We start from the raw sequence: 227195 nt of genomic DNA on the forward strand, positions 1-227195 counted from the left end.
TCGCCGAGGAGCAGCAGGCGGCCACGGCGCTGGCCGAGCGGGCCAAGGCGGCGGAGCAGCGCATGGCCCTGGTGCTGGCGATGATGCTGGGCATGGGCCTGCTGGCGCTGGTGGTGCTGGGCTGGCTGCAGCTGCGCGCGCTGATTCGCCCGCTCAACGAGGCCCAGGGCTTCACCCTGCAGATCGCCTCCGGCAACCTCGGCGTCACCCCGCCGCGCCGCCGCCGCGACGAGGTCGGGCGCATGCTCGGCGCGCTGGAGCTGATGCGCAAGAGCCTCGGCAGCATCGTCGGCGACGTCAGCAGCGGCGTGGAGCGCGTGGCCCCGGCCGCCCGTGACATCGCCTCCGGCAACGAGGAGCTGGCCTCGCGCACCGAGCAGCAGGCCGCCTCGCTGCAGCAGACCGCCTCCAGCATGGAGGAGATGACCACCACGGTGCAGCACAACTCCGACAACGCCCAGCAGGCCAGCGGCCTGGCCTCGGACAACGCCGCCCAGACCGCCGAGACCGGCGAGCTGATGCAGCAGCTGGTGGGCACCATGGGCGAGATCACCGAAGGCTCGAAGAAGATGACGGAAATCATCGACGTCATCGATTCGATCGCCTTCCAGACCAATATCCTGGCCCTCAACGCCTCGGTGGAGGCGGCCCGTGCCGGCGAGCAGGGCCGCGGCTTCGCCGTGGTGGCCGGCGAGGTGCGCCAGCTGGCCAGCCGTTCGGCGTCCGCGGCCCAGGAGATCAAGGCGCTGATCGACGGCTCGGCCCGCCAGATCGAGGGCGGTGCCCAGCTGGTCAAGCGCGCCGAGAGCTCGCTGTCCGAGGTGCTCGAGGCCTCGACCCGGGTCAACGACATCATGGGCGAGATCACCGCGGCCTCGACCGAGCAGAGCAACGGCATCGGCCAGATCAACCAGGCGGTGATGGAGATGGACCGGGTAACCCAGCAGAACGCCGAGCGCGTCCAGGCCTCCGCCCAGGCGGCCGTCGAACTCGACCAGCAGGCGTCCGGCCTGGCCCAGGCCGTGGCCGTCTTCCGCCTGCGCGGGGCCGGCATGGAGCGCGCCCCGTCGCTGGCCGAGCGTCGTGGCGGCCCGGCGCATCAGCCGCTGCCGGCGGCATCCGCCGCGTCCGAACCGGCACGGGCCTCCGCTCGCCCGGTCACGACGCACTCCAACACGGCCCAGCAAGCGGCCGTGGAGGAATGGGAGGAATTCTAACGTGACACGAGACCTGCCCTCCCCGGGGCCGGGAAGCTGGGCGGGCGGCGGCCAGTTCGAGCGCGATCTCGAACTGACCGATGCGGACTTCGCCCGCATCCGCCAGCTCATCTACCAGCGGGCCGGCATCGTGCTGGCCGAGCACAAGCGGGAGATGGTCTACAGTCGGCTGGCCAAGCGGCTGCGCCATCACGGGCTGACGCGCTTCGGCGACTATCTGGTGCGTCTCGAGCGCCAGCCCGATGCCCGTGAGTGGGAGGCCTTCACCAATGCCCTGACCACCAACCTCACGGCCTTCTTCCGCGAGGCGCACCACTTCCCACTGCTGGCGACCCACGTGCGCGAGCGGCGTGGCCCGATACGGGTGTGGAGCTCGGCGGCGTCCACCGGCGAGGAGCCCTATTCCATCGCCATGACACTGGCCGAGGCGCTGGGCTCGCGGGCCGGCGACGCCGAGGTGGTGGCCACGGACATCGACACCGAGGCGCTGGAGAAGGCGCGCGCCGGCGTCTATGCCATGGAGCAGATCCACAAGCTCGACGAGGCGCGGGTCAAGCGCTTCTTCCAGCGCGGCCGTGGCGCCCACGAGGGGCTGGCCCGGGTGCGGCAGGAGCTCAAGGCCATGGTCGACTTCCAGCCGCTCAACCTGCTGGCGCCGTCCTGGTCGGTCCAGGGCCCCTTCGATGCGATCTTCTGCCGCAACGTGATGATCTACTTCGACAAGCAGACCCAGGCGCGGATCCTCGAACGCTTCGCCCCGCTGCTCAAGCCCGACGGCCTGCTGTTCGCCGGGCATTCCGAGAACTTTTCCTACACCACCCAGGCCTTCCGGCTGCGGGGGCAGACCGTCTACGTGCGACAGGCACGTTAAAGCACGGGCGCGTTAAAGAACCAGAAACGCCGGCCGATAGTGAGCCCATTGGCCGGCGACGGGGGTGGCATGCCGTTCGCCGCTCGCCAGCATGGAGAGGAGACCCCCTTGAGTGCCCCCAGGATCAAGGTGCTGTGCGTCGATGATTCGGCGCTGATACGCGACCTGCTGACCGAGATCATCAACCAGCAGCCCGACATGGAAGTGGTGGCCGTGGCGCCGGACCCGCTGGTGGCCCGCGACCTGATCAAGCGCCACGACCCGGACGTCATCACGCTGGACGTCGAGATGCCGCGCATGGACGGCCTCGACTTCCTGGAGCGGCTGATGCGCCTGCGCCCGATGCCGGTGCTGATGGTCTCGTCGCTGACCCAGGCCGGCTCGGAGGTGACCCTGCGTGCCCTGGAGCTCGGCGCGCTGGACTTCGTGGCCAAGCCGTCGCTGGGCATTCGCCACGGCATGCAGGCCTATGCCGACGAGATCGCCGAGAAGCTGCGCGCGGCGGCGCGCTCGCGGCCGCAGCGCGCCCGTCGCCGCGATGCGCCGGCGCCGAAGACCCTCGAGGCGCCGCTGGTGTCGAGCGAGAAGCTGATCATCATCGGCGCCTCCACCGGCGGCACCGAGGCCATCCGCAGCGTGCTGGAGCCGCTGCCGGCGGGCAGCCCGGCGATCCTGATCACCCAGCACATGCCCGGTGGCTTCACGCGTTCCTTCGCCGAGCGCCTCGACCGGCTGTGCCAGGTCACGGTCAAGGAAGCCGAGGACGGCGAGCGCATCCTGCCGGGGCACGCCTACATCGCGCCGGGGGACACCCACCTCAGGCTGGCGCGCAGCGGCGCCAACTACGTGGCGCGCCTGGATGGCGGCCCGCCGGTCAACCGTCACCGGCCCTCGGTGGACGTGCTGTTCCACTCGGCGGCGACCCAGGCCGGCCGCAACGCCATCGGCGTGCTGCTGACCGGCATGGGCAAGGACGGCGCCGCCGGGCTGCTGGAGATGCGCCAGGCCGGCGCCCACACCCTGGCCCAGGACGAGGCCAGCTGCGTGGTGTTCGGCATGCCGCGCGAGGCCATCGCCCTGGGCGGCGCCGGCGAGGTCGTGGCGCTGGACGCGGTGGCGCCGCGGCTGCTCAAGCTGGTCGCCGCCTCCGGTCGCGCCCAGCGAGTGTAAGGACGTTCATTTCGGCTCAGGAGTCGCCTCGATGCTAAACCTATTGCGCAATTTCCAGATCAGCCGGGTCGTCAACGGCGTGCTGGCCTGCTTCCTGCTGTTCCTGGTGGTGGTGGCGGGCCTGGGCTGGACGGCCAGCCGCACGGCCAACGAGACCCTCGCCACCCTCGACCAGATCAACGTCGAGCAGCTCAACGAGATCAACCGCGCCGATGCGCTGCTGACCGGCGCCCTGGTCGAGCTCCAGTCGGCGTCCGGCCACTTCCTGATGGGCCGCACCAGCCAGGGCGAGGACAGCCTGGCCGCGGCGCAGGACCAGATCGATCGCGCCGAGGCGCGCTACCAGAACTACGCCAGCGAGCCGCGCACGGCCCGGGGCGAGGCGCTGGGCGCGCGCGTCGAGGAAGACTTCGGCGCCATGCTGGCGCTGATGCGCGAGGGCTACCAGGACCTCAATCGGGTGGACACCCAGGCCTTCTCGCAGCTGCGTCAGCGCATGGAGGAGCCGCAGGCCGCCCTCGAGGCATCGCTGACCGAGTTCGTGCACTACGCCGGCAACCGCGGCGAGACCATGATGGCCGACTACAACGCCATGGAGCGTCGTTTCGGCGTGATCGGGACGCTCATCCTGGCGCTGTCGGGGGTGATGACGGTGCTGATCTATCTGGCGCTGCGCCGGCTGCTGGTGCTGCCGCTGCGTCAGGCGGTGAGCGATCTCGAACGCATCGCCGAGGCCGACCTGTCCCGCGAGATCAGGGTGCAGGGGCGCAACGAGATCGGCCAGCTGTTCGCCGCCATGCGCGACATGCAGGGCAAGCTGGGCGCGATCGTCGGCGACGTGCGCCAGGGCAGCGGCGCCATCCACGGTCGCGCCCAGGAGATCTCCCGCGGCAACGCCGACCTGTCCTCGCGCACCGAGCAGCAGGCCGCCTCGCTGGAGGAGACCGCCTCCAGCATGGAAGAGCTCACCGCCACGGTGCGCCAGAACGCCGACAACTCCCGCCAGGCCAGCGGCCTGGCCCAGGAGGCCACCAGCACCGCCGAGCGCGGCGGCGAGGTGGTCCAGCAGGTGGTGCAGACCATGCACGGCATCGCCGGCAGCTCGCAGAAGGTCGCCGACATCACCGGCGTGATCGACTCCATCGCCTTCCAGACCAATATCCTGGCGCTCAACGCCTCGGTGGAGGCGGCCCGTGCCGGCGAGCAGGGCCGCGGCTTCGCGGTGGTGGCCGGCGAGGTGCGCCAGCTGGCCAGCCGCTCGGCCGAGGCGGCCAAGGAGATCAAGGCGCTGATCGACGGTTCGGTGACCCAGGTGCAGGAGGGCTCGGCGCTGGTCGAGCAGGCCGGCTCGACCATGCAGGAGGTGGTCGCCTCGGTGCGCCGGGTGACCGACATCATGGACGAGATCTCGGCGGCCTCCCAGGAGCAGAGCGACGGCATCGAGCAGGTCGGCCAGGCGGTGGGCCAGATGGACCAGGTCACCCAGCAGAACGCCAGCCTGGTGCAGGAGGCGGCCTCCGCCGCCGCCGAGCTCGAGGCCCAGGCCACGCGCCTGGAGCAGGCCGTGTCGGTGTTCCGGCTGAGTGGCGGTGAATCCGCCGCCCTGCCGTCGGTCGCTCCGGCCGCTGCCCCCCGTCAGGCGCCGGCGCCCCGCGCCGAGGCCGCGCCTCAATCCCGGCCCGAGCCGTCCCGTCCCGCCCCGCGGGCGGCGACCACGGCCGAGGACGACTGGGAAGAATTCTGAACACGGCCGGCGGCGCGCCGCCGGCCCCGCAACGCAACTGCCCCGACTAGCGAAAGAAGAGGATCCCCGATGGCGGACAAGAACATGAGCATCCTGGTGGTGGATGACTTCCCGACCATGCGCCGCATCGTGCGCAGCCTGCTCAAGGAGCTGGGCTTCACCAACGTCGAGGAGGCCGAGGACGGTCAGGAAGCCCTCGGCAAGCTCAAGGCCGGCGGCTTCGAGTTCGTGGTCTCCGACTGGAACATGCCCAACCTGGACGGCCTGGAGATGCTCAAGCAGATCCGCGCCGATGACGATCTCAAGGAGCTGCCGGTGCTGATGGTCACCGCCGAGGCCAAGAAGGAGAACATCATCGCCGCCGCCCAGGCCGGCGCCAACGGCTACGTGGTCAAGCCCTTCACCTCGGCGACCCTCGAGGAGAAGCTCAACAAGATCTTCGAGAAGCTGGGCATGTGATACCCGGCCGGGCCCGCGCGGGCCCGGCATGCAGGAGAGGCGATGATGAGCACCGAGATGCAGCCTGGCGACCATCAGGCGAACGGAGACGAGCTGGTCCAGCGCATTGGCCATCTCACGCGCATGCTGCGCGACAGCATGCGCGAGCTGGGGCTGGACAAGGAGATCGAGCGGGCGGCGGATGCGATCCCCGATGCCCGCGACCGCCTGAGCTACGTGGCGACCATGACCGAGCAGGCGGCGGAGCGTGCCCTCAACGCCATCGACCGCGCCCAGCCGCTGCAGGACGACCTCAGCCAGCAGGCCGAGGCCTTGGATGCACGCTGGGCCGAGTGGTTCGCCGCGCCCAAGGAGCTCGACGAGGCCCGCGAGCTGGTCAAGGACACCCGCGGCTACCTGGCCGAGGTGCCGCAGACGACCCAGGCGACCCACAAGGAACTGCTCGAGATCATGATGGCCCAGGACTTCCAGGACCTGACCGGCCAGGTGATCAAGAAGATGATGGACGTCATCCGCGAGATCGAGCATCAGCTGGTGCAGGTGCTGATCGACAGCGTGCCCCCGGGCGAGCGCGAGAGCATGCAGCGCCGCGCCGACGATCAGCGCGAGGCCGAGGCCAGGAAGCGCGACGAGGACGGCCTGCTCAACGGCCCGCAGATGAAGCCCGAGGCCGAGGACGTGGTGGCCGACCAGGATCAGGTCGACGACCTGCTCGATCAGCTGGGCTTCTGAGCCATCGCCGAACACCGTTCGCGCTGGTGATATCGCCGATGACGATAGGGTGACGGGAGCGCCGTGGCGCTCCCCACCGCCGTGTTTTCCTTCCGCTTCCCCTGTCCGGCAAGCGGCCGAGGCGCGTGGATAAGCCCACGAAAATCGGCCCTTTTCGCCTGACCGTTCCTTCCCTCCTCCCCGGATAATGGCCAGGGTGCGCACGAGTGCCCGGTGACTGGCCATGGCCGACGACAGCAGCGACGACGAGAAGACAGAAGAGCCCACCGCCCGACGCCTGGACAAGGCGCGCGAGGAGGGTCAGGTCGCCCGTTCCCGCGAGCTGACGACCTTCATGCTGCTGCTCGGCGGCGTGATCGGCCTCGGCACCCTGGGCGCGAGCCTCTTCGAGCTGGTCGGCGGCGTCATGGAGCAGGCCTTCCTGTTCGAGCGGCGCCAGGCCATGGAGACCATCCCGATGCTGGTCCAGGCGCTGGCGCTGGGGCAGCGCACCCTGATCGGGCTGCTGCCGCTGTTCCTGCTGCTGACCGTGATCGCCCTGGTGGCGCCGGCGCTGCTGGGCGGCTGGGTGATCTCCGCCAAGTCGCTCAAGCCCCAGGCCAGCAAGCTCAACCCGTTCAAGGGGCTCAAGCGCATGCTGGGCGTCCAGGCGCTGGTGGAGCTGGCCAAGGCGATCGCCAAGTCGGTGCTGGTGGGCGGGGTCGGCGTGACCTACCTCTATCTGCACCGCGGCGAGTTCATGGCGCTGATGGGGATGCCCGTCCAGATGGCGCTGGCCGATGCCATGTGGATGGCCGCCGAGGCCTGCGGGCTGATGGTGTTGACCCTGCTGGTGGTGATCCTGATCGACGTGCCCTACCAGCTGTGGAACCACAGCAAGCAGCTGCGCATGTCGAAGGACGACATCAAGCGCGAGCACAAGGAGTCCGAGGGCGACCCCCAGGTCAAGGGGCGCATCCGCCAGCAGCAGCAGGCCATGGCCCGCGGAAGGATGATGAGCCAGGTGCCGGAGGCCGACGTGGTGATCACCAACCCCACGCACTACGCCGTGGCGCTCAAGTACGAACAGGCCGGCATGAGCGCGCCGCGGGTGGTGGCCAAGGGCTCCGACGCCGTGGCGGCGCGCATCCGCGAGGTGGCCGAGGAGGCCGGGGTGCCGCGCCTGGAGGCGCCGCCGCTGGCCCGCTCGCTCTACCACCACGTGGACCTGGAGGCCGAGATCCCCGCCGACCTCTACACCGCGGTGGCCGAGGTGCTGGCCTGGGCCTTCGGCCTCAAGCGCGTCGCCGAAGAGGGCGGTGAGGCCCCGCCGACCCCCGAGAACCTGCCGATTCCGGACGCCGTGGCGGCGCCGGGAGCGGGCCCTGACACCGACGAGGCACGAGCATGAAGGCCCTGAGCCAATACCTGCCGCGACGCAACCTGATGGCCGACGTGCCGATGAAGCTGCTGGCCGGCCCGCTGCTGATCATCATGATCCTGTCGATGATGATCCTGCCGCTGCCGCCCTTCGCGCTGGACCTGCTGTTCACCTTCAACATCGCCATGGCGGTGATGGTGCTGCTGGTCAGCATGTTCACCCAGAAGCCGCTGGACTTCGCCGCCTTCCCCGCGGTGCTGCTGTTCACCACCCTGCTGCGGCTGTCGCTCAACGTGGCCTCGACCCGGGTGGTATTGATGAACGGCCACGAGGGCGGCGACGCCGCCGGCAAGGTGATCGAGGCCTTCGGCCAGTTCCTGGTCGGCGGCAACTTCGCCGTCGGCCTGGTGGTGTTCGCGATCCTGGTGATCATCAACTTCATGGTCATCACCAAGGGCGCGGGGCGCATCGCCGAGGTGGGCGCGCGCTTCATGCTCGACGCCATGCCCGGCAAGCAGATGGCCATCGACGCCGACCTCAACGCCGGCCTGATCGGCGAGGACGAGGCCCGCCAGCGCCGCGCCGACGTCTCCCAGGAGGCCGACTTCTACGGCTCCATGGACGGCGCCAGCAAGTTCGTGCGCGGCGACGCCATGGCCGGCCTGGTGATCATGGTGGTCAACATCATCGGCGGCCTGATGATCGGCCTGCTGCAGTACGACATGGCCTTCTCCGACGCCGCCCGCACCTACGTGCTGCTGACCATCGGCGACGGCCTGGTGGCACAGATCCCGGCGCTGGTGATCTCCACCGCCGCCGGCGTGACCGTGTCCCGGGTCACCACCGACCAGGACGTCGGCCAGCAGATGATCAGCCAGCTGTTCGTCAATCCCAGGGTGCTGATCCTGGCCGCCGGCGTGATGGGCCTGCTGGGCCTGGTGCCGGGCATGCCCAACCTGGTGTTCCTGCTGTTCACCGCGCTGCTCGGCGGCCTGGCCTGGTGGATGATGCGCCAGCAGCAGCGCCAGCTGGTCGAGGAGCAGACCCAGGCCGCGCCGCCGCCGGCGCCGGAGGCACCCGAGGCCAGCTGGGACGACGTGCAGCTGGTCGACACCCTGGGGCTCGAGGTCGGCCACCGGCTGATACCCATGGTCGACGCCCAGCAGCAGGGCGAGCTGCTCGGCCGCATCAAGAGCGTGCGCAAGAAGTTCGCCCAGGAGGTCGGCTTCCTGCCGCCGGTGGTGCATATCCGCGACAACCTGGAGCTCTCGCCCAACGCCTACTCGCTGAGCCTCAAGGGCGCCGAGATCGGCCGCGCCGAGGCCTATCCGGGGCGCTGGCTGGCCATCGACCCGGGCCAGGTCTCCGGCGAGCTGTCCGGCACCCCGACCCGGGACCCGGCCTTCGGCCTGCCGGCGGTGTGGATCGACACCGAGCAGCGCGAACACGCCCAGGTCTACGGCTACACCGTGGTCGACGCCAGCACCGTGGTGGCCACCCATCTCAATCACCTGCTGCACCGCCACGCCGCCGAGATGCTCGGGCGCCAGGAGGTGCAGAAGCTGCTCGACAAGCTCGGCGAGGACCACAAGCCGCTGGTCGAGGAAGTGGTGCCCAAGGCGATCTCGCTCACCGTGCTGCAGCGCATCCTCCAGCACCTGCTCGACGAGGACGTCTCGATCCGCGACATGCGCACCATCCTCGACGCCCTGGCCGAGCACGCGCCCCAGCAGCAGGACCCGGGCGAACTCACCGCCGTGGTCCGCGTGGCGCTGGGCCGCGCCATCACCCAGCAGTGGTTCGCCGGCCACGAGACGCTCAACGTCCTGGGCCTGGACGGCCAGCTCGAGCAGGTGCTGCACCAGGCCATGAACGGCAGCGGCGCCCTGGAGCCGGGCCTGGCCCAGACGCTGATGGACCAGGCCGAGCAGGCCCTGAGCCGCCACGAGGCCAGCGGCGAGCCGCCGGTGCTGGTGGTGCAGCACTCGCTGCGCCCGGTGCTGGCGCGCTTCCTGCGCCGCCGCCTGAACCATCTGGTGGTGATGTCCCAGGCCGAGATCCCCGATGACCGGACCCTCAGGGTCACCACCCTGATCGGAGGACAGTGAGCGACATGAGCGTCATGCGATTCATCGGCGAGACCAGCCGCGAGGCGATGCGCAAGGTGCGCATCGCCCTGGGCGACGAGGCCCTGATCCTGGCCAACCGGCCCACCGAGACGGGCGTCGAGATCCTGGCCATGGCCGACGAGGCGGCCGAGGCCATGGCGGCGTCTTCCACTCCGGCGCCCGCCGAGCCCGCCTCCCGGCCGGCGAGCGAGCCGGCGCCCGCACCGGCGTCAGCCGCGCCCGACAGCGGCGACCTCGAGGCCATGAGCGAGCGCCTGCTGCGCGAGATGCAGGACATGCGCGCGCTGCTGGCCCGGGGATCCGCGCCGCCCGCCGCCCCGACGACACCGCCGTCCGCCGGCCGCGAGGCGCTGGCCGAGACCCTGCGCGATGCCGGCTTCGGCCGGGTGGTGATCGACGAGCTGTTGCAGGGGCTTCCGGCGGAGCTGGCCGGCGCCGAGGCCGGTCCCGCCGAGGCCCAGGCCTGGCTGAGCCGCCGCCTGGCCGGTCGCCTGCCGGTGGGCATCGACCCCGAGACCTTCCTCGACGCGCCCGGCATCCTGGCGCTGGTCGGCCCCACCGGGGTCGGCAAGACCACCACCACCGCCAAGCTGGCCGCGCGCTGCGTGCAGCGCCACGGCGCCGAGCACGTCGCCCTGGTCACCACCGACGGCTTCCGCGTCGGCGCCCACGAGCAGCTGCGCATCTACGCCGAGCTGCTCGGGGTACCGCTGCACGCGCTGTCGCCCGAGCAGTCCATGGACGCGCTGCTGGCCGAGCTCGCCGGCCGGCGCTGGATCATCATCGACACCGTGGGCATGAGCCAGCGCGACCGCCGCATCATCGGCCAGGCCTCCCAGCTGCAGGGTGGCGCCGAGCGGGTGCGCATGCTGCTGGTGCTCAACGCCGCCAGCCAGCCGGGCACGCTGGAGGAGGTGGTCATTCACTATCGCCAGGCCGCCCGGGCCGCGGGCGTGGCGCTCGACGACTGCCTGCTGACCAAGCAGGACGAGGCCGGCCAGCTGGGCCCGGCCCTGGACACCCTGATTCGCCACGGCCTGCGGCTGCGCTATGTCTCTACCGGCCAGCGGGTGCCGGAGGATCTGGCGCCCGCCGAGACCGCGCCGCTGGTCGAGGCCGCCTTGGCGGCGGCGCGCCCCGGCGACGATCTGCCCGCGGCCAGCGTGAAGAGCGCTCGCCCCGATGCCGACGCCCTGCTCGGCCAGGGCCGTCGCCTCGGCGCCCTGCTCGCCACGTTGCGTCGCCGGCTGACCGGCTTCGCCACCCTCGAGGCCGCCTGGGACCTGAGCGCGCTGCCCGCCTGCCTGCAGGAGGATCGCCTCACGCGCCTGCTGGTGGCGCCGCCGGAGCGGGCCGGCATGCTGTGGGCGGCGCGCCGCTCGCTGCCCGGCGCCGACTGGGCGATGCCCGACCTGGGCATCGACGACCGCGGCGGCTGGGTGGTGCTGCCCGACCTGCAGCATCGCCAGCCCGCGGGCTGGCCGGCGCGGCTCGGTCAGGCCCGGGACCGGCAGGGCGTGGCCGTGCATCTGCTGCCCGGCCTGCCCGACGCCGACACCTGGCTGTGGCTGGACGAGACCGGCGCGCCCTGGCTGTGCCAGGTGCGCCCCGCCCAGCGCGTCGTCCACGACGGCGAGCGCCGCTCGCTGTCGAGCCTCGAGCCGCTGGCCGAGGCCGCCGAGACCCGCGACGCGCGCTTCCGCGGCCAGACCGTGCGCGTGCGCTTCGCGCGCCTGGCGGTGGAGGCCGGCCCCGGCGGCCGCCGCGGGCCGGCGGCCTCCTGCGTCATGACCGCCTGGTTCGCCAGCCTGGTGGACCCGGAGAGCGGCCGCGTGCTGGCGCGGCGCCAGTGGCTGACCCCGCTGCCGGCCGGCGCCGACGTGCTGCCGCTGCTGATCGGCCAGCTCCACGGCGAGGCCCTGCCGCGTCAGGCGCGGCGGGCCTGGGAGCGCCTGGCGTCGCTGCTGCCGGCGGAGACCGATCGCGAGCTGCGCCAGCTGCTGGCCGCCGGGCTGGCCGCCGCGGCGGGCCACCTCGACCAGTCCTCCGATGACGAGGCCGAGCAGCTGCGCGGCGATCTGCTGGCGCTGCTGGGCGGCCGTCGACGCCGTCGCGAGGGCGCCCTGCTGGAGGCGCTGCTGCAGCTGCTGACGGCACGCGATGCCATCCGCCACGTCGGCGCCGCCGGCCTGGAGGGACTGCGGTGATGGTCGGCGATCAGGCCGCGGGGCTGCGCGCCTGGGCGGCCCGTCTCGAGCGCCCGGCCGCCGAAGCCGGAAGCGACCCCGTGTCCGAGCCGGCGCCCTCCGTGACATCGGACATGGAGGCATCGCGGCGCGAGCCTGTAGGCGTCGAGCCGTCGCCGGCCGGGTCGGCCGAGGCGCCGCCGACCACCCTGGTGGTGGTGGGGCTGCCGAGCAGCGCGCCGGAGCAGGCCGAACGGGTGACCGCGCTGCTCGACCACTGGGCCGAGCGGGGTCGGCGCTGGGTCGGCGACCCGCGGCGCTGGAAGGTGGTGCCGCTGGCCGCGTCGAGCCCGCATCTGGCGGTGCTGGCGCGCGAGCAGCCACGCTGGGCGCTGTGGGTGGGGGCCGACGGCGAGGCCTTTCGCCGCGCGCTGGGTGTGCTCGGCCGGCTGGCGGAAGGCGGCGGGCCGCGGCGCCTGATCGCCGTCCATCCGCCGGGGATGTCGCGCCGCGGGCTGCTCGACAACCTGCGCCAGGCCGCTCGCCACTACTTCGGCATCGACCTGCTGGTGATGGCATGAGAGGCCGCAACGCCGCCGGCCTGCTGCTGGGCGCCCTGATCGGCCTCGCGCCGACGGCCCAGGCCGCCGGCAGCTGGGTGGCCCAGGCGCCCTCGGTGCGTGCCGCGACCGTCGGCCGGGAGACCGCCAGCGAGGCGCTGACGCCGCCCGCCGGCACCGCGGGCCGCATCCGCGAGGTGCGTTGGCGCTTCCGCACGCCGCCCGGCCAGGGCGGGCACGCGCGGCTCTGCCATCCGGCCGGCTGCATGACGCTGCCGACCGAGCGCGGGCGCAGCACGGCCCTGGCGGGGCTGCCCGCTGGAGAGCCGCTGAGATTTCGCTTCTCGCCGACGCCGGGGCAGGCCCCGGTGAGCGTCGAGGGGCTGCAGGTGATCGTGAACTTTCAGTAAGGCCCTAGGCCCGTGAGAGCAGAGAGGCGAGGCTGAGCCATGTACACAGCACAAGGCAAGATCGAACAGGACGCGCTGCTGGATGACTATCTGCCGCTGGTGCGCCGTCAGGCGCTGGCGCTGCAGGTGCGCCTGCCGGCGAGCATCGAGCTGGACGACCTGATCCAGGCCGGCACCGTGGGCCTGCTGGAGGCGCTGGGGCGCTTCGACTCGGCCCAGGGCGCGAGCTTCGCCACCTTCGCCAGCCAGCGCATCCGCGGCGCCATGCTCGACGAGCTGCGCAGCCGCGACTGGCTGCCGCGCAGCGTGCGTCGCAACGCCCGGGCTGCCGACGAGGCCGCCCGCCGGCTCGAGCAGGAGCTGGGGCGCCCGGCTGAGGAGACCGAGATCGCCGCGGCCCTGGAGATGGACCTCGAGAGCTATCGCCGGCTGCTCAGCGACACCAACAGCGGCCAGCTTTTGCCCTTCGAGGAGCTGATGGCCGAGGGCGGCGAGGGCCGGCTGCTGGAGGACGGCGTCGCCGAGACGCCCTTCGCCCGGCTGATCGATCACCAGCAGCGCTCGAGGCTGGTGGAGGCGATCGAGGCGCTGCCAAAGCGCGAGAAGCTGCTGATGGCGCTGTATTACCAGGAAGAGCTCAACCTCAAGGAGATCGGCGCCGTGCTCGGCGTCACCGAGTCCCGGGTCTGTCAGCTGCACAGCCAGGCCGTGGGGCGGTTGCGCGGAAAACTGCGCGACAACTGAGACGTGGGCGAAAAAGGCCTGCGCTCGGCTATACGGCGTTAAGAATCGACTCGTGCGCGAGCCCGGCCAAACTGCTCATTTACACCCTAGTAAACTCCGCGCTTTCGCCGATTCTTGCCTTGTCTAGCCATCGCTCGGCGATTTTTCGCTCCACGCCTGGCACGTCATAAAGTTGGCGATCGCTCAGGCCGATAACCATCCATCGGGATGTGCTCAAGTAATGCGGCGATGCGCGCCGGGGACAAGCCGGCGCGAGGGGTTTTTGGCCATGGATGGCCAAAGAAGCGCCCAGGGAAGGGTTCATAGCGCCCTCGCGAAGGCTTGGCGCCGGAGAACGCGCATCGTGTCCGAAGAACGTCACTCATCCACACCGTCGAAACGCGACAGGGAGTCCCCCATGAACCCGTCCACCCTGATCGGGATCCTGGCCAGCATCGTGATGCTGGCGAGCGTCCTGCTGTTCACCGCCGAGTCGCCGCAGAGCTTCGTCAACCTGCCTGGCCTGGCCATCGTGCTGGCCGGCACTCTGGCCGCGACCTTCATCAGCTATCCGCTCAAGGAGGTGGTGCGGGTGGTGCGCCTGGTGGGCATCGTCTTCCGCCGCGAGAACACCTACATCCGCGACGACATCAAGGAGCTGGTGGACATGTCGCGGCTGTGGTTCAAGGGCGACGTGCGGGCCGTGGAAGCGGCCCTGGAGCAGGCCCGCAATCCCTTCCTGCGCACCGGCATCCAGCTGGTCATCGCCAACACCAAGGAGGAGGAGATCTTCGACCTGCTGCGCTGGCGCATCGCCCGGCTCAAGGCCCGCGAGCACGCCGAGGCGCAGATCTTCCGCACCATGGCCACCTATGCCCCGGCCTTCGGCATGATCGGTACCCTGGTGGGGCTGGTGAACATGCTCGAGGTGATGGAGGCCGGCGACCTGAACGTCATCGGCCCGCGCATGGCGGTGGCGCTGCTCACCACCTTCTACGGCATCCTGCTGGCCAACCTGGTGTTCAAGCCCATCGCGGTGAAGCTCGAGCGGCGCACCGAGGAGCGCCTGATCGCCATGAACATGGTGCTCGAGGGCATCTCGCTGATCACCAAGCGGCGCCTGCCGTCGTTCATCGAGGAGACGCTCAACTCCTTCGTCGCCAACTATCACGACGAGATCCGCGACCCGGCGAAGGGCAGCGTTCCCGGCGGCGAGGGGGCGGGGCAGCGTGCTTGACCACGATACCCGCCAGGCGCTGGCGCCGCCCGGGCAGGGCGGCGAGGAGGGCGAGAGCTGGCTGATGAGCTATCTCGACGTCCTGACCCTGTTGATCACCCTGTTCGTGCTGCTGCTCTCCATGAGCAGCCTGGCCACCGGGGAGGGGGAAGGCGAGGGCAACGAGATCGCCGCGCCGGCTCTGCGGGCCGCGCTGGCGGTGGGCGAGGGGCTCCAGCCGCGCAATGCCGGACTGCAGCCGCGCTTCCAGGGGCTCGGCATGGACGGCGTCAGCGTCGAGCGTACCCACCAGGGGCTGACCCTGCGCATCGAGGACCGGCTGCTGTTCGACAGCGGCCGCGCCCGGGTGACCGAGGGCGGCCGGCAGGTGCTGTCGCGCCTCGCCGAGCGGCTGGTCGACCTCGGCGGGGAGATCTCGGTGGAGGGTCACACCGACAGCCTGCCGATCGCCACCTCGCGCTTCCCCTCCAACTGGGAGCTGTCCACCGGGCGCGCCAGCGCCGTGGTGCGCGCGCTGGCCGGGGCGGGCGTGGCGCGGGACAGCCTGCGGGCCATCGGCTATGCCGATACCCGGCCCCTGGCCGCCAACGACGACGCCGAGGGGCGCGCCGCCAATCGCCGCGTCGAGCTGGTGTGGCGGGAGCCCGAGCCCGGCGCCTGAGGCGAACGCCGGTGGAGCGGGGACCTCGATTAGCTCTTGGCTATCGTCAGCATCGCCCTATTCAATTTAACCAATGAACGGGGACTGGTTATTCTGATCGCGTCTTCACCACACATCCCCTCAATCAGGAGATAGACGCGATGTCACTGCTCAATACCGAAGTCAAACCGTTCAACGCCACCGCTTATCACAACGGCGATTTCGTCGAGGTCAGCGAAGAGAGCCTGAAGGGCCAGTGGAGCATCTTCTTCTTCTATCCGGCCGACTTCACCTTCGTCTGCCCGACCGAGCTGGGTGACCTGGCCGACAACTACGACGAGTTCAAGAAGCTCGGCGTCGAGATCTACGGCGTGTCCACCGACACCCACTTCACCCACAAGGCCTGGCACGACAGCTCCGAGACCATCGGCAAGCTCCAGTACCCGATGCTGGCCGACCCGACCCACGTCGTGTCGCGTAACTTCGAGGTGCTGATCGAGGAAGCCGGCGTTGCAGACCGCGGCACCTTCGTCGTCGATCCGGACGGCAAGATCCAGATCATCGAGCTGAACGCCGGCAACATCGGCCGTAACGCCGAAGAGCTGCTGCGCAAGGTCAAGGCCGCCCAGTACGTCCGCGCCAACCCCAACGAGGTCTGCCCGGCCAAGTGGGAAGAAGGCGAAGAGACCCTGGCTCCTTCCCTGGACCTGGTCGGCAAGATCTAAGGACACGCCGATTTATTGCTGCGCTCGATATCCTGACCGCCGGCGGTGCTCGCTCTCCTCATGTAGCGAGCTACACTCCGGGAGCTGTGCTCCGGCGGCGGCCAGCCTCTCATCGCTCGCGACATAAATCTGCGCATCCTTTATTGGATCGCTGACCGGCGGGATTTTCCCGCGCCCCGTTACCCCGCCGAGGCGCTGTGCCTCGATCGCCCAACCAGTCGCGCAAGCGAGATCGGGGCGACGTCCCGGCGGGGCCCGATTCCGGTTTTTCCTGACACGCTTCCGGGTGCGAGCCGTTCGCGACCCGCACGGGGAAGTCGTGTCTGCGAGTCACATATCATCAAGGATTGCCGCCGTTATGTTGGACGACTCTCTGAAGCAACAGCTGAAAGCCTATCTCGGCAAGGTCACGCAACCCTTTGAGCTGGTCGCCACCCTGGATGACGGCGACAAGTCCAAGGAACTGCACGCTCTGCTCGAACAGATCGCGGGCCTTTCCGACAAGATCACCCTGTCCACCGAGGGCGGCGACCGGCGCGTGCCGTCCTTCGCCCTGCACCGCGACGGGGAGCCCACCGGCGTGGTCTTCGCCGGCATCCCCATGGGCCACGAGTTCACCTCGCTGGTGCTGGCCCTGCTGCAGGTGGGTGGCCATCCGCCCAAGGCCAGCGACGAGGTCATCGAGCAGATCCGCGCCCTCGACGCCGACCTGCACTTCGAGACCTACTTCTCGCTGTCGTGCCAGAACTGCCCGGACGTGGTCCAGGCGCTGAACCTGATGGCGATCCTCAACCCGCGCATCTCCCACGATGCCATCGACGGCGCCCTGTTCCAGGACGAGGTCGAGGCCCGCGAGGTGATGTCGGTGCCGAGCGTGTTCCTCAACGGCGAGACCTTCGACCAGGGCCGCATGAGCCTCGAGCAGATCCTGGCCAAGGTCGACACCGGCGCCGTCGAGCGCGAGGCCGCCAGGCTCAACGACAAGCCCGCCTTCGACACGCTGATGATCGGCGGCGGCCCGGCCGGCGCGGCGGCGGCCGTCTATGCGGCGCGCAAGGGCATCCGCACCGGCGTGGCCGCCGAGCGCTTCGGCGGCCAGGTGCTGGACACCCTGTCGATCGAGAACCTGATCTCGGTGCCCCACACCGAGGGCCCCAAGCTGGCCGCGGCGCTGGAGGAGCACGTCAAGGAATACGACGTCGACATCATGAACCTGCAGCGCGCCGTCGAGCTGGTGCCGGGCGAGCCGGGCGCCGATCACGAGGTGCGCTTCGAATCCGGTGCCAGCCTCAGGAGCAAGACCCTGGTACTGGCCACCGGCGCCCGCTGGCGCGAGATGAACGTGCCGGGCGAGGCCGAGTACCGCAACAAGGGCGTGGCCTACTGCCCGCACTGCGACGGTCCGCTGTTCAAGGGCAAGCGCGTGGCGGTGATCGGCGGCGGCAACTCCGGCGTCGAGGCGGCCATCGACCTGGCCGGCATCGTCGGCGAGGTCACGCTGATCGAGTTCATGGACGAGCTGCGCGCCGACGAGGTGCTGCAGAAGAAGCTCTCAAGCCTGTCCAACGTCGAGGTGATCAAGGGCGCGCGCACCACCGAGGTCAACGGCGACGGCAACCGCGTCACCGGCCTGAGCTATGAGGAGCGCGCCTCCGGCGAGCTGCGCGAGCTGGCCCTCGAGGGCGTCTTCGTGCAGATCGGCCTGGTGCCCAACACCGAGTGGCTGAAGGACTCGCCCATCGAGCTCTCCGAGCGCGGCGAGATCGTGGTCGACGAGCGCGGCATGACCTCGGTGCCCGGCATCTTCGCCGCCGGCGACGTGACCACCGTGCCCTACAAGCAGATCGTGATCGCCATGGGCGAGGGCTCCAAGGCCGCCCTGGGCGCCTTCGATCACCTGATCCGCAGCTGATCGCCCCGCGGTTCGGGCTCGACGCCCTCGCCGCTGCGGGGCGGGGCGTCCTGCGTTGGGCGAGAGGAAAACGGTGGCAGGAAACCGGGCGTCCTCAGCCCCCGCGGCAGAGCGTCTCCATGCGGGCCAGCGCGGCGTCGGCGCCGTTGAGGCTGAAGACCAGGAACCAGTGGTCGTCCTCGGCGCGATGGATGCGCAGGCGCAGCGTCTCGCCGTCGCGCATCTCGTCGAGCGCCTCGTCGGTGTCGGGCAGCACCAGGCGCGCGTAGAAGCCGCTGTTGCCGCGCTCGGTGATGAACTCGGCCCGGCCCTGATGGACCCAGCCCTGATCGATCAGCAGGTCCACCGGCACCCGGTTGACGGTGCCGGTCTCGGCCTGGACCTCGTCGAGCTCGACGCGAAGCTCGAGCCAGGGGCGGTCGCAGGCGCCCGGCGTGGCGTTGACGCTGAACACGCTGTCGCTATAGCTGTGCTGCTCGATGGCGCGCACGTGGCGTTCGTCGCCCAGCCGCAGCACCAGCGAGTGCCAGTCGCCGTGGGCCCGGGCGTCGTCGACGTTGAAGGTCTCGGCCGCGGCCGGGGCGGCGAGGGCGAAGGCCAGCAGGACACTCGGCAAGCGGGGCATCAGGCCGCGCGTCAGCCGGTGGCCAGACCGTGAGCGGAGAAAACGTGGGCGGAGAGCAGGTGGGCGTGAGGAGAGCATGCGGGCATCCATGACCGTGGCGTCGGGAGACTAGCACGGGATTCCGAGAGCTGTCCTGCGGCTCAGGGCTGATCCGGCGACAAGCCTTGAGGAGGCGCTGTGAATATTTCCCTGTACGCTACCGACGCCGTCCCTGGCGTAGGACCTCCTCGCCGGCTTGTCTCCGGCGCCCTTCATATCCCGACAGGTCACGAGGCCTGTGAGGCGTCCTCGATATTCAGCAGCTGGATCAGCTCGGCGCGCCGCTGGCCCAGCAGGTCGGCGAGGGTGTAGCGGTCGAGCACCGACAGGAAGGCCGCCAGGGCCTCGCCGAGGATCGGCTGCAGCCGGCAGGCGGGGGTGATGGTGCAGGCGTTGTCGTCGCGGAAGCACTCCACCAGGCCGAGGTCGGGCTCGGTGTCGCGCACCAGCCCGCCCAGCGAGATCTCGCCGGGCGCCCGGTTCAGCCGCAGCCCACCGTGCTTGCCGCGGGTGGCGCTGAGATAGCCGAGCCGGTTGAGCTCCTGCACCACCTTCATCAGGTGGTTGCGCGAGATGGCGAAGCGCTCGGCGATCTCGGCGATGGTGGCGCGGGCCTCTGGCGGCTCCGGCGTCGGCTCGTCGTCCTTCACGGCCAGGTAGATCAGCACGCGCAGGGAGTAGTCGGTGAAGTGGGTCAGGCGCATTCCATTCTCCAGGCGCGGCGAGGCAGGCGGGACTCGGGACGATTCTAGCACGCCCGTGCCGGCCTCCCGGAGCAGGTCCGTTGCCGCAGTGGAGCGCGCTCGAGCGGTCGAATTGATCGGCATCAACTCCGCGCGGAAAGGCGCCAACGGCCGCGATCGGGGCTGGCATAATGCCTCCAGGCGGCGACGGCCCGGGCCGTCGCCAGCGTTCCGGAGGTCCGATCATGCCCCAGCCCGAGCCCCAGCCGTTCATCCGCCCCCTCGTCGAGAAGTACGATCGCCCCGGGCCGCGCTATACCTCCTATCCGACGGCCCCGCAGTTCCAGGCCGCCTTCGCCGAGGACGACTACCGGGACCAGGCCGCCCTGAGCCATCGCGTCGCCGCGCCCAAGCCGCTGTCGGTCTACGTGCACGTGCCGTTCTGCGAGAGCCTCTGCTACTACTGCGCCTGCCACAAGATCGTCACCCATCGCCGCGAGCGGGCGGCGGAGTATCTGGCCCTGCTGAAACGCGAGATCGCCCTGCAGGCGGCGCTCTTCGACGGTGAGCGCTCGCTGACCCAGCTGCACCTGGGCGGCGGCACGCCCACCTATCTGAACAATGCCCAGCTCGGCGAGCTGATGGACGCCCTGGCGGCGGCCTTTCGCTTCGCGCCGCCCGAGGACAGGGAGTTCTCGCTGGAGGTGGATCCGCGCACCGTCACCCCTGAGCAGCTGCATGAGCTGCGCGGGCTGGGCTTCAACCGCCTGAGCGTCGGCGTCCAGGACTTCGACCCCGAGGTGCAGGCGGCGGTCAACCGCGTCCAGGGCGAGGCCGAGGTGGCCGCCCTGATGAAAGCCGCCCGGGGCGCCGGCTTCCACTCGGTGAGCGTCGATCTGATCTACGGCCTGCCGCGCCAGACCGTGGCCAGCTTCGCGGCCACCCTCGACAAGATCGTCGCCCTGCGGCCGGATCGCATCGCCACCTACAGCTATGCCCATCTGCCCGAGCGCTTCAAGGCCCAGCGGCTGATCCGCGACCGGGACATGCCGCCGCCCGAGCGCAAGCTCGAGCTGCTGGAGCTGACCGTTCGGCGCCTGACCGAGGCCGGCTACGCCTACATCGGCATGGATCACTTCGCATTGCCCGACGACGAGCTGGTCCGGGCCCAGCGCGAGGGCACCCTGCAGCGCAACTTCCAGGGCTACTCCACCCACGCCGACTGTGACCTGATCGGGCTCGGCGTCAGTGCCATCGGCAAGGTCGGCGACGGCTACAGCCAGAACGTCAAGGAGATCGCCGCCTACCGCGAGCGCCTCGAGGCCGGGCGGCTGCCGGTGCTGCGCGGCTATCGGCTCGACGACGAGGATCGCCTGCGCCGCGACGTCATCCACGCCCTGATGTGCCACGGTCGGGTGGACGTCGACGCCATCGAGGCGCGTCACGGCATCGACTTCGCCAGCCACTTCGCCGACGCCCTCGCGGCCCTGGCGCCGATGCGCGACGACGGCCTGATCACGCTGGGCCAGCGCCGCCTCGAGGTGCGCCCGCCGGGGCGGCTGATGCTGCGCAATCTGGCCATGACCTTCGACGCCTATCTGGGCGGCGAGGCGGTGCGCTACTCGCGGACCGTCTAGGTCCTTCCTGGGGCGTCGCGCGTCGGTACGAGTTTCCTGCTACCGATCCAGCAGCCGTTTGCCTGATCCCTCCGATGCGATAATCAGCGGGCCTTCCGATGGTGAAGCCTGCGCTCTGTGACGATGCTTATCTTGCGTGTAACAAAATGTTGTATGGCGTTATGTCACGTCGACGGCGATGGCCGGCGGCGGGGGAGGGCGAGATGCAAGGGTTCAAATTGGCTGCCCTGGTCGTCGCCGTGGGCTGTTTGTCAGCCGCCGGCGTACAGGCGCAGTCGGGAGTCGAGGGTGCCGGGGGCGGTACGCTCTCGGACGACGAGATGGCGCGAGTCGCCAACGATCAACTGACCGAGCCGGCCGGGTCGGGGGGCCTGACCGATGCCGAGATCGATGCGCTGCTCGAGGATCTGCCGGCGCCGGCCGCCGGGGGGGGCGGTGGCGGCTGCGGTGGCGGGCTGCTGGAAGGATGCGATGGTGTCTTCCTGCGCCTGGTTGCCGCCGTGCCGAGCGAGGACGTGATTCCCGCGCCGACCATGCCGACCGCGCCGACGGATGACGGAGACGACGGCGGCGACAACCCCGGCGATGACGCCGCCGGCGGCGGCGGCGGTGGTTCCGGCGGTGGCGGCGGTGGTTCCGGCGGTGGCGGCGGTGGTTCCGGCGGCGGTGGCGGTGGTTCCGGCGGCGGCGGCGGCGGTTCCGGCGGCGGTGGCGGTGGTTCCGGCGGCGGCGGTGGTTCCGGCGGCGGCGGTGGTGGTTCCGGCGGCGGCGGCGGTGGTTCCGGCGGCGGCGGCGGTGGTTCCGGCGGCGGCGGTGGTGGTTCCGGCGGCGGTGGCGGTGGTTCCGGCGGCGGCAGCGGTAGTTCCGGCGGCGGTGGTTCCGGAGCCGGTGGCAACGGTGGCAGCGCCGGCGGAGGTGGCGGTGCCGGTGGTACCGGTTCGGGAGCCGGCGGTCGCTTCTGACGCCTGTTGCCCGATGCCGCACCTGGCGCCCGACCCTGATGGTCGGGCGCTTTCTTTTGTGCGCCGAGTTCACGCATGATCCATATCATGTGTGTTGAGAATGTTTTTCGTCTATATATGGTGGTTGATGGCCTCGCTTCCATCGTGGCCGGGCATCCATGATGCGCGACCGCGACCGTTCCCCTCACATAGAGAGAGACCCGATGCGCACCACCACTGCCAGGGAAGCCTCCCGCGTCGACGAGGTGCCGCTGCAGGCGCCTTCCCTCGATATCTGGGACAGCAAGTATCGCCTCAAGGATCGTCACGGCCGGCCGGTGGACGCCGACCCCGGCGCCACCCGGGAGCGGGTGGCCCGGGCGCTGGCCGCGGTGGAAGACGACGCCGAGGCCTGGCTGCCCCAGTTCCGCTGGGCGCTGGACAATGGCGCCATCCCGGCCGGGCGCATCGTCGCCAACGCCGGGGCGGAGGCCGTCAAGCCGGCGGTCAGCCTGATCAACTGCACGGTGTCCCGCACCCTCCACGATGCGATGCGCGACATCCTCGAGGGCGTGGTCGAGGCCGGCATGACCCTCAAGGCCGGCTGCGGCATCGGCTATGACTTTTCCACCCTGCGCCCCCGCGGCGCCTTCGTGTTCGGCGCCGGCGCCGGCACCAACGGCCCGCTGGCGTTCATGGATATCTACGACAGGATGTGCTTCACCGTGGCCTCGGCGGGCGGGCGCCGCGGCGCCCAGATGGGGACCTTCGACGTCGGCCATCCGGACGTGAAGAGCTTCATCGAGGCCAAGCGCGAGGCCGGCCGGCTGCGCCAGTTCAACCTCAGCCTGCTGATCACCGACGAGTTCATGGAGGCGGTGCGCGCCGACGCCGACTGGCCGCTGGCGTTCCCGCTGCACCCCGCCGAGCAGGACGACGTCGACGACGGCGAGCTGGTCTATCGCGACTGGCCGGCCATCGAGGAGGGCTACCTCCTCGACGCCGAGGGCCGGGTGGCCTGCCGCGTGGTCGAGACGGTCCGCGCCCGGGCGCTGTGGGACACCATCATGCGTTCCACCTACGACTTCGCCGAGCCGGGCTTCATCCTGATCGACCAGGTCAACCGCATGAACAACAACTGGTTCTGCGAGGAGATCCGCGCCACCAACCCCTGCGGCGAGCAGCCGCTGCCGCCCGAGGGCGCCTGCCTGCTGGGCTCGATCAACCTCACGCGCTTCGTGCTCGAGCCCTTCGGCGAGGCGCCGCGCTTCGACTGGGAGCGCTATCGCCGAGTGGTGGCGATCTTCACCCGCATGCTCGACAACGTGGTGGAGATCAGCGGCCTGCCGCTCGACGGCCAGCGCCGCGAGATCGAGGCCAAGCGCCGCCACGGCATGGGCTTTCTGGGGCTGGGGTCGGCGCTGACCATGCTCAAGCTGCCCTACGGCTCGCCGGAGTCGCTGGCCTTCACCGAGGAGGTCAGCCGGGTGCTGGCGGTCGAGGGCTGGAAACAGGCCCTGGCGCTGGCCAGGGAGAAGGGCATGGCGCCGGTGCTGGCCGAGACCTTCGAGCTGACGCCACGCATGCTGCGCGAGCGCCCGGAGCTCAAGCAGGACGGCTATCAGGCCGGCGACCGGGTGCCGGGGCGGATCCTGCACGCCCGCTACAGCCGCTACATGCAGAAGATCGCCGAGGTCGAGCCGGAGCTCGTCGCCGAGCTCGCCGAGCACGGCGCGCGCTTCACCCATCACAGCTCCATCGCGCCCACCGGCACCATCTCGCTGTCGCTGGGCAACAACGCCTCCAACGGCATCGAGCCGTCCTTCTCGCACCGCTACTTCCGCAACGTCATCCGCGCCGGGCGCAAGACCAAGGAGCAGATCGAGGTGGTCTCCTTCGAACTGGCCGCCTATCGCCATCTGGTGGCGCCGGCGGCGGTGGAGAGCGACCTGCCGGACTACTTCGTCACCGCCGACGGCGTCTCGCCGGAGCAGCATGTGGCGGTGCAGGCCGCGGCCCAGGCCTGGATCGACTCGGCGATCTCCAAGACGGTCAACGTGTCCACCGAGTTCGCCTACGAGGACTTCCAGAACCTCTACCTGACGGCCTACGACAGCCGGCTCAAGGGCTGCACCACCTTCCGCTTCAACCCCGAGGCCTTCCAGGGCGTGCTGGTACGCGAGGACGACCTCAAGAACACCGTCTACGTCTTCGAGCTGGAGAACGGCGAGCGGCTGGAGCTCTCCGGCGACGAGACGGTGCTCTACGAGGGCGAGGAGCACACCGCGGCCAACCTGCACGAGGCGCTCAAGGAGGGCACCTATGGCAAGTGGTAAATCAGGGCTCGCGACGGCCGTGAACGGCCGTCCGTCCACCGTCACCGCATCCGCTTTCACAGGAGCCCCGTCATGAGCGTCGAGATCACCTCGAAGATCGTTTCCTCCCGCGTCCGCCAGGCCCAGGACGTGCCGCCGCCGGCCGACGAGGACCCGCTGACGCGGCGCATTCCCTCGCGCCCCGAGGGCACCCTGGAGGCGGTGTCGGAGAAGATCTCCTACGTCGGCGCCGAGGGCCGGCGCAAGGTCTACCTGCTGGTGTCCTTCATGCCGGTGGAGGGCGTGCTGAACGGCGAGCCGGTGGTCATCGAGCGCCCGGTGGAGTTCTTCCTGCCCTCCGGCCAGCTGTCCAGCGAGCACCAGTGGATCACCGCCACCATGCGCAGCCTGTCGCTGGCCGCCCGCGGCGGCTACGTCACCCAGGCGGTGGCCGATCTGCGCAAGGTGGCCTGGGACAAGGGCCGGGTGCGCTGCGGCATGAACCGCTGGGGCAAGCCGATGTTCCACGACTCCGAGGTCGCCGCCATCGCCTGGTCGATCCAGCAGATCCTCTACCGGCGCGGCTTCCTCGACCAGGACGGCCTGCAGGTGCCGGTGGAGGAGCTGGTGGCGCGCCACGCCCGGCGCCTGGCCGGCCGGCCCTGGCATCCGCCCGGCCCCGAGGAACAGGCCGACGCCGAATGCGCGGCCGAGGCCGGCCAGGGCGGGCCCACCGTGGTCGGCCAGTGCCCCGAATGCGCGGGTGACCTGGTGATGATGGACGGCTGTCCGACCTGCTACTCGGGCTGCGGCTGGTCCAAGTGCGGTTGACGGGTGCGGATCGCCTCGCCGGTCAACGCTCGGCGAGATGAGAGGCGATCCCCGTCGCGACCGTCAGCCCCGGCCGATGCCGGGGCTTTCTTGTCGCGACGCAGCAGGGCAGGGCAAATCGAACGTTTAAATGCAAGCCGGTGCGCCGGCGTCCGGCTCTGTTATGTTCGTCCTGCGAATAACAAGCACAAACCTTCTACCCACAGCTATGGAGTCAAGATCATGCGCTACAACAACAAGACGCTGATCGCCCTGTCCGTCGCGACCCTCGGCCTGACGGCGGTCAGCAGCGCCTCGGCCGCCACCCTCGACGAGGTGAAGGAGCGCGGTAACCTGCGCTGCGGCGTCAACGTCGGGCTGTCCGGCTTCTCCTCGCCGGACGAGAACGGCACCTGGCAGGGGCTGGACGTCGAGACCTGCCGCGCGGTGTCCTCGGCCATCTTCGGCGACCCGGAGAAGGTGGTCTTCACCCCGCTGACCGCCAAGGAGCGCTTCACCGCCCTGCAGTCCGGCGAGATCGACCTGCTCTCGCGCAACACCACCTGGACCGCCACCCGCGACAACTCCCTGGGCCTCAACTTCACCACCACCACCTTCTACGACGGCCAGGGCTTCATGGTCGCCAAGGACCTCGGCATCGAGAGCCTGGAGGATCTGAACGGCGCCTCCATCTGCATCCAGTCGGGCACCACCCACGAGCTCAACCTGGCCGACTACTTCCCGTCGAAGGGCATCGATATCGACACCGTGACCTTCGACACCCCGGACCAGACGGCCCAGGGCTTCGCCAGCGGCCGCTGTGACGTCCTGACCTCCGACACCTCCCAGCTCAGCGCCCTGCGCCTGCAGCTGCCGGAGCCGGACAGCGTGGAGATCCTCACCGAGCTGATCTCCAAGGAACCGCTGGGCCCGGTGGTGCGTCAGGGCGACGACCAGTGGCTGGACATCGTCAAGTGGTCGGTGTTCGCCATGGTCAATGCCGAGGAGCTGGGCGTGACCCGCGACAACGTCGACGAGATGCAGCAGAACCCGCCCAATCCCCAGGTCGCGCGCCTGCTGGGCGATGACGGCAACTACGGCGAGCAGATGGGCCTCGAGAACGACTGGGCCTACGACATCATCGCCCAGGTGGGCAACTACGGTGAGGTGTTCGCCGCCACCGTGGGCGAGGAGTCTCCGCTCGCCATCGGCCGCGGCATGAACGCGCTGTGGAACGAGGGCGGCATCCTCTACGCACCGCCCATCCGCTGATCGGCATCGAACCTCCGCTCCCCCTCACCCCCGGCCGGGGGTGAGGGGCCGTTACCCCGTATTCGAGGCTCGACATGCTGCGTTCTTCGTCTTCCGAGCGGGGGCCGCTGTGGCGCGACCCCGCCGTGCGCGCGCTGGTGATCCAGGCCCTGCTGCTGCTGGGACTGGCGGCGCTGATCGTGATGCTGGTGACCAATACCCTGGCCAACCTCGAGGCCCGGGGCATCACCACCGGCCTGGGTTTCCTCCAGGAGCGGGCCGGCTTCTCCATTCCCCAGACGCTGATCGCCTACAGCGGCGACAGCACCTACGGCCGCACCTTCGTGGTGGGGCTGCTCAACACCCTGCTGGTGTCCGGCCTCGGCATCGTCGCGGCGACGGTCATCGGCTTCGCGGTGGGCATTGCCCGGCTCTCGAGCAACTGGCTGCTGGCCCGGCTGGCCGCCGCCTACGTCGAGATCTTCCGCAACATTCCGCTGCTGGTGCAGATCCTGTTCTGGTACTTCGCCGTGCTCCAGGCGCTGCCCAGCCCGCGCCAGAGCCTGTCGCTGTTCGAGGCGCTGTTCCTCAACGTGCGCGGCCTGGTGATGCCGGCCCCGGTGGCCCAGCCGGGCTTCGACGCCACCCTCTGGGCGCTGGCCCTGGCGGTGGCCGCGGTGGTGGGGCTGTCGCTCTACGCGCGGCGGCTTCAGGCCCGCACCGGCCGGGCACTGCCGGTCTACCGGCTCGGCGCGCTGATCCTGATCGGCCTGCCGCTGGCGGTGTTCCTGGTGACCGGGCGGCCGCTGGCCTGGGACGTGCCGGCGCTGTCCGGCTTCAACTTCCAGGGCGGGGTGACGATCATCCCCGAGCTGATGGCGCTGTGGCTGGCGCTTGCGATCTACACCGCCTCCTTCATCGCCGAGATCGTGCGCTCGGGCATCCAGTCGGTGCCGAGCGGGCAGGTCGAGGCCGCGAGGGCGATCAGCCTTCCCGGCAACATCACCCTGCGCAAGATCGTCATCCCCCAGGCGATGCGGGTCATCGTGCCCCAGCTCACCAGCCAGTACCTCAACCTGATCAAGAACTCCTCGCTGGCCACGGCCATCGGCTATCCGGACCTGGTGGCGGTGTTCGCCGGCACCACCCTCAACCAGACCGGCCAGGCCATCGAGATCATCGCCATGACCATGGCGGTCTACCTGCTGATCAGCCTGGTGGTGTCGGCGCTGATGAACCTCTACAACGCCCGCACCCTGATGAAGGAGCGCTGACATGGCCGAGATGGCGACACGAATCGAGATGATCGAGGCGCGCCGGCCGCCGGACCTGCGCCGCGGCGTGATGGGCTGGCTGCGCGCCAACCTCTTCGACGGGCCGCTCAACAGCGTCATCACCCTCATCGTGCTGGCGGTGCTGGGCTGGGGGCTGTGGCCGCTGGTGCAGTGGGGGCTGATCGACGCCGACTGGCTGGGCTCGACCCGCGAGGCCTGCAGCGGCGAGGGCGCCTGCTGGGTGTTCATCAGCGCCCGCTTCGAGACCATCGTCTACGGCTTCTACCCCGAGGCCGCCCGCTGGCGGGTCGATGCGGTGTTCCTGATGCTGGGGCTGCTGATCGCCTGGCTGGCGATCCCCCGGCTGCCGGCCAAGCGCTGGGTGGGGCTGTTCGCCCTGGTCGGCTTCCCGGTGGTGGCCTACGTGCTGCTGCTCGGCGGCCACTTCGGGCTGATGGCGGTGCCGACCCGCGAGTGGGGCGGGCTGATGCTGACCCTGACGGTGGCCGTCGTGGGCATCGTCGGCTCTCTGCCGCTGGGCGTGGTGCTGGCGCTGGGGCGTCGCTCGCGGATGCCGCTGGTGCGCGGCGTGTGCGTGGTGTTCATCGAGTTCTGGCGCGGCGTGCCGCTGATCACGGTGCTGTTCATGGCCTCGGTGATGCTGCCGCTGTTCGTGCCCACCGAGGTGGAGTTCGACAAGCTGCTGCGGGCCCTGATCGGCATCATGTTCTTCTGGAGCGCCTACATGGCCGAGGTGGTGCGCGGCGGGCTGCAGGCCATTCCCAAGGGCCAGGAGGAGGCCGCCAAGGCGCTGGGCATGGGCTACTGGCGGCGCATGGGACTGATCGTGCTGCCCCAGGCGCTGAAGCTGGTGATCCCCGGCATCGTCAACACCTTCATCGCGCTGTTCAAGGACACCTCGCTGGTGCTGATCATCGGCCTGTTCGACCTGCTGGCGATCATCCGCGCCGGGCTCACCGACAGCAACTGGCTGGGCTTCGCCACCGAGGGCTACGTGTTCGCGGCGCTGATGTTCTGGATCTTCTGCTTCAGCATGTCGCGCTACAGCCAGTATATCGAGCGGCGCCTGCATACCGGCCACAGGAACTGACCGGCAGGCATGGAATAACAAGCACGTAACAACACGCTTTCAAGAACGAGGAAACACCGGCATGGCGACCACCAACACGGCCAGCGCCCCCGACCCGATGATCTCGGTCGAGGGGCTCAACAAGTGGTACGGCGACTTCCACGTGCTGCGCGACATCGATCTGACAGTGGCGAAGGGCGAGCGCATCGTCATCTGCGGGCCCTCGGGCTCGGGCAAGTCGACCCTGATCCGCTGCCTCAACCACCTCGAGGAGCATCAGCAGGGCCGCATCGTCGTCGACGGCGTGACCATGACCCAGGACGTGAAGCGCATCGAGCAGATCCGCCGCAACGTCGGCATGGTCTTCCAGCACTTCAACCTGTTCCCGCACCTCTCGGTGCTCGACAACTGCTGCATCTCCCAGACCTGGGTGCAGAAGAAGCCCAGGGCCGAGGCGGAGAAGACCGCCATGGAGTTCCTCGAGCGGGTGCGCATCGCCGACCAGGCGCACAAGTACCCGGGCCAGCTCTCCGGCGGCCAGCAGCAGCGCGTGGCCATCGCCCGGGCGCTGTGCATGCGCCCCGAGGTGATGCTGTTCGACGAGCCGACCTCGGCGCTGGACCCGGAGATGATCAAGGAGGTGCTCGACGTCATGGTCGAGCTGGCCCAGGACGGCATGACCATGCTCTGCGTGACCCACGAGATGGGCTTCGCCAAGACCGTGGCCGACCGCGTCATCTTCATGGACCAGGGGCAGATCATCGAGCAGGCCCCGCCGGAGACCTTCTTCAACCATCCGGAGTCGGACCGCACGAAGCTGTTCCTGAGCCAGATTCTCGGTCATTAAGCGAGCCCCGGGCACCAACGACAACGGCCCGGACGCCAAGGCGTCCGGGCCGTTCTGGTTTTCCGCAACGATCAGGCGGCGTCGAGGGCGCGCGCCGGGCCGAAGTGCTCGTAGTGGCGACGCTCGTCGGGAATGCCCAGCTCCTTCAGGCAGCGATCCACGGCGGACATGAAGCCCCGGGGGCCGACGAAGTAGCAGCGCGCGCCCTCGGGCAGGTAGCGGGCCAGCAGGTCGCGGTCCACGCGGCCGAGGTGATCGGCGCCGTCGCCGCGCTCGTGCACGCTGACCGCGGTCAGCCGCTCGGGATGCTCGGCGGCCAGGGCCGCGAGCTCGTCGGCGAAGGCGCGCTGTTCGGCGTCCTGGGCGGCGTGCAGATAGACCACCCGGCGACCCTCGGCCAGGGCCTGGCGGGCGATCGGCAGCATCGGCGTCTGGCCGACGCCAGCGCTGGCCAGCAGCAGGGGCTCGTCGCCGGCCACCAGGGTCAGCTCGCCGGCGGGCGGCAGCAGCTCGAGGGTGTCGCCCACGGCCATGGCATCGTGCAGGTGCCGGCTGGCCACGCCGCCGTCCTCGCGCTTCACCGAGATGCGAACGCTGCGGCCGTTGGGCAGCGCCGAGAGGCTGTAGTGGCGATGGACCGGACGGCCGTCGATGGTCAGGCGTACGCCGATGTACTGGCCGGGGAGGTGCTCGGCCACCGCGCCGCCGTCGGTGGGCTCCAGCACGAAGGAGCGGATCACCGCGCTTTCCTGGCGCGTCTCGGCGAGGCGGAACTCGCGCGGGCCGCGCCAGCCGCCGGGACGGTGTTCGAAGGCGCGGTAGCGCTGTTCCTCCAGCTCGATCAGCCGGCCGGCCAGCTCCTCGTAGAGCGCGCCCCAGGCGTCGGCGATCTCCGGCGTCACGGCGTCGCCCAGCACCTCGCCGATGGCCGCCATCAGGCACTCGCCGACGATCGGATACTGCTCGGGGCGGATGTCCAGCGACACGTGCTTGCTGACCACCGTGGCCAGCGCCTCGCGCACCCGCTCGGGGTCCTGGCGCAGCTGCACGTAGGCCAGCACGGCGGCGGCCAGCGCCCGCGGCTGGCCGCCGTTGGCCTGGTGGGTCTGGTTGAACAGCGAGGCGACCTCGGGATAGCGCGCGAACATCAGCGGGTAGAAGCGCCGGGTGATGGCGTCGAGATGCTCGGCGACCACCGGAGCGGTGGCGGCGATCAGGCTTTCCTGGGCGTGGGTCAACATGGGCGGGCTCCTGGGGATGGGCGGCGTCTCTTAAAGATGCATTTAAATTACATCTAAAAGAGGCGGGCGAACACCCAGGCCCCTGGTCCAGATTGTCGCAGTCGCGCCTCGTGCCGATCCCGATCGGGATCCGGCTCCGCCCCGAGGCTTGCCCGGACGTCGCCGGGAGGGAGACAGGCGGCTAGGCTTCAAGGCAGGCGAAGCAGCGGCGGGGAATCGGGCATGGATATCATCAAGGTCTTCGATGCCAGCTACGCGCGCGCCCTGGCCCACGAGATCGAGGGGCAGGGCTTCTTCGATGCCTTCTACCGGCGCTTCCTGGACGGCTCGTCGGAGGTGGCCGAGAAGTTCCGCGACATCGACATGGCGCGCCAGCAGGCGATGCTCAAGAAGTCGTTCTACCACCTGCTGAGCCTCTACGCGGCCAGCCACGACGGCGACTACCTGGCGCGGGTGGCGATCCGCCACAGCCGCAGGCATCTGGACATCCGCCCGGCGCTCTACGACCGCTGGCTGGAGACGATGATGGCGACGCTGCGCGAATACGATCCCGAGTGCGGCGACGAGCAGGAGCTGGCCTGGCGCCTGGTGATGGCGCCGGGCATCGCCTACATGAAGTTCCACTACGACCGGGAGGCGCCGGTGGGAGATGAAAAGACATGAAATGAAAGTGCCCGCCTGATGGACAGGCGAGCACCCTATCTTTTTTCGTATGACGGTTTCGGATCAGCTGGTCGGCTGGGTATGTCGCGGGTGGTTCTCTTCGGCGGCGGCCTGGCAGGCGCCTAGGTCGGTGGCGATGGCCTCCCCCTGCTCCTGCCAGTGGCGGCGCTCCTCGGCGCTGGCCTTGGGCGAGAACAGCCCGGTCTGGGCATAGAACACGCCGATGATCGGCGACAGCCAGCAGGCGAAGGCCAGCGGAATGTACAGCAGGTTCTCGACATTGCCGTCGGCGATACCCAGCCCCAGCGCGCTGATCACGAAGGCCCCGCCGGCGTTCCAGGGCACCAGCGGTGACATCAGGGTGCCGCCTTCCTCGATCGCTCGCGACAGGTTCAGGGTCGAGTAACCGAGGCCTCGGTAGGTGGGGGCGTACATGCGGCCGGGCAGGGCGATGGACAGGTAGGGGTCGCCGGCGACCAGGTTGGTGGACAGCGAAGTGATCATGGCCGAGGTCTGCACGCCGCGGAAACTGCGCACCCGGGCCATGATGGCGCGAATGATCGCTTCGAGGCAGCCGGTCTTTTCCAAGGCGCCGCCGAAGCCCAGGGCGATCAGCACCAGCGAGATGGTCCACATCATCGACTGGATACCGCCGCGGTTGAGCAGGCTGTCGATGGCGCCGACGCCGGTGTCGATCGTATAGCCATAGTTGGCGTAGGTGACCACTTCATGCAGGCCGGCTCCCTGGACGAGCATGGCGGTGACCGCACCGGCCAGGACGCCCGCGAACAGCGAGGGGATAGGCGGCATGCGCTTGACCGCCAGGGCGATCACCAGCACCGCGGGCAGCAGCAACCAGGGCGAGATGGTGAAGTTGGTCTCGAGGGCCGTGGTGATGGCGGTGATCCGGTCGAAGGAGGCGTTCTGGTCATCGATCAGGGTGAAACCTGCCCCCAGATAGATGGCCAGGGCGATCAGCATGGCGGGGATCGTCGTCGGCATCAGGTTCTTGATGTGGGAGAAGATATCGGTGCCGGTGACGGCCGGCGCGAGGTTGGTGGTGTCCGACAGCGGCGAGACCTTGTCGCCGAAGAAGGCCCCCGAGACCACGGCGCCGGCGGTCCAGTACATCGGGATGTCGAAGCCCGCCCCGATGCCCATCAGTGCCAGCCCTACCGTACCGACCGTGCCCCAGGAGGTGCCCAGCGACAGCGACACCACCGAGCACAGCAGCATGGCTGCCGCCAGGAACACGGTCGGCGAGAGCAGCGTCAGGCCGTAATAGATCAGCGATGGCACGGTGCCGCTGGCGATCCACACGCCGATGATCATGCCCACACAGATCAGCACCGAGACGGACGGCAGGGAAACGTGAATGACGTGGAAGATGCCTTCCTCGATGCGCTTCCACGAGAAGCCCAGCTTGATGCCCACCAGGGAGGTGATCGCCAGGCCGATGGCCAGCGGGATGTGCGGGGTGAAGTCGCCGAAATGGAAGATCTGTACCCCGATGGCGACGAGGGTCAGGATCACCGGGGTCAGGGCCAGCAGCAGTCCCGGTGCCTGACGATGGACAGACGATGTTGTTGTTGGGTCGGTCATGTTGTTTTCCTTGGTCTCGATGACGTGTCAAAGGCGATCGATCAAGCGTGACATCCTGGTCGTCATATCTCCTGGCGAGGGTCGACGGCTCTCAGATCAATACCCTCAGGCATTGGCCGGTGTGATAGAGCGTGAAGCCGCTCTCGTAGCCGGAGCTCCAAAGGGGCTTGGCGCGTATCGGCTTCGGGGTGCGGATCGGCAGCGGCAGCAGACTGTCGTCGCCGTTGGCCAGGTAGTGGGCGAAGCCCTTGCCGACGACCGTGCCGGTGGTGATGCCGCGTCCGTTGTAGCCCGAGGCGGCCAGGATCCCGGGCGCGGGTTCGAACAGCCGCAGGGTGTGGTCGGGCGTGAAGGCGATCCGTCCGGTCCAGGTGCATTCCCAGTCGACGCGCCCCAGCTGGGGAAAGTAGTGGCGCTGGATGCGGTCGGCCCAGCCGCGGACATAGGCCTGAGGCCGGCCATCTCCCTTGCCCAGGCTGCCGAGGATCAGTCGACCCTCGCTGTCGCGACGCATGCTGCTGAGCACCATGCGGGTATCCCAGGCGCCTTGTCGCTCGGGCAGGATATCGCCGGCGATCTCGTCCGGCAGCGGATGTGAGGCGACCTGGAAGAAGTGACCGGGGAAGAAGTGCCGGCGCACCTGATTCCAGTGATCTTCGGTATAGGCGTTGGTGGCGATCACCAGGCGTGGGGCAGTGACGCTGCCCTCGGCGGTGGTGACGCGCCAGTCCGAGCCGTGTCGCGCGATCCCCGTCGCCGCACTGTGGCCATGCAGCCGTGCACCTGCGGCGGCGGCAGCCCGGGCCAGCCCACGAGTGTAGGCCGCGGGGTTGATGGTGCCGGCCCGACGATCGAGCAGGGCGCAGCGAATGCGCTGGGTGCCCGTCTTCTGCCGGCAGGCCTCGTCCTCCAGCAGCTCGACGGGCGCGCCGCGCCGCTGGAACTGGTCTACGCGGCGCGCTAGTTCCTGCTCTCCCTTGGCGTTGTGCGCCAGATGCAGGGTACCGCTGCGCGTCGCCCGGCAATCGATGGCGTGGCGTTCGATCAGCGAGAAGACCTCGGCGGGGGCGCCGCCGAGGATCGCATTGGCGCGCTCACCGTCCCGCTCGCCCAGGGCCTCGCAGATGTCGTCCGGGGGGATCCACAGCCCCGCATTGACGAGGCCTACGTTGCGCCCCGAGCCACCGCTGGGAATCTCCCCCGCCTCGAGCAGGGTCACCCCGACCCCGGCCTCCGCAAGGTGCAGGGCGGTGGACAGCCCGGTGATGCCGCCGCCGATCACCGCCACCTCGGAGGTGTGGTCGGCCTGCAGCGGCGCCAGCGGCAATGTCGGCTCGGGGGAGGTGTCGTGCCACAAACACCCTTCCTTCATGACGCCTCCTGTCTTGTCATTGGATGGAGCCCTGATCGGCGAAGTGCGTGACGCTGCCGCCGTCCCCGACGAGGCCGGGAACGGCGGTCGTGTTCAGTCGAACTTGATGCCCTGGGCCAGCGGCAGTTCGCGGGAATAGTTGACGGTGTTGGTCTGGCGACGCATGTAGCTCTTCCAGACATCGGAACCGGACTCGCGGCCGCCGCCGGTCTCCTTCTCGCCGCCGAAGGCACCACCGATCTCGGCGCCGCTGGGGCCGATGTTGACGTTGGCGATGCCGCAGTCGCTGCCCTGGTCGGAGACGAAGGCCTCGGCCTCGCGCACGTCGGTGGTAAACACGCAGGAAGAGAGCCCCTGGGGGACGTCGTTCTGCAGGGCCAGCGCCTCGTCGAAGTCGCGGTAGCTCATCACGTAGAGAATCGGGGCGAAGGTCTCGTGCTTGACCATCTCGTCCTGGCGCTCCACCTCGACGATAGCCGGGGCCACGTAGTAACCATTGGGGTAGTCGTCGGCCAGCTTCCGCTCGCCGCCGAAGACGCTGGCACCCTGCTCGCGGGCCTTGCCCAGCACCGACTGCATCTGGTCGAAGGCCTGGGCGTCGATCAGCGGACCGACCAGGCTGCCGCCCATCGGGTCGCCGATGGTCACGCCGGCATAGGCCTTCTTGACCCGCTCGAGGACCTCATCGCGCACGGATTCGTGGACGATCAGGCGGCGCAGGGTGGTGCAGCGCTGGCCGGCGGTGCCCACCGCGGAGAACAGGATGGCGCGCACGGCCATGTCCAGATCGGCGCTGGGTGCCAGGATCATGGCGTTGTTGCCGCCTAACTCGAGGATGCTGCGGCCGAAGCGGGTGGCCACGCGGGGGGCGACCTCGCGGCCCATGCGGGTGCTGCCGGTGGCGCTGATCAGCGGCACGCGGGGGTCGTCGGTGAGCACCTCGCCGGCCTCACGCGCGCCGATGATCACCTGACTGAGGTCCGCCGGTGCCTCGTCGCCGAACTCGGCCATGGCGCGCTCGAGCAGCGCCTGGCAGGCCAGGGCGCACAGCGGGGTCTTTTCGGAGGGTTTCCACAGCAGGCTATTGCCGCAGACCAGCGCCAGGGCGGCGTTCCAGGCCCAGGGCGCCACCGGGAAGTTGAAGGCGGTGATCAGGCCGATCGGGCCCAGCGGGTGCCAGCTCTCGCGCATGTGGTGGCCGGGGCGCTCCGAGGCGATGGTCAGGCCATACAGTTGGCGGGACTGACCGACGGCGAGGTCGCAGATGTCGATCATTTCCTGCACTTCGCCGAGGCCTTCCTGGTAGATCTTGCCGCATTCCAGGGTCACCAGGGTGCCGAGATCTTCCTTGTGGCGGCGCAATTGCTCGCCGAACAGGCGCACCAGTTCGCCGCGGCGCGGGGCCGGCACCTGGCGCCAGGCCTCGAAGGCCGACTGGGCGCGGTCGATGCGCGCCTTGACCTGCTCGCCGCCCTCCAGTGCCACCCGGCCGAGTTCGCCGCCGTCGGTGGGTGAGGTCACGGCATAGTCGCCGTCCCGGTACAGGGATTCGCTGACCCCGAGGCGCTGCATGATGGACTCGATCATTCTTCCTCCTACTGCTCATATGGGTGTGATGGGAGACGCGAGCAGTATTGCTGGGGTTGCGAGCGAGCCTCAAACGACGTTTTATACGGAGGTCATTCTATTTTTTCTTGTAAGGGTCGAGATGAGCCGTCGCCACCTGCCTACCCTCTCCGCCATGCAGTGTTTCGAGGCTTCGGCCCGGCACCTGAGTTTCACCCGCGCCGCCGAGGAGCTGAGCCTGACCCAGAGCGCCGTCAGCAAGCAGGTCGCGCAGCTCGAGTCGGTACTCGAGCATCCCCTGTTTCGCCGGGTTCGCAAGCGGCTGCAGGTCACCCCGGAGGGGTCGCTGTACCTGACCGAGGTGCGCAAGGTGCTGGCCCAGGTCGAGATGTCCACCCGCTACATGCAGTCCTACGGTGGCCAGAGCGAGGTGCTCAACGTCACCACGCTGCCGACCTTCGGTGCCCGCTGGCTGATCCCGCGGCTCAACGGTTATCGCTTCCGCCATCCTGGGGTCTACCTGAACATCGCCAACCGGGTGGAGCCCTTCGACCTCGAGGAAGAGCGGGTCGACGTGGCCTTCTTCTTCGGCCATGGGGCCTGGCCGAAGGCGGAGTGCATCAAGCTGCTCGACGAGACCATGGTGCCGGTGTGTGCTCCAACGGTGGTGCCTGTCGGTGGCATCGACAACCCGCTGGCCTTGACCGAGCTGGTGTTGCTGCAGAGCGCGACGCGGCCCGAGGCGTGGCACGACTGGTTCGAGGCCCAGGGCTGCTATACCGTCCACAGCTATCACGGGCCGCGTTTCGATACCTTCTACATGGCGGTGAGCGCCGCCCGGGCGGGCTGCGGCGTGGCGCTGGTGCCCCGCTTCCTGGTCGAGGAGGAGCTGGCGGCCGGTCAACTGACGATTCCCTGGGCGTTCGCGCTGACCAGCCGTGATGCCTATTACCTGGCCTATCCCGAGTACAAGGGCGAGGTCGCCAAGGTGCGGGGGTTCATCGACTGGATCCTCGACCATCTCGAGGCGCCGGCGCACGTTCATGGCGCCCGCCCGGCGAACTAGCCCGATCCGAGGCCAGTCTCGGCGCAGGTCAGCACATGCGAGACGAAGTGGCGGACCTTGGCGAGCTCGCCGAGCGGTTCCGGGTAGACCAGGTAGTAGGCGTCGGGGCTGCGCAGCGCATGGGGCCAGGCGAGACCCAGGCGCCCCGTGGCGAGTTCGGCGTCGACCATGAAGCGAGGCACCAGCGCCAGGCCTCCTTCCGCCATCGCCGTGCGGATCAGCATCTGGAAGGTCTCGAAGCGAGTGCCGTGGTAGCTGCGGGCGGTGGTGATGCCTTGATCGTCGAACCAGCGGTGCCAGGCGTCCGGGCGGGTGGACAGGTGCAGCAGGTGGCAGTCGGCCAGGTCCGAGGCCCGTTCGAGTCGCCAGCGGGCCAGATAGGCCGGCGCCCCTACCGCCACCACTTCCTCATCGAACAGCTTGTGGCACTCCAGACTGGGCCAGCGACCGTGGCCGTGGAAGAAGGCCACGTCGATGTCCTGCTCCTCCAGGTCGAAGGCCTGTACCCGGTCGGTGATGCTCAGGCGGATGCCCGGGTGGGCCGTGAAGAAGGCCGGCAACTGGGCGCTCAGCCAATGGCTGCCGAAGGTCGGCAGGGTCGCTACCCGCAGGACCTCGCCGTGGCCGCTGTAGGTCATGATGGCATTCGCCGACATCTCGATCTGGGCGAGGATCTTGCGCACCTCGGTCAGGTACAACGAGCCCTCAGGCGTCAGCACCAGGGTGCGACGGACGCGCCGGAACAGCTTGTGCTGGAGGTAGTCCTCCAGTTGGGCGACCTGCTTGCTGATGGCGCTCTGGGTCAGGCTCAGCTCCTCGGCGCCCCGGGTGAAACTCATGTGCCGTGCGGCCGCCTCGAAGCATTGCATGGTAATGGTCGAAGGCAGGTGACGTGCCGTCATGGGGTCTCGGCTCCCGCGCAAAAGCGCCATTCTAGCCAATCGCACGGCCTGATGCCGATGTTGGGGGGGGGCGATAAACCATTCCCATCTGGCATTCATGTCGCCGGTAACGCTGCGGTTTCGACGGCTTTCTTCTTCGTGATCATGAAATTAAGGAATGGATAGCGCGTTTTTTTTCGTTTGAAGCCCTCGTGGGGCGCTGGTTTCATCATCGCTACAACGACTCCCGAGGATTCAAGGAACCGCGCATGGACTTTCCCCACATCAGTGGCTCGCTGGGCATCGTGCATCCCCTCTGCATCGAGCGGGGGCGTAATGCCGAGGTCTGGGACGAGCAGGGCCGGCACTATATCGACTTCATCGGCGGCATCGGCGTGCTCAACCTGGGACATGGTCACCCGACCGTCGTCGAGGCGGTCAAGGTCCAGGTCGAGACGCTGATGCATTCCGCCTTCAATGCCCTGCCGCACCGCGGCTACCTGGAGGTGGTCGAGGCCCTGGATGCCTTCGTGCCGGTGGACTACCCGCTGTCCTGCATGCTCACCAACAGCGGCGCCGAGGCCACCGAGAACGCGCTCAAGGTGGCCCGTGCCGCCACCGGTCGCCAGGCGGTGATCGCCTTCGACGACGGCTTTCACGGCCGAACCCTGGCGGCGCTCAACCTCAATGGCAAGGTCAAGCCCTACAAGAGCCGGCTCGGCGCTCTGCCGGGGCCGGTGTTCCACTTGCCGTTTCCCAGTCAGGACAGCGGCGTGAGTGCCGGCGAGGCCATGGCGGCGCTGACGCGTCTCTTCGAGGTGGAAGTGCCCAGCGACGAGGTGGCGGCGATCATCGTCGAGCCGGTTCAGGGGGAGGGCGGCTTTCGCCTGCTCGATGCCGACTTCGCCGGCCGCCTTCGGTCTTTGTGCGATGAGCACGGCATCGTGCTGATCCTCGACGAGATCCAGTCCGGCTTCGGGAGGACGGGGCAACGCTTCGCGTTCTCCCACCTGGGGATCGGGCCCGACCTGCTGCTGATGGGCAAGAGCATGGCCGCAGGCCTGCCGCTGGCCGCGGTGGCGGGCAAGGCATCGCTCATGGACGCCCTGCCCAAGGGCGGGCTGGGCGGCACCTATTCGGGCAATGCCGTGGCTTGCGCCGCCGCCAGGACGGTCATGAACCTGATGAGCGAAGATCGCCTGCACCAGTGGGGCGAGGCCCAGGAGGCGGCCATCGTCGCGACGCATGATGACTGGCGCGAGCGCTTCCCGATGGTGGGTGCCTTGACCGGGGTCGGCGCCATGCGCGGCATCGTCTTCGAGGATACCGAGAACGCCACGGGCGCCGAGCACCTGGCGGCGCTGCTGGCGGCCGGCCGAGAAGCCGGCGTGCTGCTCATGCCCAGCGGGCGGCGGCGCAACGTGCTGCGTCTGCTGGCGCCGCTGACCATCGAGCCCGAGATCATGGACGAAGGCTTGGCACGTATTACCCGCGCGTTGGAGACGCTGACGCCATGATCGCCCGGCTAGAGACGAGTCAGGCCACCGTCGAGGTGTATCGTCACTTCCTCGAGGCCCTCGCGGACGCCGGCTTCGAGGGCGAGATCGCCCCCGACTACGCCAACCGCACGGTGCTGGCCACCGACAACTCGATCTACCAGCGCCTGCCCCAGGCGGTGATCTATCCCAGCAACGCCACCGATCTCGAGCGCCTGGCCCGGCTGGCCGCTCGCGACGAGTTCCGCCGGGTGGCGCTCGCCCCCCGCGGCGGCGGCACCGGCACCAACGGCCAGTCGCTCACCGACGGCCTGGTGGTCGACGTCTCCAAGCACATGAACGCCATCCTCGACATCGACGTCGAGGCGCGCCGGGTGCGCGTCCAGGCCGGCGTGGTCAAGGACCAGCTCAATGCCGCGCTCAAGCCCCACGGACTGTTCTTCGCCCCCGAGCTCTCCACCTCCAACCGCGCCACCCTCGGTGGCATGATCGCCACCGATGCCAGCGGCCAGGGCAGCTGCGAATACGGCAAGACCCGCCACCATGTGCTCGAACTCGACAGCGTGCTGCTCGGCGGCGAGCGCCTGGTCACCCGCCCGGTGGACGACGACGAGCTCGAGGCGCTGTGCCAGCGCGACGACGCCGTGGGCCGGGTGCATCGCATGGCCCGCGAGATCATCGACACCGAGCGCGAGCGTATCCGCGAGACCTTCCCGCCGCTCAACCGCTGCCTGACCGGCTACGATCTCGCCCATCTGCGCACCGAGGACGGCAAGTTCGACCTCAACAGCGTGCTGTGCGGCGCCGAGGGCTCGCTGGCCTTCACCAGCGAGGCGGTGCTCAACGTGCTGCCGATCCCGAAGCATTCGACCCTGGTCAACGTGCGCTACGCCGGCTTCATGGACGCCCTGCGCGACGCCAAGGCGCTGATGGCAAGCTCCGCCGCCCCCACCTCCATCGAGACCGTGGACGACAAGGTGCTGGGCCTGGCCCAGCAGGACGTCGTGTGGGACAGCGTCGGCGAGTTCTTTCCTGACACCGGCGACACGCCGACCCACGGCATCAACCTGGTCGAGTTCAACGACGACGATCCCGAGCGCCTGAGTGAGCGGGTCGCGGCCTTCTGCGCGCACCTCGCCGAGGACGACAGCGTCACCCGCCTGGGCTACACCCAGGCCGTGGGCCGCGCGGCGATCACCCGGGTCTACGGCATGCGCAAGCGCGCCGTGGGCCTGCTCGGCAACGTCCAGGGCGAGAAGCGCCCGCTGCCCTTCGTCGAGGACACCGCGGTGCCGCCGGCGCAGCTGGCCGATTACATCGCCGAGTTCCGCGCCCTGCTCGACGCCCGCGGCCTGGCCTACGGCATGTTCGGCCACGTCGACGCCGGCGTGCTGCACGTGCGCCCGGCGCTGGACATGAAGGACCCGGCCCAGGAGGCGATGATCCGCGAGATCTCCGACGAGGTCGCCGCGCTGACGCAGAAATACGGCGGCCTGCTGTGGGGCGAGCACGGCAAGGGCGTGCGCTCGGAGTACGCCCCGGCCTTCTTCGGCCCGCTCTACCCGAGCCTGCAGCGGCTCAAGGGCGCCTTCGACCCGCATAACCAGCTCAATCCGGGCAAGATCGCGACGCCTTTCTCTTCATTTCCCCCGCCCGAAGACGCGGGTAGGGCTACTATGCCGCCCGAAGACGCGGCACCCTCAATCCCGCCCGAAACCGCGGGTCTTTCCCACCCGCCCGACGATGCGACTCTCTTCCAACCGCCCGAACACGCGGGTACGGCTCCCTCGGCAGAGAGCGAGACCTCAGAAGCCGAGAACGACGACGAGCAGGCCGTGAAGTGGGTCGACCCGGGGCTTCTGGCCATCGACGGGGTGCCGACCCGCGGCCAGCATGACCGCCGGATCGACGAGCGGGTCTGGCAGGCCCATGGCGACGCCGTCTACTGCAACGGCAACGGCGCCTGCTACAACTACGATCCCGACGACGCCATGTGCCCGTCGTGGAAGGCCACCCGCCAGCGCATCCATTCGCCCAAGGGCCGCGCCAGCCTGATGCGCGAATGGCTGCGCCTGCAGGGCGAGGCCGGCGTCGACGTGCTCGAGGCCTCGCGCGACGCCCGACGCGGCGGCGTCTGGGGCGCGCTCAAGGCCTTCCCCGGCAAGCTGAAGAACACCCTGGCCAAACGCCGCGGCGAGGACGACTTCTCCCACGAGGTCTACGACGCCATGGCGGGCTGTCTGGCCTGCAAGTCCTGCGCCGGTCAGTGCCCGGTGAAGGTCAGCGTGCCGACCTTCCGCTCGCAGTTCCTCGAGGTCTATCACGGCCGCTACCTGCGTCCGCCCCGCGACTACCTGATCGGCGGGCTGGAGTTCATGATGCCGGCGCTGTCCCGCGTCGCGCCGCTCTACAACGCCGCCCTGGGCAACCGCTGGATCAGCCGCCTGCTGGCAGGCCCCGTGGGCATGGTCGACAGCCCCCGGTTGTCCCGGGCGCGCCTCGACAAGCAGCTCGAGGCCTGGGGCGTGCCCGAGGCCACGCCGACCACGCTTGGCCGACTCACCGCGGCCCAGAAGGCCAACAGCGTGGTGCTGGTGCAGGATGCCTTCACCAGCCACTTCGAGTCCCGGCTGGTGATGGACGTGGTCGAGCTGCTCGAGCGCCTCGACGTGCGGGTGTTCGTCGCGCCCTTCGCGCCCAACGGCAAGCCACTGCACGTGCAGGGCTTCCTCGGCGCCTTCGAGCGCACCGCCGAGAAGCAGGCCGAGCGCCTGCGGACGCTGGCCGACTTCGGGGTGCCGCTGGTCGGCATCGACCCGGCGATGACCCTGACCTACCGCCAGGAGTACGTGAAGGCGCTGGGCGCCGAGGCCGTGCCCGAGGTGCAGCTGCTGCCCGAATGGCTGAGTGAGCGGTTGGCAGAGCGAGCGCCCGAGCTGGCGCCGCAGGGCGCCCGCCTCGACGATCCCGGCTACCGGCTGCTCGCCCACTGCACCGAGAAAACCAATGCCCCGGGCACGCCCAGGGCCTGGCAGCGGCTGTTCGCCGCCTTCGGCCTCGAGCTCGAGGTGGTCGCCACCGGCTGCTGTGGCATGTCCGGCACCTACGGTCACGAGGCGCGCAACCTCGAGACCTCGAAGACCATCTACGCCCAGTCCTGGCAGCCCAAGGTCGAGGACCCGGCCAACGCCGGTCGGCTGCTGGCCAGCGGCTACTCCTGCCGCAGCCAGGCCAGGCGGCTCTCGGATGTCGCCCTGCCCCATCCGCTGCAGGGGCTTCTGACCGCGCTCAAACGTGCCACCTGAGGTCCCGTGCACTAAAAACGCTGTGATACTTCCAACAAGAGACCAACGAGGTAGATGACATGACCACTCATTCCTGCGTCTCCGCCGACGAGATCCGCGACCGCTTCTCCAAGGCCATGTCGGCCATGTACCAGGCCGAGGTGCCCCAGTACGAGGCCCTGCTGGCGCTGGTCGACGAGGTGAACCGCGAGACCCTGACGCGCGATCCGGCCCTGGCCGAGCGCCTCGAGGCCTTTGACGAGCTGGGCCGCCTCGGCGTCGAGCGCCACGGCGCCATCCGCGTCGGCAGCGCCGAGGAGCTTTCCATGCTGCGCCGGCTGTTCGCGGTGATGGGCATGCATCCGGTGGGCTACTACGACCTCGCCGAGGCCGGCGTGCCGGTGCACTCCACCGCCTTCCGGCCGGTCGACGACGCGGCGCTGGCGCGCAATCCCTTCCGCCTCTTCACCTCGCTGCTGCGCCTGGAGCTGATCGAGAGCGCCGAACTGCGCGAGCGGGCCGCGACGATCCTGGCCCAGCGCGACATCTTCACCCCCGAGGCCCGGGAGCTGATCGCGCTGGCCGAGCACCAGGGCGGGCTCACCGACGAGCAGGCCGAGCGCTTCGTCACCGCGGCGCTGGAGACCTTCCGCTGGCACCGCGACGCCACCGTGGATTTGGCCACCTACGAGGCGCTGCACGCCGAGCACCGGCTGATCGCCGACGTGGTCTGCTTCCGCGGGCCGCACATCAACCACCTGACCCCCCGCACCCTGGACATCGACGAGGTCCAGCGACGCATGCCGGCGGCCGGCATGAGCCCCAAGGCGGTGATCGAGGGCCCGCCGCGCCGCGACTGCCCGATCCTGCTGCGCCAGACCAGCTTCAAGGCGCTGGAGGAGGCGATCCGCTTCGCCGGCGATCACCGGGGTACCCACACCGCGCGCTTCGGCGAGATCGAGCAGCGCGGCGTGGCGCTGACCGCCGAGGGCCGGGCGCTCTACGATCGCCTGCTCGCCGCTTCCAGGGAGCGCACCGCCGGGCTCGCCCATGAAGATCATCAGCGGGCCCTGGCCGAGGCCTTCGCCGACTTCCCGGACGACGAGGCCACGCTGCGCCGCCGCGGCCTGGCGTTCTTCGAGTACCGGCTGACCGACGCCGGGCGTGCCTCCGGCCCGGTCGACGCCTCGGACCCCGAGGCGCTGATCGAGCGCGGCCTGGTGGTCGCCCGGCCGATCACCTACGAGGACTTCCTGCCGGTCAGCGCGGCGGGCATCTTTCAGTCGAACCTGGGCGACGGCGGCGGTGAGGCCTACGCCGGCCACGCCAACCGTGCGGCCTTCGAGGCCGACCTGGGCGCGGCGGTGACCGACGAGCTCACCCTCTATGCAGAGCGGGAACGCGCCTCGCTGGCCGCGGTGCGCGAGGCGCTGGCCGGCTAAGCCGCCGGCCCCAACGCGCCCGGTTCCGGCGCCGCCTTGCCTCGCGAGGGCGGCGCTCGGCCATGACGGGGTTCCGCCCATGGACCGGGATCCCGCATGCCGCTGCTGTCTCTCCTCGATACGCTGTCGCCGCTGTCCGGCGGCCTCGACCTCACGCTGATTGATCTCGTCCGGCATCAGTGGACACCCCGTTAAGTCAGTACACTGAACGAGGTGAACCATGGCCAGGCAAGCAACGTCGATGAAGTAGACCCGTACCCGCGACTTCCGGGCCTACAGCCAGCGTCCTGCGGCAAGGCCTACGTGCCAAGACAGCCCGCAAGTTCACGACGAACGGCGGCGACAACGCCTGTGCCGAGAGCGTCTTTCACCGCCTCAAGGTCGAGGCCATTCATGGGATCAAAATCTGAATCGATTAAGATGACCGACCAAATTTTTTCGCCACCTAACAATGAAAGATGACCGCGGCCATATGCATCTATCTATCAAGAATAAAATAAGGGGCGGGGGCAGAGTGTCGATGGAGACATTAACAGCCAGCAACAGGTGTCTTGATGTCGGGCATTTTTTTTGGCATCTCTTCCTCAGAAGCAGGAGCGCTGATGATCTTCTCCAGGCTCTCTATGGTCTTGAAGGTACAAGAGCAAGAAATGCTCTGGCACTGATAATAGGCTTCCTTCATCGTTCTCGTGATATAGCGACTCGTTCTCGTGTGTGCCGAACTTTCGCATACTGGACAGCGCATCATAGTGGGTGCCTTTGTTGGTGATGGAAAAATGCATGATAAGCCGAAGTTTTCTTGTCTATATCAATAAGATAAAGCTTATTCACGCATTTATAATCCAACCCTAACCCAAGCACAACCGGAGCGTGATTTTTCATCAATCACACAACATTTCCCTGTTACCAAAGGGGGGCATGTTGTGTGAGAGGTGGGCAAACATGCTTCCCTTTCGACAAGGAATCGCTCATGTTCTTATGAAGCCTCATTCATCAACATGAGTATTACACAATGTCTATCCAAGATAAGATTCAAACCGCTTCCTGGTCTCGTGCAGATGCACTTAAAGTGACGTTCGATGACCCGACCACGACTCAACCCGAGGTCGGCTATGACTTCCCGGTGCTGGACGACGATCTCTTCATCTGGGATACCATGCCGCTCCGGAACCTGAACGGTGATGTGGTATCAGTCGATGGCTGGTCGATCATCTTCACTCTCACCGCTGATCGTAAGCCCGAAGAGTTTACCTATGAAGATGGTAGTTACGATATTGACTCCGACTGGACGGACCGTCATGGGCGGGCACGCATGTGCTACTGGTACGCTAAGGATAGTAAAAGCTGGATCTTTGGCGGGCGGGTAATGCAAGAAGGCGTTTCCCCGACCACGCGAGAGTGGGCTGGCACGCCTATTTTGCTCAACGACAAAGGTGATATGGAGCTCTACTATACCGCCGTCACCCCCGGGGCGACCATGGCGAAAGTCAAAGGCCGTATCGTCACCACGGAAACGGAAGTCGAGCTGCATGGTTTCGATGATGTAAAAGAGCTCTTCACCGCCGATGGTGTCTACTATCAGACAATGGATCAAAATCCGCTCACCAACTTCCGTGATCCTGCTCCCTTCATTGATCCGAATGACGGCAAGCTGTACATGCTGTTTGAAGGCAATGTGGCCGGCAATATCGGTGAGCATGTCATCACTACCGAAGACATGGGGCATGTTCCGCCTGGCTTCGAGGAGGTCGGCGGTGCCCGTTTCCAGAGTGGTTGTGTTGGCATTGCCGTTGCGACCGACCTGACAGGGGATAACTGGGAGCTCCTCCCGCCGCTGGTCACCGCAGTTGGCGTGAACGACCAGTTGGAGCGTCCGCACTTCGTGTTCAAGGATGGGAGGTACTATCTGTTCACCATCAGTCACCAGTACACCTATTCCGATGGCCTGGATGGCCCTGATGGGGTATATGGCTTTGTTAGTGACTCCTTGTTCGGGCCGTTTGAGCCGCTGAACGGGTCAGGCCTTGTGCTGGGCAACCCCTCTTCCCAGCCGTTCCAGACATACTCGCACTGCGTGATGCCGAATGGCCTTGTGACATCCTTTATCGATAGCGTAGAGAAAGGTGGCAAGACCGAAGACTACCGCATCGGCGGCACTGAGGCGCCGACTTTGGAACTCAAGATCGAAGGAAACAACACCTATGTTGTCAAGGAGTACGACTACGGATTTATTCCTCCGATGGGCAATGTGGTAACCAAATAAGGAAGGCGCGATGTATGGTGGCGGACTCTTTGTCCGCCACCTTATAAAGGGCGGGAAAATGGACATATCGAGTGTGATCGTCGTCGCAAAAGATCTCTTCAAGGGAGATTCACTCCTCACAGGAATGCTGGTCTCTGTCGTCATATCAACATTGAGAGTTGTCTCAAAAGGGGGAGGGAAGCTAGAGGTTTTGCTTGAAGCAATGCTATGTGGCTGTTTGACCTTCGTGTCTTACTCCCTGATGAACTATCTCGGTGTGTCTGATGAGTTGACGGTTACCGTAGGAGGCGTCATAGGGTTCATGGGTGTTCAGAAAGTACGCTTTTTCATAGATAAAGCCATCAGCAGCAAGGTATCATAACCATGCTGCACATAGGCTATGGGATCTTTCTTATCTCCTTTAATCAAGAGGCGGTGGAAATAGCTATTACTTTCAGCTTCTAGTGCGTTATCTTGATCATTCCATGATAGATGCTAGTATCGTGTGGCATGATAAATGTCGACCAATAAGCACATGTGGCAAGCGGACAGTAGGGGTCCAGATATGTTAACAGAGCACTTTGACATAGTTGAAGTTAGGCACTCATCACTTTTGAAGGAAGTCAATGAGCTTTTGAAAGAAGGGTGGAGATTGTTGGGAACGTCACATGGCGTTGATGAGAATAGCTATCCCATTGTCATTTATGCATTGGGCCGGGAGGAATAGTGTAGGGCATGGATACACACCAGGCCGTCTCGAGCTCGCCTCTCACCGGCCTATCGTGGATCTCGCAAGTGCTGTCGATGACAGCCCGGGTGGCCTCTCCCGGCAACAACGAGGTGCCCTGTCCAAGAGCGCTGCGCCTCCTGCAAGCGATCGCCGCGACCGCGGTCGGAGGCCTCCTTACTCTGCGTGGCGACATCTGGCCGTGTTCTGCCACCTGCATCAGGCAAGCCCGCCATAACGTCTCGCGGCTGAATTTCCTGCCGGACGAAAACCGACGAATTCTGCCTCCGTCGTGCAAGACGGCACTCTTCATGATCGATATTTTTTAAGCATGATCATTCACCATCAGATCCAGTAACTCTCATGAGAATGTAGATTTCCCCCAATGTTCGAGCAGCATATCGATGAACAACTGGGCTGTACTGGAAATACTATGCGAGTTGCTTCTCACCAGTCCGATGGTGCGCTGAACGCGTGGCTCAGGAAGCTCACGTGAACACAGGGTGTCATGGTCGGGGCCAGGCATGGTCATTTTGGGCAGGATCGCCACGCCAAGGCCTGATTCGACAAGGCCTAGAGAGGTGGAGAGGTGCTGGACTTCGTAGAAGCTATTCAACCTGATGCCTTCAGCCGAGAGCGTATTGTCCAGTAGCATCCTGTTGCCACTGTCTCTGCTCACGGTGATCAACCTGACCTGTTCGAGGTCGGACCATACGATCTGGTCTTTATCCGCCAGGGGATGATCGGAACGTAGCGCTAGAACGAACGGGTCTTGTAGCAGCGGTGTGAAAGAGACTTCGGGGCTTTGTGCGCTGAACATATTGATGCCGAAGTCGGCTTCACCGCTGATGACTTTCTCCAATCCTTCCTTGGCGCTGACATCGAGGATCTTGATGCGGATTCCCGGCCATGCCTCGCTGAAGCCACGTATCACGCTAGGCAAGAAATAGAACGCTGCGGTGGGGATGCAGGCGATGGTGACCGTTCCCTTCTGGTGGGTGGCCAGCTCACGAATGCCCAGGATCGATGATTCGTACTCCTCGATCATGCGCCTCGCACGGGGAAGGAAGTCCGTTCCGATGGGGGTCAGCCGCGTGCGCCGAGTGGTTCGTGCCAGCAGTTCGACCTCCAGCAGCTCCTCGAGCTTTTGAACTCGTCGGGATAGGGCCGGTTGAGAGAGATGGAGACGTTGTGCGGCCTCGTGGAAGGAGCCCAGCTCTGCGACCAGGATAAAGGCTTGTAAATCAAGGAACTCTAGGCGATGCAGCATATCCTTACTCTTGCATGGAGTAGTGGCTATTGATAACAATAGCACATTAATGCAAAAAGCAAATTATTTGGCGCTTTTATTTGCATTTGAGGCATTAAAGGGGCCCTGACATGCTCATATCACAACTTCCAGACGCGATATGGCATGACGACGATGAACAGCATTCCCTGCATGATCATGCGTGGTGGTACTTCTCGAGGCCCTTTCCTGCGTATGAGAGACCTTCCCGACAGCCAGGAAGAGCAAGCCGAGATCCTTCTCAACCTTATGGGATCGGGTCATGCTCTCCAGATCGATGGCATCGGAGGAGGGGATCCGCTGACCAGCAAGGTCGCCATCGTGGAACGTTCCTCCGATCTCGCGGCGGACGTCGACTACCTGTTTGCCCAAGTCGATGTGCTCAGCCGTCGCGTCGATTTCAATCCGAACTGTGGCAACATGCTGTCCGCGGTGGGGCCGTATGCCATCGAGACGGGACTGGTGGAGGTCCAGGAAGGAACCACTATCGTCCGCGTACGCAATCTCAACACCCAGCGCCTGATCGAGTGCCACGTGCCGACGCCGGGTCGTCAGGTAACCTATGAGGGCGATACGCGTATCAGCGGCGTCCCGGGGGAGGCCGCCGGCATCCAGCTCAGCTTCCTCGATATCGTCGGGACCAAGACCGGTGCGCTGTTGCCGACCGGGCAAGCCAGCGACACGATCGAGGGCATCGAAGTGACCTGTCTCGATGCCGCCACTCCCATCATCATGATCGATGCGGCCGACCTCGGCCTCAGCGGCCAGGAATCACCCGCGGAACTGGATGATCATCGCGCCATGCTGGAGCGGCTGGAGCGGATTCGTCGCGAGGCCGGGCATCGAATGGGCCTGGGGGATGTCAGCCAGAGTGTCCTGCCCAAGCCCGTGTTGGTGTCGGCACCGGCCGATGACACCAGTACGCTGTGCACCCGCTACTTCGTGCCTCACCGCTGCCACAAGGCCATTGCCGTGACGGGAGCCATCGCCGTGGCCACCGCGGTCAGTGTCCCGGGCACCGTGGCCAACCGAATCGCGGTGGAGGCGGGAAGACTGGAGGCCGATGGTCAGCTGCCGCAGGTAAAGCTGGAACATCCCTCCGGGTTCATCGACCTGGATGTCGAGCACCGTTGCGGAAACCCTGTCGACATTGCTCGTGTCTCCCTCATTCGCACCGCCAGGAAGATCATGAGCGGGACCATCTTCTACTCGCTTCCTTCCGCCCCCGGCCCGGATATGCTGACGTCAAAAGCCAGCTGAATGATGGGATCTCCACCATCAACCGCCATGACAACGACAACACGCCAGGAGTAATGCCATGAATATCCAAAAGACTGCGACGGCTTCTCTCTCGTTCAAGCGGCTCAAGAAAGCCGCGTTGCTCGGGCTTGCTATCACCGGCCTGGGCCTCACGACCTCCGCCCAGGCTCAAGACCCTGAAGTGCCCGGTAACATCAAGTGGACCATTCCCTTTGGCGTCGGCGGCGGTACGGATGTCTGGGCACGCTTTTTCTCCCCCTGGCTCAGCGAGTCACTGCCGGGAGAGCCGACCATCATGATCGATAACGTGCCCGGTGGTGGCTCCATCAATGGTGCCAACCTGTTCGCCGTGCGTGCGAAGTCGGATGGTAGCCACTGGTTAGGAACCTCGGCCTCGACGCAATATCCGGCCATGCTGGAGGATCCTCGCGTCCGCTACGACTACAGCGATTGGACGCCCATCCTGGCCACACCGACGGGTGGGGTGGTCTACGCCCAGCCCGATCTCGGCGAGACGGCCGAGACGGCGCTGGACGCTCTGCTGGCACAGCCGGTCAAGCTGGCGGCGCAGAACCCCACCGGCGTCGAGCTGCCGGTACTGATCGCCCTGGATATGCTGGGCGCCGACGTTCAGGCCGTGTTCGGCATGCGCAGCCGGGGGGAAGGACGCCTGGCATTCGAGCGTGGTGAAGCCGACATCGACTTCCAGACCACCTCCGCCTATCTGAGCAACGTCACGCCGCTGGTGGAGGCCGGCAAAGCGGTGCCGCTGTTCTCGCTTGGGGCGCTGAACGATGAAGGCGAGATCGTCCGCGACCCGGCGTTCCCTGATCTACCCACCTTCAATGAGGTCTACCAGGCTCGGCATGGCGAGGCACCGACGGGCAATGAGTACCAGGCGTTCCGCAAGTTCTTTGCCTCCGGCTATGCCCTGCAGAAGCTGATCATGGTGCCGAAGGACACCCCCCAGGCCCTGATCGAGACCTATCGCCAGGCGGCCCGTGACTTCGTGGGCACCGACGCGTTCAAGGAAGATGCCGCGGCGCAGCTTGGCCCCTATACGCCGGTCATCGGCGAGACCGTCCAGCGCCACCTTGAAGATGCCATGTCCATCGATGACGCAACGCGCGACTGGCTGGCCGACTGGCTGCAGTCGGAGCACGGCGCCAAGATCTGACCCGCAGTGGATTCTGCCGGCCCATGAGGGCCGGCAACCCTGGCTCCTCTCGATCACACAATACAAGAGCCATACGCCATGCTCGATATCCTTCTCTCCAGCCTGGGGCAGCTCTTCACCCTGTCCCATCTGCTCTTCATGATGCTGGGCGTGCTGGTCGGCCTCGTCGTCGGCATCATCCCCGGTCTCGGGGGCATCGCCGGCATGTCGCTGCTGTTGCCCTTCCTCTATGGCATGGAACCGACGGTAGCCCTTGGCATGCTGATGGGCCTGGTCGCCGTGATCCCCACCGGTGATACCTTCGCCTCCGTGCTGCTGGGTATCCCCGGCTCCAGCGCTTCCCAGGCGACCGTCATCGATGGTTTCTCGCTGGCCAAGCGCGGCCAGGCCGCACGCGCGCTGTCCAGCGCCTTCCTGTCCTCGATGATCGGGGGCATTATCGGTGCCGTCGTGTTGACGGGGTTTATCCTGATCGCCCGTCCGCTGGTGCTGTCGTTCTCATCCTCCGAGCTCTTCATGCTGACCCTGCTCGGCCTGTCGATGGTGGCCGTTCTCTCCGGACGTGACCTCTTCAAGGGGCTGGCCGCCTGCGGCCTGGGCCTGCTGGTGGGCGCCATCGGCATGGCACCGGCCACCGGTGAATTTCGCATGAATTTCGGGCTCGACTATCTCTACGATGGCCTGCCGCTGGTGGTGGTGGGGCTCGGGATCTTCGCTCTCCCCGAGATCGTTGACCTTCTGGTCAAGCGGGGGGCCATCGCCGAAGAGCCATGCAATCTTGGCGAAGGTTGGCGCAATGGCATCCGCGATGTCCGTGAACAGCGTGGTCTCGTGGCGCGCTGTGCCGCTATCGGTAGCCTGATCGGCACCATTCCAGGCCTGGCCGGCTCGGTGGTCGACTGGCTGACCTATGGCCATGCCGTGCAAAGCGCCAAGGACAAGTCCGAATTCGGCAAGGGGGATATCCGTGGTGTCATCGCCCCCGAATCCGCCAACAATGCCTGCGCCTGTGGCGCCATGGTCCCGACCCTGTTGTTCGGCGTGCCGGGCTCGGGCACGGCCGCGGTGTTCCTGGGCGGGCTGTTGTTGCTCGGGCTGCAGCCCGGCGTCGGCATGATCGAGACCCACCTCGACCTGACCTACACCATCATCTGGTCGCTGGCCCTGGCCAACATCCTGGGGGCCGCGCTCTGCCTGGTGCTGGCTCGTCCGGTGGCTAGCCTGACCCGGGTACCCTTCGCCACGCTGGCCCCCTTGATCACGGTGCTGATCATGTTCGCCGCCTTTCAGGCCACGCGCTCCGCGGGTGACCTGCTCGCCCTGGGGGCGGTCGGCGTCCTGGGGGTCCTGTTCAAGCAGGCAAACTGGTCGCGCCCGGCCTTCCTGATCGGTTTCGTGCTGGCCCCGGGAGCGGAGGGCTATTTCTACCAGGCGGTGCAGTTCCAGGGCATGGACGCCTTCATGCGCCCCGGCGTATTGATCATCGGTGCGTTGATCCTGGCCGCCATGTTCATTCCCATGCTGACCGGTGCATGGCGCAAGCGTCGCCAGGCCTCCACGGTCGGCGCCGCCGCCACGGTCCGCCCCGAACCTCCCACCCTGGGTAGCATCGACGTGGTGCTCTTCGTCGCCCTGCTGGGTACGGCTATCGTGGCATGGATCGAGATGGCCGACCTGAGCTTGATCGGCGGCATCATGCCGCGGCTGGCCATCGCGATTCTCGGCGTTTCCTGCTTGATGGAGATCGCCCGCTGCCTGGTGCGCCGCCCCCAGTGGCAGCATCAAGTCATCGGCCTGCATGGCCTCTGGCTGGTGGGCTTCTTTGCCCTGGTAGGTGCCATACTGCTATTCGGCTTCATCACTGCGGCGACGTTGTTCAGCCTCGTTTTCCTGCTGGCCATTGCGCGTCTCAAGCCTTGGGTGGCGGTTTCCATGTCGCTCGGGGTCACGGCCTTCCTGGTGGGCATGGCCGAATTCCTGACGCTGACCTATCCGAGTGGGCTGATCGACCCCTGGCTGTTCGGTTGACCACGTCCTGTCTGACACGTTTACCGTGGGCCGGCGACCATCCGCGTTGCCGGCCCGCGCCACGAAAGGAGCCCCCATGAGCACTTCGTCCCTACCGGAGACGCTGCAGACCCTCGACGCCGCCGGCACCACCTTCCACTACCATAGCCTGCCCAAGGCCGCCGAGACGCTGGGCGACATCGAGCGCTTGCCGATGACGCTGAAGATCCTGCTCGAGAACCAGCTGCGCTTCGCCGATCAGGAAGGCGTCGAGCGCGAGGACATGCAGGCGCTGGTCGACTGGCAGAAGACCGCCTCGTCCGATCGCGAGATCGGCTACCGCCCGGCCCGGGTGCTGATGCAGGACTTCACCGGCGTGCCCGGCGTGGTCGACCTGGCCTCGATGCGCGCCGCGGTCGAGACCCTCGGCGAGCAGCCCTCGCGCATCAACCCGCTGTCGCCGGTGGACCTGGTGATCGACCACTCGGTGATGGTCGACCACTTCGGCGATCCCAGCGCCTTCAAGGACAACGTCGCCATCGAGATGGAGCGCAACCGCGAACGCTACGAGTTCCTGCGCTGGGGCCAGCAGGCCTTCGACAACTTCCGCGTGGTGCCGCCGGGCACCGGCATCTGCCACCAGGTCAACCTCGAGTACCTGGGCAAGACGGTGTGGACCAAGGAGGAGGACGGCAAGACCTTCGCCTATCCCGACACCCTGGTCGGCACCGACTCCCACACCACCATGATCAACGGCCTGGGCGTGCTCGGCTGGGGCGTCGGCGGCATCGAGGCCGAGGCGGCCATGCTCGGCCAGCCGGTGTCGATGCTGATCCCCGAGGTGGTGGGCTTCAAGCTCACCGGCAAGCTGCGCGAGGGCATCACCGCCACCGACCTGGTGCTGACGGTGACCCAGATGCTGCGCAGCCGCGGCGTGGTCGGCAAGTTCGTCGAGTTCTACGGCGACGGCCTCAAGGACCTGCCGCTGGCCGACCGCGCCACCATCGCCAACATGGCCCCGGAATACGGCGCCACCTGCGGCTTCTTCCCGGTCGACGACGAGACCCTCACCTACATGCGCCTGACCGGCCGCGACGAGGAGCAGATCGCCCTGGTCGAGGCCTACTGCAAGGCCCAGGGCCTGTGGCGCGAACCCGGCGCCGAGCCGGTCTTCAGCGATACCCTCGAGCTCGACATGGGCGACGTCGAGGCCAGCCTGGCCGGCCCCAAGCGGCCCCAGGACCGCGTCAACCTGGCCGACATGCCGACGGCCTTCGCCAAGGTGATGGAAGACGACGGCAAGCCGCTCGAGGCGCCCTCCGAGAAGGGCAAGCTGATGTCCGAGGGCGGCCAGACCGCGGTCGGCGTCGAGGAGAGCTACGAGCACCACGACAGCCAGCAGGTCGACCTCGAGGGCGAGGCCTTCCGCCTCGACCCCGGCGCGGTGGTGATCGCCGCCATCACCTCCTGCACCAACACCTCCAACCCCAGCGTGATGATGGCCGCCGGCCTGCTGGCGCGTAACGCCCGGGAGCGCGGCCTCGACACCAAGCCCTGGGTCAAGACCTCGCTGGCCCCCGGCTCCAAGGTGGTCACCGACTACCTGGCCGCCGGCGGCGTGCAGGACGACCTCGACGCCCTGGGCTTCAACCTGGTCGGCTACGGCTGCACCACCTGCATCGGCAACTCCGGCCCGCTGCCCGGCCCGATCGAGCAGGCCATCACCGACGGCGACCTGACCGTGGCCTCGGTGCTGTCCGGCAACCGCAACTTCGAGGGCCGCGTCCATCCCCAGGTGAAGACCAACTGGCTGGCCTCGCCGCCCCTGGTGGTGGCCTATGCCCTGGCCGGCAACGTGCGCAAGGACCTGGCCCGCGACCCGCTGGGCATCGACCGCGACGGCAAGCCGGTCTACCTGCAGGACATCTGGCCCTCCCAGGCCGAGATCGCCGAGGCGGTGGAGAAGGTCCGCACCGAGATGTACCGCAAGGAGTACGCCGAGGTGTTCGAGGGCGACGAGGTGTGGAAGGCCATCGACGTCCCCGAGAGCGAGGTGTACCAGTGGGACGAGGCCTCCACCTACATCCAGCACCCGCCGTTCTTCGACGGCATGGGCCGCGACCCCGCCCCCACCGAGGACGTCCACCGCGCCCACGTGCTGGCCATGCTCGGCGACTCGGTGACCACCGACCACATCTCGCCGGCCGGCGCCATCAAGCCCGACAGCCCGGCGGGCCGCTACCTGCAGGAGCGCGGCGTCAAGCCGGTGGACTTCAACTCCTACGGCTCGCGGCGCGGCAACCACGAGATCATGATGCGCGGCACCTTCGCCAACGTGCGCATCAAGAACGAGATGCTCGACGGCGTGGTCGGCGGCGAGACCCGCCACGTGCCCTCCGGCCAGCAGATGGCCATCTATGACGCGGCCATGCAGTACCAGCAGGAAGGCACGCCCCTGGTGGTGATCGCCGGCAAGGAATACGGCACCGGCTCCTCCCGCGACTGGGCCGCCAAGGGCACCCGGCTGCTCGGCGTGCGCGCCGTGCTGGCGGAGTCCTACGAGCGTATCCACCGCTCCAACCTGATCGGCATGGGCGTGGTGCCGCTGCAGTTCCCCGAGGGCGAGACCCGCGAGACCCTGGGCCTGACCGGCGACGAGCGCGTCTCCATCAAGGGCCTCGACGATCTCGCCCCGGGCGGCAGGGTCGAGGTGACCATCGAGAGCGACAAGGGCGAGCAGACCCTCGAGGCGCTGTGCCGCATCGACACCGCCAACGAGCTGGAGTACTACCGCCATGGCGGCATCCTGCACTACGTGCTGCGCAAGATGATCGGCGCAGCCTGATTGGGGTATCCCCAGGCACTTTGGGAGTGACAGGCCCCGCCGGGGGGTACCGGCGGGGCTTCGACGATCTCTTCCGGCTGGTGCTGACGCTGCTCTCGCTGCGGCTGGTCTGGCTCGGCGTTTCGCGCCTCTGGGGTAGCTGAGCGGAGACTCCGAGAGGGCGACCCGAGCCGGGCGCACGGCTCCCCACGTTGAAAGGCGTTCCCGCAAGGTGCCGCCATCCTCGGCGGACTTGGCGTATCTTGAAGGCAGTGCCGGCACCTCGTCGGCCCCCGACTCGCCGCTGCCGAGGCCGCCCATGCGCCGTTCCTTCTCCCTTCGCGCGCTGACCGCCGTGTCGATCGTCGGCCTGATGCTGATCGTGGCCGGGGTGCTGCTGTGGCACGGCGTCCGCGGTGCCGACAAGATGATGGTCCGCGCCGTGGAGGACACCGGCCGTCAGCTGGCCGTGACCACCGAGGAGCGGGCGCGGCGGCTGATCGACCCGGCCCGGGTGGTGGTGGCGCTGCTGGCCCAGGACGATCTGGCGTCGCGCCAGCGGCTCGTCGATCGCCTGCGCCATCTGCCGCTGCTGGCCGCCTCGCTGGAGGTGCACTCGGCGGCCAGCGCCGTCTACGTGGGCTACGAAGACGGCGACTTCCTGCTGCTGCGCCCGGCCGGGCGGGTGCCGGACGAGCGGCTGCCCGAGGTGCCCGAGGCCGACGAGGCGGTGTATCTGGTGCAGGCGGTCGATCGCGATGCCGGCGGCAACGTCCAGGCCGAATGGCGGCTCTACGATCGCGACCTGAACCTGCTCGGCCGGCGGCTCCAGCCGGGCGACGCCTTCGACCCTCGGGAGCGTCCCTGGTACCGGCGGGCGATGGCGGCCAGCGGCCCCTGGCTGACCGAGCCCTATGCCTTGTTCACCACCCGCGAGATCGGCATCACCCTGGCCCGGCGCAGCCGCGACGGTCGGTCGGTGGTGGGGCTGGATGCCTCGCTGGCCGATCTCGGCAGCGAAATGGACGCGCTGGGCATCACGCCCGGCACCCGGCTGGCGGTGGTGTCCCGCGACGGCCGGCTGCTGGCGCATCCCGACGTGGAGACGCTGCTCGCCGCGCCTGGCGGATCGCCGCGGCTGGCGACGCTGGACGAGCTCGACGATCCGGTGCTGCGGCGGCTCGGCCACCTGACCCGGGACGAGGGTGCCTCGCTGGGCGCCGCGGCCCCGGGAGAGGCGGCCTCCGGCGACGACGCCTTCGGCGCCTCCGCCAGCTTCCGGGTCGACGGCGAGGACTGGTTCGGCATGCGCCTGCCGTTCCGCATCCCCGGCGTGGAGCCGGCCACGCTGCTGATGGTGGTGCCGGAGCGCGAGCTGCTCGCCGGCACCCGCGAGCTGCTGTGGCAGCGTTCGCTGGTGGCCGTGCTGCTGGCCCTGGCGCTGCTGCCGCTGGGCGTGTGGGTCGGGCATCGGCTCAGCCGCCCGCTGAACGCCCTGGCCGAGCAGGTCCGGGCGCTGGGCGACTTCGACTTCTCGGCCTGCCGCGGGGTGCGCTCGCCGGTGCGCGAGGTGCAGCAGCTGAGCGGCGCCCTGACGGGCATGGCCGAGGGCATCGCGGGCTTCCAGCGCATGACCCGCACGCTGAGCCGCGAGCCGCGGCTGGACACGCTGCTCGCCACCGTGCTCGAGGACCTGCTGAACATCACCGACAGTCGTCACGGCGCCATCTATCTCGAGGACGAAAACGACGCCACCCGCTTCGTCTGCGAGGCCGAGCGGGGCCAGGGCGATCCCGACGATCCGCTGCCGGCGTGCCTGACCCTGAAGGCCCCCGAGGAGGGCGGCATGGCGGCGCTGGAGCGCCGGGCCGCGGCCAGCGGCTATCTGGTGCAGCCGCTGTGCAATCGCAGCGGCCATCGCATGGGGCTGCTGGTGCTGGCGCTGCGCGAGTCGGGGCAGGGCGGCGATCGCTCCTGGCGGCGCTTCGTCGAGGAGCTCTCCGGCGCGGCGGCGGTGGCGATCGAGACCCGTCGACTGCTGGAGGGCGAGAAGCGCCTGCTGGATGCCATCGTCGAGCTGATCGCCGGCGCCACCGACGCCAAGTCGGCGCATACCGGCGGCCACTGCTCGCGGGTGCCGCAGCTGGCCGAGATGCTGCTGGAGGGCGCCCATCGCATGACCACCGGCCCCTTCGCCGACGAGACGCTGGACGACGAGCGCCGCACCGCCTTCCACCTGGCGGCCTGGCTGCACGACTGCGGCAAGCTGACCACGCCCGACGAGGTCATGGAGAAGGCCACCAAGCTGGAGACCCGCTACAACCGCATCCACGAGATCCGCACCCGCTTCGAGGTGCTGTGGCGCGACGCCGACGTCGCCTACTGGCGCGGGCTGGCCGAGGGCGGCGACGAGCCCACGCTGGCCGCGGCGCGCCGGCGCCGGCAGGCCGAACTGCAGGAGGCCTTTGGGCGGGTGGCCGAGCTCAACCGCGGCGGCCAGGCGGTCGATGCGGACGGCCTGGCGCGGCTCGAGGCGATCGCCGACTGGCGCTGGTGGCGCCACTTCGACGACCGGCTCGGCGTGTCCGAGGAGGAGGCCGCACGATTGGCCCGCGAGCCCGAAGCCCCGCTCCCCGCCGAGGAGCGGCTGCTGGCCGACCGCCCCCGGCATCGCCTCGACTGGGCCGTCGCGCCGCCGCCGGTGGCCGAGGACGACCCGCGCAACCGCTGGGGCTTCGCCATGCAGCCGCCGGAGGTGGCCGGCGACCAGGGCGAGCTCTACAACCTGCGGGTGGCGCGCGGCACGCTCAACGACATCGAGCGCTTCCGCATCCAGGAGCACATCGTCCAGACCGTCATGATGCTCGAGTCGCTGCCCTGGCCGGCGCACCTGCGGCGGGTGCCGACCATCGCCGGCAACCATCACGAACGCATGGACGGCCAGGGCTATCCGCGCCGGCTGGTGCTGGCCGAGGCCAGCCTGGAGGAGCGCATCATGGCGGTGGCCGATGTCTTCGAGGCGCTGACCGCCGCCGACCGGCCCTACAAGCCGGGCCTGACGCTGTCGCGCTCGCTGTCGATCCTGGCCGGCATGGCCCGCGACGGCCATCTGGACCCCGATGTCTTTGCCCTGCTGCTCGAAAGCGGCGTGTGGCGCGACTATGCCGCACGCTTCCTGGCCGCGGCGCAGATCGACGAGGTGGACATCGAAGCGCTCAAGCACGAGGCTGGATGTCCGACAACGAAAAGTGGAAATGGCGCTGCGGGCCGCGTTTCGTCCTGTACAGGGCAGGCCCCTAGGTCATAATGCACTTATAAAGCGCGTCATTTTTCAGGGGAACACCGATGCTGCCGACTCAGATTTCCGGCTGGCGAGCGAGTCTGCTTGCCGTCCTCGTCATGGTCAGCCTGCTGCTGGCACCGCTCGCCCAGGCCGAGAACCCTCGCTACGCGGGGATCGTCATCGACGCCGATACCCACGAGATCCTCTACGCCGAGAACGCCGATGCGCCGCGTTTCCCGGCCTCGCTGACCAAGATGATGACCCTCTACCTGCTGTTCGAGGCCATCGAGGGGCGCAGCATGAGCCTGGGGCAGCCGCTGCCGGTCTCGCAGGCGGCCGCGGCCATGCCGGCCACCAAGCTCTACCTCAAGCCGGGCGACAGCATCCCGGTGGAGACCGCCATCGAATCGCTGGTGGTGCGCTCGGCCAATGACGTGGCGGTGGTCATCGCCGAGGCGCTGGGCGGCAGCGAGCGTCACTTCGCGCGGATGATGACCGAGCGCGCCCGCGAGCTCGGCATGGGCCGTACCACCTTCCGCAACGCCTCCGGCCTGCCGGACGACGCCCAGGTCACCACCGCCCGCGACATGGCCGTGCTGGCGCGTCGGCTGATGCTCGACTTCCCGCAGTACTATCACTACTTCTCGCTGCAGGACTTCACCTGGCGCGGCAACACCTACCGCGGCCACAACCGCCTGCTGGCCAACTACCCGGGCGCCGACGGCCTCAAGACCGGTTTCATCCGCGCCTCCGGCTTCAACGTCGCCACCTCGGCGGTGCACGACGGCCGGCGCATGCTCTCGGTGGTGATGGGCGGCTTCACCGCGGCCTCCCGCGATGAGCACATGGCCGACCTGCTGAATCGCGGCTTCGCCCGCGCCGCCCTGGCCGACGGCCACGGCTGGCTGGCCCGCACCGAGATCGCCGACGAGCGGCTGATGCCGCTGCCGGGCCGCACCCTGCCGCCGGCCGGGCAGATGCTGGCGAGCCGCGACACTGCCGCGCCGGCCGCGACGTCGGCCGCCGCCCAAGCGCCCGAACCGGCCCCGACGCCGGCGGCCAGCGAGCCGGCCAGCGCCGCCGCGCCGGGGCCGGTGGTGCAGGACGCCGCCGCGCCCTCGCCGGACGAGACGATCGTGGCCTCGGCACCGAGCGCCGACGCGCCCATCGGCGGCTCGGCCGAGGCGGATCCGCTGACCGCACTGATCGACCGCGACGAGCGGGCCGGCGGCCGCTGGGGCGTGCAGGTCGGTGCCTTCAGCGACGCCGATCACGCCCGTCGCCTGGCCGACCGCGCCGCCGACCAGCTGGCCGCCGAGCTGGACGAGGCGCGGGTCGATGTGCCCTGGGCGGAGAGCGCCGGCGTCTACCGGGCGCGTCTGGTCGACCTGGGCGAAAGCCAGGCCCGCAGCGCCTGCCAGCGCCTGCAGTCGCAGGGCATGGACTGCATGGTGGTGCAGGCCTCGCTCTGAGGCGTTCCCGCCGACACGCCGCCCGGCGTTGCCTCGGTCGCGCGAATCGCCTAGCGTAGAGACATCACCCCGTCGGTCCCGCCGACGGGGTGATTTTTTCTTCACTCTGCGCAGGGAGGCCGCGCATGACATCCTCGCTGAAAGGCATCCTGTTCATGTGCGGCGGCGTGCTGTGCCTGGCGCTGGGCGATGCCGTCACCAAGTGGCTGGGTGCGGTGCATTCGCCGCTGCAGATCATCTTCTTCCGCACCCTGGTGTCGCTGCCGCTGATCGTGCTGATCGCGCGCGTCAGCGGCGGCCTGCGCACCCTCGGCACGCGGCGTCCGGGCGTGCACCTGCTGCGCGGCCTGATCTTCACCGCCACCATGATCACCTTCATGTGGGGCCTGGTGCTGCTGCCGCTGGCCACCGCCACGGCGATCGCCTTCGCCGCGCCGCTGTTCGTGACGCTGCTCTCGGTGCCGCTGCTCGGCGAGCGGGTCGACCGTCCGACCTGGCTGGCCACGCTGCTCGGCTTCGCCGGCGTGCTGGTGGTGGTGCGGCCCGGCGCCGCCGGTTTCCAGCCCGCCATGCTGGTGGTGGTCGCCGCGGCGCTGTTCTATGCCCTGACCATGATCACGGCACGCCGCTACGGCGAGGGGGAGCACCTCTGGGCCATGGTCTTCTATACCACCCTGGTGCCCTGCCTGGCCGCCTCCCTGACCCTGCCCTGGGTCTGGCAGACGCCGGCGCCGATCCACTGGCTGGGCTTCCTGGGCGCCGGCGTGCTCGGCGTCGGCGCCATGGTGGGCCTGACCCAGGCCTTCCGCTACGCCCCGGCGGCCATCGCCGCGCCCTTCGACTACACGGCGCTGCTGTGGGCGACCCTGCTGGGCTGGGGCTTCTGGGGCGAGATGCCGGACCCCTGGGTGTTCGCCGGCGGCAGCCTGATCATCGTCAGCGGCCTGGCCATCGCCTATCAGGAACGGCGCGTCAGCCTGAACCGTCGACCCACCCACTGAGGCGCCGACGCAAGCGGCCCCGCACCGGATGGCGCGGGGCCGCAATCCGGGCCATGCTGGTGGGGATGATCGCGGTGGATCTCGCAGCTCATGATGACCTCCTTGGGGGTATCATCTCGTCGAGGCCAGGCGTCACGGTGCTCAGGGCCGCCATGGTGTCATGCCAAGCCTTCACGTCATGATCTCATGCTAGTCCCCGCCCGGCGTTTTTCCAGCCGCTGGGGTTGGCGAACCGCCGACGCAACGAGCTACCATGCCCGCATCGAGCACGGCCCAGGCGGCCGCGTCCTTCCCCATGACCTGCAGGAGCCGACATGCCCCTACTCGACAGCTTTACCGTGGACCACACCATCATGAGCGCCCCCGCGGTGCGCGTCGCCAAGACCATGCGCTCCCCCTCGGGCGATACCATCACCGTCTTCGACCTGCGCTTCAACAAGCCCAACGAGGACCTGATGAGCGAGAAGGGGGTTCACACCCTGGAGCACCTGTTTGCCGGCTTCATGCGCCAGCACCTGAACGGCGACGGCGTCGAGATCATCGATATCTCGCCCATGGGCTGTCGCACCGGTTTCTACATGAGCCTGCTGGGCAGCCCGAGCGAGCAGAGCGTTGCCGAGGCTTGGCAGGCCGCCATGCACGATGTGCTGAACGTCGAGCGCATGGAGGAGATTCCCGAGCTCAACGAGCATCAGTGTGGTACCTACCTGATGCACTCCCTGGAGGAGGCGCAGGAGATCGCCCGGGGCATCATCGACCAGGGCATCGGGGTCAACCGGAACGACGACCTGGCCCTCAGCCCCGAGAAGCTCAAGACGCTCGGCAACGACCTGGGCTGAGTGCCTCGCCGTCCGCCGCGCTCAAGGGGGCGCGGCGGCAGCAATGATCCCCCCACCTTCCGCGCCACGCTCGGCGACAGCATCAGACGCCTCCGCCAAGCGGCGGGGGCGTCGTCGGTGTGTCTCCAGCATCGGGCTGGATCGGACCGCGTCTTCGAAACCGCGGCATGAGCCAGCCGATGGCGCCCCTGCCGCGTCGAGGCTGACGGACCCCCTAGCCCGTCGCGGTTGCGGCAGAAAAGCGCCGCGCGGCGGCCTCCGGGTCCGGGGTGCCGCAGATCGCCGAGACCACCGCCAGGCCGTCGGCACCGGCGCGGCGCACCGCCTCGATGTGCTCGACCTTGAGCCCGCCGATCGCCACCGTGGGCAGCGGGCTGGCCGCGGCCAACGCCGCCAGGCCGTCGACGCCCAGCGGCGCGGCGTGGTCCTGCTTGGTGGCCGTGGCGAACACCGGGCCGAGACCCAGGTAGTCGAGGCGTCCGGCGTCCAGCCGGGCCAGCTGTTCGTGGGTCTGCACCGAGAGGCCGAGGATGGCGTCCGGGCCCAGCGCGGCGCGGGCATCGGCGACCTCGCCGTCGTCCTGGCCGATGTGCAGGCCGTCGGCCCGGCTGGCCAGCGCGACCTCGAGGCGGTCGTTGATGATCAGCGGCACGCCGCTGCCGGCCAGCGCGGCCTTCAGGCGGCGGGCCAGCGGGATCATCTCGGCGTCGCTGGCGTGCTTGTCGCGCAGCTGGACGACGCTCACGCCGCCGCGCACCGCGGCCAGCACGGTCTGCTCGACGCCATGGGCGGCGCACAGCTCGGGGTCGGTGACCAGGTAGAGGGACAGATCAAGGCGCATCGGTGAGCTCCAGGCGGTCGGCCAGCGGCGTGGATGGGGAAGGGGAGAGCGTGTCGGGATCCAGGGCGTAGAGGGCGTCGAGGAAGGCCACGGCGAAGCTGCCGGGGCCGGCGGCGCTCTCGGCGGCGCTTTCTCCGGCCGCGGCGTAGGCGGCCAGCGCCGCCACCGTGGCCGCGAACGGGTCCTCGGCGCCGGCCAGGAAGGCGCCCACCACGCCGGTCAGGGCGCAGCCCATGGTGGTGACGCGGGGCATCAGCGCATGGCCGCCGGCGACCCGCGCCAGGCGCCGGCCGTCGGTGACCAGGTCGACCTCGCCGGTGACCGCCACCACGGCGCCGCTCTCGCGGGCCAGCGCCACGGCGGCGCGCTCGGCGCTGTCGGCGCTGTCGGTGCTGTCCACGCCGCGCCCGCCGCCGCCCTGCCGGGCCAGCGCCAGGATCTCCGAGGCGTTGCCGCGGATCGCGGTCGGCCCCAGCGCCAGCAGCCGGGCCCCGGCCTCGCGACGAAAGCCGGTGGCGCCCACCGCCACCGGGTCGAGCACCCAGGGCGTGCCGGCGCCATTGGCGGCGCGGGCGGCGTCGACCATGGCATCGAGCCAGTGGGGCGAGAGGGTGCCGATGTTCAGCGTCAGGGCGGCGGCCAGGCCGGCGAACTCGGCGGCCTCCTCGCGAGCGTGGACCATGGCGGGCGAGGCGCCCAGCGCCAGCAGCGCGTTGGCCATGAAGTTCATCGCCACGTGGTTGGTGATGTTGTGAACCAGCGGGGTGGTGCGGCGCACGCGCGCCAGATGCGGCGCGGGATCGAGGGAATGCATCGGGCCTCCTGGCGACGGGAGGCGCGGCCGCGAAGTGAGCCGGCACGACTCCCTCCGCCGGCATTATCCGGGTCAGGTGGTGAGGGTGCCTCTCAGCCGTGGCGGATCACCGCCACGGCGCCCCTGTCGTCGGGCCTCACTATCGCCCTTCGCCCGAGGCATGTAAAGCCGGCGGGCGTCGCGTCAGGCGGCCAGCTGGAGCACGATCAGGGTCAGCAGGCTGGCCTGGGCGACGGTCTGCAGATCGGCGGTCATGCCGCTGTCTTCCTCCTCGGGTTCGAGGTGGGAGTCGGCGTTCAGGGAGCGCAGCAGCAAGGCGCCGCCGGCGGCCAGGGCGATCAGCGCCAGCGGCAGGCTGCCCACGCTCCAGGGGCCGATCAGCCATTCGATGGCGAGCAGCAGCGCGCCGCCGAGGGCCAGCCACAGCGGGCGGCGCAGGGCGGCGTCGAGGGAGGGGGAGGCAATGGCGGTCATGGCGGGCTCCTGTCCGGGTTGTCGTTGTCCGATCGATGTCACCACGGTAGCGGCCTTGGCTTACCGTCGGCTTAAGCGACGATAAGGGCCGGGCATGACGATGCCATGTCAGGCGCGGGGCAGCCAGACCCGCACGCGCAGCCCGCCACCGGGGGCGTCGCCCAGCGTCAGGCGGCCACCATGGCGCTGCACCAGCCGGTCGACGATGGAGAGCCCGAGGCCGGCGCCGGCCCCCGAGCCGCCGCGGTGGAAGCGCGCCAGCGCCTGCTGGCGGCTCGCCTCGGGGATGCCGGGGCCGCTGTCGTCCACCTGCAGCATCAGCGCCCGGGCCTGGGCCGTCAGCGCCACATCGATGCGGCTGCCGGCGGGGGAGTGGCGGATGGCGTTGCCGACCAGGTTCTTGATCAGGGTGGTGACGGCGCCGGGCTCGGTGGTCAGGGTCCAGTCGGCGTCGTCGGCCTCCAGGTGCAGGCTCTGGCCGTGGTCGGTGGCCAGCGGCATCAGCTCGGCCAGCGACTCGCGCACCTCGCGCAGCAGATCGATGCGCTGGTCCGGGGCGCCCTCCTGCTCCGGGTCCAGGCGCGCCAGGGTCAGCAGCTGGCCGACCAGCCGGGTGGCGCGGGCCAGGCCGTCGCGCAGCAGGGTCAGCGCCTCGCGCCGATCCGCCGGATCCTCGGTGGCCAGGGCGTTCTGGGCGTGCAGGTCGAGCACCGTCAGCGGGGTGCGCAGCTCGTGGGCGGCGTCGGCGATGAAGCGCTTCTCGCGGGAGCGCAGGGCGCGGATGCGTGCCAGCAGGCCGTTGAGGGCGCCGACGATGGTGGCCAGCTCGCGGGGCAGCGGGTCATCGGGCAGCGGCTTGAGGCGGTGAGGGTCGCGGGCCTCGATCTGGGCGGCCAGCCGCGACAGCGGCCGCAGCCCCCAGCCGATCGCCCACCACAGCAGCGCCCCCAGCGCCGGCAGCCCCAGCAGATCCGGTACCAGGGTGCGCAGGGCGATGCCGCGGACCAGCTCGCCGCGCACGTCGCCGCGCTCGCCGACCAGCACCCGCAGGTCGCCGTCGCCGAGGGCGAAGACGCGCCACTTGTGTCCCTTCAGGGTCTCGTCGCCGTAGCCCGTGCGGCGTTCGGTGAAGGGCGCGGTCGGCGCGCCGGCGGAGCGCAGCAGCAGTCGCTCGCCGCGCCAGGCCTGGAAGGCCACCTTGCCCTCGTAGCGGTGGCCGTCGTCCGTGCCCGGGGCGTCGCGGCGCAGCGCGCCGTCGAGGCTCGCCAGCAGCGCCTCGCGGCGGGCCTCGGGCAGCGGCGCGCGCACCAGGCCCTCCAGCAGCCGGGCCTGCTGGGCCAGGCGGGCGTCGAACAGCTCCTCGACCTCGTGGGCGGCGTCGCGGTAGCTGGTCACGCCGATCGCCAGCATGCACAGCGCCACCACCAGCAGCACGATGCCCAGGGTGCGGCGGCGGATCGAGCTCATGTCTCGTCCGACGCCTTGTCCATGATGTAGCCGATGCCGCGCAGGGTGCGGATCAGCTCGGGCGCCAGCTTCTTGCGCAGGTGGTGGACGTGGACCTCGATGGCGTTGCTCTCGACGTCCTCGTCCCAGCCGTAGAGCAGGCGGGTCAGGGTATCGCGGGTGAAGGCGTGGCCCGGGTGGCTGAGAAACTCCTGCAGCAGGGTGAACTCGCGGCGCGACAGCGTGACCGGCTCGCCCCGGAAGGTGACGCGGCGGTTCTCCGGGTCGAGCACCACGCCGCGGTGGCTGAGCTCGCTGCTGGTCAGCCCCTGGCTGCGGCGCAGCAGGGCGCGCAGCCGGGCCTTGAGCTCGGCGACCTCGAAGGGCTTGGTCAGGTAGTCGTCGGCGCCGGCATCCAGGCCCTGGATGCGTTCCTCGATGCCGTCGCGGGCGGTCAGCACCAGCACCGGCACCCGGTTGCCGGCGCGGCGCAGCCGTTCGAGCAGGCCGATGCCGTCGAGCCGGGGCAGGCCCAGATCGAGAATGACGGCATCGAAGGGCTCCTCGTCGCGCAGGGCGTTGAGGGCTTCGATGCCGTCGTCGAGGATGTCGACGGTGTAGTGCTCGGGCTTCAGCGCCAGGCGAATGCCCGACGCCAGGCTGGGATCGTCCTCCACCAGCAGTATGCGCATGGGCGTTCCTTGTCGGTGCTCCGGTCATGCCGATACTCGCCCCGAAGCCCGCGCCTGTCGACCCTGGCGGTTCAGGGTGGCGGAGCGATGAAGCGGCGGATGGTGGGCAGCTGGCGGCGCAGGGCGCGATCGATCAGCCCCGGCCACAGGGCGTTGAGCCGGGCGAAGACCGGCTCGGCGCGGCCCAGGCGGGTCTCCTTGCGACCGCGTTCGATGGCGCGGCGGATCTGGACGGCCACCGTCTCCGGATCGTCCATGGCGTTGCCCAGCGCCCGGTTCATCTCCTCCATGGCCGGGGCGTTCATGGCGGTGCGGGTGGCCCGCGGGGCGATGTAATGCACCGCGATCGGCGAATCCGCGAGCTCGCGGCGCAGCGCCTGGGTGAAGCCGTAGAGCGCGAACTTGGTGGCGCAGTAGGTGGCCTGGCTGGGGTAGCCGATATGGCCGAAGGCCGAGCCCAGGTTGACCACCAGGCCCTGCTCGGCGCGGCACAGCGGCGGCAGCATGGCGCGGGTCAGCTGCAGGGTCGCGGTCAGGTTGATCGCCACCAGGCGCTCGATGGCCTCGTCGTCGCTGTCCTTGAACAGCTCGGCGCGGTTGGCGCCGGCGGCGTTGATCAGCATGGTGCATTCCAGCCGTTCGGCGACGGCCACCAGCCGGGCGCGATCCTCGGCGCGGGTGAGGTCGGCGGGCTGGGCCGTGATCTGGCCGGGATGCAGGCGGCACAGCCGCTCCAGGGCCTCGGCGTCGCGGCCGGTGACCAGCAGCCGGGCGCCGGCGGCGGCGAGTTCGTCGACCAGCGCCTGGCCGATGCCGCCGCTGGCGCCGGTGATCAGCACCCGCTGGCCGGGCCAGCCCTCGGTGAGATAGTGCGGTTCAGACCAGCGCATCGGTCAGCTCCCGGGCGGCTTCGCCCCCCGTGCAGCGGGCGGTGACGCCCCGGAACATGGCGCCGTAGAGGCGATAGACCATGCGCGCGCCCTCGATCACCGCGTTCAGGTCGTCCTCCTCCAGGCGGTCGATCAGCGTCTCGAAGAAGGCCAGATGGCCGATATCGAGGCTGCCGTGGGAGCTCAGGTAGCGCACGGCGTCGTCGGGCAGCCCGAGGCTCGCCTGGAGCCGTTCGGCGGCGCGGGTGGCCACCGCGGTGCTGGTGCCCTCGAGCACCTGGACCATGCCGAAGAAGGCCACCGGATTGCCGTGCTCGATCCGGTCGCGCACGTAGGCCACCATCAGCGTCGTGGCCGGGTCGGGCGTGGCGGCGGCCGCCGCCTCGGGGTCGCCGCCGGCGGCGCGGATGTCGTCGAGGATCCACTGCTCGTGGCCGTATTCCTCCTCGACGTACTCCACCAGGGCGGCGCGCAGCCAGCCCAGCCGGTCGGGCAGGCGAGCGCCGCAGGCCATCATCAGCGGCACCGTGAAGCGCACGTGGTGGTAGGCCTGGCCGAGGAAGGCCAGGTATTCGTCGCGCCCGACCTCGCCCCGCATGGCGCGGGTCATCATGGGCGTGTCGAGCAGCCATTCGCGCTCGGCGCGGGTGGCGGCCTGCAGGCGTTGATAGGCACTCATGAAGTCACTCCTCGGTGGTCGTGATGGGGCGGACGCGATGCGTCGGTCGTGGTGTCGCCCGCACCGGGGCGGGTCAGCCAGCCCCGGTAGGCGGCCAGGATGGCCGCGCGGCGCAGGCGGCCGTTGGCCGTCAGCTGGTCGTTGTGCGGGGTGAAGGGCGCGCAGCGGCGCCATGCGCTCACCCGGGCGTAGTCCGGCAGGGTGGCGTTGGCGGCGGTGATCTCGGCGTCGATGGCCGCGTCGGACAGGTCCGCGGCGGGCACGATCAGCGCCCGGTTATGGGCCAGGGCCTCGCCGTGGACCAGGGCCTGGGCGATGCCCGGCCGGGTGGCGAGCACTCCCTCGACCCACTGGGGATCGACGTTGCGGCCATAGGCGGTGATGAAGACCTCGCGGCGGCGGCCTTCCAGCACCAGGGCATCGCCCTCCCAGCGGCCCAGATCGCCGGTGGCGTGCCAGCCGGCGACCGGCGGCTCGCCCAGATAGCCGAGCATGGTGGCGCCGCTCACCTCGACCTCGCCGTCGGCGCTCAGTCGCACCCGGGCGTGGGGCAGCGGGCGGCCGACGCCGTGGGGCGCCTCGCCGGGCCGGTTGAGGCACACCACCGAGGCGCACTCGGACAGGCCGTAGCCCTCCGCCACCGGCCAGCCGGCGGCCAGGGCTCGCTCGAGCAGCGGCGCGGCGACCCGGGCGCCGCCCACCGCCACCAGCCGCAGCCCCACGGGGGCGCTCGGGGCGGCGTCCACCAGCGCCTGGAGCTGCTGGGGCACCAGGATCAGGCTATGCGGCCGGTAGCGTTCGATGGCGGCCAGCGCGGCCTCGGCGTCGAAGCCGCTGGCGCCCCGCCAGCCGAGCTCGGCGGCGCCGGGCAGCGCCACCCCGGCGCCGAGCCACAGCGGCAGGTAGAGCCCGCCGAGGTTCTCGAGCAGGGTGGCCAGCGGCAGCATCGCCAGGTGGCGCTCGATATCGGCCGGGGCGACCGCCTCGGCGAGGCTGATCGCCACCGCCAGCATCGACTCGGTGTCCAGGCACACGCCCTTGGGGGCGGCGCTGGTGCCTGAGGTGAAGGTGATGCGGGTGGTGCCGGGATGCAGCGCCGGCGGTGACGCCACCGGGCGGGTGGCGATGCCGCCCGGAACGGGCGTGCCGAAGCCCAGTGCCTTGCCGCCGGGGCCGATCCAGGCGTCGAGGCCGGCGCGCGCGACCAGATGGCGGCGCTGGGCGTCGTCGAAGAAGGCCGGCACCGGCACCGCGACGCGCGAATCGGCCAGCAGCGCCAGGTCCCACAGCGCCCATTCGACGCCGTTGTCCAGCGCCAGGCCCACGCGGGTCGCGCCGGCCGCCGCCAGCCGAGCCCGCCGCGCGTCGATGGCGGCGGCCAGCTCGCCGTAGCTCAGCCGCTGCGCGCCGTCCCACAGCGCCGTGACCTCGGGGGCGCGCTCGGCGTGGGCGGTCAGGCGGTCGAGGAAGCGCTCACGCCGGTCGGACATGGTCGCCCTCCCGCAGCGTCGAGAGCAGGCCGGCGGCGCGCAGCCGCTCGCGGGCCAGGCGCAGGTCGCCGGCCATCACCCAGGGGTGCTGATCGTAGTAGTGGCCCCAGGCCTCGCGGTCCTGGCCCAGCCAGGCCGGATCGGCCAGGCGCAGCGGCATCAGCTCGATGCCCAGCCGGCGGATGCCGTTGATCACCGCCGGGATAGCCGTGAACAGCACCCAGTGCAGGCCTTCCTCGGCCAGCTGGTCGATCAGGTAGGGAAACAGCACCCGCTGCAGCCCGCGCCGGCTGCTCACCAGGTTGCCGATCTCGGCGATGCCGCCGCGGGCGATCGGCGTGCCCAGGGCCTGGGTCAGGCTGGCCTCGGCGGAGGCGTCGAGATAGCCCTCCTGGAACAGCCGGCCCTCGTCGGCGCGACGCACGCCCACCGCGGCCACGGGCCGCTCCTGCTGCCACAGGCCGAACAGGCGCGGCAGGTACTGGGTGATGCGGGCATCGTGCTGGGTGGCGAAGCAGTGGCTGACCAGCTGCTCCAGTCGGTGGCGCTCCGACCAGTGGCGGGCTTCACGCCACTCGATCGGCGACTCGGGGGTGGGGCGTATGACGGTCAAGGACATCGGGGTGTCTCCGTGACGATTCCCCGACAGTCTGGGATGTGTAACTTAACCGACGCTTAATATCGCCAAACGCATACGAAAACGCCGGCCCGAGGGCCGGCGTCGTGCGGGTCATGGTGCCGTCGTTTCAGGCGCGGATATAGGCCCAGCCGTCCTGCTGCAGTTCCGCCAGGGTGACCACGGCGGCCTCGACCTCGGCGATGCCGTCGGGATTCTCGAGCCCCTGGGCCTTCAGCGAGTTGCGGCACAGCCGCAGCCGCGCGTCGGTGTCGTCGGGCTCGGCCAGGGCGGCGGCCACGGCGCCGCCGTTGGCGACGATCAGCACCTCGGCCCCGGGGCGGGCGTTCAGCAGGTTGCGGGCGTTGCGCCGGGCCCGGGCCAGGCCATCGGCGGTGGGGGCGTGGAGCAGGACGCGCAGGTCGCTCATCGGGGCTTCCTCGTTCAGTGCTCGCCGATGGCGGCCTCGACGGCCTGCACGGTGTCGGCGAAGTCGGGATGATCGCGGCGCTCGGTGGCGGGCAGCGTGATCTCGTGGCGCGCCACCACGCCGGCCGGGCGGTTCGCTGCCTCGCGGCCGAGCACCACCACCCGGTCGGCCAGCAGCACCGCTTCCTCGATGTCGTGGGTGACGAAGACGATCGCCGCCTCGGTGCGCTGGCGCAGGTCGATCAGCTCCTGCTGCAGGCGCCGGCGGGTGATGGCGTCCAGCGCCGAGAAGGGTTCGTCCATGAACAGCACCCGCGGGCGCACCGCCAGCGCGCGGGCAATGCCGACCCGCTGCTGCTGGCCGCCGGACAGCGTGTGCGGCCAGCGCTCGGCCATGTCCTCCAGCCCGACCAGGGCCAGCGGCTCCAGCGCGCGGCGGCGGCGCTCGTCGCGGGACAGCTCCAGCCCCTCGAGGCCCAGCTCCACGTTGGCACGCACCCGCCGCCAGGGGAACAGCCGCGGGGCCTGGAACACCATCGACCAGGCGCGGCTGTCGGCGTCGCGGCCGTGGGGGATGCTGACGCGGCCGGCCTGGGGCGTCAGCAGGCCGGTCAGGGCGCGCAGCAGGGTCGACTTGCCGACCCCGGAGGCGCCGACGATGGCGATGAACTCGCGCGGGCGAACGGCCAGGTCGACGCCGTCGAGCACCGTGGTGCCGGAAAAGCCGAGGCGGATGCCGCGGGCGGTCAGCACGGGGGCGTCGTCGGCCTCGCGACTCGTGGCGATATCGGGCTGGTTCATGGCTGCCACCTCAGCAGCCGACGCTGCAGCAGGACGAAGAGGAAGTCGAACAGCGCGTAGAGGCCGGCGATGGTGAGCATGTAGACCACCACGATATCGGTGGCCAGCAGGCTCGAGGCCTCCATCATGCGCTGGCCGATGCCGGGAATGCCGAACAGCTCGGCGGCCACCACCGTCATCCAGCCCTGGCCGAGGCCGGCGCGCAGGCCGCTCAGGATGCCCGGCGCGGCGGCCGGCAGGCTGACCCGGGTAAGCCGCGACAGGAAACCGACATGGCCGAAGGCCCGGGCCACCTCGTCGTAGCCCGGGTCCACCGAGCGCACCGCGCTGTGGCTGGCGAAGTAATTGATCCAGAACACGCCGATGCTGATGATGAAGGCCGCCGCCGAGGGGTTGATGCCGAACCAGATGATGGCGAAGGGAATCCAGGCCAGCGGCGGAATCGGGCGCAGCAGCCGCGCCAGCCAGGCGTGCACGGCGTTGAAGCGCGGCAGCAGCGCCGCCGCCACGCCCACGGCGATGCCCAGGAGCGAGCCGATCAGCACGCCCACGGCGTAGTGGGAGAGGCTGGCGGTGACCACCTCGAGCCAGATGCCGTCGGCGATCTCGGCCCACAGCACGCCGGGAATCACCGACGGCAGCGGCACCAGGCTGCCGGGCAGCAGGCCGCTGCGCAGCGCCAGCTCCCACAGCGCGAGGAAGCCGGCCAGGCCGCCGAGGCTCAGCAGGGTGTGTCTGGAACGGCTCATGAGTCGTCGTTCTCGGCGACCACGGCGTCATACAGTGAGGTGTCGAACAGCGCGTCCAGGTCCACCGCCTGGCGCAGCGAGCCCTGCTCGAGCTGGAAGTCGTGCATGCGCCGGGTGCCCTCGCGGATGGCGTGCGGGTCGGCGACGTAGTTCGACGACGGCGAGGCCAGGGCCGCCTCGACGGTTTCCAGCGGAATCAGGCGCTTGCCGACGAATTCGCGCACCGACGGGGCGGCGCCCTCGGGATCCTCGGTGAGCATCTCGGTGGCGCGCAGGTGCAGGGCCATCAGCTGTTTCATCGCCTCGGGATGCTCGGCCAGCGTCTCTTCGCGGGCCGCCAGCACGGCGCCGGGCTGCCCGGGCAGCATCTCGTCGGCGCGGGCCACCACCCGGGCGCCGTCGTCGCGCTGCTGCACCGTGGTCAGGATCGGCTCGAGGATCGAGGCGGCGTCCACGGCGCCGGCCAGCAGCGCCTGCTGCACGCGGTCGGCGCCCATGGCGACGATGTTCACGTCGTCGGTGTCGATGCCCAGCTGCTCGGTCAGCCAGTAGCGCAGCACGGTGTCCGGCACCGAGCCCTGGGGGAAGGTGGCGATCTTGGGCGGGCGACCCTCGGCCTCGGTGAAGTCGGCGATGGCCCGGGCGGCGTCGTCGCTGTCGGCGAAACGCTCGGCCAGCGGGCCGCGGGCGACCACGCCGATCTGCTCGCGGATGCTCGAGGCCAGCACCTTGATCGGCACGCCGTTGGCGCGGGCGACCATGGCCGGGCCGATGCCGAAGTACATGACGTCCAGCTCGCCGGAGGCCAGCGCCTGGACCATGGCCGGGCCGCTGGAGAAACGGGTCAGCTCCAGGTCCAGGCCGGCGTCGTCGGTCCAGCCCTCGCCTTCCATCACGAACAGCTGGGCGACGGGCAGGATCGGCATGTAGCCGACCTCGAGGGTGGTGTCGTCGGCGTGGGACTGGCCGGCCATGCCCAGGGACAGGGCGGCCAGCAGGGCCAGGCGGCGGATGTGTCGGGACATGCGGGGCCTCTACCGGATGCGTAAAAGGATGATGCTACGCGGCATTAACTTATTCCATAAGCCTCTGTTAGGACGATTTGTTCATACTCATATGTTCTTTCTCCCATGTTCTTTCGGCACGGTTCGTCCGGCCGGAAGCAGCGACGCCGGCCCCGGGGCCGGCGTCGAAGCGCTGAAGTGAGTGCTGGCTTACTGCCGGGCTTACTTGCCGGGCTGCTTGACCAGGCGCAGATAGGGTTTCTGCTCGTCCCAGCCCTCGGGGAACAGCTTGGCGGCTTCCTCGTTGCTGAGCGCCGGCACGATGATGCAGTCGTCACCCGGCTTCCAGTTCACCGGCGTGGCCAGCTTGTGCGAGTCGGTCAGCTGCAGGCTGTCGAGCACGCGCAGGATCTCGTCGAAGTGGCGGCCGGTGCTGGCCGGATAGGTCAGCATCAGGCGGACCTTCCTGTTCGGATCGATGATGAAGACGCTACGCACCGTCAGGGTGTCGTTGGCGTTGGGGTGGATCATGTCGTAGAGGTCGCTGACCTTGCGGTCGGCGTCGGCCAGCAGCGGGAAGTTCAGGGCGCAGCCCTGGGTCTCCTGGATGTCGCCGACCCAGGCCTTGTGGTCCTCCAGCGGGTCCACCGACAGGCCGATGGCCTTGGTGTTGCGCTGGTCGAACTCCGGCTTGAGCCGCGAGACCTCGCCGAGCTCGGTGGTGCATACCGGGGTGAAGTCCTTGGGGTGGGAGAACAGGATCACCCAGCTGTCGCCGGCCCACTCGTGGAAGTGGATCGGGCCTTCGGTGCTCTCCTGGGTGAAGTCCGGGGCGATATCGCCGAGTCGCAGTGCCATGGTGTCCTCCTGAATCGTGTTCGAAGTCCGCTGTGTCGGATGGCGTCAGCGGCATCGCGGCGCGATGCCGGCAATCGGAGAGGTCGGATGGACCCCGCTCAGGGCGCCGGTGCGGCGGCGCCCAGGAAACGCTCCTGCCAGTAGTCCAGCGCCAGCGAGGTGACGCTGACCCGGCGGCCGCGCCCCGGGGCGTGGATCATCTCGCCGTCGCCCAGGTAGATGCCGACGTGGCTGGCATCGCCGCCGCCGGCGGTGTCGAAGAACAGCAGGTCGCCGGGGCGCGCCTCGTCGATCGGCGGCAGGCGCGCGAACTGGCGGCGCGAGGTGCGCGGCACCGAGATGCCGGCCCGGGAATAGACCCGCTGCACCAAGCCCGAGCAGTCCAGCCCGCTGGCGTCCGTGCCGCCGAAGCGGTAGGGCGTGCCCAGCGACTGGCGCGCCTCGGACAGGATCATCGCCCGGTCCATCGACAGCCCCTCGGCGTCGCGGGTGGCGAGCTGGGGGCCGGCGCAGCCGGCGAGCGTCAGCAGCATCGCCAGCGGCAGCAGCCGCGCGAGGCGCATCGCGGCGCGGGGCGCCGGGGCGGGTGAGGCTGGAGTCGTTGCCATGGGCATCTCGCGGGGCGTCCGTTTTTCCCTCTCGTCGTTCCCAGCCTAGCCGCCCAGCCCGCGGCTGTGAACATCAGCGGAAGGCGATTCTGGTGCCGTGGGTCAGCATCTCGTCCGGGGTCATGGCATGGCCGGGCACGCCGATCATCTCGTCGCCGCACTGGTCCGCCCAGGTCAGCACGCCGTGGCTCAGGCCCAGGCCGCCCAGCAGGTCGCGGATCTCGCCGGTGCCGAGGTAGGTGCAGGTCTTGCCCTGCTTGTCGGAGAGGGTGGAGATGCCGTTGGCGTGGTGGAAGCGCACCGTGTAGATGCCGTCCATGGATTCCACCTCGACGATCGGCGAGAAGCCGTGGCCGAGGGCGTGGGAGAGTTCCTTGAGGGTGATGTGATCCCCCAGGCTCTGGTCGATGGTGGCCATCTCGTCCTCCTGATGCATCGCGGGTTGTACAGAAAATGTAGAATCAGGTGGCGTCCCCCGCCAGTGACGAATGTGCATGACCCTGGGCGGCGTTCGCCGGAGCCTCCATGGGGCGGGCGTTCGACGGGGAAGCGGCGCTGTGTATAACCTGTGTATCGAAAATTCGCGAGGCACAAGGGGCGCCCCGGGGTGGAAAAGTCGCCGGCGTGCCTCCATACCTGAGGCATCCCTCGGTTCGAGACCTCACCCATGGCATCAGGAGACACCATGAGCTTCAACGGCGAGCAACACCCCGGCGTGAAGACCGCGACCGGCGACACCGACGGCTTCCGCCTCAACCACACCATGCTGCGGGTCAAGGACCCGGAGGCCGCGCTGGCCTTCTACTCCCGGGTCTTCGGCATGAGCGTGCTGCGCCGCCTCGACTTCGAGGAAATGCAGTTCTCGCTCTACTTCCTCGCCAAGCTCGAGGACGGCGATCGGGTGCCGGAAGACACCGACGAGCGCACCGTCTGGACCTTTTCCCAGAAGGGCCTGCTGGAACTGACCCACAACTGGGGCACCGAGGACCAGCCGGACTTCGCCTATCACGACGGCAACGCCGAGCCCCAGGGCTTCGGCCACATCTGCTTCACGGTGCCGGACCTGGGCGCCGCGGTGGCCTGGTTCGACGCCAACGAGGTCGAATTCATCAAGCGCCCCGACCAGGGCAAGATGAAGGACGTGGTCTTCGTCAAGGACGTGGACGGCTACTGGATCGAGGTGGTCGAGGCCGCGAAGATGGCCGGCAAGGGCGACTGACTCGTGGCACGGGCCGTCGCCGAGCGTTGACGGCCCGGCTTGTCGATATCGCCCGGGGGCACTAGGGTCTGTGACGTGTTACAGCACGGCGCAACCCGCCAAGGAGTCCCGATGTCCCTGTCCCGTCGTCCCCTCTCTCTCGTGCTGGCCGGCTCCCTGCTGGCCATGAGCGGCATGGCCCAGGCCGAGGAACCGGCCGAGGTTCGTTTCTCTTCACCGGCCTGGCCCGGTGTGACCGTCAAGACCGAGCTGGCCTCCATCTTGCTCGAGGCGCTGGGCTACGAGCCCCGTGCGGAAGAGCTCGGCTCCACCATCACCTACCAGGCACTGAACCAGGACGAGCTGGATGTCTTCCTCGCCGCCTGGCTGCCCGCCCAGCAAGGCATGTACGACACCGCCACCGACGAGGGCAGCCTGGTCGACCTGGGCAACAACGTCGAGGGGGCCCGCCTCGGCTTCGCGGTGCCGACCTATGTCTACGAGGCCGGCCTGACGTCGGCCGAGCAGCTGGACGATCCCGAGTTCGCCGACCAGCTCGAGCGCACCATCTACTCCATCGAGGTGGGCTCCGGGATGAGCGACACCCTCAATGGCGCGGTAGAGGCCGACACCTATGGCCTGGGCGACTGGACGCTCTCCGAGACCTCCACGCCGGGCATGCTCAGCGCGGTGGACAGCGCCATCGACCGCGAGGAATGGATCGTCTTCGCCGCCTGGACGCCGCACTGGATGAACATCGAGCATGACGTGCGCTACCTCGACGATACCCAGGACATGTGGGGCCCGGACGGTGGCCGCAGCGACGTGAAGACCCTGGTCACGACCCGGTTCGCCGAGGCGAACCCCAATGCCACCCGGCTGCTCGACCAGCTGAGCTTCACCGCCGACCAGCAGAGCGCGATGATTCGTGGCTTCAGCTTCGAGGAGCGCGAGCCCGACGCGGTCGCCCTGGAGTGGCTGCGTGAACACCCGGCGAGGGTCGAGGCCTTCCTCGAGGGGGTGACTACCCGCGACGGCGAGCCGGCCTGGCCGGCGGTGCAGCAGGCGCTGGAGATTCCCGACGCCTGAGGCGCGATGCGCTAGCGCACGACGCGACGAGGCCGCCCTTCGGGGCGGCCTCGCTGCGTTCGGGGAGCCGATCGCCTCAGGCGAAGCGGCGGCTGATCACCAGGCGTCCGCCGCCGAGGCCGGCCTGTACCAGCAGGGCGATGGCCCAGAACAGCGGGAACTCCCAGCCGCCGCCCTCGTTGGAGAAGACCCAGCCGTTGCCGGCGTGCACCCAGGTGGCGCCGAGCAGCGTCGGGATCATGGCCAGGGCGATCCAGCGGGTGTAGACGCCCAGCAGCAGGGCCAGGCCGCCGCCGACCTCGGCGAGGATCGTCAGGTAGGCGAACTCGCCGGGCAGGCCGAGGGACTCGAAGTAGCCGACGGTGCCGGGCAGCGTGAACACGAACACCTTGAGCAGGCCGTGGGCCAGCGTCATCACGCCCAGCGACAGGCGCAGCAGGGTGATGGCCGCCGGCTGCAGGCGGTCGAGCGAGGCCGAGGGGGTGGCGGTGGACACGGAAGCGGAAGCGGGGCGAGTGGCTCGAGTGGTCATGGTCAATCTCCGTCGGGGCGCTGGGGAGCGCGATGTCTTGGTATGGGTGACACTCTAGCCGCGACGTAAACGGAGATAATCTGCCGCCAGGGCACATGACTGTTGCGTTTTAGGTGACAAAGAACGGCGATGCAAAAACGTATGCCCAGGCACTGGCCGGCTAGAGCCCCAGTTCGCGCTCCCATGAGGGCGGCTCCCCCCAGGCCTCGGCGAGCAGCGACAGGAAGCGGTCGACCTTGGCCGGGAGGTGACGGCGGGCCGGGTAGAGGCCGTGCACGTCGAGCGCCGACGGCGGCTCCTCGAGCTCGAGCGGCACCAGGCGGCCCTCGCGGATGCTGTCGGTGACCAGGAAACTCGGCTGCTGGACGATGCCGAGCCCGGCCTCGGCGGCGTGAGTGAGCACGTCGCCGTTGTTGCTCTCCAGCGGGCCGCCGACCGAGACGCCGCTGCCGCCGAACCGCCATTCGCCGCCGCGGCCGCCGGTGCGATAGCGCAGGCAGCGGTGTCGTTCCAGGTCCGCCAGCCGGCGCGGGGCGCCGTGTTCGGCCAGGTAGGCCGGGGACGCGCACAGCACCAGCTTGCAGCGGGTCAGGCGACGGGCCACCAGGGTGGAGTCGGGCAGGCTGCCGATGCGGATCGCCAGGTCGTAGCCCTCCTCGAGCAGGTCGACCCGGCGATCGTTGAGGTCCAGGCGCACCTCCAGGGCGGGATGCTCGACCATGAAGCGGGCCACCAGCGGCGTCAGGTGGCGGGTGCCGAAGCTCATCGGCCCGTTGAGGCGCAGCCGGCCGCGCATCTCGCTGACGCCGCTGCCGACCTCCGCCTCGGCCTCCTCCAGCGACTGCAGGATGCCCTGGGCGCGCAGCAGGTAGCGCTCGCCGGCCTCGGTGAGGTGCAGCCGGCGGGTGGTGCGCTGGAGCAGGCGCACGCCGAGATGATCCTCGAGTTCCATCACCTGGCGCGAGACGCGCGTGCGCGACAGGTCGAGCGCCTCGGCGGCGCGGGTGTAGCTGCCGAGCTCGGCAACCCGCACGAAGGCGGTCATGGCATCCAGCAGGTTCATGGGGGCGCTCCCTGGCGTGGCCGAAGGGCTATCTTCGCACGGCCGCCCCCGAAACGACGACGGCGCCACCCGAGGGCGCCACCCGAGGGCGGCGCCGTGTGGAGCGAGCCTGGCAAGCGGCTCAGTGGTCGTGGTCGGCGTGGTCGTGATCGTGATCGGCGTGGTCGTGGGCCGCGTCCTCGGTGGCCAGGGCGTCGTGCAGCAGCCAGGCGTCGTGGCGCACCATGCCCAGCCAGGTGCTGGCCTCGCCCTCGGACGCCAGGGCGCCGGAGTAGAGGGTGCCGGCGATCGGCAGGCCGGTCTCCTCGGACAGCTGCTCGATGATCGCCGGGCTGGTCATGTTCTCCTGGAACAGCGCCTGAACGCCCTGGTCGTTGATCACCTCGATCAGCTCGGCCATGCGCGCGGCGCTGGGCTCGGCCTCGGTGGAGAGCCCGGCCGGCGACAGGAAGTCGACGCCGTAGGCGCGGGAGAAGTGGTTGAAGGACTGGTGGCCGGTGATCACCGCGGTGTGTTCGGGCAGCTCGCCCATCAGTGCGCGGACCTCGGCGTCCAGGGCATCGATGCGCTGCTGGTAGTCCGCCGCGCGCTCGCGGTAGCCGGCCTCGTGGGCCGGGTCGACGGCGATCAGGCCGTCGCGGATGTTGTTCACGTAGAGCTCGCCGAGGCCCAGGTCCAGCCAGGTGTGCGGGTTCATGCCCTCGTGAGCGTGGGCATGGCCGGCGTGGCCGTGCTCCCCATGATCGTGCGCGTCGTGGTCGTGGTCGTCATGATCGTGCGCGTCGTGGCCGTGCTCCTCATGATCGTGTGCATCGTGGCCGTCGTGGCCGTCGTGCTCGTCATGATCGTGTGCGTCGTGGCCGTGGTCGTCATGGTCGTGCTCCGCCTCGTCCGCGTCGGCGGCCTCGCCGAGCGCCTGCTCGATGCCGTCGGTGGCCACCACGGTCGGCCCCGCGTAGTCGCTGGCCTCGACCAGCCGCGACATCCAGCCCTCGAACTGCAGACCGTTGAGCACCACCAGATCGGCCTCGGCCAGGGCGCGGGCGTCGGTGGGGCGCGGGGTGAAGACGTGGGCGTCGCTGTCGGCGCCGACCAGCGAGGTGACCTCGACGTGGTCGCCGCCGATCTGCTCGACCATGTCGGCGAGCACGCTGAAGCTGGCGAGCACCTGCACGCGCTCCTCGGCCTGGACGGCGGGCAGGGTCAGCAGGGCGGCGGTGCCGGCGGCGAGGGCAGAGGGCTTGGCGAAGGTCATCGGTAGGCTCCGTGGCAGGGAAAGAGACGGGCGAGGCGTCAGTGGTCGGCGGTCGGCGCGTTCAGCGGCGCGGCGCGACGGCGATAGCGGGCGGTGAGACTGTGCTGGCGGCCGAACAGGGCCGAGGCCACGTAGGCCACGCCGGCCATCAGGATGATCGCCGGGCCGGAGGGCAGGCTCAGGTGATACGACAGCAGCAGGCCGCCGGCGCTGGCCACCATGGCCACGCCGATGGCGATGACGATCAGGCCCTCCAGACGATTGCTCCAGAAGCGCGCGGTGGTGGCCGGCAGCATCATCAGGCCCACCGCCATCAGGGTGCCCAGCGTCTGGAAGCCGGCGGTGAGGTTGAGCACCACCAGCCCGAGGAAGAGGCCGTGCACCAGGCCGCCGCGCACGCCCTGGCCGCGCAGGAACAGCGGGTCCAGGCATTCCACCACCAGGGCGCGGAAGATCACCGCCAGCGACACCACGATCAGGCTGGCGATGCCGGTGATCAGCAGCAGCGCGGTGGAGTCCACGGCCAGGATCGAGCCGAACAGCACGTGGGTCAGGTCGACGCTGCTGCCGCCCAGCGACACCATCATCACCCCCGCGGCCAGCGAGATCAGGAAGAAGCTGGCCATCGCCGAGTCCTCGCGGTGGCCGGTCATCTGCGACACGCTGCCGGCCATCACCGCCACCAGGACCCCCGAGAGGATGCCGCCGAGGCTCATCATCGGCAGCGAGAAGCCGGCGAACAGGAACCCCAGCGCCACGCCGGGCAGGATGGCGTGGGACATGGCGTCGCCGATCAGGCTCATGCCCCGCAGCATCAGGAACACGCCCAGCGGCGGCGCGGCCAGCGACAGCGCCATGCCCGCCACCAGGGCGCGCTTCATGAAGCCGTAGTCGAAGGGAGCGGCGAGCCAGGCGTCAAGCAGAGCCAGCATGGGAAACCTCGGGGAAATCGAAGGGCAGGCGCGGGGCGCGGGCCGGCTGGCCGGCGTTGTACTCCAGCAGCGCCTCGGGGCTGACCCAGCGGCCGTGGCCGCCGGAGAGCATCAGCACGTCGTCGGCCAGGCGCGAGAGCTGCTCCATGTCGTGCAGCACCACGATCAGGGTGGCGCCCTTGGCCGCCATGTCGCGCAGCACGTCCATCAGCACCTCGACGGTCTCGGCGTCGACGTTGGCGAAGGGCTCGTCGAGCAGCAGCAGCTCGGCCTCCTGCATCAGGGTGCGGCCGATCAGCGCGCGCTGGCGCTGGCCGCCGGAGAGCTCGCCGAGCTGGCGGTGGGCCAGGTGCGAGATGCCCAGGCGGGCCATGATCTCGCGGCCGCGGCGATAGTGCGGGCCGCAGTAGCCCTTGAAGGCGCCGTGGCTGGGCCAGGTGCCGCTCATGATCAGCTCCTCCACGCTCATCGGGAAGGAGAGGTCGAGGGCCAGCTGCTGGGGCAGCCAGGCGCGGCGTTCCTTGGGCACCTGGCTCTCGACGCGGCCGGACACCGGCGTCAGCATGCCCATGATGGCGGCGATCAGGGTGCTCTTGCCGGCGCCGTTGGCGCCGATCAGCGCGGTCACCGCGCCGTCCTGGAAGCGGCCGTCGAGGTGCTCGAGCACCGTCTGGCCGCCGCGGGCGAGCTGAAGGTCGTGCAGTTGCAGGCGTGCCATCAGGCGAAGCCTCCCGTGGCCCAGGCCACCGCCAGCCACAGGATCGCCAGCGGGGCCGCGACCAGCAGCAGCCGGCGCGGGGCGGACAGCGACATCAGCGAGAAATGGCAGGGCCCTTCGGGGCGATGGCGATGGGAGCGATGCGCCATGGTGATACATCTCCGCGAAAGTGGCATGCGTTATAACATAACACTAGAGGGGCTCGCCAGCGCCGCATCCCGCGACTGGCGCGGCATCGACGCCTGCGCGGCGCGGGGCCCCTGAATCCTGGCAACCTGGCGCCACCCCGGGCCCGCCACGGGCGGCGGACACCGCACCGCCCGCGACCTGACCCGGCGGCGGCCGGCGCGCTACACTACGCGCCCCATCCCGTGTCGAAAGGAATCGAGAGATATGTCCCGCAAGACGCCCCTGCGCTCCCTGCTCGCCGCCACCCTGGCCACCGGCCTGGCCGTGACCGCCGTGCCCGCCTTCGCCACCGGCGCCACCGGCCTCTACCTGGGCGGCGGCCTGGGCCAGATGCACGGCGATCACGACTTCGACGACGAAGCCGACATGGTCAAGCTGACCGCCGGCTACAGCGTCGGCTGGCTGCCGTTCCTCGACCTGGGCGCCGAGCTCGGCTACGTCAACGGCGACAGCCTGAACGGCGAGGTGGACGGCCGCTCCGGCACGCTGGACGTGGAGGCCTTCGAGGCCATGGGCGTGGCCGGGCTGAGCTTCGGCCCGCTGGGCGTCTACGCCAAGGCCGGCCTGGCCGACTGGGACGCCGAGCGTCGCGGCCGCGGCCTGACCCGCGACTATTCCGGCACCGATCCTGTCTACGGCCTGGGCGCGCGCTTCGAGCTGCTCGACCTCACCGGCCGCGTGGAGGTGGAACGCCTCGATGCCGACGAGATCGGCGATATCGACATGGTCACCGCCGGCGTCGTCTACACCTTCTGACCTGACCGCGCCGCCGTGGCGGAATGACGCGGGGCACGCCGATGGCGTGCCCCGCGTCCTGGTTTCCGCTTGCTGTACCCGGGCCGGGCTCCGTCAGGCGCCGAATTCCTCGGTGTCGACGTCCGCCTGGGCGGCCGCACCGTAGCGGCCGCCTTTCACCTGATCGGGCGTCAGCAGGGTGTCCAGCCGGGCGACGGTCGCGGCGTCCAGGCGCAGCGATGCCGCCGCCAGGTTCTCGCGCATGTGCGCGACGGAGCGCGAGCCGGGGATGGGGAGGATGTCGTCGCCCTTGGCCAGCAGCCAGGCCAGGGCCAGCTGGCCGGAGGTGGTGTCCAGCTCCCGCGCCACGGCCTTGAGGTCGTCCAGCAGGCGCAGGTTGTGCGGGTAATGCTCGGCGCTGAAGCGCGGCATGCTGCGGCGCATGTCGCTCTCCTCCAGGCGGGCCGGGTCTTCCACCGCGCCGGACAGGAAGCCCCGGCCCAGCGGGCTGAACGCCACCATCGCCGTGTTCGACTCGCGGCACGCGGCGATCAGCCCGATCTCCGGATTGCGCGTCCACAGCGAATACTCCGACTGCACCGCGGCGATGGGGTGCTCGGCCCGGGCCCGGCGCAGGGTCGCGGCGGACACCTCTGACAGGCCCACGCCGCCGATCTTGCCTTCCTCCACCAGGCGCCCCAGCTCGCCCACGCTCTCCTCGATCGGCACGCGCTTGTCCCAGCGATGCAGGTAGTAGAGGTCCAGGTGATCGGTGCCCAGCCGCCCGAGGCTCGCCTCGCACTGCCGGCGCAGCGTCGCCGGGCGGCCGTCGATCACCTTCTTGCCCTGCTCGGGGTCGATGGCCATGCCGCACTTGCTGGCCAGCAGGATCTCGTCGCGCCGGCTCGCCAGCGCCTTGCCCACCAGCGACTCGTTGGCCGTGGCCCCGTAGAGGGTCGCGGTATCGACGTGGCGATAGCCCATGTCGACGGCCGCCTGCAGGGCGCGCACCGCCTCGGGCTCCGGCATCGGGCTGCCGTAGCCGTGGGAGAGGTTCATGGCGCCCAGGCCGATGCGGGGCGAAGCGACGTCCTTGAGGCGAGCGAACACGGTCGACATGGAGACTCCTCGTGGGGGGTATGGCTAAGAGAGGACAAAGCGGAAGCGAGCATCATGCCGGCTCAGGCCTGGTTGATCCACTGGGCGGGGACATACGATGACTCCGGCACCGATCCGGTCTATGGCCTCGACGCTCGTCGAGCGGCTCGATCTCCCCAGCTGCATCGAGGTGGAACGCTTCGACGCCGACGAGATCGATATGGTCACCACCGGGGTGGTGTATACCTCCTGACGGCTTGGTCGTTGCTGGATAACGCGGGGTACGTGTCAGGCGTGCCCGGTGTCCGAAGATTTTTCATACCGCTCAGTCTTATCATGGAGCGAATTTATCCTGACTGACTATATTTGTAGTGGTTAATCATGGCGCCGATATTTTATACTCATGCCATAAGTACGATTTGGTTTTAAAACTTTTCGGGGGCGCTTGTGAGCTGTATTGAGCAGTTGTCTGATGAAGCCAAGAGCGGGCTTTTTTCAGCCATTTTTTCTAAAAATTATTTTTTGTGGATTGGGTCAGGATTTTCGTACAACTTTGGTTTTGGAAGCTGGGATGAGGTTTTGAATGAAGTTGGGAGAGAGATTGAGTATCCGCTGGAGATAGATGTCGGTAACCCACTTAAAGCAGCTGAGCTTTTGTGTTCATTTTCCATGTATCATCATGGTTATGATGAGTATGCATTTAACTCTTTGGTTTCTAAGTCCCTGCTGGATAAGAAAAAAGAGGGAGTCTTTCCGTCTTGGGTTAAAAAATTTAGTGGTTTTGCTCCTAATACGATTGTAACCACGAACTGGGATGATCAGCTCGAAGAGATTTTTGATCATTTGTCAAATGTGGTTGTGAGAAAAGATCCATCTCCTCAAGTGTCTAATAATGGTAGGAATATTTTTAAAATACACGGAGATGTAGGTCGTCCACAAAGCATTGTGGTGACGCAGAGTCAGTATTTCTCTTTCCAGAGGGAGGATACATATCTTAATAGAAAAATATATACTCTGTTTTCAGAAGCTTCACCCGTTTTTCTAGGTTATAGCCTTACTGACCCTAATATTAGTTTTCTTTATGACGAAGTGTATGCACATCTAGGTGAGCAAAAGCCACCAGCTTTTATGGTTGTGCATCCTTCAGTTGAAGACAAGGTTCTAGAAGAGTCTAAGCTGCTTTTTCAGGATAAAAATATTCATATCATAATAGCTGAGATTGGGGAGTTTTTGGAAGATCTTTCTGAAGAGTATAAAGAGTACAGAAAGTCGTCCCATAGGTTTTTTGAGCAACATAGGAATATTGAGGCTAGGCTCAGGGATCTGATAGGTCTAGTTCTTAGTAAGAAGTCGATAAGAAATGATGATATCCTAGGCACATTTGCAAACAGAGATTCTAGACGGCAGGCTGTAAGCGCTTTTGTTGAAATCTTGTCTAACCAGGTTTTATATAAGGAGTTTGGTGGAGAGCTCCTTTCCCCAGAAAATCGTATTTCGTATCGCGAGATTGATCAGATTATCCAGATTATAATTTGCATGACTAACGAGTCTGGCTACCCAGACCTTGATACGAGAGAAGTTTTCTACAAGTCAGTCATGAAGTTGTGTGCCAAGTCGGATGGTGTGTGGGATTTTTACAGCGCCCGTAAGCCGTTTATGAATATTTTGCGGATATCGCCAGGCTTGGAGAGTGAGATTTTTGAAGGACGCATAGATCATATTGTAGATGTGCTTCGCTGGTCATCTCCAAACGAGATTGGGAAGTGTTGGGCAACCTGGGAGGAGTTTTGCAATAAGGTGCACTGGCTAACAGAGGACGATATTGGTGAGATTGTTAATGAGCTGAGTGGGTCTGGAAGATTTCCTTTTAGGAAATCAGATCGTTTTTGGCTTGAAGAGATAAAGAAGTCTAAGAGTTGCACGGAAATGCAAAAAAGAAAGATTGATGGTTATCTGAGAACCTAATATAGTGAGCTATGGAGAGTGTTTTTTTGAGTTTTTTGTTTGCATGAGACTGTTGTCGCTTTAGAAAGGTTTCACATTTCAGTTTCCGCCGGAGAGAGTCATCACACACAGCCCTCTCCGGCTTTTCCTTTCCTGCCAGCCTTACTCCACCAGCCCACTCAACCGATCCGGGAAGTTGGTAAACATCCCGTCCACGCCCCAGTCGAGCAGGCGCTGCATCTGCTCGGGATCGTTGATGGTGTAGGGATGCACCAGCAGGCCGTTCTCGTGGGCCTGCTCCACGAAGCCGGCGTCGATCACGTCCTCGCCGTCGTAGACGACGTTGGGGCCGATGCCCACGGCGTAGTCGGCGATGGCCTGGAAGTCGGCGTCGGTGATCTCGGCGGGCGGCGGGGTCACGCCGGTCCATTCGGTCAGGCCGCTGCCGTCCTCGGCGGGGGAGTACCACACCAGCTGCACCAGCGGGATGTCGGCGTTCAGCTCGTGGACCTGCGCGAGGCTGTCCTGGCTGAACGACTGGATCACCACCGAACCGGAGGCCACCAGGCCTTCGGCCTCGAGGGTCTCGACCAGGGCGCGCTGCAGCTCGGGGTAGCGCTCCGGCGACTTGGTCTCGATGTAGTAGCGAACGTCGCTGCCGTAGCGGTCGATCACCTCGTCGAGGGTCAGCAGCTCGGCGCCGGCGTAGGCGTAGGCGTCGTCGGCGTGTTCGGGGTGGGCCTGGTTGAACCAGCTGCCGGCGTCCAGCGCCTTGAGCTCGGCCAGGGTGTGGTCCTTCACCTTGCCGCTGCCGTCGGTGGTGCGGTCCAGGGTGTCGTCGTGGATCACCATCAGCTCGCCGTCGGCGCTCATGTGCAGGTCGAGCTCGAGGTAGTCGGCCCCCATCTCGCGGGCCTGCTGGTAGGCCGGCCAGGTGTGCTCCGGCGCATGGCCGCTGGCCCCGCGGTGGGCGATGATCTGGAAGTCCTGCAGGTCGTCGAGCTGCTGCTGGAGGGCGTCGGCCTGGGCCGCGAGCGGGGCGGCGAGGCCGAGCGCCAGGGCGGTGGCGAGGGGAAGGCGGATGGCGATCGTCATGGGAATCCTTTTATTGAATGACCGTGCAATAACGTAGCGCGCCTGGCCCGAGTGAGCAAACCGCCGTCGAGGCGCGGGCTGTCAACGCTGTCTCGACATGCTTCCATGGGAAGATGACCGTTCGATGCCAGCCATCACGCTTTCATCCCCCTGCCATCACCACGAGGAGACACCATGAGCGATTCGTCCCCCTGTTCGTCCCCCGGTTCGTCACCCTATGAGCGGACCCAGGCCGCGCTGGATGCCCTGCACGCCGAGGACCCGCGCCGGGTGGAGGTGGCGGGGGAAACGCTGCCGCTGGAGCTGTGGCATGCGGGGCGCATGAGCGACTGGCTGAACGTGCTCGACGAGGCGCCGGACGAGCTGGTGCGCCTGGCGGTGCACAACCAGCACCTGCAGCGCTGGCAGGTGCCGCGCGGCGACTATCCCGAGGGCCGGGTGGGCTACCTGACCTGGCGCCGCGACCAGGGCAAGCGCGCCGGCGAGACCACCGCCCGGGCGATGCGCGAGGCCGGCTACGCGGAGGAAGACGCCGAGCGGGTGGCGGCGATGATCCGCAAGCAGGGCCTGGGGCGCGACGCGGGCACCCAGGCGGTGGAGGACTGCGCCTGCCTGGTGTTCCTGGAGAACTACTTCGCCGATTTCTCGAAACAGGTCGATCACGACCACCTGATCCGCATCGTGCAGAAGACCTGGAAGAAGATGTCGCCCGGGGCCCACGAGCAGGCCCTGGCGCTGCCGATGAGCGACGAGGCGCGGCGGCTGGTGGAGGAGGCGCTGGCGGGCTGAGCGCCGGCCCGTCGACACGGGGGCGCCGCCGCCGGCATGCCGGCGGCGGCGCAGGGCTCAGGCCCGCTGGGGCTCCAGCACCTGTCGATGCAGCGACTGGCCCGCCGCGTCCTTCAGGGTCACGGTCAGCGTCTCGCTCTCGCCGTCCAGGTCGACCTGGCCGAAGAACTGGTAGCCGTCGGAGGGCGGCAGGTTGGCCTGGCCTTCCGGCGGGGCCTTGTGGAACACCACCTCGGGGCCGAAGGTGGCGTCGAGCTCGCCGGGCCCGAAGGTGCCGGCGTGCAGCGGGCCGCTGACGAACTCCCAGAACGGGGCGAAGTCCTGGAAGCTCGCGCGCTCGGGCGAGTAGTGGTGCGCCGCGGTGTAGTGCACATCGGCGGTCAGCCACACCACGTTGTGGATATCTTCATCGCGGATCGCCTTGAGCAGCTTGGCGATCTCCTGCTCGCGGCCCAGCGGCTGGCCCGGCTCGTCGTTGGCCACGGCCTCGAAGCGATCGCCGTCGCGCACCACCAGGCCGATGGGCATGTCGGAGGCGATGATCTTCCAGGTGGCGGTGGAATCGCGCAGCGCATTCAGCAGCCAGCGCAGCTGCTCCGCGCCGAGCAGGTCGGCGCCGCGCGCCTGACGGTTGCGGTCGTTGGCGCCGCGGAAGGTGCGCATGTCGAGCATGAACACCTCCAGGCCAGGGCCGTAGGCGAAGCGGCGGTGGATGCGCCCGGGCGCCTCGGGGCGCTGGCGCAGCGGCATGTGCTCGAGGAAGGCCTGGCGGCCGCGGGCGGCCAGCAGCGAGGCGTTCTTTTCGGTGTAGCGGTCGTCTTCCAGCAGCTCGCCGGGATACCAGTTGTTGGTGGTCTCGTGGTCGTCCCACTGGGCCAGCATCGGCACCTCGGCGTTGAAGCGCCGCACGTTGGCGTCCAGCAGGTTGTAGACGTGCTGGCCGCGGAACTCCTGCAGGGTCTCGGCCACCTTGAGCTTCTCCGGCGTCACCCGGTTGCGCCACAGGCTGCCGTCGGCGAGCTCGACGCTCTCCTCGAGCGGGCCGTCGGCGTAGACGGTGTCGCCGGAGTGGATGAAGAAGTCGGGGCGCTGGTCGAGCATGGTGGCGTAGGTGGTCATGCCGCCGCGCGCCTCGTCGATGCCCCAGCCCTGGCCCACGGTGTCGCCGGACCACACGAAGCGCACGTCGCGGGGCGTCTGCGGCGGCAGGCGCAGCCGGCCGGTGACCGGTTCGCTGATCGCGCGGTGGTCGCCCAGGGCGGCGAAGCGCACCCGGTAGTGCACCTCGTCCATGCCGCCGAGCCCGGTGGCGTCCAGCTTCGCGGTGAGGCCGCCGGTCGGCAGCGCCTCGGGGCCGTGCAGCCGGCGGGCGGCGCGGAACTCGGGGTTGTCGGCGATCTCGAGCAGCATCCGCGCCGGGCGGTCGACCCGCGACCACAGCATGGCGCGGTCGGCGAGCATGTCGCCGCTCATCACGCCGCCGTCGACCATCGGGCGCCGGCCCTCGGCCAGCACGATGCCGGGGGCGACCAGGCCGGTGCCCAGCGTGGCGCCACCGGCCAGGCCGAGCTTGAGTACGCCGCGTCGCGTCATGCGCATGATCCGTCTCTCCTCAGGGGGGGACCCCTGAGGATGACGGCGGTCGATGACGCCGGCTTGGCAGTCGTGTGACACCGCGGCGACCCTGATCCGCGTCATGCCTTCGGTGCCCGCGCTTGACAGATCGCCCCCTCCTTCCCCATATTTGCATTTGATAATCGTTATCATTAAATGGCTCTATCGGGAGGGTGACATGGCCTATCACATCCGAGCGGCGTCTCGCGGTACCACCCCCAGCCTGCAGATCTGCGATGTCAGCGCCTGCTCGGTGCGCATGGCCTGGCAGCCCTGTATGGCGTCGGGCAAGGAAGAGGACGAGGCCGAGCTGGACGCGCTGCGTCGCGATGAGGCCATCGCCGAACACCTGCGCCGTTTCCTGCGCACCACCGAGCGCTACCTCAAGGGCGAGCTGAACGAGGCGCCTCGATTGGGCGCCTGGCGGCGTGTGTGAAAAGTGTCTGCGCTCGGCTATACGGCGTTAAAAATCGGCTCGTGCGCGAGCCCGGTCAAAGTCCTCATTTACAGCTCGTAAACTCCGGCTTTTGACTCGTGACATCCTGTCACTCGCTCTTCGAGCAGCGGAGCTGCCCAAATCGGCAATCCCTGCCGATTTGTCGCCGATTTTTGCCTTGCGACCCACATGGAAGTGGGAAGTGCGTTGGCCCGTAGGGAAAGGGCCTAGCGCTAGCCTTCGCTCGACGACTTTTCAGCTCTAGATGAGCCGGCGCTCAGGCGTCGCCGAGCGTCACCGTCAGCGTGTCCTCGCTCTCGCAGGGCTTGCCGTGGCGCAGCACGAGGCGCCGCTGGCGCAGGTTCATGACCACCGCGAACAGCGTCTCCATGCGCTCCTCGGCCGGCTGGTCGGGGTTGAAGTGGCGGCAGATCGAGAGCGGGGCGTTGTCGTGGTCGGCGAGCATGGCGAACAGCGCCTCGGCGTCGACCGCCGCGCCCAGCGGCAGCCGTTCGCGCAGTAGCTGGTCGATGCGGCTGAGCCGGGTGCCGGAGTCCGGCCGCGGGAAGTCCTCCACCTGGCAGGTGGCGGTCTCGGCGTAGAGGTGGTTGGTGTGGGTGACCGCGCCGCCGCGGGGCTCCAGCACGCCGGGCAGGCCGGGATGCACCTCGAAGCCGGCGGAGCGGCCGTCGCCGCTGGCGATCAGGAAGTGGGCCGGGGAGCAGACCCGGTCGCGGGTGACCACCCGGGTCGCCGCGTCGAACGACTCGGCCTCGAGGATCTTGCGCAGCGCCACGTGGATCGGCAGCCCCTCGCCCAGGGTCCGCGAGCGAATGGCGTTGAGGCACACGCCGACCCCGTGCTCGTTCAGGCCGATCTTGGCCACCATCCCCGCCTCGCCGACGCTGACCAGCCGTGGCGCGCCCGTCGGGCGCAGCTCCATCGCCACCACGTTGTGCAGCTGGTCGCTGCGCCAGTCCCAGTTCTGGGCCAGCCACTGGGTGCCGTCGCGGTTGATCGAGAGCGCGGTGCAGCCGCCGCTGGCCTGGGTCAGCGAGATCTCGCTGCGGCAGTTGAGGGTGAGGATGTCCTCGAGATCGAGCCCGGCGCCGCGGGCGATGCCGGCCATCTCGTCGAGCATCTCGGGGAAGCCGCGTTCGATCATCGGCACGAAGCGCTCGGCGACGCGGCGGGCCTCGGCCCAGCGCAGGCCGACGAAGTCGTGGAACAGCCGGTCGTAGACCTCGAGGCTCGAGGTGATCAGGGCGGCGTGGGTGCGGCCGTGGGCCTCGCCGATCTCGGCGCGGGAGCCGGAAAAGACGCTGAGCATGATGACCTCCAGAGCGAGAGAGGGAATGCGCTCAGCCTAGCAGGGACGAGAGGGGCGCCGGGCGGAAGCCTCGCCCGGCGCCCCGTGTCCTGCCGAATGGCGGGAAGTGCTCAGCTCTTGCGCGTGGCGTTGTAGACGCTTTCGTCCAGCTCGCCTTCGCTCTTGCCGACCAGGGTGGTGACCATCAGGTCGCCGGCCACGTTGACGCTGGTGCGCGCCATGTCGAGCAGGCGGTCGATGCCGGCGATCACCGCGATGGCCTCCAGCGGCAGGCCGATCTGGGCCATGACGATGGACAGCATCACCAGGCCCGCGCCGGGCACGCCGGCGGTGCCGATCGAGGCCAGGGTGCCGGTGACGATGATCATGCCGTAGTCGGCCAGGCTCAGGTCGACACCGATCAGCTGGGCGATGAACACCGCGACTACGCCCTGATAGATGGCGGTGCCGTCCATGTTGATGGTGGCGCCCACCGGCAGCACGAAGCCGGACACGCCCTCGGAGACGCCGAGGTTGTTGCGCGCGCAGCGCAGCGAGACCGGCAGGGTGCCGGACGACGAGGCCGAGGAGTAGGCCACCACCAGGGCGTCGAGGATGCCCTGCAGGTAGCGCAGCGGGTTCAGCCGGCCGAGCAGCGCCAGGAGCCCGGAGTAGACCAGCAGCACGTGCAGGGCGCTGGCCAGGTAGGCCACGCCGATCACCTTGGCCAGGGGCAGCAGCACCTCGAGGCCGTAGCTGCCCGCGACGTGGGCGATCAGGCCGAACACGCCGATCGGCGCGAAGGCCATGACGATGTTGGTCAGCTTGACCATGGCCTCGGCGAAGCTCTCGAACACGCGCACCACCGGCTCGCCCTTGTCACCGATCAGGGTCAGCGAGATGCCGAGCCCGATGGCGAACACGATGATCTGCAGGATGTTGCCGCTGGCCAGCGCATCGATCGGGTTCTGGGGCACCAGGTTGACCAGGATCTCGCGCAGGCTGGGCGCTTCCTTGGCCTCGACGGCCGAGTCGAAGCTCATCTCCAGGCCGGTGCCGGGCTGGAACAGCCACGAGGCGAACAGGCCGATGGCGATGGCGAAGGCCGTGGTCAGCAGGTAGAGGGCGATGGTGCGGGCGCCGATGCGGCCCATCTTCTGCGGGTCGCGCATGGCGGTGATGCCGACCACCAGGGTCGAGAACACCAGCGGCACGATCAGCATCTTGATGGCGTTGATGAAGATATCGCCGAGCGGCTTGAACACGCTGGCGTCCTCGCCGAGCAGGGCGCCGGTGAGCACGCCGAGCGCCAGGCCGGCGAGGATCTTCTGCCACAGCGGGATGCGCCGCCAGAGGCCGCCGCCGGCGGACGTCGTGGAATCGGACAAGGGGATGGCTCCTTTCTGTTATATCGGCTCTTGGTAGCAGGAAATCATGCCGGAGCGCGATTCTACAGAAAGGAGAGATTAAAAACTTGCGTAAGTGCGGCAGTGACTACTGCCGCGGCAGCACCTCGTCGAGCAGCGACAGGAAGGCCGACCAGGAGCGCTCGTCGGCGCGCTGCTGGTAGCGGTCGCTGTCGAAGACGGTGAAGGCGTGGGGCGCGCCGGAGTAGATCTCGATCTCGTAGTCGACTCCGGCGTCTTCCAGCTGGCGCGACAGCGCGGTGACGTCTTCCAGCGGAATCGACGCATCGGCGCCGCCGTGGGCGACGAGGATCGGCGCGGTGTCGTCGGCATAGCCCTGCCCCTCGGGGGTGGCCAGGCCGCCGTGGAAGGTGGCGTAGCCGTGCACGTCCTCGGCGGCGGCGCTGCGTGCCAATTCCAGCACCACGGCGCCGCCGAAGCAGTAGCCCATCACCACGGTCGGCATCGCCGCGCCCCGGGCGCGGGCCTCGGCCAGCCCGGCCAGGGTCAGCGCGCGCATGCGCTCGCGGTCCTGGTAGAGCTTCGCCGTCTCGGCCTTCTTGGCCTCGGTTTCCACCGGGCGGTTGCCCTGGCCGTAGAGGTCGAGGGCGAAGGCGTCATAGCCCCGCTCGGCCAGCATCTCGGCGCGGCGGCGCTCGTAGTCGGTCAGGCCGTCCCAGTCGTGGATGATCAGCACCGTGCCGCGGGGTTCGTCGTCGGCCGGCGCGAAGTACCCGGTGAAGGCCTCGTCGTCGACGCGATAGTCGATCTCGCGGCCGTCGGCCTGGGCGGTGCCGGCCAGCGCGGCCAGGGTGAGAAGCGTCAGCGGTCGTATCATGCGGTCCTCGGCGATGGTGGTGTGAGGGCCCTCAGTATAGGCGCCCGAGCGAGGTCAGCGTTGAAGCGCCCGTTCGAACGCCGATGTATCCGAAGCGGCGCTTTGACATCAAAGGCTTGGAAGCCGCTCGGGGCCGCCCAGCGTTGGCAGCCGCGGGTTGTGTTTTGGGCGTCGGCCTTCCAGATTGGAAGGGTGTGATTCGCGCAGTGGATGATTCGAGCAACCAGAGCGAGACCAACAATCATGAAGAAACGCGTTCTAGCATCGGCGGTGGCCGCGACCACCCTGGCCCTGTCCGGCATGGCACAGGCCGAGGTCAAGATCGGCTTCCTCGGCGGCTTCACCGGCGGCATCGAGAGCCTGACGCCGCCGATCTTCGACGGCGCCAACCTGGCGGTGGAGCAGATCAACGCCCAGGGCGGGCTGCTGGACGGCGAGGACATCGTCATGCCGACCGGCGACACCACCTGCTCCGACGCCTCGGCGGCCTCCAACGCGGCCGACCGCATGGTCAACACCGAGCAGGTCACCGCCATCGTCGGCGCCCTGTGCACCGGCGCCACCGTGGCCGCGGCCAACAATGCCGCCATCCCGGGCGGCGTGACCATGGTCTCGCCGGCCTCCACCGCGCCGGCGGTCACGGAACTGGACGACAACGACCTGGTCTTCCGCACCGTGCCCTCCGATGCCTTCCAGGGCGAGATGCTGGCCAAGCTGCTGCTCGACAAGGGCATCCAGGAAGTGGCGGTCACCTACGTCAACAACGACTACGGCCGTGGCCTGGCGGACGCCTTCGTGGCCGGCTACGAGAACGGCGGCGGCATGGTGCTGGAGAACCTCGCCCACGAGGACAACCGCGCCGACTATCGCTCCGAGCTCGGCTCGCTGGCCGCCACCGGCGCCCAGACCCTGGTGGTGCTGGCCTACGCCGATACCTCCGGCCAGACCGTGGTCCGCCAGGCCTACGAGAGCGGCATGTTCACCCAGTACGTGGGCGGCGACGGCATGGTCGGCGACAGCCTGGTCGAGGCCATCGGCGCCGACGTGCTCAACGGCATGATCGCCACCCGTCCGGGCAGCCCGGAGCTGCCGGGCACGGCGATGTTCACCCAGCAGGCCAACGAGGCCGGCATCGACCCCAGCGCGGTGTTCGCCGCCCAGGCCTACGACGCCGCCTTCCTGCTCGGCCTGGCCATCGAGCAGAACGGCAGCGCCGACCGTGAGGGCCTGAACGAGGCGCTGCGCAGCGTCGCCAGCGCCCCGGGCGAGGTGGTCCTGCCCGGCGAGTGGGAGAAGGCCAAGGAGCTGATCGCCGCCGGCACCGAGATCAACTACGAGGGCGCCTCCGGCACCCACGAGTTCGACGACAACGGCGACGTGCCGGGCGTGGTGCAGGAGATGCTGGTCGAGGACGGCACCTTCACCATTCAGGGCTACGTCGACGCCGAGGAGTAGGCGCCTCAAAGACGGCGATAAAGAAGCCCCCGGCGGTGACCCGCCGGGGGCTTTTCATTGCGGCGATGCGGCTTAACGGTCAGGCCGGGTAGGGCGCCACGGCGGCCGGCCCTCGGTGTTGGCTTCGCCGCTTCGCGAGGTGGCGTCTCACGCGGCCAGGAACGCCAGGATCTGGCGCGAGGTCTCCTCGGGCTGCTCGTCGGTCACCCAGTGGCCGGCGTCCTTGACCCAGACCAGCTCCGCACCGGGGATGGCATCCGCCAGCATCGGCGCATAGTCCGGCTTCTGGAAGTTGTCCTGATCGCCCCACAGCACCAGGGTCCGGTGCGGGACATGCTTGAGCTCACCGGCGATCGCTTCGGTATATTCCTTGTTGAGGCGGCGCATGTTGCGGAAGAAAGCCGCCTTGCCTTCGGCGCTGTTCCACGGCTTGACGTAGGTCTCGCGCAGCTCCTCGGTCATCACCTCGGGATCGTGCACGCCCTTGGGCATGAAGTCGCGCATGGTGCCGATGAAGGACTCGACGCTGGTCGCTTCCTCCACCCCCGGTTCCAGCAGGCGCTTGAACTCCGGAATCGGCCAGGAATCGAAGCACACGCTGTCGATCAGCACCTGGCGGCGCACCCGCTCCGGGTGGTTGACGGCGAGCAGCTGGCCGATGCCGCCGCCGATGTCATGCGACACGATATCGGCGCTCGACACGCCGAGGGCATCCATCAGCTTGACGATGATGCGTGCCTGGGCGTTGATGGACACATCGGCATCCGGCGGCATGTCGGATTCGCCATAGTTGAGCATGTCCGGCGCGATGACGCGGTAATGCTCGGCGAGCCTGGGCATGACGTCGCGCCACATCAGCTTGTTGGTCGGAATGCCGTGAATCAGGATCAGGGGGCTGCCCTCGCCCATCTCCCGATACGCAATACGGTGGCCCTCGATCCTGGCGTGGCGAGTCTCGACGTTTTCCATTCGGGTGGTCACGTGGCTCATCTCAACCTCGTCTTCTGCGCGATGGCATCGCTTTTCGGCAAGCCGTGTCACGGCTTGCGGCGTGTGACGACGGTCACCCTAAAAGTTTTTGAGTGATCGCTCAATATATTTTTGAGCGATCACTCAAGATCGGCCTTGGCCTTGGCATTGGCGAGGAGGTAAGAAGATAAGAAGGTAAGGGAGTAGGGGAGTCAGGAGGTAAGGAGGTAAGAAGGCAAGTAGGCGAGGGGCGGAATGTATGCCCCTCACCCGTCACCGCCCCATCAATCCACGTGCTTGGTCTTCTCGGGCAGCAGGCCCTTGGGCGCGAAGCGCAGCACCAGGGTGATCAGCAGGCCGATCACGAACACCCGGGCCTGCAGCGCGCGGCTGTCGAGGCTGGCCGGGGCGTCCCAGCCGAAGGTGCTCTCGCCGAAGTTCACCGCCAGCTCCATCAGGAACAGCGCCAGCGGCTCCGACATCAGCCAGATGATGTACACCGCCACGGCGCCGAAGATGGTGCCCAGGTTGTTGCCGGGGCCGCCGAGGATGACCATCACCAGCACCAGGAAGGTGTGGTTCAGCGGCAGGTAGCCCTGGGGGTCGAACAGGCTGTTGAAGCTCGCCAGCACGGCGCCACCGATGCCCATCAGGATGCAGCCCAGCACGAAGATCTCCAGCCGGCGCCGGTTGATGTTCTTGCCCATGGCCGCGGACGAGATCTCGTTGTCGCGGATGGCGCGGATCATCCGCCCCCAGGGGGCATGGTAGGCGCGGTGCAGCAGGAAGAAGATCGCCGCGATCAGCACCGCCGTCACCGACAGGTACAGCGCGCGGGCCAGGGTGAAGCCGACCTCGGCGGGGCCGGGCACCGGCCAGGGCAGCGGCGAGACGGTGGCGGTGCCGCGGGTCAGCCAGTCGGAGTTCTTGAGGAACGCCTTGATGATCTCGGCGATGCCGATGGTGGCGATGGCCAGGTAGTCGCTGCGCAGGCCCAGGCAGACGTGGCCGATGAAGTAGCCCACGCCGCCGGCCAGCACGCCGCCGACGATCCAGCCGACCCAGGACGGCAGGCCCAGGCCGCCGACGAAGCCGGCCTGGGACTCGATCTGCCCGGCCACGCCGCGGAAGGCGCTGATCACCACCAGGTAGAGCACCACGGCCAGCGCCACGGTGATGACGGTGCGCAGCTTCTTCGGCACGCCGAGGCGGTCGAGCCGCGAGGCGCCGAACACCACCAGCGCGGCGCCGACGATATAGCCCAGCACCACGGCGAGCTCGCCGGGCAGTTCGGAGTCCCAGAAGGCCTCGTTGACCGGCACGCTGAAGAACATGGCGCAGAAGCCGCCCAGGGCGACGAAGCCCATGACGCCGGCATTGAACTGGCCGGCGTAGCCCCACTGGATGGTCAGGCCCAGGGCCAGGATGGCGTAGCAGGCGGCTTCCACCAGCATGCGGGTGCTGTAGGCGGCGCCCATGATCCCGTAGACGCCGAGCACGGCGACCAGCAGGGCCACGAAGATGACCACCTCGCGCAGCGGGAAGCGGCGCGGGGCGGCGACGGTATCGGTGCGTGTCGTGCTCATCAGATCACCTTGCCCTTGAAGATGCCGGTGGGGCGCCACACCAGGATGGCGACGAGGATGAAGAAGGGCACCACGATCTTGTACTCGGTGCCGACGAAGGCCAGGTTGCCGGGCAGCGACAGCCACTCGGGCAGGCTGTCACGGAAGGGCCGGAGCAGGATGCCCCAGTTGAACACCGCCAGCGTCTCGGCGAAGCCGACCACGAAGCCGCCGGCGATGGCGCCGTAGGGGTGGCCCACGCCGCCGACGATGGCCGCGGCGAAGATCGGCAGCAGCAGGAAGAAGCTGAGGTCCGGCTTGAAGGTCACGTCCAGCGACAGCAGGGTGCCGGCGATGGCGGCCAGGCCCCCGGCGAGCACCCAGGTCACGGCGACGATGGTGTTGGTGTTGATGCCCGAGGCCCGCGCCAGGTCCGGGTTGTCGGACATGGCGCGCATGGCCTTGCCCAGCCGCGAGCGCGACAGGAAGAAGTGCAGCGCCACCACGCTGATCAGCGTCAGCGCGAACAGGTAGAGCTGCGGCTCGGTGATCACCACCGGCACCCGCACGCCCTCGATGGGCAGCGGGATGCGGAAGATCTCCTTGCGGTCGTCGACGTAGAGGCTCTCGCCGCCGGTGCCGGCGAACAGCCGGATCAGCCCCTGCAGCATCAGGGTCACGCCCAGCGAGGCGATGACCATGACGATCGGCTTCACGCCGTGGGCGCGCAGCGGCTTGTAGAAGGTGCGGTCGATGCCCACCGCCAGCAGCGCGGTCAGCGCCATCGCCAGCGGCAGCATGATCAGCGGCGTGGGCACGCCGAGGGCGGCGCCGGCCTGCGGGAAGAGGGTGGTCAGCAGCAGCACCATGAAGGCGCCGAAGGTCATCATGTCGCCGTGGGCGAAGTGGGCGAAGCGCATGATGCTGAAGATCAGCGTCACGCCCACCGCGCCGATGGCGTAGATCGAGCCGGCCACGCTGCCGGCGATCACCACGTTGTTGATGAAGAAGACGAGTTCGTTCACGGGGTCTCTCCGATGTGCCGTCGGGGCGGGCTCAGCCGCCGAGGAAGCTCTTGGCGACGTCCGGGTCGGCCAGCAGGGCCGCGCCGGTGTCGGTGAAGCGGTTCTGGCCGGCGGCCAGCACGAAGCCCTTGTCGGCGATGGCCAGCGCCTGCTTGGCGTTCTGCTCGACCATCAGGATGCCGACGCCGGCGGCGTTGACCTCCTTCACCCGCTCGAAGATCTCGTTCATGTACCGCGGCGAGAGCCCGGCGGTGGGCTCGTCGAGCAGCAGCACCTCGGGTTCGGCCATCAGCGCGCGGCCCATGGCGACCATCTGCCGCTGGCCGCCGGAGAGCTCGCCGGCGGGCTGGTGGCGCTTGTCCTTGAGCGGCGGAAAGAACTCGTAGACCCGGGACAGCATGCGCTTGACGTTGCCGGGCTTGAGGTAGGCGCCCATCTGCAGGTTTTCCTTCACCGAGAGGCTGGGGAAGACGTTGTATTCCTGGGGCACGAAGCCCATGCCCTTCTGCACGAGCCGGTTGGGCGGCAGGTTGTGGATGGGTTCGCCGCGCAGCAGGATCTCGCCCTGGCTGACGCGGAGCAGGCCGAAAACGGCCTTGAGCATGGTCGACTTGCCGGCCCCGTTGGGGCCGACGATGACGCCGATCTCGTCTGCTTCGATGGCCATGTCCACCCCGTTGAGGATGTTCATGCCGCCGTAGCCGCCGTGCACGTCGCGTGCGTCGAGTAGTGGCATAGCTGGCTCTCTGCGTTGTCGTTATCGGGCGGGATCCGGCCGCCCATCGTTGTTGTCGTGTGCCGCTGCCGGCGACCCTTAGGCCGCCGGTGAACCGAAATAGGCCTCGATGACCTCGGGGTTGTTCTGGATCTCCTCGATGCTGCCCTCGACCATCACGCTGCCCTGGGCGAGCACGATCACCGGGTCGCAGAGCCGCGCGATCATGTCCATGTCGTGCTCGATGACCAGGAAGGTGTAGCCCATCTCGCGGTTGAGGCGCTCGATGTTGCCGATCAGATCGCCGAGCAGGGTGCGGTTGACCCCGGCGGCGATCTCGTCGAGCAGCACCACCTTGGCGTCGGTCATCATGGTGCGGCCGAGCTCGAGCAGCTTCTTCTGGCCGCCGGAGAGGTTGCCGGCCAGCTCGTTGCGCACGTGGTGCAGGCCGACGAAGTCGATCACCTCCAGCGCCCGGCGCCGCACCTCGGCCTCCTCGCGGCGCACCTGGCCCGGCTTGAACCAGGTGGCGAACAGGTTCTCGCCGGCCTGGGCGGGCGGCACCATCATCAGGTTCTCCAGCGCCGTCATGTTCGAGAACTCGTGGGCGATCTGGAAGGTGCGCAGCAGGCCCTGGTGGAACAGCGCGTCGGCGGGGCGGTTGGTGATGTCCTCGCCGTCGAAGACGATCTGGCCGGTGTCCAGCGGCAGGGCGCCGGCGATGATGTTGAACAGCGTCGACTTGCCGGCACCGTTGGGGCCGATCAGGCCGGTGATCGAGCCTTCCTCGACCTGGAGGGAGCAGTCGTTGATGACCTGCAGGCCGCCGAAGGCCTTGTTGACGTGTCGGACGTCGATGATGGCTGACATGTCACACCTGTGAGCATTGGGTTGTTGTTATGGGTCGGGCGACGACGCTCATGAGGCGTGTCGCTCGCTCAGGAAGCTGCGACCGGCGGCGAAGGCGCCGACGATCACCACCGCACCGATGGTGGGTATCCAGTAGCCCTGCACCTGAGGAAGGCTGCGCAGGAACACGAAGGCGACGGCGGCCGGGGCCACGAAGCGCACCAGCAGGCGCCAGACCCGGAACCAGCCCTCGCCGGTGCGCATCTCCTTCATCACCTCGCCGTGGGTCAGCACCCAGCCGGCGAACAGCGCGATCAGCAGGCCGCCCAGCGGCATGAAGATGTTGGTGGCCAGCTCCAGCAGCTCGAAGGGGCTGCGGCCGAACCAGCCGTGGAAGGGCGAGTCGCTGGCCCAGGCGTTGAAGCTGAACACCGTCAGCAGGCCCAGCGCCCAGCTGGCCACCACCATGGCGGAGACCGCCTGGGGGCGGCTGAGCGAGAAGCGCTCGACCAGGTAGGCGGCCACCGGCTCGATCAGCGAGATCGCCGAGCTCAGCGCCGCGCCCAGCACCAGCAGGAAGAAGATGGCGCCGAGCAGCGTGCCGCCCGGCATCTCGCCGAAGGCCAGCGGCAGGGTGACGAACATCAGCCCCGGGCCCTCGGCGGGATCCAGTCCGGCGCCGAACACCAGGGCGAAGATCGCCAGGCCGGCGATCAGCGCCACGGCGGTGTCGACGAGGGCCACGGTGAAGGCGGTGCCGGTCAGCGAGGCGTCGCCGGACATGTAGGCGCCGTAGGCCATGATCGCGCCCATGCCGAGGCTCAGGGTGAAGAACGACTGGCCCATGGCTTCCAGCCAGCCCTCGAGGCTCAGGTCGGCGACGTTGAAGGTGAACAGGAAGTCCGCGGCGCCGGCCAGGTCGCCGATCATGGCCGCGTAGGCCAGCACCACCATCAGGATCACGAACAGTGCCGGCATCAGGATGCGCAGGCCGTTCTCGATGCCGCGGTGGACGCCGAGCCCGACCATCAGCGCCGAGGCGCCGATGAACAGGCTGTGGTAGAGCGCCAGCAGCGGCGGCGAGGCCAGCAGGGCATCGAAGCTCGCGGCCACGGCCTCGGCGCCGGCGTGGCTGAGGCGTCCGGTGAGCATCAGCCCGGTGTAGTGGATCGCCCAGCCGGCGATCACCGAATAGAAGCTCAAGATGATGAAGGCCGAGGCGGCGCCCAGCCAGCCGATCGACTCCCAGCCGCGGGATGCCCGGTGGGTGCGGGTCAGGAAACGCATGCCCATGATCGGGCTGCGCCGGCTGTTGCGGCCGAGCATGGTCTCGGCGATCAGGATCGGGATGCCGACGGCGACGATGGTCAGGGCGTAGACCAGCAGGAAGGCGCCGCCGCCGTTCTCGCCGGCCAGGTAGGGAAAGCGCCACAGGTTGCCGAGCCCCACCGCCGAGCCGACGGCGGCAAGCAGGAAGGTGCCCTTGTGCGTCCAGACGTTGTTCGTGCTCATCGGTACCCGGCGTTGGCGACCTGGTGACTCGGACCCAGGCCTCGCGAGCGGGCCATGGGTTGCTGCGCTGGGCGGTATGCCCCATGGCCGTCACTGTGCGCCAGACGCGGGTCCCTTGACCAGATGGCTAGCGTTTAGGAGCCGTTGGCGATGGCGGATGGTAATCCGGGCGCCGGCTCAGTCTCGGTCGTCGTCCGCCTCGGGGTGACGCGGCTCGAGAGCGCGCAGGGCATCGGGCAGGCGGACGGTGTCGCCGAGCGCCAGGTCGCCGACGTGCTGCTCGCGGCGGCCGTTGTCATCGGCGATCAGCGCCACCACCTCGCCGATGCTGGTGTCCTCGACGTGGGCGTCGACCCGCACCCGCACGGTGAAGCCGCGGAAATGGGCGCTGATGATGCTGCCCTCGTGAGGCTCCGGGTAGTCCTGGGGATGGTCCTGATAGTAGCGCAGCACGCTGGCGCTGCCGGGATCGTCCCATTCGACGTGCTTGTGCATCGGGCGGTCTCCTTGGTGAGCGGAGGTCTCAGCATAGCCCCCGGCCGGGGCGCGAGGCCAACGGCGCAGTGGCCGACACGGACGCAGAAGGCGGAAACGAAAGAGCCCGCCATGATGGCGGGCTCTGGGGCGCAACGAGTCGCGGTGCGTCGACGCGGCTTACTTCTTCTTGGAACGCTTGCGCTCGTTCTCGGACAGCAGCTTCTTGCGCAGACGAATGTGGTTCGGGGTGATCTCGACCAGCTCGTCGTCGTCGAGGAACTCGATCGCCTGCTCCAGGGTGAAGCGGATCGGCGGCGTCAGCACCAGGTTCTCGTCGTTGCCGGACGCGCGCATGTTGTCGAGCTTCTTGGCCTTGGTCGGGTTGACGACCATGTCCTCGGCACGGCTGTTGATGCCGATCAGCATGCCTTCGTAGACCTCGGTGCCGTGCTCGATGATCAGCTTGCCGCGGTCCTGCAGCGCGAACAGCGCGTAGGCCAGGGCCTTGCCGGAGACCATGGACACCAGCACGCCGTTGCGACGCTCGACCGAGGCGTCCGGCTTGAGGTCGCCGTAGTGGTCGAAGCGGCTGGTCAGGATGCCGGTGCCGGAGGTCAGGGTCAGGAACTGACCGCGGAAGCCGATCAGGCCGCGCGCCGGGATGATGAAGTCGAGACGCACCCGGCCCTTGCCGTCGGGGTTCATGTTCTTGAGCTCGCCCTTGCGGTAGCCGAGCTCTTCCATGATGGCGCCCTGGTGCTGCTCCTCGCAGTCGATGATGACTTCTTCGTAGGGCTCCTGCTCCTGGCCGTCGATCTCGCGGATGATGACCTCGGGGCGGCCCACGGCCAGCTCGAAGCCTTCACGACGCATGCTCTCGATCAGCACCGAGAGGTGCAGCTCGCCGCGGCCGGAGACGATGAACTTCTCCGGGGAGTCGCCCTGCTCGACGCGCAGCGCCACGTTGTGGATCAGCTCCTGGTCGAGGCGATCCTTGATGTTGCGGCTGGTGACGAACTTGCCGTCCTTGCCGGCGAACGGCGAGTCGTTGACCTGGAAGGTCATGGACACGGTCGGCTCGTCGACGGTCAGCGCCGGCAGCGCCTCGACGGCGGCCGGGTCGCACAGCGTATCGGAGATCGCCAGATCCTCGATGCCGGTGATGCAGATGATGTCGCCGGCGGTGGCTTCGTCGGTCTGCACGCGCTCGAGGCCGAGGTGGGTCATCACCTGGCCGATCTTGCCGCGGCGGGTGTTGCCTTCCTTGGAGACGACGGTGACCTGCTGGTTCGGCTTGACGCTGCCGCGGGTGATGCGGCCCAGGCCGATGACGCCGACGTAGCTGTTGTAGTCCAGCGCGGAGACCTGCATCTGGAACGGGGCTTCCAGCTCGACCTTGGGCGGCTCGACGATGTCGACGATGGCCTCGAACATCGGTCGCATGTCGTCGCTCAGCTCTTCCGGCTCGGTGCCGGCGATGCCGTTGAGCGCGGAGCAGTAGACGATCGGGAAGTCGAGCTGCTCGTCGGAGGCGCCGAGGTTGTCGAACAGGTCGAAGATCTGGTCGATGACCCAGTCGGGACGGGCGCCCGGGCGGTCGATCTTGTTGACCACGACGATCGGCTTGAGGCCCTGGTCGAAGGCCTTCTGGGTCACGAAGCGGGTCTGCGGCATCGGGCCGTCGACGGCGTCGACCATCAGCAGCACGGAGTCGACCATGGACATCACGCGCTCGACTTCGCCACCGAAGTCGGCGTGTCCCGGGGTGTCCACGATGTTGATGTGGTAGTCGCGGCCGTTGCCGTCATCCCAGCGGATCGCCGTGTTCTTGGCCAGGATGGTGATGCCGCGTTCCTTCTCCTGGTCGTTGGAGTCCATGATGCGCTCCTGGCCTTCGGCCTTGCGGTCCAGGGTGCCGGACTGCTGGAGGAGCTTGTCGACCAGGGTGGTCTTGCCGTGGTCGACGTGAGCGATGATGGCGATGTTGCGAAGATTCTCGATCACGACGGGATCCTGCTGGGAAAATTGGGGTGGCATTATAGGGTCAGGACCTCGACGCTACCAGCCTTGTGGCGTCCGGAATCCGGATCGTCGCGGTGTTTTTCGCCCGCGCGTCGCCGCGGGGCGCCTGGCGCGGCGGCTGGGCGGCGGAAGCGTCGGGCTGGTGCGCAAGAAAAGACGATGTGCACATATTTGGTGCATCGGGGGCGTGCGAGCGTCATCTTGGGGCGCATTCCGGCGGACGAGAAGGCGCCATGAGCGGGCATGATGCAGATTGGTGACTCTGCACTCTCATGAAGCAGGTTTTTTTCTTCTTTCTTCTCAGTCGTTTATGGAAATGATTTCGGCGAATGTCGCCATTTTGGCACGCCATCTGCATTATTTGGGGCAATGCCATGGTCGTGCATGGCGGCGTGGGCATCGCACCGACGTCATGCTACAACGTCGACTGGACACACCCGCGACCGACGACAGACAGATTCAGCGGAATATCATAACCAGCCACTGTACCCTGGAGGACCTCATGTCCGAGAAGACTCTCGCCCTGATCGAAGAACACGACGTGAAGTGGATCGACCTGCGCTTCACCGACACCAAAGGCAAGGAACAGCACGTCACCATTCCGGCCCGTGACGTCGATGAAGAGTTCTTCGAGAACGGCCAGATGTTCGATGGCTCCTCCATCTCCGGCTGGAAGGGCATCAACGAGTCCGACATGATTCTGCGCCCGGAAGACGGCACCGGCTTCCTCGACCCCTTCACCGAAGACGCCACCCTGATCCTGCGCTGCGACATCATCGAGCCGGCCACCATGCAGGGCTACGAGCGTGATCCGCGCTCCATCGCCAAGCGCGCCGAGGCCTACCTGCAGTCCACCGGCCTGGGCGACACCGCCTTCTTCGGTCCGGAGCCCGAGTTCTTCATCTTCGACGAGGTGCACTGGAAGGCCGACATCGAAGGCGCCATGTACAAGATCACCTCCGAGGAAGGCGCCTGGGCCACCGACCGTCAGGTCGAGGGCGGTAACCTGGCGCACCGTCCGCGCGTCAAGGGCGGCTACTTCCCGGTGCCCCCGGTCGACAGCTTCCACGACATCCGTGGCGCCATGTGCAACACCCTCGAGGCCATCGGCCAGTCCGTCGAGGTGCACCACCACGAGGTCGCCAACGCCGGCCAGAACGAGATCGGCGTCAAGTTCAACACCCTGGTGAAGAAGGCCGACGAACTTCAGGAAATGAAGTACGTGGTGCACAACGTCGCCCACGCCTACGGCAAGACCGCCACCTTCATGCCCAAGCCGCTGGTCGGTGACAACGGTTCCGGCATGCACGTTCACCAGTCCTTCTGGAAGGACGGCGAGAACCAGTTCGCCGGTGACGAGTACGCCGGCCTGTCCGAAATGGCGCTCTACTACATCGGCGGCATCATCAAGCACGCCCGTGCCCTGAACGCCTTCACCAACGCCTCCACCAACTCCTACAAGCGTCTGGTGCCGGGCTTCGAGGCGCCGGTCATGCTGGCCTACAGCGCCCGCAACCGCTCCGCGTCCATCCGCATCCCCTACACCGCGAGCCCCAAGGGCAAGCGCGTCGAGGCTCGTTTCCCCGACCCGACCGCCAACCCGTACCTGTGCTTCGCGGCGATGCTGATGGCCGGTATCGATGGCATCAAGAACAAGATCCATCCCGGCGACGCCATGGACAAGAACCTCTATGACCTGCCGCCGGAAGAAGGCAAGTCCATCCCGACCGTCGCCGAGAGCCTGGACCAGGCCCTCGAGGCGCTGGCCGAGGACCGCGCCTTCCTGACCGAGGGTGGCGTGTTCACCGACGAGATGATCGATGCCTACATCGAGCTCAAGGAAGAGGACGTCGAGCGCCTGCGCATGACCACTCATCCGGTCGAGTTCGACATGTACTACAGCTGCTGATGCCGCGCGGCGCCCGGCGCCGCGCTCCAGCACGCGAAAGGCACGCCCGTGGGCGTGCCTTTTTTTGTGCGTCTTTCTCCCGGGGCCTCCGCCCGGGATCAGTAGATCAGCATATGGCCGCCGATGCCCATGGCGAAGCCGAACACCGCCCCCAGCGGCGGGCCCCAGTGGCGCTCGAGCCGGGCCTGGGGCGCCAGGTCCTGGAACACCGAGTAGAGGATGCCGCCGGCGGCGAACAGCATGATCGCGGCCACCGTGGACGGGTAGGCGGCCAGCCACCAGTAGCCGCTCAGGCCGGCCAGCGGCCCCAGCCAGGCCATGGCGAAGAACATCGTCAGCAGGCGCCGGGTCGAGTAGTGGGTGTTCTCGCGCAGCTCGCGATAGGCGTTGAAGCCCTCCGGCAGGTTCTGCAGCGTCATCAGCAGCGCCAGCAGCACGCCGCTGCCGCCGCCGTAGGCGAAGGCCGCGCCCAGGGCCAGGGCCTCGGGCAGGAAGTCGGCGAGCATGGCGGTGAGCTGGCTGGCGGGGGTGCCGTTGCGGTAGAGGGCGATATCGAGCGCCATGAAGGTCAGGCCGCCGGCGAGGAACCAGGCCATGGCCGGCGCCAGGTCCAGGGCCTCGAAGCTGTTCGGCACCAGCACCAGGGCCACCGCCGAGAGCAGCGCGCCACCGCCGAAGGCGATGATGCCGTGGCGCAGCTCGTTTTCCAGCCAGTTCGGCCGGATGCGCTCCTCCTTGGCCACCCAGCCGCCCAGCGGCATCGCCATGCCGGCCATCAGGGTCAGCGCTATCACCTTCTCCCACGCGTCCATGCAGCTCGCTCCTTGGCTTGTCGTGTCGCAGAATCATCCTACTCGCATTCGCTCGGCCCGCGAACGTGGATTCCGTTCCGGGGCCGCCCTGGTCTAGGCTTGGAGCATGATGACGGCAGGCGCAAGGCGCGCCATGGACGGCCGTCACGGACCCGGGAGAGACACATGCACAAGGTTGTCATGACACTGGCGCTGAGCCTGGCGCTGAGCCTGCCGGCGGCGGCACAGACCATCTATCGCACCACCGACGCCCAGGGCAACGTCGTCTTCACCGACGATCCAAAGCGCGGCGGCGAGGCGATGGAGCTCGATCCGCTCACCGTGGTGCCGTCGCGCCCGGTGCAGCCGCTGTCGAGTGCCTCGCCCGGGCGGGCCGACGGCACCACGCGCTATGGCGAGCCCGGCCAGCCCTTCATGCCCTACGACGTCTTCGCGATCGCCTCCCCCGAGCAGGAGACGACCCTGCCCACCGGCGCCGCGGGCAACGCCCAGGTGCGGCTCGCCATCCGCCCCGACCTGCGCGACGACCATCGCGTGCGGCTGCTGGTGGACGGCCAGGTCAGCCAGTCCGCCATGCACACCGACACCTTCCTGCTCTCCAACCTCAACCGCGGCGAGCACCGGGTGCAGGCCGAGCTGCTCGACGCCTCCGGCGCGGTGCGCCACCGCACCTCGCCGCTGACGCTCTTCGTCCAGCGGGCCAGCGTCAATCTGCCGAGCAATCCCAACAACCCCGCCAACCATTAGCTGCCCCCTCGCCGGCCACATCGACCGCTGTGTCCGGACGGCTCCCCGAGGCCCTGTGACCCGCCCCCGGCGCGTGACGACGGGCGCTTCGATGCCTTCGATCACGCCGGCCGGGTGAGCGAGGGCAGCGCCTTCCGCCATGCCGAGGCGTTGCGCGGCGATCATCCGCCCCGGGACGATCGCCGCCGGCGCGACCATGAGGCATGGCGAGCGCATCACGACCCGCGCGCGCACCTTCGGAAGGCGCCCGAGCGGGAGTAAGCGCGACCTCGCAGTGCGTGCACCAGCTTGGTGCACTACCATGGTGCATGATCCCCATGTCGGATCAGCCGGGAGGCGACGCCATTTCGTCTTCCCCAAAGTGGCGCGCTTCTTGCAGAACTTGAGGGAGGCGCCCCTCCACTCCGCTGCCGGGAATGCACCAATGTATCAACGCCTGATGGAACACCTCACCACCGCCGTGCTGCTGCTGGACGGCCAGCTGCGGCTGCGCTGGATGAATCCGGCGGCGGAGGCCTTGCTGGCGTTGAGCCGCTCGCGGGTGATCGGCCAGCCGCTGCCGGGGCTGGTGAACTCGGAGGACGACATCGGCGAGCTGCTGGCCAAGGCCCGCGACGAGTTCCATCCCTATACCCAGCGCGAGGCGCGCCTGACCCTGCCCACCGGCGACGCGCTGACGGTGGACTACACCGTCACCCCGCTGTCGTCGGACGAGTTGCTGATGGAGCTGGAGCCCCGCGACCGGCTGCTGCGCATCTCCCGCGAGGAGGCGCTGCAGACCCGCCAGGAGACGATCAAGGTGCTGGCGCGCGGGCTCGCCCATGAGGTCAAGAATCCGCTGGGCGGGATCCGCGGCGCCGCCCAGCTGCTGGAGCGTGACCTGGGCGACTCCCGGCTCACCGAGTTCACCCATATCATCGTCGAGGAAGCCGACCGGCTGCGCGACCTGGTGGACGCCATGCTCGGCCCGCATCGCCTCAATCGTCACGAGCCGCTCAACATCCACAAGGTGCTGGAGCGGGTCCGTGCGCTGGTGGCGGTGGAGCATCCCGAGGTGACGTTCACCCGCGACTACGACCCCAGCCTGCCCGATCTGATGGGCGACGAGTCCCAGCTGATCCAGGCCATCCTCAACGTGGCGCGCAACGCCGTGCAGGCGATGACCGAGGCCGGGATCGAGGGGCCCACCCTGGTGCTCAAGACCCGCGCGCGTCGCCAGTTCACCCTGGGCGCCGAGCGCCATCGCCTGGTCTGCCAGGTGAGCCTCATCGACAACGGTCCCGGCATCCCCGAGGAGCTCAAGGAGACGCTGTTCTACCCCATGGTGTCCGGCCGCGCCGAGGGCAGCGGCCTGGGGCTGTCGATCGCCCAGTCGGTCCTGCACCGTCACCAGGGGCTGATCGAGTGCGACTCCCGGCCGGGCCAGACCGAATTCCGACTGCTGATACCGCTGGAGACATCCCATGACTGAAGCCGCACGCGTCATGATCGTCGATGACGATCGCGCCATTCGCTGGGTGCTGGAGCGCGCTCTGGCCCAGCCCGACCTCGAGGTCGAGAGCGTCGAGCGTGCCGACCGGATCCTCGAGCGGCTGCTCGAGGATCCGCCCGACGTGCTGGTCACCGACATCCGCATGCCGGGCCTGGACGGCCTGGACCTGATGGCGAAGGTACGCGAGGCGCATCCGGAGCTGCCGGTGATCGTGATGACCGCCCACTCCGACCTCGACAGCGCGGTGGCCTCCTATCAGGGCGGCGCCTTCGAGTACCTGCCCAAGCCGTTCGATGTCGACGAGGCCCTGGCGCTGGTGCGCCGCGCCGTGGCCCACGCCCGCGAACGCCAGCGCCCGGTCAGTGCCCCTGAGGGGCTGGACACCGAGATCATCGGCGAGGCGCCGGCCATGCAGGAGGTGTTCCGCGCCATCGGCCGGCTGTCGCAGTCGCACATCACGGTGCTGATCAACGGCGAGTCCGGCACCGGCAAGGAGCGCGTCGCCCAGGCGCTGCATCAGCACAGCCCGCGCGGCGGCAAGCCGTTCATCGCCCTGAACATGGCGGCGATTCCCCGCGACCTGATCGAATCCGAGCTGTTCGGCCACGAGAAGGGCGCCTTCACCGGCGCCACGGCCCAGCGCCAGGGCCGCTTCGAGCAGGCCGACGGCGGCACCCTGTTCCTCGACGAGATCGGCGACATGCCGGCCGAGACCCAGACCCGCCTGCTGCGGGTGCTGGCCGACGGCGAGTTCTACCGCGTCGGCGGCCACACCTCGGTGAAGGTCGACGTGCGCATCATCGCCGCCACCCACCAGAACCTGGAGGGCCTGGTCGAGGACGGCCGCTTCCGCGAGGACCTGTTCCACCGCCTCAACGTGATCCGCGTCCACCTGCCCAAGCTCGCCGACCGCCGCGAGGACATCCCGCGCCTGGCGCGCCACTTCCTGGCCGAGGCCGCCAAGGAGCTCGCCACCGACGTCAAGGTGCTGACGCCGGAGGCCGAGGCCCACCTGACGCGGCTGGCCTGGCCGGGCAACGTGCGCCAGCTGGAGAACACCTGCCGCTGGCTGACGGTGATGGCCTCCGGCCGCGAGGTGCTGGTCGAGGACCTGCCGCCGGAGCTGCGCGAGGCCGACGAGGGCGGCGCCGCCGGCGACTGGCGCCTGGCCTTCCGCGACTGGGCCGACCGCGCGCTCGCCGCCGGCCACACCCACCTGCTGGAAGAAGCCGTGCCGGACTTCGAGAAGATCCTGATCGAGACCGCGCTCAAGCACACCGGCGGGCGCAAGGGCGAGGCCGCCGAGCTGCTGGGCTGGGGGCGCAATACGCTGACCCGCAAGCTCAAGACGCTGCTGCCGGAAATGGCGGAGGACTGAGCCGCCGAGCCCTTGGGCTGGGGGCGCAATACGCGCTCTCTCAAGGGCCGGCAAGCTCAAGACGCTGCTGCCGGAGATGGCGGAGGACTGAGCCGCCGAGCCGCTGGGCTGGGGGCGCAATACGCGCTCTCTCAAGGGCCGGCAAGCTCAAGACGCTGCTGCCGGAGATGGCGGAGGACTGAGCCGCCGAGCCGCTGGGCTGGGGGCGCAATACGCGCTCTCTCAAGGGCCGGCAAGCTCAAGACGCTGCTGCCGGAGATGGCGGAGGACTGAGCCGCCGAGCCGCTGGGCTGGGGCGCAATACGCGCTCTCTCAAGGGCCGGCAAGCTCAAGACGCTGCTGCCGGAGATGGCGGAGGACTGAGCCGCCGAGCCGCTGGGCTGGGGGCGCAATACGCGCTCTCTCGAGCGCCGGCAAGCTCGAGACGCTGCTGCCGGAAATGGCGGAGGATTAGGTGCGAGGAGTCAGAGGTAAAGAGTGAGGAATCACGAAGAAGGGCGCCCCGCGGGGCGCCCTTCTCCTGTTTCGGCTTCGGGAAAGCCGCTTCCGCTCAGCCGCGCTCGAGCGGTTGGGTGCGTTGCTCGAGCCAGGCCAGGGCCTCGCCCTCGAGCTTCGGCGCGAGCCGGCTGCGGACCTCGGCGTGATAGGCGTCGAGCCAATCGGCCTCGGCGGGGTCGAGCAGGCCGACGTCGATCGGCCGGGCGTCGATGGGGCACAGGGTCAGCGTCTCGAAGCGCAGGAAATCGCCGAACTCGCTCGCCTCGGCGGGGCGGTTGGCGGCCAGGTTCTCGATGCGGATGCCCCATTGGCCCGGGCGGTACACGCCGGGTTCGATGGAGGTGATCATCCCCGGCTGCATGGCGGTGTGCGGTGCGGCCGGGGCGTACCAGGCGATCACCTGCGGGCCCTCGTGGACGTTGAGGAAGTAGCCCACGCCGTGGCCGGTGCCGTGGCCGTAGTCGCGGCCGCTGGCCCACAGCGGGGCGCGGGCGATGGCGTCCAGGTGCGGCGAGGGGATGCCGCGCGGGAAGTGCGCCCGGGACAGGGCGATGGTGCCCTTGAGCACCCGGGTGTAGTCCTCGCGGTGGGCGTCGGTGATGTTGCCCACCGGCACCACCCGGGTGATGTCGGTGGTGCCGCCGTGGTACTGCCCGCCGGAGTCGATCAGCAGCAGGCCGTCGCCCTCGATGGTGGCGTGGGCCTCCGGCGTGGCGTGGTAGTGCGGCAGCGCACCGTTGGCGTTGTAGGCGGCGATGGTGCCGAAGCTGCGGCTGACGAAGCCGGGGCGGCGGGCGCGGGCGGCGGTGAGCTTCTCGTCCACGGTCAGCTCGGTGATCGTCTCGCCGCGCTCGAGCGCGGCCTCGAGCCAGGCGAAGAACTCGCACAGGGCCGCGCCGTCTTCCTCCATGGCCTCGCGCACGTGGGCCAGGTCGGCGTCGCTCTTGCGGCCCTTGGCCAGGGTGCTGGGCTGGTAGGCCTCGGCCAGCGCCACGCCTTCCGGCAGCGCCTCGCGGGTGCCCAGGGTCAGCTTGGCCGGGTCGATCAGCACCCGGGCGTCGGTCGGCAGTTCGCCGAGCCGGCGTGGCCAGTCGGCGTAGTCGGCCACCGCGATGCCGTCGTCGGCCAGCGCCGCCGTGAGCGCGTCGTCGAGCTTGCCCGGGGCGACGAACAGCGTGGCGCTGTCGCGGCCCACCAGCAGGTGGGCGAGGAACACCGGGTTGAACTCGACGTCGGCGCCGCGCAGCTGGGTCAGCCAGGCGATGTCGTCCAGGGTCGAGACGGGGTGCCAGTCGGCGTCGTGCTCGGCCATGGCCTCGCGTACCCGGGCCAGGCGCTGGCCGCGGGTCTCGTCGAGATAGGCCGCCGGATGGGCGTAGAGCGGCGCCTCGGGCAGCGCCGGACGCTCGGGCCAGATGGCGTCGAGCAGGTCGACGTCGCCGCGCAGGCGAACGCCCGCCGGGGCCAGATGATCCTCGAGCCGGCGCACGCTGGCCAGCGACATCACGTCGGCGTCGAAGCCGAGGGTGGCGCCCTCGTCGAGCCGCTCGGCCAGCCAGCGCATCGGCGCGTCGGCCTGGCCGGGGGTGAGCTTCATCAGCGCGATGGCGCTGCCGGCCAGCTGCTCCTCGGCCTGCACCCAGTAGCGGCTGTCGACCCACACGCCGGCGTCGTGCTGGGTCACCACCAGGGTGCCCACCGAGCCGTCGAAGCCGGACAGCCAGGCGCGGCCGGCCCAGTGCTCGGGCAGGTATTCGGAGTTGTGCGGGTCGGAGGAGGGCAGCCACCAGGCATCGATGGCGTGCTCGCGCATGACCTCGCGCAGGGCGTCGAGACGTTGGCGTGCGGTGGCGGCACTGGAAGAGGTCATGCTCAGGCTCCTTGCGGGTCGGTGGCGTCCGCGCGATGGGCGGCGGTCGGGTCGATGAGGCGGTGGTGTCCGAGCATGCGCTTGAACACCGGCACGAGCAACAGCAGCACCGCGGCGAAGATCACCAGGGCGATGGCCGAGCGGCCGAACAGCTCGGGCAGCTGCTGGACCTCCTCGGGATTGACGTGGCCGCCGATCAGGCCGGCCACCAGGTTGCCGAGCGCCGAGCCGGTGAACCACAGCCCCATCAGCTGGCCCTGGGTGCGCCGCGGCGACAGGCCGGACATGGTGGAGAGGCCCACGGGGCTCAGGCACAGCTCGCCCAGCGTCAGCATCAGCATGCTGGCGATGATCCACAGCGGCGAGACCAGCCCGGGGCCGCTCAGCACCCGCTGGGCGGCCAGCACCATCAGGCCGAAGCCGGCGGCGGCCAGCAGCAGGCCGAGCACGAACTTCATCGGGCTGCCGGGCTCCAGGCGGCGGCGCCCCAGCGCCGGCCACAGCCAGCCGAACAGCGGGCCGAGCAGCACGATGAAGATGGGGTTCAGCGACTGGAACCAGACGGTGGGAATCTCCCAGCCGAACAGCCCGCGGTCGGTGTAGTTCTGGGCGAACAGGTTGTAGGAGGTGGGCTGCTGCTCGAAGGCGGCCCAGAAGAAGGCCGCGGCCACGATCAGCACGAAGCACACCGTGACCCGGGCGCGTTCGTCGCCGTTCAGGCCGTTGAACAGCATCAGGTAGGCATAGAAGCCGATCGCCACCACGATCAGCACCGAGGTCATGGCCTCGGCCAGGGCGCGGGCGTCGATGTGGATGACGCCGGTGGCGCTCAGGGTCACCAGCCCGGCGATCAGCGCCATGACGCCGGCGACCCAGCTTCCGACGTGGCGGCGGCTTTGGGCCGGGGCGTCCCAGCTCGCCTCGCGGCCGCGCTCGCGGTCGGCGCGCCGCATGGACGGCACCGCCCACAGGCGGAAGATCAGCAGCGCCGCCAGCATGCCGAGCCCGCCGATGCCGAAGCCCCAGTGCCAGCCCCCGTGTTCCAGCATCACGCCGCTGATCAGCGGCGCCAGCAGCGCCCCCAGGTTGATGCCCATGTAGAAGATGGCGAAGCCGCCATCGCGGCGCACGTCGCCGTCGTCATAGAGGCCGCCGACCATCACCGAGATGCAGGTCTTGAACAGCCCCGAGCCGAGCACGATCAAAATCAGGCCGACGAAGAAGGCCGGCGCCCCGAGCAGCGCCGACAGCGCGATGGCCAGGTGGCCCAGGGCGATCAGCACCGAGCCGTACCACACTGCCCGGCGCTGGCCGAGCCAGTTGTCGGCCAGCCAGCCGCCGGGCAGGGCGGCCAGATAGATGGCACCGGCGTAGAGGCCGACGATGGCCGAGGCGGTCTTCTCGTCGAAGCCCAGACCGCCGTCGAGCAGGCTGGCGGCCATGAACAGCACCAGCAGCGGGCGGATGCCGTAGTAGGAGAAGCGCTCCCACATCTCGGTGAAGAACAGCGGCCCCAGCGGGCGCGGATGGCCGAAGAAGCCGCGATCCCGTCGGGAGGTCGTGGCGTCGGAGGTGGAGGTCATGAAGCGTCTGCCTTATTGCTTGTGCATTGCCAACCGCGCCCGGCGGGAGTCCACGACGCCATATGCTGGCGTTTACTGCTGAATGAGAGGCGGCGTGGGTGGTTTTTTTCTGTCTGACGCGGTTCAGACGGGGGATTCTATGGTGTTTTGTTAGCCAACGAAATACGACGGAAGCGGTAGGGTGCGGTGCCAGGCCTCCCGCATCGCCCCGCGATGGCAAAGCGGCGCGCGGCGGTGCCAGAATGGAACCCTCAAGGAGGAACGCCCATGACGCAGATGACCTGGGAGCGGCTGCTCGACCCCGCCCGGCTCCACGACCGGCGCGGCACGTCCCGCGACGAGATCGGCCGCAGCCCCTTCCACAAGGACCACGACCGCATCGTCTTCGCCGGCTCCTTCCGCCGCCTGGGGCGCAAGACCCAGGTGCACCCGCTGACCGACAACGATCATATCCACACCCGCCTGACCCACTCGCTGGAGGTCGGCTGCGTCGGCCGCTCGCTGGGCATGAGCGTCGGCGAGGGGCTGCGCCACCGGCTGCCCGAGGACATCACGCCGGCCGATCTCGGGGTGATCGTCCAGGCCGCCTGCCTGGGCCACGACATCGGCAATCCGCCCTTCGGCCACGCCGGCGAGTACGCCATCCGCGACTGGTTCAAGCGCGCCGAGAGCGACGGCAGCGGCCTGCTGGAGGGGCTGTCCGACGCCGAACGCGCCGACCTGCTGACCTACGAAGGCAATGCCCAGGGCTTCCGCATCGTCACCCAGATCGAATACAACCAGTTCCGCGGCGGCATGCGCCTGACCGCAGCGACGCTGGGCACCCTGCTCAAGTACCCCTGGACCGTCGAACACGGCGGCAGCGCCGGCAAGTTCGGCTGCTACCAGAGCGAGGCGCATCTGCTGACCGAGGTGGCCGATCGGCTGGGGCTCCTGCCCCAGGGCGAGAACCGCTGGAGCCGGCATCCGCTGGCCTGGCTGGTCGAGGCCGCCGACGACATCTGCTACGCGCTGCTCGACCTGGAGGATGGCCTGGAGATGGGCATCCTCGGCTTCGACGAGGTGGCCGGCATCCTGACCCAGATCGCCGGCGGCGAGCCCGGCGACTTCGCGACCATGCGCGAGGAGGGCGTGTCCCAGCGGCGGCGGATCGCCGCGCTGCGCGGGGCGGCCATGGAGCGCGCGGTGACCGAGGTGGCCGGGGCGTTCGTCCAGCACGAGGCCGAGCTGCTCGGCGGCCGGCTGCGCCACGATCTGCTCGAGCTGTGTCACCCGGACCTGGACTGGGGCGTGAAGACGGCCAAGCAGCTGGCGCGGGAGCGCATCTTCCGCAACGAGCGCAAGGCCAAGCTGGAGATCGGCGCGTATACGACCCTGGGGATTCTTTTGGAGGCCTTTATCGGCGCCGCCCACGAGCTGCATCACACGGGCTCATCGACCTTCAAGCACCAGCGGGTGCTGGCGCTGATCGGCGAGAACACCCCGCGGCCTTCCTGGTCGCTCTACGACAGCTACCGGCGCATGCTCGACTTCATCGGCGGCATGACCGACCACTACGCGGTGGATCTGGCCCAGGAGATGGGCGGGCGGCTGAGGGGCGACTGAGCGGCGCCTGCTCGTGGCCGACTAGGCCGTCAGCTGCAGCGGCGGCTCGCCGTCCGGGTCGCGATCGTCGTCGTCGAGGCCGATGACCCGGCGGATGGCGGCGCCGATGCGCCGGCTGCTGTCGGCGATGCCCTGGTTGCCGAACAGGCGGTTGAACTCGAAGACGTAGGGATGGCCGTCGACCATGGCGATGTCGAAGCCGGCGTGGTCGATGTCGAGCTCGCGGGCCAGGCGGCGGGCCAGGTCGATGGCCGCCTCGGGAATCGCCGCGTGGTCGATGCGCCCGCCCTGGCTGACGTTTGCGCGGTAGCCCTCGAGCGGGGTGACCCGCCAGTAGGCGGCGATCACCTCGCCGCCGACCAGCACGATGCGCAGGTCGCGGTCGATCGGCAGCCGCGCCTGGGCATACAGCACCGGCTCCTCGGCGACGTGGTCGTCGAGATCCCGGCGGGAGGCGATCAGCCGCACGCCCTCGCCCATGGCGCTCTTGATGCGCTTGGCGATGAAGGGGTAGCCGAAGCGCGCCTCGACTCGATCCAGGACGGCGCGGGAGGTGCCGCGGATCTCGGTGGGCGGCACGTGCTCCGGGCACAGCGCCAGGAAGGCGCGGGTCTGCTGGACCTTGTCGTGGCCCAGGTGATAGCTGGCGAGACTCGGGAAGATGCGCGCGCCGAGGCCGTAGACCAGGGCATTGACCTGCCAGTACTCGGGAAACAGCAGCCAGTCCGCCTGGCGGATCTCCTCCAGGTGGTCGTACATGCGTTCCGGCTTGATATAGCGCACGCCGGGAATGCCCAGGGTGCGAAAAACATCGAACGTGATGAGTTTCATGGTGATGAAAAGGATATCTCCTGCGAAGGCGGCGAATTATTATCCGCCTTCATGGTTCTGGCAAGCGTTATTGGCCCCCCCGGGCGTCCCCGAGGGAGGCATGACGATGAGGAGCGCGCGACGGTGAAGCGATCGAGATCGTATTGGCGGCCGAAGAGGGCGCTGCTGCTGGGGCTGGTGGGCGGCTGGCTGGCCGTGGCCTCGGCCCTGCCGGCCGTGGCGTCATCGCCACTGGCGCGGGAAGGGGTCGAGCATTACACCCTGGCGCTGACCTGGCACCCCGGCTTCTGCGCCAGCCGTTCGCGGCCGCCGCGGGAATGCCGGGAGGCCCGGCTGCGACGCGGGGCCGAGGACGGCTTCGTGCTGCACGGGCTGTGGGCCTCGCTGCCCGATGATCTCCGCGAGCGCGGCGTGACGCGCCGCGACTGGTGGCGGCAGGGCTGCTTCCTGGAAACGCCGCGGCCGGACGGCGGCTTCTGCCGCGCCCACGCGCCGCTGGCGCTGCCCGAGCCCCTGGCGAGCCGGCTGGACCGCGCCATGCCGGGGCGCGCGAGCTGCCTGGATCGCTACCAGTACGCCAAGCACGCGGCCTGTCTGGCGCTGCCCGCCGAGGCGCTGTTTTCCACTTCCCTCGAGCTGCTCGAGGCGGTCAACGACAGCGCCTTCGGCGACTTCGTGGCGCTGCATCGCGGCGGCGTGGTGGGGCGCAATGCCCTGATCGACGCCTTCGAGGCGGCCTTCGGCGAGGGCACGGGGCGGGCGCTGCGGCTGGAGTGCCGCGGACGCGGCAACCGGCTGCTGACCGAGGTGAGGATCGGCATCGACGCCGAGGCGCTCGAGCGCTTTCCGGCCGCCGACAGCCTGGTGCGGCTCGGCCGCGGGCGCTGTGCGACGCGGGTCAGCATCGCCGACGTCGACGGATAGCCCGGAAGCCTCGCCGGCGATCAGTGCGGGGCGCGGCGATGGATGGCGGCGATCACCGCCTCGTGGGCGGCCTCGTCGAGTGCGTCCAGGCGTTGTTCGGGCAGTCGGTCGGCCAGGGCGTCGCCGCTGACCACCAGCAGGTCGTCGGCGGCCTCGGGATGCTCGATCCGCCAGCCGGGCAGGGCCAGCACGCCCTGCACCGGCACCGGATGGCCCAGTTCGCCCTCCAGCCAGTCGGACAGCCAGCGCGCCGCGCGGCGGGTGTCGCGCAGCGGGCGCCGCTCGATCCAGCCCGGGAAGCGCAGGCGGGCGCGCTCGACCGTGACACGGTTGTCCTCTTCGCCGGAGGGCTTCACCGCCGGGCTGCGCGCCCAGGTCTCGATGGCGAACACGCCGTGGGGCGTGACCGCCACATGATCGAGGGTATCGCCCTCGCCGGGCACGTCGTGGAACACGAAGTAGGGATGCGACTCGGGGCGGATCAGCCGCTCGAGCTCCTGGCCCACCGCCAGCTCGCAGGCCAGCCCCAGCTTGAGGCGGCGGATGCGCTGGAAGTCGCGGATCAGCCGGAAGCAGAACACCAGCACCAGCAGCGTGGAGAGGGCGCCATAGAGGGTCCACTCGACCCAGTTCTGCTCGCTCGCCAGCAGCATGCGGCCCATGCCGTAGACCAGCGGCGCCATGATCACGATCGGCCCCAGCGCGCCGTTGAGGAACAGCCCGGCGAAGGCGCGGTCGAGGCGGTCGCGCAGCGACTGGCCCGGTTCGCGCAGCGGATGGGCGTCGAACGGCGAGCTGACCCGGGCGTCATGCAGGTTGCGCAGCCCGACCACGATCACCGCGGTCGCCGCCAGGGGAAACAGGAAGATGAGGGGAATCAGGTATTCCAGCCAGGCCATCGGGATTCCTTGCCCGTGGGAGATCCTGGCCATTGTAGACAGCGTGACGCCCGGGGGCCATGCTCGGCGCGATACGCCGAGAAGCGAGGAGTGACATGAGCGATCATCCGGCGCCGTCGGGGGCCGATCTCGATGCCCTGGCGGCCTTCGTGGCGAACACGCCGCGCCTGGCGGTGCTGACCGGCGCCGGGATCAGCACCGCCAGCGGCATCCCCGACTATCGCGACGACAGCGGCGACTGGAAGCGCTCGCCGCCGATGCAGCACGGCGTGTTCATGGGCAGCCGGGCGGCGCGACAGCGCTACTGGGCGCGGGCGCTGATCGGCTTTCGCACCCTGCAGGAGGCGCGCCCCAACGAGGCCCATCGCGCCCTGGCCCGGCTCGAGGCCGAGGGGCGGGTGGCCGGCATCATCACCCAGAACGTCGACGGCCTGCATCGCCGCGCCGGATCGCGGCGGGTGATCGAGCTGCACGGTCGCGCCAACCTGGTGCGCTGCATGGGCTGCGGGGCGACGCGCATGCGCCATGACCTGCACGCCGAGCTGGCCAGCCGCAACCCCGACTGGCTCGACACCGGCGCCAGGGCCGGCCCGGACGGCGACGCCGATCTGGAGGCGGACTTCACGGATTTCCGGGTGCCGGACTGCACGCGCTGCGGTGACGGCATCTGGAAGCCGGACGTGGTGTTCTTCGGCGACAGCGTGCCGCGCGCCCGGGTCGACGAGGCCTTCGCGCTGCTGGACGACGCCGACGGGCTGCTGGTGGTGGGGTCGTCGCTGATGGTCTATTCGGGCTTTCGCTTCGCCCGAGAGGCCGCTCGGGCCGGCAAGCCGCTGGCCTGCCTCAACCTCGGGCGGACCCGGGCCGACGACCTCTACACGCTCAAGGTGGCGGCCGGCGCCGAGGCCGGGCTGGCCGCGCTGATCGAGCGGCTGGACGACGCTAGCCGCCGGCCAGCTTGACCTTGAAGCCTCTCTTTTCCAGCTCGCCCTTGAGCAGGTCGCGCTGGTCGCCCTGGATCTCGATCACGCCGTCCTTCAACGCGCCGCCGGTGCCGCAGCGCTTCTTGAGCTCCTTGGCCAGGGTCTTGAGCTCGTCGGCCTTGAGCGGCACGCCCTCGATCAGGGTCACGCCCTTGCCCTTGCGGCCCTTGGTCTCGCGCCGCAGGCGCACGATGCCGTCCAGGCCGGCGAGGCGCGCGTCCTCGGCGAGTTCGTCGCAGCGGCAGTCGTCGACGGGCTGGCGGCACTCGGGGCAGGTGTCGCCGTGTTCGGTGGAGTAGACCAGGCCACGCAGCTGGTCCTGAAGGGATGCCATGGGGCCTCCTCGGCAATGCAAGCGGGCCTCAGATGATACGAGGCCCGGCGGCGGCGGTCGATGCGTCGGACGGTCAGCGGCTCAGCCGGGCGATCGCCGCCGGCAGCTCGCCGGCATGGCCGATGGACACGGCGCCTTCGGGCGTCGTTTCCTCCTCGGGAAAGCGATTCAGGTGCACCACCCGCATGCCGGCCTCCAGGCCGGCCGCCACGCCCACCGCCGCATCGTCGATCACCACGCAGTGTTCGGGCGCATGGCCCATGGCCTCGGCGGCCTTGAGGTAGAGGGCCGGGTCGGGCTTCCACACGCCCAGGGTGTAGGCGCTGAACAGGCGGTCGCCGAAATGGTGGCCGAGCCCGGTGCTTTCCATGGCGCAGCGGATCTTGCGCTCCGGGCCGTTGGAGACCACCGCGCGGGGATGGTCGGCGAGGGCCTCAAGCGCCGCGGGCATGCCGTCGATCGCGGTCAGCTCCGCGCGCATGCGTGCCTCCATCCGTGCGCGCATCTCGTCCTCCATCGCCTGTCGGCGAGCGTCGTCGAGGGCGCCGTGGCGGGCCTCCATCGCCTGCACGATGGACAGGAAGCGCACGCCGCGGAAGTCGTCCATGTACTGGCGGGCGGTGAAGGGCAGGCCGTGGCGGGACAGGATCTCCGCCATCACCTCGGCCAGCAGGATCTCGCTGTCGACCAGGGTGCCATCGGAGTCGAAGAGCAGGCAGAGCGGAGCGGTCATGAAAACCTCATGGTTGCGGTGATGGAGGTCAGGCCCGGGGCCGGACCGGTGCGTTGAACGGGCTCAGCGGCCGCTCGCCGGCGAGTGACAGGCGCAGGTTGTCCACTGCCCGCCGGGCCATGGCGTGGCGCGTCTCGTGAGTGGCCGAGCCGATGTGCGGCAGCGCCACCACGTTGGCCATGTGGGGCAGCGGCGAGTCGGCCGGCAGCGGTTCGTGCTCGAAGACGTCGAGCCCGGCGGCGCGAATCCTGCCGGCGTCCAGCGCCTCGATCAGCGCCGCCTCGTCGACCACCCTGCCGCGGGCGATGTTGATCAGGATCGCCGAGTCGCGCATCAGCCCGAGCTCGTGCTGGCCGATCAGCCGCTCGGTTTCGGCGCTCAGCGGCACGGTGACGCAGACGAAGTCGGCCTCGCCGAGCAGTTCGTCCAGCTCGCGGCGGCGGGCGCCGAGCTCCTCTTCCAGCGCCGGCTTCGGCGAGGCGTTGGAGTAGAGCACCTTCATGCCGAAGCCCAGGGCGCCGCGCCGGGCGATGGCGGCGCCGATGCGCCCCATGCCGACCATGCCCAGGGTCTTGCCGTGCACGTCGCTGCCGAAGTGCGACTCGCCGAGGCTGGCCTGCCACTCGCCGCGGCGCACGAAGTCGGCCAGCTCCACGGCGCGGCGCGCGGTGGCCATGATCAGCAGGAAGCCGGTGTCGGCGGTGGTCTCGGTCAGCACGTCCGGGGTGTGGCACAGCTGGATGCCGCGGCGCGTCAGTTCCTCGACCGGATAGGCGTCGACACCCACCGAGACGCTGGAGATCGTCTCCAGCCGTGGGGCGGCATCGAGCAGCTCGGCGGTGATCGGACGGCCGGCGCCGATCAGGCCGTGGGCCTCGCCCAGGGCGGCGCGGAACGCCGGGTCGTCGAGATCCTCCAGCTGGCCGAAGTCGTCGACGTGGAAGTCGCGCCTCAGCTCGGCGAGCAGGTCCTCGGGAAGGGGGCGATAGACGACGATACGCTTGTGCACGGGAATCTCCTTATTCCGGCATGGCCGGCCGGGCGTCGAGTTCGGCGAGGCGCTGGCGGGAGGGCAGCCCTTCCATGTCTCCCGGTACCTGCACGGCGAGGGCGCCGATCAGGTTGCCGCGCCCCAGGGCCTCGCGCGGCGTGAGGCCCTCGAGCAGGGCGCTGATGACTCCGACCGCGAAGCCGTCGCCGGCGCCCACGGTGTCGACGACGTTTTCCACCGCCACGCCGGGTACCTCGAGGCTCGCCTCTTGCCCCCCGAGCGTACCACGGTAGTAGCTGCCCTCGGGGCCCAGCTTGATGATGACCGCCCGGGCGCCGCGGTCGAGATAGAAACCGGCGATGTCGTGGGGCGTCTCCAGGCCGGTCAGGCGGCGGCCCTCGGCGAGGCCCGGCAGCACCCAGTCGGCCTGGCCGGCCATGGCGTTCAGGGTGTCGCGCATCTCGGCCTCGCTGGCCCACAGCGACGGGCGCAGGTTGGGGTCGAAGGAGATGCTGGCGCCGGCCTGTCGCGCTCGCTCGAGCATGTGCCAGGTCAGTTCGCGGCAGCTCGCCGAGAGCGCCGGGGGAATGCCGGTGGCGTGCAGGTGACGGGCGGCGTCGAAGTCGACCGCGTTTGCGTCGTCCGGGCCCAGGCGGCTGGCGGCGCTGCCGCGCCGGAAGTACTCCACGTGCGGGTCGGCGCCGTGCTCGGCGCGCTCTTTGAAGATCAGTCCGGTGGCGGCGTCCGGGTCGCGGGTCAGATGCCGACAGTCCAGCCCCTCGGCCTCCAGGGTGTGGCGTATGTAGCGGCCGAAGGCGTCGTCGCCGACCCGGCTCAGCCAGCCGACGCCGAAGCCCAGTCGTGCCAGGCCGATGGCGACGTTGGTATCCGCGCCGGCGATGCGGCGTCGGAAGGTCTCGATCTCGGCGAGCTCGCCGGCGGCCTCGGCGACGAACAGGGTCATGGCCTCGCCGAAGGCGAGGATCTCGGGGCTGGGGGGCGTCGTGGTCATTGGCGATACTCCTGCATCATGATGGGAACGATACCATCGAGCGGCGCGATGCGACGCTCGATGGGGAAATTGTCTCAGCGGCGGGTCGAGCCGCGGGCGATCAGGGTCGGCGAGAAACGCACCTGCCGAGGCGGGCGCCGGGTATCGGTCAGGCGCTCCAGCAGGCTGTCCATGGCGGCCCGGCCGATCGCCTCGGTGGGCTGGGCGAGGGTGGTGATGCCGGGGCCGACCAGGCCGCACCAGTCGAGTTCGTCGATGCCCATCAGGCCGGTGGTGCCGAGGGCGTCGCCGCGGGCCTGCAGCACGCGCGTGACCGCCAGGGTGACGTTGCCGTTGGCGCACAGCAGGGCCCTGGGGGCGGTGGCCGGGCGGTCGAGGAAGTCGGCGATGGCGTGCTCCAGGGCCGGGGTGTCGTCGAGCGGCAGGCAGCAGGCATCACCCGTCAGCCCTTCGGCGTCGAGCCGCGCGCGGAAGCGCTCCAGGCGGCGCTGGCGCGAGCTGGCCCGTTCCGGCGGCTCGCTGACGTACAGCAGCTCGCCGTAGCCCTGGCCGTGCAGGTGGTCCAGGGCCGCGTCGATGGCACGGTCGTTGTCGAGCCCGACCATGTCCGCCTCGAGCTCGCCCAGCGAGCGGTCGAGCAGCACCAGCGGCGTGTCCCGATCGGCCAGGGCCGCGAGCTCCTCGCCGGGGTGGCCGGCGACGTTGAGCACCAGCCCTTCGACGCGGTATGACGCCAGCAGCGCCAGATGATCGCGCTCCTGAACGGGGTCGTTGTCGGTATTGCAGACCATCAGCGAGAAGCCGTGGGCGCGACAGGCCTGCTCGACTCCGTGCATCACCGCCACCGAGAAGGGGTTGCGGATGTCGGCGACCAGCATGCCGATCAGCCCCGACTGCCCGCCCTTGAGCCCGCGCGCGATCCGGTTGGGCCGGTAGCCGAGCCGGCCGGCGCTGGCGGCGATGCGCCGCTGCAGGTCGGGCGACAGCCGGCTGCGCTCATCGCCGAAATAGCGGGAGACGCTGGTCTTGGAGGCGCCGGCGTCGCGGGCGACTTCCAGGATGGTGGCGCCGGTTCGGCGTGTTGGAGCGGTCATGAAGAGGCATCAGGAAAAATGGGAACGTTCCCAACGTTAGTGGCAGGCCCCGTGACATGACAAGTCCGACGCGATTAGACCATGGTAGAGAGGCGCGTCTCAGGCCCGCGACAGCGAGCGCTGGCGGTCGTGTTCCAGGCGGGCGATCACGGTGGGCAGCTGGAACATGCTGGTGATCATGATGGCGCCCTCCGGCGTCTCTTCGGCGTCGGGGAAGCGGTTGAGATGGATCACCGTCATGCCGGCGTTCAGCGCCGCCTGGACGCCGACCAGGGCGTCATCGATGGCCACGCAGTCCTCGGGGGCGTAGCCCAGCATGGCGCCGGCGTGGCGATACAGGCAGGGGTCGGGCTTCCAGCACTGCGCCTCGTAGGCGCTGAACAGATGATCGCCGAACACCGGCTCGAGATTGGTGGCCAGCAGCGAGGTGCGGATCTTGTTGATCGGCCCGTTGGAGACCACGCCCATGGGGTGGCCGGACAGGGCGACCAGCGCCTCGGCGGCGCCGGTGATCGGCAACAGGTCGGTGGCCAGGCGGCGGTTGAGGTTGGCGCGCATGTCGCGCTCCAGCACCTCGAGGCGGTCCGGGTCGACGGCGCCGTGGCGGCTCTCCAGCTCGGCGACGATATGACGGAAGCGGGCGCCGCGGAACTCGCCGACGTAGTCGCTGGCCTGGAAGGGCAGGCCGGCGGCGGTCAGGCTGGTTTCCATCTCGGCAGCGAGCAGGGGCTCGCTGTCGACCAGGGTGCCATCGCAATCGAAGAGTAGGCAGAGGGGGCGGGCCATCACCGGTAACCTCGCGGGCGTGTCATTCGGCTTTAACGCTATTGTGTCATATCGGCAGCGTACACCTTTAGTTTAAGACCATTTCCGCGACTTTGTGAACAGTGTTTTTCAATTCAATCTTTGCTGCACATTCGTCCCGTAGCGGGCGGGATCAGCCCGGCGCCATCACCAGCATCGCCGCCCCGGCCAGATAGCAGCCGGCGATGGCCAGGCTCTCGAAGCCGATGCGACCGGGCCCCAGGCGCTCGCGATGGATCATGCCGACCATCAGGATGGCGGTCATCAGCAGCGAGATCGCCACCCACAGCGCCACGCCGTCGGGCATGGCGTGGTAGATCGAGCCGCCGCGGTAGGCCACGTCCGAGGCGGCCACGAACAGGGTGTCGAAGGCGTTGCCGCCGATGATGCCGGCCACGGCCAGGGTCAGCGCGCCGCGGCGCACCGCCGCCACCGAGGTGACCAGTTCGGGCAGCGAGGTGACCACCGCGGTCATCAACACGCCCACCACCGACTGGCCGAGGCCGGTGTCCTCGGCGATCACCGAGGCCACGCCCTCCAGCAGCCAGCCGCTGGCGCCGAGCACCAGCGCCAGCCCCGCGAAGCTCAGCCATAGCCGCCGCGCCGAGCGAGTCTGCGCCTGATCGTCCGGCACGTCCGGCGTGGTCTCCCGGGTCTGGGCCGGCTGCCACATGGGGCGAGTCCGGGTGCGATCGGCCAGCCGCAGCCCGAACAGGTAGCCGATCACGATCAGCGGCGTGATCGGATGCACCTGCCACAGCGTCCACTCCGGGGCGAAGCGGCCCACCAGTACCAGCGCCAGCAGGCACAGCAGCAGGCCGCCCTGCATCAGGTTGCCGATGGAGGCGGCGGCATGCTCCAGGTTGGCGCGGCGGTGGGTCAGGTCGGCGATGGTCAGGAACAGCGTCTGCACGGCGATGCCGCCCAGGGCGTTGCTCATCGCCAGGGTGGGGCGGTCGGCCAGCGCCGACGAGACCGACAGCACCAGCCCCGACAGCGAGGTGGCCATGCCCAGCAGCACGGCGCCGGCGATGGCCTCGCCGAGGCCGGTGCGGTCGGCCAGGTCGTCGACGATGTGCGTCAGCCGCGTGCCGGCCACGCCGATCACCAGGGTGCAGCCGAGAAACAGGACGGCGGCGCTGCCGAGGGTCAGATCTGTCAGCAAGGAGAGGCCCCCGTCGTGGGGGATGGTGTCCGGTGCCGTCGCGACGCCGGTCGCCGGGTGCCTGGCGGCGGTGGGCTGAGGGTATCGGGCATGTCGGCTCCTGCCGAGAGGGGGTGGGCTATGCTGGCGGCGCCCTGCCATGATACTCAGGAGGGGCGGCACGGGACCGCTAGTCCACAGCGTACCACCGGAGGCAGTCAAGTCATGAAACGGAAAATGCTCTGGTCGATGGCCGGCTACACGGCCGTCATCGGCGCCAGCCTGTTGACCCGGCACACCGCCAGGGAGGCCTACCGCAAGACGGCCGGCGCGGCCCCGCCGGAGAACCCGGGGCGTCGCGACACGCGCTGGCGGGAGGCCCTGGCCTGGGGCATGGCGAGCGGCGCCCTGGTCGGGATGGCCCGGGTGGTCGGCAACCGCCTGGGCGATGAGGCGCGCCGTCGTGGCGAGCGTCGTCGTCCCCGGCGCGCCCTGGAGCACCTGAAGGACTAGCCTGGGGGCCCCGGTGAGTCGGTGCCCCGGCGACGGGCAGGCGCGACGCCGTTGATCTCGACGTTGTCCTCGCCCCCCGCTGGGGCCGGATGCCGGCTCCGGTCTCGCCGGGCAGCGCCCTGTCAGTGAGCCGGGTGTCGAAGTATGTCGCTCGCTCGACCCGCGCCGTTCACGGGGCGGAAACGAGCCGGCCCCGCCTGGTCGGGCGGGGCCGGAGGGCTACCGGGAAGCCGGCAGGCGGGTGCCGCGGGGCGTTACTCCCTGGCGCCGGCCGGGGTGTTGCCGAGCGCCCGGTGGGCGCGCTCGAGGTCTTCGGGTTCGAGCTCCCAGGACTTGGGATCCAGGTCCATTTCCGGGTGGTCCTTGGCGTTGAACACCGGCTGCTCGATGCCATTGCGCATCTGGCCGTCGAAGTCGCGCAGGATGCGCAGGCCCGGCTTGAACAGCATGATCAGGGCGATCAGGTTGGCCACCGCCAGCAGGCCCATGGTCACGTCGGCGAAGCCGAACGCGGTGCCCAGGTCGGTGGTGGCGCCCCAGCAGACCAGCAGCACGATGGTCACGCGGAAGGCATTGAACAGGCCCTGATTGCGGCGGCTGAAGAAGTTCAGGCTGTTCTCGCCCAGATAGTAGTTGTAGAGGATGGTGCTGAAGGCGAACAGCAGCAGCGCGATGCTGACGAAGGTGCGGCCCCATTCGCCGACGTGGTCGGCCAGGGCGGCCTGGGTCAGGGCGATGCCCGCCACGTCGACGCCGGCGCCCGCTTCATAGACGCCGCTGAGCAGGATCACGAAGGCGGTGGCGGAGCAGATGATCACGGTGTCGATGAACACCGAGAAGGCCTGCACGATGCCCTGGTTGGCCGGGTGCGGCACGTAGGCCACGGCCGCCACGTTGGGCGCGCTGCCGAGGCCGGCCTCGTTGGAGAACAGGCCGCGCTTCAGGCCCATCATGATGGCCGCGCCGATGCCGCCGCCGATGGCCGGCTCGAGGCCGAAGGCGCTCTTCACGATCAGCGCGATCACGTCCGGAATCTGGGTGATGTTCAGGGCCAGCACCACCAGCGCGATCAGCAGATAGCCGCCGGCCATGATCGGCACCAGGAACTCGGAGATGCGGGCGATGCGCTTGATGCCGCCGAAGATGATCAGGCCAACGAGCAGCGCCAGGCCGAGACCGCTGTAGAGCACCGGCACGCCGAAGGCGTCGCCGAAGGAAGTGGCCACGGAATAGGACTGCAGGGCGGTGAAGGCGAAGCCGAAGGTCACCAGCAGCAGCGCCGAGTAGATGCCGGCCAGCCAGTTCCACCGGCGGCCGAGGCCGCGGGAGATGTAGTAGGCCGGGCCGCCGCGATAGGTGCCGTCGCCCTCGGCGGTCTTGTAGGTCTGCGCCAGGGTGCACTCGAGGAAGCTGGTGGCCATGCCCATCAGGCCGACGACCCACATCCAGAACACGGCGCCGGGGCCGCCGAGGGTGATGGCAACGGCGACGCCGGCGATGTTGCCGCCGCCGACCCGGCCGGCCACCGACAGCACCAGCGCCTGGAAGGAGCTCAGGTGGCCGTGCTTGTCCTTCTTGAAGGCCTGGCTGGCGCCCAGGATGCGGAACATGCGGCCGAAGTAGCGGAACTGCACGAAGCGCGAGGCCACGGTGAAGCCGATGCCCACGGCGATCAGCAGCACGATCAGGACCTTGCCCCATAGCAGGTCGTTGAGGAAAGCCAACATCGAGAAGTCTCCTTTTTGGCATTATTCGCGGTGCGTGGGATTTAAGCAGGCTCAAAGCGCGATGGGATTTGACGCTATGGTGCGCCCTGGCGCACCATCCGCCGCACCCAGTGCACCAGGCTGCACCATTTCGGGGCGAGCGCCTCAGAGGAATCCACCGACATGCATGACGACTTCGCGGCCAACCTCCGGCTGCTGTGCAGCTACTACCGCTCCATCGCCGAAGTGTGCCGTCGGCTCGACATCAACCGGGCGCAGTTCAACCGCTACCTCAGCGGCCGCTACAAGCCCGCCAACAACACCATGCGCCGCATCTGCGACTTCTTCGGCGTCGAGGTGCACGAGATCCTGCTGCCCCACGAGGAGTTCCGCTCGCTGGTGCGGCTGCAGCCGACGCCGGACGGCGAGGCGCCCGAGCGGGCGCCGTCGCTGGGGCTGCCCGCCGCGCTGCTCGAGCAGGGGCGTCAGGGCATGTCGCGCTATCTCGGCTGCTACCACGAGTATTACCTGGCCATGTCGCGGCCCGGCCAGGTGCTGTGCACCCTGGTCTGCCTCGAGCGGCGCGGCGAGGACGTGCTCTACCAGCGCACCGAACGCATGCCGCCCCGCGCCGGCGGTCGCCACTGGCACAACCGCTACCAGGGCGTGGCGCTGCTGCTGACCGATCGCCTGTTCCTGGCCGACCACGAGTCGCTCAACGGCCACGAGATGACCCAGACCATCCTCTTCCCCAGCTTCAAGAGTCACGTCTCGCGTCTCAGCGGGCTCAAGCTGGGCGTGGCCGACAGCAGCGAGCGCATGCCCTGCGGCGTGCGGGTGGTCTACGAGCGCATCGCCGACACGGTCACCCCGCGCCAGGCGCTGGCGCAGTGCGGCCTCTATGACCTGGACGACCCGGCCCTCGACCCCGATATCGTGGCGGCGATCCACAACGACATGGGGCCCGGAGAGTGGCACTTCCGGGCACGCTATCTCTAGGCGAAGTCGGAAAAGTGTCTGCGCTCGGCTATACGGCGTTAAAAATCAGCTCGTGCGCGAGCCCGGTCAAAGTCCTCATTTACAGCTCGTAAACTCCGGCTTTTCGCTGATTTTTGCCTTGTCTAGCCTTCGCTCGCCGACTTTTCATACGTTGCCTAAGCCAACTGGAGCACAGGAAGGCTGCGCGCCTCAGGGCGCGGCGTGGCGGCCGCAGTTCTCGCGGTAGGCCGGGGCGTCGGCGCCCAGTGCCAGCTGCTCGGTGACGGTGTGGTAGTAGAACGGCAGGGCGGGGCGCTCGGCGCGCACGGCGTCGCCGCACAGGCCGTAGCCCTTGTTCACCTCGAGCAGGCGCTCGATCCCGACGTCGTCCTGGGCCTCGAGGCGCTCGGCGATACGCTCGGCGATCCGGTCGTCGCGGTCGTTGTCGGCCATCCACTGGCCGCCGAAGATCAGGCCGGCGACGAGCAGGATGGCGGCCACGGGAATCCACAGGTTGTGCATGGCGGGGCTCGCATGACGCCCGCCGGCACGGAGGCCGGCGGGGCGGGGACGCTTACTTGACGCGCGGGTCCAGTTCGCCGCGCTCGTAGCGCAGGAACATCTCTTCCAGGTTGATCGGCTTGATCTTGCTGGCCTGGCCGGCGGTGCCGAAGGCCTCGTAGCGGGCCTTGCAGACCTCCTTCATGGCCGCGGTGCTGACCTTGAGGAACTTGCGCGGGTCGAACTCGGCCGGGTTCTCGGCCAGGAAGCGACGCACCGCGCCGGTGGAGGCCAGGCGCAGGTCGGTGTCGATGTTGACCTTGCGCACGCCGTGCTTGATGCCCTCGACGATCTCCTCGACCGGCACGCCGTAGGTCTCGGGGATGGCGCCGCCGAACTCGTTGATCACCTCGAGCCACTCCTGGGGCACGGAGGAGGAGCCGTGCATCACCAGGTGGGTCTCGGGGATGCGGGCATGGATCTCCTTGATGCGCTGGATGGAGAGGGTGTCGCCGGTGGGCGGCTGGGTGAACTTGTAGGCGCCGTGGCTGGTGCCGATGGCGATCGCCAGGGCGTCCACCTGGGTCGCCTTGACGAAGGCGGCGGCCTCTTCCGGGTCGGTCAGCAGCTGGTCGTGATCGAGCTTGCCCTCGGCGCCGACGCCGTCTTCCTCGCCGGCCATGCCGGTCTCCAGGCTACCCAGGCAGCCCAGCTCGCCCTCGACGGAGACGCCGCAGGCGTGGGCCATCTCGACGGTGCGACGGGTGACGTCGACGTTGTAGTCGTAGCTGGTCGGCGTCTTGCCGTCGGTGCCGAGCGAGCCGTCCATCATCACCGAGGAGAAGCCCAGCTGGATGGAGCGCTGGCACACCGCGGGGCTGGTGCCGTGGTCCTGGTGCATGACCACCGGGATGTGCGGGAATTCCTCGACGGCGGCCAGGATCAGGTGGCGCAGGAAGGGCGCGCCGGCATACTTGCGGGCGCCGGCGGAGGCCTGGACGATCACCGGGGAATCGGTCTCGTCGGCGGCTTCCATGATGGCGCGCATCTGCTCGAGGTTGTTGACGTTGAAGGCCGGGATGCCGTAACCGTGCTCGGCGGCGTGGTCCAGCATCTGGCGCATGCTGATCAGTGCCATGAAGTCACCCTTTGTTGTGTGAGGCGGCGCGCCGCGCCGCCTGCGTCGCAGTGTTCGTGATTATTCGGCGGCGGCTTCGAGGGCCGCGACCGCCGGCAGCACCTTGCCCTCGACGTACTCGAGGAAGGCGCCGCCGCCGGTGGAGATGTAGGAGACCCGCTCGGCGATGCCGTACTTGTCGATGGCCGCCAGGGTGTCGCCGCCGCCGGCGATGGAGAAGCCGTCGCTCTCGGCGATGGCGTAGGACAGCGCCTCGGTGCCGTGGCCGAACTGGTCGATCTCGAACACGCCGACCGGGCCGTTCCACAGGATGGTGCCGGCGGCCTTGAGCTGCTCGCCGAGCCGGGCGGCGGTCTCCGGGCCGATGTCGAGGATCATCTCGTCATCGCCCACCTGGTCGACCGGCTTGGTCACCGCGGAGGCGTGCTCGGAGAACTCGGTGGCCACCACCACGTCGCTGGGCAGCGGGATCTCGACCTTGTCCATCAGCGCCTTGGCGGCCTCGACCAGGTCGGCCTCGTGCAGCGACTTGCCGACGTTGTAGCCGGCCGCGGCGATGAAGGTGTTGGCGATGCCGCCGCCGACGATGATGCGGTCGCACTTCTCGGACAGCGCGTTGAGCACCTCGAGCTTGGTGGAGACCTTGGAGCCGCCGACGATGGCGGTCATCGGGCGCTTTGGGGTGGCCAGGGCCTTCTCCAGCGCCTCGAGCTCCCGGGCCAGCAGCGGGCCGGCGCAGGCGGCGGGGGCGAAGCGCGCCACGCCGTGGGTCGAGGCCTGGGCGCGGTGGGCGGTGCCGAAGGCGTCCATCACGTAGACGTCGCACAGCGCGGCATAGGCCCGGGACAGGGCCTCGTTGTCCTTCTTCTCGCCCTGGTTGAAGCGCACGTTCTCCAGCAGCACGATCTCGCCGGCCTCGAAGGCGGGTGCCGTCTCCAGATAGTCCTCGACCAGGCGCACCGGGCGCCCGAGCAGGCCGGCCAGATGCTCGGCCACCGGCGCCAGCGAGAATTCCTCGGCCGGCTCGCCCTCGGTGGGACGGCCCAGGTGGCTCATCAGCATCACCTTGCCGCCGGCCTCGAGCGCCGCCTGGATGGTCGGCAGGGCGGCCCGCAGGCGGGCGTCGCTGGTCACCTGGCCGTTCTTGACGGGCACGTTCAGGTCCTCGCGGATCAGCACTCGCTGGCCGTCGAGGTCGAGGTCGGTCATCTTGCGCACGTTCATGGAAGCAGATTCCTCGTCTGGGAAAGCCGAAGGGTCTCAGGCATCGGAGGGTGGCACCGGGCCCAGTCGGGCGATGCGGCCGGCAACGTCGAGCATGCGATTGGCGAAGCCCCACTCGTTGTCGAACCAGCACAGCATCTTGATCAGGCGGCCGCCGGCCACCCGGGTCTGGGTGGCGTCCACGATACCGGAGCGCGGATCGTGGTTGAAGTCGACCGAGGCCATGGGCGTTTCGGTGTAGCCGAGCAGCCCGGCGAGCCGCCGGGCGCTGGCCTCGCGCAGCAGGGCGTTGACCGTCTCGGCGTCGGTATCGGTGCGCACCGAGAGCGCCAGGTCCATGGCCGAGACGTTGATGGTCGGCACCCGCACGTGCAGGCACTCGAAGCGGTCGGCCAGGTGCGGCATCAGGCGGTTGATGCCGCGCGCAAGGCCGGTGTCCACCGGCACGATGGAGTGCATCGCCGAGCGCGTCAGGCGCAGGTCGGTCTGGTGATAGGCATCGATCACCGGCTGGTCGTTCATCGCCGAGTGAATGGTGGTGGTGACGCCGTGGTCGAGGCCCAGCGCCTCGTCGAGCACCGTCAGCACCGGCACCAGGCAGTTGGTGGTGCAGGAGGCGGCGGAGATCACCCGGCACTCGGGCGTCAGGTCGGCGTCGTTGATGCCGCTGACGATGGTGGCGTCGACGTCGCTCTCGGCGGGCTGGGAGAACAGCAGGCGCGCGGCGCCGGCGGCCAGGTGGGCCTCGGCGATGTCGCGTTCCTTGAAGCTGCCGGAGCATTCCAGCACCAGGTCGATCTCGAGCTCGGCCCAGGGCAGGGCGGCCGGATCGGCCTCGGAGAGCACCCGGATCGGGTGGCCGTCGATCACCAGCTGCTCGCCGTCGACCTCCACGCTGCCGGGGAAGCGGCCGTGGGTGGTGTCGAAGCGGGTCAGGTAGGCGATGGTGTCGAGCCCGGACAGCTCGTTGAGGGCCACTACCTCGAGCTCCGGCATGTCACGCTCGACGAGCGCACGCAGCACGCACTGGCCGATGCGGCCGTAACCGTTGATGGCGATGCGTAGGGCCATGGCCTGTCCGAGGCTCCCGAGTCCGGTGGGCGAGAGGCGGCGATTCTAGCCTATTTCGCGATCGTCGTCGCCGGTCGGGGCGCCCGGGAGATGCGCGCCAGCGCCGGCCTCGCACGCGTATGCGACGAAAGTCGCCCACTGGTGGAGGGGGCGTCTAGAGGCCCAGCAGTCGCCAGGCCAGCGGCAGGCACAGGGCGGTGAGGATGCCGGTCAGGCTCATGCCCAGCGACGCGAAGGCGCCGGCGGCGGGGCTCAGCTCGAAGGCGCGCACGGTGCCGATGGCATGGCCGTTGACCCCCAGGGCGAAGCCGAGGATGCGGTGGTCGCGAATGCCCAGCGCCGGGGCCAGCAGGCTGACCGCCAGGGTCGCCATCACCCCGGTGAGCAGCAGCCCGCCCATCAGCAGCGGCACCGAGCCGCCGAGCCCCTCGACGATGCCGAGCGCGATCGGCGCGGTCACCGACTTGGGCGCCAGCGAGGCCAGCACCTCGGGGCTGGCGCCCAGCGCCCACGCCAGCGCCAGCGAATAGCACGAGGCCAGAGCCGCCGCCGGAGGCAGGCTCAGCGCCAGCGGCTTCCACAGCGCGCGGATGTGGGGCAGCTGCTGGTAGAGGGGCACCCCGAGCGCCACCGTGGCCGGGCCGAGCAGCAGCATCAGCCAGTCGGCGCCGCGCCGGTAGTCGGCGACGTCGATGGACAGCCCCCACAGCGTGGCGGCGACCAGCACCGCGGCCAGCAGCACCGCCGGGCACCAGCTGGGGCGTCCCAGGCGCTCGACGGCCCACAGGGCGGTGAGATAGGCGGCCAGCGTCAGGGCGATGGCCGACAGCGGAGTGGCCAGCAGTGCCTCGCGCACCGCCATCAGGGCGTCGCTCATGAGCGGGACCCCGGCGTCGCGTCCGTCTCGGGCTCGGCGGGCATGCAGCGGCGCATCAGCAGCAGGGTGGTCAGCACGCTGGCCAGGGTGCCGACCACCAGCGACACCGCGACGGCCAGCCACTGGCCGGCGAAGTCGTCGGCGACGAAGAACACCCCCACCACGCCGGGCATGATCAGCATCGCCAGCAGGCCGATCAGCGGCTGGCCGGCGGCGGCGATGTCATCGAACCGGCCGATGCGCAACATCAGCAGGGCGGTCATCAGCAGCATGCCCACCACCCCGGCCGAGACCGGCAGGTCGAGCAGCACGACCAGCGTCTCGCCGGCCAGCCATACCCCCGTGAGCCACAGAAACCCGCGCAGCACTGCGATCACCTCGTTCTCCCTGACTGATGTTCTTCCTCAGGCGTCATCATGCCAGAGCGGCGGGGGGAAATCCGCCGAACGTTCGCCGGGGTAGAGGACGCCCGGCACCGCCTCGAAGCTCGACAACGACATCACTAGGTGGCCCTCGAGCCCCAGGTCCCGCTCGCGCTCGCCCCGCTCGGCGTGGACGTTCTTCACGACCGGCCTCGGCGAGGGCACCAGGCGTCGCACCCGTCGCCGTCTCGCGCCAGGCGCTGGCGGGAGGCGACGACAAGTCGGGTTCGGGGTCGCCGAGACGGCGGCCCTTTCGTGTCGCGGACGGGCTGTCGCCGCGCGTCGCTTGCTCTAGGCTAGGGAGGGACTCGCGAACTCCCCCGACAACCAGCCATCAAGGAGCGAAAGCGGCGATGACCAACATAGCCCAACACCTCGGCGACGAGGCGGACAGTCTGCTGACCCACCAGTGCCGCGGCATTCCGGCCGCGTCGATCCACGCACCGGGCCCGGACTTCGTCGATCGGGTCATGGCCCACGGCGACCGCCGGCCCCACGTGCTGCGCAACATGCAGGCCCTGTTCGACCATGGGCGGCTCGGCGGCACCGGTTACCTGAGCATCCTGCCGGTGGATCAGGGCATCGAGCACTCCGCCGGTGCCTCCTTCGCGCCCAACCCGCTCTACTTCGATCCGGCCAACATCGTCGAGCTGGCGATCGAGGGCGGCTGCAACGCCGTGGCCTCGACCCTGGGCGGGCTGTCCTCGGTGGCGCGCCAGTACGCGCACAAGATCCCGATGCTGCTCAAGCTCAACCACAACGAGACGCTGACCTATCCGGCGGTCTACGACCAGACGCTGTTTGCCCAGGTCGAGCAGGCCTTCGAGATGGGCTGTGCGGCGGTGGGGGCGACCATCTACTTCGGCTCGCCCGAGAGCCGCCGCCAGATCGGCGAGATCAGCCAGGCCTTCGAGCGCGCCCACGAGCTGGGCATGGTCACGGTGCTGTGGGCCTACCTGCGCAACCCGGCCTTCAAGCACGAGGGCCAGGACTACCACACCGCCGCCGACCTCACCGGCCAGGCCATCCACCTGGCGGCGACCCTCAAGGCCGACATCGTCAAGCAGAAGATGGCCGAGACCAACGCCGGCTATCGCGACATCGGCTTCGGCCACACTCACGCTAAGGTCTACGATGAGCTGACCTCCGAGCATCCCATCGACCTGGCCCGCTACCAGGTGGCCAGCAGCTACATGGGCCGCGCCGGGCTGATCAACTCCGGCGGCGCCGCGGGCGGCGAGAGCGACCTGGCCCAGGCGGTGCGTACCGCGGTGATCAACAAGCGCGCCGGGGGCATGGGGCTGATCTCCGGCCGCAAGGCGTTCCAGAAGTCGATGGCCGAGGGCGTCGAGCTGCTCCACGCCATCCAGGACGTCTACCTGGACGACACCGTCACCCTGGCCTGATCCGGCAAAGGGCGAAACGCAAGAAGGCACGGCATAAGCCGTGCCTTATTTCGTTGCCGCCCCGTCGGGGCGGGCGTCGGAAACGCCTCAGGCGTCGATCAGCTTGCGCGCCTCGCGCAGGTTGGCGAGCGTCATGGCGCAGGAGTCGGCGGCCTCGCGGCCCTTGGTCACGAAGTGTTCGTGGTAGAAGGCCGTGTGGGTGGCGTGCTCATGGAAGTGGTGCGGGGTGAGCACCACCGAGAGCACCGGCACCTCGGTGTCCAGCTGGACGCGCATCATGCCGTCGATCACCGCGTGGGCGACGAAGTCGTGGCGGTAGATGCCGCCATCGACCACGAAGCCGGCGCCGACGATGGCGTCGTAGCGGCCGCTTCTCGCCAGCAGCTTGGCCTGCAGCGGGATCTCGTAGGCGCCGGCGACGCTGACGACGTCGATGTGGCCGGCCTCGATGCCGTGCTGCTCGGCGAGGGTGGCGGTGAAGGCCTCGCGGGCCTGGCCGACGATGTCGCTGTGCCAGCTGGCCTGGATGAAGGCGATGCGGGGGGCGTGTTCGAACTTCGACTGATTCATGGTCTTCCTCGAAAAAGCTACCAGAATCAGGGCATGCGGAACCGTCGACGGATAAACGAGGCGTGCGGCATCGGCCGCGCGCCCGCGCCTTCCCGGCTGGGGTGCCGTTCTCTTCCATCCGGACTATGACCGTCGGCTTCGGGGTCTCACCGAATCTGCTGACCCCGGCGGCCGTGATGGCCGGGCCGGGCGCTCGCGGGCTCGTGTCGCTGGCAGGCTCGTATCGAACGAGGCGCGCGGGACCATCACCGCCGGTGGGGACTTTCACCCCGCCCTGAGAACAGTGGCCATGGACAATGACAGAGGCGCCATGGCCGAGGCCTCATCATAGGGGCTCGCTCGGGGCGGGCCAAGGCATCGGCGGCACAAAAAAAGGGTGCGGCCGCGGCCGCACCCTCCCGATGTCGCAGACGGTGTCGCGATCAGTCGTCGTCGGCATCGTCCAGCAGCTGCTCGGCCTCGCCCACCACGTTGTCCACGGTGAAGCCGAAGTGCTGGAACAGGTCGCCGGCCGGGGCGGACTCGCCGAAGCTGTCCATGCCCACGATGCGGCCCTCGAGGCCCACGTACTTGTACCAGTAGTCGCGGTGACCGGCCTCGACGGCGATGCGGTTGCCCACTTCCGCCGGCAGCACGGCCTGGCGGTAGGCGGCGTCCTGGGCGTCGAAGACGTCGGTGGACGGCATCGACACCACGCGCACCGCGCGGCCCTGCTCGGCGAGCACGGCCGCGGCGTCCATGGCCAGGCCGACCTCGGAGCCGGTGGCGATCAGGATCAGCTCCGGCGTGCCCTCGCAGTCCTTCAGCACGTAGCCGCCGCGCTGGATGTCGGCCAGCTGCTGGGCGTCGCGCTGCTGGTGCGGCAGCCCCTGGCGGGACAGCACCAGCGCGGTCGGGCCGGCCTGACGCTTGATGGCCGCGTTCCAGGCCGCGGCGGTCTCCACGGCGTCGCAGGGGCGCCAGGTGGAGAGGTTCGGCGTGGTGCGCAGGCTGGTCAGCTGCTCGACCGGCTGGTGGGTCGGGCCGTCCTCGCCCAGGCCGATGGAGTCGTGGGTGAAGACATAGGTCGCGCGCTGGCCCATCAGCGCCGCCATGCGCACGGCGTTGCGCATGTACTCCATGAAGATCAGGAAGGTGGCGCCGTAGGGCACGAAGCCGCCGTGCAGGGCCAGGCCGTTCATGATCGCGCCCATGCCGAACTCGCGCACGCCGTAGTGCAGGTAGTTGCCGCCCGGCGCCTCTGAAGAGATCGCCTCGGCGCCCTTCCAGAAGGTCAGGTTGGACGGCGCCAGGTCGGCGCTGCCGCCGAGCAGTTCGGGCAGCTGCGGGCCGAGCTCGTTGAGGCAGGCCAGCGAGGCCTTGCGGCTGGCGACGGAGTCGCCCTTTTCCTGGGCCTGCTGGATCATCGCCTCGCTGGTCAGCTCGGCGGGCAGCTCGCCCTTCTGGCGGCGCAGGAACTCGCGGGCCAGCTCGGGATGGGCCTCGGCGTAGCGCTCGAAGCGCGCCTGCCACTCGGCCTGGCGGCTGGCGCCGGCCTCGTGGGCGTCCCAGCCCTGGTAGATGTCTTCCGGCACATGGAAGGGCGCGTGGGACCAGCCCAGCTGCTGACGGGCGGCGGCGACTTCGTCCTCGCCCAGGGCGGCGCCGTGGCACTCTTCCTTGCCCTGCTTGTTGGGCGCGCCGAAGCCGATGATGGTCTTGCAGATGATCAGGCTCGGCTTGTCGTCGTGCTGGCGGGCCAGCTCGATGGCGGCCTTGACCTCCTCGGGCTTGTGGCCGTCGACGGCGGGCACCACGTGCCAGCCGTAGGCCTCGAAGCGCTTGGCGGTGTCGTCGGTGAACCAGCCCTCGACCTCGCCGTCGATGGAGATGCCGTTGTCGTCGTAGAAGGCGATCAGCTTGCCCAGCCGCTGGGTGCCGGCCAGCGAGCCGACCTCGTGGGAGACGCCTTCCATCAGGCAGCCGTCACCCAGGAAGCAGTAGGTGTAGTGGTCGACGATCTCGTGGCCCGGGCGGTTGAACTGGGCCGCCAGGGTGCGCTCGGCGAGCGCCATGCCCACGGCGTTGGCCAGGCCCTGGCCCAGCGGGCCGGTGGTGGTCTCGATGCCCGGCGCGTAGCCGAATTCCGGGTGACCGGCGGTCTTGGCGTGCAGCTGGCGGAAGTTCTGCAGCTGTTCCAGGCCGAGCTCGTAGCCGGAGAGGTGCAGCAGGGAATAGAGCAGCATGGAGCCGTGGCCGTTGGACAGCACGAAGCGGTCGCGGTCCGGCCAGTGCGGGTCGGCCGGGTTGTGCTGCAGATAGTCGTTCCACAGCACCTCGGCGATGTCGGCCATGCCCATGGGGGCGCCGGGGTGGCCGGAATTGGCCTTCTGGACGGCGTCCATGGACAGGGCGCGAATGGCATTGGCCAGTTCGAAACGGGACGGCATGGGGGTCAGCTCCTCGCCTGCGGCAGATAAGTAGCAATGACGCAGCCCGGTCGGGGGTGGCCGGGCATGGATCTCGGCTGGAATGTGCCGCGAAATGGGGCGGCACGCACGAATCAGGGCGGTCATTGTCGCCGAATGGGCCGCGGCCTTCAAATCGCCGCGCCGGCGGGCGCGCCAGGCGGCCTCGGCGTCGGAGCGGCGCTAGGAAGCCCCGCGGCGAGCGTGTAAAATCCGCTGCCAGCCGGTCCGCCCGGGCCTCGGCGCCATGCCACCGCCCGAGCCTTGGGGCCAGATGCCTTCCTCCCATTTCCTGAGGGCCGAGGACGCCATGAGCGAATACTCCCTGTTTACCTCCGAATCCGTCTCCGAGGGGCACCCGGACAAGATCGCGGATCAGATCTCCGACGCGGTGCTCGACGCCATCATCGCCCGCGACCGCAACGCCCGCGTGGCCTGCGAGACCATGGTCAAGACCGGCGTGGCCATCGTCGCCGGCGAGATCACCACCTCGGCCTGGGTCGACCTGGAGGACCTGGTGCGCCGGGTGATCCTCGACATCGGCTACACCTCCTCCGACGTCGGCTTCGACGGCGAGACCTGCGGCGTGCTCAACCTGATCGGCAAGCAGAGCGTCGACATCGCCCAGGGCGTCGATCGCAGCAAGCCCGAGGATCAGGGCGCCGGTGACCAGGGCCTGATGTTCGGCTACGCCAGTGACGAGACCGACTCCTACATGCCGGCGCCGATCCACTACTCGCACCGCCTGGTGGAGCGCCAGGCCGAGCTGCGCCGCAACGGCATGCTGCCGTGGCTGCGTCCGGACGCCAAGAGCCAGCTGACCTTCCGCTACGACGAGCACGGCAAGCCCTGTGCCGTCGACGCCGTGGTGCTCTCCACCCAGCACGACCCGGAGATCGACCAGGAAGACCTGCGCAAGATGGTCAAGCGCGAGATCATCGAGCAGGTGATCCCGGCCGAGTGGCTGACCGAGACCACCGAGTACCACATCAACCCGACCGGCAAGTTCGTGATCGGCGGCCCGGTGGGCGACTGCGGCCTGACCGGGCGCAAGATCATCGTCGACACCTACGGCGGCATGGCCCGCCATGGCGGCGGCGCCTTCTCGGGCAAGGACCCGTCCAAGGTCGACCGCAGCGCCGCCTACGCCGGCCGCTACGTGGCCAAGAACATCGTCGCCGCCGGCCTGGCCGAGCGCTGCGAGATCCAGGTCTCCTACGCCATCGGCGTGGCCGAGCCGACCTCGGTGTCGGTCAACACCTTCGGCACCGGCCGCATCAGCGACGAGCGCATCATCGAGCTGGTCCGCGAGCACTTCGACCTGCGGCCCAACGCCATCACCACGATGCTCGACCTGCTGCACCCGATGTATCGCCTGACCGCGGCCTACGGCCACTTCGGCCGCGAGCCGTTCGAGACCTCCTATACCTGGACCGACACCCAGGGCGAGGAGCACACCGAGACCTTCACCGCCTTCCCCTGGGAGAAGACGGACCGCGCCCAGGCGCTGCGCGACGCCGCCGGCCTGTAAGCGCTCGGCGACCGCCGCAGGCGTCGCCGATCTCGTGCGTCGCCGATCTCGTACGAAAGAAGAGGGCCCCGTCCGGCATCGCCGGGCGGGGCCTTTGCATAGGCTCGGGACAGGCCCCTCCGACGGTGTCGCCATGTCTCGCCATCTCGCCCTGCTGGTCTGGCTGTTCGCCGCGCCGCTCGCGGCCGATGACTGCCCGAGCTGGCCGGCCGCCCGCGCCGGGCGCGAGCTCGCCGCCCTGCACGAACGCCTGAGCGACTGGAACGCCGCCTATCGCCGCGACGGTAGCTCGCCGGTCTCCGATGCCGTCTATGACCAGGCTCGCGCGCGCCTCGAGGCCTGGCGCCGCTGCTTTCCCGAACGGGCATTTGATGCGCCGCCCTCGAGCGGCCCGGCCGGTGACGTTCTCCATCCCATCGCCCAGACCGGGCTCGCCAAGCTCGATGGCGAAGACGCCGTGCGCGCCTGGCTGGCGCGGCGCGACGACGCCTGGCTGCAGCCCAAGGTGGACGGCGTGGCGGTGACGCTGCTCTACGAGCAGGGGCGGCTCACGCGAGCCATCAGCCGCGGCGATGGCGAACGCGGCCAGGACTGGACGCAAAAAATGCGCCGGCTGCCCGCGGTGCCCGAGCGACTGACGGGCGCGCCGCCCGAGCGCGTGGTGCTGCAGGGCGAGCTCTATCGTCGCCTCGACGGCCACGTCCAGGCCGAGGCGGGAAGCGCGGGGGCACGCAGCGCGGTGGCGGGCTGGCTGGCCCGGGAGCGGCTCGATGCGGCCACGGCCGGCGAGATCGGCCTGTTCGTCTGGGCCTGGCCCGACGGGCCGGCGGCCATGGTCGAGCGTCTCGATGGACTCGCCGCCATGGGCTTCCCCGACACCCGGCGCTGGAGCCGCCCCGTGGCGGCGTTCGAGGAGGCGGCGCGCCTGCGCGGGCGCTGGTATCGCGGCCCGCTGCCCTTCGCCACCGACGGCGTGGTGCTCAAGCAGGGGCGGCGGCCGGACGGCGAGCGCTGGCGGGCCGAGCCGCCGGACTGGGCCGCGGCCTGGAAGCATCCGCCCCGGGAGGCGCTCGCCGAGGTGCGTGGCGTCGAGTTCCGCGTCGGCCGCACCGGGCGCATCACGCCGCTGCTGCACCTGGTGCCGGTGACCCTCGACGGGCGCCGCCTGAGCCGGGTCTCGGCGGGCTCGCTCGAACGCTGGCAGGCGCTCGATATCCGCCCCGGCGACCGCGTGATCGTGGCCCTGGCCGGGCTGACGATCCCGCGGCTGGATGGCGTGGCCTGGCGGGCGGTGGAGCGGCCCGAGCTCTCGCCGCCGCCCGCCGATGCGCATGGCCCGCTTTCCTGCTGGCACCCGACGCCGGGCTGCGAGGGCCAGTTCCTCGAGCGGCTGGCCTGGCTCTCCGGCGACTCGGCGCTGGCCCTTCCGGGGCTCGGGCCGGGGACCTGGCGCGCCCTGGTCGAGGCCGGCCTGGTGCGGGGCCTGCTCGACTGGCTGGCGCTGTCGCCCGCCACCCTCGAGGGCGCCTCCGGCATCGGCGAGATCCGCGCCCGGCGGCTGGCCGAGCGCTTCGCCGCGGCCCGGTCGCGGCCGTTCGTCGCCTGGCTCGAGGCCCTGGGGCCGCCGCCCGGCTGGGATGCCGGTGCCGCGCCGGACTGGCCCGCCCTGGCGTCTCGACGCGTGGCGGACTGGCGGACGCTGCCTGGCCTGGGGCCGCTGCGGGCCGAGGCGCTCGCGGCCTTCTTTAGTCATTCGCAGGTGCGGGCGCTGGCCGCCCGGCTCGAGGCGGCCGGCATCGACGGCTTCGCGGGCGCCGCGAGTATCCTCCCCGCCCAGCGTTGATTGTCCGCCGCTCGGCGGGCTGCCTATAGTGAGGGTCACGCTTTTCGTCGAGAAGAGGTGAGCCATGAACCAGCCCGTCGTATCCGCCCCGCCGACCACGGACCACAAGGTGGCCGACCTCGAACTGGCCGACTGGGGCCGGCGCGAGATCCGCATCGCCGAGACCGAGATGCCGGCGCTGATGGCGATCCGCGACCAGTACCGCGAGCGCCAGCCCCTGGCCGGGGCGCGCATCGCCGGCTGCATCCACATGACCATCCAGACCGCGGTGCTGATCGAGACCCTGATCGACCTCGGCGCCACGGTGCGCTGGTCCTCCTGCAACATCTTCTCCACCCAGGACCACGCCGCCGCGGCCATCGCCGCCGCCGGCATCCCGGTGTTCGCCTGGAAGGGCGAGACGGAAGAGGAATTCTGGTGGTGCATCGAGCAGACCGTGGAGGGTCCCGACGGCTGGACGCCCAACCTGGTGCTCGACGACGGCGGCGATCTCACCGCGCTGCTGCACGACAAGCGCCCCGAGCTGCTCGACGCGGTCCACGGCATCAGCGAGGAGACCACCACCGGCGTGCACCGGCTGCTGGAGATGGCCCGGGACGGCTCGCTGCGGGTGCCGGCGATCAACGTCAACGACGCGGTGACCAAGTCCAAGAACGACAACAAGTACGGCTGCCGCCACTCGCTGAGCGATGCCATCAAGCGCGCCACCGATCATCTGCTGGCCGGCAAGCAGGCGCTGGTGGTGGGCTACGGCGACGTGGGCAAGGGCTCGGCGGCCTCGCTGCGCCAGGAAGGCATGATCGTGAAGGTCAGCGAGATCGACCCGCTGTGTGCCATGCAGGCCTGCATGGACGGCTTCGAGGTGGTCTCGCCCTACTCGGGTGGCGTCAACGAGGGCATGCCGAGCATCGATCGGGCGCTGCTGTCGCGCATCGACCTGGTGGTGACCGCCACCGGCAACATCGACGCCTGCGACGCGGCCATGCTCAAGACGCTCAAGCCCGGCGCGGTGGTGTGCAACATCGGCCACTTCGACAGCGAGATCGACACCGCCTACATGCGCCGCCAGTGGCACTGGGAGGAGGTCAAGCCGCAGGTGCACAAGGTCTACCGCGACAGCGATCCCGGCGAATACGACCCGGACAGCCGCGACTACCTGATCCTGCTCTCGGAGGGGCGGCTGGTGAACCTCGGCAACGCCACCGGACACCCGTCGCGGGTGATGGACGGCTCCTTCGCCAACCAGGTGCTGGCGCAGATCCACCTCTATGAGGGGCGCTTCGCCGAGCGCGACGAGGCCGAGCGGCGTGCGGCGCTCACCGTCTCGGTGCTGCCGCGCCACCTGGACGAGGAGGTCGCGCGCTACATGGTGGAAGGCTTCGGCGGCGTGGTCACCCGCCTGAGCGAGGCCCAGGCCGAGTACACCGGCGTCGCGCCCGAGGGCCCGTTCAAGCCCGACGGCTACCGCTACTGACGCGGAAGGCCCCGGACGGCGGGCGACACGGGATCGTCACCTCGTCGCCCGGGGACTGTCATGCGCGGCGGGCATCCTGACCGGGCCACGTCAGGAGAATGCCCATGTCGACGCCCCCTCGCGCGCGAACCCTCTTCGTGTCCGACATCCATCTTGGTACCCGGGACTGCCAGGCCGAGCTGCTGGCCAGCCTGCTGCGCCGGGTGCGGCCGGAGCGGCTCTATCTGGTCGGCGACATCGTCGATCTGATCGCCATGCAGAAGCGGGCGGTGCTGCCGCCGGCCCAGCAGCGGCTGGTGGCCAGGCTGCTGCGGCTGGCCCGCGGCGGCTGCGAGATCATCTATATCCCCGGCAATCACGACGCCGCCCTGCGCCGGCTGTGCGGGCTGCGCGTCCATCGGGTGCAGATCGAGCGCCGGGCGATCCACGTCACCGCCGACGGCCGGCGGCTGTTGGTCAGCCACGGCGACGAGTTCGACACCCACGTGCGCATCGCGCCCTGGATGCTGGCGCTGGGCGACGGCATGCACCAGTTCGTGCTGGCGCTCAACCGCTGGTGCAACCGCGCCCGGGGCGTGCTGGGGCTGCCGTACTGGTCGCTGGCCAGTGCGCTGAAGCGTCGGGTCGGCGCGGCCCAGCGCTACGTCGCCCAGTTCGAGCAGGCGGCCCTGCATCAGGCGGCCCGGGAGGGGCTCGACGGCTACGTCGGCGGGCATATCCACAAGGCCGGCTTCCGCGCCCGGGACGGCGTGCTCTACTGCAACGACGGCGACTGGGTCGAGCACTGCACGGCGCTGCTCGAGACCCCGGACGGCGCCCTGCGGCTGATCGACTGGCGCGGCGAGCTGATCGAGTGCGAACCGCTCGTCGACGCCCCGGTCGTGCCCGAGGACGCGGGCCTGGCCGGCGCCGCCCGGGTGCCGTGAGGCGCTGCTGGCCCGCGCGTGCTCAGCCGCTGACCAGCGGCAGCATCCCGCCCAGGTAGAGCGGAATCAGCAGCGGGGCGGCGAGGGTGGTGAGCAGCACCGCCAGCGCGCCCTTCTCCGGCGCCATGCCGAGCTCCATGGCGACCACCACCACGTTGGCGGCCATCGGCACCACGCCGATCAGCAGCAGGGCCGTGGCCAGATCGGGCGACAGGCCGGTCGTGGCCTGCAGGGCCAGCACCGCGCCCAGCGCCAGCAGCGGCCAGAAGACGCAGCGCACCGCCACGCAGGCGCCGATGAAGCGCCAGTCGAACTGGCGTATCGAGACCCGCCCCAGCGTCATGCCGATGATCATCATGCCGAGCAGGGTGTAGGCGGGCGGGAAGACCTCGAGCCCCTCCATCACCGCGCTCGGCATTTCCAGGCCGGCGCCCTCCACCAGCAGCGCCGCCAGGAAGGCGTAGATCAGCGGCAGGCGCAGGATCTTGGCCAGGCTGTCGCGCACCGAGAAGCGGCCACGGGCGCTGAGGTAGAAGCCCAGGGTGAACTCGTAGAGGGTCACGCCCAGCACCCCGAACAGGTACAGCGTCACGCCCTCCGGCGGCAGCAGCGCCAGCGCCACCGGCAGGCCGAAGTAGCCGGTGTTGCCGGTGCCGGCGGAGAAGGCCAGCACCGCGCCTTCCTCGCCGGGCAGGGCGCGCCGGGCCACCGCGCTGACCAGCAGCGCCACCAGGCAGGCGGTGGCGAACAGCGCGGCGGTGATCAGCAGGTAGGCCGGGGTCGGCCCGCCGAGGATCAGGCCGCGGAAGAAGGTCAGCGGGGCGATCAGGTAGATCAGCAGGGTGGCGATGGGGCGCGGGTCGACGGCCAGCCGCCGGGCCGCCAGCCAGCCCAGGCCGACGAAGGCCAGCAGCGTCCACAGCGGACCCATCAGGGTATCGGGATCGAGGCTCATGCGTCGTCGTCTTCCTTGTCGAACGAGGCCTCATGATGCCCGCTCGGGCCGGGCCTGTCAGGCGGCCGAGGGCGGGCATCTGGAGTCTCAGTCATGAAGATCCCGGAATCTACATGAAAGAAATCGATACAGGACCGCCGAAACTTTCATTGGTCGGCGCGCCGACGGCTGGCCACAATAGGCGCATTCATCAGCCGCCCGTCGTCGACGCGGCTCCTTCACCGCTCCACCAAGAGGACTGGATCGATGAGCGCACAAGAGCACCCGCTGGGTATCAGCTTCGAATTCTTCCCGCCGAACACCGAGGCCGGGCGCGACAAGCTGATGCAGACCCGCGATGCCCTGGCCTCCCGTGGCCCGCGCTTCTTCTCCGTCACCTACGGTGCCGGCGGCTCGACCCAGCATCGCACCACCGAGACCGTGCGCATGGTGCGCGAGTCGGGCTTCACCACCGCGCCGCACCTGTCCTGCATCGGCAGCGAGAAGGCCGCGCTGCGCGACCTGCTGGCCCAGTATCGCGAGGAAGGCATCGACAGCCTGGTGGCCCTGCGCGGCGACCTGCCCTCCGGCATGGGCGGCATCGGCGAGCTGCGCTACGCCAACGAGCTGGTCGAGTTCATCCGCGAGGAGACCGGCGACCACTTCAACATCGCCGTGGCCGCCTACCCGGAGACCCATCCCCAGGCGCCGAACTTCGACCGCGACATGGAGAACTTCGCGCGCAAGATGAAGGCCGGGGCGAACCTCGCCATCACCCAGTACTTCTTTACCGCCGACGCCTACTTCCACTTCGTCGAGCGGGCCCGCGCCCTGGGCGTCGAGGCGCCGATCGTGCCCGGCATCATGCCGATCACCAACTACACCAAGCTGGCGCGTTTCTCCGACGCTTGCGGCGCCGAGATCCCGCGCTGGATCCGCAAGCAGCTCGAGGCCTACGGCGACGACAGCGAATCCATCGCCGCCTTCGGCGAGGACGTGATCTCGCGGCTGAGCCAGCGTCTGCTCGACGGTGGCGCGCCGGGGCTGCACTTCTACACGCTGAATCAGGCCGAGCCCACGCTGCGGGTGGTGGACAATATCTGCGGCTGAGCCCAAGGGCAGCGCCGGCTGCACTTCCCTTTCTATCGCGGCCTGAATCAGGCCGAGCCCACGCTGCGGGTGGTGGACAACATCTGCGGCTGAGCCCAAGGGCAGCGCCGGCTGCACTTCCCTTTCTATCTCGGCCTGAACCAGGCCGAGCCCATGCTGCGGGTGGTGGACAACATCTGCGGCTGAGCCCAAGGGTAGCCCCGGCTGCACTTCCCTTTCTATCGCGGCCTGAACCAGGCCGAGCCCACGCTGCGGGTGGTGGACAACATCCGCGGCTGAGCCCAAGGGCAGCCCCGGCTGCACTTCCCTTTCTATCGCGGCCTGAACCAGGCCGAGCCCACGCTGCGGGTGGTGGACAACATCTGCGGCTGAGCCCAAGGGCAGCCCCGGCTGCACTTCCCTTTCTATCGCGGCCTGAACCAGGCCGAGCCCACGCTGCGGGTGGTGGACAACATCTGCGGCTGAGCCCAAGGGCAGCCCCGGCTGCTGGCGCAGCGTGACGAAGGAGAAGGGCCCTGCCAGCGATGGCGGGGCCCCTTGTTTTCCGGCGCGTGGGAGGCCGGCGCATCGACGGTCCGTCTCCTGAACCGGGCTGTCTCCTGAGCGGCCGCGCGCCGTGTCGGCGAGGCGCCCCCGGTGACGCGATCAACGTAAAAGGGCCCGCCAATGGCGGGCCCTTTCTACCTCTAAGCGTCGGCGATGGAAGTCGCGTCAGCTCGACGCCGCCGTGCGGGGCGTGCCGCCGCCGTGACGGCCGCGCTGCATCAGCAGCAGCGCCGCGCCGATGGCCAGTCCCGCCACGTCGGTGACGATGCCGCCGGAGATCATGCACAGCGCGCCGACCAGCATCACCAGCCGCTGCCACGGCTTGACCGGGCCGAAGAACCAGGACTGCACGGTGGCCGACAGCAGCACGATGCCGAGGGTGGCGGTCACGCCGACCCGCAGGATCTGCAGCCAGGAGCCTTCCATCAGCATCGCCGGGCTGTAGAAGAACATGAACGGCACGATGAAGGCGGCCAGGCCGATCTTGAACGAGGCCACCGAGGTGCCCATGGCGTTGTCCCCGGAGATGCCCGCCGCCGCGTAGGAGGCCAGCGCCACCGGCGGGGTGATCGCCGAGACCACCGCGAAGTAGAACACGAAGAAGTGCGCCACCAGCGGCTGGATGCCGATCTCGATCAGGCCCGGTGCGACCACCGAGGCGGCCACCGCGTAGGCGGCCGTGGTCGGCATGCCCATGCCCAGCAGGATCGAGATGCACATGGCGAAGAACAGCGCCAGGAGCTGGCTGACGCCGGCCAGGCCCAGCAGCAGCGAGGAGAAGCGCGCGCCGACGCCGGTCAGGGCGATGACGCCGACGATCAGGCCGGCGCAGGCGCACACGGCGATGATCTGGATGGCCATGGTGCCGGCCAGCTGCAGCGCCTTGAGGATGGCGCGGGGGCCCATCTTGTAGGGCGAGATCCAGCTCACCACGGCGGCCGAGGCGGTGGCCAGGGTGCCGGCGCGGATCACCGAGTAGCCCATGAACAGCGCGGCGATCAGGATGATGATCGGCGCGAACAGGTAGACCTGCTTGACCAGCTTCGAGAACAGCGGGATCTCTTCCTTGCGCATGCCGCGCATGCCCTTGCGGGCGGCCTCGAAGTCGACCATGCAGTAGATCGACAGGAAGTAGAGGATGGCCGGGATCAGCGCCGCCACGGCGATATCGGTGTACGGGATGCCGGTGACCTCGGCCATGATGAAGGCGCCGGCGCCCATGATCGGCGGCATGATCTGCCCGCCGGTGGAGGCGGCGGCCTCGATGGCGCCGGCGCTGCGGCCGGGATAGCCCACCTTCTTCATCAGCGGGATGGTTAGCGAGCCGGTGGAGACCACGTTGCCGGCGCTGGTGCCGTTGATCATGCCCATCAGGCCGGAGGCGAAGATCGAGACCTTGGCCGGGCCGCCGCGGGCGCGGCCGGCGGCGGCGAAGGCGAAGTTGACGAAGTAGTCGCCGACCTTCGAGGCCTGCAGGAAGGCGGCGAAGATGATGAACAGGATGATGTAGGTCGAGGAGACCGCGGTGGTCGGCCCGAGCACGCCGGCGTCGGTGTAGACCTGGCTGAAGAAGCGGCCCACCGACAGGCCCGGATAGCCGAGGAAGCCGGGCAGGTAGGGGCCGGCGAACACGTAGATCAGGAAGATGGAGGCGATGATCACCAGCGCCAGGCCGGCCACGCGGCGGGTCAGCTCGAGGATCAGCGCCGCGCCGGCGATCGCCGCGTAGGAGATGCCCATGGGCGCGAAGGGCGTGCCGGTGGAGGCGCGCAGCGGGCTGTTGAACATCACCAGCAGGTAGCCGGCGCTGGCCACGGCGCAGACCATCAGCACCAGGTCGGCCGGTGACAGGCGGTGACGGTACTGGCGGAAGCTCCACGACAGCACGATGGCGGCGGCGGTGGCCAGCATCAGCGGGTAGCCGTAGTGGAAGGCCTCGATCTCGGGGGCGATGCGCATGGCGCCGTCGTTCATGGCGCTGTGCATCATGAACACCTGATACAGCGCGTAGCCGGCGGGGATCAGCAGGGCATAGCTCAGCCAGCCCTGCCAGGCGGGCGAGCGGGCATGGCCCTCATCGGCGAAGCGGGTGCCGGCGTAGAGGCCGTAGCCGAGGATCAGCGCGCCGCAGATGTGCACGATGCGGAACGACCAGGTCTCCATCGGATACAGGTTCAGCGAGATCAGATGGAAGCTGGAGTAGGCGATGGCAATGGCGGCGAACAGCAGCCACTGCCAGCCGGTGTAGAGGCGGCGGTTGGATTCCACCGCGTCGTCGTCGACGCCCTCGGCGACGACGGGAGTGACCTCCTCGTCGTCACGTGCGTCGTGACGGGGATCGGGATGCTGGGACATGGGAGTCACCCTCGGGGAACAGGCGACCCCGCGCCGGGGTGGCGCGGGGTCGCGGGACGGTCAATGGATCAGAGCTGCTGGTCTTCCGGGATCTCGTAGCCGTTTTCCTCGTACCAGCGCACGGCGCCGGGGTGGAACGGCAGCACGGTGTTGTACTGGATGTTCTCCGGCACGCTGAACTGGGCGCTGCGGTGGATGTCGCGCATGCGGTCGTTGTTTTCCAGGCTCAGCTTGGTGATCTCGTAGACGAAGTCCTCGGGCAGGTCACAGCCACCGATGGTGAAGTTCCACATGGAGACCGCCTGGGCGTCTTCCTCGAGGGTCTGGTAGGTGCTGGCCGGGATCTGGAACGGCGAGACCGGGAAGGCGTCGACGATCTGCTGCTGTTCTTCCTCGGTGAACTCGATGATGTTGACGTCGGTCTGCACCTCGAGCTGGCTGACGGCCGGCACCGGGATGCCCGCGGCGAAGGCGATGACGTCGATCAGGCCGTCCTGCAGCTGGCCGCCGAGGTCGTTCCAGCCGCCGTTGCGGCGCTCGAAGTCCACGCCCAGCTCCTCGAGGATCTTGGGGAAGTAGGTGTCGGACGTGGAGGCCGCCGGGCCGAAGCCGATGGTGGCGCCGTCGGGAATGTCGGAGATCGACTCGATGCCGCTGTCGGCCAGGGTAGTGATGGAGAACGGGGTCTCGTACATCGGGAACAGCGCGCAGACGTTGTCCATCGGCACGCCGGGGGCCAGCGGGCTCTTGCCGGCCTTCGCCTCGGCGGCCGGCCCCATGGTGGTCAGGCCCAGGGCCAGGTCACCGGTGTGTACCAGCGCCAGGTTCTGGTTGGGGCCGCCGGTCACTTCGCCGCCGCCGGAGAGGCCCAGCTCGTCGGCGATCATGTTGGCCCAGCCGGAGCCGTAGACAAAATAGGTGCCGCCCTGGCTGGCGGTGCCCACGGTGAAGCTCTCCGGCCATTCGCTGCGATCGGCCTGAGCGGCGCCGGCGACCAGCATGGCGCCGGCCAGGGAGCCGGTGAGGATCCGGGTGGTGGTGGACATGGCGTTTCTCCCGTCGGGATTGTTCATTGTGGTCGGTCCGAGCGGAGAGTGCTCGGGCCGGCTTGCGACGCCTAGATAACAGCAATGGCCGTTCCACAACGGGAAAACTTTCTTTAATTCATAAAGTTGAAAAATGATGCTTCGACCTTGGTCGAAAGCCCGAGGGCGGGGAAATTCCGGGAATCCGCACATGGCCGCGTCGCCCGCGTGTGGAATCCCGCACACGGCTCGGCCGTCGGCGCTCGGCGGGGTCAGGACCTCCCGCAGGCGGGGTGGAGCTCGGACATCGGCGATAAGGCCTGCCAGGCCTCGAGCCGCTCGGTCGGTACCCGCGGCGGCATGGCGCCGCCGGCCGGGTCGATCGGGAGGCCTGGTACAGGGCGGCCAGCCGCCGGCCAGGGGTGGGCCGCGGCGAACACGGGGGCTCAGCCCTTGGGGTCGAGGATCTTGACGGTCTGCAGGTCGTCGGCCTGGGGCTCGCTCGGCTCGCGGTTGACCCGGGTCTCGAGCTCGGGCATCGCCTGTTCCTCGATGGGCAGCTGTTCGAAGAAGTCGCAGCTCACGCACTCGCGGTAGCGGATGCCGTGCTGCTCCCAGCTGCGGATGCGATCCATCTCGGCGCAGCGCGGGCAGATGGCACCGGCGATAAAGCGTTTCTGGGTGGCCATGAGGCCTCCTGGGAATCTGTGAGTGTGGCGTGTCAGGGCACGTCGTGCCGTCATTCTAACCGACACGGCGCGCCGGGGTGGGCCGGCGCGCCGTGTCGATGACATCGGTCAGGTGGCCGTCTCGGCCGCTTGGTCAGGCCGCCCGGATGCCGCTGTGGCGCAGCAGCGGCTCGACGCTGGGCTCGCGGCCGCGGAAGGCGCGGAACAGCGCCGCGGCGTCGCGGGAGCCGCCGCGTTCGAGGATCTCGGTGCGGAAGCGACGGCCGGTCTCGGGGTCGAAGATGCCGGCCTCCTCGAAGGCGCTCCAGGCGTCGGCGGACAGCACCTCGGCCCACTTGTAGCTGTAGTAGCCCGCCGCATAGCCGCCGGCGAAGATGTGGCCGAAGCCGTTCTGGAAGCGGTTGAAGGCCGAGCGCGGCACCACCGAGACGGCGTCGCGCACCTCGTCGAGCAGCGCCTGGATGTCGCCGGCGGAGGGCGCGGCGGCCTCGCGGTGCAGGCGGAAGTCGAACAGCGAGAACTCGAGCTGGCGCGCCATGCCCATCGCCGACTGGAAGTTCTTGGCCGCCAGCAGCTTGTCGAACAGCTCGGCCGGCAGCGGCTCGCCGGTGTCGACGTGGCCGGCGATCAGGTCGAGGCCCTCGCGCTCCCAGCAGTAGTTCTCCATGAACTGGCTGGGCAGCTCCACCGCGTCCCACGCCACGCCGTTGATGCCGGAGATGTCGGCGACGGTCTGGCGGGTCAGCATGTGGTGCAGGCCGTGGCCGAACTCGTGGAACAGGGTGGTGACCTCGTCGTGGGTCAGCAGCGCCGGGGCGTCGCCCACCGGACGGGTGAAGTTGCAGGTCAGGTAGGCCACCGGCAGCTGCAGCGCGTCGCCCTCCAGGCGCCGCACCCGGCACTCGTCCATCCAGGCGCCGCCGCGCTTGCCCTCGCGGGCGTAGAGGTCGAGGTAGAAGCCGGCGATCGGCGCACCGTCGTCGAGGATGCGGAAGTAGCGCACGTCGGGATGGTAGCGCGGAGCGTCCTCGTCTTCCTCGAAGGTCACCCCGTAGAGCCGCTCGACCACCTGGAACAGGCCGTCGACCACCCGCGGCGCGGGGAAGTAGGGGCGCAGCTGCTCCTGGGAGATGGCGAAGCGCGCCTCGCGCAGCTTCTCGCTGGCGTAGCCCACGTCCCAGGGCTCCAGGGCGGCCAGGCCCAGCTCGTCACGGGCGAAGGCGGCCAGTTCGTCGAACTCCTCGCGGGCCTGGGGCACGGCGCGGCTGGCCAGGTCGTCGAGGAAGCCGATCACCTGCTCCGGGGTCTCGGCCATCTTGGTGGCCAGCGAGTAGTCGGCATAGGTAGCGAAGCCCAGCAGCTCGGCCAGCTCGCGGCGCAGCGCCAGGGTCTCCTCCATCACCGGGGCGTTGTCGAACTCGCCGGCGTTGGGGCCCTCGTCGGAGGCGCGGGTGACGAAGGCGGTGTAGACCTCGCGGCGCAGCTCGCGGTCGTCGGCGTGGGTCATCACCGGCAGGAAGCTGGGGAAGTCCAGGGTGATGCGGTAGCCCTCGCGGCCCTTGGCCTCGGCGTTGGCCGCCAGCGTGGCCAGGGCGCTCTCGGGCAGGCCGGCCAGCCGGGTGGCGTCCGGCAGGTCCAGGTGCCAGGCCTGGGTGGCGTCCAGCAGCTGGTTGGAGAAGGTGTTGGCGAGGCTCGACAGCCGCGACTGGATCTCGCCGTAGCGGCGCTTCTGCTCGGGGGGCAGGTCGACGCCGGCCAGGCGGAAGTCGCGCAGGGCGTTGTCCACGGTGCGGCGCTGGCCCTCGTCGAGTTCGGCCCAGGCCGGGCCGCCCTTGAGCGCCTGCCAGGCGCGGAACAGCCCCTCGTGCTGGCCGAGCCAGGTGCTGTAGTCGGAGAGCAGGCCGAGGCTGGTCTCGTAGGCCTGGCGCAGCGCCTCGTTGTTCATGGTGCCGTTGAGGTGCGAGACCGGCGACCAGGCCCGGGACAGGCGGTCGTTCAGCGCCTCCAGCGGCGCGGCCAGGGTCTCCCAGGTGGGCGTTTCCCGCTCGGCCCGGGCCACCAGGGCCTCGATGGCCTCGCGGTTCTCCGCCAGCAGCGTCTCGATGGCCGGCACCACGTGCTCGGGGCGGATCTCGGCGAAGGGCGGCAGGGTGTGGGCGTCGAGCAGGGGGTTCGTGGACATGCGCACCTCGGGATGCAAAGGAGTGACAGCGCTAAGATGCGGGCGGTCGGGCCGGGTTTCAATGTGCTAGGCTTGGCGCCCTTTGCAACTTCAGGCCGGAGACGAGGCGATGAACGAGACCCTGGAGCGCTGGAGCAGCCGCCGCGCCTTCATCCTGGCGGTGACCGGGGCCGCGGTGGGGCTGGGCAACATCTGGCGCTTTCCCTATATCACCGGCGAGAACGGCGGCGCCGCCTTCCTGCTGCTCTATGTGGCCTTCGTGGCGCTGCTGGGGCTGCCGGTGATGATGGCCGAGATCCTGATCGGCCGCGCCGGGCGCAGGAGCCCGATGCAGTCGCTCAGCCACCTGGCGGCCCAGGCCGGACACAGCCGCCACTGGCGCTGGCTGGGGCTGTTCGGCGCCTTCACGGTGTTCTGCATCCTGTCCTTCTACTCGGTGGTCTCGGGCTGGTCCATCGAGTTCCTCGTCTCGTCGATCAACGGCGACTTCGTCGGCCAGGACGCCGCCAGCATCGGCGCCGGCTTCGATGCCTTCCTCGCCGACCCCGCCCGCATGGCCTTCAACCACACCCTGTTCCTGGTGATGACCATGCTGGTGGTGGCCGCCGGGGTGACCAAGGGCCTGGAGCGGCTCAACAACATGCTGATGCCGCTGCTCTACCTGCTGCTGCTGGTGCTGGCCGGCCACGCCGCCACCACCAGCGGCTTCGGCCCGGCGCTGGCCTGGCTGTTCACGCCGGACCCGTCGGCGATGACGCCCATGGTGATGATCCATGCCATGGGCCATGCCTTCTTCACCCTGGCGGTGGGCGCCTGCGCGCTGATGGCCTACGGCGCCTACATGCCGGACCACCAGAGCCTGCCGCGGGCGGCGGCCGGGGTCGCGGTGCTGGACGTGACCGTCGCCCTGCTGGCCGGCATCGCCATCTTCTCGGTGGTGTTCGCCCAGGGCATGGACCCGGCCGAGGGCCCGGGGCTGATGTTCGTGACCCTGCCGGTGGCCTTCGCCGACCTGCCGTTCGGCGCCTTCTGGCTGTCGCTGTTCTTCCTGCTGCTGCTGCTGGCCACCTGGACCTCGTCGATCAACCTCGCCGAGCCGATGGTCGCCACGCTTCAGGGCTGGGGGCTGAAGCGCGGCCAGGCCGCCGCCGCGGTGGGGGTGACGGTATGGCTGGTCGGCCTGCTGTCGGTGCTGTCGTTCTCTACGCTGGCCGACGTCCATGTGCTGTTCGGCATGAACGTCTTCGAACTGGTGACCACGGTGCCGCCGGAGATCTTCCTGCCGGTCGGCGGCGCGCTGATCGCGGTGTTCGCCGCCTGGGTGCTGCCCGAGGTGGAAGCGCTGCGGGCCCTGGACGCCGGGCCCACCGGCTTTCGCGTGTGGCGCACCACGGTGCGCTGGGTGTCGATTCCGCTGACGCTGGTAGTATTGATCTCCGGACTGATCTGACGACGGGAGGCGTGTGATGAGCGAAGCCAAGACCCTGAGGCCCTGGAAGGGCACGAGCCCGCAGCTGGGCGAACGCGTCTACATCGACCCGGCCTGCACGGTGCTGGGCGACGTGGTGCTGGGCGACGACTGCTCGGTGTGGCCGATGGCGGTGATCCGCGGCGACATGCACCGCATCCGCATCGGCCAGCGGGTGAGCATCCAGGACGGCAGCGTGCTGCACATCACCCACGCCAGCGACTTCAACCCGGACGGCTTCCCGCTGACCGTCGGCGACGACGTCACCGTCGGCCACAAGGCGATCCTCCACGGCTGCACCCTGGGCAGCCGCATCCTGGTGGGCATGGGCGCCATCGTGATGGACGGCGTGGTGGTCGAGGACGAGGTGATCATCGCCGCCGGCGCGGTGGTGCCGCCGGGCAAGCGCCTGGAGGGCGGCCACGTCTACGCCGGCAACCCGGCCAAGGCGCTGCGCCCGATCAAGGACAAGGAGCGCGCCTTCTTCCCCTATACCGCCGGCAATTACGTCAAGCTGAAGGACGAGTATCTGGCGCAGGGCTGATGTTCTGAGTCATCGACAGTGTGCCGTGAATCCGGACTAAGCCGCGGGCGGGCCGAAGAGGACCTCCTGCGCCAGGGATGGCGCCGGGAGCTACAGGGACGTATTCATGCGTGTCCGGAAGGCCGGCCCCGCTCGCAGGCCCACCCGCGGCGTTCAGGAACTGTTGAGCCGGTTCGATAGCTCGTCCCGGCCGGGCATCTCCGGGCAAGCCGGATGTGCAATAAAGGCGTAACCCGCCAACCGCTTGTTTTCTTTGGCCATGCCGAGCGCTAAACTGTTGTTTTATCCAGTCAGCGAGGCGCCGCGGGCATGGCCGACTTCCGAACCCACCTCGGCGTGGCCGCGACCCTGGGCGCGGTGGTCGCCCACGGCGGCTGGCAGGCCGGGCTGTGGGCGTTCTCCGAGGGGCTGCCCGTCCTCGCGCTGATCACCCTCGGCGGCATCCTTCCCGACATCGACGCCGACCGCTCCAAGGCCATTCGCCTGATCTTCAACCTGCTGGCGATCCCGGCCGTGGTGGCCGGGGCGCTGTGGCTGCAGGGCCGCATGGAACCGGGCCCGATGATGGTGGCCTGCGGCGGCATCTACCTGGCGGTGCGCTATCTGGGCGGGGCGCTGTTCTGCCGCTTCACCGTGCATCGTGGCATCTGGCACTCGCTGCTGGCCGCGGCGCTGTGCGGGCTGACCGCCACCGCGCTCAGCCATCGGCTGTTCGCGCTGCCCGACCGGCAGGCCTGGGTCTATGGCGCGGCGCTGGCGCTGGGCTTCGTGATCCACCTGCTGCTCGACGAGCTGTACAGCGTCGATCTCACCGGGGCGCGCCTCAAGCGCTCCTTCGGCACCGCGCTCAAGCCCTTCGACTGGCGCCAGCCCGGCAACTCGCTGGCCATGCTGGCGGTGATCGCGAGTCTCTCCCCCTGGCTGCCGCCCTGGCAGCCGCTGGTCGATCTGGTGGCTCAGGGCTCGGCGTTCTGGCGGTAGTCCTCGGCCTTGAGGCCATGTTTCTTCAGCTTGTCGTAGAGCGTCTTGCGCGGCACGTCCAGGGCGTCGCAGACCTCGCTGACGCGGCCCTGATGGCGGGCCAGGGCCTGGCTGATCAGGCTCTTCTCGAACAGCTCCACCTGCCGCGGCAGCGGCAGCTCGCCGCCCTCGTTGTCGCCGCCTTCCAGCAGCGCCTCCAGCCGGTAGTCGCAGGTCACGCCCAGCAGCACGTAGCGCTCGGCGAGGTTGCGCAGCTCGCGCACGTTGCCCGGCCAGTCGTGGGCCAGCAGCGCGGAGGTGCCGGCGGCGTCCAGCGGCGGCGCCTCCAGGCCGCTGCGGTTGGCGGCCACCACCGCGAAGTGCTGGAACAGCAGCGGGATGTCCTCGCGGCGCTCGCGCAGCGGCGGGATCGGCAGGGTCACCACGTTGAGCCGGTAGTAGAGGTCCTCGCGGAAGTCGCCGGCCTCGGCGGCGGCCTTGAGGTCGACCTTGGTGGCGGCGATCACGCGGATGTCGAGGGGGACCGCCTGGTTGGAGCCCAGTCGCTCGATGCTGCGCTCCTGCAGCACCCGCAGCAGCTTGACCTGCAGCGACAGCGGCATGGACTCGATCTCGTCGAGGAACACGGTGCCGCCCTGGGCGTGCTCGAACTTGCCGATGCGCCGCTCCACGGCGCCGGTGAAGGCGCCCTTCTCGTGGCCGAACAGCTCCGACTCGATGGTGCTCTCCGGCACCGCGCCGCAGTTGATGGCGACGAAGGGGCGGCCGCCGCGGGCGCTGCGCTCGTGGATGGCGCGGGCCACCAGGTCCTTGCCGGCGCCGGTCTCGCCGAACAGCAGCACGTCGGCCTCGACCTGGCTGATGCGCTGGACCATCGAGGCCAGCCGCTGGATCGCCGGGGTGCGGCCGACCAGGCGCGGGCCGGGCGCCGACTGCTGGGCCTCGAGCTCGGCCTTGAGGGTGCGGTTCTCGAGGCTCAGCCGACGCTTGTCGATGCCGCGCCGCACCACTTCCACCAGGTGCTCGCCGGCGAAGGGCTTCTCGAGGAAGTCCCAGGCGCCGTCGCGCATCGCCGCCACCGCGGTGGAGACGTCGCCGTGGCCGGTGATCAGCACCACCGGCAGGTCCGGGTCGTGGTGGCGGATCTCGCGCAGCAGCGCCATGCCGTCCATGCCGGGCATGCGGATGTCGCTGATCACCACGCCGGGGAAGTCCGGCGTCAGCGCCGCCAGGGCGTCCTCGGCGCGCTCGAAGGCCTGGGGCGCGTAGCCGGCCAGCTCCAGGGTCTGGCCGGCGGTGATGCGCAGGTGTGCCTCGTCGTCGATGATCATCACCGGGGTCGCCGGGGACTCATGCATGGGATTGCCGCTCCTCGCTGGATGCCGGGGTGTCGGTGCCCGCGTCGCGGGGCAGGGTGATGGTGAAGCGGGCGCCGCCCTCGGCGCCGTTGGCGACCTCGAGGCGACCGCCCAGGTCGTCGATGATACGCGCCGAGATCGACAGGCCCAGCCCCAGGCCGCTGCCGGCGGCCTTGGTGGTGTAGAAGGGCTCGAAGATGCGCGACAGCCGATCCTCGGCGATGCCGGGACCGTTATCGGCTACCGCCAGGCGCACCCGGTCGCCCTCGGCGGCGATCTCGAGGATCAGCCGCGGCGCCGGTGTCTCGGCCATGGCCTGCAGGGCGTTGCCGATCAGGTTGACCAGCACCTGCTCGAGGCGCACCGGGTCGGCGCGCACCCAGAGCTCGTCGTCGGGCCAGCGGCGCGCCACGGCCACCTCGCTCTCGCCGAGCCGGGCCTGGAACAGCCTCAGGGCGTAGTCGAAGCAGGATGTGACCGAGACGGCGGTCAGGCTGTCGCCGCTCTTGCGCGAGAACTGGCGCAGCTGGGCGCTGATCTCGGCCATGCGTTCGGTGAGCTCGACGATCTGGCCGAGGTTGGCGTCGGCGGCCTCGCTGCGGCTGCGGGCGATGAAGGCGCGGGCGTTCTCGGCGTAGGCGCGGATCGCCGCCAGCGGCTGGTTGAGTTCGTGATTGATGCCGGCGGCCAGCTGGCCGAGCACCGCCAGCTTGGCGGCCTGGACCAGCTCGTCGCGGGTCTCGCGCAGGCGCTGTTCGGCCAGGCGACGCTCTTCGATCTCGTCGGACAGCCGGCGATTGCTGGCCGTCAGGTCGCGGGTGCGCGCCTCGACGTGGCGCTCCAGTTCGTCGCGGGCCTGGGCCAGGGTGCGGCGTTCGCGCTCGGCGAAGCGTTCGCGTTCGCGACGCAGCCGCCGGCGTTGCCAGCCGATACCGCCGCCCAGCGCCACCAGGCCGTAGAGGCCTCCCGCCAGCGCCGCGGCCAGCCACTGGGCATCGACCACGGGGGTGAGCGGCTTGAGGATGTGCATGTCCCAGCCGAAGGTGGGCATGGCGCGGGTCAGGCTCAGATAGCGCTCGCCGGCCAGCGGGCCTTCGGTGAAGTCCACCACCCGGGTGCGCTCGCCGCGGCGTTCGCGTTCGCGCAGGCCGGTGGGCGGCAGGGGCGCGTCGCCGTAGCGCCGCGAGGCGTGCAGGTCCGCGAGCTCGGCCTCGTCGAGGGGCTCGATGGCGGTGAGGCGCAGCTCCTGCCGGCTGGCCATGAACACCACGCCGTCGTTGTCGGTGACCAGCAGTTCGGCGTCCTGTTCGGCCCAGCTCTCCTCCACGCGGTGCAGCAGCACCTTGAGCACCATGACCCCGTCGGGGCGGGCGTTCGGGGCGGTGTCGTCGAGCCAGATCGGTGCCGAGAAATAGTAGCCGCGCTCCTGGGACTGCACCCCGAGGCCGAAGAAGCGGCCGGCGCGCCCCTGCATGGCCTCCTGATAGTAGCGGCGGAAGCGGTAGTTCTGGCCGATGAAGGTGTCGGCGCGGTGCCAGTTGCTGGCCGCCAGGGTGTCGCCGAAGCGGTCGAGCAGGTAGATGTCGGAGACGTCGGCGGTGGCGCGGAAACGGTCGAACAGCCGATTGAGCGGCATCGGGTCCTGCCGGGTCGGCGTCGCCAGGAAGCGCTTCACGGCCTCCCGCGAGGCCAGCAGCTCGGGCAGGTAGTCGTGGCGCGACAGATGCCCGGTGAGCCCGGCCACCGACAGGCGGAGCTCGTTCTCGGCGTCGTCGTGCAGCGCCTGCAGCGCCTGTTCGCGGGCGACCTGGGCGGTCTGCCACAGGCACAGCGCCAGGCCGGCCAGCCCGATCAGGGCCAGCAGCAGGCGCAGGTGGCGGCGACGAGGCGGCGGCGAGGCGGTCGTCATGCGTCTTTCAGGCATCGGCCGCCGGCATCGACTGGGCGCGACGCAGCGAGCGCTGGGCACGGGTCTCGGCGCGGGCCGCGGCCAGCAGGTTCTCTTCCACGTAGACCAGGTGGTCGTGGGCGCAGGCGCGGGCTTCCTCGGCGCGGCCCTGGAGGATGGCATCGAGCAGCGCGCGGTGCTGGGCCATCAGCCGCTCGCGGGCGTCGGGCTTGGCGAACAGCTGCGCGAGGTTGTCGACGATGCTCTTCTCGAGCAGGTGGAAGATGCCGCGGATGGTGTGCAGCAGCATCACGTTGTGGGCGGCCTCGGCGATGGCCAGGTGGAAGGCGGCGTCGGCCTTGGCCTCCTCGGCCGGGTCCTGGGCGAGGAAGCGGGCCTCGAGCTCCTCGAAGCGCTGCAGCAGCACCGCCTTGTCGGTGGGCGTGGCGCGCAGCGCGGCGTAGTAGGCGGAGAGCCCTTCCATGGCGTCGCGGAACTCGAGCAGGTCGAGGTGGAACTCGCCGTGGCGCGAGAGCATCTCCAGCAGCGGGTCGCTGTAGCCGCTGTGCAGGTCCTCGGTGATGAAGGTGCCGCCGCCCTGGCGGCTGTGCAGCAGGCCGCGGGCGGCGAGCTTCTGGATCGCCTCGCGCAGCGAGGGGCGCGAGACGCCGAAGCGTTCGGCCAGCTCGCGCTCCGGTGGCAGGCGCTGGCCGGGCTTGAGGCTGCCCTCGAGGATCAGTGCCTCGAGGCGTTCGGTGATCACGTCGGCGAGGCGCGGCTGGCGCAGGGGGTGGTAGGACATGGCGGCGTTCCTGGGCGCGAGGGCTTTCGGCGCATGGTAGCGTCATTCAATTGGTATTACCAATATGGCGCGTTTTCTGCCGCCTGCCATTATGCTGGTTTTTCAAGGGCTTGCGGGGCGTCTTTCATGGCTTAATACCAAGGTATAAGCGCATTCGTCGGCCAGGGTTTTGACACCCTCGTGGTCGGGCCATAGGGTGCGGTAACCAGTCGATGTCAATTGGTTTGACCAATCATGACTCATGAGGCGTCGATCGACCCGCGCTGTGCCGAAGTGCCGCCCGACTGGAGAGATTTCTTTGCGCCCGCGTGCGCCCGCGCCGATGACCTTCCTGGCCTCATCGCGGAGCCCGCGCCGGCCTTCATCGATCGCTCATCCATTGTACAGGGCCCGCCATGATCATCTCCGCCGCCACGGACTATCGCCAGGCCGCCAAGCGTCGCATTCCGCCCTTCCTCTTTCACTACGCCGACGGGGGCGCCTATGCCGAGCATACGCTCCGGCGCAACGTCGAGGACCTCGGCGAGGTCGGCCTGCGCCAGCGCGTGCTGAAGGACATGTCCTCGCTGTCGCTCGAGACCGAGCTGTTCGGCGAGTCCATGGCCATGCCGGTCGCCCTGGCGCCCGTGGGGCTGGCCGGCATGTACGCCCGGCGGGGCGAGGTGCAGGCGGCCCGGGCCGCGGCGGGGAAGGGCATCCCGTTCACGCTGTCCACGGTATCGGTCTGCCCCATCGATGAGGTCGCCTCGGCCCTGGATCGTCCCCTCTGGTTCCAGCTCTACGTGCTGAAGGACCGCGGCTTCATGAAGCATGTGCTGGAGCGGGCCAAGGCCGCCGGCGTGAAGACGCTGGTCTTCACCGTCGACATGCCGGTGCCCGGGGCGCGCTATCGCGATGCCCATTCCGGCATGAGCGGCAAGCACGGCGGCATCCGGCGCATGCTGCAGGCCATGACCCGCCCTGCCTGGGCCTGGGACGTGGGTATTCACGGTCGTCCTCACGATCTGGGCAACGTCTCGGACTACCGCGGCCAGCCGACGGAGCTCGAGGACTATATCGCCTGGCTCGGCAACAACTTCGATCCCTCCATCTCGTGGAAGGACCTGGAGTGGATTCGCGAGCTCTGGGACGGCCCGATGATCATCAAGGGCATCCTCGACCCCGAGGACGCCCGCGACGCGGTGCGCTTCGGTGCCGACGGCATCGTGGTCTCCAACCACGGCGGCCGCCAGCTGGATGGCGTGCCGTCCTCCGCCCGCGCGCTGCCGGCCATCGCCGACGCGGTGAAGGGCGACCTGGCGATCCTGGCCGACTCCGGCATCCGCAGCGGGCTGGATGTGGTGCGCATGGTCGCCATGGGCGCCGACAGCGTGCTGCTGGGGCGCGCCTTCATCTATGCGCTGGCCACCGCCGGCGAGGCGGGCGTGGCCCACCTGCTCGAGCTGATCGACAAGGAGATGCGCGTGGCCATGACGCTCACCGGCGCACGCACCATCGCCGATCTCGGGCCGGAGTCGCTGGTGACCGAGGCGCGCCTGCGTGGCGGCGATGCCTGAGACCCCTCGATAGGCCGCGTTTTCCGCTATAGTGCGGCTGTCCCGCCTCTGCGGGGCATCGTCACTACGTAGGGAGACATGACGTGGACTTTCAAGGAACTCGGCGCCTCGGCGTCTCATCGGGCCGCCTGCTGGCGGGCCTGGTCGGGCTCACTCTGCTGGCAGGCTGCGGCGACGACGAGGCGCGCTTCGTCTCGGCGCCGGAGATGCAGGCCGGCGACAGCATCGAAGGCGAGCTGACCTCGACCAGCCCGGTCAATCTCAACAACGGCACGCGCCATTCGGCACACTGGATGTGCGGCAGCGGCGAGGCGGAGCGCTATCGCTACACGCTGGACGCGCCCTTCGCCGCCTCGCTGGCGGCCTTCGACGACGAGGGGCACTGGATCGGCTCGGCCGAGAGCGGCCCCGATGGCGAGCCGGCGATCCTGCTGAGCGCGCCCGAGGCGCAGCGCTGCACCCTGGTCGTGATCAACGGGCAGGATGGCGCCGCCTTCGGCCCCTACACGCTCGCGGCCGAGGCGGCCGAGGCGGAAGAAGGGCTGGTGGCCGATCGGCCGCTGATCGGCCGGCTGGAAGACGGCGGGGCCGAATACTCGCTCAGCCTGGACGCGCCCGCGCACCTCAACCTGGCGCTGTCCGGCGAGCAGGGGCTCGACATGCATCTCGCCGGCGAGGACGTGAATCAGCGGGCCGAGTCCTGCGCCCCCGGCGAGCTGCGCCTCGATGCCTACCTGGAGCCCGGCGACTACCGCGTCCGGCTGGGGCGGGCGGCCAAGCCCAACGTCGCGGCGACGGAGTGCGCCAGTCAGGTGCTGAGCACCGGCGGCGCCTATCAGCTGGTCGCCGAGCGGCGTGATCTCTCCGACGGGCGCCGCAACGGCGGGCCGCTGCGCGACGGGGATCGCATCAATGGCGGCCTCGAGGGTGGCGTGTCGAACACCTATACCCTGCATCTCGACGAGGCGGCCGAGGTGACCCTGGACCTCGGTTCCTCGGCCTTCGATGCCCTGCTGAACGTGATCGGCAGCGGCACCAATATCAGTAACGACGACGGCGGCATGGGCACCGATTCGCGGGTACAGACGGTGCTGATGGCCGGCGATTACCGCGTCGAGGTGACCAGCTACGACGGCACCGGCGGCGACTACGAGCTGTCCATGCGGCGCGGCGAGTTCGACGGTGAGTTCCGCAACGACGGGCCGATCGCCAGCGGCGAGGAAGTGCGCGGGCAGTACGTCGGCGTCGGCGAGAACCGCTATCGCTTCACCGTCGAGGAGACCGCCGAGGTGAATCTGGCGCTCGATTCGCTGGACTTCGACCCGATGCTGTCTCTGCAGGGTGAGGGCGTCGAGCTCAGCGACGACGACAGCGGCGGCGACCGCAACTCGCTGATCAACACCGTGCTGGAGCCCGGCACCTACACCCTGGAGGTGCAGAGCTACAGCGGCAGCGGCATCTATACCCTGAGCGCCGATGCCTCTCCCTTCGAGGGGCGCATGAGCGACGGCGGGGAAGTCGCGCCGGGCGAGACCGTCTACGGCCAGATGGCGCTCGGCGGGCGACTCTCCTACCGGCTGGTGGTGGAAGAGGCGCGCGACGTGGTGCTCGAAAGCACGTCCAGCGCCGTGGATACCGTCATGCGGCTGACCGGCAACGGCATCGACGAGCAGAACGACGATGCCACCGGCCTCGGGTTCGGTTCGCGGATCTCTGAGCGCCTGCAGCCCGGCACCTACGAGGTGGAGATCAGCGCCTTCGGCAGCAACCGCGGCACGGTCCGTCTGTCCATCGGCGAATGATGCCGGCATCGGGGTGCCGTTCGGGCGGCACCCCGATGGTGCATGTTGATGGTGGCGAGAAAGTCCTTGCACCATCCCGGGGAAGTCCGTAGAGTACGCATCCGCTGCCGGCGACGGGCAACGTTGCAGGCGGTGATGAGTGGCAAAAGCGCTTGTTTTTCTTGAGGTTTTTCGGCGGTTGTCGGAAACGCTCGATTGACAAGGTCAGCGGGATCGGTAAAATGCCCGCCACTCGCTACGGTAGCCCGCTGAGGGCTCGGTCGAACGCCGCTTCAGTCGCTGAAGCCGCACGCTCGGTCATCCGCTTCGCTCTCTCGAGAGCTTGAAGATCACCGGTTGACACGACGCGCCGATCACGTAGAATACGCCTTCCTTGCGAGGCACTGGCCAAGCGGTCGGGAACGCAAGATGCTCTTCTCCAATGCGAGTCGAGCGGCTCTTTAACAATCGATCAGATAATTCATGTGGGCGCTTGTCGGGATGTCGGTGACCAGTCACTAGATATCAAGACAAGCGACTCGTCAAAGAGACGTTTGAATCTTGAACCAGGTTTGGTTCCACCTTAGGAACTATCAGACTTTTAACTGAAGAGTTTGATCATGGCTCAGATTGAACGCTGGCGGCAGGCCTAACACATGCAAGTCGAGCGGAAACGATCCTAGCTTGCTAGGAGGCGTCGAGCGGCGGACGGGTGAGTAATGCATAGGAATCTGCCCGGTAGTGGGGGATAACTTGAGGAAACTCAAGCTAATACCGCATACGCCCCAAGGGGGAAAGCAGGGGATCTTCGGACCTTGCGCTATCGGATGAGCCTATGTCGGATTAGCTAGTTGGTGAGGTAATGGCTCACCAAGGCCGCGATCCGTAGCTGGTCTGAGAGGATGATCAGCCACATCGGGACTGAGACACGGCCCGAACTCCTACGGGAGGCAGCAGTGGGGAATATTGGACAATGGGCGAAAGCCTGATCCAGCCATGCCGCGTGTGTGAAGAAGGCCTTCGGGTTGTAAAGCACTTTCAGCGAGGAAGAACGCTTGTGGGTTAATACCCCGCAAGAAGGACATCACTCGCAGAAGAAGCACCGGCTAACTCCGTGCCAGCAGCCGCGGTAATACGGAGGGTGCAAGCGTTAATCGGAATTACTGGGCGTAAAGCGCGCGTAGGCGGCTTGATAAGCCGGTTGTGAAAGCCCCGGGCTCAACCTGGGAACGGCATCCGGAACTGTCAGGCTAGAGTGCAGGAGAGGAAGGTAGAATTCCCGGTGTAGCGGTGAAATGCGTAGAGATCGGGAGGAATACCAGTGGCGAAGGCGGCCTTCTGGACTGACACTGACGCTGAGGTGCGAAAGCGTGGGTAGCAAACAGGATTAGATACCCTGGTAGTCCACGCCGTAAACGATGTCGACTAGCCGTTGGGGTCCTCGAGACCTTTGTGGCGCAGTTAACGCGATAAGTCGACCGCCTGGGGAGTACGGCCGCAAGGTTAAAACTCAAATGAATTGACGGGGGCCCGCACAAGCGGTGGAGCATGTGGTTTAATTCGATGCAACGCGAAGAACCTTACCTACTCTTGACATCGAGCGAACTTTCCAGAGATGGATTGGTGCCTTCGGGAACGCTCAGACAGGTGCTGCATGGCCGTCGTCAGCTCGTGTTGTGAAATGTTGGGTTAAGTCCCGTAACGAGCGCAACCCTTGTCCCTATTTGCCAGCGATTCGGTCGGGAACTCTAGGGAGACTGCCGGTGACAAACCGGAGGAAGGTGGGGACGACGTCAGGTCATCATGGCCCTTACGAGTAGGGCTACACACGTGCTACAATGGCCGGTACAATGGGCTGCAATCCCGCGAGGGGGAGCTAATCTCATAAAGCCGGTCTCAGTCCGGATCGGAGTCTGCAACTCGACTCCGTGAAGTCGGAATCGCTAGTAATCGTGCATCAGAATGGCACGGTGAATACGTTCCCGGGCCTTGTACACACCGCCCGTCACACCATGGGAGTGGACTGCACCAGAAGTGGTTAGCCTAACTTCGGAGGGCGATCACCACGGTGTGGTTCATGACTGGGGTGAAGTCGTAACAAGGTAGCCGTAGGGGAACCTGCGGCTGGATCACCTCCTTAATCGACGACGTCACCGCCACCCGGCAAGTGTCCACAATGAATTATCTGATCGGCCAGAGCAAAAGACTGTTTGGGTCTGTAGCTCAGTTGGTTAGAGCGCACCCCTGATAAGGGTGAGGTCGGCAGTTCAAGTCTGCCCAGACCCACCAAAATTTGCGTAATACGTCGTTGCTTTTACCCTCGTGTAGCAGGCTACACGTCGACCAAAAGCGCCTCGTCTTGCTCAAATTTCCATCGATCTTGATGGTGTCAGAGGGGCCTTAGCTCAGCTGGGAGAGCGCCTGCCTTGCACGCAGGAGGTCAGCGGTTCGATCCCGCTAGGCTCCACCACTCTCCACAGGGTCCTGCAGTCGGTTTTATGTGAATCCACAGTCACAAGCGATCATTGCCCAGGGTGATGACACGTTTGTGACTGTCGATTGACAGTCGCTCTTTAACAATGTGAATCATGCTGACAAAGTCCCTCTCCTACCCGGGAGAGGGCATGAGATACGTCTCAAGCGTATCCGGCAATTGTCGTGGTTGTCATCGCGGATCAGACCCCTTGGGGTTATATGGTCAAGCGATGAAGCGCACACGGTGGATGCCTTGGCAGTCAGAGGCGATGAAAGACGTGGAAGCCTGCGATAAGGTTCGGCGAGGTGGCAAACAACCTGCGACCCGGACATCTCTGAATGGGGAAACCCACCTATCGTCAGATAGGTATCGTGCACTGAATACATAGGTGTACGAGGCGAACCGGGGGAACTGAAACATCTAAGTACCCCGAGGAAAAGAAATCAACCGAGATTCCCCCAGTAGCGGCGAGCGAACGGGGACCAGCCCTTAAGCGGGTGAAAGGTTAGGCGAATGAGTTGGGAAACTCAGCGATACAGGGTGATAGCCCCGTAGTCGAAAGCCTGATCCCGTGAAATCGAGTAGGTCGGGGCACGTGAAACCCTGATTGAAGATGGGGGGACCATCCTCCAAGGCTAAATACTCCTGACTGACCGATAGTGAACCAGTACCGTGAGGGAAAGGCGAAAAGAACCCCGGAGAGGGGAGTGAAATAGACCCTGAAACCGTGTGCGTACAAGCAGTGGGAGCGGGCTCGTCCCGTGACCGCGTACCTTTTGTATAATGGGTCAGCGACTTATATTCAGTGGCGAGCTTAACCGTATAGGGGAGGCGTAGGGAAACCGAGTCTTAACTGGGCGACCAGTCGCTGGATATAGACCCGAAACCGGGCGATCTATCCATGAGCAGGTTGAAGGTTGAGTAACATCAACTGGAGGACCGAACCAGGATCTGTTGAAAAAGATTTGGATGACTTGTGGATCGGAGTGAAAGGCTAATCAAGCCCGGAGATAGCTGGTTCTCCTCGAAAGCTATTTAGGTAGCGCCTCACGTATCACCGCCGGGGGTAGAGCACTGTTTCGGCTAGGGGGTCATCCCGACTTACCAACCCGAGGCAAACTCCGAATACCGGTGAGTGCAGCGTGGGAGACACACAGCGGGTGCTAACGTCCGTTGTGAAAAGGGAAACAACCCAGACCGTCAGCTAAGGTCCCCAAATCCTGGTTAAGTGGGAAACGATGTGGGAAGGCTTAGACAGCTAGGAGGTTGGCTTAGAAGCAGCCATCCTTTAAAGAAAGCGTAATAGCTCACTAGTCGAGTCGGCCTGCGCGGAAGATGTAACGGGGCTCAAACCAGGTACCGAAGCTACGGGTTCATCGAATGATGAGCGGTAGAGGAGCGTCGTGTACGCCGACGAAGGTGTGTTGAGAAGCATGCTGGAGGTATCACGAGTGCGAATGCTGACATGAGTAACGATAAGGGGAGTGAAAAACTCCCCCGCCGGAAGACCAAGGGTTTCTGTTCGACGCTAATCGGAGCAGAGTGAGTCGGCCCCTAAGGCGAGGCCGAAAGGCGTAGTCGATGGGAAACGGGTCAATATTCCCGTACTTCACTGTATTGCGATGGGGGGACGGAGAAGGCTAGGTGAGCCAGGCGTTGGTTGTCCTGGTGAAAGTCAGTAGGCTGGGGAATTAGGCAAATCCGGTTCCCTAAGGCCGAGAGACGAGACGAACAGACTACGGTCTGGAAGTCATCGATGCCACGCTCCCAGGAAAAGCCTCTAAGCTTCAGATACAGTGGAACCGTACCCCAAACCGACACAGGTGGTCAGGTAGAGAATACCAAGGCGCTTGAGAGAACTCGGGTGAAGGAACTAGGCAAAATGGTGCCGTAACTTCGGGAGAAGGCACGCCGGTATTAGGTGAAGCCCCTTGCGGGTGGAGCTGACGCCGGTCGAAGATACCAGGTGGCTGCAACTGTTTATTAAAAACACAGTACTCTGCAAACGCGTAAGCGGACGTATAGGGTATGACGCCTGCCCGGTGCCGGAAGGTTAATTGATGGTGTTAGCTCACGCGAAGCTCCTGATCGAAGCCCCGGTAAACGGCGGCCGTAACTATAACGGTCCTAAGGTAGCGAAATTCCTTGTCGGGTAAGTTCCGACCTGCACGAATGGCGTAATGATGGCCACGCTGTCTCCACCCGAGACTCAGTGAAATTGAAATCGCAGTGAAGATGCTGTGTACCCGCGGCTAGACGGAAAGACCCCGTGAACCTTTACTACAGCTTCACACTGGACGCTGATGTTGCTTGTGTAGGATAGCTGGGAGGCTTGGAAACTCGGTCGCCAGATCGAGTGGAGCCAACCTTGAAATACCAGCCTGGCATCATTGGCGTTCTAACTCCGGTCCGTTATCCGGATCGAGGACCGTGTGTGGTGGGTAGTTTGACTGGGGCGGTCTCCTCCCAAAGCGTAACGGAGGAGCACGAAGGTACCCTCAGCACGGTTGGAAATCGTGCAATGAGTGCAAGAGCATAAGGGTGCTTAACTGCGAGACAGACACGTCGAGCAGGTACGAAAGTAGGTTCTAGTGATCCGGTGGTTCTGTATGGAAGGGCCATCGCTCAACGGATAAAAGGTACTCCGGGGATAACAGGCTGATACCGCCCAAGAGTTCACATCGACGGCGGTGTTTGGCACCTCGATGTCGGCTCATCACATCCTGGGGCTGAAGTCGGTCCCAAGGGTATGGCTGTTCGCCATTTAAAGTGGTACGCGAGCTGGGTTTAGAACGTCGTGAGACAGTTCGGTCCCTATCTGCCGTGGGCGTTGGAGATTTGAGAAGCGCTGCTCCTAGTACGAGAGGACCGGAGTGGACGTACCTCTGGTGTTCCGGTTGTCACGCCAGTGGCATCGCCGGGTAGCTATGTACGGACGGGATAACCGCTGAAAGCATCTAAGCGGGAAGCCCCCTTCAAGATGAGATCTCCCCGAGGCCTCGAGCCTCCTGAAGGGCCCAGCAAGACCAGCTGGTTGATAGGTCGGATGTGGAAGCGCTGCAAGGCGTTGAGCTAACCGATACTAATGGCCCGTGAGGCTTGACCATATAACACCCAAGTGGTCTGTGACTGACAACAGACGACGCGGATACGCGAGAGACGATCTCGTCAGCATGATTCGCATTGCCTTTTTCGCCTGACGACCATAGCGTGCGGGAACCACCTGATCCCTTGCCGAACTCAGCAGTGAAACCGCTCAGCGCCGATGGTAGTGTGGGAGTTCCCATGCGAGAGTAGGTCATCGTCAGGCACTTATTCCGAGAAAACCCCGAGCCCACAAGGCTCGGGGTTTTTTCATGTCTGGCCAATCGCGCAGGGCGCCGGCCGAGCCAGGATTGAACCCCGAAAAACAAAACGCCCCGTCCTCTGCGAGAGGGCGGGGCGTTTTGGGTTCGGAGGAAACGGTGGATCAGTCGGCGACTTCGTAGAGCTCGATCGGCGTGCCGTCGGGATCGGCCAGGAAGGTGAAGCGCGCGCCGGTGTACTCATCGACGCGAATCGGCTCGGGCGTCGCGCCGCGGGCCTCGAGCAGGGAAACACAGGCGTCGAGGTCGGAGGTGGCGAGTGCCAGGTGGCGCAGCCCGCAGGCCTCGGGATAGCTCGGTCGTGGCGGCGGCGAGGGGAAGGAGAACAGCTCGAGCTGAATGCCGCCCGGCAGGCGCAGGTCGAGCTTGTGGCTATCCCGTTCCTCGCGATAGGCCTCGTTGAGGATCTCGGCGTCCATGACCTCGAGGTAGAAGCGTCTGGCGCGGGGGTAGTCGGCGGTGATCAGCGCCACGTGGTGCACGCGGCTCAGGGGCAGTCGTGAGTCGGCCATGGAGGGCTCGTGTCGTCGGGAGAGTATCGGTCCGGCGGGGCGGGCGAGGGGCGTCGAGCGACGCCCCTGACGCTCAAGGCCGGATCAGCGGCAGAGTTCTTCCAGCACCTCGACCAGGCTGTCCATCTCGTCCTCGGTGCCGATGGAGATGCGCAGCCAGCCGTTCAGCGCCTCGGTGTTGAAGTGGCGCACCAGCACGCCGCGCTCGCGCAGGCCGACGAACAGCTGGGCGGCATCCTGCTCGGGGTGATGCACCAGCAGGAAGTTGCTCTGCGACGGCAGCACCTGGAAGCCGAGGCTCTCGAGGCGTGTGCGGGTGCGCTCGCGGGTGGTGATCACCGCCTCGCGGCAGGCGTCGAAGTGCTCGCGGTCCTCCAGCGCGGCGACGCCGATGGCGCTCGCCAGGCTGTCGACCGGGTAGGAGTTGAAGGAGTCCTTGACCCGCTCCAGGCCCTCGATCAGCTCGCGTGAGCCCACCGCGTAGCCGAGCCGCAGGCCGGCCAGGCTGCGCGACTTGGAGAAGGTGCCGGTGACCAGCAGGTTGGGGAAGCGCTCGATCAGCGGGATGCTGCTCTCGCCGCCGAAGTCCACGTAGGCCTCGTCGACCAGCACCACCGATTCGGTGAGGCGCTCGAGCAGCGCGGCGATCGCCTCGCGGCCGTGGCCGTGGCCGGTCGGCGCGTTGGGATTGGCGAAGATGGCGCCGCCGGCGTCCGGCGAGAAGGCGTCCAGGTCGACGCGCCAGTCGGCGTCCAGCGGCAGGGTGCGGCGCTCCACGTCGTAGAGCCGGCAGTACACCGGATAGAAGCTGTAGGTGATGGCCGGCATCTCGAGCGGGCGGCCGTTGGCGAAGAAGGCCTGGAAGGCCAGGGCCAGCACCTCGTCCGAGCCGTTGCCGACGAACACCTGGTCGACCTCGACGCCGAACTCCCGGGCCAGCGCCTCGCGCAGGCCGTGCGACTCGGGATCGGGATAGCGGCGCAGATGGTCGGCCGGAAACTCTCGCAGCACCGCCTCGACGCCCGGCGCCGGCGGATAGGGGTTCTCATTGGTATTCAGCTTGATCAGGCGCTCGCGCGGCTGTTCGCCGGGAACATAGGGCGTCAGCTCGCGGACCTTGGGGCTCCAGAACTTGCTCATCGTCACTTCTCGGATCGTGGGGCAATCGGGTCATGGTCGCCCGCTCGCGGCGCCCGCGCAAGCCGGCTCGCCAGGGGCCGCCGCGCATTGGTGGTGCGCGGTGGCGTTCGGGCTGTGCGCTGTTCCCACAAGAGGTTATGCTGTGAGGCAGGCTGCCGTGAAAGGCGGCGTCATGCCCATTGGTTAGGAGGACGAATATGCAAATCAGGACGTTGCTGGCCGGTTCCGCGATGCTTGCCCTGCTGGCGGGCTGTGCGGGTGGCCCTGGCGGGCAGGGCACCGAGCCCGGAATGGAGGCGACCCAGAGCACCTACCAGGGCACGCTGCCCTGCCGTAACTGTGAAGGGATCGACCTGAACGTGACCATGATGGGCGATGCCCAGAGCCCTGCCGCGGATCGTACCTTCGACCTGCAGGCCTCCTATCGTGGCCACCCGCAGAACCCGCCGAACGAGAACTACGAAGGTAGCTGGCAGCTGCTCGACGGCACCGCGGACAATCCCGATGCCACCGTCTATGAGCTGACGCCCCAGGGCGAGGGCCAGACCTACTTCTTCCTGCGCCTCGACCCGCAGACCCTGGAACTGATCGACCCCCAGCGTCGCCGCTTCCAGAACAACGAGATGCTGCGCCTGAAGCGCCTGTAAGGCAGCGCAACGCGTAGCAGCGAGGGGCGGCCGACGGGCCGCCCCTCGTCGTTGGGCCCACCGGCCCGCCATTCCATAGCAACCGTCGTCGGACATCCCATGGCCAAAGCGAAAAGCGCCTTCGTGTGCACCGAATGCGGTGCCGAGTACAGCAAGTGGCAGGGGCAGTGCACCAGCTGCCGCGAGTGGAACACCCTGAGCGAGGTCCGACTGTCGGCCGCCCGCCCCGGCGCGGGCCATGGCGGCGGTGGCGGCTCGGCGGGGCGGGGCGGCTATGCCGGGGCGGTCTCCCGTGAGGTGATCGATCTCGCCAACGTCGACCTCAGCGAGGTGCCGCGGCTGTCCTCGACCTTCGAGGAATTCGACCGGGTATTGGGCGGCGGCCTGGTGCCGGGCTCGGCGGTGCTGCTGGGCGGCCATCCCGGCGCCGGCAAGTCGACCCTGCTGCTGCAGACCGCCTGCAAGCTGGCCCAGCAGCGCAAGGTGCTCTACGTCACCGGCGAGGAATCGCTGTCCCAGGTGGCGATGCGCGCCCACCGCCTGCAGCTGCCTACCCAGGGCCTGCAGATGCTGGCCGAGACCAGCATCGAGACCATCCTCGGCGTGGCCGAGCGCGAGGGCCCCGATATCCTGATCATCGACTCCATCCAGACCACCCACCTCGAGGACATCTCCTCGGCGCCGGGCGGCGTGGCCCAGGTGCGCGAGTCCGCCGCGGCGCTGACCCGCTTCGCCAAGCAGTCCAGCACCGTGCTGCTGCTGGTCGGCCACGTGACCAAGGACGGCACCCTGGCCGGCCCCAAGGTGCTGGAGCACATGATCGACGCCTCGCTGCTGCTCGAGGGCGGCGCCGACTCGCGCTTTCGCACCCTGCGCGGGCAGAAGAACCGCTTCGGCGCGGTCAACGAGCTCGGCGTGTTCGCCATGCTCGAGCACGGCCTCAAGGAGGTGAAGAACCCCAGTGCCATCTTCCTGTCGCGCACCGAGGAGCAGGCGCCCGGCAGCCTGGTGATGGTGGTCTGGGAAGGCACCCGGCCGATCCTGATCGAGGTGCAGGCGCTGCTCGACGACTCGGCGCTGGGCAACCCGCGGCGGGTGGCGGTGGGCGTCGACCAGAATCGCCTGTCCATGCTGCTGGCGGTGCTGCATCGTCACGGCGGGCTGTTCACCGGCGACCAGGACGTGTTCCTCAACGTGGTCGGCGGGGTCAAGGTGCTCGAGACCAGCGCCGACCTGGCGGTGCTGCTGGCGGTGGTGTCGAGCCTGCAGAGCCGGCCGCTGCCGCGCGAGCTGGTGGTGTTCGGCGAGGTCGGCCTGTCCGGCGAGATTCGCCCGGTGCCGAGCGGCCAGGAGCGCATCGTCGAGGCCGCCAAGCACGGCTTCCGGCGCGCCATCGTGCCGCGCGGCAACGCGCCCAAGCACTCGCCCGAGGGCATGGAAGTGGTGCCCGTGGACAAGCTGGCCGATGCGCTGGAAGCGCTCTAGGCGCCCACCCCGCGAAGCGTGAAATCGTCGTCCAGCGACGGGGCGGGGGCGCTGTGATGTAGAATGCCGGAAAACGACGCCAAGGAGACCGTGATGAGTGCCATCCGCCTGACGCAGTACAGCCACGGCGCCGGCTGTGGCTGCAAGATCGCCCCCGACGTCCTCGACGGCATCCTCGCCAAGGCCGGGCCCGGGGCCAGCCACTCGCGGCTGATCGTCGGCAACCAGGGCCGCGAGGACGCCGCCGTCTACGACCTGGGCGACGGCCGCGGCATGATCGCCACCACCGATTTCTTCATGCCGATCGTCGACGATCCCTTCGACTTCGGCCGCATCGCCGCCACCAACGCCATCAGCGACGTCTACGCCATGGGCGGCACCCCGATCATGGCGCTGGGCATCCTCGGCTGGCCGCTCGACAAGCTCGGCGCCGACATCGCCGGCGACGTGGTCGGCGGCGCCCAGGCGGTCTGCCGCGAGCTGGGCCTGGCGCTGGCCGGCGGCCACTCCATCGACGCCCCGGAGCCGATCTTCGGCCTGTCGGTCAACGGCCTGGTCGACCTCGAACACCTCAAGCTCAACAAGGGCGCCCAGGTCGGCGACCTGCTGTATCTCACCAAGCCGCTGGGCGTGGGCCTGCTGACCACGGCCGAGAAGAAGGGCCTGATCCAGCCCGGCCACCAGGGCCTGGCGCGGCGCACCATGCTCGCCTCCAACCGCATCGGCGCCGAGCTGGCCAAGGTGCCCGGCGTGCACGCCATGACCGACGTCACCGGCTTCGGCCTGGCCGGCCATCTCAGCGAGGTCTGCGAGGCCAGCGGCGTGGCCGCCCGGATCGACTTCCGTCGCCTGCCGCGCCTGGCCGAGGCCGAGTCCTACCGCCGTCAGGGCGCGGTGCCCGGCGGCAGTGCCCGCAACCGCGATGCCCTGGGCAAGGCCCTGCCGGCCATGGACGACGCCCACTGGCAGTGGCTGTGCGACCCGCAGACCTCCGGTGGCCTGCTGCTGTCGGTGCATCCGTCCTGGGAGGACGACGTCGAGCGCGTCGGCCGCCAGTACGGCCTCGAGCTCGAGCCGTTCGGCGAGGTGATCGCCGAGCGCGGCGAGACGCGCATCGAGGTGAAGGGATGAATCTGCCGCTGGTCGAGCCGGACCTCGCGCTGCTGCGCGAGGGTCGGACCCTGATCGACGTGCGTGCCCCGGTGGAGTTCGCCCAGGGCGCGCTGCCCGGGGCGCTCAACCTGCCGCTGATGGACGACGAGGAGCGTCATCTCGTCGGTATCTCCTACAAGCAGCAGGGCCAGCAGGCCGCCATCGAACTGGGCCAGCGGCTGGTCAGCGGCGGCATCAAGGCCGCCCGGGTCGACGCCTGGCGGCGCGAGCTGGAGGCCCATCCCGACGCCATCGTCTACTGCTTCCGCGGCGGGCTGCGCTCCCAGGTCGCCCAGCAGTGGCTGGCCGAGGCCGGCATTACCCGGCCGCGCATCCGCGGCGGCTGGAAGGCCATGCGCCAGGCGCTGTGCGCGCACATCGACGCCGCCGCCGAGCGGCCGATGCTGGTGGTGGGCGGGCTGACCGGCTGCGCCAAGACCTCGCTGATCACCGCCCTGGATCAGGGCCTGGACCTGGAGGGCTGCGCGCGCCACAAGGGCTCGGCCTTCGGCCGTCACCCGCTGCCGGCGCCGTCGCAGATCGACTTCGAGCACGCCATGGGGCTGCGGCTGCTGGAGCTGCCCGGGCCGCTGGTGCTGGAGGACGAGTCGCGCCACATCGGTTCGGCCAACGTGCCGCTGACCTTCTGGCGCGGCATGGAGGCCGCCCCGCGGATTCGCGTCGAGATGCCGCTGGACTGGCGCCTGGCGCAGATCCACAAGGATTACATCGACGATCTGTGGGCGGTCTATCGCCAGCAGTTCGGCGACTGGCTGGGCTGGGCGCTGATGCGCAAGCAGCTCTCCGGCGCGCTGGGGCGGCTCAGGAAGCGCCTCGGCGGCGCCCGGCTGGCGAGGCTGCAGCGCCTGCAGGCGCTGGCCTTCCGAGAGCACGAGCGTGGCAATCGCCAGGCCCACGAGGCCTGGCTGGCACCGCTGCTCACCGAATACTACGACCCCATGTATCGCTACCAGCTGGAGAAGCACGACGATCAGCGCTTCCTCCACGTGGGCGACTGGGACAGCTGCGTGGCCTTCGCCCGCGACTGGGTCGCCGAGGCCGAATCTTCGCCCCGGCCGAGCGCCACCGCCTCGGCCTGAGGCGAGGAGACAGGGTCAGCGCATCGTGGCGTGCCTGGCCCATTGGGTGAGCACCCGGTCGATCAGCGGTGCCAGGCGGTCGAAGCGCCGCGTATCGTCGAGCATCGCCTCGCGATCCTGGCGATAGGGGCTCTCGGCGTCGCCCTCCGGGCGCGGCAGGTGGTCGAGCATGGCGGCGACGCTCTCGGCGGTGGCCTCCAGATGGCACAGCAGGCCGACCACCCGGCCGGCGTCCCAGGCGAAGCCCTGCAGCGGGCTCGCCGCGGTGCCGCCCAGCGGCAGGGCCTCCTCGGGCAGGGCGAAGATCTGGCGATGCCAGGTGAAGGCCTCGAAGCGCTCGGGCAGGTCGAAGGGGCTGGCCGCGGCCAGGGTCACGGTCTGCCAGCCGCTCTCGGCCAGGGTGCCGCGGGACACCGGCGCGTCCAGCGCCTCGGCGATGCGGCGGGCGCCGTGGCCGATACCGAGCAGCGGCTGGCGGCCGTCCAGGATGCGCTCGATCAGCTTGCGCTCGCCGCGATCCCAGGCGGCGGGCACCTCGCCCTCGGGGGCGTCGAGCACGATCAGCGCCTCGACGTCGCCGGGCCGCGGCGGCAGCTCGCCCTCGTCGAGGTGGAACACGGTGTGGCTGTGCCCCATGCTGTCGAGCCAGTCGCCGATGCGGGCGGGTCCCAGATGGGGGCTGTGCTGAAGCAGGTGAACGTGCATGCGGGCGGCCTCGCCGATATCAGCAGAAAATCAGGGAAGGCAGGGTACATGAACGCGGCCCTCAAGGAACAGATACTGACCGTGCTGGCCGAGATCCCGCCGGGGCGGGTCACCACCTACGGGCGCATCGCCGCCATGACCGAGGGCGGCACGCCCCGGCTGGTGGCCCGGGCGCTGCGCGAGCTGCCCAGCGGCCACGGCCTGCCGTGGTTCCGGGTGATCACCGCCTCGCGCAAGCTGGCCGACCATCCCGGCGCCGACGAGCAGCGCCGGCGGCTGATCGACGAGGGCGTGGCGTTCGATGCGCGGGGAAAGGTATCGCCGGAGCGTATGTGGCCCTGATGTAGCGGAGGGGCGCCGGGGATAGCTCGGAGAGGAGGTCCTACGCCAGGGATGGCGTCGGTAGCGTACAGGGAAGTATTCACAGCGCCTCCTCGATGGTCCGGCACACCGGGAGCTGTCGCCGGATCAGCCCGCCTGCGTCCAGCCATGAGCGACGGGACGATGCCGAGACAGCGATATTCCAAGGAGAATCCATGAGCGGTTTCTTTCAGCGCCTGCAGCGGCTCGAGCCGCGCCGTCAGCAGGCCTTCATGGCGGCGCTGTGCGAGCGGCTGCTGCCCAACTACGCCTTCTACGCCGAGGCCACCGGCCATGGCGACCCCAGGGCGCTGCGGGTCGTGCTCGACCTGGTGTGGGAGCGGTTGGCGGTCAAGGACGCGCGCATCGACTTCGACCGCCAGGCCGAGAAGCTGGCCGAGCTGGAGCCGCCGGCCGAGGACGACAGCTTCGGCGCCCGTCGCGCACTGGAGGCGGTGGTGGCGATCTCGTCGCTGCTCGATACCCTGCGCGGCGACTCGCCGGAGGCGGTGCTGGAAGTCAGCCGCACGTCCCGCGGCGGCGTGCGGGCCTTCATCGAGCTGACCGAGGGCGAGGAAGACAGCGAGCGCCTCGCCGCCATCGTGCGCGAGCATCCGCTGATGGAAGACGAGAACGGCTTCCAGGACGCGGTGCTCGAGGCGGTGGAAGGCGAGCTCGGCCGCGACGGCCTCAAGGCCCTGCGCCGGCTGGGCCGCAACGAGGGCGTCAGCAACCTGGGGCTCGGCGGCGAGGAGTAGTCGCCGACACGCCGGCCACAACGACGAAGGGCTCACCCGGAGGTGAGCCCTTCGCTTGTTTCAAGAACAGGGAAAGCGAGGATTTATGTCGCGAGCTACGAGAGGCTGATCGCCGCCGGAGCACAGCTCCCGGAGTGTAGCCTGCTACATGAGGAGAGCGAGCACCGCCGGCGGTCAGGATATCGAGCGCAGTAAATAAATCCCCATTTCCTACAGCCGCATCTCGATCCCGTGCTCGGCCATGTACCGCTTGGCCTCGGGGATGGTGTACTCGCCGAAGTGGAAGATGCTGGCCGCCAGCACCGCGTCGGCGCCGCCGTCCTTCACGCCCTCGACCAGGTGGTCGAGGTTGCCCACGCCGCCGGAGGCGATCACCGGCACGCTCACCGCTTCCGAGATGGCGTGGGTCACGCCGATGTCGAAGCCGATCTTGGTGCCGTCGCGGTCCATGCTGGTCAGCAGCAGCTCGCCGGCGCCCAGGTCGACCATCTTCTTCGCCCACTCCACGGCATCGAGCCCGGTGGGGCGGCGGCCGCCGTGGGTGAAGATCTCCCAGCGCGGCGCCTCGCCTTCCGCGGAGACCTTCTTGGCGTCGATGGCCACCACGATGCACTGGCTGCCGAAGCGCTCGGCGGCCTCGTGCACGAACTCGGGGTTGTGCACGGCGGCGGTGTTGATCGACACCTTGTCGGCGCCGGCGTTGAGCATGGTGCGGATGTCATCGCAGGTGCGGATGCCGCCGCCCACGGTCAGCGGGATGAAGACCTCGCCGGCGATGCGCTCGACCATCTCCACCGTAGTGCCGCGATCCTCGTGGCTGGCGGTGATGTCGAGGAAGGTGATCTCGTCTGCGCCCTGCTGGTTGTAGCGCTGGGCGATCTCCACCGGGTCGCCGGCGTCGCGGATGCCGATGAAGTTCACGCCCTTGACCACCCGGCCGGCATCGACGTCCAGGCAGGGGATGATGCGCTTGGCGAGTCCCATGGTGTCAGCTCCCGTCGCGTTGGCCGGTGAGGCGGTCGCACAGTGCCTGGGCGTCGGCCACGTCCAGGCTGCCTTCGTAGATGGCGCGGCCGGTGATGGCGCCGAGGATGCCCGGCTCGCCGGCGGCGATCAGTTCGCGCAGGTCGTCGAGGTTGGTCACGCCGCCGGAGGCGATCACCGGCAGGCCGCCCTCGCGGGCCAGCTCGGCGGTGGCCTCGACGTTGACGCCGCCCATCATGCCGTCGCGGGCGATGTCGGTGTAGACGATCGAGGACACGCCGTCGTCGGCGAAGCGCTTGGCCAGCTCGGTGGCCTTCAGGGTCGAGACCTCGGCCCAGCCGTCGGTGGCGACGAAGCCGTCGCGGGCATCGAGGCCGACGATCACGTGGCCGGCGAAGGCCTTGCACATCTCGGTGACGAAGGCCGGTTCCTTGACCGCCTTGGTGCCGATGATGACCTGGGACACGCCGGCGTCCAGGTAGTGCTCGATGGTCTCGGCCGAGCGGATGCCGCCGCCGATCTGGATCGGCAGGTTGGGGTAGGCGCGGGCGATGGCGGTGACCGCCTCGCCGTTGACCGGCTCGCCCTCGAAGGCGCCGTTGAGGTCGACCAGGTGCAGGCGGCGGGCGCCGGCCTCGACCCAGCGCGCGGCCATGGCCACGGGATCGTCGCCGTAGGTGGTGGCATCGTCCATCCGGCCCTGCTTGAGGCGAACGCACTTGCCGTCCTTGAGATCGATGGCGGGGATTACCAGCATGTCCAGTCCTCTACGGGCGCTCAGCGGGCGCCCTGGAAAGTTGTCGTAGGCGCGGCAGCGGGCGCCTTTGAAGTTGTCTCAGGCGCGGCAGCGGGCGCCTTGGAAATTGTCGCAGGCGCGTCAGCGGGCGCCCTGTAAATTGTAAGGGGCGCGGGGTCGGGCGCCCTTGAACTGTCGCAGGCGTGGTCGCCGCTCAGGGCGTCCACTGCACGAAGTTTTCCAGCAGCCGCAGTCCGGCCCGGGAGCTCTTCTCCGGGTGGAACTGCACGGCGAAGGTGGCATCGCGGCCGGTGGCCACGTGGGCGGTGACGCGGCCGTAGTCGGTGGTGCCGAACACCTGGGCGTCCTCGCCGGCCTCCACGTAGTAGCTGTGCACGAAGTAGAAGTGCTCCCGGTCGTCGATGCCCTTCCACAGCGGGTGGTCGTGGCGCTGGCGCACCAGGTTCCAGCCCATGTGCGGCACCTTCAGGCGATGGTCCATGTCATCGCGCATGTCGGCCGGGAAGCGGCGCACCTGGCCGGTCATGAAGCCCAGGCAGTCGACGCCGCCGTTCTCCTCGCTGCGCTCGTGGAGCATCTGCTGCCCGACGCAGATGCCGAGCAGCGGCTTGGCCTGCTGGGCCAGCAGCTCCTCGACCAGGCCACGCAGCTCGGTGCGCTCGAGCTCGCCCATGCAGTCGCGGATGGCGCCCTGGCCGGGCAGCACCAGGCGCGTGGCGCCCTGGATGCGGCGGGCGTCGCGGGTCACCACCACGTGTTCGTGGGTGACGTGTTCCAGTGCCTTGGCGACGGAATGCAGGTTGCCCATTCCGTAGTCGATGACGGCAATGGTCATGGGACGCTCCTCGTGTCGGTCGGCGGGATCACAGGCTGCCCTTGGTGGACGGCATCTGGCCGGCCATGCGCGGGTCTTCGGCGGCGGCCATGCGCAGCGCCCGGCCGAAGGCCTTGAAGATGGTTTCCGCCTGATGGTGGGCGTTGAAGCCCTTCAGGTTGTCGATGTGCAGGGTGACCTTGGCGTGGTTCACGAAGCCCTGGAAGAACTCCCAGAACAGCTGGGTATCCAGGCGGCCGATGCTGGCGCGGGTGAACTCGACGTCCATGAACAGCCCCGGGCGACCGGAGAAGTCTACCACGACCCGCGACAGCGCCTCGTCGAGCGGCACGTAGGCGTGGCCATAGCGGTAGATGCCGCGCTTGTCGCCGATCGCCAGGTCGAAGGCCTGGCCCAGGGTGATGCCGAGATCCTCGACGGTGTGGTGATCGTCGATGTGCAGATCGCCCACCGCCTTGATCTCCAGGTCGATCATCCCGTGGCGGGCGACCTGGTCGAGCATGTGGTCGAGGAAGGGCACGCCGGTCTCGCAGACCAGCTGGCCCTTGCCGTCGAGGTTCACGGTGACCGTGATCTGAGTTTCCTTGGTGTCGCGGGTGACCGTGGCGATACGCTCGGACATGTCGGGTCTCCAGCGCCTGGGCGCGTGTCGAAATGGGGGTCGCCGTCGGGGCGGAAAGACGGGGCGGCCCCGCCGTTGCAAGGCTGCCATTATAGTGAAACGCTACCCCCATCCGCTACAATGCCCCCACCATGCGGCAGGCCGGGCCTGCCTCTTTCAGGGAGATACCTGCATGCCGGTCACGCTACAGCGCGTCGATCAAGCGACCTGGGAAGCGGATGCCCAGGTGCGCAGCGATCTGACCCGCATCTACGCCGATGCCCCCACCGAGCGCCTGCCGGCCCCGCCCGAGCAATTCGTCGACGATCATCTGGCCGCCGAGCGCTTCTTCTTCTGTGCCCGTTTCAATGACCGCCTGCTGGGGGCGCTGGCCGTATCGCCGGATGACCAGGCCTGGTGGCTGTCGCATCTGTGCGTGCGCGAGACCACCCGCCGCCGCGGCGTCGGCTCGCGGCTGCTGGCCCTCACCGGCGAGGCCGCCCACGCCGATGGCCGCCGGCTGCGCGTACTGTCCTCCCAGCTGCCCATGGCCGACCAGGTGCTGCTGACCCGCATGGGCTACCGGCTGACCCAGGCCGGCGACTACTTCGAAATGGATCTCTCGCCCAAAGGAGCCGGGTAATGAAGCGAATCCTGCGTACCCTGCTGGCCTCCATCGGCGTTCTCGGCCTGGTGCTGGTCGGCGCCGTGGTGTTCATCACCACCTTCTTCGACCCCGACGACCTCAAGCCGCGGCTGGTCGACGTCGTGCGCGAACACAGCGGCCTGGAGCTGGAGCTCGAGGGCCCGCTGAGCTGGTCCTTCTATCCCCGCCTCGGCGTCGGCGTGGCCACCGCCGAGGCGCGCCTGCCCGGCCAGTCCGCCGAGGACACCCCCTTCGCCGCCTTCGACCACGCCGAGGTCAGCCTGGCCATGGCGCCGCTGCTGCGCGGCGAGATCGCCATCGACGGCCTGACCCTCGACGGCCTCGACCTCGACCTCGAGCGCAACGCCGAGGGCCGCGGCAACTGGGAGGCGCTGATCGAGCGGCTGCGCAACCGCGGCGAACAGGCCGAGTCGGTGCTGGCGCCGGCCAGCGCCGGGCCCAATCCCAGCGCCGATGCCAGCGCCCTGGACGTGGCGCTGAACATCGCCAGCGTGCAGGTGCGCGACGGCCACATCGCCTACCGCGATGCCCAGGCCGGGCGCGACGTCACGTTCTCGGGCGTCGACATCACCGGCAGCAACGTCAATCCCGATCGGCCCTTCCCGCTCAGCGCCAGCCTCGAGGTCGCGCTGCGTGACGAGCCGGGCGCCGAGACGCCGAGCCTGGCCAGCGAGCTGAGCCTCGAGACCCGGGTCAGCCTGGGCCTGGCCGAGGGGCGCCACGTGCTTCAGGGGCTGGCGCTGGAGACCAGCACCCGCCTCGACGGCGCCGACGAGGCCCAGCGGCTCGAGCTCGACGCCGACGAACTGGTGCTCGACCTCTCCGGCGACCGGGTGCGGGTCAACGGCGGCCTGCTGGAAGCCAGCCTGATGGCCGACCGGCTGGGCGAGCAGCGCCTGCCGCTGTCGCTGGCCTTCCGCCTCGACGCCGATCTGGCCGCCCAGAGCGCCCGGCTGAGCGAGCTGGCGCTGAGCGGCCCCGACGGCCTCGACCTCCAGGGCAACCTGGCGCTGACCGAGCTGGCCGAGGCGCCCGCCTACCAGGGCCAGCTGAACCTCGCCGAGCTCTCGCTGCGGCCCTGGCTCGAGCGCTTCGATGCCCTGCCGGACATGGCCGCCGACGCGGCCCTGAGCCAGGTGGCGCTGACCAGCCCGATCGAGGGCGACCTGACGCACGTCACCCTCGACGGCCTGAACCTCAAGCTCGACGGCAGCCGCTTCAACGGCCGCCTGGGCGCCCGCCTCGACGGCACCCGCCTGGAGGCCGACCTGCAGGGCGATCGTCTGAACATGGACGACTACCTGCCGGCCAGCGAGCCTTCCGCCGAGACCGCCGGCGGCCCGAGCCTGCCGGGCGTGGGCCGTGCCCTGGCCCAGGACGAACAGCAGGCGCTGCTGCCTGCCGACTGGCTGGCCGCGCTCTCCCTCGACGCCAAGCTGAGCCTCGACGAGCTGATCCTGATGGGCCAGAGCTTCAGCGACGTCAGCCTGACGCTGGCCGGCGACGACGGCCGCCAGCGGCTGGTGGACTTCGCGTCCGGCCTCCACGAGGGCCGCCTCTCGGCCACCGGCGAGCTGGACGCCCGCGAGACGCCGCTGCGCTGGCAGCTGTCGCCGCGGGTCGAGAACCTGCGCCTGGGCTCGCTGCTGACCTCGCTGGGCGAGGAGCCGGCGCCGCTGGAAGGCCAGCTGAACGCCGAGGGCGAGCTGACGACCCGCGGCAACAGCGTGCCCGAGCTCAAGCGCGCCCTGAACGGCCGGCTCGCCACGCGCCTGGCCGAGGGCCGCCTGCCCGGCGTCAACGTCTCCCAGGAGCTGTGCACCACCACCGCACGCCTGGAAGGCGAGAGCACCAGCCGCGACTGGGCGCCGGACACCCGCTTCCAGCGCGCCGAGGCCAGCTTCCGCATCCGCGACGGCGTGGCCGAGAGCGACGACCTCAGCGTCGCCATCCCCGGCATCGGCCTGGGCGGCGAGGGCAGCTTCGACCTGACCAGCGAGCGCTTCGACCTGCGCGCCAACGCCCGCTTCACCGGCGAGGACGTGGACAGCGCCTGCGAGGTCAATCGGCGGCTGGTCGACGTGCCCTTCCCGGTGCGCTGCGAGGGCCAGCTGGGCGGCGACAGCGGCGAGTGGTGCCGCTTCGACCGCGACGCCTTCCGCTCCACGCTGGGCGACCTGCTGCGCGAGGAAGCCTCCCAGCGGGCCAACGACAAGCTGCGCGAGAGCCTCGACGGCGCGATGGAAAAACTCGACGAACGCATCGGCGAGGATTCGCGTCGGGAACTTCGCGACGCCCTCGATGGTCTCTTCAATTGAGCAAGCAATAGCCAGTCCCTGCGCCGACTCTTATAGTCGGCGCTTTTTTTCGTGCCGAGAAAATACCCATGACGGAGACGCCCCCCGCCATCCTGCCTCGCGACACCTTCCAGCAACGCCTGCTCGAGTGGTTCGACGTCCACGGCCGCCACGACCTGCCCTGGCAGCACGAGCGCACCCCCTACCGGGTGTGGGTCTCGGAGATCATGCTGCAGCAGACCCAGGTCACCACCGTGATTCCCTACTTCGAGCGCTTCATGGAACGCTTCCCCGACGTGCGCTCGCTGGCGGCCGCCGAGCAGGACGAGGTGCTGCATCTATGGACCGGGCTCGGCTACTACGCCCGCGGGCGCAACCTGCACAAGGCCGCCCGGGTCGTCGTAGAAGAACACGACGGCGAGTTCCCGGTGCACAGCCTCGACGCCATGGCCGCGCTGCCCGGCATCGGCCGCTCCACCGCCGGCGCGGTGATCGCCCAGAGCACCGGCCAGCGGGCGGTGATCCTCGACGGCAACGTCAAGCGCGTGCTCACGCGGCTGCACGCCGTGGAAGGCTGGCCCGGCCGGCCCGCGGTGGAGCGCGAGCTGTGGGGCCTCGCCGAGCACTACACCCCCGAGCGCCGGGTGGTCGACTTCACCCAGGCGATGATGGACCTGGGCGCCACCCTGTGCCGGCGCGGCCAGCCCGACTGCGAGCGCTGCCCCTTCCATGACGTGTGCGTGGCCCGGGCCCGGGGCGAGCAGAAGCGCTTTCCCGAGTCCAAGCCCAAGAAGGCCATTCCCACCCGCACCACCACCATGCTGCTGCTGCAGGACGAGGGCGGGCGGGTACTGCTCGAACAGCGCCCCTCCAGCGGCCTGTGGGGCGGGCTGTGGAGCCTGCCGCAGTTCGACACCTCGCTGGAGCTGCGCGCCTGGCTCGACCATCATGCCCCCGGTGCCAGCCTGGAGGCGCCCTGGGAGGCCTTCACCCACGTGTTCAGCCACTTCCGCCTCGAGATCACCCCGCAGCCGGCCCGGGTGGGCCGCCTCGACGGCGTGGACGAGGCACGGCGCTGGTTCGATCCCGCCGAGCCGGACAGCATCGGCCTGGCCGCCCCGGTGAAAGGCTTGCTGGACGCGCTGCGCCCCTTCACCCTGAGCGTCCAGGACGCCCCCCATACTTCCTCATCCCAGGAGCCATGACCGATGAGCCAGACCGTCTTCTGCCGCAAGTACCAGCAAGAACTCGAGGCCCTGCCGTTTCCGCCGCTGCCCGGCAAGAAGGGCCAGGAGATCCAGGCCAGCGTCTCGAAGCAGGCCTGGGAGGAGTGGCAGGCCCTGCAGACCCGCCTGATCAACGAGAAGCACCTCAACATGCTCGAGCCCTCGGCCCGCGAGTACCTGATGAAGCAGCTGGAGCGCTTCCTCGATAACGAGCAGACCGATCAGGCGGAAGGCTACGTGCCGCCCGAAAAGTAGGCGTGACGGGGCCTGCGGCCGTCTTCCAACTTTTTGAATCGAAAAGAGTTGACGACGGCGGGCCATTACGGTTTAATACGCACCGTTGGCGAGGGCCAGATAGCTCAGTCGGTAGAGCAGGGGATTGAAAATCCCCGTGTCGGCGGTTCGATTCCGTCTCTGGCCACCACGTTGGGGTATAGCCAAGCGGTAAGGCACCGGTTTTTGGTATCGGCATGCGCAGGTTCGAATCCTGCTACCCCAGCCACGCCAACATAAGTTTTCGAGAAGCCGTGAACGAAGGTTCACGGTTTTTCTCGCTCAGGAGGGCACGCTCCTCCTGCAGTGGTTGCAAGCGCCGTTGCCGGCATAGCTCAGTTGGTAGAGCAACTGACTTGTAATCAGTAGGTCCCGGGTTCGACTCCTGGTGCCGGCACCATTTGCTTTCACTGTGTTAGCGACATGAGAACCGCCCCTCGAAGGCGGTTTTTTGTGTCTGCACGATGCGTCGCGCAACTATCCCCAGCCCCTTCGCCGGCGGCGGGTGTGGATATCCTTCCTTCGGGCAAAAAAACGGCCCGCCAGACGGCGAGCCGGAATCTCGGCATTTCCCAAGCCAGATCCATATCACGTGTCACCTCGTGATAGGGCCCATCCTATCCTCGGATTCTTGCAGCCGTGTGACGGCCGGCAAGCCTGAGCCGCATCATCGTGCCGAGCAGGCCGTGACGGCGCCTGTGAAGTCGCTGTGGCGGCGCTCACGCCTTTCTCTATTATCCCCCTGTCTGTGCCCGTTCGGCCGCGCCACGTTGTCACAGCATCCGGTGGCGGCTAAATTACCTTCAGTCTTGATGCCCGATAGGGCCGACGGGAAGAGTGCTTGCGTCGAGCGTGTCATCACCTGGCTGTGGACAACGACGATAAACCACGGAGGGACGGGCCATGGAACAGGCCATGCAGGAACTCACGAACACTGCCGTGACGTTCGCCATCTACGGGGCGCTGTTTATGGCAGCCCTCACCATCCTCAGGATCATCTTCTACCGCTCCTCCCTCGGTAAGCTGCTGGGCTCGGTAAACAGGCGCCGACGCGATCGGCGTCGCCGGAAGGCCGAGGATGCCTCCCAACCACCCAAAGTGCCGGTGGTGAACCCCGAAGCCAAGCGAGAGAAAAGCGACCGGAACTACTCGGAAGAACTGATGGACCAGGGCGATGCTTATATCGCTCGTACCCACCTGATGACCCCAACCGAGCGTGACGTCTTCAAGGTGCTAGAAAAGGCCTATGGGGACAAGTACCACATCTTCTGCCAAGTTCGCGTTGTGGATATCATCCAGCCCAATGCCTCGAAGTATTACGCCAAAAGCAGAGAGTATATGTCGCTTTTCAGGCAGCTTTCGCAATGGCACTTTGATTATGTGCTGTGTCATCGAGAAGGCTTTAAGGTTTTCTGTGCGCTAGAGCTGGATGATCCAAGCCATGAACGGCCAGATCGTATGAAGCGCGACCGTATTATTAACAGGGTTTGCAAAGAGGCTGGTCTAAGGCTCGAAAGAATGGTCGTTGATCACCGGAGCCAAGAAGTTCGACTAGTGGATAAGGCTGAGTCCTGACTCAAGGCGAGTGTTGATAACGAACAACACGGCTTTCACAAATCAGTGCCTGATGGGCTTCTTGCGTTCCGTTGGGGTGTTGCCAGTAAAGCATTTCGCAGCCTTGGCCATCTGAGTTGAGGTTGACCCGGCGAGTGTTTGGCTCGCCAAGTATCGCAATGGCCTTGTGCCTGGACATGCCTTCCAGCAGATAGCCGCCGGCAGATGCCCTTGCCTCAAGATGGGGCTTTAGAGGGTTAGCAAAATGCTCCATCACGATTGCCGAGAGATCCACCGGTGGACGCCTGCTGTCACCACCCATGGTCGAGAGGTTGTCGAGATCCGGCACCTCACTGGCAGCAGAACCAGCATCCGATCCTGTGCAGGGACGATCCTGGTAACGGGTGTCACCCTCGACCTCGCACTTGTAGACCTGGGCATTAGCAGAAAATGGCAGCACGGCCGCGACAAACAGCAGCAAGGCGGGAGCGATCATCCCTGATCTCCAGGCAGACTCTTTAGACCTAAGAAAATCTAGCACAAGCCCCGAAAAGCGGTAGGCCATCATCTGCGCGTGTGGCTTGTTTCCTGCAGCCATAAAAAAGCCCGCCGGGGCTGGCGGGCAATAAGGGACTTACAGGACAGGGAACTCAGTAAGTGTGCTAACTATATCGCCACGGCCCGGTGCTGCCCATCCAAGAATCTGTATGGCCCCGTTAGGCTGTGGCTATCGGCTCGCCGGGGCCGCCGCGGGGGCAAAAAAATGGCCCGCCACGGGGCGAGCCAAGTGCTGGAAGTTTCCGAAGTCGAGTCACGAAGCCCGTCGTGACGCCATCATCGTAGTCGCGCGTCGTTACCGCACGATGACACGGCCCGTGGCCCCTACAAGCTGCTGACCAGGTCGCGCCCGCTGCGCTTGGCGGTGTAGAGGGCGGTGTCGGCGCGCTTGAACAGGTTCGAGAAGGATTCGCCCGCGATGTGCTCGCTGACGCCGCCGCTGACGGTGACGCCGAGGCGCTGGCCGCTCTCGAGCGTGACGCCGCCGGCGCTCACGTGCTCGCGCACCCGCTCCATGGCCGAGGCCGCTTCCGGGGCGCGCGTGCCGCGCATCACCACCACGAATTCCTCGCCGCCGGTGCGCGCCACCGTGTCGCCCTCGCGCAGGCATTCGGACACCCGGCCGCTCAGCCACTGGAGCACGGCGTCGCCGGCGTCGTGGCCGTGCCGGTCGTTGACCTGCTTGAAGTGGTCGATGTCGAGCACGGCGAGCGAGAAGGGCTCGTCGCGGGTGTCGTGGGCCTGGATCAGCGTCTCGACGTGCTGGTCCAGATAGGCGCGGTTGGGCAGGCCGGTCAGGTAGTCGCGCAGCGCCTTGTCGGCCATGCGGTCGAGCTCCTGGCGTACCTGCTCGAGCTCGGCCTCGTCGGTGATCACGCGCTCCACCGCGTCGGCGATCAGCCGCACCAGCTCGATCTCCATCTGGTCGAAGGGTTCCTGGCGGGGCTGGGCGCTGGAGAAGTTGAGCGTGCCCCAGATCTCGCCGTTGAGGCGCAGCGGGGCGCCGATGTAGCTCTCCAGGCCGAAGGCCTGATAGCAGGGATGGCCGCTGACGCGCGGATCCTTGCCGGCCTCGGCGGTGTGGTAGATGCCCCCGGCGTCCAGCATCAGCCGGCAGTAGGTGTTGCCCAGCTCGAAGGTGTCGTCGGTCGAGATGTCGGCGATGTCGGAGGCGGCCCACTTGACGATGTACTGCTCGTCGATGATGCGGCTGACCAGGCCGATATCCAGCGACAGATAGGTCAGGGCGTCGCGCAGCAGGTGGTCGATGATCTCGTCGGTGCCGATGTCGGTGCGGTTCACGCCGCTGTGCACGTCGCGCAGCAGCTGGATGATGGCGCGGTACTCGGAGATGTCCTGGACGATGGCGTAGAAGCCGATCACCTCGCCCTCCAGGAAGTCGGGGATGTAGTGCACCTTGAAGTAGAAGGCGCGGCCATCGGCCAGCGTCAGGTGGTCCTCGAAGGTGACGTCCTCGCCCGCCAGCACCCTGTCCAGGCGCGGCTGGATTTGCGCGTAGGAGCCGTCGTCCATCACCGTGGCGATCGGCTGGCCGTAGAGCGTCTCGCGGTCGATGCCGATGAAGTTCTCGTAGGCCTGGTTGGTGAGGCGGAAGCGCAGGTCCTGATCGATGTAGGTCACGAGTACCGGCAGCTGATCGGCGAGCCGGCCGACGATGCCCTGGTCGACCTTCAGCGCCGACGTCAGCTTGATGACGAAGCTGCCGTCGGCCAGGCCATAGTAGCTGCCGGCGCCGTCCTCGAAGCCCCAGGTCTCGCCGGGGCGGATCTCGCGCCGGGCCAGGCTCTCGGCCACGGCGCCGCCGAGCTGGGCGCGGATGTCCTTGAGCTCGCTCAGTGCCATGCCGATCAGCGCTGATGGGTCGCGGGCCAGCAGCGTCTGGGTGTCCCCCAGGGCATCGATGATGCGCTGCTCGCGCGAGATATGCAGATAGGCGGAATGCGAGAGGCTCAGCACCTCTTCCCACCAGGCCGGTTGTGTCACGACGCCCTCTCTCCTTGTCGATACGTCCATCTCCAGCCCCTCACTCTGCCCCTGTCGCAGGCTAACGTCCAATCGGCATTGCCGGGACATGCCCCGGGCGATGGCCCGTTAACGGCGATGGTTCGTGGGCGACGCCCCGCACTGCTACCTTCGTTGAGGGCGCGGCGTCATGGGCGCCGCCGCGATACATGAGCTCGATTCATGGAATTTATGACCCGGGGCGAGGTTTTCATCCCGGGCGATGTCACTAGGCTGTCTCTGTATATGACCAGCCGCCGTGTGATCCGAACAAGCGTTTAACGATAACGGAACCGAGACCGACAGGACCTAGCCATGAGCCCTCCCATCAGATTCGAGATGCGTCGAAGGACCTTCCTGGCGGGCACCGCCAGCGCGGTTGTCGCCACCAACATTCCCTGGAGCGCCAGGGCCCAGGCCGTGTCCGGCGAGGCCGCCGCGCCCGTGGGGCCGGAGCAGACCACCGTCACCCTCGACGTCAACGGCGAGCCCCGCCGGCTGGTGGTCGACAACCGCACCACGCTGCTCGACGTGCTGCGCGAGCACCTGCGGCTGACCGGCACCAAGAAGGGCTGCGACCACGGCCAGTGCGGCGCCTGCACGGTGTCGGTGAACGGCGAGCGGATCAATGCCTGCCTCAGCCTGGCGGTGATGCACGAGGGCGACGAGGTGACCACCATCGAGGGCGTCGGCACGGCCGAGCGGCTCGACCCGATGCAGCAGGCCTTCCTCGACCACGACGGCTTCCAGTGCGGCTACTGCACGCCCGGGCAGATCTGCTCGGCCAAGGCGGTGCTGCAGGAGATCCAGGACGGCGTGCCGAGCCACGTCACCGGCGACCTGACCGCCCGCATCGAGGCCACCGAGGCCGAGATCCGCGAGCGCATGTCCGGCAACATCTGCCGCTGCGGCGCCTACTCCAACATCCTGCACGCCATCACCCAGGTCGCGGAGGACGGCGCATGAGAGCCTTTTCCTACGAGCGCGCCACCGCGCCGGAGCAGGCCGCGGCCCGCGCGGCCGAGGTCGAGGGTGCCCGCTTCATCGCCGGCGGCACCAACCTGCTCGACCTGATGAAGCTCGAGATCGAGACCCCGGTGCACCTGATCGACGTGCGCGGCACCGGGCTCGACGAGATCACCGCCACCGACGAGGGCGGGCTGCGCATCGGCGCGCTGGTCAGCAACACCGCGCTGGCCGCCGACGAGCGGGTGCGGCGCGACTACGGCGTGCTGACCCGCGCCCTGGTGGCCGGCGCCTCGGGCCAGCTGCGCAACAAGGCCACCACCGGCGGCAACCTGCTGCAGCGCACCCGCTGCCCCTACTTCTACGACACCGCCATGCCCTGCAACAAGCGCAACCCCGGCAGCGGCTGCGCGGCGCTGGGGGAGGGCGCCTTCTCGCGTCAGCTCGGCATCATCGGCACCTCGGACGCCTGCATCGCCACCCATCCCTCGGACATGGCCGTCGCCATGCGCGCGCTGGACGCCGAGGTCGAGACCGTCACGCCCTCGGGCGCCTCGCGCCGCATCCCGCTGGACGAGTTCTATCGCCTGCCCGGCGATACCCCGGAGGTGGAGAACGCGCTGATGCCGGGCGAGTTGATCACCGCGGTGAGGCTGCCGGCGCCGGTGGGCGGCCATCAGGCCTACCACAAGGTGCGCGACCGGGCCTCCTACGCCTTCGCGCTGGTCTCGGTGGCGCTGGTGCGCCGGCCGGACGGCAGCGGGCGCGTGGCGCTGGGCGGCGTGGCGCCCCAGCCGTGGCGTCGCGCCCGGGCCGATGCCGAGCTGCCGAACGGCGCCGGGGCCGTGATGTCACGTCTGCTCGATGGCGCGCGTCCGACCGAAGAGAACGCTTTCAAGATCCGGCTGGCCGAACGCACGCTCGCCGCCATGCTGGCCGAGGGGTGATCCATGGACTTCCATCAACCGACCGACGACAACCTCTTCGACCGCGCGACCGTGATCGGCAAGCCCCACGCGCGCATCGACGGCATCCTCAAGGTGACCGGCAGCGCGCCCTACGCCTACGAGCGCCATGACGCGATCGAGGGCCAGCTCTACGGCTATCCGGTGGGCTCGACCATCGCCAAGGGGCGGGTCGTGGCCATCGACGCCGACGCGGCGCGCCAGGCGCCCGGCGTGCGCGGCGTGATCACCACGCTGCAGATCGACCCGCTGGGCATCTGGAACTACAACGTCGCCCGGCTGTTCGGCGGCGATGCCATCGAGCACTATCACCAGGCGATCGCCGTGGTGGTGGCCGAGACCTTCGAGCAGGCCCGGGCGGCCGCGGCGCTGGTCGAGGCGCGCTACGAGGAAGACCCGGTCGACGTCGACCTCGAGGCCGGCTGGCGGCGCCTGCAGGGCAGCGGCGAGCCCTCGGCCCTGGTGGGCGACGTCGATGCGGCCTTCGCCGCGGCCCCGGTCACGCTGGACGAGATGTACCACACCCCGTCGCAGACCCACGCCATGATGGAGCCCCACGCCTCGATCGTGGACTGGTCCGACGGCGGCCGCATGACGGTGTGGACCTCCAACCAGATGATCGAGTGGAACCGTCAGGCGCTGGCCACCACCTTCGGCATCGCGCCCGACCGCATCCGCGTCGAGAGCCCCTACATCGGCGGCGGCTTCGGCGGCAAGCTGTGGCTGCGCGCCGACGCGGTGCTGGCGGCGATCGGCTCCCGCGCGGTGGGCGCGCCGGTCAAGGTGGCGCTGCCGCGGCCCTTCGTGATCAACAACACCACCCACCGCAGCGCCACCGTGCAGCGCATCCGGCTGGCGGCCGATACCGACGGCAGGCTGACCGCCATCGAGCACGAGGCGGCCTCGCACACCCTGCCGGGCGGCCGCGGCGAGAACGCCACCGCCCAGACGCCGTTCTTCTACGCCGCGCCGAACCGCCGGGTGCGCCATCACCTGGTCGAGATGCACCTGCCCGAGGCCTCCGACATGCGCGCCCCGGGCGAGGCCTCCGGGCTGATGGCGCTGGAGATCGCCATGGACGAGATGGCGGAGAAGCTGGGCATGGACCCGGTGGCCTTCCGCATCGCCAACGACACCCAGGTCAATCCCAGCGACCCCTCGATCCCGTTCTCCGAGCGCCACTTCGTCGAATGCCTCGAGCGCGGCGCCGAGCGCTTCGGCTGGGCGGACCGCAACCGCACGCCGGGCGGCCGGCGCGAGGGCGACTGGCTGATCGGCCACGGCATGGCGGGCGCCTTCCGCGGCGCGCTGACGCTCAACTCCGGGGCGCGGGTGCGGCTGGTGGGCGGCCGGCTGATCGTCGAGACCGACATGACCGACATCGGCACCGGCTCCTACACCATCATCGCCCAGACCGCGGCGGAGACCATGGGGCTGTCGCTCGGCGAGGTCGAGGTGCGGCTGGGCAACAGCGCCTATCCGGTGTCGTCCGGCTCGGGCGGCCAGTTCGGTGCGGCGAGCTCCACCGCCGGCGTCTACGCCGCCTGCCTGGCGCTGCAGGAGGCCGTCGCCGAGCGCCTGGGCGCCGAGTCGCCGCGCTTCGAGAACGGCCGGGTGACGGCGGACGGCCTGGACCTGGCCCTGGGCGAGGTCGCCGACGGCGCCGAGCTGGTCGGCGAGGACACCATCCGCTTCGGCGACTTCAAGCAGGGCCTGCAGATGGGCACCTTCGGCGCCCACTTCGTCGAGGTCGGCGTCCACGTCGCCACCGGCGAGACGCGCATCCGCCGCATGCTGGCGGTGTGCGACGCGGGCCGCATCCTCAACCCGATCACCGCGCGCAGCCAGGTGATCGGCGGCATGGTGATGGGCGTCGGCGGGGCGCTGTCGGAGGAGCTCGCGGTCGACCTCGAGCGCGGCTTCTTCGCCAACCACGACCTGGCCGGCTACGAGGTGGCGGTGCACGCCGACATCCCGCATCAGGAGGTGCTCTTCCTCGACACCCTGGACGCGGCCTCCACGCCGCTGAAGGCCAAGGGCGTCGGCGAGCTGGGCATCTGCGGCGTGGCGGCGGCCATCGCCAACGCCGCCTACAACGCCACCGGGGTGCGGGTGCGCGACTACCCGATCACCCTGGAGCGCATGATCGACCGCCTGCCCGAGGTCTGACGACCGCCGGCGCCGGACGCAAAAAAGCCCGCCCCGAGAGGGGCGGGCCAACCTCGCATCTGGTGTGATGCGTGCTCTGCCTGATCACGAGCTCGCCTCGTGATGTCGCCTATCCTGGCACCGGTTTCTTGCAACGAGATGACGACAGGCGACGCGGCATCCGTCTGGCGTCGCCCCCCTTCGGCGGGTCGGGAGCTCGCCCCGCCTTGAAACCCCGGCGAGACGTCGCCAGGGTAGAGGGTCGGGGGCCTTGCGGCCCCCGCCGTGCGGCTGACCGCCGTCGGTAGCGAGATCGAATCTGAACCCCATTCCGACTGCAAAGGAGGTAGTGGATGTCAGTGCAGACATCGTCCGACCGACCGCTTCATCAGGCGACCCCGTTCGATATCGTCGATTCCCCGGATCCCCAGAGCCGGGTGCGCAGCGCCCCGCGCCCCGGCGAGGACCCGTATCCCACCCGGCTGTCCGAGCCCCTCGACCTGCCCTGGCTGAGCCGCCGGGAGCCGGTGGTGAAGGGCCGCGACCGCCAGGGCCCGCTCTCCGCGGCGCAGCTCGATGCGTTCGAGCGCCAGGGCTTCCTGTTCGAGCCCGACTTCCTCGCGGGCGACGAGCTCGACGAGCTGCGCCGGGAGCTCCAGGGGCTGCTCGACCACGACGCCTATCGCGGGCGCGACTTCAGCGTCACCGAGCCCCGGGGCAACGAGATCCGCTCGCTGTTCGCCGTGCACTTCCTGTCCAGGCTCTTCGGCCGCCTGGCCCATGACCCGCGCCTGACCGGCCGCGCGCGGCAGATCCTCGGCGGCGAGCCCTACGTGCATCAGTCGCGCATCAACTACAAGCCGGGCTTCGAGGGGCAGGGCTTCAACTGGCACTCCGACTTCGAGACCTGGCACGCCGAGGACGGCATGCCGGCCATGCACGCGGTGAGCGCCTCCATCGTGCTGACCGACAATCACGACTTCAACGGCCCGCTGATGCTGGTGCCGGGCTCCCATCGGGTGTTCGTGCCCTGCCTGGGCGAGACGCCGGAGGACAACCACAAGCAGTCGCTCAAGACCCAGCAGGTCGGCGTGCCGGGCCGCGAGGCGCTGCGCCGGCTGATCGAGCGTCACGGCATCGAGGCGCCCACCGGGGCCGCCGGCGGGCTGCTGCTGTTCGACTGCAACACCCTGCACGGCTCCAACGCCAACATGTCGCCGGACCCGCGCAGCAATGCCTTCTTCGTCTACAACCGCCGCGACAATCGCTGCGTCGAGCCCTACGCCGCCGGCAGGCGCCGCCCGCGCTTCCTGGCTCACGATCCCGACGAGCGGTGGACGCCGGAGGCCTGACGCCGACGGGCCGGCACGCGTAGACTGAGGGCAGAGCCGTTTCCGTTCCGTCAGCCAGGAGTCGCGTCGTCATGCGTTTCGTTCCCCGTTTCACCGATGGCCGGGCCTTCCCGCAGCCGCTGGGCAAGATCGTCTGCGTCGGCCGCAACTACGCCGATCATGCCCGGGAGCTCGACAACCCGGTGCCCGACGAGCCGCTGCTGTTCATCAAGCCGGCCACCAGCGCGGCCCGCCTCGAGGAGACGATCGACGCCCCCTTCGCCCGCGGCGAGGTGCACTTCGAGACCGAGCTGGCGCTGCTGGTGGGCGAGACGCTGAAGGATGCCGGTGCCGCCGAGGCCGAGCGGGCCATCGCCGGCATCGGCCTGGCGCTGGACCTGACCCTGCGCGACGTCCAGGGCAAGCTGAAGGACAAGGGCCATCCCTGGGAGGTGGCCAAGGGCTTCGACGGCGCCTGCCCGCTGTCGGTCTTCCTGCCGCTCAGCGAGGTGCCGAACTGGAGCGCCCTGGCCTTCACCCTGGCGGTGGACGGCGAGGAGCGCCAGCACGGCCACGGTGCCGACATGCTGTTCCCGGTGCCGGAGCTGGTCGCCGAGATGAGCCGCCACTTCACCCTGGAGCCGGGCGATGTGGTGCTGACCGGCACCCCGGCCGGGGTGGGCGAGCTGCCGCGCGGCGCCGAGCTGCGCCTGTCGCTGACCGGCGGGCTGGAGATCGTGACGCGGGTCGCCGACTGAGGCGACGCCAGGGGCGGGCCCGATCAACGACGAGGCCCCCGCCGGCATCGCCGGCGGGGGCCTCGTCGCGTGAGGGCGCCTGCGCAGAGGCGCCCCTGGCCGGTTACTGCCGGGGCAGCTTGTAGGCCATCACGTAGTCACCGATGGTGGTGCCGATGGAGCCATGACCGCCCGCGACCTGGACGACCATCTGCTCGCCCTGGCTGTTGAGGTAGGTCATCGGCGTGGCCTGGCCGCCGGCCGGCAGGCGGGTTTCCCACAGCTGCTCGCCGGTCTCGAGGTCGTAGCCGCGCAGGTAGTTGTCCACGCTGGCGGCCATGAACACCACGCCGCTGTCGGTGATCATCGGGCCGCCGATGCCGGGCACGCCCATGCGGATCTTCAGAGGCAGCGCGGTCATGTCCTCGACGGTGCCGTTCTTGTGCTGCCAGGCGACCTCGCCGGTGCGCAGGTCGGCGCCGGCCACGTAGCCCCACGGGGGCTGCTGGCAGGGCACGCCGAACGGCGACAGGAAGGGCTTCATCTCGACGGCGTAGTCCGCGCCGGCGTTCTCGTTGAGGCCCTGCTCGCCCTGGTTGGTCTCACCCAGGTCGGCGCCGTCCTTCGGCACCAGGGTGGAGGTGAAGGCCAGGTAGAGCGGCATGCCGAACATCACCTGACGCTTCGGATCCACCGCCAGGCTGCCCCAGTTGAAGACGCCGAAGTTGCCCGGGAACACGATGGTGCCCTGCTCGGAGGGCGGCGTGTACTGGCCTTCGTAGCGCAGCGACTTGAACTGGATGCGGCACATCAGCTGGTCGAACGGCGTGGCGCCCCACATGTCCGCTTCGCGCAGGGTCGGCGGACGGAAGTTCAGGCCGGAGACCGGCTGGGTCTCGGAGGCGTAGTCGCCCTCGATGGTGCCCTGCGGGGCCGGCTGCTCGGAGATCGGGAAGATCGGCTCGCCGGTCTCGCGGTTCAGCACATAGACGTCGCCCTGCTTGGTGGGGATCACCAGCGCCGGTTGACGGCCTTCGTCGGTGTCGAGGTCGAGCAGGCTCGGCTGGGCCGGGGTGTCCATGTCCCACAGGTCGTGGTGCACGAACTGCTGGACCCACTCCACCTGACCGGTCTCGAGGCTCAGCGCCACCACGGAGGTCGCGTAGGTCTCCTCGGCCTCGCTGCGGTACATGCCGAGCTGGTCCGGGGTACGGTTGCCCATCGGGAAGTAGACCATGCCCAGCTCCTCGTCGGCGCTGGCGACCGACCAGCTGTTCGGCGAGCTGGTGCTGTAGACCTCGTCCGGGCCGATCGGGGCGGTCTCGTCCGGGTTGCCCGGATCCCAGTTCCACGCCAGTTCACCGGTCTTGACGTCGTAGGCGCGGATCACGCCGGACGGGGAGTTGACGGCGTAGTTGTCGTTGACCGCACCGGCGACCACGACCTTGCCATCGGCCACCACGGGGGGCGAGGTGGAGTAGTAGAAGCCGGACTGCTTGTACGGCATGTTGTGCATCAGGTCCAGCTCGCCGTTGTCGGCGAAGTTGGCGCAGCGCGCGCCGGTGGCCGGGTCGACGGCCAGCAGGCGGGCGTCGGAGGTCGGCATGAACAGCTGGGCGTCGCACTGGATGGCGGCCTGGTCCTCGGCCGGCGCGCCGGCGATCTGCACGTCGAGGCTGTCGGCATCGCCGTCGGCCGGCGGCAGGTAGGAGACGCCGCGGCAGGTCTGGTGCTGGCGCGAGCTCTCGGCCGGCGGCTTGGCGTCGTAGACCCACTGCTCCTCGCCGGTGTCGGCGTCGAGGGCGATCAGCAGGTTGTGCGGGGTGCACAGGAACAGCGAGTCGTCGATCTTGAGCGGGGTGACCTCGTAGGTGGTCTCGCCCACGTCGTCGGGCCCCTTCTCGTCGCCGGTCTGGTACTGCCAGGCCAGCTCCAGCTCGTTCACGTTCTCGGGCGTGATCTGTTCGAGCGGCGAGAAGCGCTGGCCCATGTTGCTGCGGCCGTAGGCGTGCCAGCTCTCTTCCGGGCTGTCGCCGAGATCGGGGTTCTGGTTGACCACCTCGCGGTTCAGCTCGCCGTCGATGCGGTGCTGGTCCACGGTCATGCTGGCCAGCAGGCCCACGCCGATGATGGCCCACACCGGCAGCAGCACGGCGGTGCCGAGGCGCGAGCCGCCCTTGGCCGGCCACAGCAGCGGGATGGCGAGCAGCAGGAAGATGCCGAGGCGCGGGGCCAGCGGCCACCAGTCATAGCCCGACTCCCACAGCGCCCAGGCCGCGGTCGCGACCAGGAACAGCGCATACAGCAGTTGGGCCTTGGGGCGGCGCGAGCGGGCCATGGCGCCGACCGCGATCAGCACGATGCCTGACAGGGCGTAGTACCAGCTGCCGTCGAGGGTGACCAGCCACAGGCCGCCCCCGAGCAGGGCCAGCCCCACCAGCCAGAAAATGAGGGAAAGTATGATCATGAACCCATGCTCCTTGCTCCTTGCGAGAAATACGTGACTCACCCCATGATAAATCATTAGGATGCAAATCAAAATGACATCGACAGAACGTCGCCCTGTGCCGACCCCGCCGGAACGACGTTCGCACACCTTCACGACGGTCTGGTGAAGGTGCGGCGTCGGGCGGGCTCGGTTAACGGCGCGTCATTCGAGGTAGGTATAGCCCTCGAGCCCCTCGGAGAGGTCGTCGAGGAAGCGCGCCTGCTCATCGGCCGGGAGGCCGCTGGCGGCGAGCTGGTCGGCGAGACGCTGGCGCAGCACCTCGGCGTCGAAGTCCACGTAGCCGAGCACGTCGGCCACCCGGTCGCCGCGGCGCCGGTGGTCGAGGCGCCAGGCGCCGCGCTCGTCCAGCGCCGCGTCCACCGAATCGGTGTCGCCGAACAGGTTGTGGAGATCGCCGAGGATCTCCTGATAGGCGCCGACCAGGAAGAAGCCCAGCAGGCGCTCCTCGTCGTCGCCCCACTCGGGCAGCGGCAGGGTGGCCTCGACGCCTTCGCCGTCCACGTAGCCGTCGATGCGGCCGTCGCTGTCGCAGGTGATGTCCTGGATCACCGCGCGCCGCGCGGGCGGACGGTCCAGGCCGGATAGCGGCAGCACCGGGAAGATCTGGTCGATCCCCCAGACGTCGGGCACCGACTGGAACAGCGAGAAGTTGACGAACAGCTTGTCGGCCAGCTTCTCGGCCAGCTCGTCGTGGATCTCGCGGTGGGCGCGGTTGCGCGGATCGAGGCGCTCGCGCAGCCGGGCGCAGGCGGCGCTGTAGACGCCTTCGCCCTCGGCGCGGGCCTCGAGCCCGGCCAGGCCCATCACGAAGCGCTCCTGCAGCTCGCCGATGGCCTGGCCCAGATCGTGCCAGGCCTCGACCAGCCCGCGCGGGGCCGGGTCATCGGCCAGGGCGTCGTGGACCCGCCACAGCTCGGCGACCTGAGGATCGCCCTCGACCCGGGCCGCCGGGGCCCGGGTATCGGCGCGCTCCTCGCCGATCACGTTGGTGATCAGCACCGCATGATGCGCGGTCAGGGCGCGCCCCGACTCGCTGATCAGGTGCGGATGCGGCAGCCCTTCGGCTTCGCATACCTGGGCGAAGGCCGCGACCACGTTGCGGGCGTACTCGCGCATCGAGTAGTTGATCGAGCAGTCGCTGCGCGAGCGGGTGCCCTCGTAGTCGATGCCGAGCCCGCCGCCCACGTCGACGGTGTCCACCGGCGCGCCCAGCGCGATCAGGCTCTGGTAGAAGCGGGCGCACTCGCGCAGGCCGCGCTGGATGTCGCGGATGTTGGCGATCTGCGAGCCCAGGTGGAAGTGCACCAGCTGCAGGCTGCCCAGGGCGTCGGCCTCGCGCAGCCGCTCGACCACGGCCTGGATCTGCCCGGCGGTGAGGCCGAACTTGGACTTCTCGCCGCCGGTGTTCTGCCACTTGCCCTTGCCCACCGAGGCCAGCCGCGCACGCAGGCCGATGCGCGGCCGCACGCCGAGGCGCTCGGCCTCCTCGAGGATCAGCGGCAGCTCCGAGAGCTTCTCCACCACCAGATAGACGCGATGGCCGAGCTTCTCGCCCATCAGCGCCAGGCGGATGTACTCGCGGTCCTTGTAGCCGTTGCAGACGATCAGCGAGGGGCCGTCGCCGGACAGCGCCAGCACGGCCAGCAGCTCCGGCTTGCTGCCGGCTTCCAGGCCGACCCGGTCGTGGCCGCGTTCGCGGGTGGCGAGGATCTCCTCGACCACCCGGCGCTGCTGGTTGACCTTGATCGGGTAGACCGCGGTGTAGCCGCCGCCGAAGGCTTCTTCCTCCATGGCCCCGTCGAAGGCGGCGCACAGCTGCTCGACGCGGTCGTGGAGGATGTCGGTGAAGCGCACCAGCACCGGCAGCCGCAGGCCGGCCTCGCGCAGCTGCGCGATCAGCGGCGAGAGCGGCAGGGCGGGGCCGTCGTCCTCGCCGCCGCGGGGCCGCACCAGGGCCTGGCCGTCCTCGGCCACGTCGAAGTAGCCGCTGCCCCACTGGTCGATGTTCCAGGTGTGCCGGGCACGCTGCGCGGGCCCGGCCATGCTGCCGAGGGTCGGGCTCATCGAGCGGCCTCGGGCAGCGGCAGGGCACCGTCGGCGATGCGCCGGCGCAGCACGCCGCGGAACACGTCCGGGTCGTGGGGCGTGAGGTCGTGGGCGGGCGGGTCGACGTAGACCACCAGCAGCCGCGACAGCCAGTAGCGCAGCGCGGTCATGCGCAGCATCATCGGCCAGGCCTCGCGCTCGCTCTCCTCCAGCGGACGACGCGCCTGATAGGCGCCGAGCAGCGCCTCGTAGCGTGCCGGGTCGAGCCGGCCGTCGGCCTCGGTGGCCCAGTCGTTGATCACGATGGCCAGGTCGAACAGCAGGTCGCCGGTGCAGCCGTTGTAGAAGTCGATCAGCCCGCCCAGGGTGTCGCCGTCGAACAGGGTGTTGTCGCGGAACAGGTCGCCGTGGATCGCGCCCTGGGGCAGCGTCGGCGCGTCGCCGAAGAAGCCCTGGTAGATCTCCACCTCGTCCTTCATCAGCGCCTGATCCTCGGGCGAGAGGTAGGCCAGCACCTTGTGGTGCATCGGCAGCAGCCAGTGCAGGTCGCGCGGGTTGGGCCGATGGCCCGGGAAGCGCCGCGAGACCTTGTGCATGCGGCCGAGGGCGTCGCCCAGCGCCCGGCACTGGGCCAGGTCGGGCGCCTCGGGATGCTTGCCGGGCAGGCGCGGGAACAGCAGCGCCGGCTTGCCGGCCAGGCTGTGCAGGGCGATGCCGTCGCGGTCGTGGAGCGGCCCGGGCACGGGCAGACGATGCTCGTCCAGGTAGTCGAGCAGTTCGACGAAGAACGGCAGCTCCTCATGCTCGCCCTGCTCGAACAGCGTGAGCACCAGCTCGCGACGGTCGGTGGTGACGAAGAAGGTGCTGTTCTCGGTGCCGGCGGGCACGCCCTTGCAGGCGACCAGCGAACCGGCGTCGAAGCGGCTCAGGAACGTCTCGACCTGGGAGTCGGTCAGCGGTGTGAATACGGCCATGGGTGTCTCGCCCGGGTATGCGAAGCCGCCTATTGTAGCGGCTTGGCGGCGTGATGCACGAACCGGGTAGGAAGGGTGGCAACGTCACGGGGCATGGCTGATCCGGCGACAGGTCTGCGAGGGGCGCTATGAACCCATCCGTGGTCGCTACTTTGGCCCTGCGGCGCTCTCGCGTCCTGCTCCGCTTACAGGGCCGGTGCTGGCCATCCATGGCCAGCCCGTTCGGCGAGGATCGCCTCACCCCTGGCCAAAAACCCCCTCTACGACCTGTCCCCGGCGCCGCCTGGTTGTCCCGGCCTCAGAAACGCTTGATGACCCACTCGGGCACGGCGATGCGCTGGCCGTCCTGGCGCTCGAAGTCGCCGTCGCCGTCGCGGTCGACGAGGTAGTAGGCAGGGCCGGCGGCGGGCCGGATCTCGATGGCGTAGAGCGCGCCGTTGACCCGGTACTCGCGGATGGTGCGGTCCTCTTCCTGGCGGATGGTGACGTCCGGCTCGACGTCGGTGCTGGACTGGGCCGCGGCCGGCAGGGCGGCGGCGACCAGGGCCAGGACGGCCAGCGGCGCGAGCAGCGCGGAGCGCATGAGGTTCATGGTGTTCTCCTGACCATGGGGTTGCCCCCAGTGTATGCCCTTGGCGGTCGATGACGCATGCTTTGCCCGGCAAATCGGCTCGGCAATGCGTATCATGACTGACCAGGATCAGGGGCGGCGCTCGCGATGACCGCCGACCCCTCGACACGCGATCATCTGCCCAGCCAGCAAGGGATGCCGATTCATGGCCGACACTCCCATCGTCCTCGTCGACGGTTCCTCCTATCTCTACCGCGCCTTTCACGCCCTGCCGCCGCTGACCACCTCCGAGGGTCTGCCCACCGGCGCCGTCAAGGGCGTGCTCAACATGCTCAAGCGGCTGATCAAGGACTACCCCGACAGCCCCATGGCGGTGGTGTTCGATGCCCCGGGCAAGACCTTCCGCGACGAGCTCTACGCCGAGTACAAGGCCCAGCGCCCGCCGATGCCGGACGACCTGCGCGCCCAGGTCCAGCCGCTGCACGACTGCGTGCGTGCCCTCGGCCTGCCGCTGCTGTGCATCGAGGGCGTGGAGGCCGACGACGTCATCGGCACCCTGGCGCGCCACGCCACCGAGGCCGGCCGCGACGCCGTGATCTCCACCGGGGACAAGGACATGGCCCAGCTGGTCAATGCCCACATCACCCTGGTCAACACCATGAAGGACGAGACCCTGGACGTGGACGGGGTGAAGGAGAAGTTCGGCCTGCCGCCGGCGCTGATCATCGACTTCCTGGCGCTGATGGGCGACAAGGTCGACAACATTCCCGGCGTGCCGGGCGTCGGCGAGAAGACCGCGCTGGGGCTGCTGCAGGGCATGGAGGGCGGCCTCGAGACCGTTTACGCCGACCTGGAGCGGGTCAAGACGCTGGGCTTCCGCGGCGCCAAGACGCTGCCCAAGAAGCTGGAGGAGCATCGCGACCAGGCCTTCCTGTCCTACGAGCTCGCCACCATCAAGACCGACTGCGCGCTGCCGGTGGGCCTCGACGACCTGGACATCGCCCACCCCGACCGTGAGTCGCTGGGCGAGCTGTATCGCCGCCTGGAGTTCAAGGCCTGGCTGTCCGAGCTGCTGGGGGGCAAGGACAAGGGCGTGGATGCGGCCTCCGGCGATGCCGAGGCGGGCGACGACGGCAGCGAAGGGGGAGAAGGCGGCGCCGAGCGCGAGGACGCGGTGATCCTCGAGCGGGCCGACCTCGACGCCTGGCTCGCGCGCCTCGACGACGCCGAGGCCTTCTGCTTCGACCTCGAGACCACCAGCCTCGACTACATGGAGGCCGAGATCGTCGGCGTCGGGCTGTCCCTCGAGCCCGGCGAGGCCGCCTACATCCCGCTGGCCCACGACTACCTGGACGCCCCGGCCCAGCTCGATCGCCGCGCCGTGCTCGAGGCGCTGACGCCGCTGTGGAAGGATGCCGGCAAGGCCAAGATCGGCCAGAACCTCAAGTACGACATCTCGGTGCTGGCGCGCCACGGCATCGAGGTGGCCGGCGCCCTCGAGGACACCATGCTCGAGTCCTACGTGCTGGACTCCACCGCCACCCGCCACGACATGGACTCGCTGGCGCTCAAGTACCTGGGCGAGAAGACGGTCAGCTTCGAGGACATCGCCGGCAAGGGCGTCAAGCAGCTGACCTTCAACCAGATCGCCCTGGATCAGGCCGCGCCCTACGCCTGCGAGGACGTCGACATCACCCTGCGCCTGCACCGCGAGCTGCGCCCGCGGGTCGAGGCCGAGGGCCGCCTGGCCGAGGTGCTCGACGGCCTGGAGCGCCCGCTGATCCGGGTGCTGTCGCGCATGGAGCGCGGCGGCGTGGCGCTGGACGCCGAGCGCCTGCACGCCCAGAGCCAGGAGCTCGGCCGGCGCATCGGCGAGCTCGAGCAGCAGGCCTTCGAGCTGGCCGGGCGCGAGTTCAACCTGGGCTCGCCCAAGCAGCTCGGCCAGATCCTGTTCGAGGAACAGAAGATCCCGGTGATCAAGAAGACGCCCAAGGGCGCGCCGTCCACCGCCGAGGCCGTGCTCGAGGAGCTGGCGCTGGACTACCCGCTGCCCAAGGTGATCATGGAGCACCGCGGCCTCTCCAAGCTGCGCTCCACCTACACCGACAAGCTGCCGAAGCTGGTCAACAAGGCCACCGGCCGGCTGCACACCAGCTACCATCAGGCGGTCACCGCCACCGGGCGGCTGTCCTCCTCCGATCCCAACCTGCAGAACATCCCGATCCGCACCGAGCAGGGGCGCAAGATCCGCCAGGCCTTCGTCGCGCGGCCCGGCTATCGCATCGTCGCCGCCGACTACTCGCAGATCGAGCTGCGCATCATGGCGCACCTGTCCGGCGACAAGGGGCTGCTCGAGGCCTTCGCCGCCGACCGCGACATCCACGCCGCCACCGCGTCCGAGGTGTTCGGCGTGGGGCTGGACAAGGTCACCCCGGACCAGCGCCGCAGCGCCAAGGCGATCAACTTCGGGCTGATCTACGGCATGAGCGCCTGGGGCCTGGGCCGCCAGCTGCACATCGAGCAGAAGCAGGCCAAGACCTACATCGACCGCTACTTCGACCGCTATCCCGGCGTGGCCCGCTACATGGAGCGGATTCGTTCACAGGCGGCGGAGGACGGCTTCGTCGAGACGGTGCTCGGCCGGCGCCTCTACCTGCCGGAGATCCACTCCCAGAACCGCGCCCGTCGCCAGGGCGCCGAGCGCACCGCCATCAACGCGCCCATGCAGGGCACCGCGGCGGACATCATCAAGCGCGCCATGATCGACGTCGACGCCTGGCTGGCCGAGGGCGAGGTCGACGCCATGATGGTCATGCAGGTCCACGACGAACTGGTGTTCGAGGTCGCGGAAGACGCCGTCGAGGCCTTCATTCCGGAGGTGAAGCGGCGCATGCAGGCCGCCGCCGAGCTCGACGTGGCGCTGATCGTCGAGGCCGAGAGCGGCGCCAACTGGGACGAGGCGCACTGAAGCATGGTTCGTGCCATGCTGTGAGGGTCGCAGCGGGCCACGAGGGGCCCGGTCCCACAAGGAGGCAAGTGATGCGAAGGATCATGATTCCATGGCTGCTGGGCGCGGGCGTAGCCCTGCTGACCGGCTGCGCGAGCCAGGCCACCGAGCAGACGGCGGCGGAGCGCTTCGACTGTGCCGCCCTGAACCAGGCGATCAAGAGCGCGGAGACGGGGTTCGAGGACATCAAAGGGCGCCTGGAGACCACCGATCTGCCCCGTACCTGGCAGGCCGACACCCAGGCGTTTCATGACGCCTGCGTGATCACCTCGGCCCGCCGGCCCGACCACTACCTGTGCTTCGGTCCGCTTTCGACCGACGACCCGCGCGGTGCGCTGATGGCCGGCGGCGAGGCTCTCGGTCAGTGCCTGGGCGAAGGCTGGCAGCCCGAGCGCACCGCGCCGGACCGACTCGCGTTCACCCGCCAGGGCAGCGAGCCCGTGGTGGTGCTCGAGAGCTTCCTCAACGACCGCGGACGCCGGATAGGCACCCTGGGCGTGTACCAGAACGCCGCGGACGCCGCGCCCCGTCCGGGCGATGACTGAGCGCGTATGCCACTGAAATGAAAAGGCCCGCGGCATTGCCGCGGGCCTTTAGCGTGGTGGCCGCTGGTTCGGGCCAGGACGCGCCGAGGGATGGCGCGAGGCTTAACGCCAGCCGACGCGATCGAAGATCCGCACCGCCTGCGGGTTGTTCTCGCCCAGCACGCTGACGTTCAGGTCGTCGGTCTTGAAGTCGCCCCAGGAGGCCAGCACCTCGTCGACCGGCTCGCCCTCGACCACCGGGAACTCGTGGTTGCCGGTAGAGAAGATCGACTGGGCGGTGTCGGAGGCCAGGAACTCCAGGAAGCGCACGGCGTTGTCCGGGTGCGGGGCACCCTTGACCATGCCGGCGCCGCCAACGTTGATGTGGGCGCCGCGGTCGTCCTGGTTCGGGAACAGGATCTGCACCTTCTCGGCGGCCTCGCGGGTGGCGTCGTCGTCGGAGGTCAGCATGCGCACGTAGTAGTAGTGGTTGGCCACCGCCACGTCGCACTCGCCGCTGGCCACGCCGAGCAGCTGGTCGGTGTCGCCGCCCTCGGGGTCGCGGGCCATGTTGTCGACCACGCCCTGGGCCCATTCCTCGGCGCCTTCCTCGCCGTGGTGGGCGATCATCGAGGCCAGCAGCGACTGGTTGTAGATGTTGTTCGAGGAGCGGATGCAGATCTCGCCCTCGAAGCGCGGATCGGCCAGGTCCTCGTAGCTCCTGAGCTCGTCGGCGCCGACGGCCTCCGGGTTGTAGAAGATGGCGCGCACGCGCTGGCTGAAGCCGAACCACTTGCCCTCGGGGTGGTGCATGTTGGCGGGCAGGCGCTCGTCGAGCAGCTCGGAGTCGACGCTTGCGAAGATGTCTTCCTGCTCGGCGCGCCACAGGCGGCCGGCGTCCACGGTCATCATCACGTCGGCGGGGCTGGCCTGGCCCTCGCGCGTGATGCGCTGGATCAGCTGGTCTGAGCCGCCCTCGAGCACGTTGACCTCGATGCCGGTCTCCTCGGTGAAGGCATCGTAGAGGTCCTGGTCGGAATCGTAGTGGCGGGCCGAGTAGACGTTCACCTCGTCGGCGACGGCCGGGGCGGCGAAGGCCGCGCCGGCCAGCAGGGCGGCGAGGGGCATGACGAGACGGCTGTGCTGATGCATGGGTGACCTCGTGGGTGTGGAAGCCGGCGACGGCTTAGAATGATAATAGGTTGTATTAGGCTTGCCATTGAAGCGCCTGCCCGCCATGGCGTCAACCGGCATCGCGGCACCGCCAAATGACGACGAAAAGGCGAAGGTTTCGCGTTACCATGGAGCCTCCCGTCATGCCAGCCGTCGATTCTTGCCTATGACCAGCCACGCTCAGCTTACCCCCGCCGCCGACGCCGTGCCGGAGCAGGCCCCGGTGCTCGCCATGCACAATATCCGCCACGCCTACGGCCACCACCTGGCGGTGGAGGACGTCGGCCTGGAGGTGCGCCCCGGCGAGGTGGTCTGCCTGCTGGGACCCTCCGGCTGCGGCAAGACCACGCTGCTGCGCATCGTCGCCGGGCTCGAGGTGCTGCAGCAGGGGCGGGTCGATCTCGATGGCCGGCCCGTCGGTCGCCCCGGCCAGGCCCACGTGCCACCGGAGAAGCGCAACGTCGGCCTGGCCTTCCAGGATTCGGCGCTGTTCCCGCATCTCTCGGTGCTGCAGAACGTCGGCTTCGGCCTCGAGTCGCTGCCGGCCAAGGAGCGCCGCAAGCGCGCCCTGGAGCTGCTCGACCAGCTGGGCATGGGGCGCTTCGCCGAGAACTATCCGCACATGCTGTCCGGCGGCCAGCAGCAGCGCGTGGCCCTGGCCCGGGCGCTGGCGCCGGCGCCGCGGCTGATGCTGCTCGACGAGCCGTTCTCGAGCCTCGACGCCCGGCTGCGCGACCGCATCCGCGACGACACCCTGCACGTGCTCAAGAAGGTCGGCGCCGGCGCCCTGCTGGTGACCCACGACCCGGAAGAGGCGATGTTCATGGCCGATCGCATCGCGCTGATGCGCGACGGCCACATCGTGCAAATGGGCACGCCCCGGGAGCTCTACTGCGCGCCGGTGGATCCCTTCGTGGTGACCTTCTTCGGTGAGGTCAACGAACTCGAGGGCACGGTGCGCGACGGTCGCGTCGATACCCCGGTGGGCGAGGTGATGGCCCATGGCCTGGAGGAGGGCGCCCGGGCGCGGGTGATGATCCGCCCCGAGGCGCTGCGCGTGGTGGCCCTCGAGGAGCCGCCGGCGGACCACCACAGCCACGTGATCATGGCCAAGCTGCTGGGCCGCACCAGCCTTTTGCACATCTGCGCCCACGGCGGCGGCAGCGAGTCGCACCTGCACGCCCGGGTCCCCGGGGTGTTCCTGCCCGAGGAGGGTCAGCCGGTCACGATCCGGCTGGATCCGTCACAGGTGTTCGTCTTTCCCGCCAGCGACCCCGCCGCTGCCGGGGCGTGAGCCGCGCATCGCCAGGCTGAGCAGGATCACCGGGATGATGCCCACCGCGACGATGGTCAGCGAGGCGGTGGAGGCCTCGGCCAGGCGCTCGTCGGCGGCCAGGTTGTGCGCCCGCACCGCCAGGGTGTCGAAGTCGAAGGGGCGCAGGATGATGGTCGCCGGCAGCTCCTTCATCACGTCGACGAACACCAGGATGCCGGCGGCCAGCAGGCTGCCGCGCATGATCGGCGTGTGCACGCGGCGCAGCGTGCCGCCGGCGGTCTGCCCCAGGGTGCGGGCGGCCGCGTCCATGCTCGGCGTGACCTTGCCGAGGCTCGCCTCCAGGGCGTTGAACGACACCGCCAGGAAGCGCACCACGTAGGCGTAGATCAGGATGAAGGCCGAGCCGCTGAAGATCAGCCCGGCCATCACCCCGTAGTGCGCCCGCAGGAAGCCGTTCAGGGTGTCGTCCAGCCAGGCGAAGGGGATCAGGATGCCCACCGCCACCACCGAGCCGGGCACCGCATAGCCCATCGCCGCCACCCGGGTGGCGGTGCGCGTCAGCGGCCCTGGATTCAGCCGCGCGCCGTAGCTCAGCACCAGCGCCAGCCCCACCGCGACCAGCGCCGCCACGGCCGCCAGCAGCAGGCTGTTGCCGGCGAATTCCAGGAACTGGGCGCCGAACAGCGAGTCCCCGCCCTTGATCGACAGGTAGCCCAGCAGGCCGCTGGGAATCAGGAAGCCGACCAGCACCGGCGCCAGGCAGGCCAGGGTGGCGGCGGCGGCGCGCAGGCCGCCGAGCCGGAACTCCGGCAGCTGCTGGTAGCGGCCGGTGGTGTGGAAGTAGCGGCGCTTGCCCCGCGAGGCGCGCTCGAGCAGCACGAAGATGATCACGAAGGCCAGCAGGCAGGCCGCCAGCTGGGCGGCGGCGACCTGCTCGCCCATGCCGAACCAGGTGCGGTAGATGCCGGTGGTGAAGGTGTCGACGCCGAAGTACTGCACCGCGCCGAACTCGTTGAGGGTCTCCATCAGCGCCAGCGACACGCCGCCGACGATGGCCGGGCGCGCCAGCGGGATGGCGATGCTGGTGAACAGCCGCCAGGGGCCGCGGCCCAGGGTGCGGCCCACGTCGAGCACGCACACCGACTGCTCGAGGAAGCTGGCCCGGGCCAGCATGTAGACGTAGGGGTAGAGCACCAGGGTGATCAGGGTCGCCGCGCCGCCCAGCGAGCGGATGTCGGGGAACCAGTAGTCGCCGCGCTCCCAGCCGAAGGCCTCGCGCAGGGCGCTCTGCAGCGGCCCGGCATACTGCAGGAAGTCGGTGTAGGCGTAGGCGATCACGTAGGTCGGCACCGCCAGCGGCAGCAGCAGCGCCCACTCGAACAGCTTGCGCCCGGGGAAGCGGCACATCACCACCAGCCAGGCGGTGCCGGTGCCGATCACGAAGGTGCCGAGCCCCACCGTGACGACGAGAAACAGCGTGTTGGCCAGGTAGCGGCCCAGCACGGTGCTGGCCAGGTGCTGCCACACGCCGCCGGCGGGCATCACGATATGCGCCAGCACCGTGAGCACCGGCAGGGCCACGACCGCGGCGATGAGCAGGGTCAAAACGCTCCAGGCATCGAGGCGCCGCCTCGGCCGGGACGCGGACGAGCTGGGCCGATGGCTGAGGGGACTGGACACGCGGGTTCTCCTTCCGGTGGGGTGGCCGACACGCTCGCCAGAGGCGAAGGACTGGCGGGGGCAAGATAGTACCAGCTGCTCGGCGGGGTCGCAGCCGGTCGGCCGGTCCCGCGACGCCCCCGGAGGGACGGGCGTCGCGGGCGGGTCAGGCGAGGGCGGTGGGCGTCAGTAGCCCAGCCACAGCGACGGCAGCCCGGTCACCAGCGCCGGGAAGACCGCCATCAGCACGCAGGCCAGCAGGATCAGCGCGCAGAACGGGATCACCGCCTTGTAGAGGTCCAGGGTCTGGATCTCCGGCGGCGCCACGCCCTTGAGGTAGAACAGCGCATAGCCGAACGGCGGGGTGAGGAAGGAGGTCTGCAGCACCACGGCCACCATCACCACGAACCACAGGGTGTCGACGCCCATGGCCTCGATGATCGGCAGCATGATCGGGAAGCTCAGCAGCACGATGCCGGTCCAGTCGAGGAACATGCCCAGCACGAACACCAGCAGGAACATCAGGATCAGGGCGCCGGTGGTGCCGCCGGGCATCGCCAGCACCAGCTCGCTGATCACGTCCATGCCGCCGCCGATCGAGAACACCCCGGTGAAGGCGGTGGCGCCGACCAGCACGAACATCACCATGGTGGTGGTCTTGCCGGCCTCGATGAAGGTGCGATAGCAGGTCGAGACCTTGCGGTCGCCGAAGACCAGGAACAGCACGAAGGCCAGGGTCACGCCGATCGCCGAGGCCTCGGTGGCGGTGGCGATGCCGGTGAACAGCGCGCCCAGCACGCCGAGGATCAGGCTCATCGGCGGCAGCACGTACTTGCCGAGGCGCACCACCAGCTCGCCGGTGGAGAGATCGGCGCGCTCCTCGGCGGCCACCGGCGGGCCGTAGCTCGGCTTGATGAAGCACACCAGCAGCACGTAGCCGGCGTACAGGGTGCCCAGCAGCAGGCCCGGCACCAGGGCGCCGGCGAACAGCGCGCCCACCGAGACCGGCGAGTAGCTGGCCATCAGGATCAGCATGATGCTCGGCGGAATCAGGATGCCCAGGCAGCCGCTGGCCATGATCACGCCGGCCGACAGGCCCTTGTGATAGCCGTACTTGAGCATCGGCGCCAGGGCGATCAGCCCCATCACCGCGATCGAGGCGCCGACGATGCCGGTGGTGGCGGCCAGCAGCACCGAGACGATGACCACGGTCAGCGCCAGGCCGCCGCGCACCCGCCCGAGCAGCAGGCGCATGCTCTCGAACATCCGCTCGGTGACGCCGGAGTCGTTGAGGAAGCGCGCCATGAGGATGAACAGCGGGATGGCCACCAGCACGTAGTTGTCCATGGCCCGCCCGTAGATGTTGTTGATGATGATGCCGAGCACCTGGGGGCCGGGGCCGAACCATGCGCCGAGCACCGCGGTGCCGCCCAGCACGAAGGCCAGCGGATGGCCCATGAACAGCCCCGTCAGCAGGCCGCCGAACATGAACAGGGTGAGCATTTCCGGGCTCATGAGGCGTCCTCCGATGACGACGGGCCGGCGGTCAGCTCGGCGACGGCGCGGATCACGATGGCGATGGCCTGCAGCAGCACCAGCGCGCCGGCGATGACCAGCACCGCCTTCACCGGGTAGACCGGGATCGAGACGATGCCGTAGGTGGATTCACCGCGGCTCCAGGAGCGCTCGAAGAAGCGCCAGCTGTAGGTGATGAACATCAGGATGAAGGGGGTGAAGAACAGCAGGTAGCCGAGCAGCTCGATCAGCGCCCGGCCGCGCCGCGAGAGCAGCCGCTTGAGCACGTCCACCTCGACGTGGGCGTGATGCTTGAGGCCGTAGGCGGCCATCAGCATGAAGTGGCTGCCGAACAGCATGGTGGTGACATCGAAGGCCCAGTCGCTGGGCCGGCCGAAGAAGAAGCGCATGGCGATGTCGTAGACCACCACGACGGTAATGATCGCGATCAGCGGGGCGATCAGGCGACCGAAGCCCTCGTTGAGGGCATCGATGGCCCGGGCGATGGCATGCATCCGGAGAGCCTCCTCGAATAACGTATAAAGCCGGCGGCCTTGAGGGTGCCGCCGGCCGGACAGGGGGATCGGGCGCGAACCGCTTACGGGTTCATGCAGGCCTCGATGTCCTCGAGGGAGGGCAGGTTGTCGGTGACCCGGCTCATGTTGAAGGGCACCGAGACGTCACGCCACTGGGCGTAGTCCTCCATGTAGCTGATCATCGAGTGGTAGATCTTGGCGTGCATCGGGTCCTCGCAGGCGCCCTGCACGATCACCTCGTTGGTGATGTCCTGGATCGTCGCCAGGTCTTCCTCGGAGAGCTGGTTGATGGTGGTGCCGTCCTCGAGGAACTTGGCGGTACCCTCGGTGGACTGCTTCTCGGACCAGGCCAGCGACCAGGCCATGGTGGCCTCGGCGGCGATCTTCAGGGTCTCCCGGGTCTCCTCGGAGAGCGCGTCCCAGGCGTCCCGGTTGATCATCACGCCGAACACGCTGGCCGACTGGTGCCAGCCCGGGGTCATCCAGTAGTCGGCGACCTCGGAGAAGCCGGCCTTGTAGTCCACGCCCGGGGTCGAGAACTCGGCGCCGTCGACCACGCCGCGCTCGATGGCCTGGTAGATCTCGCCGCCGGCCAGGGTGACCTGTGAGCCGCCGAGCTGTTCCAGCACCCGGCCCTGGTCGCGCCCGGAGAGACGCAGGCGCTTGCCTTCCAGGTCGGCGAGGCTCTCGATCGGCGTGCCGCCGCGGAAGCCGGACTCGTTGTTGGTGATGCCGTAGGGCAGATAGACCATATTGTACTGGCCGTAGACCTCCTGATAGAGATCGAAGCCGCCCCACTGGTTGATCCAGTTCAGGTAGTCCACGCCGTTGAACAGGCTGGTGGTGGTGGCCAGCGGCGAGAAGGCCGGGCTGCGCCCCGCCCAGTAGCCCGGCCAGTCGCCGGCGGCCTGGATGCTGCCGGTCTCGGTGGCGTCGAACACCTCGGTGCCGGGCATCAGGGTGCCGCCGGCGTAGAATTCGATCTGCAGCTCGTCGCCGGCCAGCTGGTTGACCAGCTCCGCCCAGTGGCGGTCGATCTGGATCAGATCGAGGTTGTCCGGCCAGGTGGTGGTCATGGTCCACGATTCCTGGGCCTGGGCGGCGGTGGTCATGCCGGCCAGGGCGATGCCGGCAGCCAGGCCGGTCAAGGCGAAACGCGTCGGCTTCATGGTGATGCTCTCCCGAAAGACTTGTTCTGGTTGTGGGGATGATGCGGTGCAAAAAATACGGTCGCCCGCCGGTGAGGGGCTCCGCGTGGCGACCCTGGCAACAAGCTAGCATGGCCCTTGGGGACCGCGAGAAGGCCTCCAAACGTCGAAGTGGCGCGGGCGCGTGTCGGCCGCGCTGCCCCGTCGGTCAGGAAAAATCCTTGGTTTTCAGGTGTATAAAACAAGAGTATGACCGGTATGCTGCATCGCCGAAGGGGCGCCGGGCGTTGAAAGGGCGTCGGCCGCTTAGACCAAAGTTCAGCGATTCAAGTCATTAGAAGGTTCTTAAAGAGAGGTCGACGATGGAAGCTTCCGTGCCCGCCGGGCTGCTGGCCTGCCAGGAGCGTCTGACCGAACGTCGCTGGCGGGGCCTGGCATGGCTGACCGGCGATGTCGAGAGCGTCCGTGAGCGGGGGGCGGCGCTGTGGCACGCCCTGGGCGTGACGGCGCCGCTGTGGGTCGGCCCCGAGCCGCCCGAGGGCATCGCCGCCGAGGCCTGGCTGCCCGCCGCCAAGGCCCGCACCCGGCTCGGCGGCGAGCACGACCTGATCGTCTTCGATGCGCTGTCGCCCGGGGCCGGCTTCGATCCCGACGCCTTCGGCGCGCTCTCGGGCACCCTACGCGCCGGTGGGCTGCTGGTGCTGCTGACCCCCGGCGACTGGGGCGCGCGCCCCGACGCCGACTACGCCCGGCTCGCCGCCCACCCGCATGCGCCCGAGGCGCTCTCGGCGCACTATCTGGCGCGTCTCGCCCGCCTGCTGGAGGCCTCGCCGCGGACGATCCGCTGGCCCGCCTCGGGCGCGCCGACGCTGCCCGACTGGCCCGAGGCGCCGCCGTCTGGGCTGGTATCCGAGGCGGCGCCCGACGATCCCGACTGCCTGACCGCCGATCAGGCCGAGGCGGTGGCGCGGCTGGTCAAGCTGCGCCGGCGCCGGCCGCTGGTGCTGACCGCCGATCGCGGCCGCGGCAAGACGGCGGCGCTGGGCATCGCCTGCGCCCGGCTGCTGGCGAAGGCGGAGCAGGACGGCGCCGAGATCGAGATCCTCGTCACCGCGCCGCGCCCCTCGGCGGTGGCCGGGTTGTTCGAGCGGCTCGCCGCGCTGCGCCCCGAGGTCCGGCGCCAGGGAAACCGCTTCGAGGATGTCGGCGGGCGCGTGACCTTCCTCGCCCCGGACGAGCTCAGCGCCCGGGTCGAGCGGGGGGAGGCCGGCGGCGCCGGCACCTGGCTGCTGGTCGACGAGGCCGCGGCGATCCCGGCCGGGCTGCTCGGGCAGTGGCTCTCGGCCTTCCCGCGCATCGCCTTCGCCACCACCGTGCACGGCTACGAGGGCGCCGGGCGCGGCTTCGCGCTGCGCTTCCGCGCGCGGCTGGAGCGCCTGACCCCGGAGTGGCGGGCGTATCAGCTGTCCGCGCCGATCCGCTGGGCCGAGGACGACCCGCTGGAGGCGCTGACCTCGAGGCTGCTGATGCTCGACGCCGAGCCGGTCGCGCCCGATGACAGCGGAGCAACGACGTCGGCCGCCTGGCGGGTCGAGTCGCCGCAGGCGCTGGCCCGGGACGAGCCGCGCCTGCGGGCGCTGTTCGGGCTGCTGGTGCAGGCCCACTACCGCACCACGCCGAGCGATCTGCGTCACCTGCTGGATGGCCCGGACACGCGGGTCGTGACCCTGGGCGATGCCGCCGGCCCCGCGGCCGTGGCGGTGGTGGCCGACGAGGGCGGCTTCGACGCCGCCCTGGCCGAGCGGGTGGCGCGGGGCGAGCGCCGCCCCCGCGGGCACCTGATGGCCCAGTCGCTGGCCGCCCACGCCGGCTCGCGGGAGGCGCTGACCGGCCGCCTGCGGCGGGTGCAGCGCATCGCCGTGCATCCGGGCGCGCGTCGCCGCGGGCTGGGGCGCGAACTGCTGGCGCGGGAGCGCGAGGCGGCCGGTGACGCGGGGGTCGCCCTGCTGGGGGCGAGCTTCGGCGCCGAGCCGGGCCTGCTGGCCTTCTGGCGCGCCCAGGGCTTTCGCACGGTGCGCCTCGGCCTGACCCGGGAGGCGGCCACCGGCGAACACGCGGTGATGGTGGTCGCGCCGGCGGGCGAGGGCGGCGAGGCCCTGGCCGAGCGGCTGGCGAGCCGCTTCCAGGCCCTGCTGCCGTCGCTGCTGGCCTTCGAGCTGAAGGCGCTCGACCCGGCGGTGGCGCTGGCGCTGCTGGCCGAGGGCGAGCCCCGGCCGCTCGACGACGCGGCGCGCCGTGACCTCGAGGACGTGGCCCACGGCCACCGCGAGCCGGCGCTGGTGCGCCCCGCGCTGCAGGCGCTGATCGCCGGCGCCGCCGCGCGGGGGGAGGCAGACGCCGATCTCGCGGCGCTCGCCGCCTGGGCCTTCCAGGGCCGCGACACGGCCTGGCTGGCCGCGCGGCTGGGGCTCTCCGGCGGCAAGGCGGTGGACGCCTGGCGCCGCGAGCAGGTGGCGCGCCGGCTGGCCGGGCCGACGCTTTCCTCGGGCCGGGGCGAGGGGTAGAGTGCCCGGGTCAACGTCGATACAGAAGCACCATGAACGCACATCTCGAGCAGCTCTCGCCGCAGCCCCTGTGGCGCCACTTCCGCACCCTGTGCAACACGCCGCGCCCCTCCGGCCACGAGGCCGCGCTGGTGGCCCTCCTCGAGGCCTGGGCCGACGAGCGCGGCCTGGCCCACGACCGCGACGCCTACGGCAACCTGCGCCTGCGCAAGCCGGCCAGCCCCGGCCATGAAGACGCGCCGGGCATCGTGCTGCAGGGCCATCTGGACATGGTCGCCCAGGCCAACGCCGATCATCCCCACGACTTCACCCGCGACCCCATCGACACCCTGGTGGAGGACGGCTGGCTGCACGCCCGTCACACCACCCTGGGCGCCGACAACGGCCTCGGGGTGGCGGCGGCGCTGGCGGTGCTCGAGGACGACGCCCTGACCCACGGCCCGCTGGAGGCGCTGTTCACCCTCGAGGAGGAATCCTCCATGGGCGGCGCGCTGAACCTGGCCGAGGGCTGGCTGGACGGCCGGCTGCTGCTCAACCTGGACTCCGAGGACCGTGGCCAGGTCTACATCGGCTGCGCCGGCGGGGCCGACGTGATGGTCGATGCCCAGCTGCCGACCTCGGCGCTGCGCGACGAGGAGGTCGCGCTGCGGCTGTCGCTGACCGGCCTGCGCGGCGGCCACTCCGGCATCGATATCGACAAGGGCCGCGGCAACGCCAACCGCCTGCTGATGCGGGTGCTGCGCGAGCTGGAATCGCTCGACGCGCGGCTGGTCGACTATCGTGGCGGCACCCTGCGCAACGCCCTGCCGCGGGAGGCCTTCGCCACCCTGGCGCTGCCCGCCGACGCCGCCGAGGCCGCCCGCGAGCGGCTGCCGACCCTGGAGGCCCGCCTGCGCGACGAGCTGGCCGGGGCCGACGATGGCCTGGCGCTGGCCATCGAGCGCGTGTCGGCCCCCGAGGGCGAGGCGCTCACCCGCGACGCCAGCCGGCTGCTGGTGGCCGCGCTGCATGCCGCGCCCTGCGGCGTCGAGCGCATGAGCGTGGCCGTGACCGGGGTGGTGGAGACCTCCAACAACCTGGGCGTGGTGTCGCTGGAGGCGGGGCGCTTCCATCTCTGCGCCCTGGTGCGCTCGCTGCGCGACAGCGCGGTCCTGGACCTGGCCGACCGCTTCCGCGCGCTGTTCGACCTGATCGGCGCCCGCACCCGGGTCGAGAACGCCTATCCCGGCTGGACGCCGGACCCCGAGAGCCCGCTGCTGGCCCGCTTCCGCGCGCTGCACGCCGCGCGGCTGGGCGTCGACCCCGAGGTCAAGGTGATCCATGCCGGCCTGGAGTGCGGCATCCTCGGCGCCAAGTACCCGGACATGTCGATGATCTCCTTCGGCCCGCTGATCCGCGGCGCCCACTCGCCGGACGAGCGGGTCGAGCTGGCCTCGGTGGAGGAGTTCTGGGGGCTGCTCAGGTCCCTGATCGAGGATCTGGCGGCGGAGACCGCCTGAGAGGCGAACGGGACCGGCGTCGATGGCGCTCCAGCTCGATGCGCGGCGCGACGATGATCCACGGCGTCGCGCGACCGTGCCGCCGAGGCTCGGCCTCTCGCGGATGGGTGCGATAGCGGCCCGGCGTCTCCCGGTCGTCCGGGCCATTGCCGTAGACGATGGGGCCGTGCTGATGCGTCCCGCCGGTGCCGTAGGCCACGGGCCCGTGGCGGAGGTCGTCCGCCATGGCCGGCGTCGGCAGCGCGAGCGGCAGCAGGAGCGGCCACAGGAGCGAGGCGAGCAGGGCGGTCGTCGGGCGGCGCATCGAAAGGCTCCTCGGCGGCTGAGCGGTGTTCCCAGTATAGTGACGGCGATATCGCCGCGCGGGAGCGTGCGGCGCTCGCGACGGGCGTGATCAGGGAGGGCAGCATGCTCGATGAGATGGCGGGAACCGGCGGCGCGATGATCGCCCTCGGCGCGCTGGCGCTGCTGGCCGTGGGATGGGGCATTGCCCAGCGGCGTCGGCTGGCCGACGCCTACCGTGGACTGTCCGAGACGCGTGACGAACTGGCCGAGCGCCGGGACGCCGCGGCGCGGCTGGAGCAGGAGCTCACTCAGAGCGACGCCCAGCTCGACGGCTGCCGCGAGCGCCTCGAGGGCGTCGAGGCGGCGCTCGCCGAGGCCCGCGACCGGCTGGCCGAGCAGCGCGAGCGCTCGGCCCGGCTGGAGGCGGAGCGCGAGCAGACGACGCTGCGCCACCGCGAGCAGCTGGCGCTGCTGGAGGAGGCCCGGGAGCGGCTCAAGGACGAGTTCCACCAGCTCGCCGGCAGGGTCTTCGAGGAGCGTCAGCAGGCCTACAGCGCCCAGAGCCGCGAGAGCCTGGAGGCCTTGCTCCAGCCGTTCCGCGAGCAGGTCGAGCAGTTCCGCCAGCGGGTCGAGACGCTGCACGGCCAGGAACAGCGCGAGCGCGGCTCGCTCAAGGCCCAGCTCGACCAGCTGGCCGGCCTCAATGCGCGGCTCGGCGACGAGGCGGCCACGCTTGCCCGGGCGCTCAAGGGCGACCAGAAGGCCCAGGGCAACTGGGGCGAGCTGATCCTCGAGACGGTGCTGGAGCGCAGCGGCCTGCGCCGCGACGTCGAATACCGTCGCGAGGTGTCGATCGACGGCGAGGACGGCCGGCAGCGCCCCGATGCCATCATCTACCTGCCCGAGTCGCGCCACCTGATCGTCGATGCCAAGGTCTCGCTGGTGGCCTGGAACCGGGTGGTCAACGCCGAGCACGAGGCCGAGCGCGAGGCGGCCATGGGCGATCACCTGCGCTCGCTGCGCGCCCACGTGCGCGGGCTCGCGGCCAAGGACTATCCGGCCCTGCCGGGGCTGCACTCGCCGGACTTCGTGTTCCTGTTCGTGGCGGTGGAGCCGGCCTTCGCGGCCGCCTTCGAGCGCGATCCGACGCTGTTCCAGGAGGCCTTCGACCGTCAGGTGGTGATGGTCACGCCGACCACGCTGCTGGCCAGTCTGCGCACCGTGGCCGGGCTGTGGAGCCTGGAGCGCCAGAACGAGAACGCGCGGCTGATCGGCGAGCGTGCCGAGCGGCTGCTGACCAAGTTCTCCGGCCTGGTGGAGAGCCTGCAGGAGGTGGGGCGCCACCTGGAGCGCGCCGGCGACAGCCATCGCCGCGCGGTCAACCGGCTCTCCGAGGGCCAGGGCAGCCTGGTGGCCCAGGCCCGCGAGCTGGAGCGGCTGGGCGTGCGCATGAAGAAGCCGCTGCCCGACGAGCTGGTGCGCGCCGCCGAGGGTGATGTACAGGACGACGAGCCTTCCTGATGCCTGCCTGACCAACGCAAGACGCCGCCCCGTGGGGCGGCGTCTCGTGGCGAGGGCGCGTCTGCGGGATCAACCCAGATAGGTTTTAGCCTAGATAGGCGTTGAGCATCCAGACGGTCTTTTCCTGTTCGCGGATGTAGTCGCCGACCTGGGCGGCGGTGCCCTCGTCGTCGGCGTCGGAGGCCAGGGAGAGGATCTCGCGCTGCAGCTCGAGCATCTGCTGGTAGCCCTGAAGCACGCCACGCACGCAGGACTGGCCGTCGTGAATGTCCTTGTCTTCCTCGATGCTGGCGATCTTGAAGTAGTCGCTGTAGGCGTGCACCGGGGTGTGGCCCAGGGTCAGGATGCGCTCGGCGACCTCGTCGACCTTGGTCAGCAGGTCGGTGTAGAGCTCCTCGAACTTCTCGTGCAGCTGGAAGAACTGCTGGCCCTTCACGTTCCAGTGGTAGCCGCGCACGTTCATGTAGAAGATCTGATAGTTGGCCAGCAGGACGTTGAGTCGCTCGGCGAGCTGGCTGGCGCTGCCTTCGTGCAGGCCGATGCTGTTGGTGTCGCTCATGTAGATGCCTCCTTGATCTCTGGACTGCCGGTGTATGCCGGCAGTGTATGTGAGCAGAGCATGGGGGATAAGCTAATTGACTGCATCACCATCATAGCCCTGCTCCATCATATCGAGGCGTCGTCGCCGTCTTTCAAGGGGCGCGCTGCTAGACTCCAGGCAGATCGAGGAGAAATCGCGCATGTGGCGTCCATGGGGAATCATCCTGCTCGCGGGGCTGGCCGGCTGTCAGGCGCTGCCGTCGCAGCTGCCGGTGGCGGAGCCGCCGCCCGCCGAGGCGTGCCACTGGCCGCGCGGCGACGACGTGCCGCCGATCACCCTGGCCGGCGCGGTGGCGGCGCTGGAGGACGACGACTTCCTGATCCGCCACACCGAGACCACGCTGGGGCTGGTCAGCGCCGAGCGCTCCCGGCGCACCTTGTTCCACGGCGTCCCCGAGCCGGACATCTTCCTGCTGGGCGCGTCCCGCGGCGGTGGCCACGGGGTGCTGATCGGCGGCGGCGCGGGCTTCGGCCTGCTCGACGACGAGGCCACCGAGATCGAGCGGGTCTCGGTGGTCATCGGCGAGGCGGCGGTGCGGGTGACCCGGGACATCCGCCTGTTCGACTGGCGGGGCGAGCCGCGCCGTTCGCGCACCGCCAGCGACGACGCCTTCTGCCGTGGGCTGCGCGAGGCGATGCGCCGCCAGTCGGGGGAGGCCTCATGAGGCGTTCGGGCGTGATGCGGGCGGCGCTGCTGGCGCTGGGGCTGATACTCGGGACAGGACCGGGGCTGAGCGGATGCGCGGCGACGCCGTCGCCGGCCGTGCCCGCCACCCGCACGCTCGCGGTGGCGCCGGCCTCGGCGCTTGCGGCCTCGATTTCGATGCTGATGGAGCGCGGCTACGTGATTCGCCACGCCGACGCCGAGCTGGGGCGCCTGGAGGCGGTGATCGCCCGCTGGCCCGGCTATCGCGTGCGGCTGGAGATCGAGGCGGCCGGCGGCGTGAACGGCGAGGCGAGCGTCGGCCGCAGCCGGCTGGCGATGACCGCCTGGCGCGGCGGCCGGCCGCTGCCGCCGTCACTGGTCGAGCCGCTGCTGACCGATCTGAACGCTCGCCTCGAGCGCTAGCACCTCGATCGTCAGGGGCCCGGCCTTACGACCCGCGCAGCTCGTCGATGCCGTCGACGATCGCCAGCAGGCGGTCGCGCATCGCCGCCAGGCCGTCGAGATCGTAGGGCTCGGCCTGGCCCTGCCCCCAGACCGGCCCCGGCCAGGCGGCGTCCCCCTCGCGCCGCAGCACCAGGTGCAGATGCAGCTGCGGCACCATGTTGCCGAGGGTGGCGATGTTGAGCTTGTCGCCGCCGAGGGTCTCCTTGAGGGCGCGGCCGAGCAGGCCGGCCTCGCGCCACAGCTGCTGCTGGTCGTCCTCGCTCATGTCGAACACCTCGACCGCGCCGGTCCGGCGCGGGATCAGCACCAGCCAGGGGTAGCGGGTATCGTCCATCAGCCGCAGCTGGCACAGCGGCAGCTCGGTGACCGGGTGGGTGTCCTCGATCAGGCGGGGATCCAGCGTGACGTCCGTCATGGGGGCTCCTGGGGGCGTTCGGGGGCGTGAAGGCGCTATGATGGCACAGCGCGGCGCCCGGCGATGCCCCGGGCGCGTCACCGACCGGAAGGGATGCCATCATGACGCCACTCGAGCTCCTGGCCCTGTTCGCCATCGGCGGGCTGGCCGGCTTCATCAACGTGCTGTCGGCGGGGGGCTCGATGCTCACCCTGCCGCTGCTGATCTTCCTGGGGCTGCCGCCCCAGGCCGCCAACGGCACCAACCGGGTGTCGGTCGCCCTGCAGAGCGTGTCGGCGGTGGCCAACTTCTTCCGCGCCGGCGCCCATCACCTGGGCCTGAGCCTGCGCCTGGCGGTGCCGGCGATGCTCGGCGCCCTGCTCGGGGCGCGCCTGGCGCTGGACGTGAGCGACGCCCTGTTCGAGACCGTGCTGGTGGTGGTCATGGCGCTGTCGGCGCTGCTGATGCTGCTGCCGCAGCCGACGCTCGAGACCCGGCCGCTGACGCCGGAGCGGCTCACGCCGGCGATCTATCTGGCGATGTTCGCCATCGGCGTCTACGGCGGCTTCATCCAGGTCGGGGTCGGCATCCTGTTCATCGTGGTGCTCTACCGCCTGCTGAAGATCGACCTGGCCCAGGTGAACGTCTTCAAGGTGCTGATCGTGCTGGTCTACACCCTGCCGGCGCTGGCCGTGTTCGTGTTCGAGGGGCAGGTGCGCTGGGGCTACGGCCTGGCGCTGGCCGCCGGCAGCATGACCGGCGCCTGGCTGGCGGTGAAGGTCAACATGAGCCCCAGAGGGGCGCTGTGGGTGAAGTGGCTGACCGTGGCGGTGATCGTGGCGATCATGCTGCGACTGCTGTTGACCTGACGAGGGGTGGCTCAACGCATCGAGTTTGCTAGATTGAACCGGCACAGACGGTTTTCACGACTCACTCCCAAGGAGCTCACATGAAACGGACCCTTCTGCTGTCGATCGCCGCGCTCTTCACCCTGTCCCTGCTCGCCGGCTGCAACACCGTGCGCGGCGTGGGCCAGGACATCGAGCAGGGCGGCGAGGCCATTCAGCAATCCTCTGAGTAAGCCCTCCAGGCATCAGCCGGCGCCGTGCTCGACCTGGGCACGGCGCTCCTCCTCCTCGGCCTGCTTGCGCCGCTTCTTGCGCATCTCGGCCTTCTCGAAGCGCAGCCTCTGGATATCGGTCTCGAGTGCCAGCTCCGGCACCCGGGCCGGCTTGCCGTGCTCGTTCACCGCCACCATGGTCAGGTAGCAGCTGTTGGTGTGGCGGATCAGCTTGTTCTGGATGTCCTCGGCGACCACCTTGATGCCGATCTCCATGGAGGAGCGCCCCACGTGATTGACGCTGGCCAGGAAGGTCACCAGCTCGCCGACGTGGATCGGCTGCTTGAACAGCACCTGGTCCACCGACAGGGTCACCACGTAGTGCCCGGAGAAGCGGCTGGCGCAGGCGTAGGCCACCTCGTCGAGCTTCTTGAGGATGGCGCCGCCGTGGACCTTGCCGCTGAAGTTGGCCATGTCGGGGGTCATCAGCACGGTCATGGTCAGTTCGTGCTGGCCGGAAAGGGCGTGTTCGTCCATCGAAAGGGAGTCCTTGGGGGTATTGTCCCCACAGCATAACGCCTTGCCCCCGCGATGGGGACAAGGCGTCGATAGCGCTATGGGTCGGGCTTATCCGGCGACAGGTCTACGAGGGGCGCTGTAAACCCATCCCTGGGCGCTAACTTTTGCCATCCTTGGCAAAAAACCCCTCTTCGAGCTGTCCCCGGCGCCCTTCTCCCTGCCAGGTCTAGAGGAAGGTCAGTCCCAGGGCGATGATGATGCCGGTCAGCAGCAGCTGGACCAGGCAGAAGCCCATGATGTCCTTGGCCTTGAGGCCGGCGATGCCGAGCACCGGCAGGGCCCAGAACGGCTGCAGCAGGTTGGTCCAGGCGTCGCCCCAGGCCACGGCCATGGCGACCCGCGGCACGTCGACGCCCAGCGCCTCGGCGGCCGGCAGCATCACCGGCGCCTGCACCGCCCACTGGCCGCCGCCGGAGGGCACGAAGATGTTGACGATGCCGGCGCTGATGAAGGTCCAGAACGGCAACGTGGTCTCGGTGGCCAGCGAGACCAGCGCCTGGGACAGCGTCTCGGCCAGCCCCGACTGCACCATGATCGCCATGATGCCGGCGTAGAAGGGGAACTGGATGACGATGCCGGCGCCGCCCTTGATCGCCTCCTGCAGGCTCTCGAGCAGGCTGCGCGGGGTGCGATGCAGCACGATGGCCAGGAACAGGAACAGGAAGTTGACCACGTTCAGGTTGAGCCCGCCGCCCTGCAGCACGAAGTGGTCGACCAGGAACAGGAGCCCGGGAATCCCGACCAGCCAGGCCAGGGTCATGCTGTTCTCGAGGCGCTCCGCCGGGCGGGTGATGCGCACGCGCTGATCGTCGTCGTCCTCGAGCAGGCTCGGGTCGATGAACACGCTGTCCTTCTCGTCGGGCAGCATCATGCGGTTGAACAGCGGCACGGCGACGAACAGCGCCAGCACGATCGCCAGGTTGAACAGCGAGAAGATGGTCTCGGAGGTGCCGATCACGCCGATCTGCTCGACGCTGAAGTGGCCCTCGGTGGCGATGGTCAGCGGCACCGAGCCGGCCAGGCCGCCGTGCCAGACGACGAAGCCCGAGTAGGCGCTGGCCACCAGCAGCCGATAGTCGACGCGGATCTGCTTGGCGAGCTCCTTGGCGAACAGCGCGCCGACCACCAGGCCGAAGCCCCAGTTGATCCAGCTGGCCGCCAGCGACACCAGGGTGACCAACACGATGGCCGCGCCGGCGTTCCTGGCCAGGCCGGCCAGGCGCCGCAGCAGCCGCTTCACGGGCGGCGAGCTGGCCAGCATGAAGCCGGTGACCAGCACCAGCAGCATCTGCATGGAGAAGGTCAGCAGGTTCCAGAAGCCGTCGCCCCAGAAGCGCAGCACCGCCAGCGGCGTCTGGCGTTCCACGGCGATCGCCGCCGCCGCGGCGATCACGGTCAGCAGCAGCACGAAGATGTAGGGGTCGGGCAGGTAGCGTTCGACCAGCTTCACGGCCGGACGCGAGATTACCTTCAGCATGATGACGTTACCTTGTTCGCGGATGAAAAGCCGGATAGCGGCAGTGAAGGCAAGCCTCGGGCCAATTGATGCCAGCGTAAAGGTGAAATGTAGCCAAAGCCGACGAATGTCTAAGTTTTTCCGCCCGACGAACGCGACATGTGATCGCCCGACCAGCGCGTGCGGCGGTAGTGAAGGTAATAGGCGATCAGCACCCCCGAGCGCACCGCGGTGAACAGGCTGAAGGCCAGCCACAGGCCGTGATTGCCGAGGCCGCGGGTGAGCCACCAGACGGGCAGATAGACCGCCAGGGCGATGAAGATGCTGTTGCGCATCTCGCGGGTGGAGGTGGTGCCGATGAAGACGCCGTCCAGCAGGTAGCTCCACACCGCGATCAGCGGCATGGCGACCATCCACGGCAGGTACTCGCCGGCGGTGTCGCGCACCTCCGGCAGCCCGGTGAGCAGGGCGATCAGCCAGGGCCCGCCGAGGGCGAAGGCCAGCGCGGCGAGGCCCGCGGTGAGCAGCGAGAAGCGCGCCGCGGCGCGCACCGAGTCGCCGAACTCGTCCCAGCGGGAACGGCCCACCGCGCGGCCGGTCAGCGCCTCGGCGGCGTGGGCGAAGCCGTCCAGCCCGTACGAGGTCAGCATGATGAACTGCAGCAGCACGGCGTTGGCCGCCAGCACGGTGTCGCCCTGGGCGGCGCCGCGGGAGGTGAAGAAGGCCATGGCGAACAGCAGCCCCAGGGTGCGCACGAACAGCTGGGCGTTGACCGCGAACAGCTCACGGTAGGCCGAGCGTCGCAGCAGCCGCGCGCGGCGAAAGCGTCCGCCGAGGCCCTCGAGCTGGTGCCACACCCGCCACAGGCCGAAGGCCAGCGCCGTGTAGTCGGCGATCACCGTGGCCCAGGCCACGCCGTCGCTGGTCATGCCCAGGCCGACCACGAACACCAGGTCGAGGACGATGTTGACGCCGTTGGTCAGCACCAGCAGCGCCAGGGTCACCCGCGAGTTCTGCTGGCCCAGGAACCAGCCGAGGATGGCGTAGTTGGCCAGCACCGCCGGCGCCGAGAGCAGCCGGATGCCGGCGTATTCCGCGGCGAGCCGGGTGGCCTCGGGGCTGCCGTCGAGCAGCCCGAGGCCGAGCGCGATCAGCGGGTCGCCGGCCAGGATCAGCACGCCGCCGATCAGCGCCGCCAGCAGCAGCGACTGGCCCAGCAGGGTCTTCACCGACTCGTCGTCCTCCCGCCCCGCCGCCTGGGAGGTCAGCCCGGTGGTGCCCATGCGCAAAAAGCCGAAGCCCCAGTAGAGGAAGCCGAACAGGGTGGCGCCGAGCGTCACCGCGGCCAGGTAGCGGGAGTCCGGCAGATGGCCGACCACGGCGGTGTCGACCAGGCCCAGCAGCGGCACGGTGATGTTGGAGAGGATGATCGGCCAGGCCAGGGCCCAGATGCGCTGGGAGGATCGGGCAGACGAGGCGGGGGCGGTCGCGGTCACGGTGGCTCCGGTCGGTGGCTGGAGGCGGGGAGCATGGCCGCTGGCATCGGGCGCTGCAAGCGGCCCGGCGTCGACGGCCCGTCTACGCGACCTGAAAGCACGACGCCCCGCGCGAGGCGGGGCGTCGTGGGGCTGTCGTCGCGGCGCCTGCGGCGGTGGCCGCTCAGGCGGCGGTGATGCGCTCGTACTTCGCCATCAGCTGGTCCTGGCTCTCCTTGCGCTCGGGGTCGAGCGGGATGCAGTCCACCGGGCAGACCTGCTGGCACTGGGGCTCGTCATAGTGGCCGACGCACTCGGTGCACAGGCCGGGGTCGATGACGTAGATCTCTTCCCCCGGCGAGATGGCGCCGTTGGGGCATTCGGGTTCGCAGACGTCGCAGTTGATGCACTCGTCGGTGATCATCAGGGCCATGGAGTACCTCACGAAAATCGCGGCCGGCGGGCTCGGGCATCATGCCCGAGTGCCATGGTCAGGTATTGTAATGCCGCTTCAGCGTTTCGGCGACCTCGGGATGCACGTGCTTCGAGACGTCGCCGCCGAGCCGCGCGATCTCGCGCACCAGGCTCGAGGAGATGTAGGAGTTCTCCACCTCGGGGGTCAGGAACACCGTCTCGAGCTCGGGCATCTGGGCGCGGTTCATGTTGGCCAGCTGCAGCTCGTACTCGAAGTCCGAGACCGCGCGCAGCCCGCGCAGCAGCACGCGGGCCTGCTGCTGCTTCATGAACTCGGTCATCAGCCCCGAGAAGCCCGTCACCTCGACGTTGTCGAGGCCCTCGACCACCCGGCGCGCCAGGGCGGTCCGGGTGTCGAGGTCCAGCGTCGGCCCCTTGCCGGGGCTGGTGGCGATGGCCACCACCACCTTGTCGAACAGCCGCGAGGCGCGCTCGATCAGGTCGAAGTGGCCGTTGGTGATGGGATCGAAGGTGCCGGGGTAGACGGCGACGTTCATCACGCTTCTCCGTCGTCGAGGCGTCCGAAGGGGTTGTCCACGGCCAGCGAGACCGGCCTGGCGTAGCCCGGGATGCGGATGCTGTCAGCGCCGACCTCGAGTTCGGGGCCCTCCAGCACGCCCTCGCCGAAGCGGTAGCGGGGCTGGAAGCGGCCACGGTCGGCCTCGTGGCGGTAGGCGGCGGCGGCCTGGCGGGTGGCCTCGCGGCGGCTGCGCCATTCGCTCATCGCCGCCTCGCCGTGGCGGGCGGTCATCAGCCGCTCGGTGACGGCCGGCGACAGCACCACGCCGGTGGCGTTGTTGCCGCCGAAGCCCTTGGCGTTGACGAAGGCGGCGTCGGCCGCGAAGCGCAGTGGCTCGCGGAACAGTCGCAGGCGTTCGGCGTGCAGGTCCTCGGGCTGGCGGTCGTCCAGGGTGGGGATGCCCGGCAGCAGGCCGTGGGCGAAGCTGCCGAGCGCGCTGGCCAGCTGGTCGCCGGCGGCGCTGCCCTGGGAGTGGCCGACGAAGGCCTTGACCGCCACCACCGGCCAGTCTTCGATGCCGTGGGCCTGGGCGACCATGTCGAAGACGTGGGACTCGGTCTCGCGGTTCTTCGGCGTGCTGGTGCCGTGGGCGTGCAGGAAGGTGCGCTCGCGCAGGGCGGTCTCGCCGAGCATCTCGCGCACCAGCGAGGCGGCCTTGCCGAGGGTGATGTAGTTGCCGATGCCGGGGGCCGAGATCGAGCGCTTCCAGCCGTCGGCGTTGACGAACACGTCCGGCACGCTACCGAGCACCTCGGCGCCGACCTCCAGCGCCAGGGCGTCGTCCATCAGCATCACGAACTGGCTGGACTCGCCCATGGTGAAGCCGCAGTTGCGGGCGAAGGGCCGGCAGGCGCGCTGGTAGTCCGGGTCGGTGAGCAGCTCCAGGGCGTCCAGCGCCTTGAGGCTCTCGTCGTCGGCCAGGGCGCCCATGGTGCGGAAGCCCTCGATGATCTCGGGGGTGATCGGCGCGTCGGCGGTGCCGACCATCACCACCCGGCGGCGGCCGGCGCGGATGTCGTCGACGCCCAGGCGCAGGTTGTAGAGGAAGCTGGCGCAGGCGCCGAGGGCCGCGCCGGTGCTGCCGACGCTGCCGAGCACATAGGCGTTGAGGAAGTCGGCCGGCATCTGGCCGTAGCCCAGCGGCATCTGCTTGGAGGTGGCGCGCTTGCCGTTGGCGAAGCTCTTGAGCAGCCCGCCCCAGCCGTCGTCGTCGAGCTGGCCGATGGAGTTGCCGGCGTAGACGGCGACCTGGTCGGGGTCGAGCCGGTCATGCAGGGCATCCCAGGCCAGGCCGCTGTCGCCCAGGCAGTCGCTGGCGGCGAAGATCGCCATCGACAGGCCGCGCGGGTGGTGCACGCTGCGGTAGAGCTGGCCGGGTTCGAAGCCGGAGGGCAGCTGGCCGGCGGCGCGTACCTGGGCCGGACGGGTCTCGGGCAGCATCACGTCCATCTCGCCGGCCGGCACCGTCACTTCCAGGTGCTTGCGGTCGATCTCGCGGACCTGCCAGGTGGGCGGCAGGCTGTCCGGCAGCTGCCGACGGCGTACCCGGAAGGTCATCGGCGTCTCGAGGTCGAGGCTGGCGCGACGGTTGGCGGGCAGGCCCTCGGCGTTGAAGCGCGGGTCTTCGTTGCGACGGATCAGGGTATGGTCGAGCACGCGCTGGCGGGTCTGCTCGACGATGGCCGCGGCGTCGAGGGGGTTGCCGTCGGCGTCGTGCCAGGCATCGTCCGCCTGGGCGCTGGCCAGGCGCATCATGGCCGCCAGGCCTAGCAGGGTCTGGGCTTGGACGTCGTCGGGCAAGGCGTCGAGCACGGTGCGGCGAAACGCCTGATGTCCCGAGGCTCGGCCGGCGGGATTCACGCCACCCATGCCCACGATCACCGGTAAATGTGACAAGCCGGGTTCCTCGTAGTGCGGTTGATATATGGGCTGCTATTGTCCTTTTGGCCAAGGATCATAGCACCCGGCCCGGTGCGCCGTCATGCGGGGCATGGAGGGGTTTTCCACAACCCCGGCGGCGGGGCTGGCGAGAGGCCCGCGGGCCGGCCCATGGCTGGTAGAATGCACGC

The 227195-nt window shown here is 68.9% G+C and carries 195 protein-coding genes, 5 tRNA genes, 3 rRNA genes and 2 riboswitches (1 of these 205 cut by a window edge); of the genes, 101 read left to right on the forward strand and 102 right to left on the reverse strand.

What is annotated here, in order from left to right:
* The 16 genes from FIU88_RS00505 to ahpF form a co-directional block, all read left to right on the forward strand.
* Window positions 1-1217, forward strand: the 3' portion of a protein-coding gene (locus FIU88_RS00505) for a methyl-accepting chemotaxis protein (protein ID WP_152477788.1). The gene continues 976 nt to the left of window position 1, outside the view; 1217 of the gene's 2193 nt are visible here — the last part of the coding sequence; its start codon lies off the left edge, out of view; it ends in the stop codon at window positions 1215-1217.
* Window position 1218: 1 nt separating this feature from the next.
* The gene (cheR, locus tag FIU88_RS00510; protein ID WP_152477789.1) at window positions 1219-2088 is read left to right on the forward strand and encodes a protein-glutamate O-methyltransferase CheR; all 870 of its coding nucleotides are present in this window, start codon (window positions 1219-1221) and stop codon (window positions 2086-2088) included.
* Between the two features lie 108 nt (window positions 2089-2196).
* Window positions 2197-3258: a chemotaxis response regulator protein-glutamate methylesterase gene (locus FIU88_RS00515; RefSeq protein ID WP_152477790.1), complete on the forward strand. Its 1062-nt coding sequence runs from the start codon at window positions 2197-2199 to the stop codon at window positions 3256-3258.
* A 31-nt stretch (window positions 3259-3289) separates the two neighbouring features.
* Window positions 3290-5002, forward strand: coding sequence for a methyl-accepting chemotaxis protein (locus FIU88_RS00520; protein ID WP_152477791.1), 1713 nt, complete (start codon window positions 3290-3292; stop codon window positions 5000-5002).
* Between the two features lie 69 nt (window positions 5003-5071).
* The gene (cheY, locus tag FIU88_RS00525) at window positions 5072-5461 is read left to right on the forward strand and encodes a chemotaxis response regulator CheY (RefSeq protein ID WP_152477792.1); all 390 of its coding nucleotides are present in this window, start codon (window positions 5072-5074) and stop codon (window positions 5459-5461) included.
* Window positions 5462-5503: 42 nt separating this feature from the next.
* Window positions 5504-6193, forward strand: a complete 690-nt coding sequence (gene cheZ / locus FIU88_RS00530; protein ID WP_152477793.1) for a protein phosphatase CheZ — start codon at window positions 5504-5506, stop codon at window positions 6191-6193.
* A gap of 223 nt (window positions 6194-6416) precedes the next feature.
* Window positions 6417-7583 carry a flagellar biosynthesis protein FlhB gene (gene flhB, locus FIU88_RS00535; protein WP_152477794.1) on the forward strand — a complete coding sequence of 389 codons (1167 nt, stop codon included), beginning with the start codon at window positions 6417-6419 and terminating at the stop codon, window positions 7581-7583.
* Window positions 7580-9661, forward strand: coding sequence for a flagellar biosynthesis protein FlhA (gene flhA / locus FIU88_RS00540; RefSeq protein ID WP_152477795.1), 2082 nt, complete (start codon window positions 7580-7582; stop codon window positions 9659-9661). Before flhB ends, flhA begins: the two co-directional genes overlap by 4 nt.
* 5 nt (window positions 9662-9666) lie before the next feature.
* On the forward strand, window positions 9667-11889 hold the full coding sequence (gene flhF / locus FIU88_RS00545) for a flagellar biosynthesis protein FlhF (protein WP_152477796.1): 2223 nt from the start codon (window positions 9667-9669) through the stop codon (window positions 11887-11889).
* Window positions 11886-12449, forward strand: a complete 564-nt coding sequence (locus FIU88_RS00550; RefSeq protein WP_152477797.1) for a hypothetical protein — start codon at window positions 11886-11888, stop codon at window positions 12447-12449. The genes flhF and FIU88_RS00550 overlap by 4 nt, the downstream gene beginning before the upstream one ends.
* Window positions 12446-12838: a flagellar protein FlhE gene (locus FIU88_RS00555; RefSeq protein ID WP_152477798.1), complete on the forward strand. Its 393-nt coding sequence runs from the start codon at window positions 12446-12448 to the stop codon at window positions 12836-12838. Before FIU88_RS00550 ends, FIU88_RS00555 begins: the two co-directional genes overlap by 4 nt.
* A gap of 39 nt (window positions 12839-12877) precedes the next feature.
* On the forward strand, window positions 12878-13582 hold the full coding sequence (locus FIU88_RS00560; protein ID WP_152477799.1) for an RNA polymerase sigma factor FliA: 705 nt from the start codon (window positions 12878-12880) through the stop codon (window positions 13580-13582).
* 397 nt (window positions 13583-13979) lie between these two features.
* Window positions 13980-14798, forward strand: coding sequence for a motility protein A (locus FIU88_RS00565; RefSeq protein WP_152477800.1), 819 nt, complete (start codon window positions 13980-13982; stop codon window positions 14796-14798).
* Window positions 14791-15459 (forward strand): OmpA family protein, encoded by a 669-nt coding sequence (locus FIU88_RS00570; RefSeq protein ID WP_152477801.1) that lies wholly within the window; start codon window positions 14791-14793, stop codon window positions 15457-15459. Before FIU88_RS00565 ends, FIU88_RS00570 begins: the two co-directional genes overlap by 8 nt.
* A 140-nt stretch (window positions 15460-15599) precedes the next feature.
* Window positions 15600-16163: an alkyl hydroperoxide reductase subunit C gene (gene ahpC, locus FIU88_RS00575; RefSeq protein WP_016854107.1), complete on the forward strand. Its 564-nt coding sequence runs from the start codon at window positions 15600-15602 to the stop codon at window positions 16161-16163.
* Window positions 16164-16521: 358 nt separating this feature from the next.
* Window positions 16522-18075: an alkyl hydroperoxide reductase subunit F gene (gene ahpF / locus FIU88_RS00580; protein WP_152477802.1), complete on the forward strand. Its 1554-nt coding sequence runs from the start codon at window positions 16522-16524 to the stop codon at window positions 18073-18075.
* 94 nt (window positions 18076-18169) lie between these two features.
* On the opposite strand, the gene FIU88_RS00585 is transcribed toward ahpF, so the two are convergent.
* Window positions 18170-18700, reverse strand: coding sequence for a hypothetical protein (locus tag FIU88_RS00585; protein ID WP_253742645.1), 531 nt, complete (start codon window positions 18698-18700; stop codon window positions 18170-18172).
* A gap of 266 nt (window positions 18701-18966) precedes the next feature.
* Window positions 18967-19443, reverse strand: a complete 477-nt coding sequence (locus FIU88_RS00590) for an Rrf2 family transcriptional regulator (RefSeq protein ID WP_016854104.1) — start codon at window positions 19441-19443, stop codon at window positions 18967-18969.
* 224 nt (window positions 19444-19667) lie between these two features.
* On the opposite strand from FIU88_RS00590, the gene hemN reads away from it, so the two are divergent.
* The 8 genes from hemN (at window position 19668) to FIU88_RS00630 (ending at window position 29587) form a co-directional block, all read left to right on the forward strand.
* Window positions 19668-21059 carry an oxygen-independent coproporphyrinogen III oxidase gene (gene hemN / locus FIU88_RS00595; RefSeq protein WP_152477803.1) on the forward strand — a complete coding sequence of 464 codons (1392 nt, stop codon included), beginning with the start codon at window positions 19668-19670 and terminating at the stop codon, window positions 21057-21059.
* Between the two features lie 203 nt (window positions 21060-21262).
* On the forward strand, window positions 21263-22021 hold the full coding sequence (locus FIU88_RS19275) for a hypothetical protein (RefSeq protein WP_216647289.1): 759 nt from the start codon (window positions 21263-21265) through the stop codon (window positions 22019-22021).
* Window positions 22022-22224: 203 nt separating this feature from the next.
* Complete coding sequence (locus FIU88_RS00605; protein ID WP_152477804.1) at window positions 22225-24336, forward strand: adenosylcobalamin-dependent ribonucleoside-diphosphate reductase; 2112 nt, start codon at window positions 22225-22227, stop codon at window positions 24334-24336.
* A gap of 72 nt (window positions 24337-24408) precedes the next feature.
* Window positions 24409-25146 (forward strand): ribonucleoside-diphosphate reductase, encoded by a 738-nt coding sequence (locus FIU88_RS00610; protein WP_152477805.1) that lies wholly within the window; start codon window positions 24409-24411, stop codon window positions 25144-25146.
* Between the two features lie 222 nt (window positions 25147-25368).
* Entirely contained in the window at window positions 25369-26397 is a 1029-nt protein-coding gene (locus FIU88_RS00615) for an amino acid ABC transporter substrate-binding protein (RefSeq protein WP_016854099.1), read from the forward strand.
* Between the two features lie 74 nt (window positions 26398-26471).
* Window positions 26472-27650, forward strand: a complete 1179-nt coding sequence (locus tag FIU88_RS00620; RefSeq protein WP_152477806.1) for an amino acid ABC transporter permease — start codon at window positions 26472-26474, stop codon at window positions 27648-27650.
* 10 nt (window positions 27651-27660) lie between these two features.
* Window positions 27661-28761, forward strand: a complete 1101-nt coding sequence (locus FIU88_RS00625; protein ID WP_152480079.1) for an amino acid ABC transporter permease — start codon at window positions 27661-27663, stop codon at window positions 28759-28761.
* A 61-nt stretch (window positions 28762-28822) separates the two neighbouring features.
* Window positions 28823-29587, forward strand: coding sequence for an amino acid ABC transporter ATP-binding protein (locus tag FIU88_RS00630; protein ID WP_301339545.1), 765 nt, complete (start codon window positions 28823-28825; stop codon window positions 29585-29587).
* A 71-nt stretch (window positions 29588-29658) separates the two neighbouring features.
* Here FIU88_RS00630 and hmpA read toward each other — a convergent pair whose 3' ends face one another.
* Window positions 29659-30828 carry an NO-inducible flavohemoprotein gene (hmpA, locus tag FIU88_RS00635; protein ID WP_152477807.1) on the reverse strand — a complete coding sequence of 390 codons (1170 nt, stop codon included), beginning with the start codon at window positions 30826-30828 and terminating at the stop codon, window positions 29659-29661.
* Between the two features lie 222 nt (window positions 30829-31050).
* Here hmpA and FIU88_RS00640 point away from each other — a divergent pair, with 222 nt between their 5' ends.
* Complete coding sequence (locus FIU88_RS00640; protein WP_152477808.1) at window positions 31051-31491, forward strand: globin; 441 nt, start codon at window positions 31051-31053, stop codon at window positions 31489-31491.
* 63 nt (window positions 31492-31554) lie between these two features.
* Here FIU88_RS00640 and nhaC read toward each other — a convergent pair whose 3' ends face one another.
* The 3 genes from nhaC to FIU88_RS00655 all read right to left on the reverse strand — a co-directional run bounded on the left by nhaC (window position 31555) and on the right by FIU88_RS00655 (window position 36052).
* Window positions 31555-33093, reverse strand: a complete 1539-nt coding sequence (nhaC, locus tag FIU88_RS00645) for a Na+/H+ antiporter NhaC (RefSeq protein ID WP_152477809.1) — start codon at window positions 33091-33093, stop codon at window positions 31555-31557.
* A 91-nt stretch (window positions 33094-33184) separates the two neighbouring features.
* Window positions 33185-34465 (reverse strand): FAD-binding oxidoreductase, encoded by a 1281-nt coding sequence (locus tag FIU88_RS00650; protein ID WP_152477810.1) that lies wholly within the window; start codon window positions 34463-34465, stop codon window positions 33185-33187.
* 93 nt (window positions 34466-34558) lie between these two features.
* Window positions 34559-36052 carry an aldehyde dehydrogenase family protein gene (locus FIU88_RS00655; protein ID WP_152477811.1) on the reverse strand — a complete coding sequence of 498 codons (1494 nt, stop codon included), beginning with the start codon at window positions 36050-36052 and terminating at the stop codon, window positions 34559-34561.
* 121 nt (window positions 36053-36173) lie between these two features.
* On the opposite strand from FIU88_RS00655, the gene FIU88_RS00660 reads away from it, so the two are divergent.
* Window positions 36174-37097 carry a LysR family transcriptional regulator gene (locus FIU88_RS00660; RefSeq protein WP_152477812.1) on the forward strand — a complete coding sequence of 308 codons (924 nt, stop codon included), beginning with the start codon at window positions 36174-36176 and terminating at the stop codon, window positions 37095-37097.
* Here the strand turns inward: FIU88_RS00660 and FIU88_RS00665 are convergent.
* On the reverse strand, window positions 37094-37999 hold the full coding sequence (locus FIU88_RS00665) for a LysR substrate-binding domain-containing protein (protein WP_152477813.1): 906 nt from the start codon (window positions 37997-37999) through the stop codon (window positions 37094-37096). The two genes, FIU88_RS00660 and FIU88_RS00665, sit on opposite strands and share 4 nt — an antisense overlap.
* A gap of 248 nt (window positions 38000-38247) precedes the next feature.
* Here FIU88_RS00665 and FIU88_RS00670 point away from each other — a divergent pair, with 248 nt between their 5' ends.
* Genes FIU88_RS00670 through FIU88_RS00680 form a run of 3 tightly spaced genes read left to right on the forward strand, consistent with a single transcriptional unit; the run spans window position 38248 to window position 44200 of the window.
* Window positions 38248-39495, forward strand: coding sequence for an aspartate aminotransferase family protein (locus tag FIU88_RS00670; RefSeq protein WP_152477814.1), 1248 nt, complete (start codon window positions 38248-38250; stop codon window positions 39493-39495).
* The gene (locus FIU88_RS00675; RefSeq protein ID WP_152477815.1) at window positions 39492-42779 is read left to right on the forward strand and encodes an FAD-binding and (Fe-S)-binding domain-containing protein; all 3288 of its coding nucleotides are present in this window, start codon (window positions 39492-39494) and stop codon (window positions 42777-42779) included. The genes FIU88_RS00670 and FIU88_RS00675 overlap by 4 nt, the downstream gene beginning before the upstream one ends.
* A 59-nt stretch (window positions 42780-42838) precedes the next feature.
* A complete protein-coding gene (locus FIU88_RS00680) occupies window positions 42839-44200 on the forward strand; it encodes a VOC family protein (RefSeq protein ID WP_152477816.1) in 1362 nt (453 codons plus the stop codon).
* A 529-nt stretch (window positions 44201-44729) separates the two neighbouring features.
* On the opposite strand, the gene FIU88_RS00685 is transcribed toward FIU88_RS00680, so the two are convergent.
* Window positions 44730-44948, reverse strand: a complete 219-nt coding sequence (locus FIU88_RS00685) for an ogr/Delta-like zinc finger family protein (RefSeq protein WP_016854080.1) — start codon at window positions 44946-44948, stop codon at window positions 44730-44732.
* Window positions 44949-45212: 264 nt separating this feature from the next.
* On the opposite strand from FIU88_RS00685, the gene FIU88_RS00690 reads away from it, so the two are divergent.
* The 3 genes from FIU88_RS00690 (at window position 45213) to FIU88_RS00705 (ending at window position 47498) form a co-directional block, all read left to right on the forward strand.
* On the forward strand, window positions 45213-46463 hold the full coding sequence (locus FIU88_RS00690) for a glycoside hydrolase family 68 protein (protein WP_152477817.1): 1251 nt from the start codon (window positions 45213-45215) through the stop codon (window positions 46461-46463).
* 10 nt (window positions 46464-46473) lie between these two features.
* Complete coding sequence (locus FIU88_RS00695) at window positions 46474-46824, forward strand: phage holin, lambda family (RefSeq protein ID WP_016854078.1); 351 nt, start codon at window positions 46474-46476, stop codon at window positions 46822-46824.
* A 353-nt stretch (window positions 46825-47177) separates the two neighbouring features.
* Entirely contained in the window at window positions 47178-47498 is a 321-nt protein-coding gene (locus FIU88_RS00705; RefSeq protein WP_152477819.1) for a hypothetical protein, read from the forward strand.
* Window positions 47499-47530: 32 nt separating this feature from the next.
* Here FIU88_RS00705 and FIU88_RS00710 read toward each other — a convergent pair whose 3' ends face one another.
* Complete coding sequence (locus FIU88_RS00710) at window positions 47531-48439, reverse strand: LysR family transcriptional regulator (RefSeq protein WP_172977629.1); 909 nt, start codon at window positions 48437-48439, stop codon at window positions 47531-47533.
* A 144-nt stretch (window positions 48440-48583) separates the two neighbouring features.
* Here FIU88_RS00710 and FIU88_RS00715 point away from each other — a divergent pair, with 144 nt between their 5' ends.
* From FIU88_RS00715 to luxS, 8 genes are all read left to right on the forward strand, one after another.
* Window positions 48584-49717: a 4-oxalomesaconate tautomerase gene (locus FIU88_RS00715; RefSeq protein ID WP_216647290.1), complete on the forward strand. Its 1134-nt coding sequence runs from the start codon at window positions 48584-48586 to the stop codon at window positions 49715-49717.
* 58 nt (window positions 49718-49775) lie between these two features.
* On the forward strand, window positions 49776-50894 hold the full coding sequence (locus FIU88_RS00720; protein WP_152477820.1) for a tripartite tricarboxylate transporter substrate binding protein: 1119 nt from the start codon (window positions 49776-49778) through the stop codon (window positions 50892-50894).
* A gap of 78 nt (window positions 50895-50972) precedes the next feature.
* Window positions 50973-52922, forward strand: coding sequence for a tripartite tricarboxylate transporter permease (locus tag FIU88_RS00725; RefSeq protein ID WP_152477821.1), 1950 nt, complete (start codon window positions 50973-50975; stop codon window positions 52920-52922).
* Window positions 52923-52998: 76 nt separating this feature from the next.
* Window positions 52999-55746, forward strand: a complete 2748-nt coding sequence (gene acnA, locus FIU88_RS00730) for an aconitate hydratase AcnA (RefSeq protein WP_016853435.1) — start codon at window positions 52999-53001, stop codon at window positions 55744-55746.
* A gap of 298 nt (window positions 55747-56044) precedes the next feature.
* The gene (locus tag FIU88_RS00735) at window positions 56045-59032 is read left to right on the forward strand and encodes an HD domain-containing phosphohydrolase (protein ID WP_152477822.1); all 2988 of its coding nucleotides are present in this window, start codon (window positions 56045-56047) and stop codon (window positions 59030-59032) included.
* 38 nt (window positions 59033-59070) lie between these two features.
* Window positions 59071-60480: a D-alanyl-D-alanine carboxypeptidase gene (locus FIU88_RS00740; RefSeq protein ID WP_152477823.1), complete on the forward strand. Its 1410-nt coding sequence runs from the start codon at window positions 59071-59073 to the stop codon at window positions 60478-60480.
* A gap of 125 nt (window positions 60481-60605) precedes the next feature.
* Window positions 60606-61481, forward strand: coding sequence for a DMT family transporter (locus tag FIU88_RS00745; RefSeq protein WP_016854072.1), 876 nt, complete (start codon window positions 60606-60608; stop codon window positions 61479-61481).
* A gap of 314 nt (window positions 61482-61795) precedes the next feature.
* On the forward strand, window positions 61796-62320 hold the full coding sequence (gene luxS / locus FIU88_RS00750) for an S-ribosylhomocysteine lyase (RefSeq protein WP_016854070.1): 525 nt from the start codon (window positions 61796-61798) through the stop codon (window positions 62318-62320).
* A 214-nt stretch (window positions 62321-62534) separates the two neighbouring features.
* Here luxS and thiE read toward each other — a convergent pair whose 3' ends face one another.
* The 16 genes from thiE to FIU88_RS00830 form a co-directional block, all read right to left on the reverse strand.
* On the reverse strand, window positions 62535-63161 hold the full coding sequence (gene thiE / locus FIU88_RS00755; protein WP_016854069.1) for a thiamine phosphate synthase: 627 nt from the start codon (window positions 63159-63161) through the stop codon (window positions 62535-62537).
* Window positions 63151-63975, reverse strand: a complete 825-nt coding sequence (gene thiM, locus FIU88_RS00760) for a hydroxyethylthiazole kinase (RefSeq protein WP_152477824.1) — start codon at window positions 63973-63975, stop codon at window positions 63151-63153. The genes thiE and thiM overlap by 11 nt, the downstream gene beginning before the upstream one ends.
* Window positions 63976-64007: 32 nt before the next feature.
* Window positions 64008-64110, reverse strand: a riboswitch (TPP riboswitch).
* 48 nt (window positions 64111-64158) lie between these two features.
* Window positions 64159-64449 (reverse strand): hypothetical protein, encoded by a 291-nt coding sequence (locus tag FIU88_RS00765; protein WP_152477825.1) that lies wholly within the window; start codon window positions 64447-64449, stop codon window positions 64159-64161.
* 108 nt (window positions 64450-64557) lie between these two features.
* Window positions 64558-65916, reverse strand: a complete 1359-nt coding sequence (locus FIU88_RS00770) for an ATP-binding protein (protein WP_152477826.1) — start codon at window positions 65914-65916, stop codon at window positions 64558-64560.
* Complete coding sequence (locus FIU88_RS00775; RefSeq protein ID WP_016854065.1) at window positions 65913-66587, reverse strand: response regulator transcription factor; 675 nt, start codon at window positions 66585-66587, stop codon at window positions 65913-65915. Before FIU88_RS00775 ends, FIU88_RS00770 begins: the two co-directional genes overlap by 4 nt.
* A 71-nt stretch (window positions 66588-66658) precedes the next feature.
* The gene (locus FIU88_RS00780; RefSeq protein WP_152477827.1) at window positions 66659-67477 is read right to left on the reverse strand and encodes an SDR family oxidoreductase; all 819 of its coding nucleotides are present in this window, start codon (window positions 67475-67477) and stop codon (window positions 66659-66661) included.
* The gene (locus FIU88_RS00785) at window positions 67464-68156 is read right to left on the reverse strand and encodes a TenA family transcriptional regulator (protein ID WP_152477828.1); all 693 of its coding nucleotides are present in this window, start codon (window positions 68154-68156) and stop codon (window positions 67464-67466) included. The genes FIU88_RS00780 and FIU88_RS00785 overlap by 14 nt, the downstream gene beginning before the upstream one ends.
* Window positions 68153-69646 (reverse strand): AMP-binding protein, encoded by a 1494-nt coding sequence (locus tag FIU88_RS00790; protein ID WP_152477829.1) that lies wholly within the window; start codon window positions 69644-69646, stop codon window positions 68153-68155. Before FIU88_RS00790 ends, FIU88_RS00785 begins: the two co-directional genes overlap by 4 nt.
* Entirely contained in the window at window positions 69630-70265 is a 636-nt protein-coding gene (locus tag FIU88_RS00795) for a thermostable hemolysin (protein WP_152477830.1), read from the reverse strand. The genes FIU88_RS00790 and FIU88_RS00795 overlap by 17 nt, the downstream gene beginning before the upstream one ends.
* A 127-nt stretch (window positions 70266-70392) precedes the next feature.
* Entirely contained in the window at window positions 70393-70692 is a 300-nt protein-coding gene (locus FIU88_RS00800; protein WP_152477831.1) for a DsrE family protein, read from the reverse strand.
* Window positions 70693-70706: 14 nt separating this feature from the next.
* Complete coding sequence (locus tag FIU88_RS00805) at window positions 70707-71492, reverse strand: ABC transporter ATP-binding protein (RefSeq protein WP_152477832.1); 786 nt, start codon at window positions 71490-71492, stop codon at window positions 70707-70709.
* Window positions 71489-72241 carry an ABC transporter permease gene (locus FIU88_RS00810; protein WP_152477833.1) on the reverse strand — a complete coding sequence of 251 codons (753 nt, stop codon included), beginning with the start codon at window positions 72239-72241 and terminating at the stop codon, window positions 71489-71491. Before FIU88_RS00810 ends, FIU88_RS00805 begins: the two co-directional genes overlap by 4 nt.
* The gene (locus tag FIU88_RS00815) at window positions 72238-73266 is read right to left on the reverse strand and encodes an ABC transporter substrate-binding protein (protein ID WP_152477834.1); all 1029 of its coding nucleotides are present in this window, start codon (window positions 73264-73266) and stop codon (window positions 72238-72240) included. Before FIU88_RS00815 ends, FIU88_RS00810 begins: the two co-directional genes overlap by 4 nt.
* Before the next feature lie 201 nt (window positions 73267-73467).
* On the reverse strand, window positions 73468-74103 hold the full coding sequence (locus FIU88_RS00820; protein WP_152477835.1) for a peroxiredoxin: 636 nt from the start codon (window positions 74101-74103) through the stop codon (window positions 73468-73470).
* A gap of 98 nt (window positions 74104-74201) precedes the next feature.
* Window positions 74202-74666: a C40 family peptidase gene (locus FIU88_RS00825; RefSeq protein WP_152480083.1), complete on the reverse strand. Its 465-nt coding sequence runs from the start codon at window positions 74664-74666 to the stop codon at window positions 74202-74204.
* 118 nt (window positions 74667-74784) lie between these two features.
* A complete protein-coding gene (locus tag FIU88_RS00830) occupies window positions 74785-75129 on the reverse strand; it encodes a hypothetical protein (protein WP_016854054.1) in 345 nt (114 codons plus the stop codon).
* 267 nt (window positions 75130-75396) lie between these two features.
* Between FIU88_RS00830 and gloA the strand changes: the two genes are divergently transcribed.
* Together gloA and FIU88_RS00840 are read left to right on the forward strand one after the other, a co-directional pair.
* Window positions 75397-75930, forward strand: a complete 534-nt coding sequence (gene gloA / locus FIU88_RS00835; RefSeq protein ID WP_016854053.1) for a lactoylglutathione lyase — start codon at window positions 75397-75399, stop codon at window positions 75928-75930.
* A gap of 111 nt (window positions 75931-76041) precedes the next feature.
* The gene (locus tag FIU88_RS00840) at window positions 76042-76998 is read left to right on the forward strand and encodes an ABC transporter substrate-binding protein (protein ID WP_152477836.1); all 957 of its coding nucleotides are present in this window, start codon (window positions 76042-76044) and stop codon (window positions 76996-76998) included.
* A 76-nt stretch (window positions 76999-77074) separates the two neighbouring features.
* On the opposite strand, the gene FIU88_RS00845 is transcribed toward FIU88_RS00840, so the two are convergent.
* The 6 genes from FIU88_RS00845 to FIU88_RS19090 form a co-directional block, all read right to left on the reverse strand.
* A complete protein-coding gene (locus tag FIU88_RS00845) occupies window positions 77075-77530 on the reverse strand; it encodes a DoxX family protein (RefSeq protein WP_083868074.1) in 456 nt (151 codons plus the stop codon).
* 160 nt (window positions 77531-77690) lie between these two features.
* Window positions 77691-78593, reverse strand: coding sequence for a LysR family transcriptional regulator (locus tag FIU88_RS00850; RefSeq protein ID WP_152477837.1), 903 nt, complete (start codon window positions 78591-78593; stop codon window positions 77691-77693).
* A gap of 121 nt (window positions 78594-78714) precedes the next feature.
* The gene (locus FIU88_RS00855) at window positions 78715-79848 is read right to left on the reverse strand and encodes a zinc ABC transporter substrate-binding protein (RefSeq protein WP_152477838.1); all 1134 of its coding nucleotides are present in this window, start codon (window positions 79846-79848) and stop codon (window positions 78715-78717) included.
* Window positions 79849-79886: 38 nt separating this feature from the next.
* Window positions 79887-80780, reverse strand: a complete 894-nt coding sequence (locus tag FIU88_RS00860; RefSeq protein ID WP_016854048.1) for a metal ABC transporter permease — start codon at window positions 80778-80780, stop codon at window positions 79887-79889.
* A complete protein-coding gene (locus FIU88_RS00865; RefSeq protein WP_016854047.1) occupies window positions 80764-81498 on the reverse strand; it encodes a metal ABC transporter ATP-binding protein in 735 nt (244 codons plus the stop codon). Before FIU88_RS00865 ends, FIU88_RS00860 begins: the two co-directional genes overlap by 17 nt.
* Window positions 81498-81647: a hypothetical protein gene (locus FIU88_RS19090; RefSeq protein ID WP_172977630.1), complete on the reverse strand. Its 150-nt coding sequence runs from the start codon at window positions 81645-81647 to the stop codon at window positions 81498-81500. The genes FIU88_RS00865 and FIU88_RS19090 overlap by 1 nt, the downstream gene beginning before the upstream one ends.
* A 244-nt stretch (window positions 81648-81891) precedes the next feature.
* Here FIU88_RS19090 and FIU88_RS00870 point away from each other — a divergent pair, with 244 nt between their 5' ends.
* A complete protein-coding gene (locus tag FIU88_RS00870; protein ID WP_152477839.1) occupies window positions 81892-82443 on the forward strand; it encodes an outer membrane beta-barrel protein in 552 nt (183 codons plus the stop codon).
* A gap of 93 nt (window positions 82444-82536) precedes the next feature.
* Here the strand turns inward: FIU88_RS00870 and FIU88_RS00875 are convergent, their stop codons facing one another.
* Window positions 82537-83541 carry an aldo/keto reductase gene (locus FIU88_RS00875; RefSeq protein WP_152477840.1) on the reverse strand — a complete coding sequence of 335 codons (1005 nt, stop codon included), beginning with the start codon at window positions 83539-83541 and terminating at the stop codon, window positions 82537-82539.
* 426 nt (window positions 83542-83967) lie between these two features.
* Between FIU88_RS00875 and FIU88_RS00880 the strand changes: the two genes are divergently transcribed.
* Complete coding sequence (locus FIU88_RS00880) at window positions 83968-85485, forward strand: SIR2 family protein (RefSeq protein WP_152477841.1); 1518 nt, start codon at window positions 83968-83970, stop codon at window positions 85483-85485.
* A 141-nt stretch (window positions 85486-85626) separates the two neighbouring features.
* Here FIU88_RS00880 and FIU88_RS00885 read toward each other — a convergent pair whose 3' ends face one another.
* Window positions 85627-86559, reverse strand: coding sequence for a glycerophosphodiester phosphodiesterase (locus tag FIU88_RS00885; RefSeq protein WP_152477842.1), 933 nt, complete (start codon window positions 86557-86559; stop codon window positions 85627-85629).
* A gap of 174 nt (window positions 86560-86733) precedes the next feature.
* Here FIU88_RS00885 and FIU88_RS00890 point away from each other — a divergent pair, with 174 nt between their 5' ends.
* Window positions 86734-87348, forward strand: coding sequence for a DUF4202 domain-containing protein (locus FIU88_RS00890; RefSeq protein ID WP_016856226.1), 615 nt, complete (start codon window positions 86734-86736; stop codon window positions 87346-87348).
* Between the two features lie 57 nt (window positions 87349-87405).
* On the opposite strand, the gene FIU88_RS00895 is transcribed toward FIU88_RS00890, so the two are convergent.
* Window positions 87406-88947: an alkaline phosphatase gene (locus tag FIU88_RS00895; protein ID WP_152477843.1), complete on the reverse strand. Its 1542-nt coding sequence runs from the start codon at window positions 88945-88947 to the stop codon at window positions 87406-87408.
* Window positions 88948-89140: 193 nt separating this feature from the next.
* On the opposite strand from FIU88_RS00895, the gene FIU88_RS00900 reads away from it, so the two are divergent.
* A complete protein-coding gene (locus FIU88_RS00900) occupies window positions 89141-89398 on the forward strand; it encodes a hypothetical protein (RefSeq protein ID WP_152477844.1) in 258 nt (85 codons plus the stop codon).
* Window positions 89399-89675: 277 nt separating this feature from the next.
* On the opposite strand, the gene FIU88_RS00905 is transcribed toward FIU88_RS00900, so the two are convergent.
* From FIU88_RS00905 to FIU88_RS00915, 3 genes are all read right to left on the reverse strand, one after another.
* The gene (locus tag FIU88_RS00905; protein ID WP_152477845.1) at window positions 89676-90728 is read right to left on the reverse strand and encodes a C45 family peptidase; all 1053 of its coding nucleotides are present in this window, start codon (window positions 90726-90728) and stop codon (window positions 89676-89678) included.
* Window positions 90729-90838: 110 nt separating this feature from the next.
* A complete protein-coding gene (locus tag FIU88_RS00910) occupies window positions 90839-92095 on the reverse strand; it encodes a dicarboxylate/amino acid:cation symporter (protein ID WP_152477846.1) in 1257 nt (418 codons plus the stop codon).
* Between the two features lie 106 nt (window positions 92096-92201).
* Entirely contained in the window at window positions 92202-92951 is a 750-nt protein-coding gene (locus FIU88_RS00915) for a dienelactone hydrolase family protein (protein ID WP_172977631.1), read from the reverse strand.
* Window positions 92952-93191: 240 nt separating this feature from the next.
* On the opposite strand from FIU88_RS00915, the gene FIU88_RS00920 reads away from it, so the two are divergent.
* Window positions 93192-94406: an ABC transporter substrate-binding protein gene (locus tag FIU88_RS00920; protein WP_152480085.1), complete on the forward strand. Its 1215-nt coding sequence runs from the start codon at window positions 93192-93194 to the stop codon at window positions 94404-94406.
* A gap of 147 nt (window positions 94407-94553) precedes the next feature.
* Here the strand turns inward: FIU88_RS00920 and FIU88_RS00925 are convergent, their stop codons facing one another.
* From FIU88_RS00925 to typA, 8 genes are all read right to left on the reverse strand, one after another.
* Window positions 94554-95396 (reverse strand): alpha/beta fold hydrolase, encoded by an 843-nt coding sequence (locus tag FIU88_RS00925; protein ID WP_253742650.1) that lies wholly within the window; start codon window positions 95394-95396, stop codon window positions 94554-94556.
* Between the two features lie 263 nt (window positions 95397-95659).
* Window positions 95660-96961: a branched-chain amino acid ABC transporter permease gene (locus FIU88_RS00930; RefSeq protein WP_152477847.1), complete on the reverse strand. Its 1302-nt coding sequence runs from the start codon at window positions 96959-96961 to the stop codon at window positions 95660-95662.
* A complete protein-coding gene (locus FIU88_RS00935; protein ID WP_152477848.1) occupies window positions 96961-97965 on the reverse strand; it encodes a branched-chain amino acid ABC transporter permease in 1005 nt (334 codons plus the stop codon). The genes FIU88_RS00930 and FIU88_RS00935 overlap by 1 nt, the downstream gene beginning before the upstream one ends.
* Before the next feature lie 31 nt (window positions 97966-97996).
* Window positions 97997-98701: an ABC transporter ATP-binding protein gene (locus FIU88_RS00940; protein WP_016856236.1), complete on the reverse strand. Its 705-nt coding sequence runs from the start codon at window positions 98699-98701 to the stop codon at window positions 97997-97999.
* A 78-nt stretch (window positions 98702-98779) separates the two neighbouring features.
* Window positions 98780-99550, reverse strand: coding sequence for an ABC transporter ATP-binding protein (locus tag FIU88_RS00945; protein WP_016856237.1), 771 nt, complete (start codon window positions 99548-99550; stop codon window positions 98780-98782).
* A gap of 48 nt (window positions 99551-99598) precedes the next feature.
* Window positions 99599-101041: a sodium-dependent transporter gene (locus tag FIU88_RS00950; protein WP_152477849.1), complete on the reverse strand. Its 1443-nt coding sequence runs from the start codon at window positions 101039-101041 to the stop codon at window positions 99599-99601.
* A gap of 177 nt (window positions 101042-101218) precedes the next feature.
* Window positions 101219-101536 carry a hypothetical protein gene (locus FIU88_RS00955; RefSeq protein ID WP_152477850.1) on the reverse strand — a complete coding sequence of 106 codons (318 nt, stop codon included), beginning with the start codon at window positions 101534-101536 and terminating at the stop codon, window positions 101219-101221.
* A gap of 159 nt (window positions 101537-101695) precedes the next feature.
* A complete protein-coding gene (gene typA / locus FIU88_RS00960) occupies window positions 101696-103522 on the reverse strand; it encodes a translational GTPase TypA (protein ID WP_016856240.1) in 1827 nt (608 codons plus the stop codon).
* 520 nt (window positions 103523-104042) lie between these two features.
* Between typA and glnA the strand changes: the two genes are divergently transcribed.
* A complete protein-coding gene (gene glnA, locus FIU88_RS00965; protein WP_016856241.1) occupies window positions 104043-105449 on the forward strand; it encodes a glutamate--ammonia ligase in 1407 nt (468 codons plus the stop codon).
* 98 nt (window positions 105450-105547) lie between these two features.
* Here the strand turns inward: glnA and FIU88_RS00970 are convergent, their stop codons facing one another.
* On the reverse strand, window positions 105548-106261 hold the full coding sequence (locus FIU88_RS00970) for a ZIP family metal transporter (RefSeq protein WP_152477851.1): 714 nt from the start codon (window positions 106259-106261) through the stop codon (window positions 105548-105550).
* A gap of 165 nt (window positions 106262-106426) precedes the next feature.
* On the opposite strand from FIU88_RS00970, the gene FIU88_RS00975 reads away from it, so the two are divergent.
* From FIU88_RS00975 to glnG, 3 genes are all read left to right on the forward strand, one after another.
* Window positions 106427-107008, forward strand: coding sequence for a DUF4124 domain-containing protein (locus FIU88_RS00975; RefSeq protein ID WP_152477852.1), 582 nt, complete (start codon window positions 106427-106429; stop codon window positions 107006-107008).
* 424 nt (window positions 107009-107432) lie between these two features.
* Complete coding sequence (glnL, locus tag FIU88_RS00980; protein ID WP_152477853.1) at window positions 107433-108479, forward strand: nitrogen regulation protein NR(II); 1047 nt, start codon at window positions 107433-107435, stop codon at window positions 108477-108479.
* On the forward strand, window positions 108472-109878 hold the full coding sequence (glnG, locus tag FIU88_RS00985) for a nitrogen regulation protein NR(I) (RefSeq protein ID WP_016856245.1): 1407 nt from the start codon (window positions 108472-108474) through the stop codon (window positions 109876-109878). Before glnL ends, glnG begins: the two co-directional genes overlap by 8 nt.
* Window positions 109879-110428: 550 nt before the next feature.
* Here the strand turns inward: glnG and FIU88_RS00990 are convergent.
* Both FIU88_RS00990 and FIU88_RS00995 read right to left on the reverse strand, forming a co-directional pair.
* Window positions 110429-112246 (reverse strand): aminopeptidase P family protein, encoded by a 1818-nt coding sequence (locus FIU88_RS00990; RefSeq protein ID WP_152477854.1) that lies wholly within the window; start codon window positions 112244-112246, stop codon window positions 110429-110431.
* Window positions 112247-112248: 2 nt separating this feature from the next.
* The gene (locus tag FIU88_RS00995) at window positions 112249-113829 is read right to left on the reverse strand and encodes a peptide MFS transporter (RefSeq protein ID WP_152477855.1); all 1581 of its coding nucleotides are present in this window, start codon (window positions 113827-113829) and stop codon (window positions 112249-112251) included.
* Between the two features lie 267 nt (window positions 113830-114096).
* Here FIU88_RS00995 and FIU88_RS01000 point away from each other — a divergent pair, with 267 nt between their 5' ends.
* Window positions 114097-115434, forward strand: a complete 1338-nt coding sequence (locus tag FIU88_RS01000) for a deoxyguanosinetriphosphate triphosphohydrolase (protein ID WP_016856248.1) — start codon at window positions 114097-114099, stop codon at window positions 115432-115434.
* A 21-nt stretch (window positions 115435-115455) separates the two neighbouring features.
* Here FIU88_RS01000 and FIU88_RS01005 read toward each other — a convergent pair whose 3' ends face one another.
* A complete protein-coding gene (locus FIU88_RS01005) occupies window positions 115456-116265 on the reverse strand; it encodes a RimK family alpha-L-glutamate ligase (RefSeq protein WP_016856249.1) in 810 nt (269 codons plus the stop codon).
* A gap of 123 nt (window positions 116266-116388) precedes the next feature.
* Here FIU88_RS01005 and FIU88_RS01010 point away from each other — a divergent pair, with 123 nt between their 5' ends.
* Entirely contained in the window at window positions 116389-117189 is an 801-nt protein-coding gene (locus FIU88_RS01010; protein WP_253742653.1) for a ribonuclease I, read from the forward strand.
* A 20-nt stretch (window positions 117190-117209) separates the two neighbouring features.
* Here the strand turns inward: FIU88_RS01010 and FIU88_RS01015 are convergent, their stop codons facing one another.
* Window positions 117210-118088: a nuclease-related domain-containing protein gene (locus FIU88_RS01015; protein ID WP_016856251.1), complete on the reverse strand. Its 879-nt coding sequence runs from the start codon at window positions 118086-118088 to the stop codon at window positions 117210-117212.
* 95 nt (window positions 118089-118183) lie between these two features.
* Here FIU88_RS01015 and FIU88_RS01020 point away from each other — a divergent pair, with 95 nt between their 5' ends.
* A complete protein-coding gene (locus tag FIU88_RS01020; protein ID WP_016856252.1) occupies window positions 118184-119050 on the forward strand; it encodes an NAD-dependent protein deacetylase in 867 nt (288 codons plus the stop codon).
* Here FIU88_RS01020 and FIU88_RS01025 read toward each other — a convergent pair.
* The 7 genes from FIU88_RS01025 to FIU88_RS01055 form a co-directional block, all read right to left on the reverse strand.
* Entirely contained in the window at window positions 119031-119405 is a 375-nt protein-coding gene (locus FIU88_RS01025) for a translation initiation factor Sui1 (RefSeq protein WP_152477856.1), read from the reverse strand. The genes FIU88_RS01020 and FIU88_RS01025 overlap by 20 nt on opposite strands.
* Window positions 119406-119478: 73 nt before the next feature.
* A complete protein-coding gene (locus FIU88_RS01030; protein ID WP_152477857.1) occupies window positions 119479-120138 on the reverse strand; it encodes an HAD family phosphatase in 660 nt (219 codons plus the stop codon).
* Between the two features lie 28 nt (window positions 120139-120166).
* On the reverse strand, window positions 120167-121147 hold the full coding sequence (locus FIU88_RS01035) for a D-glycerate dehydrogenase (protein ID WP_152477858.1): 981 nt from the start codon (window positions 121145-121147) through the stop codon (window positions 120167-120169).
* A 10-nt stretch (window positions 121148-121157) separates the two neighbouring features.
* Window positions 121158-122141, reverse strand: a complete 984-nt coding sequence (locus tag FIU88_RS01040; protein ID WP_152477859.1) for a sugar kinase — start codon at window positions 122139-122141, stop codon at window positions 121158-121160.
* Between the two features lie 74 nt (window positions 122142-122215).
* Window positions 122216-123235, reverse strand: coding sequence for a substrate-binding domain-containing protein (locus FIU88_RS01045; RefSeq protein WP_152477860.1), 1020 nt, complete (start codon window positions 123233-123235; stop codon window positions 122216-122218).
* A 99-nt stretch (window positions 123236-123334) separates the two neighbouring features.
* Window positions 123335-124021, reverse strand: a complete 687-nt coding sequence (locus tag FIU88_RS01050) for an HAD family phosphatase (RefSeq protein ID WP_016856263.1) — start codon at window positions 124019-124021, stop codon at window positions 123335-123337.
* 151 nt (window positions 124022-124172) lie between these two features.
* Window positions 124173-125204, reverse strand: a complete 1032-nt coding sequence (locus FIU88_RS01055) for a sodium:calcium antiporter (protein WP_152477861.1) — start codon at window positions 125202-125204, stop codon at window positions 124173-124175.
* 204 nt (window positions 125205-125408) lie between these two features.
* On the opposite strand from FIU88_RS01055, the gene FIU88_RS01060 reads away from it, so the two are divergent.
* Window positions 125409-125696 carry a DUF4235 domain-containing protein gene (locus tag FIU88_RS01060; protein WP_216647291.1) on the forward strand — a complete coding sequence of 96 codons (288 nt, stop codon included), beginning with the start codon at window positions 125409-125411 and terminating at the stop codon, window positions 125694-125696.
* 254 nt (window positions 125697-125950) lie between these two features.
* On the opposite strand, the gene FIU88_RS01065 is transcribed toward FIU88_RS01060, so the two are convergent.
* Entirely contained in the window at window positions 125951-127423 is a 1473-nt protein-coding gene (locus FIU88_RS01065; protein ID WP_152477863.1) for a sodium:alanine symporter family protein, read from the reverse strand.
* Between the two features lie 162 nt (window positions 127424-127585).
* On the opposite strand from FIU88_RS01065, the gene FIU88_RS01070 reads away from it, so the two are divergent.
* The gene (locus tag FIU88_RS01070; protein WP_152477864.1) at window positions 127586-128401 is read left to right on the forward strand and encodes a helix-turn-helix transcriptional regulator; all 816 of its coding nucleotides are present in this window, start codon (window positions 127586-127588) and stop codon (window positions 128399-128401) included.
* Between the two features lie 189 nt (window positions 128402-128590).
* On the opposite strand, the gene FIU88_RS01075 is transcribed toward FIU88_RS01070, so the two are convergent.
* From FIU88_RS01075 to FIU88_RS19095, 7 genes are all read right to left on the reverse strand, one after another.
* Complete coding sequence (locus FIU88_RS01075) at window positions 128591-128902, reverse strand: hypothetical protein (RefSeq protein ID WP_152477865.1); 312 nt, start codon at window positions 128900-128902, stop codon at window positions 128591-128593.
* A gap of 52 nt (window positions 128903-128954) precedes the next feature.
* A complete protein-coding gene (fba, locus tag FIU88_RS01080) occupies window positions 128955-130019 on the reverse strand; it encodes a class II fructose-bisphosphate aldolase (RefSeq protein ID WP_016856269.1) in 1065 nt (354 codons plus the stop codon).
* 60 nt (window positions 130020-130079) lie between these two features.
* Entirely contained in the window at window positions 130080-131243 is a 1164-nt protein-coding gene (locus tag FIU88_RS01085) for a phosphoglycerate kinase (protein WP_152477866.1), read from the reverse strand.
* Between the two features lie 36 nt (window positions 131244-131279).
* On the reverse strand, window positions 131280-132314 hold the full coding sequence (locus FIU88_RS01090) for a type I glyceraldehyde-3-phosphate dehydrogenase (RefSeq protein WP_152477867.1): 1035 nt from the start codon (window positions 132312-132314) through the stop codon (window positions 131280-131282).
* Between the two features lie 154 nt (window positions 132315-132468).
* Window positions 132469-133191: an LrgB family protein gene (locus FIU88_RS01095; RefSeq protein ID WP_152477868.1), complete on the reverse strand. Its 723-nt coding sequence runs from the start codon at window positions 133189-133191 to the stop codon at window positions 132469-132471.
* The gene (locus FIU88_RS01100) at window positions 133188-133565 is read right to left on the reverse strand and encodes a CidA/LrgA family protein (RefSeq protein WP_172977739.1); all 378 of its coding nucleotides are present in this window, start codon (window positions 133563-133565) and stop codon (window positions 133188-133190) included. The genes FIU88_RS01095 and FIU88_RS01100 overlap by 4 nt, the downstream gene beginning before the upstream one ends.
* A gap of 30 nt (window positions 133566-133595) precedes the next feature.
* Window positions 133596-133757 carry a hypothetical protein gene (locus FIU88_RS19095; protein ID WP_172977621.1) on the reverse strand — a complete coding sequence of 54 codons (162 nt, stop codon included), beginning with the start codon at window positions 133755-133757 and terminating at the stop codon, window positions 133596-133598.
* 209 nt (window positions 133758-133966) lie between these two features.
* Between FIU88_RS19095 and FIU88_RS01105 the strand changes: the two genes are divergently transcribed.
* Entirely contained in the window at window positions 133967-135019 is a 1053-nt protein-coding gene (locus tag FIU88_RS01105) for a class I fructose-bisphosphate aldolase (protein ID WP_152477870.1), read from the forward strand.
* Window positions 135020-135106: 87 nt separating this feature from the next.
* On the opposite strand, the gene FIU88_RS01110 is transcribed toward FIU88_RS01105, so the two are convergent.
* Together FIU88_RS01110 and tkt are read right to left on the reverse strand one after the other, a co-directional pair.
* Complete coding sequence (locus FIU88_RS01110; protein ID WP_152477871.1) at window positions 135107-135589, reverse strand: 6,7-dimethyl-8-ribityllumazine synthase; 483 nt, start codon at window positions 135587-135589, stop codon at window positions 135107-135109.
* A 102-nt stretch (window positions 135590-135691) separates the two neighbouring features.
* Window positions 135692-135875, reverse strand: a riboswitch (FMN riboswitch).
* Between the two features lie 136 nt (window positions 135876-136011).
* Entirely contained in the window at window positions 136012-138018 is a 2007-nt protein-coding gene (gene tkt / locus FIU88_RS01115; RefSeq protein ID WP_152477872.1) for a transketolase, read from the reverse strand.
* A gap of 328 nt (window positions 138019-138346) precedes the next feature.
* Between tkt and metK the strand changes: the two genes are divergently transcribed.
* The 4 genes from metK to FIU88_RS01135 all read left to right on the forward strand — a co-directional run bounded on the left by metK (window position 138347) and on the right by FIU88_RS01135 (window position 143810).
* The gene (gene metK / locus FIU88_RS01120; protein WP_016856279.1) at window positions 138347-139567 is read left to right on the forward strand and encodes a methionine adenosyltransferase; all 1221 of its coding nucleotides are present in this window, start codon (window positions 138347-138349) and stop codon (window positions 139565-139567) included.
* Between the two features lie 133 nt (window positions 139568-139700).
* Window positions 139701-141410: an NAD-dependent DNA ligase LigB gene (gene ligB, locus FIU88_RS01125; RefSeq protein ID WP_152477873.1), complete on the forward strand. Its 1710-nt coding sequence runs from the start codon at window positions 139701-139703 to the stop codon at window positions 141408-141410.
* A 64-nt stretch (window positions 141411-141474) separates the two neighbouring features.
* On the forward strand, window positions 141475-142884 hold the full coding sequence (gene ahcY, locus FIU88_RS01130; protein ID WP_152477874.1) for an adenosylhomocysteinase: 1410 nt from the start codon (window positions 141475-141477) through the stop codon (window positions 142882-142884).
* Window positions 142885-142988: 104 nt separating this feature from the next.
* Entirely contained in the window at window positions 142989-143810 is an 822-nt protein-coding gene (locus FIU88_RS01135) for a UDP-2,3-diacylglucosamine diphosphatase (RefSeq protein WP_152477875.1), read from the forward strand.
* 22 nt (window positions 143811-143832) lie between these two features.
* Here the strand turns inward: FIU88_RS01135 and FIU88_RS01140 are convergent, their stop codons facing one another.
* Entirely contained in the window at window positions 143833-144765 is a 933-nt protein-coding gene (locus tag FIU88_RS01140; RefSeq protein ID WP_152477876.1) for an AEC family transporter, read from the reverse strand.
* Between the two features lie 246 nt (window positions 144766-145011).
* On the opposite strand from FIU88_RS01140, the gene metF reads away from it, so the two are divergent.
* Window positions 145012-145854, forward strand: coding sequence for a methylenetetrahydrofolate reductase [NAD(P)H] (gene metF, locus FIU88_RS01145; RefSeq protein WP_152477877.1), 843 nt, complete (start codon window positions 145012-145014; stop codon window positions 145852-145854).
* A gap of 711 nt (window positions 145855-146565) precedes the next feature.
* On the opposite strand, the gene FIU88_RS01150 is transcribed toward metF, so the two are convergent.
* The 4 genes from FIU88_RS01150 to prlC form a co-directional block, all read right to left on the reverse strand.
* Window positions 146566-148755 (reverse strand): TRAP transporter permease, encoded by a 2190-nt coding sequence (locus FIU88_RS01150; protein ID WP_152477878.1) that lies wholly within the window; start codon window positions 148753-148755, stop codon window positions 146566-146568.
* A gap of 68 nt (window positions 148756-148823) precedes the next feature.
* Entirely contained in the window at window positions 148824-149801 is a 978-nt protein-coding gene (locus FIU88_RS01155) for a TAXI family TRAP transporter solute-binding subunit (RefSeq protein WP_152477879.1), read from the reverse strand.
* 425 nt (window positions 149802-150226) lie between these two features.
* Window positions 150227-150469: a YheV family putative zinc ribbon protein gene (locus FIU88_RS01160; protein ID WP_035597144.1), complete on the reverse strand. Its 243-nt coding sequence runs from the start codon at window positions 150467-150469 to the stop codon at window positions 150227-150229.
* Window positions 150470-150602: 133 nt separating this feature from the next.
* Window positions 150603-152651: an oligopeptidase A gene (gene prlC / locus FIU88_RS01165; RefSeq protein WP_152477880.1), complete on the reverse strand. Its 2049-nt coding sequence runs from the start codon at window positions 152649-152651 to the stop codon at window positions 150603-150605.
* 109 nt (window positions 152652-152760) lie between these two features.
* Here prlC and FIU88_RS01170 point away from each other — a divergent pair, with 109 nt between their 5' ends.
* The 3 genes from FIU88_RS01170 (at window position 152761) to FIU88_RS01180 (ending at window position 155644) form a co-directional block, all read left to right on the forward strand.
* Complete coding sequence (locus FIU88_RS01170; protein WP_152477881.1) at window positions 152761-154101, forward strand: sodium-dependent transporter; 1341 nt, start codon at window positions 152761-152763, stop codon at window positions 154099-154101.
* 16 nt (window positions 154102-154117) lie between these two features.
* Window positions 154118-154663 carry a gamma carbonic anhydrase family protein gene (locus FIU88_RS01175; protein ID WP_152477882.1) on the forward strand — a complete coding sequence of 182 codons (546 nt, stop codon included), beginning with the start codon at window positions 154118-154120 and terminating at the stop codon, window positions 154661-154663.
* Between the two features lie 309 nt (window positions 154664-154972).
* Window positions 154973-155644 (forward strand): metal-dependent hydrolase, encoded by a 672-nt coding sequence (locus FIU88_RS01180; protein WP_152477883.1) that lies wholly within the window; start codon window positions 154973-154975, stop codon window positions 155642-155644.
* Here FIU88_RS01180 and FIU88_RS01185 read toward each other — a convergent pair.
* From FIU88_RS01185 to FIU88_RS01195, 3 genes are read right to left on the reverse strand one after another with little or no spacing between them, the layout of a single operon-like run.
* Window positions 155620-157002, reverse strand: a complete 1383-nt coding sequence (locus FIU88_RS01185) for a sigma-54 dependent transcriptional regulator (protein ID WP_152477884.1) — start codon at window positions 157000-157002, stop codon at window positions 155620-155622. The two genes, FIU88_RS01180 and FIU88_RS01185, sit on opposite strands and share 25 nt — an antisense overlap.
* Window positions 156995-158911: an ATP-binding protein gene (locus FIU88_RS01190; RefSeq protein ID WP_152477885.1), complete on the reverse strand. Its 1917-nt coding sequence runs from the start codon at window positions 158909-158911 to the stop codon at window positions 156995-156997. The genes FIU88_RS01185 and FIU88_RS01190 overlap by 8 nt, the downstream gene beginning before the upstream one ends.
* A gap of 7 nt (window positions 158912-158918) precedes the next feature.
* Window positions 158919-159692, reverse strand: a complete 774-nt coding sequence (locus FIU88_RS01195) for a GntR family transcriptional regulator (RefSeq protein ID WP_152477886.1) — start codon at window positions 159690-159692, stop codon at window positions 158919-158921.
* A gap of 395 nt (window positions 159693-160087) precedes the next feature.
* On the opposite strand from FIU88_RS01195, the gene lldD reads away from it, so the two are divergent.
* From lldD to rrf, 7 genes are all read left to right on the forward strand, one after another.
* Window positions 160088-161248: an FMN-dependent L-lactate dehydrogenase LldD gene (gene lldD, locus FIU88_RS01200; RefSeq protein ID WP_152477887.1), complete on the forward strand. Its 1161-nt coding sequence runs from the start codon at window positions 160088-160090 to the stop codon at window positions 161246-161248.
* Window positions 161249-161331: 83 nt separating this feature from the next.
* Window positions 161332-163050 carry a PPC domain-containing protein gene (locus tag FIU88_RS01205; protein WP_152477888.1) on the forward strand — a complete coding sequence of 573 codons (1719 nt, stop codon included), beginning with the start codon at window positions 161332-161334 and terminating at the stop codon, window positions 163048-163050.
* 581 nt (window positions 163051-163631) lie between these two features.
* Window positions 163632-165169 (forward strand): 16S ribosomal RNA (locus FIU88_RS01210).
* A 72-nt stretch (window positions 165170-165241) separates the two neighbouring features.
* Window positions 165242-165318, forward strand: a tRNA-Ile gene (locus FIU88_RS01215).
* Window positions 165319-165423: 105 nt separating this feature from the next.
* Window positions 165424-165499: transfer RNA gene (locus tag FIU88_RS01220), tRNA-Ala, on the forward strand.
* Window positions 165500-165725: 226 nt separating this feature from the next.
* Window positions 165726-168612: ribosomal RNA gene (locus tag FIU88_RS01225) — 23S ribosomal RNA — on the forward strand.
* A gap of 88 nt (window positions 168613-168700) precedes the next feature.
* Window positions 168701-168815 (forward strand): 5S ribosomal RNA (gene rrf, locus FIU88_RS01230).
* Together the 16S, 23S and 5S rRNA genes with 2 tRNA genes alongside form the textbook arrangement of a ribosomal RNA operon.
* Window positions 168816-168974: 159 nt before the next feature.
* Here the strand turns inward: rrf and FIU88_RS01235 are convergent.
* Together FIU88_RS01235 and hisC are read right to left on the reverse strand one after the other, a co-directional pair.
* On the reverse strand, window positions 168975-169382 hold the full coding sequence (locus tag FIU88_RS01235; protein ID WP_016856591.1) for a VOC family protein: 408 nt from the start codon (window positions 169380-169382) through the stop codon (window positions 168975-168977).
* 84 nt (window positions 169383-169466) lie between these two features.
* Window positions 169467-170522 (reverse strand): histidinol-phosphate transaminase, encoded by a 1056-nt coding sequence (gene hisC / locus FIU88_RS01240; protein WP_152477889.1) that lies wholly within the window; start codon window positions 170520-170522, stop codon window positions 169467-169469.
* Window positions 170523-170719: 197 nt separating this feature from the next.
* Between hisC and FIU88_RS01245 the strand changes: the two genes are divergently transcribed.
* The 4 genes from FIU88_RS01245 to mnmH all read left to right on the forward strand — a co-directional run bounded on the left by FIU88_RS01245 (window position 170720) and on the right by mnmH (window position 174906).
* Entirely contained in the window at window positions 170720-171169 is a 450-nt protein-coding gene (locus FIU88_RS01245) for a copper resistance protein NlpE N-terminal domain-containing protein (protein ID WP_026068633.1), read from the forward strand.
* Window positions 171170-171268: 99 nt separating this feature from the next.
* The gene (gene radA / locus FIU88_RS01250) at window positions 171269-172654 is read left to right on the forward strand and encodes a DNA repair protein RadA (RefSeq protein WP_016856594.1); all 1386 of its coding nucleotides are present in this window, start codon (window positions 171269-171271) and stop codon (window positions 172652-172654) included.
* Window positions 172655-172747: 93 nt separating this feature from the next.
* Window positions 172748-173785, forward strand: coding sequence for a selenide, water dikinase SelD (gene selD / locus FIU88_RS01255; RefSeq protein ID WP_016856595.1), 1038 nt, complete (start codon window positions 172748-172750; stop codon window positions 173783-173785).
* Window positions 173782-174906: a tRNA 2-selenouridine(34) synthase MnmH gene (gene mnmH / locus FIU88_RS01260; RefSeq protein ID WP_152477890.1), complete on the forward strand. Its 1125-nt coding sequence runs from the start codon at window positions 173782-173784 to the stop codon at window positions 174904-174906. The genes selD and mnmH overlap by 4 nt, the downstream gene beginning before the upstream one ends.
* 15 nt (window positions 174907-174921) lie before the next feature.
* Here mnmH and FIU88_RS01265 read toward each other — a convergent pair whose 3' ends face one another.
* Entirely contained in the window at window positions 174922-175611 is a 690-nt protein-coding gene (locus FIU88_RS01265; RefSeq protein WP_152477891.1) for a type 1 glutamine amidotransferase, read from the reverse strand.
* 48 nt (window positions 175612-175659) lie between these two features.
* On the opposite strand from FIU88_RS01265, the gene FIU88_RS01270 reads away from it, so the two are divergent.
* Window positions 175660-175953, forward strand: a complete 294-nt coding sequence (locus FIU88_RS01270) for an MGMT family protein (RefSeq protein WP_152477892.1) — start codon at window positions 175660-175662, stop codon at window positions 175951-175953.
* Window positions 175954-176147: 194 nt separating this feature from the next.
* Complete coding sequence (locus tag FIU88_RS01275) at window positions 176148-176729, forward strand: YjaG family protein (RefSeq protein ID WP_152477893.1); 582 nt, start codon at window positions 176148-176150, stop codon at window positions 176727-176729.
* Between the two features lie 210 nt (window positions 176730-176939).
* Here FIU88_RS01275 and hisF read toward each other — a convergent pair whose 3' ends face one another.
* From hisF to hisB, 4 genes are all read right to left on the reverse strand, one after another.
* Entirely contained in the window at window positions 176940-177713 is a 774-nt protein-coding gene (gene hisF, locus FIU88_RS01280; RefSeq protein ID WP_016856600.1) for an imidazole glycerol phosphate synthase subunit HisF, read from the reverse strand.
* A gap of 4 nt (window positions 177714-177717) precedes the next feature.
* A complete protein-coding gene (gene hisA / locus FIU88_RS01285; RefSeq protein ID WP_016856601.1) occupies window positions 177718-178470 on the reverse strand; it encodes a 1-(5-phosphoribosyl)-5-[(5-phosphoribosylamino)methylideneamino]imidazole-4-carboxamide isomerase in 753 nt (250 codons plus the stop codon).
* Window positions 178471-178663: 193 nt separating this feature from the next.
* A complete protein-coding gene (gene hisH / locus FIU88_RS01290; protein ID WP_016856602.1) occupies window positions 178664-179305 on the reverse strand; it encodes an imidazole glycerol phosphate synthase subunit HisH in 642 nt (213 codons plus the stop codon).
* A 28-nt stretch (window positions 179306-179333) separates the two neighbouring features.
* The gene (gene hisB, locus FIU88_RS01295) at window positions 179334-179927 is read right to left on the reverse strand and encodes an imidazoleglycerol-phosphate dehydratase HisB (protein ID WP_016856603.1); all 594 of its coding nucleotides are present in this window, start codon (window positions 179925-179927) and stop codon (window positions 179334-179336) included.
* A 172-nt stretch (window positions 179928-180099) separates the two neighbouring features.
* Here hisB and FIU88_RS01300 point away from each other — a divergent pair, with 172 nt between their 5' ends.
* The 8 genes from FIU88_RS01300 (at window position 180100) to FIU88_RS01335 (ending at window position 185944) form a co-directional block, all read left to right on the forward strand.
* A complete protein-coding gene (locus FIU88_RS01300; protein ID WP_152477894.1) occupies window positions 180100-180549 on the forward strand; it encodes an acetyl-CoA sensor PanZ family protein in 450 nt (149 codons plus the stop codon).
* Window positions 180549-182891 carry an AsmA family protein gene (locus tag FIU88_RS01305; RefSeq protein WP_152477895.1) on the forward strand — a complete coding sequence of 781 codons (2343 nt, stop codon included), beginning with the start codon at window positions 180549-180551 and terminating at the stop codon, window positions 182889-182891. Before FIU88_RS01300 ends, FIU88_RS01305 begins: the two co-directional genes overlap by 1 nt.
* A gap of 68 nt (window positions 182892-182959) precedes the next feature.
* Complete coding sequence (gene mutY / locus FIU88_RS01310) at window positions 182960-184075, forward strand: A/G-specific adenine glycosylase (protein WP_152477896.1); 1116 nt, start codon at window positions 182960-182962, stop codon at window positions 184073-184075.
* A gap of 3 nt (window positions 184076-184078) precedes the next feature.
* The gene (locus FIU88_RS01315; RefSeq protein WP_152477897.1) at window positions 184079-184351 is read left to right on the forward strand and encodes an oxidative damage protection protein; all 273 of its coding nucleotides are present in this window, start codon (window positions 184079-184081) and stop codon (window positions 184349-184351) included.
* A 93-nt stretch (window positions 184352-184444) separates the two neighbouring features.
* Window positions 184445-184520, forward strand: a tRNA-Phe gene (locus tag FIU88_RS01320).
* A gap of 3 nt (window positions 184521-184523) precedes the next feature.
* Window positions 184524-184598: transfer RNA gene (locus FIU88_RS01325), tRNA-Gln, on the forward strand.
* 95 nt (window positions 184599-184693) lie between these two features.
* A tRNA-Thr gene (locus tag FIU88_RS01330) sits at window positions 184694-184769 on the forward strand.
* A gap of 503 nt (window positions 184770-185272) precedes the next feature.
* Window positions 185273-185944 carry a DUF2726 domain-containing protein gene (locus FIU88_RS01335; protein WP_152477898.1) on the forward strand — a complete coding sequence of 224 codons (672 nt, stop codon included), beginning with the start codon at window positions 185273-185275 and terminating at the stop codon, window positions 185942-185944.
* A 1-nt stretch (window position 185945) separates the two neighbouring features.
* On the opposite strand, the gene FIU88_RS01340 is transcribed toward FIU88_RS01335, so the two are convergent.
* Together FIU88_RS01340 and FIU88_RS01345 are read right to left on the reverse strand one after the other, a co-directional pair.
* The gene (locus FIU88_RS01340; protein ID WP_152477899.1) at window positions 185946-186419 is read right to left on the reverse strand and encodes a hypothetical protein; all 474 of its coding nucleotides are present in this window, start codon (window positions 186417-186419) and stop codon (window positions 185946-185948) included.
* Window positions 186420-186805: 386 nt separating this feature from the next.
* The gene (locus FIU88_RS01345) at window positions 186806-188485 is read right to left on the reverse strand and encodes a diguanylate cyclase (RefSeq protein ID WP_152477900.1); all 1680 of its coding nucleotides are present in this window, start codon (window positions 188483-188485) and stop codon (window positions 186806-186808) included.
* A gap of 333 nt (window positions 188486-188818) precedes the next feature.
* Here FIU88_RS01345 and paoA point away from each other — a divergent pair, with 333 nt between their 5' ends.
* From paoA to FIU88_RS01370, 5 genes are all read left to right on the forward strand, one after another.
* Entirely contained in the window at window positions 188819-189469 is a 651-nt protein-coding gene (paoA, locus tag FIU88_RS01350) for an aldehyde dehydrogenase iron-sulfur subunit PaoA (protein WP_152477901.1), read from the forward strand.
* Window positions 189466-190416, forward strand: a complete 951-nt coding sequence (locus FIU88_RS01355; protein WP_152477902.1) for a xanthine dehydrogenase family protein subunit M — start codon at window positions 189466-189468, stop codon at window positions 190414-190416. The genes paoA and FIU88_RS01355 overlap by 4 nt, the downstream gene beginning before the upstream one ends.
* A gap of 3 nt (window positions 190417-190419) precedes the next feature.
* Window positions 190420-192603, forward strand: a complete 2184-nt coding sequence (gene paoC / locus FIU88_RS01360; RefSeq protein ID WP_152477903.1) for an aldehyde oxidoreductase molybdenum-binding subunit PaoC — start codon at window positions 190420-190422, stop codon at window positions 192601-192603.
* Between the two features lie 332 nt (window positions 192604-192935).
* On the forward strand, window positions 192936-193934 hold the full coding sequence (thpD, locus tag FIU88_RS01365; RefSeq protein WP_152477904.1) for an ectoine hydroxylase: 999 nt from the start codon (window positions 192936-192938) through the stop codon (window positions 193932-193934).
* Between the two features lie 71 nt (window positions 193935-194005).
* Window positions 194006-194671, forward strand: coding sequence for a fumarylacetoacetate hydrolase family protein (locus FIU88_RS01370; RefSeq protein WP_152477905.1), 666 nt, complete (start codon window positions 194006-194008; stop codon window positions 194669-194671).
* A 103-nt stretch (window positions 194672-194774) separates the two neighbouring features.
* Here the strand turns inward: FIU88_RS01370 and FIU88_RS01375 are convergent, their stop codons facing one another.
* From FIU88_RS01375 to FIU88_RS01390, 4 genes are all read right to left on the reverse strand, one after another.
* On the reverse strand, window positions 194775-197117 hold the full coding sequence (locus FIU88_RS01375) for a glucose/quinate/shikimate family membrane-bound PQQ-dependent dehydrogenase (RefSeq protein ID WP_152477906.1): 2343 nt from the start codon (window positions 197115-197117) through the stop codon (window positions 194775-194777).
* Window positions 197118-197300: 183 nt separating this feature from the next.
* Window positions 197301-199223, reverse strand: coding sequence for a biosynthetic arginine decarboxylase (gene speA / locus FIU88_RS01380; RefSeq protein ID WP_152477907.1), 1923 nt, complete (start codon window positions 199221-199223; stop codon window positions 197301-197303).
* Entirely contained in the window at window positions 199220-200179 is a 960-nt protein-coding gene (locus FIU88_RS01385; protein WP_016856529.1) for a homoserine kinase, read from the reverse strand. Before FIU88_RS01385 ends, speA begins: the two co-directional genes overlap by 4 nt.
* Window positions 200180-200477: 298 nt before the next feature.
* A complete protein-coding gene (locus FIU88_RS01390) occupies window positions 200478-200771 on the reverse strand; it encodes a DUF2782 domain-containing protein (protein ID WP_216647292.1) in 294 nt (97 codons plus the stop codon).
* A 184-nt stretch (window positions 200772-200955) separates the two neighbouring features.
* On the opposite strand from FIU88_RS01390, the gene polA reads away from it, so the two are divergent.
* Together polA and FIU88_RS01400 are read left to right on the forward strand one after the other, a co-directional pair.
* Window positions 200956-203718, forward strand: coding sequence for a DNA polymerase I (gene polA / locus FIU88_RS01395; RefSeq protein WP_152477908.1), 2763 nt, complete (start codon window positions 200956-200958; stop codon window positions 203716-203718).
* A gap of 71 nt (window positions 203719-203789) precedes the next feature.
* On the forward strand, window positions 203790-204302 hold the full coding sequence (locus FIU88_RS01400) for a hypothetical protein (RefSeq protein WP_152477909.1): 513 nt from the start codon (window positions 203790-203792) through the stop codon (window positions 204300-204302).
* 102 nt (window positions 204303-204404) lie between these two features.
* On the opposite strand, the gene FIU88_RS01405 is transcribed toward FIU88_RS01400, so the two are convergent.
* The gene (locus FIU88_RS01405) at window positions 204405-205433 is read right to left on the reverse strand and encodes a Fe(3+) ABC transporter substrate-binding protein (protein WP_152477910.1); all 1029 of its coding nucleotides are present in this window, start codon (window positions 205431-205433) and stop codon (window positions 204405-204407) included.
* 187 nt (window positions 205434-205620) lie between these two features.
* Here FIU88_RS01405 and FIU88_RS01410 point away from each other — a divergent pair, with 187 nt between their 5' ends.
* Entirely contained in the window at window positions 205621-206748 is a 1128-nt protein-coding gene (locus tag FIU88_RS01410; protein ID WP_016856522.1) for an ABC transporter ATP-binding protein, read from the forward strand.
* On the opposite strand, the gene FIU88_RS01415 is transcribed toward FIU88_RS01410, so the two are convergent.
* The 4 genes from FIU88_RS01415 to dctP all read right to left on the reverse strand — a co-directional run bounded on the left by FIU88_RS01415 (window position 206698) and on the right by dctP (window position 211609).
* The gene (locus tag FIU88_RS01415; RefSeq protein WP_040478756.1) at window positions 206698-208410 is read right to left on the reverse strand and encodes an iron ABC transporter permease; all 1713 of its coding nucleotides are present in this window, start codon (window positions 208408-208410) and stop codon (window positions 206698-206700) included. The genes FIU88_RS01410 and FIU88_RS01415 overlap by 51 nt on opposite strands.
* Window positions 208411-208575: 165 nt before the next feature.
* Entirely contained in the window at window positions 208576-209904 is a 1329-nt protein-coding gene (locus FIU88_RS01420; protein WP_152477911.1) for a TRAP transporter large permease subunit, read from the reverse strand.
* On the reverse strand, window positions 209901-210419 hold the full coding sequence (locus tag FIU88_RS01425) for a TRAP transporter small permease subunit (protein ID WP_152477912.1): 519 nt from the start codon (window positions 210417-210419) through the stop codon (window positions 209901-209903). Before FIU88_RS01425 ends, FIU88_RS01420 begins: the two co-directional genes overlap by 4 nt.
* A gap of 83 nt (window positions 210420-210502) precedes the next feature.
* A complete protein-coding gene (dctP, locus tag FIU88_RS01430; RefSeq protein WP_152477913.1) occupies window positions 210503-211609 on the reverse strand; it encodes a TRAP transporter substrate-binding protein DctP in 1107 nt (368 codons plus the stop codon).
* A gap of 341 nt (window positions 211610-211950) precedes the next feature.
* Here dctP and FIU88_RS01435 point away from each other — a divergent pair, with 341 nt between their 5' ends.
* Window positions 211951-214152: a tRNA(Met) cytidine acetyltransferase TmcA gene (locus FIU88_RS01435; RefSeq protein WP_152477914.1), complete on the forward strand. Its 2202-nt coding sequence runs from the start codon at window positions 211951-211953 to the stop codon at window positions 214150-214152.
* Between the two features lie 32 nt (window positions 214153-214184).
* Window positions 214185-215651 (forward strand): aminoacyl-histidine dipeptidase, encoded by a 1467-nt coding sequence (locus tag FIU88_RS01440; protein WP_152477915.1) that lies wholly within the window; start codon window positions 214185-214187, stop codon window positions 215649-215651.
* On the opposite strand, the gene FIU88_RS01445 is transcribed toward FIU88_RS01440, so the two are convergent.
* Complete coding sequence (locus FIU88_RS01445) at window positions 215611-215955, reverse strand: hypothetical protein (RefSeq protein WP_152477916.1); 345 nt, start codon at window positions 215953-215955, stop codon at window positions 215611-215613. The genes FIU88_RS01440 and FIU88_RS01445 overlap by 41 nt on opposite strands.
* A 104-nt stretch (window positions 215956-216059) precedes the next feature.
* On the opposite strand from FIU88_RS01445, the gene rmuC reads away from it, so the two are divergent.
* Complete coding sequence (rmuC, locus tag FIU88_RS01450) at window positions 216060-217457, forward strand: DNA recombination protein RmuC (RefSeq protein WP_152477917.1); 1398 nt, start codon at window positions 216060-216062, stop codon at window positions 217455-217457.
* 85 nt (window positions 217458-217542) lie between these two features.
* Here the strand turns inward: rmuC and FIU88_RS01455 are convergent, their stop codons facing one another.
* The gene (locus FIU88_RS01455) at window positions 217543-218016 is read right to left on the reverse strand and encodes a Dps family protein (protein ID WP_016855270.1); all 474 of its coding nucleotides are present in this window, start codon (window positions 218014-218016) and stop codon (window positions 217543-217545) included.
* A 181-nt stretch (window positions 218017-218197) separates the two neighbouring features.
* Here FIU88_RS01455 and FIU88_RS01460 point away from each other — a divergent pair, with 181 nt between their 5' ends.
* The gene (locus FIU88_RS01460; protein WP_152477918.1) at window positions 218198-218722 is read left to right on the forward strand and encodes a hypothetical protein; all 525 of its coding nucleotides are present in this window, start codon (window positions 218198-218200) and stop codon (window positions 218720-218722) included.
* A complete protein-coding gene (locus tag FIU88_RS01465) occupies window positions 218719-219126 on the forward strand; it encodes a hypothetical protein (RefSeq protein WP_253742655.1) in 408 nt (135 codons plus the stop codon). The genes FIU88_RS01460 and FIU88_RS01465 overlap by 4 nt, the downstream gene beginning before the upstream one ends.
* 25 nt (window positions 219127-219151) lie before the next feature.
* Here the strand turns inward: FIU88_RS01465 and FIU88_RS01470 are convergent, their stop codons facing one another.
* Window positions 219152-219583, reverse strand: coding sequence for an HIT domain-containing protein (locus FIU88_RS01470; RefSeq protein WP_152477919.1), 432 nt, complete (start codon window positions 219581-219583; stop codon window positions 219152-219154).
* A gap of 101 nt (window positions 219584-219684) precedes the next feature.
* Here FIU88_RS01470 and FIU88_RS01475 point away from each other — a divergent pair, with 101 nt between their 5' ends.
* Window positions 219685-220431, forward strand: a complete 747-nt coding sequence (locus tag FIU88_RS01475; RefSeq protein WP_016855266.1) for a sulfite exporter TauE/SafE family protein — start codon at window positions 219685-219687, stop codon at window positions 220429-220431.
* Between the two features lie 80 nt (window positions 220432-220511).
* A complete protein-coding gene (locus tag FIU88_RS01480) occupies window positions 220512-220643 on the forward strand; it encodes an entericidin A/B family lipoprotein (protein WP_016855265.1) in 132 nt (43 codons plus the stop codon).
* Between the two features lie 12 nt (window positions 220644-220655).
* Here the strand turns inward: FIU88_RS01480 and FIU88_RS01485 are convergent, their stop codons facing one another.
* The 6 genes from FIU88_RS01485 to FIU88_RS01510 form a co-directional block, all read right to left on the reverse strand.
* Window positions 220656-221159 carry an acyl-CoA thioesterase gene (locus FIU88_RS01485; protein WP_016855264.1) on the reverse strand — a complete coding sequence of 168 codons (504 nt, stop codon included), beginning with the start codon at window positions 221157-221159 and terminating at the stop codon, window positions 220656-220658.
* 208 nt (window positions 221160-221367) lie between these two features.
* A complete protein-coding gene (locus FIU88_RS01490) occupies window positions 221368-222678 on the reverse strand; it encodes a short-chain fatty acid transporter (RefSeq protein ID WP_152477920.1) in 1311 nt (436 codons plus the stop codon).
* A 110-nt stretch (window positions 222679-222788) separates the two neighbouring features.
* Entirely contained in the window at window positions 222789-224153 is a 1365-nt protein-coding gene (locus FIU88_RS01495) for an MATE family efflux transporter (RefSeq protein ID WP_152477921.1), read from the reverse strand.
* Between the two features lie 163 nt (window positions 224154-224316).
* Window positions 224317-224565 carry a YfhL family 4Fe-4S dicluster ferredoxin gene (locus FIU88_RS01500; RefSeq protein ID WP_016855261.1) on the reverse strand — a complete coding sequence of 83 codons (249 nt, stop codon included), beginning with the start codon at window positions 224563-224565 and terminating at the stop codon, window positions 224317-224319.
* Between the two features lie 58 nt (window positions 224566-224623).
* On the reverse strand, window positions 224624-225103 hold the full coding sequence (gene coaD / locus FIU88_RS01505; RefSeq protein ID WP_035599346.1) for a pantetheine-phosphate adenylyltransferase: 480 nt from the start codon (window positions 225101-225103) through the stop codon (window positions 224624-224626).
* Window positions 225103-226995 (reverse strand): beta-ketoacyl synthase, encoded by a 1893-nt coding sequence (locus FIU88_RS01510; protein ID WP_152480090.1) that lies wholly within the window; start codon window positions 226993-226995, stop codon window positions 225103-225105. Before FIU88_RS01510 ends, coaD begins: the two co-directional genes overlap by 1 nt.
* Window positions 226996-227195: the final 200 nt, after the last annotated feature.

The organism is Halomonas sp. THAF12, assembly GCF_009363675.1.
GTDB classification, from domain to species: domain Bacteria; phylum Pseudomonadota; class Gammaproteobacteria; order Pseudomonadales; family Halomonadaceae; genus Halomonas; species Halomonas smyrnensis.

Coding starts and splice junctions, on each gene's coding strand:
- FIU88_RS00520 (WP_152477791.1), top strand. CDS start 3,290: ATGCTAAACCTATTGCGCAATTTCCAGATCAGCCGGGTCGTCAACGGC.
- cheY (WP_152477792.1), top strand. CDS start 5,072: ATGGCGGACAAGAACATGAGCATCCTGGTGGTGGATGACTTCCCGACC.
- cheZ (WP_152477793.1), top strand. CDS start 5,504: ATGATGAGCACCGAGATGCAGCCTGGCGACCATCAGGCGAACGGAGAC.
- flhB (WP_152477794.1), top strand. CDS start 6,417: ATGGCCGACGACAGCAGCGACGACGAGAAGACAGAAGAGCCCACCGCC.
- flhA (WP_152477795.1), top strand. CDS start 7,580: ATGAAGGCCCTGAGCCAATACCTGCCGCGACGCAACCTGATGGCCGAC.
- flhF (WP_152477796.1), top strand. CDS start 9,667: ATGAGCGTCATGCGATTCATCGGCGAGACCAGCCGCGAGGCGATGCGC.
- FIU88_RS00555 (WP_152477798.1), top strand. CDS start 12,446: ATGAGAGGCCGCAACGCCGCCGGCCTGCTGCTGGGCGCCCTGATCGGC.
- FIU88_RS00560 (WP_152477799.1), top strand. CDS start 12,878: ATGTACACAGCACAAGGCAAGATCGAACAGGACGCGCTGCTGGATGAC.
- FIU88_RS00565 (WP_152477800.1), top strand. CDS start 13,980: ATGAACCCGTCCACCCTGATCGGGATCCTGGCCAGCATCGTGATGCTG.
- ahpC (WP_016854107.1), top strand. CDS start 15,600: ATGTCACTGCTCAATACCGAAGTCAAACCGTTCAACGCCACCGCTTAT.
- ahpF (WP_152477802.1), top strand. CDS start 16,522: ATGTTGGACGACTCTCTGAAGCAACAGCTGAAAGCCTATCTCGGCAAG.
- FIU88_RS00585 (WP_253742645.1), bottom strand. CDS start 18,700: ATGCCCCGCTTGCCGAGTGTCCTGCTGGCCTTCGCCCTCGCCGCCCCG.
- FIU88_RS00590 (WP_016854104.1), bottom strand. CDS start 19,443: ATGCGCCTGACCCACTTCACCGACTACTCCCTGCGCGTGCTGATCTAC.
- hemN (WP_152477803.1), top strand. CDS start 19,668: ATGCCCCAGCCCGAGCCCCAGCCGTTCATCCGCCCCCTCGTCGAGAAG.
- FIU88_RS19275 (WP_216647289.1), top strand. CDS start 21,263: ATGCAAGGGTTCAAATTGGCTGCCCTGGTCGTCGCCGTGGGCTGTTTG.
- FIU88_RS00605 (WP_152477804.1), top strand. CDS start 22,225: ATGCGCACCACCACTGCCAGGGAAGCCTCCCGCGTCGACGAGGTGCCG.
- FIU88_RS00610 (WP_152477805.1), top strand. CDS start 24,409: ATGAGCGTCGAGATCACCTCGAAGATCGTTTCCTCCCGCGTCCGCCAG.
- FIU88_RS00615 (WP_016854099.1), top strand. CDS start 25,369: ATGCGCTACAACAACAAGACGCTGATCGCCCTGTCCGTCGCGACCCTC.
- FIU88_RS00620 (WP_152477806.1), top strand. CDS start 26,472: ATGCTGCGTTCTTCGTCTTCCGAGCGGGGGCCGCTGTGGCGCGACCCC.
- FIU88_RS00625 (WP_152480079.1), top strand. CDS start 27,661: ATGGCGACACGAATCGAGATGATCGAGGCGCGCCGGCCGCCGGACCTG.
- FIU88_RS00630 (WP_301339545.1), top strand. CDS start 28,823: ATGGCGACCACCAACACGGCCAGCGCCCCCGACCCGATGATCTCGGTC.
- hmpA (WP_152477807.1), bottom strand. CDS start 30,828: ATGTTGACCCACGCCCAGGAAAGCCTGATCGCCGCCACCGCTCCGGTG.
- FIU88_RS00640 (WP_152477808.1), top strand. CDS start 31,051: ATGGATATCATCAAGGTCTTCGATGCCAGCTACGCGCGCGCCCTGGCC.
- nhaC (WP_152477809.1), bottom strand. CDS start 33,093: ATGACCGACCCAACAACAACATCGTCTGTCCATCGTCAGGCACCGGGA.
- FIU88_RS00650 (WP_152477810.1), bottom strand. CDS start 34,465: ATGAAGGAAGGGTGTTTGTGGCACGACACCTCCCCCGAGCCGACATTG.
- FIU88_RS00655 (WP_152477811.1), bottom strand. CDS start 36,052: ATGATCGAGTCCATCATGCAGCGCCTCGGGGTCAGCGAATCCCTGTAC.
- FIU88_RS00660 (WP_152477812.1), top strand. CDS start 36,174: ATGAGCCGTCGCCACCTGCCTACCCTCTCCGCCATGCAGTGTTTCGAG.
- FIU88_RS00665 (WP_152477813.1), bottom strand. CDS start 37,999: ATGACGGCACGTCACCTGCCTTCGACCATTACCATGCAATGCTTCGAG.
- FIU88_RS00670 (WP_152477814.1), top strand. CDS start 38,248: ATGGACTTTCCCCACATCAGTGGCTCGCTGGGCATCGTGCATCCCCTC.
- FIU88_RS00675 (WP_152477815.1), top strand. CDS start 39,492: ATGATCGCCCGGCTAGAGACGAGTCAGGCCACCGTCGAGGTGTATCGT.
- FIU88_RS00680 (WP_152477816.1), top strand. CDS start 42,839: ATGACCACTCATTCCTGCGTCTCCGCCGACGAGATCCGCGACCGCTTC.
- FIU88_RS00685 (WP_016854080.1), bottom strand. CDS start 44,948: ATGATGCGCTGTCCAGTATGCGAAAGTTCGGCACACACGAGAACGAGT.
- FIU88_RS00690 (WP_152477817.1), top strand. CDS start 45,213: ATGTCTATCCAAGATAAGATTCAAACCGCTTCCTGGTCTCGTGCAGAT.
- FIU88_RS00695 (WP_016854078.1), top strand. CDS start 46,474: ATGTATGGTGGCGGACTCTTTGTCCGCCACCTTATAAAGGGCGGGAAA.
- FIU88_RS00705 (WP_152477819.1), top strand. CDS start 47,178: ATGGATACACACCAGGCCGTCTCGAGCTCGCCTCTCACCGGCCTATCG.
- FIU88_RS00710 (WP_172977629.1), bottom strand. CDS start 48,439: ATGCTGCATCGCCTAGAGTTCCTTGATTTACAAGCCTTTATCCTGGTC.
- FIU88_RS00715 (WP_216647290.1), top strand. CDS start 48,584: ATGACGACGATGAACAGCATTCCCTGCATGATCATGCGTGGTGGTACT.
- FIU88_RS00720 (WP_152477820.1), top strand. CDS start 49,776: ATGAATATCCAAAAGACTGCGACGGCTTCTCTCTCGTTCAAGCGGCTC.
- FIU88_RS00725 (WP_152477821.1), top strand. CDS start 50,973: ATGCTCGATATCCTTCTCTCCAGCCTGGGGCAGCTCTTCACCCTGTCC.
- acnA (WP_016853435.1), top strand. CDS start 52,999: ATGAGCACTTCGTCCCTACCGGAGACGCTGCAGACCCTCGACGCCGCC.
- FIU88_RS00735 (WP_152477822.1), top strand. CDS start 56,045: ATGCGCCGTTCCTTCTCCCTTCGCGCGCTGACCGCCGTGTCGATCGTC.
- FIU88_RS00740 (WP_152477823.1), top strand. CDS start 59,071: ATGCTGCCGACTCAGATTTCCGGCTGGCGAGCGAGTCTGCTTGCCGTC.
- FIU88_RS00745 (WP_016854072.1), top strand. CDS start 60,606: ATGACATCCTCGCTGAAAGGCATCCTGTTCATGTGCGGCGGCGTGCTG.
- luxS (WP_016854070.1), top strand. CDS start 61,796: ATGCCCCTACTCGACAGCTTTACCGTGGACCACACCATCATGAGCGCC.
- thiE (WP_016854069.1), bottom strand. CDS start 63,161: ATGCGCCTTGATCTGTCCCTCTACCTGGTCACCGACCCCGAGCTGTGC.
- thiM (WP_152477824.1), bottom strand. CDS start 63,975: ATGCATTCCCTCGATCCCGCGCCGCATCTGGCGCGCGTGCGCCGCACC.
- FIU88_RS00765 (WP_152477825.1), bottom strand. CDS start 64,449: ATGACCGCCATTGCCTCCCCCTCCCTCGACGCCGCCCTGCGCCGCCCG.
- FIU88_RS00770 (WP_152477826.1), bottom strand. CDS start 65,916: ATGAGCTCGATCCGCCGCCGCACCCTGGGCATCGTGCTGCTGGTGGTG.
- FIU88_RS00775 (WP_016854065.1), bottom strand. CDS start 66,587: ATGCGCATACTGCTGGTGGAGGACGATCCCAGCCTGGCGTCGGGCATT.
- FIU88_RS00780 (WP_152477827.1), bottom strand. CDS start 67,477: ATGCGCTGGTCTGAACCGCACTATCTCACCGAGGGCTGGCCCGGCCAG.
- FIU88_RS00785 (WP_152477828.1), bottom strand. CDS start 68,156: ATGAGTGCCTATCAACGCCTGCAGGCCGCCACCCGCGCCGAGCGCGAA.
- FIU88_RS00790 (WP_152477829.1), bottom strand. CDS start 69,646: ATGTCCGACCGGCGTGAGCGCTTCCTCGACCGCCTGACCGCCCACGCC.
- FIU88_RS00795 (WP_152477830.1), bottom strand. CDS start 70,265: ATGTCCTTGACCGTCATACGCCCCACCCCCGAGTCGCCGATCGAGTGG.
- FIU88_RS00800 (WP_152477831.1), bottom strand. CDS start 70,692: ATGAGCGACCTGCGCGTCCTGCTCCACGCCCCCACCGCCGATGGCCTG.
- FIU88_RS00805 (WP_152477832.1), bottom strand. CDS start 71,492: ATGAACCAGCCCGATATCGCCACGAGTCGCGAGGCCGACGACGCCCCC.
- FIU88_RS00810 (WP_152477833.1), bottom strand. CDS start 72,241: ATGAGCCGTTCCAGACACACCCTGCTGAGCCTCGGCGGCCTGGCCGGC.
- FIU88_RS00815 (WP_152477834.1), bottom strand. CDS start 73,266: ATGTCCCGACACATCCGCCGCCTGGCCCTGCTGGCCGCCCTGTCCCTG.
- FIU88_RS00820 (WP_152477835.1), bottom strand. CDS start 74,103: ATGGCACTGCGACTCGGCGATATCGCCCCGGACTTCACCCAGGAGAGC.
- FIU88_RS00825 (WP_152480083.1), bottom strand. CDS start 74,666: ATGCGCCTCGCGCGGCTGCTGCCGCTGGCGATGCTGCTGACGCTCGCC.
- FIU88_RS00830 (WP_016854054.1), bottom strand. CDS start 75,129: ATGGCCACCATCGACCAGAGCCTGGGGGATCACATCACCCTCAAGGAA.
- gloA (WP_016854053.1), top strand. CDS start 75,397: ATGAGCTTCAACGGCGAGCAACACCCCGGCGTGAAGACCGCGACCGGC.
- FIU88_RS00840 (WP_152477836.1), top strand. CDS start 76,042: ATGTCCCTGTCCCGTCGTCCCCTCTCTCTCGTGCTGGCCGGCTCCCTG.
- FIU88_RS00845 (WP_083868074.1), bottom strand. CDS start 77,530: ATGACCACTCGAGCCACTCGCCCCGCTTCCGCTTCCGTGTCCACCGCC.
- FIU88_RS00850 (WP_152477837.1), bottom strand. CDS start 78,593: ATGAACCTGCTGGATGCCATGACCGCCTTCGTGCGGGTTGCCGAGCTC.
- FIU88_RS00855 (WP_152477838.1), bottom strand. CDS start 79,848: ATGACCTTCGCCAAGCCCTCTGCCCTCGCCGCCGGCACCGCCGCCCTG.
- FIU88_RS00860 (WP_016854048.1), bottom strand. CDS start 80,780: ATGCTGGCTCTGCTTGACGCCTGGCTCGCCGCTCCCTTCGACTACGGC.
- FIU88_RS00865 (WP_016854047.1), bottom strand. CDS start 81,498: ATGGCACGCCTGCAACTGCACGACCTTCAGCTCGCCCGCGGCGGCCAG.
- FIU88_RS19090 (WP_172977630.1), bottom strand. CDS start 81,647: ATGGCGCATCGCTCCCATCGCCATCGCCCCGAAGGGCCCTGCCATTTC.
- FIU88_RS00870 (WP_152477839.1), top strand. CDS start 81,892: ATGTCCCGCAAGACGCCCCTGCGCTCCCTGCTCGCCGCCACCCTGGCC.
- FIU88_RS00875 (WP_152477840.1), bottom strand. CDS start 83,541: ATGTCGACCGTGTTCGCTCGCCTCAAGGACGTCGCTTCGCCCCGCATC.
- FIU88_RS00885 (WP_152477842.1), bottom strand. CDS start 86,559: ATGACGATCGCCATCCGCCTTCCCCTCGCCACCGCCCTGGCGCTCGGC.
- FIU88_RS00890 (WP_016856226.1), top strand. CDS start 86,734: ATGAGCGATTCGTCCCCCTGTTCGTCCCCCGGTTCGTCACCCTATGAG.
- FIU88_RS00895 (WP_152477843.1), bottom strand. CDS start 88,947: ATGCGCATGACGCGACGCGGCGTACTCAAGCTCGGCCTGGCCGGTGGC.
- FIU88_RS00900 (WP_152477844.1), top strand. CDS start 89,141: ATGGCCTATCACATCCGAGCGGCGTCTCGCGGTACCACCCCCAGCCTG.
- FIU88_RS00905 (WP_152477845.1), bottom strand. CDS start 90,728: ATGCTCAGCGTCTTTTCCGGCTCCCGCGCCGAGATCGGCGAGGCCCAC.
- FIU88_RS00915 (WP_172977631.1), bottom strand. CDS start 92,951: ATGATACGACCGCTGACGCTTCTCACCCTGGCCGCGCTGGCCGGCACC.
- FIU88_RS00925 (WP_253742650.1), bottom strand. CDS start 95,396: ATGAGCCACGTGACCACCCGAATGGAAAACGTCGAGACTCGCCACGCC.
- FIU88_RS00930 (WP_152477847.1), bottom strand. CDS start 96,961: ATGAGCACGACACGCACCGATACCGTCGCCGCCCCGCGCCGCTTCCCG.
- FIU88_RS00940 (WP_016856236.1), bottom strand. CDS start 98,701: ATGCCACTACTCGACGCACGCGACGTGCACGGCGGCTACGGCGGCATG.
- FIU88_RS00945 (WP_016856237.1), bottom strand. CDS start 99,550: ATGTCAGCCATCATCGACGTCCGACACGTCAACAAGGCCTTCGGCGGC.
- FIU88_RS00950 (WP_152477849.1), bottom strand. CDS start 101,041: ATGAGCACGAACAACGTCTGGACGCACAAGGGCACCTTCCTGCTTGCC.
- FIU88_RS00955 (WP_152477850.1), bottom strand. CDS start 101,536: ATGCACAAGCACGTCGAATGGGACGATCCCGGCAGCGCCAGCGTGCTG.
- glnA (WP_016856241.1), top strand. CDS start 104,043: ATGTCCGAGAAGACTCTCGCCCTGATCGAAGAACACGACGTGAAGTGG.
- FIU88_RS00970 (WP_152477851.1), bottom strand. CDS start 106,261: ATGGACGCGTGGGAGAAGGTGATAGCGCTGACCCTGATGGCCGGCATG.
- FIU88_RS00975 (WP_152477852.1), top strand. CDS start 106,427: ATGCACAAGGTTGTCATGACACTGGCGCTGAGCCTGGCGCTGAGCCTG.
- glnL (WP_152477853.1), top strand. CDS start 107,433: ATGTATCAACGCCTGATGGAACACCTCACCACCGCCGTGCTGCTGCTG.
- glnG (WP_016856245.1), top strand. CDS start 108,472: ATGACTGAAGCCGCACGCGTCATGATCGTCGATGACGATCGCGCCATT.
- FIU88_RS00990 (WP_152477854.1), bottom strand. CDS start 112,246: ATGACCTCTTCCAGTGCCGCCACCGCACGCCAACGTCTCGACGCCCTG.
- FIU88_RS00995 (WP_152477855.1), bottom strand. CDS start 113,829: ATGACCTCCACCTCCGACGCCACGACCTCCCGACGGGATCGCGGCTTC.
- FIU88_RS01000 (WP_016856248.1), top strand. CDS start 114,097: ATGACGCAGATGACCTGGGAGCGGCTGCTCGACCCCGCCCGGCTCCAC.
- FIU88_RS01005 (WP_016856249.1), bottom strand. CDS start 116,265: ATGAAACTCATCACGTTCGATGTTTTTCGCACCCTGGGCATTCCCGGC.
- FIU88_RS01015 (WP_016856251.1), bottom strand. CDS start 118,088: ATGGCCTGGCTGGAATACCTGATTCCCCTCATCTTCCTGTTTCCCCTG.
- FIU88_RS01020 (WP_016856252.1), top strand. CDS start 118,184: ATGAGCGATCATCCGGCGCCGTCGGGGGCCGATCTCGATGCCCTGGCG.
- FIU88_RS01025 (WP_152477856.1), bottom strand. CDS start 119,405: ATGGCATCCCTTCAGGACCAGCTGCGTGGCCTGGTCTACTCCACCGAA.
- FIU88_RS01030 (WP_152477857.1), bottom strand. CDS start 120,138: ATGACCGCTCCGCTCTGCCTGCTCTTCGACTCCGATGGCACCCTGGTC.
- FIU88_RS01040 (WP_152477859.1), bottom strand. CDS start 122,141: ATGACCACGACGCCCCCCAGCCCCGAGATCCTCGCCTTCGGCGAGGCC.
- FIU88_RS01045 (WP_152477860.1), bottom strand. CDS start 123,235: ATGACCGCTCCAACACGCCGAACCGGCGCCACCATCCTGGAAGTCGCC.
- FIU88_RS01050 (WP_016856263.1), bottom strand. CDS start 124,021: ATGGCCCGCCCCCTCTGCCTACTCTTCGATTGCGATGGCACCCTGGTC.
- FIU88_RS01060 (WP_216647291.1), top strand. CDS start 125,409: ATGAAACGGAAAATGCTCTGGTCGATGGCCGGCTACACGGCCGTCATC.
- FIU88_RS01065 (WP_152477863.1), bottom strand. CDS start 127,423: ATGTTGGCTTTCCTCAACGACCTGCTATGGGGCAAGGTCCTGATCGTG.
- FIU88_RS01070 (WP_152477864.1), top strand. CDS start 127,586: ATGCATGACGACTTCGCGGCCAACCTCCGGCTGCTGTGCAGCTACTAC.
- FIU88_RS01075 (WP_152477865.1), bottom strand. CDS start 128,902: ATGCACAACCTGTGGATTCCCGTGGCCGCCATCCTGCTCGTCGCCGGC.
- fba (WP_016856269.1), bottom strand. CDS start 130,019: ATGGCACTGATCAGCATGCGCCAGATGCTGGACCACGCCGCCGAGCAC.
- FIU88_RS01085 (WP_152477866.1), bottom strand. CDS start 131,243: ATGAACGTGCGCAAGATGACCGACCTCGACCTCGACGGCCAGCGAGTG.
- FIU88_RS01090 (WP_152477867.1), bottom strand. CDS start 132,314: ATGGCCCTACGCATCGCCATCAACGGTTACGGCCGCATCGGCCAGTGC.
- FIU88_RS01095 (WP_152477868.1), bottom strand. CDS start 133,191: ATGAGCGACGCCCTGATGGCGGTGCGCGAGGCACTGCTGGCCACTCCG.
- FIU88_RS01105 (WP_152477870.1), top strand. CDS start 133,967: ATGACCAACATAGCCCAACACCTCGGCGACGAGGCGGACAGTCTGCTG.
- FIU88_RS01110 (WP_152477871.1), bottom strand. CDS start 135,589: ATGAATCAGTCGAAGTTCGAACACGCCCCCCGCATCGCCTTCATCCAG.
- tkt (WP_152477872.1), bottom strand. CDS start 138,018: ATGCCGTCCCGTTTCGAACTGGCCAATGCCATTCGCGCCCTGTCCATG.
- metK (WP_016856279.1), top strand. CDS start 138,347: ATGAGCGAATACTCCCTGTTTACCTCCGAATCCGTCTCCGAGGGGCAC.
- ligB (WP_152477873.1), top strand. CDS start 139,701: ATGTCTCGCCATCTCGCCCTGCTGGTCTGGCTGTTCGCCGCGCCGCTC.
- ahcY (WP_152477874.1), top strand. CDS start 141,475: ATGAACCAGCCCGTCGTATCCGCCCCGCCGACCACGGACCACAAGGTG.
- FIU88_RS01135 (WP_152477875.1), top strand. CDS start 142,989: ATGTCGACGCCCCCTCGCGCGCGAACCCTCTTCGTGTCCGACATCCAT.
- FIU88_RS01140 (WP_152477876.1), bottom strand. CDS start 144,765: ATGAGCCTCGATCCCGATACCCTGATGGGTCCGCTGTGGACGCTGCTG.
- metF (WP_152477877.1), top strand. CDS start 145,012: ATGAGCGCACAAGAGCACCCGCTGGGTATCAGCTTCGAATTCTTCCCG.
- FIU88_RS01150 (WP_152477878.1), bottom strand. CDS start 148,755: ATGTCCCAGCATCCCGATCCCCGTCACGACGCACGTGACGACGAGGAG.
- FIU88_RS01155 (WP_152477879.1), bottom strand. CDS start 149,801: ATGTCCACCACCACCCGGATCCTCACCGGCTCCCTGGCCGGCGCCATG.
- FIU88_RS01160 (WP_035597144.1), bottom strand. CDS start 150,469: ATGGCCACCCAGAAACGCTTTATCGCCGGTGCCATCTGCCCGCGCTGC.
- prlC (WP_152477880.1), bottom strand. CDS start 152,651: ATGTCCACGAACCCCCTGCTCGACGCCCACACCCTGCCGCCCTTCGCC.
- FIU88_RS01170 (WP_152477881.1), top strand. CDS start 152,761: ATGAACGAGACCCTGGAGCGCTGGAGCAGCCGCCGCGCCTTCATCCTG.
- FIU88_RS01175 (WP_152477882.1), top strand. CDS start 154,118: ATGAGCGAAGCCAAGACCCTGAGGCCCTGGAAGGGCACGAGCCCGCAG.
- FIU88_RS01180 (WP_152477883.1), top strand. CDS start 154,973: ATGGCCGACTTCCGAACCCACCTCGGCGTGGCCGCGACCCTGGGCGCG.
- FIU88_RS01185 (WP_152477884.1), bottom strand. CDS start 157,002: ATGCATGAGTCCCCGGCGACCCCGGTGATGATCATCGACGACGAGGCA.
- FIU88_RS01190 (WP_152477885.1), bottom strand. CDS start 158,911: ATGACGACCGCCTCGCCGCCGCCTCGTCGCCGCCACCTGCGCCTGCTG.
- FIU88_RS01195 (WP_152477886.1), bottom strand. CDS start 159,692: ATGTCCTACCACCCCCTGCGCCAGCCGCGCCTCGCCGACGTGATCACC.
- lldD (WP_152477887.1), top strand. CDS start 160,088: ATGATCATCTCCGCCGCCACGGACTATCGCCAGGCCGCCAAGCGTCGC.
- FIU88_RS01235 (WP_016856591.1), bottom strand. CDS start 169,382: ATGGCCGACTCACGACTGCCCCTGAGCCGCGTGCACCACGTGGCGCTG.
- hisC (WP_152477889.1), bottom strand. CDS start 170,522: ATGAGCAAGTTCTGGAGCCCCAAGGTCCGCGAGCTGACGCCCTATGTT.
- FIU88_RS01245 (WP_026068633.1), top strand. CDS start 170,720: ATGCAAATCAGGACGTTGCTGGCCGGTTCCGCGATGCTTGCCCTGCTG.
- radA (WP_016856594.1), top strand. CDS start 171,269: ATGGCCAAAGCGAAAAGCGCCTTCGTGTGCACCGAATGCGGTGCCGAG.
- selD (WP_016856595.1), top strand. CDS start 172,748: ATGAGTGCCATCCGCCTGACGCAGTACAGCCACGGCGCCGGCTGTGGC.
- mnmH (WP_152477890.1), top strand. CDS start 173,782: ATGAATCTGCCGCTGGTCGAGCCGGACCTCGCGCTGCTGCGCGAGGGT.
- FIU88_RS01265 (WP_152477891.1), bottom strand. CDS start 175,611: ATGCACGTTCACCTGCTTCAGCACAGCCCCCATCTGGGACCCGCCCGC.
- FIU88_RS01270 (WP_152477892.1), top strand. CDS start 175,660: ATGAACGCGGCCCTCAAGGAACAGATACTGACCGTGCTGGCCGAGATC.
- FIU88_RS01275 (WP_152477893.1), top strand. CDS start 176,148: ATGAGCGGTTTCTTTCAGCGCCTGCAGCGGCTCGAGCCGCGCCGTCAG.
- hisF (WP_016856600.1), bottom strand. CDS start 177,713: ATGGGACTCGCCAAGCGCATCATCCCCTGCCTGGACGTCGATGCCGGC.
- hisA (WP_016856601.1), bottom strand. CDS start 178,470: ATGCTGGTAATCCCCGCCATCGATCTCAAGGACGGCAAGTGCGTTCGC.
- hisH (WP_016856602.1), bottom strand. CDS start 179,305: ATGACCATTGCCGTCATCGACTACGGAATGGGCAACCTGCATTCCGTC.
- hisB (WP_016856603.1), bottom strand. CDS start 179,927: ATGTCCGAGCGTATCGCCACGGTCACCCGCGACACCAAGGAAACTCAG.
- FIU88_RS01300 (WP_152477894.1), top strand. CDS start 180,100: ATGCCGGTCACGCTACAGCGCGTCGATCAAGCGACCTGGGAAGCGGAT.
- FIU88_RS01305 (WP_152477895.1), top strand. CDS start 180,549: ATGAAGCGAATCCTGCGTACCCTGCTGGCCTCCATCGGCGTTCTCGGC.
- mutY (WP_152477896.1), top strand. CDS start 182,960: ATGACGGAGACGCCCCCCGCCATCCTGCCTCGCGACACCTTCCAGCAA.
- FIU88_RS01315 (WP_152477897.1), top strand. CDS start 184,079: ATGAGCCAGACCGTCTTCTGCCGCAAGTACCAGCAAGAACTCGAGGCC.
- FIU88_RS01335 (WP_152477898.1), top strand. CDS start 185,273: ATGGAACAGGCCATGCAGGAACTCACGAACACTGCCGTGACGTTCGCC.
- FIU88_RS01340 (WP_152477899.1), bottom strand. CDS start 186,419: ATGATCGCTCCCGCCTTGCTGCTGTTTGTCGCGGCCGTGCTGCCATTT.
- paoA (WP_152477901.1), top strand. CDS start 188,819: ATGAGCCCTCCCATCAGATTCGAGATGCGTCGAAGGACCTTCCTGGCG.
- FIU88_RS01355 (WP_152477902.1), top strand. CDS start 189,466: ATGAGAGCCTTTTCCTACGAGCGCGCCACCGCGCCGGAGCAGGCCGCG.
- paoC (WP_152477903.1), top strand. CDS start 190,420: ATGGACTTCCATCAACCGACCGACGACAACCTCTTCGACCGCGCGACC.
- thpD (WP_152477904.1), top strand. CDS start 192,936: ATGTCAGTGCAGACATCGTCCGACCGACCGCTTCATCAGGCGACCCCG.
- FIU88_RS01370 (WP_152477905.1), top strand. CDS start 194,006: ATGCGTTTCGTTCCCCGTTTCACCGATGGCCGGGCCTTCCCGCAGCCG.
- FIU88_RS01375 (WP_152477906.1), bottom strand. CDS start 197,117: ATGATCATACTTTCCCTCATTTTCTGGCTGGTGGGGCTGGCCCTGCTC.
- speA (WP_152477907.1), bottom strand. CDS start 199,223: ATGAGCCCGACCCTCGGCAGCATGGCCGGGCCCGCGCAGCGTGCCCGG.
- FIU88_RS01385 (WP_016856529.1), bottom strand. CDS start 200,179: ATGGCCGTATTCACACCGCTGACCGACTCCCAGGTCGAGACGTTCCTG.
- FIU88_RS01390 (WP_216647292.1), bottom strand. CDS start 200,771: ATGAACCTCATGCGCTCCGCGCTGCTCGCGCCGCTGGCCGTCCTGGCC.
- polA (WP_152477908.1), top strand. CDS start 200,956: ATGGCCGACACTCCCATCGTCCTCGTCGACGGTTCCTCCTATCTCTAC.
- FIU88_RS01400 (WP_152477909.1), top strand. CDS start 203,790: ATGCGAAGGATCATGATTCCATGGCTGCTGGGCGCGGGCGTAGCCCTG.
- FIU88_RS01405 (WP_152477910.1), bottom strand. CDS start 205,433: ATGCATCAGCACAGCCGTCTCGTCATGCCCCTCGCCGCCCTGCTGGCC.
- FIU88_RS01410 (WP_016856522.1), top strand. CDS start 205,621: ATGACCAGCCACGCTCAGCTTACCCCCGCCGCCGACGCCGTGCCGGAG.
- FIU88_RS01420 (WP_152477911.1), bottom strand. CDS start 209,904: ATGAGCCCGGAAATGCTCACCCTGTTCATGTTCGGCGGCCTGCTGACG.
- FIU88_RS01425 (WP_152477912.1), bottom strand. CDS start 210,419: ATGCATGCCATCGCCCGGGCCATCGATGCCCTCAACGAGGGCTTCGGT.
- dctP (WP_152477913.1), bottom strand. CDS start 211,609: ATGAAGCCGACGCGTTTCGCCTTGACCGGCCTGGCTGCCGGCATCGCC.
- FIU88_RS01435 (WP_152477914.1), top strand. CDS start 211,951: ATGGAAGCTTCCGTGCCCGCCGGGCTGCTGGCCTGCCAGGAGCGTCTG.
- FIU88_RS01440 (WP_152477915.1), top strand. CDS start 214,185: ATGAACGCACATCTCGAGCAGCTCTCGCCGCAGCCCCTGTGGCGCCAC.
- FIU88_RS01445 (WP_152477916.1), bottom strand. CDS start 215,955: ATGCGCCGCCCGACGACCGCCCTGCTCGCCTCGCTCCTGTGGCCGCTC.
- rmuC (WP_152477917.1), top strand. CDS start 216,060: ATGCTCGATGAGATGGCGGGAACCGGCGGCGCGATGATCGCCCTCGGC.
- FIU88_RS01455 (WP_016855270.1), bottom strand. CDS start 218,016: ATGAGCGACACCAACAGCATCGGCCTGCACGAAGGCAGCGCCAGCCAG.
- FIU88_RS01460 (WP_152477918.1), top strand. CDS start 218,198: ATGTGGCGTCCATGGGGAATCATCCTGCTCGCGGGGCTGGCCGGCTGT.
- FIU88_RS01465 (WP_253742655.1), top strand. CDS start 218,719: ATGAGGCGTTCGGGCGTGATGCGGGCGGCGCTGCTGGCGCTGGGGCTG.
- FIU88_RS01470 (WP_152477919.1), bottom strand. CDS start 219,583: ATGACGGACGTCACGCTGGATCCCCGCCTGATCGAGGACACCCACCCG.
- FIU88_RS01475 (WP_016855266.1), top strand. CDS start 219,685: ATGACGCCACTCGAGCTCCTGGCCCTGTTCGCCATCGGCGGGCTGGCC.
- FIU88_RS01480 (WP_016855265.1), top strand. CDS start 220,512: ATGAAACGGACCCTTCTGCTGTCGATCGCCGCGCTCTTCACCCTGTCC.
- FIU88_RS01485 (WP_016855264.1), bottom strand. CDS start 221,159: ATGGACGAACACGCCCTTTCCGGCCAGCACGAACTGACCATGACCGTG.
- FIU88_RS01490 (WP_152477920.1), bottom strand. CDS start 222,678: ATGCTGAAGGTAATCTCGCGTCCGGCCGTGAAGCTGGTCGAACGCTAC.
- FIU88_RS01500 (WP_016855261.1), bottom strand. CDS start 224,565: ATGGCCCTGATGATCACCGACGAGTGCATCAACTGCGACGTCTGCGAA.
- coaD (WP_035599346.1), bottom strand. CDS start 225,103: ATGAACGTCGCCGTCTACCCCGGCACCTTCGATCCCATCACCAACGGC.
- FIU88_RS01510 (WP_152480090.1), bottom strand. CDS start 226,995: ATGGGTGGCGTGAATCCCGCCGGCCGAGCCTCGGGACATCAGGCGTTT.